This window comes from Glacieibacterium frigidum (assembly GCF_007097155.1).
GTDB classification, from domain to species: Bacteria; Pseudomonadota; Alphaproteobacteria; order Sphingomonadales; family Sphingomonadaceae; genus Glacieibacterium; species Glacieibacterium frigidum.
On the sequence record NZ_VJWA01000001.1, the window covers coordinates 1,058,496 to 1,286,824 of the forward strand.

A 228,329-nucleotide genomic window follows, 5' to 3' on the forward strand; every position below is an offset into this window, starting at 1 on the left:
TCGAGGTTGATCGTCGGGATGCCGCCCAGGATGTTGAGCGGCCCGCGCCCGTCGGTCAGCGCGCTGACCAGCCCCTGGCGGTGCGGGTTGTCGAGGCCGACGGGCCCGTTGACGACGACGACGATACGCTCCGCCGATTCACCCGGCGACGCATCCTCCAGCGCGAAGGGCAGGTCCTGCAGCGCCGGCGCATAGGTCGCATTCTCGAGGGCGGCGACGAGCGGGTTGTTCGCCTCGGTCGACAGATACTGGATCGGCTTGTCGAAGGTGAAGCCGAGCGTCAGGCTGAGCGTGACCGTCTCGTCGCGCGGGCAGATCGCGACGACCTTGTCGTGCACCTTGGCCTTGTCGACGTTGCCGTCGCACATCGCGTTCAGTTCGGCTTCCGACGCCTGCGAGACGACGGGGGCGTTGAGGATCACCGACTTGGCCGAGTTCTCGACGTACACCATCGGCGAATAGGTCGCGTCGCCGACGCTGCCGGGCTGGAAGCTCTTGGGCGGGAAGGGCGCCTCGGGCGGGCCGGGCACCACCGACAGCACCGGCTTGAAGTCGACCGATCCGGTCGCGAACAGGAAGACGCCGTCCTTGCCGATCGTCGCCTTGCGCGCGCCGTTGCCGGTCAGGCCATACGCCATCTTGGGCGAGTAGTTGACGCCGTGGAGGTTCGACAGGTTCTCGTCGGTGGTGTCGGTGATGATGAACCACACCGGCGTGCCGTTCTTCAGCCTGCCCTTGCGCAGCGGCACCGTCGCGGTGCCCTTTTCCAGGTCGATGTGCGCCGACTTCATCATCACCACCGGCCCGAGGAACTCGGGCTTGATTTCCGACGGCGACGGCTGCGCGACGATCGTGCGCAGGTCGGGATAGATCGACCCCGGCGCCTGGCGGATCTCGTCGAGCGGCTTGCCCTCCTTGCCGCGCACGACGACCTCGGCGGAGGCCGACGCGGCGCAGGCGACGATCGCCGCGGTTCCGGCAAGATGGATCGACCTGGTCAGACTGTTTCTCGGCATGGCTTGCTCCCGCTCCTTGGACCCCGATGGCGCGGTCGATGCCGGGAGGGCCCGGTCGGCGCGCTGGTGCAGAGGACCAGAAGCCGTGCGCGCTGGCTTTCATGTCGCAGCGCTTTTTGCGCGCGCTTGCGGCGGCGTCGGAGCCCGCCCGTCGTGCGCCGCCGGGCTGGCGCAGCGCCCGCAATAATCCGATAGCGTGGCCTGTGGCTCGGCCGTATCGTGCCGCATCGGGAGCCGTGCCAATGCCGTGGAATGACCTGCCCGCATGGTACGCCCGGGTGCACGACACGCCCCGCGACGCCGGACCGACCCTGACCATGGTGACGCTGCGCACCGTCGCGGGCGTCACGGCGGCGGACGTTGACTGGCACCGCGACACCGAGTTCGGCACCTTGGTGGACTGGGCCAAGGCCGGCTTTTTCGTGCTCGGCTTCACCGCGGTCGACCGCGCCGAGCTCACCCTGTTCTGCGCGCTCGAACCGGACGAGATCACCGCCCGCGTGGCGCAGCTGCCGCTGGTCGCCGCGGGCCTCGCTCACGCCGACATCCGCGCGGTGTCGAGCCTGCGCCTGACCCGGCCGCTGGAACTGGCGCGGGGCTGACGCCGCCGGCTTGCCGGATATTGCCGTTTTATCGGCGTAACGGTCTCTGCCCATCTCGGAAGGGTGCCGCTGCGATGCTAGCTATGGGGTCGTAAGCGGAGACCCCCGATGCTCGACAGCGCGCGTCCCGGACCGGCCTTCCACGCCAGCGTGGGGCATGCCGCCTTCGACGCCATCCGCTTTTCGGAAAAGCCCGTCGCACAGCTCGTCGCGCGCCCGTCGCAGCCACTGGCGATCGTCCGCCATGTCGGGTCCGCCCATGACGGCATCGTCTCGGCGGCGACCGAGCCGAACGGCTTCGACACATTGGTTCTGAACGTCACCAGCGGCGGGCGCTACCGCGGGCGCGTCGGCGGGGCGCGCGTCGACCTTCCGTTGCAGCGCGGCCAGATGAGCTTCGTCCCCGGCACCCAGGACTTCGACATCGATTATCCCGCGTCGAACGGCGTCGTGCTGCTGATGCTGCCCCAGACGCTCGGCGCGCAGCTTGGCGCGGCGATGGGCACCGGCGTGCCGTCGCCGATGTTCTCGGAGCGCCACGACCGGCTGGCGCAGCTGTTCCTGATGACCGAGCGCGAGCTGGTAATGCCCGGCTTCGCTTCCGACCTGATGATCGACGGGCTGCTGCGCGCGATGTTCACCATTCTCGCGCGGCGCGAGGGCGGCGGGCCGCCGCCGCCGTCGCGCGTCCACCTGCCGCCCGCCAAGCTGAAGCGCGTCACCGACTTCATCGAGGCGGAGCTGGGGCGCGGCATCAGCCTCGACGACATCGCCGGCGTCGCGGGCCTTTCGCCATTCCACTTCTCGCGCGTCTTCAAGATGGCGACCGGCGAGACCCCCTATCGCTTCCTCGGCGCGCGGCGCCTGGCGCGGGCGCGGGCGCTGCTGGCGGGCGCGATGCCGCTCGCGGAGATCGCGCTGGCGTGCGGCTTCGCGAGCCAGTCGCACTTCACCGCCGCCTTCACCAAGGCGTTCGGCCTGTCGCCGGGCCGCTATCGCCGCCAGCTCGCCGACTGAGCTTCGAAGCAATCCGCCGACAATCGCGCGCGTCTTCGAAATACCGCACGCAGCCCACCGCCTATCCCCGCCGCATCAGCCGGGGAGACGTCGATGAAACGCCGATCAAAATACCTGCTCGGGCTCGCCGCCCTGCTCGCCGCACCGCTGCAGGCACAGGACGCCGAATGGACTCCGCTCAGCGGCGCGCGCTTCGGTGCCGAGCTCGGCGAGAAATGGATCCCCGTTCCCAACGGCGACAGCGGCGCGCCGCGTCAGGGCTGGCTTGCGACCGCCGACGGCTTCTTCACGCGCGAGGCGCATCTCGCCTACGATTATGTCGAGTTCGATGGCGGCGGCGCGCACGAGGTGCTGGCGCGCTTCAACCACCCGCTGTCGCGTCGCCTCTGGGCCGGTATCGAGGTGCCCTTCTACCAGCGCGCGGGCGGGCGCAGCGATTTCGGCGACGTGTCGGTGAACACGCTGGTGATGCTCGCCGAGACGCGCAACCTGTCGGTCAACGCCGGCGTCGGCTGGCGGCTGCCGACGGGGTCGGTGCGGCTGGGTAACAACGTGTTTGCCGCGCAGCCGCAGATCAACCTGTGGAGCGATGTCGGCGGCGGCTTATCGCTGCGCGGCCGGGTCGGGTACGAATTCACCGACTCCGGCCGTGCCGACGCCTTGGTACTCAACGCCGCGATCGGCCAGACGGTGACGCCGCACGACCGCGCGCCGCTTGGCGACCTGACGTGGTACGTCGCGGGCAACTGGCGCGAGCCGTCGCAGAGGCGCAGCTTCGTCAGCGTCACGCCGGGCGTGCGCACCCATGTCGGCGGCAATCTGTTCTTCCTGGCGGGCGTCGAGTTTCCGCTGACCGACCGCGATGCGTCGTTCGACCGGCGCTATATCGTCCAGCTCGTGCAGGGCTTCTAGCTGCGGTGGCGGCGCCGGTATTCGGCGGGGGTCGACCCGACGGTCTGGCGGAAGCGCGTCGAGAAATGCGCGTGCGTGGCAAAGCCCGTGCGGCGCGCGATCTCGACGATCGGCAGCGCGCCGCCCTTCAGCAGCTCGCGCGCCACGCCGATCCGCTGGTCGAGCAGATAGCCATAGGGCGGCAGGCCCGTCGCTTGCCTGAAAGCGCGGACGAAGTGATAGCGGCTGTACCCCGCGACGCCTGCAAGATCGTCGAGCGTCGAGCGTCACTGCGGCGTCGAGGTTGGCGTGGATGAAGTCGCGCACCTTGGTGATCGTATGGGGCGTCAGTGACAGGCGCGCCTGACCGCGGAAGCGCCCGCCCCAGGCTGATGTCGCCGCCAGCCGGGCGATCAGTGCGTCGAGATAGACGTCGCCGATCGTCGCCCAGTGCGGGTCGCCGCGGCTGGCGATCATCAGCTCGAACAGGTTGGCGGCGTGGGGGTCGGGGCGGCCGATCACCTCGGCGCAGCGCACCGTCGCGGGGTCGCGGTCGAAGACCTCGGCGACCAGCTGCGCGAAACGCTGCGGCTCGACATAGATGTGCGCGAACGCGATCGGCCCCTCGGTCTGCCACTTGTAGATGCTGCCCGCCTCGATCGTCGTGATCGCGTGGTGCGCGACGTCCACGGTTCGCCGCCGGTCGCCGCCGCTCCGGTGGACGCGCTTGGCACCGCCCTGGTGCAGGACAATGACATGATGGTCGAGCGCCGGCTGACGCATCGTCGCCGCAGTGCCGCTCCACGACTGGAGGTAGCCGCCGGTCAGCGCGACGGGCGCACTCGCGGCGGCGCTGTCGGTCGATGTCCAGTCGCGCCACAGCCGCGAATCGAGCGTATTTGCGACGTGCCGGGCGGTCATCGGCTTTTCGAATTCGGCCTGCGCATGCCCATTCATTATCCCGGCGCTGCATGGGCGTAAACACGGCGAGCGGGGTGAGGTGGCCAGGCGAGGCGGTTTGCTTACCGGCTGGTATCAACCGGGCGAGGCGGACCCTACGCCGGTCTCATCGCTTCATCTTGAGGAGTAATGGTGGACGCACCAGGGTTCGAACCTGGGACCCGCTGATTAAGAGTCAGCTGCTCTACCAACTGAGCTATACGTCCACGCCCTTGCGGGAGGCGGGCAGTTAGCAGTGCCTCCCGGCGCCGTCAACGGCCTGTGTAGCCTGCTCCCGCGATGCGGCGAGCGCGGCGCATGACCGGCAGGCGGCGAGACGCGCCACCGGGCTTCGCCACGCCGCCCGCATTTCGGGTACCGAACGGCGCGAGCTTTGCGCGATAGGCGTGCATGGGCGAGGGCAGGTCGATGCCAGTGACACTCTACGACCGGTTGTGGGATGCGCACGTCGTCGCGGCAGAGGCCGACAGTGGCGCGCTGCTCTATATCGACCGCATGCTGCTCCACGAGGTCAGCAGCCCGCAGGCATTCGCCGGGCTGAGGGAGCGCGGACTTAGGCCGCGCCGGGCGGCGGCGCACCTCGCGGTCGCCGACCATGCCGTGCCGACGCGGGCGCGCCACCCGATCGCCGACCCCCAGGCGCGGGCGCAGGTCGCGCTGCTCGAGGCCAATTGCGCGGCGGCGGGCATCGAATATCTGGCGCTCGACGATGCGCGGCAGGGCATCGTCCACGTCATCGGGCCCGAGCTGGGCTTCACGCTGCCGGGCATCACTCTCGTCTGCGGCGACAGCCACACCGCGACGCACGGCGCGTTCGGCGCGCTGGCGTTCGGCATCGGGACGAGCGAGATCGAGAGCGTGCTGGCGACGCAGGTGCTGCGCCAGCAGCGTGCACGGACGCTGCGTGTGCGGATCGACGGGGTATTGGGGCAGGGCGTGTCGGCGAAGGATGTCATCCTGACGCTGATCGGCCGCATCGGCGCGGGCGGCGCGGCGGGTTTTGCCATTGAATATGCGGGGTCGACCGTGTCGGGGATGTCGATGGAGGCGCGCATGACGCTGTGCAACATGACCATCGAGGCGGGCGCGCGCATCGGGCTGATCGCACCCGACGACACCACCTTCGCCTATCTGAAGGGCCGCCCGCGTGCGCCGGTGGATGCGGTGTGGGAGGCGGCGGTGGCGTACTGGCGGACGCTGGCGAGCGACCCGGTCGCCGTCTTCGACCGCGAGATCGCGCTCGATGCTGCCGCTATCGCCCCGCAGGTCAGCTGGGGGACGAGCCCCGATCAGGTCGTCGCAGTGGACGGCGTCGTGCCCGCCGGCGCGGGGAAGGGGGCACTCGCGTACATGGGGCTGAGCGCGGGCGCGCCGCTCGCCGGGCTGGCAATCGACCGGGTGTTCATCGGCTCGTGCACCAACGGGCGGATTGAAGACCTGCGCGCTGCTGCTGCCGTGGCGCAAGGCCGACGCGTCGCCGACGGGGTCACCGCGATCGTCGTGCCGGGGTCGGGGCTGGTCAAGCGCACCGCCGAGGCCGAGGGTCTGCGCGACATCTTCATCGCCGCGGGCTTCGAGTGGCGCGAGCCCGGCTGCTCGCTGTGCGTCGCGATGAACGACGACCGGCTCGACCCCGGCCAGCGCTGCGCCTCGACCTCCAACCGCAATTTCGAGGGGCGGCAGGGCATCGGCGCGCGCACCCATCTGATGAGCCCGGCGATGGCGGCGGCAGCGGCGGTCACCGGTGTCATCACCGACGTGCGCGCGCTGTGACGCCCTTCACCACCCTTTCGTCGCGCGCGGTGCCGCTGCCCGAGGCGAACATCGACACCGACATCATCCTGCCGGCGCGCTTCCTGCTGCACACCGAAAAGCACGGGCTGGGCCGCTTCGCCTTTTTCGAGCGGCGGCAGGGCGGCGGCTTCATCCTCGACGACCCGCGGCTGACAGGCGCGCAGATCCTCGTTGCGGGCGAGAATTTTGGCTGCGGGTCGAGCCGCGAGCAGGCGCCATGGGCGCTCGCCGACCTCGGCATCCGCTGCATCGTCGCGCCGTCGTTCGGCGAGATCTTCCGCGCCAACTGCATCCGCAACGCCATGCTGCCGGTGACACTGGGCCGTGCCGACTGGCTGCGCGTCCTCGAAGCGGCGCAGCGGTTCGAGGTAATGGCCGTCTACCTCGCCACCGGGCGCCTCGACCTCGCCAACACGAGCATCGGCTTCAGCCTGCCGCCGCGCGAGCGCGAGGCGCTGCTCGACGGCCGCGACGAGATCGACCTGATCCTCGCGCATCACGCCGCGGCGATCGCCGCTTTCGAAACCCGCCAGCGGCACGACCAGCCGTGGCTCTGGGAGACACATCATGGCTGACCCCCGCCTGCGCGCGCTGCTCGACGCGAAGACCTTCTTCGTTGCGCCCGGCATCCAGGACATGATCACCGCGGTGATCGCCAACAAGGTCGGGTTCGAGATCGTCTACGGCACCGGCTATTGGATGACCGCGTCCGCCCACGGGCTGCCCGACGCCGGGATCGCCAGCTACACGCAGATGCTCGACCGAATGGCGACGCTGGTGCGCGCGGCGGATGCGCCGGTGATCGCCGACGCCGACACCGGCTTCGGCGGGCTGCTCAACGTCCATCACACGGTGCGCGGCTATGAAGATGCCGGCGTCACCGCGATCCAGATCGAGGACCAGGAATTCCCCAAGAAATGCGGCCACACGCCCTACAAGCGGCTGATCCCGGTGCAGGACATGGTCGACAAGGTGCGGGTCGCGGTCGCGGCACGGCGGTCGCCAGATTTCCTGATCATCGCGCGCACCGACGCGCGCCAGTCGGAGGGGCTGGAAGGCTCGATCGCGCGCGCACGGGCCTATGCGGAAGCGGGAGCCGACGTCCTGTTCTGCGAGGCGCTGACCAGCGCCGACGAGATGCGCGCGGCGTGCGCGGCGATCGACCGGCCGATGATGGCGAACATGTCGAACGGCGGGCTCACGCCAGTGCTGTCGGCGCGCGAACTCGCGGACATCGGCTATGCCTTCGCGATCTACCCGTCGCTGACCAGCCTGATTGCGTCGGCCGCGATGGAGACCGCGCTGCGCCGCCTGAAGGACGACGGCGACGGTCAGCCCGCCGACCTGCCGATGTTCGATTTCAACGAGTTCTGCGGCCTGATCGGCTTCCAGGAGGTATGGGACTTCGAGGCGAAGTGGGGGCGGTGACCGGGTCGTCGGGTTAGGGCGTCAGCGTCTCGCGGGCCTCGCGCGAAATGCCGATCAATATGCCGAGCAGGATCAGCACGGTCATCATCGCCGACCCGCCATAGCTGATCAGCGGCAGCGGGATACCGACGACGGGGGCTAGCCCCATGACCATCATCATATTGATCGCGAGGTAGAAGAACAGGGTGCAGGTCAGCCCCATCGCCGCGAGGCGCGAGAAGGGTGCCCGGGCGCGCAGCGCGACGCGGACACCCCAGGCAAGGATGATGCCGAACCCGATAATGATGAACGCGCCGCCCAGCAGCCCCCATTCCTCGGCCATCGTCGCGAAGATGAAGTCGGTCTGCGGCTCGGGCAGGTAATCGAGATGGCTCTGGGTGCCCGACAGGAAGCCCTTGCCGAAAAGGCCGCCGCTGCCGATCGCGATCTTCGACTGGGTAATGTGATAGCCCGCACCCAGCGGATCGCTGGCGGGGTCGAGGAAGATCGCGATGCGCCGCTTCTGGTAATCGTGCAGCATCGTCCATGCGATCGGGGCCGCGGCGACGATCGCTGCGCCCGCGCTCAGGAACAGCCACAGCCGAACGCCCGCCAGGAACATGATCGAGACCCCGCCGAAGCAGATCGCCAGCGCCGTCCCCAGGTCGGGCTGGGTCATCACCAGCGCGGCCGGCAACGCGATGATGAGCAGCGGCGGCCACAGCCCGACGAAGCGCGTCACGAACGGCCGCGGCACGTAATGATAGAAGCGGGCGAGCGCGAGGACGATCGCGATCTTCATGAACTCCGACGGCTGGAGCTGAATGAACCCCAGGTCGAGCCAGCGCTGCCCGCCGCCCTTGATCGCGCCCAGCGCCTCGACGCCGATCAGCGCGACGAGCACCGCGCCGTACAGCACATAGGCATAGTCGATCCACATCCGCAGCGGCACCTGCGCAACGACCAGCATGACCAGCAGCAGCACCGCCAGGCGGACGCTGTGCCGCGACGCCCAAGGCTCGAAGCTGCCCGCCGCCGCCGAATAGAGGATGACCAGGCTGAACCCGCCCAGCGCCATCACGGCCAATATGATGCCCCAAGGGTACTGGCGCAGCCGCTGGAGCCAGGGGGCGTCGAGCATCCTCAGGTCACCACCGGCGGAGGCGCGGGAGCGGGCGCGGCTGCGGCAGCTGCATCCGCCGCGGCCTTCGCCGCCGCTTCGTTGGCTGCCTTGCGCCGCGCTGCATCCGCCTCGATGATGCGCAGCGTCGCATTGGCGCGCTCGGGTTCGAATAAATAGGTCAGCACGTCGCGCGCCACCGGGGCGGCGGCGGTGCCGCCGTGCATGCCGTGCTCGACGATCACGCTGACCGCGTAGCGCGGGTTGATCACCGGCGCATAGGCGACGAACAGCGCGTGATCGCGGTACTTCCACGGCATCTGCTCCTGCCGGGTCACGCCGCGCCGCCGCTCGGCCATGGTGATGCGCTTGACCTGCGCGGTGCCCGTCTTGCCGGCCATGACGATGCCGTCGACCATGACCCGGCTACGCGTCGCGGTGCCGCCGCGCCCGTTGACGACATCGACCATGCCCTGGCGAACGATCGCGAGATGCTCCTCCGGAATACCGAGCGACGGTGCGGCGGCACGCGGGCCGTCGGCGAGCAGCCGCGGCTCGACCGCGCGCCCCGTCGCGAGCCGCGCCGCCATCACCGCCAGCTGTAGCGGATTGGCGATCAGGTAACCCTGGCCGATCGAGGCGTTCAGCGTTTCGCCGATGGTCCAGTCCTTGCCGTAGCGCTTTTCCTTCCACGCCGCGTCGGGAACGATGCCCTTCGCCTGGCCGGGCAGCGGCAGGTCGAACTTCTGGCCAAGCCCGAAAACCCGCGCCATGTCGGCGATCGCCTGGTTTCCCGCCGCCCGGCCGTAGGTGTAGAAATATACGTCGCAGCTCTGCGGGATGGCGGAGTGCAGGTCGACATGGCCGTGCCCGCGCCGCGAATGGCAGTGCCACAGGCCGCGCCCGTAGCGGTACACACCGCGGCAGACGACCGCGTCCTCGGGGCTGATCCCGGCCTTCAACGCGGCGAGCGCGGTGACCATCTTGAAGGTCGATCCGGGCGGATAGAGCCCCTGCGCGCTCTTGTTGATCAGCGGGTGCGCGTCCGATGACTGGAGCGACTTCCACAGCTTGGTCGGCACGCGCGTCGAGAAGACGTTGGGGTCATAGGCAGGCGACGACAGCATGCACAGCACGTCGCCGGTCTGGCAGTCCATGACGATGACGCTGGCGGACTCGTCGCCCAGCCGCCGCGCGGCATAGCTCTGCAGGCCGCGATCGATGGTCAGGCGGACGTTGGCGCCGGGCTCGTCGGCCTTGGTGTCGAGCTCCCGGACGATCTTGCCGCGCGCATTGACCTCGACGCGCCGGGCGCCGGGCTTGCCGCGCAGCACCGCGTCCTGCGTGCGCTCGATGCCGTCCTTGCCCAGCTTGAAGCCGGGGAAGACCAGCAGGGGGTCGCGCTCGCGCTGATACTGCTCGGGCGTCGGCGCGCCGACATAGCCGAGCAGGTGGGCGAACGCCGGACCGCCCGCATAGACGCGGCCGAAGCTCTGGACGGGAACGACGCCGGGCAGGTCGGGCAGGCGAACGTTTAGCGCCGCGAACTGCGGCCACGCCAGCCCGCTGGCGACCGCGACGGGCATCGCGCCGGGCAGGCGCGCGACATCGGCGCGGATGCGCGTTAGGTCCTCCAGCGTCAGCGGCAGCACGCCCATGATGGCGCGCAGCGTCGCCTCCAGGTCGCGAACCTGCTCGGGGATCAGCTCGAGGCCATAGTCGGGGGCGTTGGCCGCCAGCGGCAGCCCCGCGCGGTCGACGATCCAGCCCCGGCGCGGCGGGATCAGGCGCAGCGAGACGCGGTTGTCCTCCGACGCGAGCCGGTATTTCTCGCCCTCGAACAGCGACAGATAGGCCATGCGGGCGCCCAGTGTCGCGCCGACCAGCGCCATGCCGCCGCCCAGCAGCACGGCCCGTCTGGCGAACACCTGCTCGCGTTCGGCCTCGGTGCGGAAGTTCATCGCAGCAGGCGGCGCTGTACGCGGCCGCAGATCAGCACGACGAACGGGTAGGACAGGGCGGTCGCCGCGGCCTGGACGAGCAGCGGCGTCAGCGGCGCCTCGACCCCCGCCAGCACGAGCAGCTGCTGGCCGACGAGGGCATAGGCGAGCGACAACAGGCCCAGCACGACCCAGTCGAAGCCGAAGCGGTGGTGGCCGAAGCGCCGCTCGAACAGCCGCACGAACAGCGCGGTCAGCGCGTACAGCGTCGCCGACACGCCGAAGGGCGCACCGGTCAGCGCGTCTGCGGCCAGTCCCAGCACAAAGGCGAGCCACGGCGGCATCAGCCCGGGCTGAAAAGTTGTCCAGACAAATACCGCGACGAAGCCCAGCGCGGGCAGAACCGGCCACGGCAAGATGATCGGCGCGGTGGTCAGCACGACGAGCAGCAGGACGGTCGTGCCGGGCACCAGCCAGCGCCACGCGCTCGTCACCCACGAGAAGCGGTCGGCGGCCGAGCGCAGCCGGTAATCGGTGCTCATTTGGGCGGGGCCGCGGCGGTCGCCGGGGCGGCAGCGGGCGGTGCTGCGGGGATGGGCAGATAGGGCGTCTCGACGCTGACATAGCCCAGCCCCTGCGGGCTCGCGGCGGGGCGGGCCTGCGGCGGCTCGGCGGCGCGGACGATCGTCGCGACGGGGATGCCGGGGCCGTAGACGCCGCCGTCGCCCGAGGTGACGAGCCGGTCGCCGGGACGCAGCGGCACCTCCGCCCCGACACGGTCGCGGATTTCGAGGAGCGGCCCGCCGTTGCCGACGGCGAGCGCCGGCTGGCCGGTGCGCTCGACGATCACCGGCACCCGGCTGGCGGCGTCGGTCAGCAGCAGGACGCGGGTCGCGCCGTCGCCCGCGTCGAGCGTGCGGCCGACGAGGCCTGCCGCGACGCGCACGGGCTGGCCCGGTCTAACCCCCTGCGCGCGGCCCGCCGAGATGATCGCCGAACGGATCGTGCCGCCGCTCGACGCGCCCGCGATGCGTGCGGTGGCGACCAGGCGAACGCGCGGCTCGACGACGCGCATCAGGGCTTTCAGCTGCCGGTTCTCGGCAGCGAGCGCGCGCGCGCGCTCGACGGCACGGCGACCGGCATCGCGCTCGGCGGTGACGGCGCGCAGCTTGGCCACCGCGCCCAGATAGTCGCCGGCATCGTTGCTCAGCGCGGCACCGCCGTCGAACGGCGCACGCACGACGCTCCAGATCGGCGCGACGGCATCGAGCGCGGCCTCGCGGATGCGCGAGCCGGCCTCCGGATTGACCCGCGCGACGAGCAGCAGCAACAGCCCGAAGGCGATCACCGCGCCCGACAGCACCGCGCCGATCAGGGCGAAGTTCTGCTCGCGGCGACGCGGCGAATTCAGTGATGGGGGCGACCAGTCCACGCCCCGTCTCCTACCGGAACCTCAAGCTGTCGTCAGCACGCCGCGGTACATCGGGTCCTCGAGCGCGCGGCCCGTGCCGAGCGCGACGCAGGTCAGCGGATCGTCGGCCACGGTTACCGGCAGGCCGGTCGCCTTGCGCAGCACGTGGTCGATGCCGTGCAGCAGCGCGCCGCCACCGGTCAGCACGATGCCCTGGTCGACTATATCGGCGGCGAGCTCGGGCTGGGTGTTCTCCAGCGCCAGGCGGACGCCCTCGACGATCGTCGAGACGGGCTCCGACAGCGCCTCGGCGATCTGCGCCTGGTTGATCGTGATTTCCTTGGGCACGCCGTTCATCAGGTCGCGGCCCTTGATCTCCAGGCTGCGGCCGATGCCGTCGACCGGGGCATAGGCGGTGCCGATTTCCTTCTTGATGCGCTCGGCGGTCGCTTCGCCGATCAGCAGATTATGGTTGCGACGGACATAGTTGACGATCGCCTCGTCCATCTTGTCGCCGCCGACGCGCACCGAGGTGGTGTAGGCGAGCCCGCGCAGCGAGAGCACCGCGACCTCGGTGGTGCCGCCGCCGATATCGACGACCATCGAGCCGATCGGCTCGGTGACCGGCATGCCCGCGCCGATCGCTGCGGCCATCGGCTCCTCGATCAGATAGACCGCGCTGGCGCCGGCGTTGATCGCGGCATCGCGGATCGCGCGCTTTTCGACCGACGTGCTGCCCGACGGCACGCAGATCACGATCTCGGGCGAGCGCGGAAAGCGCGAGGTGTGCACCTTGTCGATGAAATACTTGATCATCTCCTCGGCGATGTCGATGTCGGCGATGACGCCGTCACGCAGCGGGCGGATCGTCTCGACGTTGCCCGGCGTCTTGCCCATCATCATCTTGGCGTCGTTGCCGACCGCCTTGACGGTGCGGTGGCCCTTGATCGTCTCCATCGCGACCACCGACGGCTCGTTCAGCACGATGCCGCGGCCGCGCACATAGACCAGCGTATTCGCCGTGCCGAGATCGATCGCCATATCCTGGCTGAAGAATGAGAAGAGCCGGCTGAACCACGACATGAGGCGCGCAATCTCGATTTTACGGGGGCGGGAACCAAAGCCCGCGTGTAGGCGCGGCCACGCCGCTTTTGCAAGGAGGATGGTGCCGCGCGCGGCGGAACGCGCTAGGGAAGCGGCGTGCCGATCCGCCGCCTGCCCGACCACCTCGTCAACCAGATCGCCGCAGGCGAGGTTGTCGAGCGTCCAGCGGCCGCGCTGAAGGAGTTGGTCGAGAACGCGCTCGACGCCGGTGCGACGCGGATCATGGTCGAACTCGTCGCGGGCGGCGTCCAGCACCTGTCGGTCGTCGACGACGGCTGCGGCATGGCGGCGGACGAACTGCGCCTCGCGGTCGAGCGCCACGCGACCTCCAAACTGCCCGACGGCGACCTGTCGGCGGTCAGCACGATGGGCTTCCGCGGCGAGGCGCTGCCGTCGATCGCCAGCGTCGCGCGCCTGTCGCTCGCCTCGCGGACGGCGGGCGGGGAAGGGTGGGAGCTGGTCGTCGACAACGGCATCGTCACCGCCGACCGACCTGCTGCGCTGGCGCCCGGCTCGCGCGTCGCGGTCGACGGGCTGTTCGCCCGCGTCCCGGCCCGCGCCAAGTTCCTGAAGTCCGAACGCTCCGAGCTGTCGGCATGTCTCGACGTCGTGCGCCGCCTCGCGATGGCGCGGCCCGACGTGGCGTTCGAGGTCCGCCACGACGGGCGGCGGCTGATCTCGGTCGAGGCGGGGGACTTGGCGGCGCGCCTCGCCGGGCTGCTCGGCCTCGACTTCGCGGCGAACAGCGTGGGGGTCGCGCACGAACGCGACGGGCTTGGCCTGACCGGCATGGCGGGGCTGCCGACCTACAACCGCGGCATCGCCGACCACCAGTTCCTGTTCGTCAACGGCCGCCCGGTGCGCGACCGGCTGCTCGTCGGCGCGGTGCGTGGGGCGTATCAGGACCTGCTGGCGCGCGACCGCCACCCGTCGGTCGCGCTGTTCGTCGAGTGCAGCGCCGACTTCGTCGACGTCAACGTCCATCCGGCGAAGACCGAGGTACGCTTTCGCGATGCCGCGGCGGTGCGCTCGCTGATCGTCGGGGGGTTGCGGCGCGCGCTCGACGGGGCGGGGCACCGGGCTTCGACGACGGCGAGCGCCTTTGCGATGGGCGCGTTTCGGGCTGAAGGCCCACCCCTAACCCCTCCCGTACCGGGAGGAGGACCCGTGTGGGGGGAGCATTCCCCTCCGGCGGATTCCCCTCCCGGTACGGGAGGGGTCAGGGGTGGGCACGAACCCACAGGCATGTTCGCCGAAGCCGTCCAGCCCTGGGCCCGCCACGAACCCCCGCAGCCGCTCAACGCCTACCCGATGGGCGTCGCGCGCGCGCAGATCGCCAGCACCTATATCGTCGCCGAGACGCCCGACGGCCTGATCCTCGTCGACCAGCACGCCGCGCACGAGCGGCTGACGCTCGAACGCCTCAACAAGGCGCTGGCGAACGGCGGCGTCCACGCCCAGGCGCTGCTGATCCCCGAGGTCGTCGAGCTCGACGAGGTCGCCGCCGGCCGCGTCGCCGACCGTGCCGAAGAACTCGCCGCGCTGGGGCTGGAAATCGAGGCGTTCGGCCGCACCGCGATCCTCGTGCGCGCCACCCCCGCGCTGCTCGGCGCGACCGACGCGCAGGGGCTGATCCGCGACCTTGCCGACGATCTCGCGGCATGGGGCAGCGCGCAGACGCTCAAGGAAAAGCTCGACGCCGTCGCCGCGACGATGGCCTGCCACGGCAGTGTGCGGGCAGGACGCTCGCTCAGCGTCGCCGAGATGAACGCGCTGCTCCGCGAGATGGAGGTGACGTCGCACTCGGGCCAGTGCAACCACGGCCGCCCGACCTGGGTGAAGCTGGCGAGCGCCGACCTGGAAAAGCTGTTCGGCCGCCGCTGATCAGCGCGGCTCGCCGCGGTCGCTGCCGGGGGCGAGGATCAGGCGGTCGTCATGCTGGCGCGCACGGCATTCATCGGCGAAGGTCCGCGCCGCAAGCCCGTCCGCCTCGAACCGGCGCGCCTCGTCTTCGCTCAGCCGGTAATATTCCTCGTAATCGACCATGCGGTTGGCGACCGGGATCGACAGGAAGGGCGCCGCCGTCTCGGCATCGGCGCCGAGCGACCAGCGCCCCTCGCGATCGACCTTGGTATCCATGAAACGCGGCATTACTCGAAGACCTCCGCTGGAAAGACCGGATGACCGAGGCAACATTGGCACCCGGCGGCACGAGCCGCCAAGGTGCCAATGCGCTCCCCGGTCAGGCCGCCTTCACGGCGCGCCTGTGCCGGCGGGCCCCCGCCCCAACCAAACCGAAACCCGCAATCATCAGCGCCCAGGTGCCGGGCTCGGGCACCCCTGCCGCCAGCGGAGCGTAATTGACCGAGTAGTAGAAGGTGTCGATCCCGATCGAGCTGATCGGGATGCTGTAGCTGCCGGTCGAATAGATGAGCTCGCTCGTCAGCGCGGTATCGCCGTTGCTCAGACTGGTGCGCGGGTCGATAGTTGCAGGGCCAGCCGCGCCGCTCACCGCAGCGAACTGACTGATCGGCGTCAGCGGGCTGACGAAGTCAAGCGTGTCGCCGGGGCTGTAGGTGCCGATGATAAGATTATAGGCGACGACGACATCGCCGTTGATCTCCGCATCGAATAGGAAGTTCTCGGGCGTCCGTAGAATGATTTCCGCGATCGTCTCGCCGCCGTTGGTGGTCTCACCTGAGTACACGGTGATGTCCTGGCCGTTATAGCCTGCTCCGCCGAACGTCACGACGCTGCCGAACGCCGTCGACGCCGCAAACAGCGTGTAGGTGTTGAAACGTGTGTAGCCGAGCAGCGTAAGATAGAAATTGTCGTTCGGGACGACGCTGGTCCCGGCCGACGGCGGTGCCGCCGTAGCGGGTACCGCCGTGAGGGCGGTGAGCGCGGCGGCGACCGTGATAGTGGAAATGCGAAACGCTGAAATCATGAATGCCCCCTGTTCGCCGGCGCAGTGTCGTGCCGGGCCAGCTCTCGTACCGAAAACTTAAGCTGTGGCGTGGACTTGGCACCCCAATTTGGGTCAGTTACGTTTGATATCCGTCATGATCTGCGACCTGCGCCTCGACCCGCCTGCCGCGCCCGGTCCGGTGCAGCCACGCCTCGTCGGTCATCACTTCACCGAATTCACGCAAGGTCGCGTGACGCGCTGGCAGGCGGTCACCGGGGCCGACCGGCTCGAAGCGTTGATCTTCGGCGTCGTCATGGCCGCCAATCTCGCGCATCTGCCCTTCACGACTGCGGAGGGCTGGCTCGGCATCGACGCCCCTGACGATTTGCGCCGACCGGTTAGCATGGCGGCGATCGCGGCATCGATGAAGCTACCGATCGAGACCGTCCGACGCCGCGCCCACGGCGCCATGCGTGCCGGGCTGGTGACGATCGGCGAGCGCGGTTGCATCGCCCCCGCCGGGCTGTTCGCAACGCCCGCCATGGTGGAGGTCATGCGGATCGATGCCGCCGCATTGTTGGACTGCTGCAACGCGCTCGCCGACGAGGGTCACGGCCCGGCACGTGCGGCACTCGCCGCGGGCTGCGCGGCGGTGCCATCGACGGTGGTGGCGCGGCTGGTCGTCGATACCGGGATCAGGCTGATGGAATTTGTCGTCGAGCGCTACGGCCATGTGATCGACGCCGCGATCTGCATCGGGACCGTCGCAGCGAACGTCCGGCCGATGCGCGCCGATCCGCTGCTCTCGCGCGCCTATGCCGAATACGACCGCCCGCCGCCCGACGCGCTGCGTCAGCCGGTGACGCTGCGGCAACTGGCGCGCGAGTTGCAGCTGCCCTTTGAAACGGTGCGGCGGCGAATCGCCCCGCTCGTCGCGCGCGGTGAGCTCGCAGCCGTAGGCCGCGGCTTCATCGTTCCCGCTGAGGTCTTGGCGGGCGATGCCTATCGCGCAGAATCATATTCCGCGATGCGTGCTTTCGACAGGCTGGTGCGCGACATGGAGCGGGCGGGTGCGATGTCGGTCAGCGTGCAGCCCGTCTAGAGTCCATGCTAGTGCGAACGACTTGCAATCCTCGCTTCAATCACCGATAACGACTCGCAACAGCGGGACGGGAGAGCGAATCGGTGATCGTCTGTGTGTGCAACGGCCTCGGCGAGCGGCAGGTCAAGTCGGCGTCGCGCAACGGCCCGCCGACGGGTTGCCCGGTCGCTGCCTACGCCCGCCTCGGCTGCAAACCCAAGTGCGGCCAGTGCCTGAGCTTCGCGCGCGAGGTGCTTCGCGCTGCTTGAACGGACTGGGCCTGATTGACTTGAGCCCCGCCGCTGCTTCACAGCAGTCGAAAGGGAGCGGCACATGCGCGGCGATGCCAAGGTCATCGAATATCTGAACGCCGTCCTTAAGGGCGAGCTGACCGCGGTCAATCAATATTGGCTGCACTACCGCATGCTCGACAACTGGGGCATCGCGAAGCTGGCGGCCTACGAGCGCCACGAATCCATCGACGAGATGAAGCACGCCGACAGGCTGGCCGAGCGGATCCTGTTCCTCGACGGCCTGCCGGCGATGCAGCAGCTCGGTCGCCTGCGCATCGGTGAGAACGTCCCCGAGATCCTCGCCGCTGACCTGGCGCTCGAATACGAGGCGCTCGCGCTGCTCAAGGAAGCGATCCCCCACTGCGAGAAGGTCAGCGACTTCGCCACCCGCGAACTGTTCGTCGCGATCCTCGAAGCCGAGGAGGAGCACGTCGACTTCATCGAGCGCCAGCAGCAGATGATCGAGGCGATGGGCCTGCCGAACTACATCCAGCTGCAATCGAAGGCGGCGACAGAGGACTGAGGCAAAAGGGCGAACCATGCGGTGGGCGGTCGGCATCGCTGTGGCGCTGATCGCCGGATCGAGCGCCTATGCTAGCACGGCCGCACCGCGCGCCATCGTACCCGACCCCGGCGACGAGCTCGATCCGCAGGTCGTGCCGGCGGACCTTGCGGTGATCGCGCGCGCCCGGCAACTGCTCGACACCGAGGCGCGCTGGAACCGTGCCGACAATCGGCAGTGCCCGGCCGCAGCACAGAAATTCAGCCTCTATTGCGCGCTCCAACAGGCGCAGGTCGACGTGCTGGGCAAGGCGGCGCATCGCGGCGCGGCTCTACAGCAGGTGCGCTTCGTCATCGACGGCCTGACCGCCGACCGTCAGTACCAGCACCGACTGATGGACTATAATAACGATCCGCGCACCAGCTTCGCCGATATCGGAAGCGTCCTCGACCGCGCCGAGCAGCGGCTGCGCGTCCGGCTTGCCGCGCAGCCGCAACGATAGGCGCTACCCCGCCTGCGCGAGTGCCGACCGGCCGCGCTTGACCTCCAGCTTGTTGAGCGCGTTGACGTAGGCCCGCGCGCTCGCGACCAGCGTGTCGTTGTGCGCGCCGGTGCCGCGCGCGGTGCGGCCGTCTTCCGCCAGCAGGACCGACACCTCGGCCTGGGCGTCGGTGCCCTGGGTGACGGCGTGGACCTGGTACAGCTGTAGCGTCGTGCCGTCGTGGGGAACCAGCTTGCGGACCGCGTTGAACAGCGCGTCGACCGGGCCGTTGCCGCGCACCGCGGCGGTCGCCTCGACGCCGTCGATGTCGAGCGTCAGGATGGCACGCGCGGGGCCGGTGCCGCAGTGGATCTCGACCTCGCGGACCTGGACCCGGTCGTGGCCGCGCAGCACCTCGTCGTCGACCAGCGCGACAATATCCTCGTCCCAGATCGCCTTCTTGGCGTCGGCGAGGTCCTTGAAGCGCTTGAAGGCGTCGCCGAACTCGTTGTCGCTAAGGTCGTAGCCCAGCTCGCCGAGCTTCTGCTTAAATGCCGCACGGCCCGAATGCTTGCCGAGCACGAGGTTGGTCGCGCCCTGGCCGACGCTGTCGGGGGTCATGATCTCGTAGGTGCTCGAATCCTTGATCATGCCATCCTGGTGGATGCCGCTCTCGTGCGCGAAGGCGTTGGCGCCGACGATTGCCTTGTTGGCCTGCACCGCCATGCCGGTGATGCCGCTGACCAGCCGGCTGGCGCGGGTGATCTCCTTCGCGACGATACCGGTCTGCACGGGCAGCACGTCGCCGCGCACGCGGATCGCCATGGCGATCTCCTCGACCGCGGCGTTGCCGGCGCGCTCGCCGATGCCGTTGACCGTCGCCTCGCACTGGCGCGCGCCCGCCATGATCGCGGCGAGGGTGTTGGCGACCGCGAGGCCCAGATCGTTGTGGCAATGCGTCGAGAACACCGCCTGGTCGGCGTTCGGCACGCGGCCGATGACGTCGCGGAACATCGCGCCATAGGTCTCGGGGGTCGCATAGCCGACGGTGTCGGGCAGGTTGATCGTCGTCGCCCCGCAGCGGATCGCGGTCTCGACGGCGCGGCACAGATAGTCGGGATCCGACCGTGTCGCGTCCTCGGCCGACCATTCGACGTCGGCGCACAGGTTGCGCGCGTGGCTGACCGAGGTGCGGATCGCCTCGATGACTTCGTCGGGGGTCTTGTTCAGCTTGACGCGCATGTGGAGCGGCGAGGTCGCGATGAAGGTGTGGATGCGAGGGCTTTTCGCGTGGCGCACCGCGGCCCAGGCGCGGTCGATGTCGCCCGTCGCGGCACGGGCCAGCGACGCGACGATGGCGCGCTCGCACTGGCGCGAGACCGCGACGATCGCCTCGAAGTCGCCCTCGCTGGCGATTGCGAAGCCCGCCTCGATGATGTCGACGCCGAGCGCCTCGAGCTGGGCGGCGACTCGCAGCTTCTCCTCGAGGTTCATCGAGCAGCCGGGCGACTGCTCGCCGTCGCGCAAGGTCGTGTCGAAGATGCGAATATGGTCGGTCATGATGGGCCTGCTGAGTATCGGGTTCCGGGAAGCGGCGGGAAGACCCTCAGGCGTGCAAGGCTCGCGCACGCGAGCATCTGCGTCACGCCCGAGGGCGTGTAAGTCGCAGGAGCAGGCCGGTGCCGATCATCGCCCTTACGCTAACCCATCCCCCGCGCCGGCTCAATAGGTGTTCGGCACGTGCAGGTCGGCGGGTACCGGGTGGCGGACATAGTCGGCGTGGCGGATGCGCGCGGGCAGCACGACCTCGGGCTGCTCGACGTCCTGATAGGGGATCTGCGCGAGCAGATGCGCGATGCAGTTGAGGCGCGCGCGCTTCTTGTCGTCGCCGTCGACGACCCACCAGCGTGCCTCCGGAATATGCGTGCGCGCGAACATCTCCTCCTTGGCGGCGGTGTACTCCTCCCAGCGGCGGCGCGATTCGAGGTCCATTGGCGACAGTTTCCACTGCTTCATCGGGTCGTGGATGCGCATGTTGAAGCGCAGCTCCTGCTCGGCGTCGCTGACCGAGAACCAGTATTTGAGCAGCACGATGCCCGATCGCACCAGCATGCGCTCGAAGGCCGGCACGTCGTCGAAGAACTGCTCGACCTGCTCCGGCGTCGCGAAGCCCATGACGCGCTCGACCCCGGCGCGGTTGTACCAGCTGCGGTCGAACAGCACGATCTCGCCGGCGGCGGGCAGGTGGGGGACGTAGCGCTGGAAATACCATTGGGTGCGCTCGCGCTCCGACGGGGCGGGCAGGGCGACGACCCGCGCGACGCGGGGGTTGAGGCGCTGGGTGATACGCTTGATCGCGCCGCCCTTGCCCGCCGAATCGCGCCCCTCGAACAGCACGAGGACGCGAAGGCCCTTCGCCTGGACCCAGCTCTGCAAGCGGATCAGCTCGTGCTGCAGCCTGAATAGCTCGCGGAAATAGGCCTTGCGGTCGAGCTGCTCGCGCGCTGGATGGTCCGACATGTCGTTGATCAGCGCCTGCAGCCGGTCGTCGTCGAGCTCAAGCTCCAGCTCCTCGTCGAAGCTGTCGGCCAGTTCGGCCTTGATGCGGTCGACGACCGACTGCGGGGGCGGGGGAGCGGGATCGGCCATCGGCAATTGTTACGGCGCGGGCGTGACGGGGACGTGACAGCTTGCCCGCGCCGCGCGCGGCCCCCACATGGCGGGCATGGCATTGCCGCTCCCCGTCGACGCGATCGCGCACAATATCCAGCTGGCGACCGCGCCGGTGTTCCTGCTCGCGGGCATCGGGTCGTTCATGAACGTGCTGACGACGCGGCTCGGGCGGGTCATCGACCGCGCCCGGCTGATCGAGGCCGAGATCCACGGATACGACATCGACCTTGCCGCCCGTGCGCGCACCGAACTGCGGGTGCTCGGCCGGCGGATGACCGCGGCGCACTGGGCGATCGGCCTGTGCACGCTTTCGGCGCTGCTGGTCTGCGTCGTCGTCGCGGCGCTGTTCGTCGGCGACCTCATCCCGCTGCGCGGCTCGGTGATCGTCGCGGCACTGTTCGTGGGTGCGATGATCCTGCTGATCGGCGGGCTGCTGCTGTTCCTGATCGAGGTGCAGATCGCGATGCGGTCGGTGAAGGTGCGCGGCGAGATGCTCTGACCGCGCACCCTCCGCGCCTCAGTTGACGGCCTTGTCGACCAGCTTGTTCTTCCCGATCCACGGCATCATCGCGCGCAGCTTGGCGCCGACCTCCTCGATCGGGTGCGCGGCTGCGGCCTTGCGCGAGGCCTTGAGCTCGGGCTGGCCGGCGCGGTTGTCGAGGATGAAGTCGCGGACGAAGCGCCCGCCCTGGATGTCGGCGAGGACGCGCTTCATCTCGGCCTTGGTCTCGGGGGTGATGATGCGCGGGCCCGTGGTGATGTCGCCGTACTCGGCGGTGTTCGAGATCGAGTAGCGCATGTTGGCGATGCCGCCTTCGTACATCAGGTCGACGATCAGCTTAACCTCGTGCAGGCACTCGAAATAGGCCATCTCGGGGGCGTAGCCGGCCTCGGTCAGCGTCTCGAAGCCCGCCTGGATCAGGTGGGTCAGGCCGCCGCACAGCACCGCCTGCTCGCCGAACAGGTCGGTCTCGCACTCCTCGCGGAAGTTGGTTTCGATAATCCCCGAGCGTCCGCCTCCGACGGCCGAGGCATAGCTGAGGCCCAGGTCGTGGGCGTTGCCGCTGGCGTCCTGATGGACCGCGATCAGGCAGGGCACGCCGCCGCCGCGCTGGTATTCGGAGCGGACGGTGTGGCCCGGGCCCTTGGGGGCGATCATGATCACGTCGAGATCGGCGCGCGGCTCGATCAGCCCGAAGTGGACGTTGAGGCCATGAGCGAAGGCGAGGCACGCGCCGGGCTTGAGGTTCGCCGCGAGGTCGTCGGCGTAGATCGCCGCCTGATGCTCGTCGGGCGCCAGGATCATCACGACGTCGGCCCAGGCGGCGGCGTCGGCGTTCGACATCACCTTGAAGCCAGCTTGTTCAGCCTTCCCGGCGGTCGCCGAGCCGGGGCGCAGCGCGACGGCGACGTCAGTCACGCCGGAGTCGCGCAGGTTCTGCGCGTGCGCATGGCCTTGGCTGCCATAGCCGACGATCGCGACCTTCTTGCCCTTGATGAGGCCGATGTCGGCGTCGGCGTCGTAGTAAACCTGCATTTCAATTCCTGCCTTGTAAGATCCGAATATGAACAAGTAAGCGAATTTTGCGCCCGCGAAGCCATTTCGAGAAATCGCCCGCTCGCCCGGTTCGCATCCCCGGGTCCAATCAAGCTGTATAACCGATTAGGTTATAAATGTCAAGCGTCTCATACCGCCTCCGCCCCCCGCGCGATCGCCACCACGCCGGTGCGCGCCACCTCGACCAGCCCGACCTCGCGCATCAGGTCGACGAAGCTCTGCACCTTCGACGTGCTGCCGCTGATCTCGAAGACGAAGCTGCCTGTCGTCGTGTCGACCGCGCGGGCGCGGAAGATGTCGGCGAGGCGCAGGGCCTCGACGCGCTTGTCGCCGGTGCCGGCAACCTTCACCAGCGCCAGCTCGCGCTCGACGTGCGGGCCGAGTGCGGTCAGGTCGAGGACGCGGTGGACGGGCACCAGCCGGTCGAGCTGCGCCATGATCTGTTCGATGACGTTTGGCGGGCCGCTCGTCACCACGGTGATGCGGCTGACAAGATGGTCGTCCGACACGTCGGCGACGGTCAGGCTCTCGATGTTGTAGCCGCGCGCCGAGAACAGCCCGACGATGCGCGCGAGGACGCCGGCCTCGTTGTCGACGAGGATCGAGAGGGTGTGACGTTCGGCAGGTTCGGATTTCATGTGCTTACCTGTGCTTTGGCGAGGCGCGTGCCCAGCGCCTTGACCAGCCGCCCGACGATCATGCCGAGCAGGCCGAGTGCCAGCGGCAGCCCGATCTGCAGCAGCAGGCCGAACCGCGGGTCGTCGGGCAGATACTCGCGCACCGTCAGCGCCGCCTTGAGCAGGATGGCGAGGTTGAGGACGAACGCCACCCCGTTGGCGAGGCGACGCAGGATCACGTCGCCGCGCGTCTCATGCGCATACTGCAGGAAGCCGATGACGAGCAGCGTCGGAAGCGCGACCGTCAGCAGCCATTCTAGCCAGTCGAGGAGGAGGGACACCGCGCTACCCCGACGTCATGCTGGCGAACGCCAGCACCCACGGTCGAGCGAACCCCGACCGCCGTTGCCCGCACAGCCATCGGTGCTGGCGTTCGCCAGCATGACGAGGTCAGGGTTGAGCACTAAACCAGCGCCTTCGCGTCTTCGTCCGCCTCGCCGACGGTCTCGCCCGCGTGCAGCATCATGTCGGTGTGCGCCGCGCCGCTGGGGATCATCGGGAAGCAGTTGGCCATCTTCGACACGCGGCAGTCGACGAACACCGGGCCGTCGGCGGCCAGCATCGCGGCGATGCCGGCGTCGAGTTCGTCGGCGGTCTCGATGCGGATGCCCGTCCAGCCATACGCCTCCGCCAGCTTGACGAAGTCGGGCAGGCTGTCGCTGTAGCTTTCGGAGTACCGGCCGCCGTGGTTCAGTTCCTGCCACTGGCGGACCATCCCCATATATTCGTTGTTGAGGACGAACACCTTGACGGGCAGCCGGTACTGGGTGGCGGTGCCGAGCTCCTGGATATTCATCTGGATCGACGCCTCGCCGGCGATGTCGATCACCAGGCTGCCCGGGTTGCCGAGCTGCGCGCCGATCGCCGCCGGAAGGCCGTAGCCCATCGTGCCGAGGCCGCCGCTCGTCAGCCACTTGTTCGGGCCGTCGAAGCCGAAGTGCTGCGCCGCCCACATCTGGTGCTGGCCGACCTCTGTCGTGATGATGGGCTTCAGGTGATGCGTCGCCGCCCACAGCCGCCTGATTGCATGCTGTGGCGCGATCGCCGGGCCGGTCTGCTCGAACCCAAACGAGTTGCGCGCACGCCAGCCGTCGATCTGCGCGAACCAGGGCTTCAGGTCCTGTGCGCGGTGGCCGCGGGCCTTCCACAGGCGCAGCATGTCCTCCAGCACATGGCCGACGTCGCCGACGACGGCCAGGTCGACGCGCACCGTCTTGTTGATCGATGAACGGTCGATATCGACGTGGATCTTGCGGCTGCCCGGCGAGAAGGCGTCGAGGCGGCCCGTCACGCGGTCGTCGAAGCGCGCGCCCAGGCAGACCATCAGGTCGCACTGGTTCATCGCCATGTTGGCCTCGTATGACCCGTGCATGCCCAGCATGCCGAGGAACTGCGGATGCTCGTTCGGCATCGTGCCGAGGCCCATCAGCGTCGAGGTGACGGGCGCACCGGTGAGCCGCGCCAACTCGCGCAGCAGCAGCGACGCACCCGGACCCGAATTGATGATGCCCCCGCCGGTGTAGAGGATCGGGCGTTCGGCCGCGGCGATCATCTCGACCGCCGCCTCGATGGCTGACAGCTCGCCCTTGACCTGCGGCTGATAGGTCTTGTGCTTGATGACGCCGGGCTTGACGTAGGTGGCGCGCGCCACCTGCACGTCCTTGGGAATGTCGACGACGACCGGCCCGGGGCGGCCGGCGGTGGCGATGTGGAATGCCTCGTGAATCACGTCGCCCAGCCGCGCGGTGTCCTTCACGAGATAATTATGCTTCGAGCAGTGGCGCGTGATGCCGACGGTGTCGCATTCCTGGAAGGCGTCGGTGCCGATCAGGTGCGTCGGCACCTGGCCGGTCAGCACGACGATCGGGATCGAGTCCATCAGCGCGTCGGCGATGCCGGTGACCGCATTCGTCGCGCCGGGGCCGCTGGTGACGAGCGCGACGCCGGGCTTGCCGGTGCTGCGCGCATAGCCTTCGGCGGCGTGGATCGCCCCGGCCTCGTGGCGGACGAGGATGTGGCGGATACGCGACTGGTTGAACAGCGCGTCATAGATCGGCAGGACGGCGCCGCCGGGATAGCCGAAGACGGTATCGACGCCGAGGTCGCACAGCGCCTGAACGACGATCTCGGCACCGGTGGGTTGGGCAGGCATTTTGGCGACTCGCTAACTTACGTTGGCGGTCGGGTACGGCATTAAAATTGCGCGGTCAACCGACCGCGCGCAATAAAAAATCTCTTCAGGCAGGCTGTGCGGTGCGGCGGCGGACGGCCAGACCGGTCATGCCGAAGCCGATGATCATCAGCGCCCAGGTGCCGGGTTCGGGCACCGTCGGCAGGCCCGCCTGGGTCAGCACGGCGCGCGCGATCTCGAATTGGACGGGTTCGGTGACGTGGATGCCGTCGAAGCTGAAGAAGCCGGTGCAGTCGACCGATCCGTTGATCACCGGGCGCGCCGCGAGGCACGGCGTCGTGAAATCGACGTCGGCGGTCAGGCCATAGCTTTGCGGGCTGGCGCGCAGGGCGTTGAAGAAGGCGAAGAAATCGAAGCGCGTCAGGTCGGCGGTCAGGCTCGGCTCGATCAGGTCGAGCGCCGCATCGAGCTGCGCCTGCAGCGCCTGGCCCTCGACCTCGTCGGGGTTGGGCACGCCGAGGATGACGATACGCGTCGCGCCGCCAGCGTTGAGCAGGCCGATCGTCTGGACGATGTTGGTGACATAGGCAGCGCTGTACTGCGGCACGGTCAGCCCGCCGATGTCGCCGCTCTGGATCGCGTTGACGTCGTTGTTGCCAAAATTGATGATGTACAGGCCGTTCGGGTCGACGAAGTTGCCGTACTTCGAGGCGTAGAAGGTGCGCTGCGACGGCAGGCCGGGGACGACGAACGGCCCCGACATCGAGTCACCGCCGGCGCGCGCGCCACCGACCGAGAAATTGTCGCCGCCCGCGAGGAAGGGGGTGGCGTACTCGCCGGTCAGGCGCTTGGAGATGAAGTCGGCGAAGTTGTAGCCGTCGCCGAAGCGGCCCTGGAAATAGCCCTGGGCTGCGTTCGCGGCCGCGCCGCCGGTGCCGATGTTGGCGTTGCCTGAATCGGTGAAGCTGTCACCGAAGACATAGACCTTGGTCGGCAGCGCCGCCGCGGCGGGCAGGGCGAGCATCGCGGCAACCGCGCCCGCCAGAATGACACGAAGCTTCATGGAAATGTCCCCCCATCTTTCGACAGGGGGACATGGTAGACGTTTCGGATGAAGAATTTATGATCGCGGTTACGCGGCGACCGACTTGCGGCGGCGCAGCGACACGCCGGTCATGGCGAAACCCGCGATCAGCAGCGCCCAGGTGGTGGGTTCGGGCACCAGCGCCGGCGTCGGCGGGATGACCACCGTCGCAGGGTCGTTGGTGGCGACGGCAAAGACGCGGTCGATCACGACGTCCTTCGACGGGAACTGGTTCGAGTTGAACACGAAGCTGGTGCGATAATGGCCGGCCAGCGTGATCTGCGCAACGCCGCTGGCGTACAGCCAGGTCTGCGCGGTCGATGCGCCGGTGATCATGGTCGACGCGACCTCGACGCCGATGATAGTCGCCTGCAGGCTCGAGTTGCCGACATTGGCGAGGCCGTTGGCGGTCAGGTAATAGCTGAAGCCCATCCGGTAGTTGCCCGGCGTCAGGTAGGTCAGCTGGTTGATCGACTCGTTGACCGAGAAGTCGCCGACGAAATAGGCGGCCTGGTTGCCGACCGCGTCGGGGCTGCCCGACGGGGTGTTGTCGGGGGTGACCGACTCGCCGTACGCGCCGGTCGGATAGCTGTTGGTGTTGTTATAGCCGATGATGCTGGCGGCCTGGTCCTGCGCCGGGACGCCATCGGGGGTGTTCAGCAACGTGTAGTTGGTGAAGCCGCCGGTGCCGAGGGCACCCAGCTCGAAGCTGCCGTTCTTGATCAGGTTGGTGACCGCGGCCGCCGGGGCGGCGGCGCCGATTGCGAGCACGGCGCTCGCGAGGATGAGAGTCTTGGACATGTTGATCTCCGAATAAGGATTGGATGACAGGTAATTTCAGGCGGCGACGCTGCGGCGGCGGCGCATGGCGGCCCCGGTCAGGCCGAAGCCGGTGATGAGCAGTGCCCAGGTTGCGGGCTCGGGCACGGTGCCGACGTGGTCGGGGATGATATCGACGTTGCGCGCGTAGGTGCCGAGGTGAACCTCCGCCTGCATCGTGAAGATCTTGGCGATGACGCTGCCGTTGATGTTCGCGGTGTTGGTCACCACTGCATTCGCAGCGAGCACCGAGCCATAGACTTCGCGATTGATGTTCAGCGTCGTCGCGTCGGTGAAGTTGTAGATGATGTTCTGCGAATAGGCCTGCAGCGTATCGCCGCCGAAGTTCGCGGCGGTGGCGCCCCAGTTGTAGACGCCGTCGGCAGCGCCGCTGATGTTGATGATCACCGGCTTGTTGAGGCTGGCGAAGCTGAACTGAAATTGCGTCGCGGTGTTGAACTCGACCGCGCTCAGGTTGAACACGGCGGCCGTGTTGGGATTGGTGTCGGCGACGGTGAAGGTCAGGCGCGTCGCGTTGTCGGCCGCGGTCGACGCAATGTTGGTCACCGCCAGCCCGCCGAGCGCGCTCGACAGCGCCAGCACGTCGGCCTTGATCTGCGCGGTCGACGCCGTCAGGCCGTCCACGACCGGCGCGTCGGGCGTCGTCGGCGCGGTGACGACGTTGTTGAAGCTGTAGAATTCGCTGACTGCGGCGCCGTTGCCGTTCCCGGTGAAATCGCCGGCGGTGTAGATCGTCGAGCCGCCCGAACCGTTGACGTTGACGTTGCCGTTCGCCCTGAGCGTCGTGTTGTTGCCCAGGTTGCCGTTGCCGACCGTGCCGACGACCGACACGTTCATGTTGTTGCCACCGTTCAGGTTTCCGACCGCGCCGCCGACGCGCACGGTGCCCGTGCCGATGCCGAGGTCGCCGACGCTGCCGCGCACGTCGAGCACGACATTGTTGTTGCCGCTGTTGAAGCCCGTCGCGTTGCCGCCGATCCGCGTCACGCTGTTGTCGCCCAGCCCGATCGTGGTGAGCGTGCTGCCCGCCACATCGAGGCGCGTGCCGTTCGTGTAGTTAATGTCCTGCAGGTTGCCGCCGACGCGCACCGTCGCGGCATTGCTGTTCAGGTTGAGCCGCTGCGTGACGCTCCCGACGACATAGGCGCCGTAGTTGTCGATCGTGGAGCTGACGCCGCCGTTGGGGCCGTTCGACAGCTGGATGCCGGCGGTCAGGTTGCCGCCGACGGTGAGCGTCGAATAGGCGTTCTGCGCCTGGCCGTACTGCGAATTGCCGAAGCCGATCTGCGTGCTGGTGCCGCCGAGGTTGCCGCCGACATAGGTCTTCCCTTCGACCTCGCCGCCGCTGACCGTCATGTTTTCGAGGACGATGAGGTTGATGCCCTTGATCAGCATCAGGCCATCACGCGCGTTGCCAGTTGCAGCATGCGCGCCGGTTGCGATCAGCGCGCTCGTGGCGAGCGCCATGCCAAGTGTATTCAACTTCATCATTTTGACCCCGAACAAGCTCGTTACCAAGGCGACTAACCCGCCCGTTAACGACTTAGCAATATTCGTGCCAAAAGCATTACCTAGGTTAATTTAGGGGCCGGAACGGTTTCTTGTAAAGATTTCCGACACTATTTCGTTAACCGATATGAACGGTACGGATTGTCGCACGCGCTGCGTCGGCGCTGTCGACACGCCACCATCCGGGGGTCTGGTTGCGAAACCAGGTCTGCTGGCGCTTGGCGTAGCGCCGCGTCGCGTGACGCGCGTCGTCGGCGGCGTCGGCCAGGCTCAGCGTGCCCGCGAGATGCGCCAGCAGCGGGGGCACGCCGATAGCGGTCATCACGGGCAGGCCGGGATCGAGCCGCCGCGCCGCCAGCGTGCGCACCTCCTCAAGACCCCCCGCCGCGAGCATCGCATCGAAGCGCGCGTCGCAGCGGGCGCGGAGCTCGTCGCGGGGCAGATCGACGATCATGCCGCAGATATCGGCAGTGGCGGCGAGGCCGTTCGTTGCGGTCGCCTGCCAGGCCGCGAGCGACCGCCCGGTCCCACGCACCACCTCGAGCGCGCGCTGCACCCGCTGCCGGTCGGCAGGGTTGAGGCGCGCGGCCGCGGCGGGGTCCTCATCGGTCAGCGCAGCATGGGCAGCGACACCGTCGAGCGCGCGTACCGCCTCACGGACCTCCGCGTCGATCGGCGGTACCGCGGCGATGCCGTCGAGCAGGGTGCGCAGGTACAGCCCGCTGCCGCCGACGAGGATCGGCAACCGGCCTACCGCGAGCGTATCGGCGACCGCAGCCCGTGCCAGCGCCGCCCATGACGCCGCCGACCCCGCCTCGCTCCCGTCGAGCACGCCGTACAAAAGGTGCGGCACGCGCGCCATGTCGGCATCGCTCGGCCGCGCCGTCAGGATTCGCAGGTCGGCATAGACCTGGCTCGCGTCAGCGTTGATGATCGTCCCGTTAAGCGCTTCCGCGACCTCAAGCGCGAGCGCCGACTTGCCGCAGGCGGTCGGTCCCGCGATGATGGCGACGCGCGGCCGGTCCGCCGCGGGAGGTTCGATGCTCGTCACGCTCATTGCCGCGCGCTTGTCGCCGGGGGATGTCACCGCTGCAAGCGACGCGTTGCGGGGCCTGGGCGCAGTGCCCGCCGCCGTGACATGGCTCGACCCAAGCGAGGCGGTCGACATCCCGGTGCGCGGCGGCGCTCAGCCGGCGTTGCGTGCCGCGGTCGAGGCGGCGGTGCCGCACGCCGATGTCGTGGTGCAGCCGATGGGCGCTGAGCGGCGCAAGCGGCTGCTGATCGCCGACATGGATTCGACGATGATCGGGTGCGAGTGCATCGACGAACTCGCCGACTATGCCGGGCTGAAGTTGGAGGTCGCGGCGGTCACCGAGGCGGCGATGCGCGGCGACCTCGACTTCGCCGGTGCGCTCAGGGCGCGGGTGGCGCTGCTGAAGGGGCTCGACGAAAGCGTCATCGCGCGCTGCCTCGCGGAGCGGGTCCGCGAAACGCCGGGCGGTTCGACGCTGCTCGCGACGATGCGCAAGGCGGGCGCCCGCGCGATTCTTGTATCGGGCGGCTTCTCCGCCTTCGCCGAGCCCGTCGGCCGCGCGCTGAGCTTCGACCGCATCGTCGCCAACCGGCTGGGGATCACGAACGGCAGGCTCGACGGGACAGTGGGCGAGCCGATCGTCGATGCCGCGACCAAGCGTACCGAACTGCTGGGGGCCGGGGTGCCGCTGGAGGAGACGCTGGCGGTCGGCGACGGCGCCAACGACATCCCGATGCTCGAGGCGGCGGGACTGGGCATCGCCTTCCACGCCAAGCCGCGCGCCGCCGCCGCCGCCGACGCCCATATCCGCCACGGCGACCTGAGTGCGCTGCTATGGGCGCAGGGCTATGCGCGGCGCGACTGGGAGATGCGGACGTGACCGACGACCGGCTCGCCACGCCGCTGCGCCGTGCGGAGGACATCGACGCCGCACTGCGCCCCAAGTCGCTTGACGAGTTCGTCGGCCAGGCGCAGCTGCGCGCCAATCTGCGGGTCTTCGTGCAGGCCGCGAAGTCGCGCGGCGAGGCACTCGATCACGTCCTGCTGCACGGGCCGCCGGGGCTAGGCAAGACGACGCTGGCGCAGATCGTCGCGCGCGAACTCGGCGTGGGGTTCCGCGCGACCAGCGGCCCGGTGATCGCCCGCGCCGGCGACCTTGCGGCGCTGCTGACCAACCTCGAACCGCACGACGTGCTGTTCATCGACGAGATCCACCGCCTCGCGCCCGCGGTCGAAGAGATCCTGTATCCGGCGATGGAGGACCGCGCCCTCGACCTGATGATCGGCGAGGGGCCGTCGGCGCGATCGGTCCGCATCGACCTGCCGCCCTTCACGCTGATCGGCGCGACGACGCGGTCGGGGCTGGTGACGACGCCCTTGCGCGACCGCTTCGGCATCCCGCTGCGCCTGCAATTCTATACCGTCGACGAGCTGGAGCAGGTGGTGCGGCGTGCGGGCGTGCTGCTCGGCCTCGACCTCGGCGACGACGGGGCACGCGAGATCGCGGGGCGCGCGCGGGGTACGCCGCGCATCGCCGGGCGGCTGCTGCGCCGGGTGCGTGACTTCGCGGGCGTCGCGGGCAACGGGCATGTCGACGCGAAGATCGCCGACGCCGCGCTCAACCGGCTGGAGGTCGACACGCTGGGCCTCGACGCGATGGACCGGCGCTACCTGATGATGATCGCCGACATCTACCGTGGCGGCCCGGTTGGTGTGGAGACACTCGCCGCAGGGCTCAGCGAGGCGCGCGACACGATCGAGGAGGTCGTCGAGCCATACCTGATCCAGGCTGGCCTCGTCGCCCGCACCGCGCGTGGCCGAATGCTCAACCCGGCGGCGTGGAAGCATCTCGGCGTCGTCCCGCCCGCCACAGCGCTCCAGCTGCCGCTGCTCGACGAGCTTTAGCGGAGCAGACCCGCGGCGCGCAGCGCATCCTCTATGACACCGCTGACGGCCGCCGGCTTGGCGATAACGCGGGCACGGGTGCGCGGCGGCGGGGGTGTCTCGCTGCGGGCACGCGGCGGGGGCGCGTCGGCAGCCCGCGCGGCAGCGACGTTCAGTCCCCAGAAGCGCGCGATGTGGCGCGTCGACGAGATGCCGATGTCGAGCATATACGGTCCCGCGACGCCGTCGCCGCCGCCGATCGGCGTGCCGTGGCCCATGCCGGTCAGGGTGATTGCCTCGATGACTTCGCGGCCCTTGGCGTCGCGCCAGACACGGCGCTGGTGCTGGTTCAGCCGCTCGGTCCGCGTCGGTGCGGCGGCGACGCCGTGCACGCCGCGCCACTGCTCGACGATGGCTTCGGCATTGGCGGCGGCGACGGTCCGGTCGGCATCGCCCTGCCACAGCGACAGCGTCGGCCAGGTGCCGCCGTGCGTCGAGGCACTGCGCAGCCGCGCCTGCAACGTCGCGGTGTCGGGCAGGCCCTGACCGCGCATCCGCTCGAAGGCTTCGGGAACGCTGGCGGTCATGCCCGACGCCAGCCCGGCGATGATCGCGCCGCCGGCGAAGACATGGGGCGCAGCGGCGAGCAGCACCGCCGTCATCGCGCCGCCCGCCGACAGGCCGGTGACATAGATGCGCGCCGGGTCGATGCCCTGCGTCGCGACGACATGCGCGACCATCGCCAGGATCGACGCGACCTCGCCACCGTCGCGCGCCACGTCGGCGGGGACGAACCAGTTGAAGCAGGTGTTCGGGTTGTTGGCGCGCGTCTGCTCGGGGAACAGCAGCGCGAAGCCGCCCTCGTCGGCCAGCCGCGACCAGCCTGAGCCGGCGTCGTAGCCCGCCGCGGTCTGGGTGCAGCCGTGGAGCACGACGACCAGCGGCCGACCGCGCGGGAGGTCATCGGGCACAAAGGTGTAGGCCGACAGCGCGCCGGGATTGGGCCCGAAGCCGGTCAGCGGCGTCAGGCGGCTTTCGCTCGCCGCACCCTGCGGCATCGCGCGCATGGCCGCGAGCTTGCGAACGGTTTCAGAAAGACCCGGCATCGATACCCTCGTCGCCGCAAAAGCCGGCATGACGTCAACAACCGATCAGTTACGATGGTTGCTGCACTGCACAATAAATGCATCGCCGAGCTTGATTTGCAAGCCCGGCAGGGGATGGTGCGGCCAAGAAGACTCGAACTTCCACGGCCTTTCGGCCACAACGACCTCAACGTTGCGCGTCTACCAGTTCCGCCATGGCCGCACGACCATCATGTCCAGGGGCTGCGCCCCCGTCCGGTAGAGGCGGGCGATTAGCAGCACCCGCCGGGGTGTGCAACGCCTAGATGAAGCGCGCCATGTTGACCGGGTCGCCGGCCGTGACCGCGACACGCCGCCCGACGACGGGCGCGTCGATCAGCGCGTCGAGGCCGTCGTGCATCTGCGCCAGGGCGCGGCGGCCCGGCCGTCCATCGACAGCGTCGAGGCGGACGAACAGGATCGCGAACGCCGGGCGGCCCTTGTCGTGGACGACGGTGAAGGTCTCGACCGCGCCTTCCCCGTCGGGAGTTTCGGTAAAGGCGGGGGCGGGGAGGGCGTCGATCTCGGCCTGGTAAGCGGCAGGATCGGCGCGCTGCCAGCAGGGCGCGGGCGTGGTCGAGTAGACGCCGAAGCTGTGCTTGGTCAGGTAGCCGCCATTGGCGAACACCAGGCCCGTGGTGCCCGGCTGCGCGCGGCAGCGCGCGACCATCTCGGCGATGCCGTGCATCGAGTAATTATTCCCCGGCCCGCCGAAATAGGGCAGGCCGCCGGTCAGCGTCAGGCCGCGCGGGTCGTCGTGCGCCAGCCCGATCATGTCGGCGGCGATCTCCACCGCGCTGGGGAAGCAACTGTAGAGCTCGATATGGTCGAGGTCGGCCGCCGTGATCCCTGCCTCGGCGAGAGCGTGGCTCGCGCCGATGCGGACCGCGGGCGACGAGTGATAGTCGACGCGGTTCGACATCAGGATATGCTCGTGCGTGTCGGCGCTGCCGTGCAGATAGACGCGCTTGCCCTCGGGCACCCCCGCGGCGTCGGCGGCGCCGGTCGACATCAGCAGCACGGCCGCCGCCTGATCGACGAACATGTTGGCGTTCAGATACTTGGTGTACGGATAGCCGATGTAGCGGTTGTCACCGTCGGGCGTGATCAGCTCGTCCGCCGACCGCTCGATCGGCAGCGCGGCGAAGGGGTTGGCGGCGGCGACGCGCGTGAAGCGGCTCATCAGCTCGCCGATGCGGTGGCGATGCGCGACGGGCTCGTCGCCGTAGTGCGCGGCGAGCGCATTTTCGAACAGCGGATAGACATGGACCGGCATCGCGACGCCGTGCGCCATCTCGTGGCGGGAGATCATCTGGACCTCCTTGCCCAGCGTCTCGGGCGTGCCGCCGGGATCGTCCGACCAGTCGAGCACCACCCCCGCCTTCTGCGCGCGCGCCTGGCTGCGCAGCGCCTCGCACCCCGCGATCAGCGCGACATCGGCCGCGCCGCTACGGATACGTTCCGCGAACATGTTGACGAACATCTGCGGCGTGTTGCCCCCGACCGGGCCGTAGATCTGCGTGGCGGGGTTCTGGTCGAGCCGGTTGGCGAGCGACTTCGGCAGGTTGGTGTAGCTGCCGAACGGCGCGCGGAAGGCGGGCGACGAATCGGCGAACAGGCGCACGACCGCGAGCGTGTCGATCGCGATCCCGGCGCCTCCGCTGTCAGCCAGAGCATCCGCGCCGACGCGCGCCAGCAGGTCGAGCGGTGACAGCGCCTTCGCCGGATCATCCTCGTGCCCGGTGAACTGCGCGACGCCGACGAGGACGGGGGTGCGGGCGTCGGGCTTGGTCATTCAGGCAAGTCCTCGTGGGGCGTGGCGAAGATGAATAACTTTACGAACTTTACGGTGGGAAGGGCATTCGGCTTTTTGCTGACGTCTTCCAAAGCGGCGCTTCACCAAAGTCGGTATTAACCGATACGGTTCGTAATGTCAAGTCCGGGTGTGTGAGGAAGGCGTCGCGGCAAAGCCGCGCCGTCGGACGGCACGGTGCGTGAAGGTCGCACCGGCCGCCGGCCGGCCTGGCGCGAGCCCGCGCACTGCTCGGCAAACGCGAAGGCGCGTTTACCTCGCTGTGCGCGGCCGCGCTGGCGGCTAGTTATACCTTCTCAGCTCGTCCTTCGCGATCGCCACCCGGTGGACCTCGTCCGGCCCGTCGGCGAGGCGCAACGTGCGCTGCCCGGCGTAACCCGACGCGAGCCCGTAATCCTGGCAGACGCCGCCGCCGCCGTGAGCCTGGATCGCCATGTCGTGGATCATGCAGCTCATGTTGGGCGCGACGACCTTGATCATCGCGATCTCGCGCTTCGCCGCCTTGTTGCCGACCGTGTCCATCAAATACGCGGCCTTCAGCGTCAGCAGGCGCGCTTGCTCGATGGCGATGCGCGCGTCGGCGATGCGTTCGTGCCAGACGCCCTGCTCGCTGATCGGCTTGCCAAAGGCGACCCGCGACTTCAGGCGCTTGCACATCTTCTCGAGCGCGCGCTCGGCCGCCCCGATGCTGCGCATGCAGTGGTGGATGCGGCCCGGCCCGAGGCGCCCCTGCGCGATCTCGAAGCCCGCGCCCTCGCGCAGCACGACGTTGGTGACGGGCACGCGGACGTTGTCGAGGATGACCTCGTAGTGGCCGTGCGGCGCGTCGTCATAGCCGAACACCTTGAGCGCGCGGACCTTGGTGATGCCGGGCGCGTCGAGCGGGACGAGGACCTGGCTCTGCTGCTCGTGGCGCGCGGCGCCGGGGTCGGTCTTGCCCATCACGATCGCGATCTTGCAGCGCGGATCGCCGACGCCCGAGCTCCACCACTTGCGGCCGTTGATGACGTACTCGTCGCCCTCGCGGCGGATCGACGTCTCGATGTTGGTGGCGTCCGACGACGCGACGGCGGGCTCGGTCATCAGGAAGGCCGAGCGGATCTCGCCGGCCATCAGCGGCCGCAGCCACTGCGCCTTCTGCGCCTCGGTGCCATAGGTGCGCAGCACCTCCATGTTGCCCGTGTCGGGGGCCGAGCAGTTGAAGACCTCGGACGACCAGCCGGCGCGGCCCATCTCCTCGGCCAGCGGCGCGTATTCGAGGTTGGTCAGGCCCGGGCCCTTCCACTCGTCGGTGTCGTGCGCGCTGATGTTGAGGAACAGGTTCCACAGGCCGGCCTCACGCGCGAGGGGCTTCAGCTCCTCGATGACGGGCAGGACCTTCCAGCGGTCGCCGCTGTTGACCTCGTCCTCGTAGCGCGCCTCGTTCGGGTAGATGTGCTGGCCCATGAAGGCGCGCAGGCGCTCGATCAGCGCGTTGGTCTTGTCCGAATAGTCGAAAATCACGGTCCGTCCTCCCCATAATGGAGCGCGGACCTTAGGCTTTTGCGGCGCGCTGGCTAGTCCGCGACGCGCACCACAGCGCGCTCGGTGCTCTCGCCGATGGCGCTGGTGTCGAACGGGGCGCGACCGCCGGGGGGCAGTGAGGTGCGGCCCGGATCGACCGTCCAGCGATAAATGATCTTGCTCGACGGGTCGACGAGCCGTCCTTCGAGTCGCGGGATCGGCTGGGGCGCGCGCGTCGGATTGATCACCGCGCCGCGCACGACGAACAGCGTACGGCCATCGGCGACGGGCTGGGGCTCGACCTCGAAGACGATGCCGAGCGGCGACTTCGGCTTGGCCGGGGGTGCAACCACGCGCTCGAGCCACGGCACGCGGCTGAGGTCGAGCGGCGGCAAATCGGGCACCCACAGCAGCGCCGCGCCCGCGGTGAAGGCGGCCGAGAGGAGCAGGGCGACGACGGTCTTAAGGACGACGTGACGCTCGGGCGCGGGTTCGTCGTCGGGTTCCGGATCGGGCGACCAGGCGGCCTGTTCGGGAGTGAGGACCGGCTCCGCGGCGGGTTCGGGAACGGGCTCGGAAGGCGCCGCGGCGACGGGGTCGGGGCCCATCTCGTACCAGCGATGCTTGCACGCCGCGCACCGCATGGCGCGCCCTTCGACCGGGATCGCATCGTCGGCGAGCCGGTACCGCGCGCCGCATTCGGGACAGGAAACGATCATGGTGCGGGAGGTTAGTGTGCAACTCCCGCTTCGTCATCCCCGCGAAGGCGGGGACCCATACTGCGCGATCTTACAGGTCAAGCGGCGCCCTCCAAACGGCCCGTGCACGCAGCGGAACCTGCGCAGTATGGGTCCCCGCCTGCGCGGGGATGACGGCGGTACATCTTGCCTCGCCTCGCCTCGCCCGCTAGCCCGCGCGCACCATGCACGACATCAAAACCATCCGCGCCGACGGCCCCGCTTTCGACGCCGCGCTCGCGCGGCGGGGGGTGGCACCGGTGTCGGCACGCGTGCTCGATCTCGACCAGCGCGTGCGCGGCCTGAAGACCGATGCTGAGCGCGCCGTCGCCGCGCAGAACGATCTCGCGCGGCAGGTCGGGCGGGCAAAGGGGCAGGGCGACGAGGCGCTGGCGACGCGACTGCTCGCCGAGGTGGCGGCGCTCAAGGCCGAGGCCGGCAACGGCGGTGCGGCCATCGCGGCGATCGAGGCCGAACAGCGAGATGCGGTCGCCGTGCTGCCCAACCTTCCCGCGGCTGAAGTCCCCGAGGGTCTCGACGAAACCGGCAACGCCGTCGTCCACGAGTGCGGCACCAAGCCCGTCTTCGACTTCGCGCCCAAGGAGCATGACGCGCTCGCCGTCCACCTCGGCTATGACCCCGATCAGGCCGCCGCGATCGCCGGCGCGCGCTTCGCCGTCCTCAAGGGGCCGCTTGCCCGCCTGCATCGCGCGCTCGGGCAGTTCATGCTCGATGCCCAGGTCGCGAACGGCTTCACCGAGGTCGTGCCGCCGCTGCTGGTACTCGAAAAGTCGGTGTTCGGCGTCGGGCAGCTGCCGAAGTTCGAGGAAGACCTCTTTAAGACCACCGACGGGCGCTACCTGATTTCGACTTCGGAAGTGTCGCTGACCAACCTCGTGCGCGAGAAGATTCTCGACGCCGACGAGCTGCCGCTGCGCTTCACCGCGCTGACCCCGTGCTTCCGTTCGGAGGCCGGGTCGGCAGGGCGCGACACGCGCGGCCTGATCCGCCAGCACCAGTTCGAGAAGGTCGAGATGGTATCGATCGTCGCCGACCAGGCCGCGGCCACGCAAGAACACGAACGCATGGCGGCATGTGCCGAGGGTATCCTCGACGCGCTCGGCCTCGCCTATCGCCGGATGCTGCTGTGCGCCGGCGACATGGGGTTCGCGTCGCGCAAGACCTTTGATCTAGAAGTCTGGCTGCCGGGGCAGGGCCAGTATCGCGAAATTTCGAGCGTGTCCGACTGCGGCGACTTCCAGGCGCGGCGGATGGAGGCGCGGTGGAAAACGCGCGGCGCCAAGGGCACGAATTTCGTCCACACGCTGAACGGCTCGGGACTGGCGGTCGGGCGGACGTTGGTTGCGGTGCTGGAGAATTACCAGCAGGCGGACGGGTCGGTGCGGGTGCCCGAGGCGCTGGTGCCGTGGATGGGTGGAGCTACCGTGTTGGAGCCGTCGAAGTAGAGCGCGGATACCCCCTCCCCACGGGGAGGGGGGATTTGCAGGCTCGCTCGACGTTTAGAGCGGCACCTTCTTCAGCTCGCGCGTGAAGTTCAGATACCCCGCGTTCACCCCCAGCCGCACGCCGACGCCCAGCTTGATCGGCACCAGCACGACGTCGTCGCGCTGCAGGTAGGTCGCGCCGAAGCCGCCGACGAAGAAGGCCTTGCCCTCGCCCGCGGGGTAGCGCTTGTACAGGTCGTTGGTATCGTTGAGGTTGTAGACCAAGATGAAGGTCCGCGAGGCGTCCGCGCCGACGTCGAAGCCGACCGACGGCCCGGTCCAGAATACCGGCTGTTGCCCCTCGACCTTGTGGAACATCGTGCCGCTGCCGTAGCGCAGCCCGACGACGAAGGCGCCCCCGCCCTCGCGCCCGACGATGTAGGCGCTGGGCTCTCCGCGCTCCTTGAAGCTGCGCTCGATGATGTCCGCCAGGCCCTTGGCGCCGCGGCCGAACACATCCTCGGCGGCCGACAGCACATCCTGCTGCTTGTAGGTGCCGTCGGGGTTGGTCGACGCGGGGTTGGCGCGGTTGGGTGCGGGCGCGCTCGCCGCGCTGGTCGGCCGTGCCGCCTGGTTCGAACAGGACGCCAGCAAGCCAGCCGCCAGAACCGTCAGTATCGCCCGCATGCGTTCCCTCCGCCCGAAACGCCCCCGCCGCACCTGTAATCGCGGCGGCGCACGCTTGTCCAACCTTCCCTTGCGCGGCGCGCCCCGCTAGACGACGCCGCAACGCAGCAAGGGGCGGCAAACATGCAGGTTACGATGATCGGCGCGGGCTATGTCGGCCTGGTGTCGGGGGCGTGCTTCGCCGATTTCGGGCACGACGTGTGCTGCGTCGACCTCGACCCCGGCAAGATCGACCGGCTCCACGCCGGCGTCATGCCGATCTTCGAACCCGGGCTCGCCGACCTCGTCGCGAAGAACGTCAAGGCAGGTCGCCTGACCTTCACCACCGACATCGCCGAGGGTCTGGCCAAGGCCGAAGCCGTGTTCATCGCCGTCGGCACGCCGTCGCGCCGCGGCGACGGGCATGCGGACCTCAGCTATGTCCACGCCGCCGCGCAGGACATCGCGAAGCAGCTGACGCGCTATACCGTGATCGTCACCAAATCGACCGTGCCGGTCGGCACCGGCGACGAGGTCGAGCGGCTGATCCGCGCCGCCAATCCGGATGCCGAGTTCGCGGTCGTCTCCAATCCTGAATTCCTGCGCGAGGGCGCCGCGATCGAGGACTTCAAGCGCCCCGACCGGATCGTCATCGGCACCGAGGACGCGCGCGCGGTCGCGGTGATGACCGAGTTGTACCGCCCGCTGTTCCTCAACCGCTCGCCGCTGCTGTTCACCGCGCGCCGTACCGCCGAGCTGATCAAGTACGCCGCGAACGCGTTCCTCGCGACCAAGATCACCTTCATCAACGAGATCGCCGACCTGTGCGAGGCCGTGGGTGCCGACGTGCAGGACGTGTCCCGCGGCATCGGGCTCGACAACCGCATCGGGTCGAAATTCCTCCACGCCGGCCCCGGTTATGGCGGGTCGTGCTTCCCCAAGGACACGCTGGCGCTGGTCAAGACCGCGCAGGATTTCGGCGTGCCGGTGCGCATCGTCGAGACCGTCGCGGCGGTCAACGACACCCGCAAGCGCGCGATGGCACGTAAGGTCGTCGCGGCGGCGGGCGGCGAAGTGCGCGGCAAGACGATCGCCATTTTGGGCCTGACCTTCAAGCCCAACACCGACGACATGCGCGATTCGCCCGCGATCGCGATCATCCAGGCGCTGCAGGACGCGGGTGCAGTGATCCGCGCGTACGATCCCGAGGGCACCGAGCAGGCGAAGCTGGTGCTGAAGGACGTGCATTATGCGCAGGACGCGTACGACGCGGCGCAGGGGGCCGAGGTCGCGGTGCTGGTCACCGAGTGGGACGCCTTCCGCGCGCTCGACCTCGACCGGCTGAAGACCGTCATGGCGCATCCGGCGCTGGTCGACCTGCGCAACGTCTATCGCCCCGAGGAGGTGCGGGCCCGCGGCTTCACCTATGCCAGCGTGGGGCGTTGACCCCCGGGGCGCGGTGCGGCATAGCGCCCGTCCGCGCCGGGAGTCGTGGGTGAGTGGCTGAAACCAGTAGTTTGCTAAACTGCCGATCTGGGTAACTGGATCCGAGGGTTCGAATCCCTCCGACTCCGCCAGCGCCGCCGATCTCGTTCCGGGGGCCCGATTGACCGCTTGGGAATTCTGGGTCGATCGCGGCGGCACCTTCACCGACATCGTCGCGCGCACGCCTGAGGGCGGCATCGTCACCCACAAACTGCTGTCGGAGGATCCGGCGCGGCCGGGCGACGCCGCGACCGCGGGCATCCGCGCGCTGCTCGGCCTGACGGACGGCGAGCCCCTGCCGCCGATCGCAGGTGTGCGGATGGGTACGACGGTAGCGACCAACGCACTGCTCGAGCGGCGCGGCAGCCGCACGGCGCTGACGATCACGCGCGGCTTCGGCGACGCGCTGCGTATCGGCTATCAGGCACGGCCGCGGCTGTTCGACCTCGATATCCGCCTGCCCAAACCGCTGTACGACCATGTCATCGAGATCGACGAGCGGGTCGGGGCCGACGGCTTGGTGGTGCGCGAACTCGACGAGGAACGTGCGGCGGCGGACTTTGCGGCGGCACGTGCGGCGGGGTGCGAGGCGGTGGCGATCGTCCTGATGCACGGCTGGCGCTTCACCGCGCACGAGGCGCGGCTGGCCGAGCTCGCGCGCGCGGCCGGGTTCGCGCAGGTGTCGGTCAGCCACGAGGTTGCGCCGCTGATCAAGCTGATCGGGCGCGGCGATACGACCGTGGTCGACGCCTATCTGTCGCCGGTGCTGCGCCGCTATGTCGAGGGCGTCGCCGCTGGCCTTGGCGACACGCCGCTGCTGTTCATGCAGTCGAACGGCGGGCTGACCGCCGCGAGCGCCTTTCGCGGCAAGGACGCGGTGCTGTCGGGGCCGGCGGGCGGCATCGTCGGCATGGTGCGGACGGGCACCGCGGCAGGGTTCGACCGGCTGATCGGCTTCGACATGGGGGGCACGTCGACCGACGTCTCGCACTATGGCGGGACGTTCGAGCGGACCACCGAGACCGAGGTGGCTGGCGTTAGGCTGCGCGTGCCGATGCTGGCGATCCATACCGTGGCGGCGGGGGGCGGGTCGATCTGCCGCTTCGACGGTGAGCGGCTGCGCGTCGGGCCGGGGTCGGCGGGCGCGGTGCCGGGGCCCGCGGCGTACGGGCGCGGCGGGCCGCTGACGGTGACCGACTGCAACGTCCTGCTCGGGCGGCTCGACCCGGCGTATTTCCCGGCGCTGTTTGGCGCGGACGGGCGGCAGCCGCTCGATGTCGAGGCGGTGCGCGCGGGGTTCGACGCATTGAGCGCCGAGACCGGGCTGACCCCGGTGGCGCTCGCCGAGGGGTTTCTGACCATCGCCGTCGAGCATATGGCGCGCGCGATCCGCCAGATCTCGGTCGCCAAGGGGCACGACGTCGCCGGGTACGTGCTGGCGTGCTTTGGCGGGGCGGGTGGGCAGCATGCGTGCCGGGTCGCCGCCGCGCTCGGTATGACGCGCGTCATGATTCATCCGCTCGCGGGGGTGCTGTCGGCGTACGGGATCGGCGCGGCGGAAGTGCGCGCGGTGGCGCAGGCGAGCGTCGTGGCGGGTGACGATCTGGCGGCGGTGGCCGCGCGGCTGGAGGCGCAGGCGCGCGCCGATCTCGCGGCGCAGGGGGTGGCGCTGGAGCGGGTCGCGGTCGTGGCGCAGGCGGGGGTGCGCTATGCCGGGACCGACGCGACGCTCGACGTGCCGTTCGGCGGCGACCTGCGCGCGGCGTTCGAGAACCAGCACCGCGCGCGCTTCGGCTTCGTCGCCGACGGCGCCATCGAGGTCGCGACGCTGGCGGTCGAGGCGATCGGCACGACGCACGGGCTTGGCGTGGCGGTCGATGTGCCCGCCGGGCCGCCGGTGCGGCTGGGCGAGGGTGCGGCGGGGCCGGTTTGGGACCGCGCGACATTGCCCGCGGGCTGGCGGGCGACCGGACCTGCGGTGGTCGTCGACGCGAGCGGCACGACCGTCGTCGAGACGGGGTGGCAGGTCGAGGTCGATGCGCTCGGGAACCTGATGCTCTGCCCGGAAGTGCGCGCGCTTACGTCGTCATCCCCGCGAAGGGGGGGACCCATAAGCTCAAGCCGTCGGGCGGAGGGCGACCCAGTTCCGCAGGCTGTGTCTATGGGTCCCCGCCTTCGCGGGGATGACGAAGGTGAAATCGACCCCGTCCGCCTCGAACTCTTCGCCAACCGCTTCATGGGCACCGCCGAGGAGATGGGGTTGGCGCTCCAGACCACCGCCTACTCGGTCAACATCAAGGAACGGCTCGATTTCTCGTGCGCGCTGTTCGACAAGTCCGGACAACTTATCGCCAACGCGCCGCACATGCCCGTCCACCTCGGGTCGATGGGCGACAGCATCCGGGCGGTGATCGCGGGGGCGGGGCGGCTGGCGCGGGGCGACGTGTGGATGCTCAACGCGCCGTTCAACGGCGGCACGCATCTGCCCGACATCACCGTCGTCATGCCGGTGTTCGAGGGCGAGGACACCCCCGCCTATTTCGTCGCGGCGCGCGGCCATCATGCCGATGTCGGCGGCATCACGCCGGGGTCGATGCCGCCGGGCAGCCGCAGCCTCGCCGACGAGGGCGTGCTGTTCGACACCGTGCCGCTGGTGCGCTGCGGCGTGTTCCAGGAGGCCGACATCCGCACGCGCCTCGTCGCGGGCGGCGCACGCAACCCCGACCAGAGCATGGGCGACCTGAAGGCGCAGGTCGCGGCGTGCGCGCGGGGCGCCGCCGAGATCGCCCGCGCCGTCGCCGAACATGGCCGCGCCACCATCGACGCGTACATGGCGCACGTTCTCGACAATGCCGAGAGCGCGGTGCGGCGCGTCATCGACCGTCTGTCGGACGGCGACTTCGCGTACGAGATGGACAGCGGCGCGGTGGTGCGCGTCGCGGTGCGCATCGACCGCGAGGCGCGCGCCGCGACGGTCGATTTCACCGGCACCTCTCCGCAGCAGCCCGACAATTTCAACGCCCCCCGCTCGGTGACGCGTGCGGCGGTGCTCTACGCCTTCCGCTGCCTGGTGGGCGACGACATTCCCTTGAACGACGGCTGCCTGCGCCCGGTGACGATCGTCATCCCCGACGGGTGCATGCTCAGCCCCGACCGGACGGCGGCGGTCGTCGCGGGTAATGTCGAGACCAGCCAGGTCGTCACCGACGCGCTGTTCGGCGCGCTCGGCGCGTGCGCGGGCAGCCAGGGCACGATGAACAATTTCACCTTCGGCAACACCTCCGTCCAGTATTACGAGACGATCGCCGGTGGCGCGGGGGCAGGGCCCGGCTTCGCGGGCGCGAGCGCGGTCCAGACCCACATGACCAACAGCCGCCTGACCGACCCCGAGGTGCTGGAAACGCGCTTCCCGGTGCGGCTCGAGTCATTTGCGGTTCGGCGCGGGTCGGGCGGCGCAGGCGAGTGGCCGGGTGGCGACGGCATCGTCCGGCGCGTCCGTGCGCTCGAACCCCTGACCGCGGGCATCCTGTCGAACCGCCGCCGCGTGCCCCCGTTCGGGCTGGCGGGCGGTAGAACGGGAGAAAAAGGGATAAACAGGGTCGAGCGGGGCGATGGTTCGGTCGAGGTGCTGGGCGCGACGGCGACGGTCGAGCTGGCGGCGGGCGACATTTTCGTGATCGAGACGCCGGGCGGCGGCGGCTACGGCTAGCCGCGCCTTACCGCGGCATCCCCAGCCCGGCGCGCCGCTCCGCTGCCCATTGCCGGATCATCGCCGCGGTGCAGCCCGTCTGGCCGCCGCTGCCGACGACCGAGCAGCTGTCGGGGCGCTGGACGCGGGCGACATCGTCGAGGACGGCGTTCTGCTCCGACCAGGGGCGGGCGGTGCGCTCGTTCTTGGGCTTGCGCAGCTTTTGCGGGATGCGGAAGCGCTCGGCCTCGGGCAGGCGGCCGCAGACGACGATCTCGCCGTTGGTCGCGGCCGGGCAGGGATCGTCGCCGAAGACCGTCGTGGTGCGCATGAGCGGCGGCGGCTCGGCGGGTGCGGCGGCGGCAAGCAGGAGCGCGACAAGCAACATGCGTTCCAAGCTGCGGTTGTTCCGCTGAACGCCGCGTGTATGGTCGCGCGCTGATCGCAGGCGGGGAATCAACAAGGGTGCTGGCGCTTTCGGGCATCGCGGTGATCGTCGCGGGCTTCGCGCTGCGGCTGAACCCGCTGCTCGTCGTCGCGGTGGCGGCGCTGGCGACGGGGCTGGGCGCCGGGCTGGCGCCGCTCGACATCGTCGCGACCTTCGGCAAGGCGTTCAACGACAACCGCTATGTCAGCCTGATCTGGATCGTCCTGCCGGTCATCGGACTGCTCGAGCGCACCGGGCTGCAGGAGCGCGCGCGGATGCTGATCGGCGCGGTGCGCGGCGCGACCGTCGGCCGGCTGCTGCTCGCGTACCTGGTATTCCGCCAGGTCACCGCCGCGTTGGGGCTGATCAGCATCGCCGGGCACGCGCAGACGGTCCGCCCGCTGGTCTCGCCGATGGCCGAGGCCGCGGCCGAACGGCAGGGGGTCGACGACGACGCGGGTCGCCAGAAGATCCGCGCAATGGCGGCGGCGACCGACAATGTCGGCGTGTTTTTCGGCGAGGATATCTTCATCGCGATCGCCTCGATCCTGCTGATCGTCGCCTTCCTGTCGGCGAATGGCATCGAGATCGCGCCGCTGGAGCTGTCGGTCTGGGCGATCCCGACCGCGATCGCGGCGCTGATCGTCCATGGCGGGCGGCTGCTGTGGCTGGACCGGCGGTTGCGCCGCAAGTGATCACCCTCGCCGCCGCCTACACCCTCGCGGGCCTGATGTTCGCCGCGTTCGCGGTGCTCGGCCTGCGCGACGGCCGCCCGGGCAATGTGGCGTTCCATGCCCTGCTGGCGCTCAGCTTCCTCGCGGGCGACCAACTCGGCGACCTCGGCAACGGCGCGCTGGTGGTGGCGCTGGTGGCACTGGCGGGGGCGGGGGCGCTGCGTCGCAGCGACCCCGTAACGACGAGCGGGGAGGAGCGCCGCGCCAATGCCGCGCGGCTCGGCAATGCGCTGTTCCTGCCCGCGCTGATCGTGCCCGCGACGGCGCTGCTGGGGACGCTGTTCCTGAAGGACTCGGGCCTGATCGACCCCAAGCAGGTGACGCTGATCAGCCTGGCGCTCGGCGTCGTGCTGGCGCTCGCGGCGACGATGGCGTGGCTGCGGTCGCCGCTGCTCGCGCCCCTGCAGGAGGGGCGGCGGCTGATCGATGCGGTCGGCTGGGCGTGCGTGCTACCGCAGATGCTCGCGTCGCTCGGGGCGGTGTTCGCCGCCGCGGGCGTCGGTGCGCTGGTCGGGGCGGGCGTCGGCGCGGTCATCCCCGATGGCAGCCGCCTCGCGGCGGTCGTCGCCTATACCGGCGGCATGGCGCTGTTCACCATGATCATGGGCAATGCCTTCGCGGCGTTCCCGGTGATGACCGCGGCGGTCGCGCTGCCGCTGCTGATCCGCGGCTTCGGCGGCGACCCGGCGGTAATCTGCGCGATCGGCATGTTGTCGGGGTTCTGCGGCACGCTGCTCACCCCCATGGCGGCGAACTTCAACATCGTCCCGGCGACGCTGCTCGACCTCGACGACCGCAACGGCGTGATCCGCGCGCAGGTGTGGACCGCGCTGCCGCTGCTCGCGATCAACACCGCACTGATGTACGGGCTGGCCTTCCGATGAGACTGACCCCCCGCCGAGCCAGCCGCTTCGCGCGCATCGCGCTGGGGCATGTGACGCGCGAATATCCGCACAAGCTCGACCATGTCATGACCGGCGACGCCGACGCGCGGACACCGCGAGACCTGCACCCGATCTTCTACGGCAGCTTCGACTGGCACAGCTGCGTCCACGGCTGGTGGCTGCTGCTGTCGATCGCGCGGCTGTACCGGACCCTGCCCGAGGCGGCGGCGATCCGCGACCTGGCGGAGGCGACGTTCACGCCGGAGAAGGTCGCCGCCGAGCTCGCCTATCTGTCGCGGCCTTCGTCGGCAGGCTTCGAGCGGCCGTACGGCTGGGCGTGGCTGCTCGCGCTCCACAACGAGGCGACGCGCCACGGCACCATCGGGCGGACGCTGAAGCCGCTGGCCGACGCGTTCGCGCAGCGCTTTCACGATTACCTGCCGCGCGCCACCTATCCGGTGCGCACCGGCAGCCACGCCAACACCGCGTTCGCGGCGCTGCTGGCGTACGACTGGGCGGAGGTGCACGACCGCAACCTCGCGCTGCTGCTGACCGAGAAGGTCCGCGACTGGTATGGCGGCGACCGCGATGCGCAGGGGTGGGAGCCCGACGGCGACGCCTTCCTGTCGCCGACGCTGACCGAGGCGCACTGCATGATGCGCCTGCTGCCGGGGCGCGAGTTCGACCTGTGGTTCGAGGCGTTCCTGCCCCGCCTCGACGTCCGCGAGCCCGCGTCGCTGTTCGAGCCGGTGTTCGTCAGCGACCGCAGTGACGGCAAGATCGCCCATCTCGACGGCCTCAACCTCAGCCGCGCGTGGAGCTGGCGCGCGCTCGGCCGCTACCTGCCACTGGCGCACCCGGCGCACACCTCGGCGGAGCGGCACCTCGCGGCGGCGCTGCCGCACGTCGCGGGCGATTATATGGGGGAACATTGGCTCGCCAGCTTCGCTCTGCTGGCGCTTCACCCAGAGAACTGATTTCCCCGAAACGAAAGCCGAGCCGCATCCCGCGGCGAGAAACGAAAGCCCCTATGCGCCTGCTCGCCCAATCGCACATCGCGAACAATTACGCGTCGCCGACCGAGATCATGGCCAAGGTGCAGGTCGCGCATGCGCCCGGGCAGACGATCGTCTCGGAATATCTGGCGGTGTCGCCGCACCACGCGCTCGATGCGGTCGAGCTGGAGGACGGGCGGCTGCTGCGCGGCATCATCGAGGGCGATGTCGAGATCGTCTATCGCGCCGTCGTGGATGTCGAGCCGCGCGCCGAGCTGCACGCCGACCTGCTCCAGCACGAGTGGAGCGATCTGCCCGCTGACGTGCTGCCCTATCTGATGCCCAGCCGCTTCTGCCCGGCGGACAAGTTCATGCGCTTCACGGGACGCGAATTCGGGTCGCTGTCGGGCGGCGCCAAGGCGATCGCCATCGTCGACTGGATCCGCGAGCACGTCGATTACATCCACGGCATCAGCAACGCCGAGACGACGGCCGAAAACACCTTCATCGACCGCGCCGGCGTGTGCCGCGACTTCACGCATCTGGGGATCACCCTGTGCCGCGCCGGCGGTATCCCGGCGCGCGCTGTCGCGGCCTATGCGCTGGCGCTCGACCCGCCCGACTTCCACGCGGTGTTCGAGGTGTGGCTCGGCGACGGCTGGTGGCTCGTCGACCCGACGGGGCTGGCGCCGGTCGCCGGCCTGATCCGCATCGCGCACGGGCGCGACGCGGCGGACATTGCGTTCCTGACGACGAGCGGCGCGGTGACGCCGATCGCGATTACGGTGAGTGTGGCGAAGATCTGATCCGCCGCACGGGCGCATTGTTTAAGTCGTCATCCCTGCGAAGGCGGGGACCCAAGGTCACCAAATTCCGGGCTGACGGGGACCGACCTTGCGGCGATCTCGGTGACTTTGGGTCCCCGCCTTCACGGGGATTACGACCTGCTTCAACATTCGGCGCTACTGCGACAACACCCGCGCCACCGCCACGAACTCCGCCACCGACAACGTCTCCGCCCGTCGCGCGCTATCGATCCCGCACTCGGCCAACGCCTCGATCGCCCCCGCCATCCCGCGCACCGACGCCCGCAGCATCTTGCGGCGCTGGCCGAACGCGGCGGCGGTCAGCGCCTCGAGGACCGGGCCGCGCACGCCGTCCGGCGCGGGCAGGGGGACGACGTGGACGACGGCGCTCGACACCTTGGGGGCCGGGGTGAAGGCGCGCGGCGGCAATTCGAGCGCGATGCGCGGCCTGGCCCGCCACTGCGCGAGAACGGAAAGGCGGCCATAGGCGTCGCTGCCGGGCGCCGCGACGATGCGCTGCGCAACCTCCTTCTGGAACATGCAGCTGAGCGAGGCCCACCAAGGTTGCCAGGGCTCGGCGGTCAGCCAGCGCACGAACAGCGCGGTGCCGACATTGTAGGGCAAATTCGCGACGACGTGCGTGCCCGGAGGCAGGTGCGCCGCCTCGTCGAACGCCAGCGCGTCGTCGCCGTGGACGGTCAGCCGGCCGGGGGCGAGTGCCGACAGTTCGGCGAGCGCGGGCAGGGCGCGGTCGTCGCGCTCGACCGCCGTCACCACCGCGCCGGCGCGCAACAGCGCACGGGTCAGGCCGCCGGGACCGGGGCCGACCTCGTAGACGCTCTGCCCGTCGAGCTTGCCCGGGACGCGCGCGATGCGGTCGAGCAGATTGCCGTCGAGCAGGAAATTCTGGCCGAGCGACTTCTTCGCACCGATGTCGTAGCGCGCGATGACCTCGCGCAGCGGCGGCAGACCGTCGAAAACGCTCAAGAGGCGGCCCGCCGTGCCGCGCACTCGCTCGCCAGGCGGATCGCCGCGCAGGTCGCCGCCGGGTTGGCGGCGCCCGTCCCCGCGATGCCGAACGCGGTGCCGTGATCGGGCGAGGTGCGCACGATCGGCAGGCCGAGCGTGACGTTGACGCCCTCGTTGAAGTCGAGCGTCTTGATCGGGATCAGCGCCTGGTCGTGGTACATGCAGATCGCCGCGTCGTAGCGCGCGCGCGCCTCGGCGTGGAACATCGTGTCCGCCGACATCGGCCCGGCGATGTCGAGGCCCTCGGCGCGCAGCGTGTCGAGCGCGGGGCCGATGATGTCGAGCTCCTCGCGCCCCAATGTCCCGCTCTCGCCCGCGTGCGGGTTGAGGCCGGCGACCGCGAGGCGCGGGTGCTCGATGCCGAAATCGCGCTGCAGGGCACGCGCGGCGACGCGGATGCGCGTGACGATCAGCTCGGTGGTCAGCGCGCGCGGCACGTCGGCCAGCGCGGTGTGGATGGTGACCGGCACGGTGCGCAGGCTGGGCCCCGCCAGCATCATCACGACATTGCCCGCCGACAGCCCGCAGCGTTCGGCGATGAATTCGGTCTGGCCGGGGTAGGTGAAGCCGATCGCGTATAGCTGCACCTTCGACACCGGGCCGGTGACGACGCCCGAGGCGCTGCCGGTGCGCGCCAGTCCGACGGCAATCTCCAGGCTGTCGAGCGCACAGCGGGCGCCCGCGAGGTTGGGGTCGCCGGGCACGATGTCGCCGGGGTCGTCGACCTGGATCAGCGGCAACGCGCGGCCATAGACCGACGCCGCATCGCTCGGCGTGCTGAGCGTCTCGATCGGACCGTCCCACACCGCGGCGATGCTCCGCCGGTCGCCGATCGCGAAGAACGGCGGCACGAGCGGGCCCTCGTTGCGCGACGCCCAGGCGCGCGCGACGATTTCAGGCCCGATCCCCGCCGGGTCGCCGAGCGCAACGGCGAGGGGGGCGATCTCGGCGCCGGGCCCGCCGGAAAGGCGGGCGACCTCAGCGATAATCGATGATCGCGTCGCGCCGCAGGTTGCGCATCAGCTTCTGCGCCTGGCGGTTGACGCGCTCGTCGTTCATCTGGGCGTAGACCTCGTCGAAGCTCGGGATCTTCGCCTGCGTCGCGCTGTCGTCGCGGTCGCACAGCACGAGGACGCGGATGCCGTCCTTCGACGACCCGAACGGCGGCGTCGCCTGGCCGATCTTGAGCTGGCTCATGATCGTCTGCAGCGCGGGCGGCAGCTCCTTCAGCTTCATCTCGCGGCCCGCGACCTCGGCGCCCAGCGACTTGGCGACCTCGTCGACGCGCGCGCAGCCGCCCATCGCCTGGGTGCCCGCCTGGAACGTCTTGACCAGCGCCTGGCCGGCGGTCTCGGTGATGCCCTCGGGGAAGGCGACCGACAGCTGCTTGAGGTTGAGCACCGCGTCGCCGGGATCGCCCATCATCGCCTGGCGCTTGGTCTCTAAGTGCCAGATCTCGACGCCGCCGGGGACGACGATCGGTTCGCTGGTCTCGCCGGGCTTCATCTCCTTGACGACGGCGGCGACATTGTCGCTCAGCTGGCCCGCGGTGACCCAGCCGATCGATCCGCCGGCATTGCGCGTCGCGTCCTGCGAGACCTGGCGGGCATAGACGGTGAACGACGATCCGGCGCGAATCTCGCCGACATAGACTGCGGCCTCGCGCAGCACCTGTTCCTGGTTCTCGCTCGATGCGGCGAGGAAGATCTTGCGCAGCGCCAGTTCCTCGCTGCCCTTCGACGCGGTCATCCGCGCGATCATCGCCTGGACCTCGTCGTCGCCGACGTTGACCTTGGACTCGACGTCGCGGCGCAGCAGGCGGCTCCACGCCAGCTCGCCGCGGATCTGCGCCTTGATCGACGCGGGGCTGCTACCGGCGTTGCGCAGGAAGGCCGCGAAGCCCTCCGGCGTCTGCTTGAAATTGGTCGCGACGCGCCTGAAGGTCGCGTCGACCTCGGCATCGGCGATCTTGATGTCCTTCGATGCGGCCTGCTGGACCTGAATCTTCTCGTCGATCAGGTTGCGGATGACCTGCAGGCGCAGCCGCGTCTTTTCCTCCGGATCGATCTGCCCGCCGTTGGCGACGATCACCAGGTTCAGGCGATGCTCGACATCGGTATCGGTGATGATGTCGTTGTTGACGACCGCCTGCGCCTTGCGCAGCGAGGGATCGAGTTCACCAAGGATGCGGATTTCCGCCGCCGTCGCGTCCGAGCCCAGAACGTCCTGGGCCGCCGCCGCTTGCCCCACGCCGCACAGCAACGCGGCCAGTATCAGTCTACGCATTCGTATCTCCTGGGGGGCCCCGACCGCCACCCGTCGTACCCTGCGCATACAGCGCGCGCGGCTCTAGTGGAAGCACATCGCTGAACGGCGGCTTAAAAGCCCAGGTTCTTGAAGGCGACGCTCAGCTGGTAGGTGTCGCCGCGGCGGAAGTCGCGGTCGGCGATATAGTCGCGGCGCCACGTCACACCGATCCGGAAGCATTCATCCTCGTACGCCACGCCGACGCGGCTGCGCACCGGCGAGAAGCCGTCGTCGCCGAAGGTCGGGTCTTCGCCGCGCGAGGTCAGGTCGATGATCGTCGAACCGAACACCGACCAATATTTGGCGAAGGCGGCCCGCGCGCCGACGCGGATTTCCTCGCGGTCGGCCAGGTCCTCGGTGTTGATGTCGCGGTTCAGCCGGATGTAGGCGAGCGTCGCATAGGTGCGCGACGACCCGACATTAAGGTCGATCTCGTTGCGCCGCACCGACAGGCTCGACTTGTCGAGGCGGTAGCGGTGGGTCAGCGCGACGAGACGCCCGTATTTCAGCGTCGTGCGGCCGACGATGTCCGACAGGCGCCCCGACAGGCCGGTGCCGCCGGGGAACAGGTCGCCCCGCTCGTCGAGGCGCATCGACTGGGCGATCTCGGTGGTCAGCGCGAAGCGCGGGCGCTGGAAGCTGTACTGCGCCCCGTAGGTGACGCGCGCGCCGCCTTCCCAGCGGTCGTAGCCGGGGAAGCGGTTGAGGTCGAAGATCGTGCGGTCTTCCAGGTCGACGGCGCGCGCATCCTCGTTGGGGATACCGCTGTTCTGGCCGCCGCCCGCGCCGACCAGCTGGACGCGCGGGGTGATCGTCTGCGTGCCGCCGAACAGCGGCCCGGCGAACGGCCATTCGGCGTCGAGCGCGACGAGCGGCAGGATGCGCCCGTCGATCTTGCCGCTGCCGGCATATTCGGGACGTGTCGCCTGGTCGACGTTGGCGCTGTCGTAGAGGTCGCCGCGCAGCAGCGCGGTTGCGGTGATGCGCTGGCCGAAATTGGTCAGGAAGCTGCGGTCCCAGCGCCCGGACGCGATGCCGCGCGCGATGCGCTGGCCGTCGGTGCGGTACAGGCCGAGCGCGTTCGCCTCGACGCTGATCTGGCCGCCGAACACGGTCTCGCGCGGTGTCCAGCGATAGTCGATCAGCGGCAGCGCGATCGGCGTCTCGCCGCCCCGGCTGCCGCGGCGCAGGTCCTGGAAGGCGAAGGCGGCGATCGACAGGTAGCTGTCGGACCCGAAGCGTTCGAGGTTGTAGGTCGACCGCAGGCTGTCGTCGTAGTCGAGGCCGTAGCGGCGGTTGAACGTGTCGTCGGTGGTCAACCGGACCGAGAAGGTCGAGCGCCAGCGCGACGAATGCTGGAACTGGCCCTTTGCCGCGAAATAGCCGCGGAAGCGGTCGCCGCGGTCGAGCTCGGTGGTGTTGTCGGCGGCGAACTCGGTCAGGTTCGCATAGGTCATGAAGGCGTCGAACTGCACCGGCCCGGCCTTGAACAGCCGCCGCGCCTGCAGCGCCACCGCCGGGTTCGCGCCGGTGTAGAGCCACGGCTTGATCGTCACGTCGCGGTCGGACCCGAAGCTGATGTTGTACGGCAGCCCGACCCCCAGCCCCAGCGAGCGGCGATATTCGATGTCGGGCAGCAACAGCCCGGAGGCGCGCCCGGCGCTGCCGTCGGGATGCGAAAAATTGGGCAGGAACAGGATCGGTACGCCCAGGAATTCGAGCCGCGCCTGCTTGTAGCTGACGCGGTGACGCGCCGGGTCATGGACGATGCGCGCCGCCTTGATGCACCACAAAGGCTCGCGCGGATTGCCCTCGTCGCCGGTCACCGAGCACGGCGAATAGACCGCACGGTTGAGCGTCGAGACGCCGTTGACCCGCGTCGCCGATGCCGCCGCCAGCCGTCCGCCGTCGTTGAGGACCAGCAGGATATTGTCGATTGCGCCGTCGCGCAGCGATTCGGTCAGCTGGACGCGGTCGCCGAACGCCTGGTTGCCCTCGGGATCGATGGTGACGACGTTGCCGCGCGCTTCGACCTGTCCGGTCCTGCGGTTGTACTCGACCGTGTCGGCGCGCAGCGAATAGCCGTCGCGGTTGATCCGCACGTCGCCCTTCGCAGTGACGATCTGGTCGGTGTCGGCATAGGTCATCTCGTCGGCCGAGAAGTCGATGACGTCGCCCGGCTGCACGACGTCGGCCATGCCGCCCGACAGCGGCGGCGCGACCGGCGGCGGCGACACCGTCTGCGCCGACACGGATGCACTCGCGACAAGCGCCACACCGGCAAGCAGGACGAAACGGAGGGGCAAGCAAAACCTTCGGGGCGGGCGCGGGGCGGCGACGTTTAGCACGGGCGCGACTCGCCGCAAGGCGCGTCAGTCGCCTTGCGAAACGGCGGCGAGCGACCGTTGCATATAGACGACATTGAGCGCGCGTCCGAACTTGTGCCCGACGCCGCGCAGCGTGCCGGCGTGGACGAAGCCGTGCGCCGCATGCAGGCCGATCGACGCCGCATTCGCCGAATCGCCGATCACCGCCACCAGCTGCCGCGCTCCTGCCGCCTCGGCGCGGGCGACGAGCGCGGTCAGCAGCGCGCCGCCGATGCCCCGGCGCAGCACATCGGCACGCAGGTAGATCGAGACTTCCCCGGTGAAGCGGTACGCGGCGCGCTCGCGGAACTGGCAGGCGCTGGCCCAGCCGAGCAGGCCGTCGCCCTCGGCGACCAGCCACGGCCAGCCGCTCGCCTGCACCGCCGCGACGCGCGCGGCCATCGTCTCCGCGCCCGGCGGGTCGATCTCGAACGTCGCGGTGCCGGTCAGGACGTGCGGTGCATAGATCGCAGCGATGCCCGCCGCATCGTCGGGGCGGGCCTCGCGGACGATCATCGCGCCGCGACGCGCTCGCCGTCTTCCTTGACGAAATCGGCGGCGAGGGGCGCGTCGAGCAGGTCGAGGACCAGCTCCGACGGGCGGCACAGCGCGGTGCCCTTCGGCGTCACCACGACCGGCCGGTTCATCAGGATCGGATGCGCGATCATCGCATCGATCAGCGCCTCGTCGCCCAGCGCCGGATCGCCGAAGCCCAGTTCGGCGAACGGCGTGCCCTTTTCGCGCAGCAGCGCCCGCGGCCCCCCGACGGCCGCCGCGAGACCGGCGAGGGTCGCGCGGTCGGGCGGGGTCTTCAGATATTCGACGACCTCCGGCTCTATGCCGGCGGCGCGGATCATCGCGAGCGTATTGCGCGACGTGCCACACGCCGGGTTGTGGTAGATGGTGACGTCGCTCATGCGGCCTCCCGGGTGTCGATATCGCCCGCTTTCCGATTAGGCGGCACCCGCCGCGACGCCAAGCGGGTTTGCACCGCGCCGTCTGCGCGCTTAACTCCCGGTCAATCGACAAAAGGATTGCCATGCGTATCGCCTTCACGTCTGCCCCGAACGCGCCCGAGACCGGTGCGCAGGTCTTCCTGGTCGCCAAGCCCGCGACGCTGAGCGGTGCGGCTGCGACCTTCGACACCGCGCAGGGCGGCGCGCTCGCCCGCGCCATCGCCGCGGCGCGCTTCGACGGCAGCGCCGGCGAGATCGTCGAGCTGCTCGGGCTGGGCGAGCATCGCATCCTGGTCGCCGGCCTCGGCGATGCGGCGAAGGCCGATGCCGCGAGCTTCGAGAAGCTGGGCGGCGCGATCGTCGCCAAGCTACTGACCAGCGGCGAGACGTCGGTGGCGATCGACTTTGCCGGCGTCACCGGCGGCACCGTCGACGAGGCCAATGCGGCGGCGCGGCTGGCGCACGGCGCGGTGCTGCGCGCCTATCGCTTCGACCATTACCGCACGACGATGAAGGAGAAGTCCAAGCCGACGCTGACCAGCCTGACCATCGTCAACGCGCCCGCCGGGACCGAGGAAGCCTTTGCCCCGCTGACCGCCATCGCCGACGGCGTCGCGCTGACCCGCGACCTGGTCAGCGAACCGGCGAACATCATCTATCCGGTCAGCTTCGTCGAGCGCGCGCAGTCTCTCGCCGACCTCGGCGTGTCGATCGAGGTGCTGGGCGAGGCCGAGATGCGCGCTGCCGGCATGGGCTCGCTGCTCGGCGTCAGCCAGGGGTCGGAGCGCGAGGCGCAGCTGCTCGTGATGCGCTGGAACGGCTCGGGCGACCCCGACCGCACGCCGCTGGTGCTGGTCGGCAAGGGCGTCACCTTCGATACCGGCGGGATCTCGCTGAAGCCCGGCGCGGGCATGGAAGACATGAAGTGGGACATGGGCGGCGCGGGCGCAGTGACCGGTGCGATGCACGCAATTGCCGCGCGGGGTGCCAAGGCGCACGTCATCGGCATCTGCGGGCTGGTCGAGAACATGCCCGACGGCAAGGCACAGCGCCCGGGCGACGTGGTGACCAGCATGTCGGGCCAGACCATCGAAGTGATCAACACCGATGCCGAGGGGCGGCTGGTGCTGTGCGATGCGATCTGGTGGGCGCAGGAGCGTTTCAAGCCCGAGGTCGTCGTCGACCTCGCGACGCTGACCGGCGCGATCATCATCAGCCTTGGCCATGAATATGGCGGCATGTTCGTCAACGACGACGGGCTGGCGGCGCAGCTGACCGCAGCGGGCGCGGCGACGGGCGACCGGCTGTGGCGGATGCCGCTCGACGATGCCTACGACAAGCTGATCGACAGCCAGATCGCCGACATGAAGAACGTCGGCCCGCGCGAGGGCGGCTCGATCACCGCAGCGAAGTTCATCCAGCGCTATGTCCAGCCGGGCGTGAAATGGGCGCACCTCGACATCGCCGGCATGGTGTGGGCGTCGAAGGACGGCCCGCTGTGGGCGAAAGGCGCGACCGGGTATGGCGTGCGCCTGCTCGACCGCTTCGTCGCCGACAACTTCGAAGTGTGACGGAGGTCGGCTTCTACCAGCTCGCGTCGAAGCCCCTCGACGCGGTGCTGCCGCGCCTGCTCGAAAAGGCGGTCGCGGGCGGCTATCGCGCCGTCGTGCGATCGGGCGATCCGGACGTGCTGGCCCGCCTCGACGGGGCACTGTGGAGCTATGAGCCAGCATCGTTCCTGCCGCACGCCGTCGATGGCGAGCACGCCGCCGCGCAGCCAATACTGCTGACCGGCGGCGAGGCCTTCGCCAACGGTCCCGACCTGATCGCGGTCGTCGACGGCGCGCTGCCCGGCGACCTGACCCCCTTCAAGCGCGCCCTCTACCTGTTCGACGGCGGCGACGACGACGCCCTGGCGCTCGCCCGCCGCCACTGGAAGGCACTGAAGGACCGCGAGGGCGTGACCCCCGTTTACTGGCGCGAAGGCGAGGGTGGGCGCTGGGAGAAGGCGGGCTGACAGGGCGGGGGGGTGGATGCTAGGTTACTGACAAGGAGGTACGCGATGGCGACTATTCTTGATGCACCGACGCGTGCTCTCGACGTATCGATCAAGGCTGAAATTGCCGACCGGGTCGATGCCATGGCCGCTGGTACGGAGCGTGCCCGCGAAGAAATCGTCGAGGAGGCGCTTTCCAACTGGCTCGACACTGAGGACTGGAAGGATCAACGAACACGTGCTTCGATGGCAAGCGCTGATGCTGGCCACGTCATCGATCACGAGCGCGTCGTAGAGTGGGCGATGAGCCTTGGAACCGAGAACCCGCTACCCAGGCCCCAGCCGATCAGATGAAATTGATCTGGACGCCCGAGGCGCTCGAGGATGTCGAGCGACTTGTGGATTTCCTGTTGCCGGTAGCCCCCGCGGCTGCTGCGCGGGTTCGCGAACGGCTCACCACGGCACCGCAGAGGCTGATCGATTTCCCCCGCATTGCAGCGCCGCTTCGAAAGTTTGCGCCAGCAGAAATTCGGCGGTTGATCGTCGGGGATTATGAAGTGCGCTACCAGCTCGTCGAGGACGTCATCCGCGTCTTGAGCGTCTATCATACCCGCGAAGATCGCCCCTTCAGTCCGCTCGACTAGTCTCGCGACCTTGCCATTCGCCCCCCGCGCGGCTAGGGCACGCGCGCTTTCCCGCCAATTTCAGACCATTTGGAGACCGCCCGTGGCCACCACGCGCACTTTTTCGATCATCAAGCCCGATGCGACACGTCGCAACATCACCGGCGCCGTCGTCAAGATGCTGGAGGAGGCGGGCCTTCGCGTCGTCGCGTCGAAGCGCATCCACATGACGCGCGAGCAGGCCGAGGGCTTCTACGCCGTCCACCGCGAGCGCTCGTTCTTCGGCGAGCTCGTCGACTTCATGATCTCGGGCCCGGTCGTCGTGCAGGTGCTGGAGGGCGAGGACGCCATGCAGCGCAACCGCGACATCATGGGCGCGACCAACCCCGCCAACGCCGCGCCGGGCACGATCCGCAAGGAACTGGCCGAGAGCATCGAGGCGAACACCGTTCACGGTTCGGACAGCGACGAGAATGCTGCGATTGAGATCGCTTACTTCTTCAAGCCGGAAGAAATCGTTGGCTGAGCCGCGGCGCTGACGGCGACGCCTTTGACGGCGTCGCCGTGCGTGTCGGCTTGTGACTGCTTACGGACGTGTTAATCTCCCCTGAAAGCGGGGGAGACGGTTGCGTGAACAACTTGCTCAAAGCGGTACTCGGTGCGGCTGCGATCGCGGCGCTTGCGGTTCCGGCATCCGGCGCGACGATCTTCGATACCGGGACGCCGACCGGCCCGGGCGGTTATTCGGTGTTCTATGCTGGTCCCGATGCCTATCAGGGCGAGGCTGCCCGTTTCACGCTGGTCGTACCCACGCGCATCACCGGCATCGAAGCCTATTTCGGGGCGTCTGCGGCGGGCAACGACGAGGTAGACCTCACCCTCTACGCGGCGGGCACGACGATCCCCGGCCGACCCTTCGACACCGAGATCGCGCGGCGAACGGTGACGATCCCCAGCACCGGGCCGGGGGGCTGGTTCGGCAGCTTCTATGACGGTCCGTTACTCGCTGCCGGTGATTACTGGGTGACCGTCACCGTCGATCCCGGCAATCCGAACGCCTGCTTCTGCTTCCTGCTGGCAGGCGGCGCACCGCAGAATATTCCGTTCGGCGCCTTCAACAATAATTTCAGTGGCAATAACTGGATCGAACGCGACCTCGAGTTCGGCTTTCGCGTCTTCGGTGATGCGGCCGCCGCCGTGCCCGAGCCTGCCAGCTGGGGGCTGATGATCGCCGGGTTCGGCATTGTCGGCAGCATTGCCCGCCGCCGCCGGAGCATGGTTTCGGCGTGGTCGAAAGGCTCTACTTGGTCTGGCGCGTGAGTTCGGCCTCGAAGGCCTTCTTTGCGTCGGCAGCGAGTTTGGGCAGCAGCCCCGGCATCAGAAAAGCGTCCGCGTCACCTGCGTCGCGCCGCGCGGCGCGGGCCAGCAGCTCGACCCCTTCGGGGTGCCCCGGCAGGACGACGTCGGCGCGTAGCTTGGCGGTGGCCGGGAAGCTGCGGCGGAAGTCGGCGACGATGCCGGGATAGCCGGTGTTGTCGATAAGCTTGTTGCCCGCCACCGTCAGGCTGCACGGGAAGACGACGCGCAGGGTGCGTCCGCGCTCCTTCGTCGTCGTCGTCCAGGTCGTGCACCCGGGCGTATGGCCCGGCGTCACGATGGGGGTCAGCGCGATGCTGCCGACGCGCTCGGGCCGGCCCTCGCGGAGAAGCCGGTCGACCTTGACCGCGGGAAAGGTGACGACGCCGTAGCTGACGATACTCGGCGGCGTGCCGCTTTCGAGCGCACCCCGGTCGGCGGCGCTCGCCACCATCGTCGCGCCGGTGTCGCGCTTCAGCCGGGCGAGGCCTGCCGCATGGTCGAAGTGCGCATGGCTGTTGAGCAGCAGCTTCACGTCGCGCAGCCGGAAGCCTAGGCCTTCGATGTTACGCTCAATGCCCTCGACATTCTCGTCCATCGTGCCGTCGAGCAGGACGTGGCCGCGCGGCGAGGTGATCAGATACGCCGCCAGCCCCTTGCTGCCGACGTAATAGATATTGCCGACGATGCGGAACGGGGCGGTCGGCTCGGTCCAGGCGGGCGGGTCGAGCGCTGCGGCGGCAGGGGTCGGACAGACCAGCGCGGCGAGCAGGGCAAAGCGCATCATAGCATCATCATCGTCGCCAGACGTTTCGGGGCAACCGCCTGCCAGCTGCGGGTCAGCCAGTCGGCGATGCCGTCCCAGTCGGTGTCGCCAAGGTCGAGCCGAATGCCGAGCCAGCCGTCGCCGAAATAGGCGGGGCGGAAATGGCGCTCGGGATCGCTGTCGATCAGCATGTCCTGTTCGTCGCGGCCGCTGATCTTGACCAGCAGCGCGATCTTGCCGTCGCCGTGGTGGTTGGCGGTGACATAGGCGAACTTTTTGCCCTTGATGATGCCGAAGCACGCCATGCCGTGCGACACGGTCTCTTCCGCCTCGGGCAGCGCGAAGGCGCGTTCGCGCACCTGCGCAGTCAGGTGATGGGCGGAGCCGTCGCGGCCGACGAGTTCGGCGAGCACGCGCGGGTAGAGCTGATGCTCGGCGTATTGGATGCGCTGCGCGAGGCTTTCGGGCGTGTCGCCGGGCAGCACCGCGACGCGAACCTGGCCGAGGATCGGCCCGTCATCGAGTTCGGGCGTCACGAGGTGGACGGTGCAGCCGCTGACCGTCTCGCCCGCCGCGAGCACGGCCTCGTGGACGTGCAGGCCCTTGTGAAGCGGCAGCAGCGACGGGTGGATATTCACCATTCGGCCCGCCCATTTCGAGACGAAGGCGTCGGAAAGCAGCCGCATGTATCCCGCCAGGGCGATGTGCGTGACGCCGGCACGGTCGAGTTCGTCGTCGACCAGCGCATCGAAGGCGGCGCGGTCCATCCCGCGGTGCGACGCCGCGAACACCGGCACGCCCTCGGCGCGCGCCAGCGCGAGGCCCGGCGCATCGGGCTGATTCGAAACGACGATCGCGATGTTGTACGGACAAGTCTCGGCCTGCGAGGCGTAGAGCAGCGCCGCCATGTTCGAGCCGCGGCCCGAAATCAGTACCCCGACGCGCGCCTTGTCAGGCAAGGTGGACCGCCTCCCACGCGCCGCGGCTGTTCCACACCTCGTCGGCGCCGAACACGGTGCAGCCGCGCGGGCCCACGTCGACCGCGCCGATGACGTGTACGGTCTCGCCCGCCGCCGCCAACGCCTCGCTCACCGGTGTCACGGCATCGGCGGCGACGCTGATCACCATGCCGATGCCGCAATTGAAGGTGCGCGCCAGTTCGCCCGGCTCGATCCGCCCGCGCGCCTGCAGCCAGGCGAACAGCGGCGACTGCAGCCACGCGCCTGCATCGATGCGCGCGTGGCAGCCCTCGGGCAGGACGCGCGGCACATTCTCGAGCAGCCCGCCGCCGGTGATGTGCGCGAGCGCGTGGACGTGCCCGGCGCGGATGACCGGCAGCAGCGACCGCACGTAGATGCGCGTCGGCTCGAGCAGCGCGTCGCCCAATGTCCGCTCGATGTCGAACGGGGCAGGGCGGTCGAGCGGCACGCCCTCGATCAGGCGGCGGATCAACGAGAAGCCGTTCGAATGCGCCCCCGACGATGCGAGGCCGAGCAGCACGTCGCCCGCCGCGACCTTGTCGCCCGTCAGCTGCTCGCCGCGCTCGACCGCACCGACCGCGAAGCCCGCAAGGTCATAGTCGCCGGGCGCGTACATCCCCGGCATCTCGGCGGTCTCGCCACCGATCAGTGCGCAGCCGGCGATCCGGCAGCCGTCGGCGATGCCGGCGATCACGGCCTGCGCAACCGCGGGGTCGAGCTTGGCGCTCGCGAAATAATCGAGGAAGAACAGCGGCTCGGCGCCCTGGACGATCAGGTCGTTGACGCACATCGCGACGAGGTCGATGCCGACGGTCGCATGGTTGCCGGTGTCGATGGCGAGGCGCAGCTTGGTGCCGACGCCGTCGTTCGCCGCGACGAGCAGCGGGTCCTTGAAGCCCGCCGCCTTCGGATCGAAGAAACCGCCGAAGCCGCCGATCTCGGCGTCCGCCCCCGGCCGAGCGGTGGCACGCACGAGCGGCGCAATGGCGCGCACCAGCGCATTACCCGCGGCGATCGATACGCCCGCGTCGGCATAGGTGAGGGGCTTTTGCATGCGTCCGGGCTTAGCGGTGCCGACGCCCGGTGTCATCAGCCCGGCGGCGTATAGGCGTCGAGGAACGGCTGCAGGAACGCGCGATAGGGCTCCGATGCGCCGAGCCCGTCGCGGTTGATCGGGCGGCGGACCTGCAGCGCGCTCGCGGTGGCGACGACGCGTTCGGTCTTGTGGCTGGTGTGCGCGCCTGCCTCGTCGGCGAGACCGCAGTGCGCGAGCAGGCGGCGCGTCCACCCGGCGGGATCGTCGATCAGCTCGGTATAGGGCACGACGAGCAGCCGGTCGCCGAGGCGGCCCTTCCAGAACGCGCGAAGCTGGTCCTCCAGCATGAAATGATGCGCGATGTCGCCGAGGTCGTAGCTCCAGCCGACGCCGTGGATGAAGAAGGTGCGGAAGCACGACCAGGCGCTGTCGAGCGGGTCGCGCTGCATCCAGATCAGCGGGGCGTCGGGCAGTGCGGTGGCGATCAGCCCGAGGCAGCGGCTGACGTCGATCGTCTTGTCGACGACCCGGCCGCCGCTGCCGAAGCGCTCGGCCATCAGGTGCAGATAAAGGTCGGCGAGACCCTCGAGCGTGCCGCCCTTCGCCAGATAGGCCCCCAGCGCGTCGCCCGACACGCCGCCCGCCGCCACCGCGACATGCTGCACGATATTGAGCTCGCCGCCGTCGGCCACGGCGCTGTGGCTGGCGATGATGTGCTCGACGAGGGTCGTGCCCGAGCGCGGCAGGCCGGTTACGAAAATCGGGCGGCTGGTGTCGCGCGTCTGGCGGGCGCGCAATGCCTCGACATGGCCGTCGGGCCAGCCGGTCATCGCCGCGGCAGCGTTGGCGGTGTTGCCGGCGCGGCTGTACGGCGTCTCGCTGCGCAGCAGGCGCGCACCCTCCTTGTAGGCGGCGAAGGCGGCGGCGGGGTCGCGGCGGTCCGCGTACAGCTTGCCCAGCGCATAATGATAGCGCGCATAATCGGCCAGCCCCTGGCGCGCCGCGGCGGCGCCATCGGCGATCATGCGCTCGCCGAGCGGGTCGTTCGCCAGATTGCCTGTCGCGGCGAGCGTCAGCCACGCCGGGCCCCAGCCGGGCCGGTGCTTGACCGCCAGTTCGAGCTGTTCGCGCGCCTCGTCGACGCGGCCCAGCGTCATCGCGGTATTGCCCAGCACATAGGCATGGCCGGCGCGGTCGGGGACGTCGGCGGGGAGCGTCGCGAGCAGGTCGTGCGCCTCGCGCAGACGTCCCGACTGGGTCAGCAGAACGACCTTCGAATAGCGCGCCTGGGGCACGCCTTTGGCGGCGGCGACATAGGCATCGATGGCGCGGTGCGCGAGCGTCAGCTCGCCGCTGACCTGCATGAGCTGCGACAGCGACTTCCACTGCTCGCCGAGCGGCGCGCGCGCGTCGAGCAGTGCGGCGACCGCGGCATTGCTCGCGGCACGGTCGCGACTCGCCAGCGCGGCCTTGAGGCGGGCGACGAGGTTGGCGGGAATGGTGGCGCGATTGGCTTGCACGCCGCTGTCCTAGCCAATCGCGGTTCGCCGTCAAACAATGACCCCAGTCATCGGCGAAACGTTTGTGGCGCAATTACCGCAGCAACGAGATTTTCGACCAAGTCGCTGAATTTGCGATGGAACGATTGGACATTGCGAGGCCGGCTCAACAGGGTGCTCCCCGGCGGCGCGGTGCCGTAGAAATACTTAAAGGGGTCGTGAATGTTGCTTAAGCAGTTCCTATTTGCCGGGACGGCGCTTGCCGTCGTCACGGGCACCAGCGCCCAGGCGATGACGATCAACCTCGTCGATTTCGGCGGTGTGACGGGCTCGCAGGCCGAGCAGGGCTTCCGCGTCGCCGCCGATTATTGGGCGAAGATGTTCACCAACGACGTGACGATCAACCTCGGCGTCACCTTCGCGCCGCTCGCGCCGAACATCATCGGGTCGACGGGCAGCCGTCGCCTCGACTATTCGGTCGCCGGCTATCAGGCGCTGCTCAACACGTCGAAGAGCAATTCGGTGCTCGACCAGAACATCGTGCTGCCGACGCTGACCAATGGCGGCATGAGCTTCATCGCCAACGGCGTCGACGCCAACGGCGACATGTCGACCGCCGACCAGTTCAAATATTACATCAACGGCGACCAGACCGCCGCGCAGACGCTGTACACCAACTCGGCGACGATCAAGGCGATCGGCGGCGAGGTGGCGAACGGCAACGTCTGCTCGAACGCCAATGCGACGACGCGTGGCCTGTGCGACGGCCGGGTGACCTTCAGCAGCAACTTCGGCTTCGACTTCAATCCCGGTAACGGCCTGACCCCCGACACTTTCGACTTCATCGCCGTCGCGATCCACGAGATCGGCCATGCGCTGGGCTTCGTGTCGGGCGTCGATCTGGTCGACTATTACAGCTACCCGAACGGCCCGGGCGGCGGCGCGCTCGGCTACAACTTCAACGATACGTCGCTGTTCACCGCGCTCGACATGTTCCGCTACAGCAACGACCCGACGAACGTCGCACCGGGTGCCGGTCCGTCGCTCGACCTGACCGTCGGCGGCACGCGCTACTTCTCGGTCGACGGCGGCCTCACGGCGGCGTTCGGCAACACGCTGTCGACGGGTGCCTACAACGGTGACGGCCGCCAGGCGTCGCACTGGAAGGACACGCCCAACTGCCAGGTTGGCAACGGCATCATGGACCCGACCTTCTGCTTCGAGCAGCGCGGCGTCATCACCGCGCTCGATCTTGCAGGGTTCGACGCGATGGGCTGGAACCTCGCCTTCGACGTGCTCGGCAAGGACGCGAACTACAACGTCTCGACGACGAAGATCCTCGCCGACTATCTCGGCACGTCGGTGCCCGAGCCCGCCAGCTGGGCGATGATGATCGCGGGCTTCGGCCTCGTCGGCGGGGCGATGCGCCGCCGCGCCTCGTCGGTGACCTTCAACGCCATCTGACGCGTCCCGAAACAAGAAGCGCCGCCGGTCTCGCGACCGGCGGCGCTTTTCGTTTGGGCTCGCGTGACCTCAGAACTTCTTGCGCACCGTCACGCCGAAGGTCCGCGGCTGGTTGGTCGTGAAGCCCAGCCGCGCCCGGCCGCCGCGCTCGCGGTCGAACGACAGGCGCGCATTCTCGTCGAACACGTTGGTGACGTAGCCGGTCACGCTGTACCCGGACTCGAGTTCGTATGCGATGCTGAGGTTGACCAGCTCGTACGACGGCAGCTTCAGGTCGACGACCGTCGCGTTGTTCCCCGACGCGCCGCCGAAGGGCAGGCCCGAGACGAAGCTGCGCGGGTTGCTCTCTTGGTCGCTCGGCTGGGTGAAGCGGCTGCCGATGTGCTGGACCGAGGCGTGGAACACCAGGTTGCGCTCGTCGGCGACGGGCACGACGTAGGTGGCGTTCGCCGAGATCTGGAACTCGGGCACCGTCGGCAGGCGGTTGCCGTCGCGGATGCCCGCGATGACGACGCCCGACGTCGTGGTCACGCTCGAGTCGAACTCGGCCTGCAGAACGCTGCCCGACAGCCCGAGGTCGAGGCCCTCCGCCGGCGATGCCGACAGCTCGAACTCGACGCCGACGCTGTGCGCCTTCGGCACGTTGAAGACGACGCGCGACGAGCAGCTGCCCGCGTCGGCGGTGACCTGCAGGTCGCTGATGTCGGCATAGAAGGCTGCGGCGTTGAAGGTGATGCCGCCGGCCTGTGCCTTGATGCCGCCTTCATAGTTCCACAGCGTCTCGTCGCCGTAGCGCGGGCGGTTGCCGTAGGTCAGCGCATCGACGCCGTTCGCGCCACCCGAGCACAGCGGGATGTTGAGCGGGTCGTTGACGCCGCCGAGGCGGAAGCCCTTCGCGGCCTGCGCGTTCAGCGTCACCGCGTCGGACACCTTGTAGCTGACCAGCACGCGCGGATTGAAGCCGTCGGACTTGGTCCGGTCGGTGTTGTTGTCGCCGTTGGCGAACAGGCCGCCCGAGTTGAACTCGCGGCGCTCCTTGAAGTCGTAGTAGCGTAGGCCGCCGGTGACGGTCAGCGCGTCGAAGAACTCATAGCTCGCCTCGCCGAACGCCGCGAACTGCTTGAGGTTGTACGGCAGCGACGCATTGTACGGCGAATCGAGCGGAAAGCCGTTGGCGACCGCCGCCGAGGTGCCGGCGCCGAGCGTCGCGTCGGTGATTGCAGCGTAACCCGGGGTCGGCAGGCGCTGGTCGTACAGGCGGTCGGTGTCGGCGTAGAACGCGCCGATCACCCACTGGAACGGCCCTTCGCCGGTCGAGGCCAGGCGCAGCTCCTGCGTGTAGGATTCGACCTTCGTCGTGTCGCGCAGGTTCGACGGCAGCAGGATGCCGGCGGTCGGGAAGCCCAGGTCGACCGAGACGCTGCCCGTCAGCGCGCTGGCGTCGCGGCTGACCAGGATGTCGCGGTCGGTATAGGTCGACACCGAGGTCAGCGCGACGCCGCCGAAATCGATGTTCGCGGTCAGGTCGGCGATGAAGGTCTCGTCCTTGAACTGCTCGTCGAGCAGCAGGTACTGCTGACGCTCCCTGAAAGTGACCGCCGGGCGCGTCGTGGTGAACGGGTTGGCGTAGAGGTTGTACACCTCCTGCCGGTTGAAGCCGTCGGTATCGATGCGCTGGTAGATGACGCGCGGCGTGATCTGGATGTCTTCGGTCGGCTGGAACAGCAGCGCGATGCGCCCGCCATAGCGTTCGCCGCTATTGACGTCCTCGTCGATGCCGGTCGGCTTTATCGCGTCTATATAGCCGCCGTAGCGCGTGTAATAGCCGACCGCGCGCACCGCGAGCTTGTCGGCGATCAGCGGCACGTTGACCGCGCCCTTGACGCTGCCGCCGACCTGGCCGCCGTCGATGATGTTGAGGTCGCCCTCGACCAGCCCATCGACCTCGCGGGTGTTCGGCTGGTTGGTAATGTAGCGGATCGTGCCGCCGACCGAGCCCGAGCCGAACAGCGTACCCTGCGGGCCGCGCAGCGTTTCGATGCGGTTCAGGTCGAACAGGTCGAGGTCGGGGGTGAACAGCGACAGCGAGATGACGCTCTCGTCGAGATAGACGCCGACCTGTTCCTTCACGCCGGGCTGGTCGCGGACGATCTGGCCCGCCGACACGCCGCGGATCGAGACCTGGCTCTGGCCCGGTCCCAAGTTCTGGATGGTCAGGCCGGCGACGTTGCGGCTGATGTCCTCCAGCGTCGTCGCGCCCGAGCGCTGGATGTCGACCTGCGTCTGCGCGTTGATCGAGAAGGGCACGTCCTGCAGGCGGCTGGTGCGCTTGGTCGCGGTGACGATGATGTCGCCCGCGTCGCCGCTCTCCGCCGTCTCGCTGCTGGCTGCCGCGGTTTCGTTCGCGGTCTGCGCGGACGCCCCGCCGGCGACCAGCGCGATCGCCGAAATGCTAATGAAAAGATAATGATGCACGCGCATGATCGCTTCCCCAGGGCTTTATTGCCGTTGCGGGAATTATGGTCGCCGGCGGGTGCGGGTCAAACATCCGTTGGGCGTCTGCAACGATTCTAACACGGTGTGGCTTTTGCGCATGCCCTCGCCACAGGCAATCCAAGTTAAAGTAATCGACTGATCCATATCAGTCGATCAATAGAATTGCCTCGACAACGACTAAATCTGATGTGGCGCGTTCCTCCCGTTGATTACCACAATCAACTAACGAACGGAGAACGTAGATGTATTTTCATGACAAGCGACTGCAGTATCCCGTGACCGTCGATACGCCGAACCCGCAGTTCGCGCGCATGCTGCAACAGGCGATCGGCGGCGTCGAAGGCGAGATCCGCGTCTGCATGCAGTATTTCTTCCAGGCCTGGGGCAACCGCGCGCCGACGACCAAGTACCGCGACATGCTGCTCCACACCGCGACAGAGGAGATCGGGCATATCGAGATGCTGGCGACCGCGGTCGCGCTGAACCTCGAGACCGCACCGGCTTCGGTGCAGGAAGAGGGCGTGATGGACAGCGTCGTCCATACCGTCATGGGCGGCGGCAATGCCAAGCATGCGATCGAGGGCATGATCCACAAGAACCTGCTGTCGGCCGGCATGGCGGCGATGCCGATCGATTCGGACGGCGTGCCGTTCGACATGAGCCACATCTATGCCAGCGGCAACATCGGCGCCGACATGTATGCCAACGTCGCCGCGGAGAGCACCGGGCGCGTGCTCGCGACGCGGCTGTTCAACGCGACCGACGACGAAGGCATGAAGAAGATGCTGCACTACATGATCGCGCGCGACACGATGCATCAGCAGCAGTGGCTGGCGGTCATCGAGGAATTGGGCGGCACCGAGAACCTGCCGATCCCCAATTCCTTTCCGCAGTCGTCGGAAGACCAGGCGAACAACTACAATTTCTACGCCACCGCCGTCGACGGCAGCTATCCCGAGGGGCGCTGGACGCAGGGTCCGTCGATCGACGGCAAGGGCGAGTTCACCGTCTTCCAGAACCAGCCGCTCGGCCCCGAGCCGGTGCTGGGCGCGGCGCGGCCCGACAGCGGTGCGCAGAAGAAGCAGATCGGCCTCTGATCCGTCACCACCGCCGTCCCTGCGCGGGACGGCGGTGCTTGCGCGGATGACAAAGCGGTGGCCCGCGCTAATAGGTAGCGCGTGATCCGCTTGTTCCTGCTCATCCTCGCGCTCGTCGCCGTGCCGCTGCGCGCTCAGGAGACCGGCGGCGGCGGTGCGGCGTACGTGATCGGCGGCATTCCGGTCGATACCGCGGCGCGCAACACCTACGAGGCACGGCTGGCGGCCTATGCGATCGCGCGGCGCAAGGCGTGGCCGATGCTGTGGAACCGCCTGACCGGCATGGCCGAGAATTCGGCGCCCCGGCTCGGCGACGGCGCGCTGCAGGCGATGGTCGCGGGCATCGAGGTCGAGGGCGAGCGCTTCTCCACCACCCGCTACATTGCGCGCCTCGGCGTCGTCTTCGACCGCGCGCGCGCCTCGGCCTATTTCGAGGGCACCGCCGGGTCGCTGCACTCGGGCCCGATGCTCCTGCTGCCGATCTTCACCGATGGCGGCACGCGGACGCTGTACCAGACCAAGACGCCGTGGATCGCCGCCTGGGCGCGCTTCAGCGAGGGGCTGAGCCCGATCGACTATGTGCTGGCCAGCGGCTCGGCCGGCGATAACGTGCTGCTGACCGCCTATCAGACGCAGCGCGGCGAGCGCAGCCTGTGGCGCAACATCCTCAACCGCTTCGGCAGCATCGACGTGCTGATCGCCGAGGTGCGGCTGGTGCGCAGCTTCCCCGGCGGGCCGGTCTCGGCCGAGTTCATCGCGCGGCACGGTCCCGACGCGACCGAGCTGGGCCGCCTGTCGCTGCGCAGCACCACCGACGGCCTCGACGCGATGCTCGACCAGGGCGTGCGCGCCATCGACAACATCTATGCCCAGGCCCTGCGCGAGGGGCGGCTCGTCAGCGAGCCCGACCTGACCGCCGAGCTCGAGCCGATCATCAGCCTCGCGCCCGACATCGCCGGGCCGGCGTTCGCCGGCGGCGCGACGATCGAGGCCGATATCGTGACACCCGACGGCAAAGCCTATGCCGAGATCGAGGCGCTGCTGCGCAGCGTGCCGGGCGTCAGCGGCGTGACGCTGACCAGCGTGTCGCTGGGCGGCACGTCGCGGGTCGCGATCCGCTATACCGACACGCCCGAGATGCTGCGCTACCAGCTCGACCAGAAGGGGCTGCGCCTGGCCGATACCGCGACCGGCGTGCTGCTGCGCCGCCGCGTTACGGGCGACGTCCCGGTGCCCGCGCCGGTGGTGATCCCGCCGCCTATCGCCGTGCCCGGCGCTCCGGTGCCGGCGGGTGCTCCTGCAACGCCGCCCGCCGGGTCGCTGCCTGCAGAGGCGCCACCTGCGACGGTGCCGCAGGCGCCCGTGGTGCCGCCGCCGGGCGACCGTCCCCGGGAGCGTGAACGCGAGCGCGACCGCCGCGAGCGCCCGCCGCCGCGCCCCGCCGCCCCCGAGGCCGGGCCGATCGACCTGCTCGACGGGACGCAGCCGCGTTGAGCCCGGGCCAGCTGCCGCTGCCCCTGGTCTATGCGGCGGCGATGGGGGAGGCCGATTTCCTCGTCTCCGACGCCAACCGCGACGCGGTGCGCTGGCTGGAGACATGGCGCGACTGGCCGCGCCCGCAGGCGGTACTGACCGGCCCGCCGGGGTCGGGCAAGACCCACCTCGCGCGCGTCTTCGAAGGCCGCACCGGCGCCCGCGTCATCGACGATGCCGACGCCGCCGACCCGGAAACGGTCTTCCACGCCTGGAACGCCGCAACCGCCGACCGCCCGCTGCTGCTATGCGCCCGCCCCGTGCCGCCGGCGTGGCCGCACCGCCTGCCCGACTTGGCCTCGCGCCTCGCCGCCACCCCGCTGCTGACCATCCGCGACCCCGACGACACTTTGCTGGCGGCGATCCTCGCCAAGCACTTCGCCGACCGCGGGCTGAGGCTGTCTACCGAAGTCGCGGCCTACGTCCTCGCCCGCGTCGAACGCAGCTTCGCCGCCGTGGCAGCCGCCGCCGCCGCCCTCGATGCTGCAGCGCTCGACGCCGGGCGGGGGGTGACCGTGCCGGTGGCGCGCGAGGTCATGGAGGCGCAGTTCGATCTCGGGCTCGACTAGCCACGGAGTCGGCGCAGCGGCAAGTTCAAGCCAGTCCGGTCATTCGCCGACCGGCCAGCGTCAGGCGAGCGTGTTGGCGATCGCCAGCTTGACGATCTTCTCGATCATCTCCTCGAGCTCTTCCTTGTCCATCTTCGCCAGGGGCCCGACCTTTTCCTCGGGCGGCGCGGCGGTCTTGACCTCATCGAGGATCATCGACCTGAGGTCGTCCTTGACCTGCTTCTTGGCGTGCTCGATCGCATCGCGGATCAGCGGCGTCGTGACGTTGCTGATCGAATTCATGATGTCCTTCTTGCCGTTCTCCCAGACGTCGAGAATGTCCTTCTTGCCCTGCTCCCACTGCTTCAGGACCTCGTTCTTGCCGTCGTCGATCGCCTTCTTGGCGGCGGTGAGCGCGGTGTCGGGGAGGTTGGCGATCATCTTGCCCGCCTCGTCGGCCTGCTGGCCAAGCTTGGTGACGAAGGCGTTCTGCTCCTCGTATTTGCGCTGCGCGGCGGCGTTGGCCTCCTCGATCCGCTTCGTCTGATCGAACAGGCCCTGCGTCTTCTGCGCGGTGTCCTGCTTGAGCGTCTCGACCCCCGACTTGGTGTTGTTGACCTGATCGGCGAGCGACTTGATGTCCGACTGCGCGGTCAGGATGTGGTTCTTGAGGTCGTTAAGATCGGCGCGCAGCGCGTCGAAGCGGCTCGTCATGTCGTTCAGCCGGCTGTCGAGCGACGAGTCCTTGCTCTCCAGCGACGACGCCTTGCTTTCGAGGTTCGAGGTCTTGCCCTCGAGCGCCGACGCCTTGCTCTCGACCGCCGACAGCTTGCTCTCGAGGTTCGACGCGCGGCCCTCGATCGCGGTGTCCTTGCTTTCGAGCGACGATGCCTTGCCCTCGAGCGCCGCGGTCTTGCCCTCGAGCGCCGAGGCCTTGCCCTCCAGCGTCGATGCCTTGCCGTCGAGAGTCGAGATCTTGCCTTCGAGCGACGAGGCCCGGCTGCCGATTTCGGACAGCTTGCTGTCGAACGACGACGAGCGGCTGTCGAGCGACGAGCAGCGGCTGTCGATCGACGAAAGTTTGCTGTCGAGCGACGAAATCTTGTCGTTCAGGCGCGCGTAGACCTCATCGGCTTCCATGGCTTGCCCTCCCCGAATATGTTCGCAGTTTACCGATACGGGCCGTTGCGACGAGAGTCATTGCGACAACGGTACAATGCGTTTTCGTCAGGCGGCAAGGCGCCGTCAAGCGGATTCACGATGCCGCCGAGGGTGCCTCCGGACCGGCCTGCGGCTGTTTCGCCAGCATCAGGGCGCGCTCGTAATCTTCCTTGACCGACGCCGACCAGCGCCCCGGATAGCGTTCGACGGCGAGCGCGACGCGCGCGCCGTGGCGTTCGACAAGTTCGCGCGCCTCGAAGTCACCGTTGAACGATACGGTGCGCCGTTCGACGTCGAGGAGCTTTGCCATCAAGCGCTGAAAGGGTTCGGCCCAGCCCATCCAGCTTCCGTCGAAGCCGTCGCGTTCCATCGTGACCGGCCCGTCGGGCCCAAGCAGTTCGCGGTTGTCGGCATTGCGCCACGACTGGCGCTCGACGAGCGGAGCGATGACGGTGAAGACCTCACCCTCGGCGCCGGGGCGGCCGCGCTTGACCCACAGCTTGATTTCGTCGCCCGCGTTGCGCCCGGCGCTGCGAAAACGCGCGTCTTCGCCGTATTGCCCGACGAGTTCCCACGTCCGGTTGCCGAAGGCGGGCGGCTCCATCGCGACGCCGTCGGCGATGACGATGGTGTCGCCGACCAGCAGCCCGCTACCGCGAAACGGGCTGGCCCAGGCGATCGCCTCGACGCGCAGCCGCCATGGCTCGACGGACTTGTCGATGAACGTCGTCAGCCCGCTCGTCAGGTCCGCCATGCCGCGCCGCCCCGCCGCTGCCCATGGAGAAAATGGCCGAGGGGGCCGCGGTGGTCAAGACGGTGCCCTACACCGGCTTCAGCGCCACGAACGGCCCCTCCGGCAGCGTCACCCCAACCGCATCCCCCGCCCGCACCGCGCCGCCCTCGACCACCACCGCCATCACCCCCGCCTTGCGCACCAGCCCGCCCTCGGCATCGCGCCCCAGGCACGCCGCCATCAGATCCGGCATCATGCGCTCGAGCTGTACGCACGGGTTGCGCAGACCGGTCAGTTCGACCGTCGCCCCGCCGACCCGCAGGCGGGCACCGCGGGGCAGGGCGAGGAGGTCGACCCCGCGTGTCGTGATGTTCTCGCCCATGTCGATCGGGCCCAGCGCGAAGCCCGCCGCGACGAGTTCGTCGAGCAGTTCGGCCTGCAGCAGATGGACCTGGCGCAGGTTGGGCAGACCCGGGCTCCAGCGGGCGCGGGAGCGGTGCTGCACCCGTTCCCCGCAATGCGCGTCGCCCGCAACGCCGTGCCCCGCGATCAGCTCGATGACGGGCAGTTGCCCCTTGTTCAGGCCGTGCCGTGCCCCGGCGCCGACGGCGATCACGCGTCCCATGGCGGGGCCCTAGCCCCGGGTCATCGACCTGTCACGCTCAAGCCGCTATGTTGTCCAGCATGATACAGGTTGCGCGCGCCCCCCGCGATCCCAGGCGCGACCCCGTCGCCGACGGCGTCGCCGATACCGAACGCTATTTCAACCGCGAGCTGTCGTGGCTGTCGTTCAACGAGCGCGTGCTCGACGAGGCGACCAATGCCAAGCACCCGCTGCTCGAACGGCTGCGCTTCCTGTCGATCAGCGGCAACAACCTCGACGAATTCTACATGGTGCGCGTCGCCGGCCTGCGCGGCCAGGTCCATGCCGGCATCGAGACGCTGAGCGCGGAAGGCGCGACGCCGACCGACCAGCTCGCGGCGATCGCGCTGGCGGCCGACGCGCTGATGGAAAGCCAGCAGGAGGTGTGGGCCGACTTGCTCAAGCTGCTGCCGCGCGTCGATTTCCACGTGCTCAGCTCCGACCAGCTGAGCGCCGACTGCAAGCAGTGGCTGGAGCGCCACTTCCTCGAACAGATCTTCCCGGTGCTCACCCCCCAGGCGATCGACCCGGCGCACCCCTTTCCGTTCATCCCGAACAAGGGGTTCAGCCTGATCCTCGAACTGCGCCGCAACGCCGACGACGAGATTTTGCGCGCGCTGCTGATGCTGCCGTCGATGCTGCCGCGCTTTATCCGCCTGCCCGGCAAGGTGGCGCGCTGGATCAGCCTGGAGAACACCATCCGCCTGTTCTTCGGCCAGCTCTTCCCGGGCTATGCGCTGCTCGGCGACGGTGCCTTCCGGGTCATCCGCGACAGCGACATCGAGATCGAGGAAGAGGCCGAGGACCTCGTCCGCTATTACCAGACCGCGCTCAAGCGGCGCCGCCGCGGCGAGGTCATCCGGTTGAAGATCGAGGCCGCGACCCCGCCGGGCCTGCGCGCGCTGGTCCGCGATGCGCTCGGCGTGCAGGACCGCGACACCACCGTGGTCACCGGCATCCTGGGTATCGCCGACCTGTCGATCCTCGTCGACGAGGACCGTCCCGACCTGAAGTTCGAGCCCTACTCGCCGCGTTTCCCCGAGCGCATCCGCGAGCATGGCGGCGACTGTTTCGCGGCGATCCGCGCCAAGGACCTCGTTGTCCACCACCCCTATGAGAGTTTCGAGGTCGTCCTCGCTTTCCTGAAACAGGCGGCGCAGGACCCCGACGTCATCGCGATCAAGCAGACGCTGTACCGCGCCGGCAAGAACTCCCCCATCGTCCGCGCGCTGATCGACGCGGCGGAGGCTGGCAAGTCGGTGACCGCGGTCGTCGAATTGAAGGCGCGGTTCGACGAGGAGCAGAACCTGATGTGGGCGGCGCAGCTCGAGCGCGCCGGCGTCCAGGTCGTCTATGGCTTCGTCGAGTGGAAGACCCACGCCAAGCTGTCGATGGTGGTGCGGCGCGAGGGCGAGCATATCCGCACCTACGTCCACTTCGGGACGGGCAATTATCACCCGGCGACGGCGCGCATCTACACCGACCTGTCGTTCTTCACCGCCGATCCGCTGCTGGCGCGGGACGCCGCGCAGGTGCTCAACTACATCACCGGCTACGTCCAGCCGACGCACCTCGAAAAGCTCGGCATGGCGCCGCTGACGATGCGCGACAAGCTGTACGACCTGATCGATGCCGAGATCGCCAATGCGGTGGCGGGCCGCCCGGCGGGCATCTGGGCCAAGCTCAACAGCCTCGTCGACACCGGCATCATCGACAAATTGTACGAGGCGAGCGGGGCGGGGGTGCCGATCGAGCTGATCGTCCGCGGCATCTGCTGCCTGCGCCCCGGCGTCGCGGGGATGAGCGAGAATATTCACGTCCGCTCGGTGATCGGCCGCTTCCTCGAGCACAGCCGCATCTTCGCCTTCGGCAATGGCGGGGCGCTGCCGTCGGCGGCGGCGAAGGTCTTCATCTCGTCCGCCGACTGGATGCCGCGCAACCTCGACCGCCGCGTCGAGGTGCTGGTGCCGATCGAGAACCCGACCGTCCACGCGCAGGTGCTCGACCAGGTCATGCTGGCGAACCTGAAGGACACCGAGCAGTCGTGGCAGATGACGTCGAACGGCCAGTACAAGCGCCTCGTCCATTCCGGACCGGCGTTCAACCTGCACCGCTATTTCATGACCAATCCGTCGCTCTCGGGGCGCGGCGCGGCGCTCAAGGATACCGGCACGGTGCCGCGATTGGTGCTGGGCACAGGGTAGTCGGCGGCGGTCACCGCAAGTAGTCGCCGCCCGAACAAACCATCTGCATAGCGCATAGAAACGCTAGCGAAATGATAAACTTAGTTGACCGTAACGATCACTGGCTCCACACCGCGCCAGGGGGTCGAAATGGTCAAAGTCAGTTTCTCAAAGCTCGGGCTCGCTCTGTCGGTGGCCGCATTTAGCGTTGTTCCGTCATCGTCCTTAGCTGCGAAGCGCGATTCAGATGCGCCAAACATGCTAACGCATGGAATGGTACAGATGACGCTCGTGCCGGGTCAGACCACCCAGCTCCAAATTCTCGAGACGTTCGGCGCACCTAACGTGACGACAATCGAAGGACCCAACCGTGAGGTCTGGATTTACGACCGCCATGCGACTGTCACTAGTGCGAGCGGCTCGGGCTTTTCGATAGGAATGCTTCTCGGCGGCGCGGGCGGCGATGGCGGCGGCGCCGCTGGCGTTGGATTCGGCAGCCGCAAATCGCGAGCGGAGCAATCCAGTCGCAGCATGACGATCATCATTAAATTTGATGAGAATAAGCGGGTCGTCGACTTTAGGAGCCGCGCAAGTTCGTTTTAGGGTTTTGTCAGGGGGGCGTAAAATGCGGGTAAACGTTGCTTTGGTCGTTGCGTTGATGGCGGTATCAGCGCCCACGGTCGCAAAGGAAAAGGCGCCGGTTTTGACGGCGCTAGAAATTCAGCAGATTCAGTCTCGGGAGTTCGAGGCCGACTTCAACACCGTATTTGGAGCGCTCATCACGACGCTTCAAGACAACGGCTATACGATCACCACATCTGACAAGAGCGCCGGAATTATATCGGCAGCTGCAGCGTCGAAGTCAAAGATGACTTACAATATCCTGTGGGGTTTTGGCAGCAAGAAGCGGTCGCAATCTGTTTCAGCATTTGTCGAGCCTGCACGCGAAGGCTGGACACGTCTGCGTCTTACCATCGTCGATGGCGAAGTTAAAAAGAACCTGTACGGTGGAAGTCGGAGCGACAACGACGTAGCGAACCTGGACGCCGCCGTTTATTCTGCGGTCTTCGAAAAGATCGAGCAGGTTGTATTTGTTCGGAAGGCGCTGGCGTCACCGCCGGCAGCTCCTGCAACACCGTACGTCACCTCGGTTGTAGCGCCGGGATCGCCGCCGGTCGGTGTTCCAGCGAGTGTACCGGTCGCCGTTCAGCCGGTTTCGGCACCTCCGGTCACTTCCAACCTAGCGAAGCCAATGTAGGCCTGCCTACCCCCGCGCCTCGGCCTCCCACTCGGCGCGGGTCAGGCGGCGGGGGATGTGCTGGGGGCAGTTCCAGTCGAAGCCGGCGACGCGGACCCTTGCGATGCGGTCGATGCGCGCCGGATAGCCGGGCATCGCGAGTGCCGCGGCGGCTTCGGGCGCGTCGGCGGCGGGCGTGAAATCGAGGTGGCCGAACAGCTTGAGGCGGCGGCGGTTGGGGTAATCCATCAGGAACAGCGACACGCGGTCGTTCTCGCTGACATTTCCCGCCGAGACGAACTGCTGGTTGCCGCGGAAATCGGCCCAGGCGATCGTCGCGGCGTCGATGACGCGCACGAAGCCCGGCGGCCCGCCGCGGAACTGGACATAGGGCCAGCCGTCGGCGTTGACCGACGCGAGGTAGAAGCCGTCGCGCGCGTGGATGAACGCCGCCTCGCCCTCGCCGAGCCGCGCGCCCGCGTCGCCGCGCGCGCCCATTGCGGCATAGCTGGCGCGGCTGCCCGCCGCCTCCTGCAGCGCGCGGACGGGGGCCGTGAAGGCGATGTCGTGCCAGGCGTGGCTCATCGCGGCATCGCCATCCGGGCGGCGGCGCGGGCGAAGGCGCGGGCGCCGAGCCCGCCCTGACGCACGACCAGCGCGCCGTGGATCGCGGCGATCCGGTCCTCGGCCTCGGCGACCGGATCGACCATGCCGAAGCGGGAGAGGGTGGCCGCCAGCGCGTCGCGCCACGCCTGGAGCAGCGCGGCAATCTCGGCCTCCACCGCCGGTGGCGCGTCGGACAGCGCCAGCACCGCGAGCAGGCACGACAGGTCGCCGCCGGCGTAGAAGCGCCTCAGGCCCTCGGCGCTCGCCGCGAGCCGGTCGGCGGGGCGGTCCTCGTTGGTCAGCGGTACGACGACCTGCGCCGCGAAATCCTCACCGGCGCGCTGGACGGCGGCGATCGCCATGTCGGACTTGGCGGGGAAGCGATGGTACAGGCTCGCCGAGCGCAGGCCCGTCGCGGCGGCAAGGTCGCGAACGCTGGCACCCGCATAGCCGTCGCGCCGGAAGGCGCCGACCAGTGCGTCGGCAACGACTTCGCGGTGGATCTTCACCGGACGTGTCACGCGAACCCTCCCGGTCCCGATGACCGAAACGTAATTGAACGAACGACCAATAACATGTTTCAGAGCCGTGTCGAGTCAATTTGATCGAACGACCAATTTGCTTATGCATGACAGGCCCAGGCGCGACACGCCGCCGCACCCGCGAAGGATTACCGAAATCTTAGCGGTCGCAACTTGCTCCACGGACGCGAGGCGGTAGGTTCGTTTCGGGGGGGCGTCGATAAGGAACACGGTCATGAAGTCCCTTGTAAACGCCGCATTGATTGCGGGCGCATTATCGGCCCCCGCGCTCGCCGCACCGACCGTCTACAGCGACGCCGCAGCCTTCGCGGCCGCGACCACCGGCCTCTCGACCAACGGCTTCGAAGGCGTGGCAGCGGGACAGTCGACGTGGATCCTGCAGTCGGGGTCGTACAGCCAGCCGGGCTTCACGATCACGCAGAACACCAACAATGCCTTCAACACCGACCCGGCGCAGACGTCGTACTACTACAACTGGGGCACGGGCGACGTCATCAACACGCCCTATTCGGGGACGCTGACGGTCACCTTCTCGACCGCGGTTACGGCGTTCGGGCTCGATCTCGGAACCTTCTACAGCCTGCCGTTCCCGTTCCCGCCGGGCGTGACGCCGGGTGTCGCGACGACCCGCTACGGCGTGCCGGTGACCGTCGGCACGAGCCAGGGCAACTTCACCGTGGCGACCAATGCCACGCAGAATTTCGCCTTCTTCGGCGTGACGTCCGACACGGCGTTCACCTCGTTCACGCTCTCCGCGGCCGGCCTCGCGCCCGCGGGCACGACGCCGTCGATCGTGTTCGACAATCTCAGCTTCGGCACCGCCGTCGCCGCGGTGCCCGAGCCCGCGACCTGGGGCCTTATGATCGTCGGCTTCGGCCTGGTCGGTGCCGGGATGCGCAAGCGGCGGACGCTCGCCAGCGCCGCCTGAGCGTACGGCGGGGTCGCCGTCCGGCGGCCCCGCTAACGCCGCGCCCCCCCAAACCGCTTGCTCGACTTCTGCTTCATCTTCGCGAAGCGGGTGGTGCGTGTGCCCGGCGCGCCGCCCATCGAGCGGCCCTTTACGGGCGCAGTGCGCTGGTCGACGGGGATGCCGAGCTCGTCGGCCTCCAGCCTGCGGATCTGGTCGCGGACCGCGGCGGCAACCTCGAAGTCGAGGTCCGACGCGGCCTTCTGCATCTGCTTCTCGAGGTCGGCGATATAGGCCTTGAGATTGTGCCCGACGAGGTTGGGCGTCTCCTCGTCGCCGGTGTCGACCGTCAGCCCGTCGCGCATCGATACGTCGGCCAGCACGTCCGAAATGTTGCGCTTGATCGTCGTCGGCGTGATGCCGTGCTCGAGGTTGTATGCCTCCTGCCGCGCCCGCCGGCGGCCGGTTTCGGCCATCGCGCGCTCCATGCTGCCGGTCACGTGGTCGGCGTAGAGGATGACGCGCCCCTCGACGTTGCGCGCCGCGCGGCCGATCGTCTGGATCAGCGAGGTTTCGGAGCGCAGGAACCCCTCCTTGTCGGCATCGAGGATCGCGACCAGCCCGCATTCGGGGATGTCGAGCCCCTCACGCAGCAGGTTGATGCCGACCAGCACATCGTAGACGCCGAGCCGCAGGTCGCGGATAAGCTCAATGCGTTCAAGGGTTTCGACGTCGCTGTGCATGTATCGCACGCGCAGGCCCGCCTCGTGCATGAACTCGGTCAGGTCCTCGGCCATGCGCTTGGTCAGCGTCGTGACGAGGGTGCGATAGCCGTTCGCCGCGACCTTGCGCGCCTCGGCGATGCAGTCCTCGACCTGGTCCTCGACGGGCTTGATCTCGACCGGCGGGTCGACGAGCCCGGTCGGGCGGATGACCTGCTCGACGAAGACGCCGCCTGTGGCCTCCATCTCCCACTTGCCGGGCGTCGCCGAGACGAACACCGTCTGCGGCCGCATCGCCTCCCACTCCTCGAAGCGCAGCGGCCGGTTGTCGATGCACGACGGCAGGCGGAACCCGTATTCGGCGAGCGTCAGCTTGCGACGGTGATCGCCGCGCGACATGCCGCCGATCTGCGGCACGGTGACGTGGCTCTCGTCGACGAACAGCAATGCGTTTTCGGGCAGATACTCGAACAGGGTGGGCGGCGGCTCGCCGGGCAGGCGCCCGGTCAGGAAACGGCTGTAGTTCTCGATCCCCGCGCAGCTGCCCGTCGCGGCGATCATCTCGAGGTCGAAGTTGGTGCGCTGCTCGAGCCGCTGCGCCTCCAGCAGCTTGCCCTCGATGTTCATTTCCTTGAGCCGCTCGGTCAGCTCGTGCTTGATCGCCTCGCTCGCCTGCTTGAGCGTCGGGCCGGGCGTCACATAGTGCGAATTGGCGTAGACCTTGATCGACGGCAGGTCGGCGACCTTCTTGCCGGTCAGCGGGTCGAACTCGACGATGCTCTCGATCTCGTCGCCAAAGAAGCCGATGCGCCATGCGCTGTCCTCATAGTGCGACGGGAACAGTTCGAGGCTGTCCCCGCGTACCCGGAAATTGCCGCGCGCGAACGCCGCCTCGTTGCGCTTGTACTGCAGCGCGACGAGCTTGCGGACGATCTCCTGCCGGTCGGCGGTCTGGCCCTTCTTCAGGCTGAAGGTCATCGCGCTGTACGTCTCGACCGACCCGATGCCGTACAGGCACGACACCGACGCCACGATGATCACGTCGTCGCGTTCGAGCAGCGCGCGGGTCGCCGAGTGGCGCATCCGGTCGATCGCCTCGTTCACGCTCGACTCCTTCTCGATGTAGGTGTCGGAGCGCGGGACGTACGCCTCGGGCTGGTAATAATCGTAATAGCTGACGAAATACTCGACCGCGTTGTCGGGGAAGAACGACTTGAACTCGCCGTAGAGCTGCGCCGCGAGGATCTTGTTGGGCGCGAGCACGAGGGCAGGGCGCTGGACCGCCTCGATCACCTTGGCGGCGGTGAAGGTCTTGCCCGAACCCGTGACGCCCAGCAGCACTTGGTCGCGCTCGCCGGCCTCGGCCTGCGCTACGAGTTCGGCGATCGCGACGGGCTGGTCGCCTGCGGCGGTATAGTCGGTTTCAAGGCGGAAGCGCTTGCCGCCCTCGGACTTCTCGGGCCGCGCCGGGCGGTGCGGCACGAACGCGCCGCTGCTCTCGGGTTCGGCGAGCGACGTGCGAATCTGGATGGCGGACATTGACCCAATATGGGCGACGAACCCGTTTCGTTCCAGTGCCTGCGGGTTTTACAAAAACTTCATTCGTTCCGTATAGTAAACGAATTGAGAATGGGTTATCGCGCAATCGGCGATCGGGGGTGATCGCTGTTAACCTCAAGGGCCAATCATGACGATCTCAGCTGTTTCGCGCGCCATCATGGCGTCTGCGTTGATCCTCGGTGTGCCGGCTGCTGCCGCCGCTGCGACGGTCACCTTCACCAACATCACCGGCGGCTTCTTCAATGGCGTGCTCGCCAACCCGGCGACGTCGCCGGCGATCAGCTATACGGGCGTCGATACCAACAACACGGGCGCGGCCTGGGGCACGCCTGCCGGCTTTGGCCAGTCGGGCTACAAGTTCGCGACGGCGGGGTCGATCAGCGCCGCGGTCACGCCGCCGGCCGGGGTCAGCCCGACGGTGACGCTCGGCACCTTCCAGCACGTCAACTTCCCGATCAGCTCGGGCACGTCGATCACCAGCATCAGCCTGCGCTTCAACGCCGATGTCGATGTCGACGGAGTGTCGCAGGGCAACCGGTCGTTCCTGTACCAGTTCAGCCACGACGAGACGCCGAACGCGGCCGATCCTTGCGCGGACGGCGGGGCACAGGGCGTCGGCGTCAACATCAACGGCTGCGCCGACCGGGTCTCGGTCAACTTCATCTCGCAGTCGGACAGCTTCGACATCGGCGGCGTCGCCTATACGCTCGACGTCGTCGGCTTCGTCAGCGGCGGCGGATCGCCGGTCACCAACTTCCTGACCGTCGAGCGCCTGACCAACGAGGCCTTCATCGTCGGCCGCCTGACGCAGTACGATATCGCCGCCGGGGTCCCCGAGCCGGCGACCTGGGCGCTGCTGATCGGCGGCTTCGGGATGGTTGGCGCCGCCGCGCGCCGCCGTCGCGCGCTCGTCGCGTAATCACCGGACGGGCGTTGCGCGCTGCCCCGGCGCGGCGCGTAACGCCCCTTTTCCGGCTTCTCCAGCTTCGCTTTGAACCCCTTTTGTTCCGGCTCGGAATCGACTATGTTTCGCCTCTCGACTCAGGGGAGGTTCGGACATGATCGGCTACGCGACACTCGGCACCAACGACATCGTGGCGGCACGCGCCTTCTACGACGCGCTGCTCGCGCTGTTCGGCGCCAAGCGCATCATGGAGTTCGGTGACGAGCTCGGCGGCTTCACCATGTGGGGCACGGCCTGGGACAAGCCCGGCCTCGCGCTGACCCTGCCGTACGACCGCAACCCGGCGGTGGCCGGCAACGGCAACATGGTCGCCTTCACCGTCGATGCCCGCGCCAAGGTCGACGAGGTCTATGCCAAGGCGCTCGAACTCGGCGGCACCGACGAGGGTGCCCCCGGCGTGCGCGGCGAAGAGGGGCCGCAGGCCTTCTACGGCGCCTATTTCCGCGATCCCGAGCGCAACAAGTTCTGCGTCTTCTGCATCGGTCCTGCCTGACCTCCCGCGACTCGTGACGATCCTGTGACGACGCGCCGGCGCCCGCACTGTGCCCGGCCCGCTCCTCCGCCTGCGGGTGCGGCGCAGGCGCCGGATTAACTAGCGGCGTGCAACGCGTTGAGCTTGTTCGCTCTCACAAAATTCCTATATCTTCACTTGCATCCCAGCGGCGTTCCGGCACTATTCGTAGACGTCGGGGGAGGGTCCGACACAAGCCGTGGTAGCTCCGGGATCGATCCGGCCGGCCGCGGTTACCCTCCCGACCGTGAGAACAATAGAAGAACATTGAATCGCCTGTGGATATCGGGGATGGTTCGGTGCCGGTGGCGAAGATCGCGTGACGGCTTACGAATCAGGGTCCAGATGACGGTTCGGGGACAGTGGAGAGTGTAATGGATTTCAGCGCGGGGACGATTACCGCCGACACGAGCGGTACATCCGAGAACGAGCGTCGCTCGTCGACGACGATCATGGCGTGGCGCTTTCCGGTCACCGTCGACCGCAGCCGCGATGCGCTGCTGACCGACTTCGGCTGCGAGACGCTGAAGGACCGCTATCTGCTGCCCGGCGAATCGTACCAGGATCTGTTCGCGCGTGTCGCAGCCGCCTACGCCGACGACGCGCCGCATGCGCAGCGCCTGTACGACTATATCTCGAAGCTGTGGTTCATGCCGTCGACGCCGGTGCTGTCGAACGGCGGCACCGGGCGCGGCCTGCCGATCAGCTGCTATCTGAACTCGGTCGGCGACAGCCTCGAGGACATCGTCGGCACGTGGAACGAGAACGTCTGGCTCGCGGCACGCGGCGGCGGCATCGGCACCTATTGGGGCCATGTCCGCGGCATCGGCGAGCCCGTCGGCCTCAACGGCAAGACCAGCGGCATCATTCCCTTCGTGCGCGTCATGGACAGCCTGACGCTGGCGATCAGCCAGGGCAGCCTGCGCCGCGGGTCGGCGGCGGTCTATCTCGACATCAACCACCCCGAGATCGAGGAATTCCTCGAGATCCGGAAGCCCAGCGGCGACTTCAACCGCAAGGCGCTGAACCTGCACCACGGCGTGCTGGTCACCGACGCCTTCATGGAGGCGGTGCGTGCCGGCAGCGAGTGGCATCTCGTCAGCCCCAAGACCGGCGAGCGCCGCGCCACGGTCGACGCGCGCGGCCTGTTCACCAAGCTCGTCGAGACGCGGCTGGCGACCGGCGAGCCCTACATCGTCTTCGTCGACCACGTGAACAACGCGATGCCCAAGCACCAGCGCGATGTGGGCCTCAAGGTCTCGACCTCGAACCTGTGCTCCGAGATCACTTTGCCAACGGGGCGCGACCAGTACGGCAAGGACCGCACCGCGGTGTGCTGCCTGTCGAGCCTCAATCTCGAGATGTGGGACGACTGGCAGGGCGACAAGGTGTTCATCGAGGACGTCATGCGCTTCCTCGACAACGTGCTGAGCGATTACATCGAGCGCGCCGAGCCCGAAATGAGCCGCGCCTCCTACGCCGCGGCGCGCGAGCGTTCGGTCGGCCTCGGCGTCATGGGCCTCCACAGCTTCTTCCAGGCGCGCGGCATCGCCTTCGAGGGCGCGATGGCGAAGTCGTGGAATCTCAAGATCTTCCGCCATGTTCGTGAGCGGGTGGACGAGGCGTCGATGCAGCTCGCGATCGAGCGCGGGCCGTGCCCCGACGCCGCCGACATGGGCGTCATGGAGCGCTTCAGCTGCAAGATGGCGATCGCGCCGACCGCGTCGATCAGCATCATCACCGGCGGCACGTCGGCGTGCATCGAGCCGATCCCGGCGAACATCTACACCCACAAGACGCTGTCGGGCAGCTTCTCGATCCGCAACCCGTTCCTCGAAAAGCTGCTCAGCGCCAAGTCGAAGAACTCGGACGCGATCTGGAATTCGATCCTCGAGCAGGGCGGCAGCGTCCAGCACCTCGACTTCCTGACCGCCGACGAAAAGGCGGTGTACCGCACGGCGTTCGAGATCGACCAGCGCTGGCTGCTCGAGCTCGCCGGCGACCGCACGCCGTACATCGACCAGGCGCAGAGCCTCAACCTGTTCCTGCCCGCCGACATCGAGAAGTGGGACCTGCTGATGCTTCACTTCCGCGCTTGGGAATTGGGCATCAAGTCGTTGTATTACCTGCGGTCGAAGTCGATCCAGCGCGCCGGGTTCGCCGGCGGGGTCGAGGCCGACAACACGCCCGACCTGCGCCAGATCGAGGTTGCGCTGAACGATTATGACGAGTGCCTTGCCTGTCAGTAAGGCGCCCCCGGGGCGTGAGCCCCGGGACCCGGCGGTGCGGCTGCACCGACGGGCGGGTGAGGGGCCGTGTTCGCGCACTCCACGACGCGCGTGCATGGCCCCTCGCTTACCGGCAGGCCGTTACCCCTTCGCCGTCATCCCGGCGAAAGCCGGGACCCATCTCCGGCAGCACGAGATGGGTCCCGGCTTTCGCCGGGATGACGACCTGAACTAGATTATCGGAGCCAACCCCATGTCCCTCCTCAAGGCCTCGAACACCTACAAGCCCTTCGAATACCCCTGGGCGTTCGACTTCTGGAAGCGCCAGCAGCAGATCCACTGGATGCCCGAGGAGGTGCCGCTGGGCGAGGATTGCCGCGACTGGGCGCAGAAGCTGAGCGAGCATGAGAAGAACCTGCTGACGCAGATCTTCCGCTTCTTCACCCAGGCCGACATCGAGGTGCAGGACTGCTATCACGAGAAGTACGGCCGGGTGTTCAAGCCGACCGAGGTCAAGATGATGCTGACCGCGTTCAGCAACATGGAGACGGTGCACATCGCCGCCTACAGCCACCTGCTCGACACAATCGGCATGCCCGAGAGCGAGTACTCGGCCTTCCTCAACTACAAGGAAATGCGCGACAAGCACGAGTATATGAGCCAGTTCGGGGTCGAGAACGACGCCGACATCGCGCGCACGCTCGCCATGTTCGGCGGCTTCACCGAGGGGCTGCAGCTGTTCGCCAGCTTTGCGATGCTGATGAACTTCCCGCGCTTCAACAAGATGAAGGGCATGGGCCAGATCGTCACGTGGAGCGTGCGCGACGAGAGCCTGCACTGCGAAGGCATCATCAAGCTGTTCCACGCCTTCTGCGCCGAGACCGGCGTGCTGACGTCGAAGATCCGCGACGACATCGCCGACGTCTGCATGCGCACCGTGCGGCTGGAGGATGCCTTCATCGACCTGGCGTTCGAGATGGGCCCGGTGACCGGCATGACGCCCAAGGAGATCAAGCAGTACGTCCGCTTCACCGCCGACTGGCGCCTGAAGCAGCTCGGCATGAAGCCGATCTACATGATCGACGAACACCCCCTGCCGTGGCTCAGCCCGCTCCTCAACGGCGTCGAGCATGCCAATTTCTTCGAGGCGCGCGCCACCGAATATTCGAAGGCCGCGACCAAGGGCAACTGGAACGAAGTCTGGGACGCCTTCGACCGCCGCAAGGGCGCCAAGGCGGCGACCGCGGGCGCCGCGAACGAGGGCGACGACGACGCGCAGGGCGGGTTGCTGGGCGTGGCGGCGGAGTAGGGGGAGATGAGTGACGACAACCTAGGTTTTCGCTTAAAGACCGCGGGACAGGTTTTCACCCCTGGGTCGCCCGTGAATGAACGCGATCTCTTTGCGGGTAGAATCGAGCAACTCGACAAGGTCGAAGAAGCGATAAGTCAGACAGGGTATCATGCTGTAATATATGGTGAGCGAGGAGTTGGAAAAACATCTCTGGCCAACGTGCTCCGTCGAATTTATCAAATAAATGATATCGACGTTCCCGAATATTTTTCCGTTGCCAAAGTTACGTGTGACGCTGGCGATAACTTTTATAGTCTGTGGCGAAAAGCTGCTGGCGAAATTCTTGTGCCAGTCGAATCGCCTGGTCTAGGATTCGGCGCGGTTGACACGATGACGCTAAAGCATTTAGCTGATTGGCTTCCAGAAAGTCCGAGCCCACATGACATTCGTCGACTATTGGACCAATTAACGAGAGAACGGCCCGCGCTTGTAATTTTCGATGAGTTTGACAGACTTTCGGACGATAGTGCGCGTGACTTGATGGCGGATACGATTAAGGCTCTCTCAGATAATGGATCGAGCGTTACCATTGTAATTGTGGGGGTGGCCATCTCAATTGAGCAGCTCATTAGAAGTCATGCTTCCGTCGAGCGAGCCTTAGTGCAGATACCAATGCCGAGAATGTCCAAATCCGAGATCAAAGAGATTATCGACAAGGGTCTAGCTCGTCTAAAAATGAGCATTGAAAAGAAGGCTCTCGCACAACTTGTCTCTCTATCTCAAGGCCTGCCTTATATTGCCCATCTACTTGCCTTAAATGTAACACGCGCAGCATTACTAGCCAATCGCATTGTTTTGCAGTCTGCAGATGTTGAAAGTGGAATTAGCAAATCTTTAGAGCAGTGGCAGCAATCTATCAAGACTAGCTATTATGATGCTACGAGAAATCCGCAGCCTGGCAATATCTTCAAGGAGGTACTACTCGCTTGCGCGCTTGCGGAGACCGATGATCTCGGATACTTCACAGCGCCGGCAGTCCGAACGCAAGTTCGGCAAATAACTGGTCGAAATTACGATATTCCCAATTTTGCTCGACATCTTAAGCTTTTTAGTGAGGACAGTCGTGGCGGCATGCTAGAACGCATGGGTGAAACGCGTCGCCTGCGATATCGCTTCGTTGGCCCGCTTCTGCGTCCCTTCATAATCATGAAAGGGGTGGAGCAGGGTCTAATAACAAAGGACGCGATAGCTGCCTAAATTTCTAACGATGTTCTTTGCTGCTGCCTTGTCTGGGTAGCATGCTTAGGCCGACGATGGCGTTGATTAGGAAGCACTTTTATTACATCTGTCTTGGCAGGGCGCGTAAAGTTGGGCTTTTGCCATTGCAGACGAGACGCCCGCGGCACCCCACGAACATTCCGCTTGACAAATAGGAACCAAAACGGTTACTGGTGGCATGACCAGCACCGCACCCGCCGCCGTCGACTTCGCCATCGCGGTCGAGGCTCCCGTCACCGACCTGCCCGCCCTCGCGGCGCCCGCGTGCCCGCCGCGTGAGCTCGTCGAGAAGCCGCTGACGCCCGAGGGGCTGAGCGAGATGCTCGCATCGCGGCAGAAGCGCGTCGGCGGCTGGACGCCGATCAAGGTCGCGGCGTTCATCGAGGCGCTCGCCGAGACGAGCAGCGTCACTGCCGCGGCGAAGTACGTCGATATGTCGACCGCCAGCGCATACCACCTGCGCAGCCACCCCGACGCCCACGGCTTTCGCGAGGCATGGGACCGCGCACTGTCGGCGCGCTTCGAGGAGCTGACCGACATCGCGATGGAGCGCGTGCGCCACGGCACCGAGAAAGTCCGCTGGTGGAAGGACGAGGTCGTCGGGACCGAGCGCGTGTTCAGCGACCGGCTGCTGATCCACATGCTGCGCCGCGCCGACCCCGACCGGCTGGCCGTCACCGACGATCCCGCCGCCGCGGCGCGCGCTGCTCCGCCGCCGCGCACTGTGCTGCCGATGGCCGACGACTTCATGGTCGCCGCGGCGGTCGATACCGGCCGGCTGGGCTGGGACCCGGACGCCGACCATGACGAAAGCGACTGGCCGCCCGAGATAAGGGAGATCGTCGAGCGCCGCCGTGCCGTCGCGGCCGCCGCCGACGCGAGGGAAGCCGAGGAGCTGCGCGTGCGCCGCGCCGAGGCGGCGGAGGGCGCGGCCCGGATGAATGCAAAGCGTGCCGAGGAGGCTGCCTTCGCGGCGCGCATGACCGCGCTGCATGCCGAGGATGCCGCCTCCGCCGCCGATCTCAAAGAGCTGTCGCGACTGTCAAATTCGCTTACTTGTTCATCTTCGCGGACGCGCCGGCGACGATCGCGCTGACCGGAGCGCACTCCCCAAGGCTTGCCCCGCCCCCCACGCATCGGCAAAAGCCGCCGATGACCATCGACAAGATTTTCGACCCCGCCGAGATCGAGGCGCGGCTGTATCCGCGCTGGGAGGCGGCGGGGGCTTTCCGGCCCGCGCGGCCCGACGCGCAGCCGTTCACCATCGTCATTCCGCCGCCCAACGTGACCGGGTCGCTGCACCTGGGGCATGCGCTCGACAACACGTTGCAGGACGTGCTGATCCGCTATCACCGGCTGAAGGGGCGCGATGCGCTGTGGGTGGTCGGCACCGACCATGCGGGGATCGCGACGCAGATGGTCGTCGAGCGGCTGCTCGATTCGACGCAGGGGGTGAAGCGCACCGACCTGGGGCGCGACAAGTTCCTCGAACATGTCTGGGACTGGAAGCGCGAGAGCGGCGGCACGATCACGCGCCAGCTGCGGCGGCTGGGGGCGAGCTGCGACTGGTCGAACGAGCGCTTCACGATGGACGCGGGCTTCTCGGCGGCGGTGACCAAGGTGTTCGTCGACCTGCACGCCAAGGGGCTGATCTACCGCGACAAGCGGCTGGTGAACTGGGACCCGAAGCTGGGCACCGCGATCAGCGACCTCGAGGTCGAGACGCGCGAGGTGGCGGGGCAGTTCTGGCACTTCCGCTATCCGCTCGCCGACGGCGGTCGCCTCGCCGACGGGCGCGACCATATCGTCGTCGCGACGACGCGGCCCGAGACGATGCTGGCGGACATGGCGGTGGCGGTGAACGCGGCGGACGCGCGCTATGCGTCGGTGGTGGGCACGGACGTGCTGCTGCCGATCGTCGGGCGGCGCATCCCCGTGATCACCGACGACCATGCCGATCCCGAGCTGGGGTCGGGCGCGGTCAAGATCACGCCCGGGCACGACTTCAACGACTTCGAGGTCGGGCGGCGTGCGGGAATCGAGGCAAGCGCGATGCTCAACCTGTTCGACGCGCAGGCGCGGGTGGTCGCGCTGCCCGGCGTGCCCGAGGCCGTGGTGGGCATGGACCGCTTCGAGGCGCGCAAATGGGTGGTGGCCGAGATGGACCGGCTCGGGCTGCTCGAGCGCACCGAGGACCGGGTCGTCCAGATGCCGTACGGCGACCGCTCGGGCGTGGTCATCGAGCCGTGGCTGACCGACCAATGGTATGTCGATGCGAAGACGCTGGCGGGTCCGGCGATCGAGGCGGTGCGCTCGGGCGGGACGAGGTTCGTGCCGGCGACGTGGGAGAAGACCTATTTCAACTGGATGGAGAACATCCAGCCGTGGTGCGTGTCGCGCCAGCTGTGGTGGGGGCATCGGATTCCGGCGTGGTTCGCCGACGACGGGCGCATCTTCGTCGCTGAGGACGCGGCGGCTGCGCAGGCGCAGGCGGGCGAGGGGGTTGCGCTGCGGCAGGACGAGGATGTCCTCGACACCTGGTTCTCGTCCGCGCTGTGGCCGTTCGGCACGCTCGGCTGGCCCGAGGCGACGCCCGAGCTGGCGCGCCACTACCCCGGCGACGTGCTCGTCACGGGGTTCGACATCATCTTCTTCTGGGTCGCCCGCATGATGATGCAGGGGATCGAGTTCATGGGCACGCCGCCGTTCGCGACGGTCTACTGCCACGGCCTCGTGCGCGACGCGAAGGGGCAGAAGATGTCCAAGTCGAAGGGCAACGTCGTCGACCCGCTGGTGCTGATCGACAAGTACGGGGCCGATGCGCTGCGCTTCACGCTGACCGCGATGGAAAGCCAGGGGCGCGACATCAAGCTCGATGAGAAGCGCGTCGAGGGGTATCGCAACTTCGCGACCAAGCTGTGGAACGCCGCGCGCTTCTGCCAGTCGAACGGGATCGCCGCGGGGACGACCATCGACGCGCCGCCTGCCGCCCATGCGGTCAACCGCTGGATCGTCGGCGAGGTCGTTCGCACCGCCCGCGCGCTCGACGCCGCGATCGCCGCCTTCCGCTTCGACGACTATGCCGAGACCGCCTACCAGTTCGTGTGGAGCCGCTTCTGCGACTGGTACCTCGAACTGATTAAGCCGGTTTTTGCGGTCAATCAGCGATTGGCATCTGGAGAGGAAGTTTTTCCAGCTGAAATCGCGCACCTTGAAGAGACTCGTGCCATTGCGGGTTGGGCGCTCGATCAGATTCTGGTCATGCTTCACCCGGTGATGCCGTTCGTTACCGAGGAGCTTTGGCACAAGCTCGGCGACCGGCCGTACGACCTGATCCTTGCCGAATGGGTGAAGACCGAGAATTCGCCGGCCGACGACGGCGAGGTTGACTGGCTGATCAAGCTGATCTCTGAAATCCGGTCAGTTCGCTCTGAAATGAATATTGCGCCGAAGACGACCCTCGCTTTCCATATCGAGAACCCGGACGAGAAGCTGACCGAGCGCCTGCGAACACATGGTCAAGCAATCGGTTGGCTTGCTCGCGCTAACGCTATTTCGGACAAGTCCGCGCCAATCAACGGCTCGGCTCAGATAGTTGTAGACGGAACGATATTTGTCTTACGTTTTGGTCTCGAGATTGATCTCGCCGCTGAACAAGCTCGCCTTGAGAAGAACGCGGTCGCCGCTGAGAAGGACCGCGACGGCCTTGCCGGTCGCCTCGCCTCGCAGGGGTTCGTCGAGCGGGCCAAGCCGGAGGCCGTAGAGAAGGCGCGCGCCGACTTGGCCGCCCGCTCTGCCGAGGCCGAGCGTATCCGCGCGGCGCTGGCGCGGCTGGGATAGCGTCACCCCGCCACGCTGGCATCGCGCCCGCGGTCGCCCTACCTAGAAGCGATGGCAGACACCAACACCCTCGGCGGCCGGCTGAGCCGGTACGCGCGCGTCGGCGGCACGGGGCTGGGCCTCGCCGCGCAGATGGGCGCGGCGAGGCTGTTCGGCGGCGGGCACGACAAGGCGGTCGGGGCGGCGCAGCTGCGCGCCGCGCTCGGCGGGCTCAAGGGCCCGGTGATGAAGATCGCGCAGATCATCTCGACGATCCCCGACGCGGTGCCGCCTGAATATGCCGCTGAACTCAGCCAGCTGCAGGCGAATGCCCCGGCGATGGGCTGGCCGTTCGTCAAGCGGCGGATGAAGGCCGAGCTCGGCCCTGACTGGGAAGCCAAGTACGCGAGCTTCGAGCACGAGGCGGCGGCGGCGGCGTCGCTCGGCCAGGTGCACCGCGCGACGACCCACGACGGCGTCCGCGTCGCGGCCAAGCTGCAATACCCCGACATGGCGAGCGCGGTGGAGGCCGACCTGGGCCAGCTCGACATGATGTTCGGGCTGTATGCGCGCTTCGACAAGTCGATCGACACCGGGCAGATCCACCAGGAACTCGCCGACCGGCTGCGCGAGGAACTCGATTACGAGCATGAGGCGAAGAACCTCGCGCTGTACCGGGCGATGCTCGAAGGCGAGGCGGGCGTGCACCTGCCCGAGGTGCTACCCGCGCTGTCGAGCCGCCGCCTGCTGACGATGACGTGGCTCGACGGACGGCCGCTGCTCGACTTCAAGGTGGCCGACCTCGCGACGCGCAATACGATCGCGCAGAACCTGTTCCGCGCGTGGTACCTGCCGCTCCACCACTACGGCGTGATCCACGGCGACCCGCATCTCGGCAACTACACGGTGCGCGACGATCTGAGCATCAACTTGCTCGATTTCGGCTGCGTTCGGGTCTTCCCGCCGCGCTTCATCGGCGGGGTCGTCGACCTGTACCGCGCGATCCAGGGCGGCGACGAGGCGCTGGCGGTCGATGCCTTCGAACGCTGGGGCTTCACGGGCCTGAGCCGCGAGATCATCGACACGCTGCTCGTCTGGGCGAAGTTCCTGTACGGCCCGCTGCTCGACGACCGGGTGCGGGTTATCGACGCCAGCGGTAACCCCGCCACCTATGGCCGCGAGACCGCGCAGGCGGTCCACCGGCGGCTGCGCGAGCTGGGCACGGTGACAGTCCCGCGCGAGTTCGTCTTCATGGACCGAGCCGCGATCGGGCTGGGCGGGGTGTTCATGCACTTGCAGGCGGAGCTGAACTGGCACGATATGTTCAACGAGATGATCGACGCCTTCCCGGTTGACAAGATCGCCGCCAAGCAGGCGGCGGCGCTGTCACGCGCGGGGCTGGCCTAGGCTCGCGACTTTGCTATGGAGGCTGGCAAGGGTCACGAGGGTAAGGTCATGGCGGACGAGGTTGGCGGACACGTGGGCGACGACGGCGCGGCAGTCGAGCATGCTGCAACGTACGAGCGGTTCATGGGAATGTTGAAATGGGGCGTGGTGGCGATTGCCATCCTGCTCATCCTGATGGCATTGTTCCTCGTCCGTTAGGACGGGGCCGGGGGCATAGATGCGAATTGCGGTACTGCGCGAGACGGCGGACGCGGAAGCGCGTGTCGCGGCGACGCCTGAAACGGTCAAGAAATTCATCGCGCTCGGCGCGACCGTCGCGGTCGAGGCCGGGGCAGGGGCGGGTGCGAACCTATCCGACCAGCTGTACACCGATGCCGGCGCGACCGTCGGCGACCGCGCCGCGACGATCGCCGGCGCCGATCTGATTGCCGCGGTGCAGGGGCCCGATGCGTCGTCGCTCGGCGGTGCAAAGCCCGGCGCGGTGCTCGCCGCGATCCTGTCGCCGTTCGCCGACCGCGCGCGCATCGACGCCTATGCGGCGGCGGGTATCGACGCGCTTGCGATGGAGTTCATGCCGCGCATCACCCGCGCGCAGTCGATGGACGTGCTGTCGTCGCAGTCGAACCTGTCGGGCTACAAGGCGGTGATCGACGCCGCCGAGGCCTATGGTCGCGCCTTTCCGATGATGATGACCGCCGCCGGCACGATCAGCGCGGCACGCGTCTTCGTGATGGGCGTCGGCGTGGCGGGCCTGCAGGCGATCGCCACCGCGCGCCGGCTGGGGGCGCTGGTCTCGGCGACCGACGTCCGCGCCGCGACCAAGGAGCAGATCGAGAGCCTCGGCGCCAAGGCGATCTTCGTCGAGAAGGTCGCAGGCATCCAGGGCGAGGGCAGCGGCGGCTATGCCACCGAGATGTCCGACGAATACAAGGCGGCGCAGGCTGAACTGGTCTCGAGCCACATCGCCAAGCAGGACATCGTCATCACCACCGCGCTGATCCCCGGCCGCCCCGCGCCGCGCCTGATCAGCGACGCACAGCTCGCGACGATGCGCCCGGGTTCGGTGATCGTCGACCTCGCGGTCGAGAGCGGCGGCAACGTCGAGGGTTCGAAGGTCGGCGAGACCGCGGTCGTCCACGGCGTCAAGATCATCGGCCACCGCAACTCCGCCTCGCGCCTCGCGGCGGACGCGTCGGCGCTCTACTCGCGCAACGTCTACAACTTCATCGCGGCGTTCTGGGACAAGGACGCGGGCACGGCGGTGTGGAACCCTGAGGACGAAATCGTCAAGGGCGTCACCCTGACCCGCGGCGGTGCCGTGGTGCACGAGCGGTTGCTGGCCGCGTGAGCGTCGATCGCGCGCGAATTTTCGGAGAGATACGATGGACCATCTGATCCCCCAGCTCTCGATCTTCGTGCTGGCGTGCTTCGTCGGCTATTACGTCGTGTGGTCGGTCACGCCGGCGCTGCACACGCCGCTGATGGCCGTCACCAACGCCATCTCGTCGGTCATCATCGTCGGTGCGCTGATCGCCGCGTCGGCCGCGGTCGGGGGCAGCGAGACGTCGAAGTGGCTGGGGCTGCTGGCGGTTGCGCTGGCGTCGGTCAACATCTTCGGGGGCTTTGCGGTGACGCAGCGCATGCTGGGCATGTACAAGAAGAAGGACCGCAAGGTCGGGGGCAGCAAGTAAATGCACGAGACACTCGCCGCCACGCCCGCCTGGGTGCTCCTCGCCTATCTGGTGTCGGGGGTGCTGTTCATCCTCGCGCTGCGCGGCCTGAGCAGCCCCGAGACGTCGCAGCAGGGCAACCGCTACGGCATGATCGGCATGACGATCGCGGTCGCCACGACGCTGATCATCCATAATGTCGGCCTGCCGCTGATCGTCGGCGCGATCGCCATCGGCGGCGGCATCGGGTACTTCATCGCCCAGCGCATCAAGATGACCGCGATGCCCGAACTCGTCGCGGGCTTCCACAGCCTCGTCGGCATGGCCGCGGTGCTGGTCGGTGTCGCGGCGTACCTGAACCCCGATGCCTTCGGCATCATCGATCCCGCGACCGGCGAGATCGCCGCGGTCAGCCGGGTCGAGATGGGCTTGGGCGTCGCCATCGGTGCGATCACCTTCTCCGGGTCGGTCATCGCCTTCCTGAAGCTGTCGGGCCGCATGTCGGGGGCGCCGATCCAGCTGCCCGCGCGCCACGTCATCAATCTCGGCCTCCTCGCCGCGATCCTGATCCTCGTCGGCTATTTCACCGTCGACCAGTCGCCGTGGGTGTTCTTCACGATCACCGCGCTCAGCTTCATCATCGGCTTTCTGCTGATCATCCCGATCGGCGGCGCGGACATGCCGGTCGTCATTTCGATGCTCAACAGCTATTCGGGCTGGGCGGCGGCGGCGATGGGCTTCACGCTCAACAACTCGGCGATGATCATCACCGGCGCGCTGGTCGGCTCGTCGGGCGCGATCCTCAGCTACATCATGTGCACCGCGATGAACCGCAGCTTCATCAGCGTCATCGCCGGCGGCTTCGGCGGCGAGTCGGTGTCGGGTGACAAGGGCGCGGCGGTCGAGCGGCCGTGGAAGCGCGGCTCCGCCGAGGACGCGGCCTTCATCATGCAGAATGCCGAGAGCGTCATCATCGTGCCCGGCTACGGCATGGCGGTCAGCCAGGCGCAGCACGCGCTGCGCGAGATGGGCGACCTGCTCAAGAAGGACGGCGTCAGCGTCAAATACGCGATCCACCCGGTCGCGGGGCGCATGCCGGGGCACATGAACGTGCTGCTGGCCGAGGCCAACGTGCCCTACGACGAGGTCTTCGAGCTTGAGGACATCAACTCCGACTTCGCGCAGGCCGACGTGGCGTTCGTCATCGGCGCGAACGACGTCACCAACCCGGCCGCCAAGACCGACAAGACGTCGCCCATCTATGGCATGCCTGTGCTCGACGTCGAGAAGGCCAAGACCGTGCTGTTCGTGAAGCGCTCGATGGGCGGCGTCGGCTATGCCGGTGTCGACAACGACGTGTTCTATATGGACAACACGATGATGCTGCTCGCCGACGCCAAGAAGATGGTGGAGACGATCAACAAGTCGCTGGGGCACTGAACCACGCTTCGGTCGTTGGGGGACGACAACGGGAGAATATCATGCGCGCCGCCTTCATCGTCCTGCCCCTCCTGGCTCTCGCCGCCTGCCAGTCGAGCAACAGCTCATCGATGGGCGCGACGCGTGACATGCCGCCGTCACAGGTCCGCACCGTCCAGCTGCTCGGCCCCAACGGCGAGCTGCGCGGCACCGCTTCGCTCGAGGCACGGCCCGCCGGCCTGCGCATCGCGGCGCGGGTCGAGGGTCTCGCGCCAGGTACCTACGCCATCCATTACCATCGCATCGGCCTCTGCACGGCGCCGACCTTCGACAGCGCCGGCCCGCACTTCAACCCGCTGACCAAGCAGCACGGCACCGAGAACCCGATGGGCCCGCACATGGGCGACCTGCCCAACATCATCGTCGGTGCCAGCGGCAAGGGCGAGATCACGCACACCGTCGATGGCCTGATGCTGACCGGCGGCCCCAACGCGCTGCTCGACGCCGACGGTGCGGCGGTCGTGCTCCACGCGGGTCCCGACGACTACAAGACCGATCCGTCGGGCAATTCGGGCAAGCGCATCGCCTGCGCGACGCTGGGCGCCTGACCACCGTTCTTGACGCTGGCCGCGCCGCCCCGTAGTGGAGCGGCCCGCGCGCGTGGCGGTCGTAGCTCAATTGGTTAGAGCGCCGGTTTGTGGTACCGGAGGTTGCGGGTTCAATCCCCGTCGATCGCCCCAGCGGGCTCAATAGCGCGTCACCTCGGGATTTGCAGGGATCCGATCAGTGAAGCCGGTGCAGGATGCGCAGGTTAATTTTCCCATGCGCCTATCGGTCGTCGTTCCGCATCGTGGCGATCCTGTTCAACTGACTGAATGCGTCGCAGCCCTTGCCAGCCAACAGGCCGAGTTCGACGAGATCATCGTCGTCGCCAACGGCAGTGCTGATAACGCGGCTGCAATCCGCGCGCATGCTGCCGCGATCTGCACGTCGGCTATCGTCCTCCATGAGCCGAAGATCGGTGCGGGGCCGGCACGCAACGCTGGCGTGGCCGCGAGCAGCGGCGACTGGCTCGCCTTCATCGACAGCGATTGCTTGGCCGCGCCCGACTGGATCGCGGCGGGCAGGCGTGCATTGTCGACCCGGGCGGTGTTCGGCGGCGCGATCGTCATCACGCCAGCCGTCGCCGGACAGCCGACAGCGATAGAGGCTTTCGACATGGAATTCGGCGTCGATGCTGCGCGCTTCCTGAAACGCTCGCGCCATCTTCTGACTGCCAACCTGTTCTGCACGCGCGCCGCCTTCGACCTGATCGGCGCGTTCGAGACGGGCGTGCCCGAAGACAAGGACTGGTCATACCGTGCGCTCGCCCGCGGAATACCGCTGGCGAGCGCAGCCGATGTCGTCGTCGAGCACCCGGCGCTGATCAGCTGGCCGCAATTGCGCTACCGCTGGCGGCGGATGACCGCCGAGGAATTCGAGTTCCACCGCGGCCGGCCGCTCGGGGCGTTGGCGTTCTGGCTGCGCAGCTGGCTCGTGCTGGCGTCGATCGCGCCGCATGCCGTCCGGATGCTGCGCAGCAAGCGGGCACGGCCGGTGCCGCCGGGATCGGTGCTGGTGCTCGGTCGCAGCCGCTTCGACCGCTTCGTCTTCGCGCAGAAGCTCGTGATCAAGTGTCTGCTGCAACCCGGGCACGAAGCTCGGGCGACATCTTAGGCGGCAGCAGCAGTACCGCCGCCGTGCCGATCGCCGCCAGCGTCAGGAGAGTGGCGGAACCCGCGGTGGCCTCTGGCGCAATCAGCCAGGCGAGGCCCAGCATCGCGAGATCGCTGCCGATGAACACGCCGATCGTCGAGATGCGCCAGCGCGAGCCGAGCAGGCCGGCGACCCGATTGGCGGCGTGCCACCGCTCCCACCCGCCGCCGTCGCGCAGGCGCGGCTCGAGGATCAGCCGCAGATAGTATTTGATCTGCGTCGTCCGTGCGGCGTGGTGGATCCAGAGCAGCCCACCGATGCCGCAGACGATCGTATAGATAAGCGGCATGATCCGCGTCGTCGTCGGATACACGGCCATGGCCAGCGCGGCCGCGAGGAACAGCGGCATCAGCAACATCAGGATGACGTTCTGCAGCCTGATCCGCGTGATGATCTCCGCCCGCAATGCGTGATACTCGTCACGGTCGATCGTTTCTGCCGTCGTCACCGGACCTCCGCGAGCGCCGCGGCGTCGGGCGCGTATGCCGCGGCCGGGTGCGCCGCCGCCAGACGGCGCAGCCAGGCCTTGTCGTTGTCCCACCAGCGCGTCGCTTCGATCGCGGCGATCACTTCGGGCGTGAAGCGGCGGCGCAGGAGTCGCGCCGGTACGCCTGCGACGATCGTATAGGGCTCGACCGCCTGCGTCACGACCGCGCCCGTCCCGATCACGGCGCCCCGGCCGATCGACTTGCAGCCCGGCATCACCGTCGCGTTATGGCCGATCCAGACATCGTCGCCGATCGTCAGCCAGGCCGGATCGAGCCGGTCTGCCGCGATGACCCCGAGCCCGGCATCGTAGAGATAGGGGTGCGTGGTCAGTGCATCGAGCGGATGGTTGGCGCCGACGATGCGCGCGCTGGGCGCGATCGAGCAATAGCGGCCAATCCGCGTGCGTCCCGAGACGCGCAGCGGATCGAAGCAGCCATAGCTGTAGAGGCCGACCTCGATCTCGTAGCGAGCAGCGAACCAGCGGCGCAGCGAGAGAGACTCGTACTCCCGCCGCAGCAACAGTTTGAGCCAAACCCTCTCGCCAAGACGTTGCAGGGTCCCCATCGCACAATCGATATGACAGATTACGGGGCCAAAACAGACGAAACCTGCCCGGTGGCACCGGGGCGGCACAAACCGCGCGTTATGAGCCCGTTGGCGATTGCCATTTCGCCGCGGAATCGACATGAGTTTTGGGGACGTCGGGGTTGTGGGGGCCGTTGAAATGGATCGTAACGTCGCCGGTTCGCGCGCGCGGTCCGTCACCGCCCGCCGCCGCGCGGGCCATTCGCCATGGCGCTGAAACCGATCCGTTCGCTGAAGGGCGCGCGGGTCGTCTTCGTCGACCTCAACAACTTCGCCACCTTTCCGACGCTGGCGATCGGGCTGCTGGTCGCGTCGCTGCGCAATGCCGGCTTCGGCGTGCAGCTCGTCTCCCCGCTCGCGCATGACGTTCCCGCCGCCGAACGCGAACGTGCCGAACGCAGTTGGGACCAGCTGGCGCGGCGCGTCCACCTATCGACGCATCCGACGCTGCGCTGGGCCCGCGACGGTGCGCGACGGACACGCGCCTGGCTGAAGAACCGGCCGCAGCCGCGCGTGCTCGCCGAAGTCGCGCGCGCCCTCGACCAGCAGCCGGGCGCCATCCTGTTGTCGGCCTATCTTCAGCACTACCGCACCGTCGTCGAGATCGGGCGCATGGCGGCTGCGCGCGGCGTTCCGCTGCTGCTCGGCGGCCCGATGTTCAACCAGGCCGAGACCGCCGACGCCTGGCGCGACATCCCGGGCCTGACCGCGCTGGTCGGGGCGGAGGCCGATCTGTCGATCCCGGACATCGTCCGGGCGGCGATCGACGGCGGCGACCTGCTGCAGTTCGGCGGTGTCGTCCTCCCCAGCGGCGCGAAGTCCGCGGTTGCGCCGCCGCTGCGCTCGCTCGAGGCCGTCCCGGTGCCCGATTTTTCGGACTTTCCCTGGGACCGCTACCGCATCCACATCATCCCGGTGATGGCCGGGCGCGGCTGCCAGTGGAACAAGTGCAATTTCTGCAGCGACATCGTCTCGGTCAGCGGCCGGACCTATCGCGGTCGCAGCGTGGAGTCCGTCCTCAACGAGATGCGCGAACAGGCGCGGCGTCACCAGACGACGAACTTCCTGTTTCTCGACCTGAAGCTCAATTCCAATCCGGCCTTCTTCCGCGGCCTGATCGACGGGGTGCAGCGTAGCGTCCGCGGCGCGCAGTGGATCGGCACGGTGCACGTCGATCAGCGTGCCAACAACGGCCTGTCGCGCGCCTATCTGCGCGCTGCGGTGGCCGCCGGCATGCGGCGCGTCAGCTTCGGACTGGAGAGCGGCAGCCAGCGCATGCTCGACCTGATGGACAAGGGCTGCACGGTCGAGGCGAACAGCGAATTCATCCGCGAGGCGCACGACGCCGGGCTGAGTGTCCGCGCAACGATGTTCAAGGGCTATCCCGGCGACACCCCCGATGATCTGATGAAGACCGCCGACTTTCTGCGGCGGCATCAGCCCTTCATCGACCGCGTGCGCTTCAACGACTTCTCGATCCTGACCGGCACGCCGATCTACGACCGGGTCGCCGCCGACCCGGCCGCCTTTCCGGGCATCGTGGTGCACCGCTACGACCATCGCAACGCCCGCGCGTTGTACGTCAACACCGACACCGGTCACCGGGACTATCGCCGGGCGAAGGCCGAGGTCGCGCGTGCCGTCCATGCCATCAACCGCCGCAAGCTGCGCTCGTCGGCCCAGGCGTTCGATGGGCTGATGTAGGCGTGACCTATGTCGACAGCTGGACGCAGTCAGATCCGCTGCGGCGGCGCCTCAGACGGCTGACCAAGGGCGAACGCCGCGAGGAGGCGATCGACTTCCTGAAGCTGTACCACCACGAGCTCGAGCTCCCGCCCGCCGACCTCGAGAAGCGCACGCGCGCGGTGCTGGCGGAGTTGCAGCGCACCGGCAGCTATACCCACACCACCGCCGAGCTGAGCTTCGGCGCGCGCGTTGCGTGGCGCAACCACGCCAATTGCATCGGGCGGCTGTACTGGAAGTCGCTCGAGGTCAACGACGCCCGCGACGTGACCGACCCCGATGAAATGGCGCTGCGGGTCATCGCCCACCTCGGCAAGTCGACGACCAGCGGCGCCCGCCGCTCCGCCATCACGATCTTCGGCCCGGCGCGAGACGACCGGCCCACGGCCTATTTCGATTGCCACCAGCTCACGCAATATGCGGGCTATCTGCGGGACGACGGGGTGCTCGGCGATCCGCAGAATGTCGAGGCGACGCGCTCGGCGATCGCGCTGGGCTGGCAGCCACCGGCAACCCCCAGCGCCTTCGACCTGCTGCCGTTCGTCATCCGCGACGCGACCGGGCCGCGGCGGCTGTACGAACTGCCCCCGGGAACAGTGCGCGAGGTCGATATCGTGCACCCGACGCTGCCCGGCATCGCGTCTCTCGGGCTGCGCTGGTACACGGTGCCACTCGTCACCGACATGATCCTGACCATCGGCGGCATCGATTATCCATGCGCGCCGTTCAACGGATTCTACATGGCGACCGAGATCGCCTCGCGAAACTTCGTGGATCAGGCGCGGTACAATCTGCTCGACCGCGTCGGCGACGCGATCGGCGTCGACAAGGCCGACCCATACTGGAAGGACCGCGCGCTGACCGAGCTGAACCGCGCCGTACTGTCCAGCTTCAATGCGGCCGAGGCCGCCATCATCGACCATCATGCGGCGAGCCAGCAGTACATCGACTTCGTCCGGATCGAGCATGCCCTGGGCCGCGACGTCTCGGGCAACTGGGCGTGGATCGTCCCGCCACAGGCGTCGGCGGCGTGCCCGGTGTTCCATCTGCCGATGACCGACCATCACGACGTGCCCAATTTCTACCGCACGCGCGCGATCGACGGCGCGGCACTGCGCTCCGCCAAGCTGACCGAGCAGCGCGGCCGGACGCTACGCCGGGTCGACCGTATCAAGCGCCGCCTGCGGCACTGGCTACGCACGCGCGGTTGACCGCCGCCCCGGGGGGCTAATTGGCAGCTGCTACGGCGAGCAGCGCTGCATCCACCGCTGCTGTCGCCGAGGCATCGCCCGGCATGTCGTTCGCCAGCGCCGAGAAGACCAGCATCCGCCCGCTTGCCGCGATCATGAATCCCGACAAGGCGTTCGCGGCGTTCAGCGTTCCGGTCTTGGCGAACAGCTTGCCTTCTAGCGGTGTGCCGCGGAAGCGCCGGGACAGCGTACCGTCGACGCCGGCCACAGGCAGCGTCGCCTGCCACGCTGGCCCCCACGTCTGGCCCTGCGTCCAGCGCAGGAAGCGTACCGCGGCGCGCGGGGTCAGGCGGTTGTAGCTCGACATGCCCGAGCCGTCGGCGAAGTCATACGACCAGCGCTCGACGCCCGCGGTGTCGAGCATGTTGCGCACCGCGCGCTGCCCGTCGGCGACCGAGCCCGTTCCCGCGACTGCGCCGACGCGGCGCAGCAGCAGTTCGGCGTGGAGGTTCTGGCTGACCTTGTTGATCACCCGCAGATTCTCGGTCAGCGGCGGCGGCGCGAGGCGCGCGAGGACCGGCTGTCGCGGCAGGCGCGGCGGGGGCGCGGTGTCCCGCGTCGCCGGGTCGTCGAACGCTGCGAGCGGACGGTGCCACGTCCCGACCGTGCCCGTGACGCGCACCCCCAGCGTCCGCAGCAGGTCGGCGAGCCGCCAAGCCGCCCGGTGCGCGGGGTCGTCGACCGCGACACTCAGCGTCACCGGAGCCTGCCCGGCGGCGATGTGCCCCGTGACGCGCAACACCGCGCTGCCCGGCACACGTTCGACGCTCAGCCTTGACCCCGTGCCGCCCGTGACGGCGCGATTGACGATGCTGTAATAGCCGTCGCTCGTCAGCGACGGGGCCGCGCCGGGCCTGCCGGGCGAGACGACGACGGGCACGACATTGTCGTCGATCGTCAGCGCCGAGATCGCCGTGCCGTAGCGGCCGGGCATGTTGTTCCAGCTCATGCCCTGCGGCCAGCGTTCGTCGGGAAAGGCGCTGTCGTCGCCGATCACGTCGTGGACGACGCGCGTCCGCGCCGCGACGACGCGCGCCAGCTCGATCAGGCAGTCGCTCAGGCAGTCGGCGGCGCTCGACAGGCGCGCGTCGCCATGGCCCGCGATGACGACGTCGCGACCCTCCAGCCGCACCGACGCCCCGGCGCCGCCATCGGCCGCGCTCGTGTCGAGCAGCGCGAAGGCTGCGGCGGTCGTGAACATCTTGGTGTTCGACGCGGGCACGAAGCGGTCATCGGGCCGGACCGCGACGATCTCCCGGCCCTGGTCGTCGACGACGACGAGGCCGATGCGCGTGCCGGGCCCGGCGCCGGCGAGCGCGCGCTCGACCGCCGGGTCGAGGGGGGCGGCAGCGACGAGCAGGAGGGACAGGACCAGACGGATCATCAAGCCGGGCGACCTAGCATTTATGACACACTCATGCGGCCATAAGCGCGTGCAGGCCATAGACAATGCTTTGCGCGCTTGACGCGCACGGGCGACGCCGCGCACCTTTCGATCAGGTTTCGCCGCTCCGATCCGGATGCGGCGGCAGTCGACAGGGGCGTGGGCAGCAGACCGGCACAAGCCGGCGCGGGCACGGGCACAAACGAGGGTGGGAAGATGAAGTCACTGAAAGTCCGGCCGTATTGCGCGCTGCGCACGGCGTCGAGCTGGTCCGCGCTGGCGGTCGTGCTGGGCCTCGCATCGCCCGCCCTCGCGCAGACGGCGGGACCCGCGACGGCGACCGAAACCCCGGCCGAGGTTGCGGCGGCGAGCGTCGAGGAAGACATCATCGTCACCGGCTCGCGCGTCGCGCGCGACGGCTTCCAGGCGCCGACGCCGCTGATGGTGCTGACGCAGGAGGAGATCCAGACCTCCTCGCCGTCGAACAACATCGCCGATTTCGTCAACCAGATGCCGGCGCTCGCGGGCTCGACCCGGCCCGCCAACTCGCGCCTCAACCTGTCGAGCGGGCAGGCGGGCATCAACGCGCTCAACCTGCGCAACCTGGGCGAGATCCGCACCCTTGTTCTGCTTGACGGGCGGCGCTCGGTCGGCTCGACGATCACCGGCCTGGTCGACGTCAACACCATCCCCCAGTCGCTGGTGCAGAGCATCGAGGTCGTCACCGGCGGCGCGTCCGCAGCGTACGGCTCCGACGCGGTCGCGGGCGTCGTCAACTTCGTGCTCGACAAGAAGTATGAGGGGCTGAAGGTCAATGCCGACAGCGGCGTCACCGAGCGCGGCGACGGCTTCAACTATTCGGCGAGCGTCGCCGGCGGCCTGGCCTTCGGCAGCGACAAGCGCGGTCACATCCTGCTGTCGGGCGAGATCGCGCACCGCGACGGCATCTTCCAGGTCGATCGCGCCTGGAACGCGACCGGCTACGTCCGCATCCAGAACCCGGCGTACAACGCGACGACCAACTCCAGCGTGCCGCAGTTCCTGATCCGCCGCCAGGTCGGCGCGGCGAACTCGACCCCCGGCGGCCTGATCACCGGATCGGCCGGTGGCGTCGCCAACCGCCTGCGCGGCACCTATTTCGGGGTTGGCGGCGCGGTCCAGCAGTACCAGTACGGCGCGCTGACCTTCCCGGCGCCGTCGGGTGCCGCCGCACCGACGCTGACCCAGGGTGGCGACTGGCAGGTCAACGACTCCGGCCGCCGCATCGGCCTCGATCCCGAGGACGACCGCTACGGCTTCTTCGGCCGGCTGAGCTATGAAGTCGGCGCGAATACCGAGCTGTTCGCCGAGGCGTCGTACAACCGGCAGAAGATCTTCTTCAACGCCGGCCCGAACCTCGCGACCGGCGTCTCGCTGTCGGCGACCGGCTGCGGCACGGCGGCGACGGCGGCTGCGGCGCCGACGACCTGCAACGCCTTCCTGTACAACGCCCTCGGGCCGGCGGCGCTGACCGGCATCACCAGCGTGACGATCGCCTCGACGGCGGCCGACCTGCCGTTCCGCGGCGTCGCCAACAAGCGCGAGGTGCAGCGCTACACGCTGGGTGCCAAGGGCAGCTTCGAGCTGTTCGGCAAGGACGCGCTGTGGGACCTCTACGGCCAGTACGGCCGCGCCGACCTGCGCGAGGGCCTTCAGGACATCATGAACATCGGCCGCATGGCCAATGCGACCGCCGCGGTCTTCGCGCCCGCCGGCAACACTGGAGGGTATGCGACGGGGTCGATCCAGTGCGCGATCAACGTCGATGCCAGCGCGGCGAACGACGACCGCGCCTGCGTACCGCTCAATCGCCTCGGCATCGGCGTCGCGAACCCCGCGGCGATCGCCTATGTGCTCGGCAATCCCTACCGCGACGAGACGGTCGAGCAGTACAACGCCGCCGTGAACCTCGCGCTGACCCCGTTCGCCACCTGGGCGGGCGACGTCAGCGTCGCGGTCGGCGCGGAGTATCGCAAGGAGCAGATCAGGGGCTTCGTCCCCGACGAGTTCCAGCCGCTCGCCACGCTCGACGCCAACGGCCGCCCGACGACTACGAACCGCTGGTCGGTCGGCAACTATCTGCCGACGAACGGCAGCTACAATGTCAAGGAAGCCTATGTCGAGGTGGTCGTGCCGCTGGGCCTGGGCATCGAGTTCAACGGCGCGGCGCGTGCGACCGACTATTCGACCGCGGGCTATGTCACGACGTGGAAGGCCGGTGCGACCTGGCAGCCGATCAAGGACGTTCGTTTCCGGGTTACGCGCTCGCGCGACATCCGGGCGCCCAACCTGAACGAGCTGTTCGCCGCCGGTTCCGCCAACAGCGATTCGGTGCGCAACCCGGCCTTCACCAACGACGGCCTGAACGGCCCGGCGACCTTCGGCTATTCGGCGAACGTCACCGGCAATCTTGCCCTGAAGGCAGAGAAGTCGGACACCTGGAACGCCGGCGTCGTCGTCGCGCCGAGCTTCATCCCGGGCTTCAACCTGTCGGTCGATTATTTCCGGATCAACCTGAAGGACGCGATCAGCACCTTCAGCGCGCAGGACATCATCGACCTGTGCTTCCGCGGGCAGCAGCAGTTCTGCGACGCCTACACCACCGATCCGTCGCGCTCGATCCCCGGCCAGCCCTATCTGCTGTTCCGCAGCCAGCCGTTCAACGCCGCCAGCCAGCTGGTGCGCGGGGTCGACATCGACGCCAGCTACCGCCTGCCGCTCGACGCGATCTTCGACAAGGCGCCGGGGACGGTGACGCTGCGCGGCGTCGCGACGCGGTACATCGACAATCTGTTCAACAGCGGCGTGCCCGGCGCCGTGGTCGTCAACTCGGTCGGGGCGAACGGCGGCCAGGCGAGCACGCCGAAGTGGATCTACCGCTTCAGCGCGACCTATGACACGCCGACCTTCTCGGTCACCGGCGTCGGTCGCGGCGTCAGCGCGGGCAAGTATGTCGCGAACGGCATCGAGTGCCAGACCAACTGCCCGGTCTCGACGACGCTGTTCCCGACTTATGAAGAGAACCGCGTGAAGGGCCTGTTCTACGCCGACCTCAACATCACGGCGAAGGTCGAGATGGGCGGCCGGGACGCGCAGTTGTTCGTGAACGTGACCAACCTGTTCGATGCCGACCCGCTGCTGGTGCCGGAGACGGGTCTGGCCGCGAACAGCACCTACTCGGACCTGCTGGGCCGGCAGTTCCGCGTCGGGGTCAGGGTCGCGCTGCGATAGGGGTTTAGTGCGACCGCGTCAGCGCCTTCATGGCGCGGTCCAGCCCTTCGAGCGACAGCGGGTACATGCGGTCTTCCATGACCGTCTTGATCATCTGGATCGACTGGCTGTGCCCCCAGCTCTTCTCGGGGATGGGGTTCAGCCACGCGGCGGCGTGATAGACGTCGAGCATGCGGCGCATCCAGACGTCGCCCGCTTCCTCGTTCCAATGCTCGACCGAGCCGCCGGGATAGTTGATCTCGTACGGGCTCATCGACGCGTCGCCGACGAACACCAGCTTGTAATCGTGCGGAAACTTGTGGAGCAGGTCCATCGTCGGCGTGCGCTCCGACCAGCGCCGCTTGTTGTCCTGCCACAGCGCCTCGTACGGGCAGTTGTGGAAGTAGAAGAATTCCAGATGCTTGAATTCGCTGCGGGCGGCTGAGAACAGCTCCTCGCAAACCTTGATGTGTGGGTCCATCGACCCGCCGACGTCGAGCATCAGCAGCAGCTTGACCGCATTGTGCCGCTCGGGGCGCATGACGATGTCGAGGTAGGCCTTCTTCGCCGTGCCGCTGACGGTGGCGTCGAGATCGAGCTCGTCAGCCGCGCCGTCGCGCGCGAACTTGCGCAGGCGGCGCAGCGCGACCTTGATGTTGCGCGTGCCGAGTTCGACGGAGCTGTCGAGGTTCTTGAACTCGCGCTTGTCCCAGACCTTTACCGCCGACCCCTTGCGCCCCTCGGCCTGGCCGATGCGCACGCCTTCGGGATGCGAGCCGTACGCGCCGAACGGCGACTTTCCGCCCGTGCCGATCCACTTGTTGCCGCCCTGGTGCCGCTCCTTCTGCTCCTCGAGCCGCTGTTTGAGCGTCTCCATGAGCTTGTCCCAGCCAAGCTTCTGCAACTCGGCCATTTCCTCCGGGCTCAGGTTGAGTTCGGCGATGCGCTTGAGCCACTCCTCGGGGATCTCCGCGGTACCCAGCTCGACCGTCGGCTCGATACCATTGAACACCTTGGAAAAGACTTGGTCGAACCGGTCGAGCAGGCCCTCGTCCTTCACGTAGGTCGCGCGCGCTAGATAGTAGAAATCCTCGATATTCCGGTCGATCACATCGGCCTGCAGCGCCGCGAGCAGCGTCAGATGCTCCTTGGTCGACGCAGGAATCTTGGCGGCGCGGAGTTCGTCGAGGAAGTTGAGGAACATTACTCTGCTGCCTCCGAAAGCGGCTCGGGCGGCATGTTGTGCCCCAGCATCCGCAGCACGTCCGCCGCGCAATCCACGATGTTCGACCCCGGGCCGTAGATGCCCGACACGCCGGCGGCGCGCAGGAACTCGTAGTCGCCCGCCGGGATGACGCCGCCCGCGAAGACCTTGATGTCGCTGCGGCCCGCGGCGCGCAGGCGGTCGATGAGTTCGGGGATCAGCGTGCGGTGGCCTGCCGCCAGCGAGGAGCAGCCGATCGCGTCGACCGACGCCACCAGCGCCATTGCCAGCGTCTCGTCGGGGGTCTGGAACAGCGGGCCCGAGACGACGTCGAAGCCCAGGTCGGCGAAGCCCGACGCCACGACGTTCGCGCCGCGGTCGTGGCCGTCCTGGCCCATCTTGGCGATCAGGATCTTCGGCTTGTGGCCCAGCCGCGCCTCGACCGACGCGATGCCCTCCTGCACCGCCGCCCAGCGCGGGTCGCCCTTGTACGCCTCGCCGTAGATGCCCTTCACCGGCACCGGCGTCGTGCCGTAGCGGCCGAACACGTCCTCCATCGCCGACGAAATCTCGCCGAGGGTGGCGCGGGCGCGCGCCGCCTCGACTGCCAGCGCGAGCAGGTTGGCCGAGCCCTTCGCACCCTCGCGCAAGGCATCGAGTGCCTCTGTGCACGCCGCCTCGTCGCGCGCCGCCCGCAGGGCCGCGAGGCGTGCCACCTGGTCGTCACGGACGGCGACGTTGTCGACCATCAGCGTGTCGATCTTGTCTTCCTGCGCCAGGCGGTACTTGTTGACGCCGACGATCACCGTCTCGCCGCGGTCGACGCGCGACTGGCTGGCGGCGGCGGCCTCCTCGATCATCTGCTTGGGCCACCCGGCGGCGATCGCTTGAGTCATGCCGCCCTCGGCTTCGACGCGCTCGATCAGCGCCCAGGCGGTCTCGGTGAGTTCGCTGGTCAGCGCCTCGACATAATAGCTGCCGCCCAGCGGATCGACGACGTTGGTGACACCGGTTTCCTTGGCCAGGATCAGCTGCGTGTTTCGCGCGATCCGCGCCGAGAACTCGCTCGGGAGCGCGATCGCCTCGTCGAGCGCGTTGGTGTGGAGCGACTGGGTGCCGCCGAGCACTGCGGCGAGCGCCTCGACAGTTGTCCGGACAACATTGTTGTACGGGTCCTGCTCGGTCAGCGACACGCCGCTGGTCTGGCAATGGGTGCGCAGCATCTTCGAGCGCTCGGACTTGGCGCCGAGCTGCGTCATCGCGCGATGCCACAACAGGCGCGCGGCGCGCAGCTTGGCGACCTCCATGAAGAAGTTCATGCCGATCGCGAAGAAGAAGCTCAGCCGCCCCGCGAAGGCGTCGATGTCGAGCCCCTGCGCCTGCGCGGCGCGGACGTAATCCATGCCGTCGGCGATGGTGAACGCGAGCTCTTGGACCTGCGTCGCGCCGGCTTCCTGCATGTGATAGCCGCTGATCGAGATCGAGTTGAACTTCGGCATCTCGGCGCTGGTGTAGGCGATGATGTCCGCGACGATCCGCATGCTGGGGGCGGGCGGATAGACATAGGTGTTGCGGACCATGAACTCCTTTAGGATGTCGTTTTGGATGGTCCCGTCGAGCAGCGACCGCGCGACGCCCTGTTCCTCGCCCGCGACGATGAAGAACGCCAGGATCGGGATCACTGCGCCGTTCATCGTCATGCTGACCGACATCTTGTCGAGCGGGATGCCGTCGAACAGGATCTTCATGTCCTCGACGCTGTCGATCGCGACGCCCGCCTTGCCGACGTCGCCGGTGACGCGCGGGTGGTCGCTGTCGTAGCCGCGGTGCGTCGCGAGATCGAAGGCGACGCTCAGCCCCTTCTGCCCGGCCGCGAGATTACGGCGATAGAAGGCGTTGGATGCCGCGGCGGTCGAGAAGCCCGCATACTGGCGGATCGTCCAGGGCTTCCCCGTATACATCGTCGCGCGGACGCCGCGCGTGAACGGCGCGAGGCCGGGCAGGCCGGGGTCGAGGCTCGCCGTGTCGGCGGCGGTGTAGAGCGGCTTGACCGCGATCCCCTCGGGCGTCGTCCAGTCGCTCAGCGGCCCCTTGGATTCGCGTTCCGCGAGGGCCTGCCAGTCGGCGAGGAGGGGGATGGACATTATTGCTGCTCCGTTCCCCACCGGGATGACGCGGGGCAGGGCAGTGCGTCAAGTGCGGGCGCGCGTTGCAGCGGTCTGAGGGAGGCGCAGAGGAACGGCCTGCACTGCCAGCACGTGCGGCTGAACGAAAAAGGGGCGCCGTGTTGCCACGGCGCCCCCCAATTTCAGATGACGTCGAACGTCAGGCCGTGACGCTCGTGCGCGTGCGGCGGCGGGCGGCGAAGCCGACCATGCCGAAGCCGGCGATCATCAGGCCCCAGGTTGCGGGCTCCGGCACCGTGCTGATGCTGAAGTTGACGCCGGTCGAATCGCCACCGAAGCTGCCGTTGCGGTCGATGATGAAGCCGAACACGTCGCCGCTGTTCAGCGAGGTGATCCCGCTCAGCGTCGCCGAGTCGAGGTAGTTCGAGATCACGCCACGCGTGCCGAGCGTCACGACGCCGCCGACCGACGTGAAGGTGCGGTAGCCGATGCCGGTGGTGGTATCGATACCGCGCGACTGGATGTTGATCAGATAGTTGAAGTCGCCGCTCTCAGGCAGCGTGAAGGCGATGTAGTTCGACAGCGAGTCGCTGTCGCCCGGGTGAACCAGGATCGCGGTCGCCGGAACGTTGACCGTCGGGAAGCTGCCGCCGACCGAAGCCTGCGGGACCAGCCCGGCGTTGTTCGCGGTCGAGAACAGGCAGGTCGAGCCCGTCCCGAAGGCGCACGTCGGCGCACCGGTGCCGCTGCCATCGAACGCCGTCAGCGTCACGCCGTCGGTGTAACCATAGCTGAAGCCGCCGTTGCCGTTGACGCCGTTGAACTGACCGAAAGCCGACGTGTTGACCACGGCAGCGGCCGGGGCTGCGGCAACCGCGGCGGCGACCGCCAGCGTTGCAAAAAACTTGTTCATTAAAAACTCTCCCTACACGAACCTTCGCGGTAAAACGCGATGCAAGTACCGGGCCAACCCGTTTCACCATCGTGAAGCCTTCGGACCTTCGCAACGAGTGTAAAGAATCTCGACACTCTACGCACGACCGTTACGATCGTCGGATAGTCGCGACACTCTGAGCCCAGGCCGTCCCGCCCGTGTCGACGGCTATCCTGCTGAAAGCACAATCTTAACCTGGATCAAAGCGAACGCCCCGCGGCGACGCCGCTCGCCCAGGCCCATTGAAAATTATAACCGCCAAGCCAGCCCGTCACGTCGACCGCTTCGCCAATCGCGTAAAGGCCGGGCAGGTGGCGCGCCGACATCGTCTGCGAGCTCAGGCCAGCCGTCGAGATCCCTCCAGCGGTTACCTCGGCCTTGGCGAAGCCCTCGCTGCCGTTCGGGGTGAAGCGCCAGTCGGACAGGCGCGCCTCGACGGCGCCGAGCGCGCGGTCGGTCAGGCTCGCAAGGTCGCCGGGCAGCGCGATGCGGGCGCCCAGCGCCTCTGCCAGCCGGTCGGGCAGATGGCCGCCGATCAGGCTGCGCAGCGTCGCGCGGGGGCGGGTACGCTTGGCCGCGAGCGCCCAGCCCGGGTCGGCGCCGGGCAGGAAGTCGATGCCCACCGATGCACCGTGCTTCCAGTAGCTCGAGATCTGCAGGATCGCCGGGCCCGACAGGCCGCGATGGGTGAACAGTGCAGCCTCGGCGAACGCCACCTTGCCGCAGCGCGCGACCACCGGCGTGGCGACGCCCGACAGCTCGCGGAACAGCGCCTCGTCGGCGCCGAGGGTCAGCGGCACCAGGGCAGGGCGCGGCTCGACGACCTTGAGGCCGAACTTGCGCGCGAGGTCGTAGGCAAAGCCGGTCGCGCCGAGCTTCGGGATGGCGGGGCCGCCGGTGGCAATGACCAGCGCGGGGGCGCTCGCTGTGCGGTCGCCGAAGGTCACGCCGAACTGCCCATCGGCATAGCTGACGTCGCGGATCGGGCTGCCCAGCGCGATCTCCGCGCCATCGGCCTCGTCGAGCAGCAGTCGGACGATCTGGCGCGCCGAACCGTCGCAGAACAGCTGGCCCAGCGTCTTCTCGTGCCACGCGATGCGGTGGCGCACGACGAGCTCGAGGAAGTCCTGCCCCGTGTAGCGCGCCAGCGCCGACTTCGCGAAGTGCGGGTTCGCCGACAGATAGCGATCGGGGGCTGCGCCCAGATTGGTGAAATTGCACCGCCCGCCACCCGAGATGAGGATCTTCTTCCCCGGCTCCGGGGCGTGGTCGATCACCAGCACGCGTTTGCCGCGCTGCGCCGCTATACCGGCGCACATCAGCCCGGCACCGCCGGCGCCGAGGATGATCGCATCGTAGGGGGTGGGGGATTTCATGCAGCGCACCCCCTACGCGCGTCATGCTGGCGTACGCCAGCACCCATCGGCGCAGGTGCACCACCATGGGTGCTGGCATTCGCCAGCATGACGCGGCTAGAGGGACATACGAACCGGAGACCCACCAGGATGAAAACCCGCGCCGCCGTCGCCTTCGCCGCGAAGACCCCGCTCGAAATCGTCGAGGTCGACCTCGAAGGGCCGCGCGAGGGCGAGGTGCTCGTCGAGATCATGGCGACGGGCATCTGCCACACCGACGCCTACACGCTCGACGGGCTCGATTCGGAGGGGCTGTTCCCGACCATCCTGGGGCACGAGGGCGCCGGCATCGTCCGCGAGGTAGGGCCGGGCGTCACCTCGGTCGCGGTCGGCGAGCATGTCATCCCGCTCTACACCCCCGAATGCCGCAAGTGTAAGTCATGCCTCAGCGGCAAGACCAACCTGTGCACCGCGATCCGCGCGACGCAGGGGAAGGGCGTGATGCCCGACGGTACCTCGCGCTTCAGCTACAAGGGCCAGATGCTGCACCACTACATGGGCTGCTCGACCTTCTCGAACTTCACCGTGCTGCCCGAGATCGCGGTGGCGAAGCTGCGCCCCGACGCGCCGTTCGACACGTCGTGCTACATCGGCTGCGGGGTCACGACGGGGGTCGGCGCGGCGATCTGGACCGCGGGCATCGGCGTCGGCGACACGGTGGTGGTGTTCGGGCTGGGCGGTATCGGCCTGAACGTGCTGCAGGGTGCACGCATGGCGGGCGCGGGGCGGATCGTCGGGGTCGACATCAACCCGGGGCGCGAGGCGATGGCGCGGCAGTTCGGGATGACCGACTTCGTGATGTCGAAGGGCATGGACAATGTCGTCCCGCACATCATCGAGCTGACCGGCGGCGGCGCGGACTACAGCTTCGACTGTACGGGCAACACCGACGTGATGCGCGCCGCGCTCGAATGCTGCCACCGCGGCTGGGGCAAGTCGGTGGTCATCGGCGTCGCGGAGAGCGGCAAGGAAATCAGCACGCGGCCCTTCCAGCTCGTCACGGGGCGCGTGTGGACGGGCAGCGCGTTCGGTGGTGCGCGGGGGCGCACAGATGTCCCTAAAATCGTCGACTGGTACATGGACGGCAAGGTCGTCATCGACCCGCTGATCACCCACCGCTTCCCGCTGGAGCGCATCAACGAGGCGTTCGACCTGATGCACCGCGGCGAGAGCATCCGCAGCGTGGTGGTGTTCTGATGGACACCGTCAGCACCGCAAAATGCTTCGGCGGGACGCAGGGGACGTACCGCATCGACAGCGCCGCGACGGGCACCGCGATGCGGTTCGCGGTTTTCGTGCCGCCGGGCGAGGGGCCGTTTCCGGTGCTGTGGTTCCTCGCCGGGCTGACCTGCACCGAGGATAACTTCACCCAGAAGGCGGGCGCCCAGCGCATCGCCGCCGAGCTCGGCCTGATCCTCGTCGCGCCCGATACGTCGCCCCGCGGCGAGGGCGTCGCGAACGACGAGGCGTACGACATGGGGCAGGGCGCGGGCTTCTACCTCGACGCGACGCAGGCGCCCTGGGCCCAGCATTTCAGGATGTATTCGCACATCGTCGACGAGTTGCTCGGCGTGATCGGCGCGAACTTTCCGGCGGACATGAGCCGACAAGGCATCAGCGGCCATTCGATGGGCGGGCACGGCGCGTTGACGCTTGCCCTGCGCAACCCCGACCGCTTCCGCAGCGTCTCGGCCTTCGCGCCGATCGTCGCGCCGAACCAGGTGCCGTGGGGGATCAACGCACTGGGGAAATATCTGGGCGAGGACCGCGCGGCGTGGCGCAGGCACGATGCGGTCGCGCTGATCGAGGACGGGGCGCGCGTGTCCGAACTGCTCGTGGATCAGGGCGACGCCGATCCTTGGTTGATCGACCAATTAAAGCCGGAACTGCTCGTCGATGCGTGCGCGGCGGCGGCCGTGCCGCTGACCCTGCGCTGGCAGCCGGGGTACGAGCACGGTTATTTCTTCGTCCAGAGCTTTATCGAGGATCATCTGCGCTGGCACGCGGCGCGGCTGGTGTAGCGCGAAAGACCCCGCCGGGCCGATTGCCACGGCGGGGGAAACGTGGGGTTCAGCGCGTCAGGGTGACGGTCTCGCCGGTCGGCAAAGTGACGGTGCTGACCTCGAAGGTCGCGATCGGGCGCTTGGGCGCCTCGTCGTTGGTCGGCAGCACGCCGGCGAAGTTGGTGCCGTTCAGGCTGAGGCCCTGCAGGTTGCGGCCATTGAGCGAGAGGCCGTTCACGACGAAGCCGTTGAGCCGGAGGCCGTTCAGGACGAAGCCGTTCGCGCGCAGGCCGTTGAGCTGCAGGCCGTTCATCGCCATGCCGTTGAGCTGCATGCCGTTGAGCTTCATGCCGTTGGTAAACAGGCCATTCGTCGCGAGGCCGTTCATCGCCATGCCGTTGATCGTGATCCCGTTAAGCGAGATGCCGTTGATCGTGATGCCGTTCATCGCCAGGCCGGCGTTGGCGGGGGCGGTTGCAGCGAAGGTGCCGATGACGGCGACGGCGGCGATGGTCAGAGCCTTGATCATGTGAATTCTCCCTGTTGAATCTTGCGGTTAAGCTGTTGATCTTGTTGCCGGCGGCATCAGCGCCTCCGATGCCCCGCTTATCGTCCGGGCCGCGGTTTCATCACAGGTGCAATGAACGGCGGAGGCTTGCTTTGGCAGGCAGGCGGTTGCGCCCGGTTGCAAATGGCCCCAGAAACCGTTTCGGGAGTGTGCATGTCCGATCCGGCAAGGCAGTTCGGCGACCGTCTGTCGCTCGCCATGAAGCTGCTCAACATCAGTCAGGGGGCGCTGTCGTCGGAGGCGCGCGCCGACAAGTCGCTGGTCAGCCGCTGGGCGCGCGGCATCGCCGCCCCGCGCGGCCCCTATCTCGCGGTGCTGACCGGCATCGTCCGCGCGCGCGTCCCGGCGTTCAACCAGCTGTCATGGGACCTGCCGCTCGATGCCTTCGCGGCATTGCTCGGCGGCGAAGCCCCTCCGCCGGAGCCCGCGCCACGCCCCGCCGCCGCGCCGTCGGACATTCCCCACTCGCGCCTGCAGAGCGCGGTCGAGGTGGCGCGCGAGGGCGCTGCCTATCCGGGCCTGTACGCGCTGTTCCGCGTCGCCTTCCGCAACACCGGCGAGCTGCTCGCCGAGCTGATCGTCCTGTGGCGCGAAGGCGACCGGCTGTTCTTCCGCTCGTTCGACCCGTCCTTCTCGCACGCCGGCGAGCTGTTCATCATTCGTCACCAGCTGTTCTCGATCGCCGAGGACGACGCCCGTGCCGACGGCATGAGCTACTGGATCGTCAACGGCGTCGCGGGGCAAAAGGCGTATCGCTGCGACGGCATCGCCATGTCGGTCGCGGGCGACCGCTACCGCACACCGGGCGCGACGGTGTTCGTCCTGCAACGCATCGCCGAACTCGGCGACGACGGCGCGCCGCCGCCGGTGGCGGTGCTGACCGCGATCTCGGCGCGCATGAAGGCGGCGTATGTGGAAGGGCGCATCGACGATCTTGCGGGCCCGCGGATCTGCGCCGCGATCCGCAGCGTCGTCGGCGTGCCGCGTGTCGACGGCACCGTCGACCATCACCTGCGCCAGCCGATGGAGCGCTCGCTCAGCGTCTCGGAAGTCGAGCTGTCGCCCGACATCGCCGCCGACATCGACCGCGTCTGCGCCGATTTCACCGAAGGGTCGGGCGCGGTGCCGCTCGCCTACACGCGGATCTCGGCGTGAGCCTCAGCCCTTCGACCGGTTGAAGATCAGCGCGCCGCGGCGCCGGGCCTCGGCCTCGTCGCAGGGGCTGGCGCGCAGCTGCGGCGCGGACTTGAGCAGCACGTCGAGCGGCAGGATGTCGGGGATGCGCGTGTGCGCGACGCAGACCGCGCCCGCGGTGCCCCACCCGGCCTCGAACTTGTACTTCGGATCGTCGGTCGAATCCGGCACCTGGATGCGCAGCACGTCCCACAGGTCGATCGAGGTGCCGTCGCGGGTGTGCGCGACGCCGCGCCCGTCGTAGGCCGCGCGCACCATGTTCTGGCACGCCTGGTAGAAGGGCCCGAGGTCCTCGCCGCCTGGCCCCCTGCTGGCGGGGTCATAGCCCCACAGGATGCACTTGGCCTGGCTGCCCGAGGTACAGGTCAGGAACCACTTGCCGGGCGGGCGGGAGTAGCGGCCGTCGGCATCGAACTGGCCGGGGACAGGAAAGCCCGACTTGCGGCCATAGGCGTCGGGCTCGCACATCGGGGCAAAACTGCCGTCGGGCAGTTGTACGGACAAATCGTGGAGCAATGTCGCGGCGCGCTCCTTGGCGGGCCTGACCGCATCGATGCGCGCGCGGATCGGCCGGCCATTGGGGTCAGTCATGTCGAGCACCGCGCCGACCAGCTGTTCGGAGGTCAGGCGCTGACCCGCATCGGTGGTCAGCACGAAGCGGCTGCCCTCGACGGTCAGCGTCGCGGCGGCGACCGGCGTAGCGGCCAGCGCACCCAGCAGACCGAGTATGTGCAGCAGGCGGCGCATCGACAGGATCCCCCGGACAGGCAAACGGGGCGGCACGCGTGCGCCGCCCCTAACAGCTTCTCAACTTTAGCCGGCGATCGTCAAGCGCTCACCATTCGGCAGCGTCACGGCCGTGACCGCGAAGCCCGTGCCAACCGTCTGTGCGACCGCGCCGGTGTCGGCTCCGTTGAACAGCCGCCCGTTCAGGAACCTGCCGTTCAGGACGACGCCATTCAGGACCAGGCCGTTGAAGTTCTTGGCATTCAGGGAGATGCCGTTGTACTTGATACCGTTGAACGTGAGGCCGTTGAACTGCACGCCCTGCAGCGAGATGCCGTTGAACTGCACACCCTGCAGCGAGATCCCGTTCAGCTGCACGCCGTTGGTCCGCCACCCGTTCCACGTAATGCCGTTGAGCACGAGGCCGTTCAGCTTGGCACCGTTGAGCTTGATGCTGCAGCCGGCACATGCGGTCTGCACCGGCTTATCGGTCGGCTCCTCGGCGGCGGGAGTGGGGGCGGGTGCCGCGGGCGTCGCCAGCACCGGCGCCGTCTTCGCCGCAGCGATCCCGTGCGTCGCGATGCCGTTGGTGCTGCGACCCTGCAGGACGAGGCCCGGCCCGGCGAGCGCGGGGGCAGCGGCACGAAGGTGCCGATGGCGGCGAGCGTGATGGTCTTGATCATGATCGTGTCTCCCAAGAATGGCCACCGCTTTGCCGCGGCGATGGCGGTCCTCTAGGGGGCGGCGCCGGGCCCGGGCAGATGCATCGGCGGGCCGCAACCGGTGCATCGGGTGCGCACCGGGCCTGCAACGGTTGCATTTCGACGGTTGCCAAACCGGTTCCGTTATGGACAGATTGCCGCATGGCAGAGGGGTTCGCCGACAAATTATCGCTGGTGCTCAAGGCACTGTCGATCAGCCGCGGTCGGCTGGCCGCCGATGTCGGTGTCGACAAGTCGCTCGTCGGCCGCTGGTGCAACGGGCAGGTCTCCCCATCGGCGCACAATTGCGCGCGGCTGACGCAGGCGATCGCGGCACGTCAGCCGGGCTTCACGATGCTCGACTGGGAACACGACCTGCCCGCGCTCGGCGCTCGCTTCGGCGTGACGGTCAGCGCGCCGCCGCCGCCGCCGTCCGCGGTGCCGAGCGGCTTCGCCGAATGGCTCGCGGTGCCCAAGTTCCGCGAGGCGGCGCTGGCCAGCGGTCCGGCGAGCACGGCGCTCGCGGGGTTCTGGCGCACGACGCGCCCGGTCCCCGAATTTCCAGGCAAGTTCGTCCACGACCATGTCATTATGCAGACCAGCCCCGACGGACCCCTGCGTTTCCGCATCGGCCTGTTCAGCAGCCGCCTCGTCGGCTGGTCGATGGCGGTCGGCGACCAGATGTTTTGCTGCGCCTCGAACCAGCTGACCGGCAGCTCGATCTTCGCGATCTTCAACCGCGTCCACCGTCCGCGCATCGACTGCATCGACGGCGTGACGCTGGCATGCATGGCGGATGCGGGTGGCGTGCCGGTCGCCGCGGCGTGCATGCTCGAACGCGTCGGGGACCTGAGCGGCGACGATGCCGCCGATGACGCGCATTACGAGGCGCTGCTCGCCGAACACCCGATTGCGCCGGACGGCAGCGTTCCCGACCATGTCGTCAAGCATCTGTGGCGCGACACCGGCCCGACCGCGCTGGCGCAGGGCGGCGACGCGATGATCATGATCCGCTCGATGGCATCGCTGGCGCGGGGGAGCAGTCCGGCGGCTGCGCCCCCAACGCTGCGGGTGGTGTCGGGCTAGCGGACCACCGACACGTTTTCGACGCGCTTGCCGGCGCGGTCGAGGACGATCTCGTAATTCGGCTTGCCGGGTTCGCTGCCGCGCAGTCCGGCGGGGCGGTCGCGGCGCGTCAGCAGGACGGTGACGCGCGTGCCGTCGTCGCGATACTCCTGCGCATAGGTCGCGGCATCGAGGCTGCGGTCGGCGATGACCTGCTCGACGAGCGTCGCAGCCCAGGGCTCCAGCGTTTCGACTTCGGGGGCGAGTGCGGTGCTCATGGTCGTCCTACCTGAGGATGGTGTTGGTGTTGGCGGCGGGGTCGAACACGCGGAAGTTGCCGCTAGGAGTGCCAAGATAGCCGCGATACTCGGGCTTGCCAGCTGCATCGGCCGCGATCCCCCTGAGGTCGGTGGTTGAGAACTGGTCGCTGTTGAAGTCGTCGCGGGCGGGGTCGGAGGTGCGCACGACGTTACCAGAGGCATCGACGATCGAATAGTCGGCGTGGGTGTGGAAGTCGCCGACCAGGGTGGTGCCGCTGGGGATGGTCACCGAGGTCGGATCGAACCCGGTCGAAGTCCCGCGTGCCGGGGCCGTGTAGCCGTACGTGCCGTCAGGCGACTTGTAGACGAGGCCGCCGAACTCGAGGTTCTCGCGGATCGACTGCGGGTTTGCCTCGGTCAGCGCGGCGCGTGCGGCAGCGTCGACGTTCGGGAAGCCGGTTCGCGCCGCCGCGGCAGCGGTGACCGCGTCGGCCGCCTTGGCGACGACGTCGCGCACCGTGTCGATGGCCTTCTCGACCGCCTGCTTCAGCGCGTCGGCAAGGTCGCCGATGCCGCCCGGATTGCCAGCCTGCAGCAGCGCATCTTCGACCGTGCCGCGCAGGTCGGGGCGCTCGCGGACCAGCGCCGCCGCGCCGGCGATGTCGCCGGCCGCCCCCAGCTCACGGGCCCGCTCGACCGGACTTGGCGGGCTCGCCGGCGCCGAGGCGGCGGACCGGCCGGTTGCTTGTACGCTCTCCAACATCGCGGGCGACTCCCTGGCTGCGCGAGCCACGGGTTGTCGCCGCGATGCCGAATCGCCGCCATAGTCGGATCGACTAGGCGGTGACCGTCGCGCCCCGCCGGCGGCGCGCCATGGCGCCGACCGCGCCGAAGCCGGCGATCAGCATTGCCCAGGTGCCGGGCTCCGGAACCGCGGTGGCGAGCGTGCCGTCGAAGTCGACTTCGGTCAGCATGAACCACTCCTGCTCGCTGTCGATGCGGACGGTGAATGTCGAGGCGCTGATACCGGTGAAATCATAGCTGAAGACACCCAGATTGCCTTCGAAGGTCACCGTCGGCGTGTACTGGACAAAGCCGCCGCCGAAATCGAACGACAGGCTGTCGGGCAGGAAGACGTTGCCGACGCCCTGCGCATTGTCGAAGCGGAAGGTGGCGTTGGCGAGGTTCGACAGCGGCGCGAAGTTGAACACGATCTCTGGCGAGATGAAGCGCCAGCCGACATACGGCCCCGGCGTGACGTTCCAGGGCCCCGCCGCGACGACGCCGTCGGTCAGCTCGCCGACCCCGCCGCTCAGATAACCGTTCGGCGCGCGGGTGCCGTTGTACGTGTCGTCCTGGTACTGGAAGACGCCCGCGCCGCCGTCGATCATGTCGTACGACGTCGGGTTGATCGTCGCGGCGTGTGCTGACGAGCAGGCGAGCGTGGCGGCGGCGACGAGAACGGCGTGGCGGATCATCATGGAGAGCACCCCTGCTGGTGCGACGCGCCGGGTGCGACACGTCGTCGAGAGGTTAGGCGCCGTCCTCACGCCAAACGGCTCATGGCACGCGATAATTATTCTTTGGTCTCGGGCGTGCCTGTCGCACCGTTCAATCCAAGGTTGCACCGCAGCGCGACACGCCTAAAACGTCGGCGAGTACGAACAAGGGGACTGAAACCATGGCGACTGTCGTTCGCCCGCGACCATTGTCGCCGCATCTGTCGATCTGGAAGTGGCGCGTGCACATGCTGGTGTCGATCCTGCACCGCGCGACGGGCAGCGCGCTGGCGTTCGGCGCGGTGGTGCTGTTCCTATGGTGGCTGGTCGCCGCCGCGACGGGTGCCGAGGCGTACAACATCTTCTACGGCGTCGCGACAGGCTGGTTCGGCATTCTCGTCGGCGTCGGCCTGACGCTGGTGATGTTCCAGCACATGATGTCGGGCATCCGCCACCTGATCATGGACACCGGCGCCGGGCTCGAAGTCCTGGCGTCGAAGCGGCTGGCAACGCTCACGATGGTCGCCTCGGTGTCGCTGACGGCGCTGACCTGGGCCGTCATCCTGCTGACCAAGGGGGTCTGAGCCATGGGACGCGCAACCGCGATCGGCCGCGTGCGGGGCCTCGGCTCGGCGAAGTCGGGGACCGGCCACTGGTGGCTGCAGCGGGTGACCGCGGCGGGCAATCTCATCCTCGTGCTGTGGTTCATCGTCAGCCTCGTTCGCCTGCCCGGGCTGCAGTACGCGGCGGTCACCGAGTGGCTGCGGCAACCCGTCGCTGCGGTGCCGATGCTCCTGCTCATTACTTCGGTCTTCTGGCATTTCCGCCTGGGCCTGCAGGTGTTCATCGAGGATTACCTGCACGAGGAAGGGTCGAAGCTGCTCGCGTTGCTGGCCCTTAATTTCTACGCGCTGGCGGGCGCGGCGGTGGGCGTATTCTGCGTCCTGAAGATAGCGCTCGGAGCGGCATAGTGGCTGAAGCCTATAAGATCATCGACCATACGTACGACGCGGTCGTCGTCGGCGCGGGCGGCAGCGGCCTGCGCGCGGCGATGGGCATCGCCGAGACGGGTCTGAAGACCGCGTGCATCACCAAGGTCTTCCCGACGCGGTCGCACACCGTCGCGGCGCAGGGCGGCATTGCCGCAAGCCTCGGCAACATGGGGCCCGACCACTGGACGTGGCACATGTACGACACCGTCAAGGGGTCGGACTGGCTGGGCGACCAGGACGCCATCGAGTATCTGTGCCGGGAGGCACCCAAGGCGGTTTATGAACTCGAGCACTACGGCGTGCCGTTCAGCCGCACCGAGGAAGGCAAGATCTACCAGCGCGCGTTCGGCGGCATGACGCAGGACATGGGCAACGGTCCGCCGGCGCAGCGCACTTGCGCCGCCGCCGACCGCACCGGCCACGCGATGCTCCACGCGCTGTATCAGCAGAGCCTGAAGTACGACACCGACTTCTATATCGAGTACTTCGCCATCGACCTGATCATGGTCAACGGCGAGTGCAAGGGCGTCATCGCGATGTGCATGGAGGACGGCACCATCCACCGCTTCCGCGCGCACTCGGTCGTGCTGGCGACCGGCGGCTACGGCCGCTGCTACTTCTCGGCGACGAGCGCGCACACCTCGACCGGTGACGGCGGCGGCATGGCGATCCGCGCCGGCGTGCCGATGCAGGACATGGAGTTCGTTCAGTTCCACCCCACCGGCATCTACGGCGCCGGCGTGCTGATCACCGAAGGCGCGCGCGGGGAGGGCGGTTACCTGACCAACTCGGCCGGCGAGCGCTTCATGGAGCGCTACGCCCCGCATGCGAAGGACCTCGCCTCGCGCGACGTCGTCTCCCGCTCGATGGCGATGGAGATGCGCGAAGGCCGCGGCGTCGGCGCCGAGGGCGACCACATCAACCTGCACCTCAACCACATCGACCCGGCAGTGCTGCACGAGCGCCTGCCCGGCATCAGCGAGACCGCGAAGATCTTCGCCGGCGTTGATGTCACCAAGGAGCCGATCCCGGTTACGCCGACCGTCCACTATAACATGGGCGGCATCCCGACGAACTATCACGGCGAGGTCGTGACGCTGAAGGACGGCGACCCGGACTCGGTCGTGCCCGGGCTGTTCGCGGTGGGGGAGGCGGCGTGCGTCTCGGTCCATGGTGCCAACCGCCTGGGGTCGAACAGCCTGATCGACCTCGTCGTCTTCGGCCGCGCCACGGCGCACCGCATCGGCGCGACGGTCAAGCCGCAGACCAACCATGCGCCGCTGCCCAAGGACAGCGCCGACTTCGCGCTGGGCCGCCTCGACGGCTATCGCTTCTCGAAGGGCGGCTCGCCGACCGCGCTGGTGCGCGGCGCGATGCAGAAGACGATGCAGTCGAACGCCGCGGTGTTCCGCACCGGCGAGGTGCTCGAGGAAGGCCAGCGCAAGATCGACGCGGTGTACCAGCGCATGGCCGACATCGGCATCGCCGACCGCAGCCTGATCTTCAACACCGACCTGATCGAGACGCTCGAGCTCGACAACATGATCCCGCAGGCGGTGGTGACGATGCACGCCGCCGCAGCCCGCCACGAAAGCCGCGGCGCGCACATGCACGAGGATTATCCCAACCGCGACGACGAGAAGTTCATGCAGCACTCGCTGGCCTGGTTCCGCGACGGCGGCGTCACCCTCGCCCAGCGTCCCGTCCACAATTACACGCTGACCGACGAGGTGTCCTACATCAAGCCGAAGGCGCGGGTTTACTGATATGGCCGAATTCTCACTCCCCGCGAACTCGAAGATCAAGCCGACCGGCAAGCGCTATGCGGCGCCTGCAGGGGCGACGAACGTACGTGCGTTCAAGGTGTATCGCTGGAACCCCGACGACGGGGCGAACCCGCATTTCGACACCTACGAGCTCGACCTCGAAACCACCGGCCCGATGGTGCTCGACGCGCTGATCCGCATCAAGGCGGAGGTCGACCCGACTTTGACCTTCCGCCGGTCGTGCCGCGAGGGGATTTGCGGGTCGTGCTCGATGAACATCGATGGCACCAACGGCCTCGCGTGCACAACGGCGATCGAGGACATCAAGGGCGAGGTGAAGATCACCCCGCTGCCGCACATGGAGGTGGTCAAGGACCTCGTCCCCGATTTCAAGATGTTCTACGCGCAGTACGCCTCGATCAAGCCGTGGCTGCAGACCGTCACCCCTGCGCCGTCGGGCGAGGAGCGGCTGCAGACGGTCGAAGACCGGTCGAAGATCGACGGGCTCTACGAGTGCATCCTGTGCGCCTGCTGCTCGACCGCCTGCCCGAGCTATTGGTGGAACAGCGACAAGTTCCTGGGCCCGGCGATCCTGCTCCAGGCGTACCGCTGGCTGGCTGACAGCCGCGACGAGATGACGGGCGAGCGCCTCGACATGCTCGAGGATCCGTTCCGCCTGTATCGTTGCCACACGATCATGAACTGCGCGAACGTCTGCCCCAAGGGGTTGAACCCGGCCAAGGCGATCGCGGAAATCAAGAAGATGATGGTTGAGCGAGCCGTCTGAGGCAGACGGGCCGCGCCGGCGCCGGTTGCCGCGCGGCTGGGCTGCCTTTCTCAGCGAACTCGCGATCGTCGTGTTCGGCGTTTTCATCGCGCTCGGGGCGCAGCAGCTGGTCGACACATGGCGCGCCAATTCCGAGGTGCGCGAGTTCCGCGCTGCCCTCAAGCTCGAACTCGCTGAAAGTCTGGGCGCCTACCAGTCGCGCGTGGCGCAGTCGAAGTGCGTCAACCAGCGCCTCGACCAGCTCGAGCGTTGGCAGCGCGACTGGCGCGACGGTAAGGGCGCGCGCATCGATGGCACGATCGGTCGGCCGTTTGCCTATGCCCTGTCGACGAGCGTCTGGCGCACGGGGGCGACGAGCATCGCCGTCCGTATGCCTCTCGAGGAGCGGCTGTATTATTCAGGCATCTACGACAGTCTTGAGAATTACGATGCCCTGCGGTACCGCGAAGTTGCGACCTGGCAGGCGCTGTTCGCGTTCGACGGTGTCGTGCAGCTCTCGCAACCCGAGATCAACACGCTGCGCGGTCTGATCCTGTCGGCGCGCTCGACCGACCGGTCGATGCAGATGAATTTGCCCGGTCTGCTGCGTGCGGCAGCGCGCGTCGGAGTTCGCCCAGGGGTCGATGAGGAGGCAGCTCCACTGGACCTGTGCCGGCCCCTCCGTGTCACGTCTCTGCCGGGCCGATGACCGCGGGGTTGCACCGCAGCATGGTTCCCCGCTAACCCACCCCGATGCCCCGTGAATTGATCGAGGCCGGCGAGCACGCCGGATGGTACCGCTGGCACCGCGAGCCCGACGGGCGCTTCGCGTCGTTGCTCGGCGACCTGTATTTCCGCGCCGGGCCGACCGGCGGGGTCGAGTGCCGGATGGCGACCGACCGGCGGCATTCGAACGGCCTCGGCTATCTCCACGGCGGCTTCATCATGTCCTTCATCGACATGGCGATGTTCAGCTTCATCTACCCCCAGCTCGAAAAGAGCGGCGCGGTGACGCTGAGCTGTGCGACCGATTTCCTCAGTCCGGGCATCGTCGGCGACGCCATCGAGGCATCGGGCGAGATCCTGAAGGAAACCGGCAAGATGCTGTTCGTGCGCGGCCTCGTCACGCAGAACGGCAGCAACGTCGCGTCGTTCACTGGCACGATGCGCAAGATCCCGCGCCCGGACAAACGACTCGCGTGAGCGCCTACGACGACCTCGTCGCGCGCGGCGAGCTCAAGGCCGATCCCGAGCAGGCCGCAGCGGCCGCCCGGCTGATGCAGCTCGACACCGCGCTCAACGCCCCGCCGCCGGGCCTGTTCGGCCGGCTGTTGGGCCGCGCGCCGCCGCCGCCACGGGGCATCTATCTGTGGGGCGGGGTAGGGCGCGGCAAGTCGATGCTGATGGACCTGTTCTACGCGCACGCCGCGGTGTCCCCGCGCTGCCGCGTGCATTTCCACGAGTTCATGCTCGACACCCATGCCGCGATCCATGCGTATCGGGAAAGCGCGCATGCCGACCCGATCCCCGCCGTCGCCGCGCGCATCGCGGCATCGGCCCGGCTGTTCTGCTTCGACGAGATGCAGGTCCGCGATGTCGCCGACGCGGCGATCCTGTCGCGCCTGTTCACCGCGCTGTTCGATGCCGGGGTGATCGTCGTCGCGACCTCGAACCGGTCGCCCCGCGATTTGTACAAGGACGGGCTCAACCGCCAGCTCTTCCTGCCCTTTATCGCGCTGATCGAAAGCCGCCTCGACATCATCGGCCTCAACGGCCCGACCGACTACCGGATGGCGAGGCTGGGCGGCGGCCCGACCTATTTCACGCCCAACGGTCCCGAGGCCACCGCCGCGATGCGTGCGGCGTTCTTCCGCATGACCGACTTCGAGCCCGAGGATGCAGCCAACGTGCCGAGCGAGACGATCGCGGTGGCGGGCGGTCGCAGCCTGTTCGTGCCCAAGTCGCTCAAAGGTGTCGCGGTGTTTTCGTTCGCGCGCCTGTGCCGTGCTGCGCTGGGCGCGGCGGACTATCTCGCCATCGCGCGGCGTTATCACACGGTGTTCCTGGTCGGCGTGCCGCGGCTCAGCCCCGATCTCAGGAACGAGGCGGCGCGCTTCGTAACGCTGATCGACACGCTGTACGAGCACAGCGTCAAGCTACTGATCGCCGCCGACGCGCCGCCGGCCGAGCTGTACCCGGCCGGCGACGGCAGCTTCGAGTTCGAGCGTACCGTGTCGCGGCTCAGCGAGATGCAGTCGGCGGACTATCTCGCGCGGGGCCACGGAACAGTTTGACGCGGCTTGCGCTGCAACGCGGCATGGGCAAGTACGGCCCGCAGTTGACGCGCGCGTAAGCTGCGCGTCGCATCGGAGACCGGCGTGCGTCGCATCCTGTTCATCGGCATCCTGGCTGCCATCGTGCTCGGCGGCGTCGCATACGCGGTCTATTATTTCACGACCGGGCGCTACATCGTCACCACCGACAACGCCTATGTCGAGGCTGACATCGCGGTCATCGCCCCCAAGGTCGCGGGCTATGTCCGCGCCGTGCCGGTGACCGACAACCAGAGCGTCACGGCCGGCCAGCCGCTCCTCGTCATCGACGACAGCGACTATCGGGCCGCCGTCGCACGCGCGTCCGCAGCGGTGACGCAGCAGCGCCAGGGCATCGGCACAGCGCGTGCCACGGCGGCGGCAGGCGTCTCGGCGATCGGCGAGGCGCAGGCCCAGCTGGCCGCGGCGCAGGCCGAGGCCGTCCGCGCCCGCGCCGACGTCGCGCGCTTCGCGACGCTCAGGAAAGAGGGCTGGGTATCGCAGGCGAACCTCGACGTACGCATCGCAGATGCCGCGTCGCGTGACGCCGCCGTTGCGCGGGCGCGTGCCGGGGTAGCAGCCGCACGGTCGAACGAGCAGGCGTCGCTGGCAGGAACCGGCGGGGCGGAGGCGCAGCTGGGCGGGGCGCGGGCCTCGCTCGATGCCGCGCGCCTCGACCTCGCCAATACCGTCGTGCGCTCGCCCGTGGCAGGCACCGTCGGCAACCGCAGCGTCCGCGTCGGCCAGTATCTGCGCACCGGCCAGCAGGCGATGGTCGTCGTGCCGCTCGGCGCGGTCTATGTCGTCGCGAACTTCAAGGAGACGCAGATCGGCGGCCTGCGCCCCGGCCTGCCGGTGACGCTGCACATCGACGCCTACAAGGACGCCGAGGTCGCGGGCCGCATCGTCAGCGTGTCGCCCGCCGCGGGGTCGCGCTTCTCGATGCTGCCGCCCGAGAATGCGACCGGCAATTTCACCAAGATCGTCCAGCGCGTGCCGGTGCGCATCGCGCTGTCGCCGCTGCCCGCCGGCATGCGCCTGGTGCCCGGCATGTCGGTCGAGGCGTCGGTCGACGTCCGCGACTAGCCATGGCCACCGGCGCCCGCCTCGCCGCTGCCGCGCCGCTGACTGAAGAAGGCGACGCCGGCTTTCCGCCACTGCCGCAGTTCATCGGCTTCCTGCTGATGGCGTTCGGCATGTTCATGGCGATCCTCGACATCCAGATCGTCAGCGCGTCGCTCAGCCAGATCCAGGCGGGGCTGGCGGCATCCGCCGACGAGGTCAGCTGGGTACAGACCAGCTATCTCGTCGCCGAGGTCGTGATGATCCCGCTGTCAGGGTTCCTGGCGCGCGCCCTGTCGACGCGCTGGCTGTTCGTCATCTCCGCGGGCGGCTTTACCGTGGCGAGCTTCCTGTGCTCGACCGCGACGAGCATCGAGGAGATGATCGTCTATCGCGCGCTGCAGGGATTCCTGGGCGGTGCGATGATCCCGACCGTCTATGCCGCGTCCTTCGCGATGTTCGGCCGCAAGCGCCAGACCGGTGTGACGGTCGCGGTATCGCTGATCGTCACCCTCGCGCCGACGATCGGCCCGGCGCTGGGCGGGTGGATGTCGGAGACGTTCAGCTGGCACTGGCTGTTCCTGATCAACATCGTGCCGGGCATCCTGATCACCTTCGGCGTCTGGGCGCTCGTCGACTTCGACAAGCCCGACCTGGCGCTGCTCAAGAAGGTCGACATTGCCGGGCTGGTCGGCATGGCGCTGTTCCTCGGCGGGCTCGACTTCGTGCTGGAGGAGGGCGCACGCAACGACTGGTTCGCAGACCCGACCGTGTTCCGCGTCGCCGTCGCGGCAGTCTTCGGCGCGATGCTGTTCGTCTGGCGGCAGCGCACTGCCGAGGTGCCGATCGTCGACCTGCGCGCCTTCAGGAACCTCAATTTCATGGCGGGCACGCTGATGGGCGCCACCTTCGGCATCGGCCTGTACGGTCTGGTCTATCTCTACCCGCTATACCTCAGCCGCGTCGCCGCGCAGTCGAGCGGGCAGATCGGCGGCATCGTCTTCGTCACCGGCCTGTTCATGGCGATGTCGGCGCCTATAGTCGGCAATATCGCGCGCAAGGTCGATCCGCGCGCCGTGCTGACCGCGGGCTTCCTGCTGCTCGCGCTGTCGACCTGGCTGACCCACGGCATCACCAACGAGTGGCGCTTCTGGGAGCTGTTCTGGCCGCAGGCGATCCGCGGTGTCGCGCTGATCTGCTGCATCGTCTCGATCAGCGTGACCTCGTTCGCGACGCTGGCGCCCGAGCGGCTGAAGGACGCCAGCGGCCTGTTCACCCTGATGCGCAACCTGGGCGGCGCGGTGGGCCTCGCGCTGATCAACACCGTCGTGCTGTGGCGCTTCAACCTGCACTGGAGCCGGCTGGGTGAGCAGATCAATCCAGGCGTGCCGGTCGTGCAGGAACGGCTCGAACAGTTGTCGGGCCTCGCTGCCTCGCAGGGCATCGCCGATCCCGATGCGGCGGCGCTGCGCCAGGTCGCGGGCATCGTCAGCCGCGAGGCGCTGGTGATGAGTTATGCCGACTGCTTCACGCTGCTGACGATCATGTTCCTCGTCGCTGCGTGCGTGCCCTTCCTGCTCAGGCGACCGCCGACGTTCGAGGGTTCGCCCCCCGACGCGCATTGAGCGCGCAGGCGACGAGCAGCGCGAGCCACGAGATCGCAATGAAAGGCGGCGGCGCGGGCATGGCGAAGACCGCCAGTCCCAGCACGCCGAACACCGCGACCGCGACGCCCAGCCAGCGCGTCAGGCCGCGATGCTCGCGTGCGATGTCGGTCCCCGCCGCACCCAGCCCCAGCGCGATGCCCGCCCATTTCGCCGTGCTGCCGACCGCGAGCAGCGACAGCATCTGCGTCGTCACGAACGGCCAGCGCGCGCCGATCCACAGCTGCGTCGCGGTCTCCAGCACGTCGCCCGCCAGCGCAACCACGAAGAAGGTCAGCGCGATGCGGCGCAGGCGGCCGTGCGTCAGTGCCAGCGTCGCGAGGATCAGGAACAGGCCGTAGCTGGCGATGAAGGCGATCAGGTCGACGCGGTTCATCGCGTTCAGGACATCGAGGCGGGCGTTGCAGCCGATCGACGCGAGCAGCCCGGCCTCCGACCGCGCCATCTGGAAGGCACCGAGCGCGACGCGCGACGACACCGGCCCGCCGCCGCAGTCGATCGCCGGCTGTGCACCGAACCACAGCGAAACCGCGATGGTCGCAACCGCCGCCACCAGCGCGCCCCGTGCCGCGCGTACCCTGTCCACTCGCTTGTCTCCACTTGCTGCCGACCGTCGTGTCACGGTTGCGCCCCCCTATCAACCGGGCTATCCGCCGACCGGAAATTCCCCCCTTCTCCGGAGACCCGACCATGGCCCGCAACAAGATCGCCCTCATCGGCGCCGGCAACATCGGGGGCACGCTCGCGCACCTCGCGGCGGCCAAGGAGCTGGGCGATGTCGTGCTGTTCGACGTCGTCGAGGGCGTGCCGCAGGGCAAGGCGCTCGACCTCGCGCAGTGCGGCCCGGTCGAGGGGTTCGACGCGGTGCTGAAGGGCACCAACGACTATGCCGACATCGCCGGCGCCGACGTGATCATCGTGACCGCCGGCGTGGCGCGCAAGCCGGGCATGAGCCGCGACGACCTGCTCGGCATCAATCTCAAGGTCATGAAGGCCGTCGGCGAGGGCATCGCCGCCAACGCGCCGGACGCGTTCGTCATCTGCATCACCAACCCCCTGGACGCGATGGTCTGGGCGCTGCGCGAGTTCTCGGGCCTGCCGCACCACATGGTCGTCGGCATGGCGGGCGTTCTGGATTCGAGCCGCTTCCGCCACTTCCTCGCCGACGAGTTCAAGGTCAGCGTGCAGGACGTCACGGCCTTTGTGCTCGGCGGCCACGGCGACACGATGGTTCCGGTCGTCGAGTATTCGACCGTCGCGGGCATTCCGATCCCCGACCTGATCAAGATGGGCTGGTCGACCAAGGAGCGCATCGACGCGATCGTCGCGCGCACCCGCGCCGGCGGCGGCGAGATCGTCGCGCTGCTCAAGACCGGCAGCGCCTATTATGCCCCCGCCACCAGCGGCATCGCGATGGCCGAGGCGTTCCTGAAGGACCAGAAGCGCGTCATCCCCTGCGCGGTGAACCTGACCGGCCAGTACGGCGTCAACGACCTGTACGTCGGCGTGCCGTGCGTGATCGGCGCCGGCGGCGTCGAGAAGGTGGTCGAGATCGAGCTCAACGACGAGGCCAAGGCGAACTTCCAGGTGTCGGTCGACGCGGTCAAGGAACTGCTCGTGGCGTGCAAGGCGATCGACGGGAGCCTTGCCTGATGCTGGCCGTGGCTTCGGCCACGACCACGCTTCGCTGGACGCATGCCGGGATCGCGGCGCTGTTCGACCTGCCGTTCGCCGACTTGCTGTTCCGCGCGCAGACGGTGCACCGGACGCACTTCGATCCGAACGCGGTCCAGAAGTCGCAGCTGCTGTCTATCAAGACCGGCGGCTGCCCTGAGGATTGCGGCTACTGCGCGCAGTCGGTGAATTTCTTCACCGGCGTGAAGGCCGACAAGTTGATGCCCGTCGCCGAGGTGCTGGCCGAGGCCGAGCGCGCCCGCGCCGGCGGTGCGACGCGCTTCTGCATGGGCGCGGCGTGGAAGAACCCGAAGGATCGCGACCTGCCAGCGCTGGCGGCGATGGTCACCGGCGTGCGCGCGCTGGGCCTCGAGACCTGCATGACGCTCGGGATGCTCAGCGACGCGCAGGCCGCCGCTCTCGCCGACGCGGGGCTCGATTTTTATAATCACAACATCGACACGTCGCGGGACTATTACCGCGATGTGGTCACGACACGCACCTACGACGACCGGCTCGATACGGTGGCGCGCGTCCGCGACGCGGGCATCGGCGTGTGCTGCGGCGGGATCATCGGCATGGGCGAACGCCGCGAGGACCGCATCGGGCTGATCGCGACGCTCGCCAACATGCCCGAGCCGCCGGGCAGCGTGCCGATCAACGGCCTGGTGCCGATCGCCGGCACGCCGCTCGGCGACGCCATCCTGTCGGGCGCCGCACCCGCGATCGACGGCATCGAGTTTGCGCGCACCGTTGCAGTCGCGCGCATCACCATGCCCGCCGCGATGGTCCGCCTGTCGGCCGGGCGCGAGGCGATGAGCGACGAGACGCAGGCGCTTTGCTTCCTCGCGGGTGCCAACAGCATCTTCGTCGGCGACCGTCTGCTGACCACTGCCAATCCCGGGATCGACCGCGATACCCGCCTGTTCGACAAATTGGGCCTCAGGCCGATGGAGCTATCCGCATGAACATCCACGAGTATCAGGCCAAGGAATTGCTCGCCAAGTTCGGCGTGCCGATCCCGGCCGGCCATGCCGCGATGACCGTCGACGAGGCGGTCGCGGCCGCGCAGCAGCTGCCCGGACCGCTGTGGGTGGTGAAGTCGCAGATCCACGCCGGCGGGCGCGGCAAGGGCAAGTTCAAGGAGCTGCCGCCCGAGGCCAAGGGCGGTGTGCGCCTCGCGCGCTCGCTCGACGAGGTCCGCGCTGCGGCGACCGACATGCTCGGCAACACGCTCGTCACCATCCAGACCGGCGAGCATGGCAAGCAGGTCAACCGCCTGTACATCACCGACGGTGCCGACATCGCTAAGGAGTTCTACCTGGCGCTGCTCGTCGATCGCGGCTCATCCGAGATCGCGCTGGTCGCCTCGACCGAGGGCGGCATGGACATCGAAGCGGTCGCGCACGACACGCCCGACCGCATCCACAGCTTCATGATCGACCCGGCCGCGGGCATCCAGCCGCACCACGGGCGCAGCGTCGCCTTCGCGCTCGGCCTGACCGGCGACCTGTACAAGCAGTGCATCAGCGTCGTCGAGCAGCTCTACACCGCCTTCGTCGCCACCGACGCGTCGCAGATCGAGATCAACCCGCTCGCGACGACGACCGACGGCAAGCTGCTGGTGCTCGACGCCAAGGTTGGCTTCGACTCGAACGCGCTGTACCGCCACCCCGACCTCGTCGAACTGCGCGACCTGACCGAGGAGGACCCGGCCGAGGTCGAGGCGTCGAAGTACGACCTCAGCTACATCAAGCTCGACGGCACCATCGGCTGCATGGTCAACGGCGCCGGGCTCGCGATGGCGACGATGGACATCATCAAGCTCAACGGCGCCGAGCCGGCGAACTTCCTCGACGTCGGCGGCGGCGCGACCACCGAGAAGGTTACCGCGGCGTTCAAGATCATCCTTAGCGATCCGAACGTGAAAGGCATCCTGGTCAACATCTTCGGCGGCATCATGCGCTGCGACATCATCGCGGAGGGCATCATCGCCGCGGCGAAGGAAGTGAACCTGTCGGTGCCGCTCGTCGTCCGCCTCGAAGGCACCAACGTCGAGCTGGGCAAGGAAATCCTGGCGAGGTCGGGCCTGCCGATCGTCAGCGCCAACGACCTGGGCGACGCGGCGGCGAAGATCGTTGCCGAAGTGCAGAAGGCGGCGTGATCCGTCCCCTGCTTCTAGGCTGCGTCCTGCTCACCGCGGTTCCCGCACTTGCGCAGACGCCCGCTGCTCTCCCGGAGGGCCGGTTCACCGACTATGCCGGGCGTTCGACGGAGCTGATGCTCGGCCTTCCCGGTCCAACCCTGACGGCAGGAACCCGATCGGTTGCGGAGCTTGCAGCCGAGTTCAAGCGACTGTGCGTCGACACTGCGCTCGACGAGGCGGCGTTCGACGCGGCGGTGGCCGCCTCGTCTTTCGGTTGGAAGGCGGACCCGTTCGTATACACGTTCGGGCGAAAGGGTGAGCTGAGCCTCGACTTCGGCGGCTGGAAGACCGGCGATGTCGGGGTCCGATTGATTGATTTCGGCAAGTCCTTCATGCGGGGTCTCCAATGCAACCTGACCGCGGTCATTACGACGCCGGCCGACCGTGCAGCCGTGGTCGGCGCCGTTGCAGCGCTGGCAGGCATCGACGCCGCTGATCCGGCCAATGCGAAACAGATCAAGCGCGGCACGTTCGAACTTCCTACGGCGGCCGGGTCTCTCCTGCTGGCGGGCCACGCTTTTACTGACGGTACGTCGCGTCAGATCATACATCTCGGTGCGCTGCAGCGCCCGGCGAAGAAGTAAGGAACAAGCATGTCCATTCTCGTCAACGCATCCACGCGCGTGATCTGCCAGGGCTTCACCGGCAAGCAGGGCACGTTCCATTCCGAGGCTGCGATCGCCTACGGCACCAAGATGGTCGGCGGCGTCGCGCCGGGGAAGGGCGGCAGCACCCACCTCGGCCTGCCGGTGTTCGACACCGTGGCCGCCGCGCGTGAGGCGACGAACGCCGACGCTTCGGTCGTCTACGTCCCGCCCCCCTTCGCGGCCGACGCGATCCTCGAGGCGATCGATGCCGAGATCCCGCTGATCGTCTGCATCACCGAGGGCATTCCGGTGCTCGACATGGTCAAGGTCAAGCGCGCGCTGTCGGGGTCGAAGTCGCGGCTGATCGGGCCGAACTGCCCGGGCGTGATGACGCCGGGCGAGTGCAAGATCGGCATCATGCCGGGCAACATCTTCATGAAGGGCTCGGTCGGCGTCGTGTCGCGCTCGGGCACGCTGACCTATGAGGCGGTGCACCAGACCACCGCGGTCGGCCTGGGCCAGACCAGCGCGGTCGGCATCGGCGGCGATCCGGTCAACGGCACCGACTTCATCGACGTCCTCGAACTCTACCTCGCCGACCCCGAGACCAAGTCGATCATCATGATCGGCGAGATCGGCGGCGCGGCCGAAGAGGACGCGGCCGAGTTCATCCGCCTCAACAAGGTCAAGAAGCCGATGGTTGGCTTTATCGCCGGACGCACCGCGCCCCCGGGCCGCCGCATGGGCCATGCCGGCGCGATCGTCGCGGGCGGCAAGGGCGGCGCCGAGGACAAGATCGACGCGATGAAGCGCGCCGGCATCCGCGTCGCGGACTCGCCCTCGCTGCTCGGCACGACGCTCGCGGAGCTGCTCAAGGGGTGACGGTCGACGGCCTCGACCACGTCAATGTCCGCACGCGCGACATGGCGGCGACCGTGGCCTTCTACACCGACGTGCTGGGCCTGAGCGCGGCGGCGCCGCCGCGCGGGCTCGACCCGGCACGCATCACCTGGATGCACGACAGCGCGGGCCGGGCGCTGTTCCACCTGACCGCGACCGACGGCGATGTCGCGGAGACCACGGGCGCGGTCGATCACGTCGCGCTCAACTGCAGCGGCCATGCGGCGATGGTCGCACGGCTCGATCGGCTGGGCGTGCCCTACCGGCTCAACGAGGTGTCCTCGATCGATCTGCGGCAGGTCTTCGTCACCGATCCCGGCGGCGTGCTGCTCGAACTCAACTTTCGCAGCGGCAACCACTCGCAAACATGACAGCCATGCGCCGTAGGACGGTGACACGGCCGCCTGCCGCCGCTAAAGCCGCAGCCGCGCGGGGCCTGCGTAAGGACGCTTGATGGATTACGAACCGCTGCTGCCGACTGCCGAGGACAGCGCCGGCCCGTCATGGGCGCGCGAAGACTGGCCGCTGGCCGCGTCCGACGAATTGACGCTGTCGCTCGACGCGAGCGGCATCGTCCTGCCGCCGAAGTCCGCCAAGGCGGCGCCCGCGACTGCCCTCGCTGCCGCGCCCGACGCCGACGCGGTGCGCAAGGCGGCGCAGGACTCGATCGCCGCGCAGTTGCTGATCCGCACCTACCGAGTGCGCGGCCATCTCGCGGCGAACCTCGACCCGCTCGGGCTGACCAAGCGCGACCTGCCCGCCGACCTGACGCCCGAATATCATGGCTTCGGTCCGAACGACCTCGACCGCCCGGTTGTCATCGGCGGCGCGCTCGGCCTCGACACGACGACGATCCGCGAGCTGGTGGCGATACTGCGCGCCAACTACTGCGGCAACGTCGGCCTCGAATACATGCACATCAACGATGTCGAGGAGCGGCGCTTCCTGCAGGAGCGCATCGAGGGTCGCGACAAGGAAATCCAGTTTTCGGAGCTCGGCAAGAAGGCGATCCTCAACAAGCTGATCGAGGCCGAGCAGTTCGAGAAGTTCCTCGGCCGCAAATATGTCGGCACCAAGCGCTTCGGCCTCGACGGCGGCGAAGCGATGATCCCGGCGATGGAGTCGATCATCAAGATCGGCGGCGGCACCGGCATCCGCGAGATCGTCTTCGGCATGCCGCACCGCGGCCGGCTGAACATGCTCGGCAACGTCATGCAGAAGCCGTTCCGCGTGATCTTCCACGAGTTCTCAGGTGGCAGCGCCAACCCGGATGACGTCGGCGGGTCGGGCGACGTCAAGTACCACCTCGGCACCTCGACCGACCGCGAGTTCGACGGCAACAAGGTCCATCTGTCGCTCGCGCCGAACCCGTCGCATCTCGAGGCGGTCGATCCCGTCGTGCTCGGCAAGGTGCGCGCGCAGCAGACGGTGCGCGAGGACGGCGACCGCAACCAGGTCATGCCCGTGCTGCTGCACGGCGACGCGGCGTTCGCGGGGCAGGGCATCGTCGCCGAATGCTTCGGCTTCTCCGGCATCACCGGCTACAACACCGGCGGCACGATCCATTTCGTCGTCAACAACCAGGTCGGCTTCACGACGTCGCCGCAGTTCGCGCGCTCGTCGCCGTACCCCAGCGACGTCGCCAAGATCGTCCAGGCGCCGATCTTCCACGTCAACGGCGACGATCCCGAGGCGGTGACCTTCGCGACCAAGGTCGCCACCGAATTCCGCCAGCGCTTCAAGCGCGACGTCGTCATCGACATGTGGTGCTACCGCCGCTTCGGCCACAACGAGAGCGACGAGCCGAGCTTCACCCAGCCGCTGATGTACGCCGCGATCGCCAAGCATCCGCCGGTCAGCGAAATCTACGCCAAGCGCCTGCGCAGCGAGGGCGTCATCGACGACAGCTGGTACCAGGCCAACATCGACCAGTTCGTCGCGCGCCTCGAAGGCGATTTCGAAGCGGCCCCCGGCTACAAGGCGAACAAGGCCGACTGGTTCGAAGGCCGCTGGTCGGGCCTCGGCAAGCCCAAAGAAGAGCTGAGCGGCCGCCGCGCCGCAATCACCGGCGTCGCGGCGGGCGAGCTGCGCACGATCGGAAAGACGCTGACGACGGTGCCCGAAGGGTTCGCCGTTCACCGCACGCTGGCGCGCATTCTCGACGCCAAGGCCGCAACGCTCGACGCGGGCGAGAACATCGACTGGGCGACCGCCGAGGCGCTGGCGTTCGGCACGCTGCTCACCGACGGCTATGGCGTGCGCTTGTCCGGACAGGATTCGGGCCGCGGTACCTTCAGCCAGCGCCATTCGGTGTGGGTCAGCCAGCAGGACGGCAGCCGCTACACGCCGCTGAAGTCGGTCGGCCCCGGTTTCGAGGTGCTCGACTCGCCGCTCAGCGAGTTCGGCGTTCTCGGTTTCGAATACGGCTATGCCCTCGCCGACCCGAAGACATTGGTGCTGTGGGAGGCGCAGTTCGGTGACTTCGTCAACGGCGCGCAGACAATCATCGACCAGTTCATCGCCAGCGGCGAGGCCAAGTGGCTGCGCGCCAACGGCCTCGTGATGCTGCTGCCGCACGGTTACGAGGGGCAGGGGCCCGAGCATTCGTCGGCGCGGCTCGAGCGCTTCCTGCAGCTCTGTGCCGAAGACAATATGCAGGTCGTCAACGCGACGACGCCGTCGAATTACTTCCACGTACTGCGCCGCCAGATGCTGCGCGATTTCCGCAAGCCGTTGATCATGATGACGCCCAAGTCGCTGCTGCGCCACAAGCGCGCCGTCTCGACGCTGGCCGACATGGACGCGGGCACCAGCTTCCACCGCTGCCTCGACGACATCGGCGGCATCCCCGACGAGCGCGTCCGCCGCCTCGTGCTGTGTTCGGGCAAGGTCTATTATGACCTGCTCGAGGCGCGCGACAAAGCCTCGCGCGACGACGTCTATCTGCTGCGCGTCGAGCAGTTGTATCCGTTCCCCGCCGATGTCATCGCCGACTACGCCAAGCGCTTCACCGCGCTGGAGGAGGTCGTCTGGTGCCAGGAGGAGCCGCGCAATGCCGGGGCCTGGCACTTCGTCGCGCGCCCGCTGGAAGACACGCTCGGCCGCCGCGCGGTCTATGCCGGGCGCGCATCGGCTGCCGCGACCGCGACGGGCCTGATGAAGCGCCACAATGCCGAACAGGCGAAGCTGATCGCCGAGGCGCTCGGCGCCGCCCCCAGCGAGGTGCGCGCGGCAATCCGCGGCGGCCTCAAGTCGACCCAGAACGCAGGATAATCCCATGACCGACGTCATCATCCCCGCACTGGGCGAATCGATCACCGAGGCCACCGTCGGCCAGTGGCTCAAGAACCCCGGCGACAAGGTCGCCGCCGACGAGCCGATCGTCAGCCTGGAAACCGACAAGGTCGCGGTCGAAGTGCCGTCGCCGGTCGCCGGCGTCATGGGCGAGCAGCTGTTCAAGGTCGGCGACACGGTCGCGGTCGGCGCGATGATCGCGCGGATCGACGGCGGCGAGGGCGGGGCGGTCACCGCGCCGACGCCGGCAGTGGTCAAGGAGGCGGCGCCTGCCGCCGCTGCATCGGCGCCCGCGAAGACGGCTGCGCCGGCAGAACCGACTTCGCATATCGACGACACGCCGCCGACCAAGCCGGTTCCCGAAGTCGGCAACGCGGTCCCGGCCGCCCCGGCCCCCGATGCGATCGCGCCTGCGGTGCGCAAGCTGCTCGGCGACTACAACCTCGAGCCCGCGTCGATCACCGGCACCGGCCTCGACGGCCGCCTGACCAAGGGTGACGTGCTCGCCGCGATCGAAGCCGGGACCGCGAAGGTGATCGGCGCGCCCGCCGCCGCCGCCCCCGCGCCCGCCGCAGCCGAGCGCCGCGAGGAGCGTGTCCGCATGACGCGCCTTCGCCAGACGATCGCGCGCCGCCTCAAGGAGGCGCAGGACACCGCCGCTATGCTGACGACGTTCAACGACGTCGACATGACCGCAGTGATGGCCGCGCGCGCCCGCTACAAGGACCTGTTCGAGAAGAAGCACGGCGTCCGCCTTGGCTTCATGTCGTTCTTCGCGAAGGCCGTCGTGCTGGCGCTGCGCGACGTGCCCGCAGTGAATGCGGCGATCGAGGGCGACGAGATCGTCTACCGCGACTATGCCGACCTCGGCATCGCGGCGTCGTCGCCGGGCGGGCTGGTGGTGCCGGTGCTGCGCAACGCCGACAAGCTGAGCTTCGCCGAGACCGAGAAGGCGATCGGCGACTTCGGCAAGCGGGCGCAGGCCGGCAAGCTGGCGATCGCCGATCTGCAGGGCGGCACCTTCACGATCACCAACGGCGGCGTCTTCGGCAGCCTGATGTCGACGCCGATCCTCAACACGCCGCAGTCGGGCGTGCTGGGCATGCACCGCATCGAGGAACGCCCCGTCGTCCGCGACGGCCAGATCGTCGCGCGCCCGATGATGTACCTCGCGCTCAGCTACGACCACCGCCTTGTCGACGGCCGCGAGGCAGTGACGTTCCTCGTGCGCGTGAAAGAGGCTATAGAAGACCCGGCGCGGCTGCTGCTGGACATGTGATGACGATCGACTGGCGGGATCATATCGAGACGATGCCCGACCGGATGATGGGCAAGCCGGTCCTGAAGGGCACGCGGCTGACGGTCGAGATCATCCTCGACTGGCTGGCGGCGGGCTGGTCCGAGGCTGACCTGTTCGAGAATTACCCCAGCCTGACACCCGACGGCCTCCGCGCGATCTATGCGTTCGCAAGCGAGGCCGTGCACGACCGGGCGATGGCCGCGTAGGCTGCCTGAACCAGGGTGCGGTTCCTGCTCGACGAGAATGCGCGCGGTGCGTTCGTGGTTATCGACCCGGACGGCAAGGTGCGCCGCCTGCCACTGACACAGGATTGACCAATGCCCGACACTGACTTCGACCTCGTGGTCATCGGCTCCGGCCCCGGCGGATACGTCGCTGCCATCCGCGCCGCGCAGCACGGGCTGAAGGTCGCGTGCGTCGAGAAGCACTCGCGCTACGGCGGGACCTGCCTCAACGTCGGGTGCATCCCGTCGAAGTCGCTGCTCCACGCCACCGAATATTACGAGGAGGCGAAGGCCGGGCACCTCGCCAAGTTCGGGATCAGCTTCGGCAGCGTCGACATCGATCTCGCGCAGCTGATGGCCGAAAAGGAAAAGGCGGTCGGCGAGCTGACCAGCGGCGTCGCGTTCCTGTTCAAGAAGAACAAGGTCGAGGGCATCCAAGGCCATGCGTCGTTCGTCGATTCTAAGACCATCCAGGTCGGCGACCGGACGATCATGGCGAAGAATTTCATCGTCGCCACCGGCTCCGAGGTCGCGACGCTGCCCGGCGTGACGCCCGACGGCGAGGTCATCGTCACCTCGACCGAGGCGCTGAGCCTGGGTGCGGTGCCGAAGCACCTCGTCGTCATCGGCGGCGGCTATATCGGGCTCGAGATGGGGTCGGTGTGGCGGCGGCTGGGCGCGCAGGTCACGGTGATCGAGTACGCGCCGCAGATCGTCCCCGCGATGGACGCCGAGATCGGCAAGGCGTTCGCGCGCATCCTGCAGAAGCAGGGCCTCGAACTGCGCACCGGCATGAAGGTCGTGGAGGCGCGCCGCGAGGGTGCGGGCGCGGTCGTGGTCATCGAGCCGACCGCCGGAGGAGACCGCGAGGAGATCGCCGCCGACATCGTCCTGCTGTCGACCGGCCGCCGGCCCAACACCGACGGGCTCAACATCGAGGCGACGGGCCTGACGCTCGATCGCGGCCGGATCATGGTCAATGACGATTTCTCGACCAAGATCCCCGGCATCTGGGCGATCGGCGACGTCACGCCGGGCCCGATGCTCGCTCACAAGGCCGAGGACGAGGGCATCGCGGCGGCCGACAACATCGCCGGGCTCAATGGCCATGTGAACCATGCCGTCATCCCCGCGGTCGTCTACACCCACCCCGAGGTCGGCACGGTCGGCAAGACCGAGGAGGAGCTGAAGGCCGCGGGCATCGACTACAAGGTCGGCAAGTTCCCGTTCAGTGCCAACAGCCGCGCCAAGGCGAACCGCGACACCGACGGCGTCGTCAAGATCCTGGCGGACGCGAAGACCGACCGCGTGTTGGGCGTCCACATCATCGGGGCAGTCGCCGGCACGATGATCGCCGAGGCCGCGCTGGCGATGGAGTTCGGCGCGTCGAGCGAGGACATCGCGATGACCTGCCACGCCCACCCGACCCACACCGAGGCGTTGAAGGAAGCCGCGATGGCGGTGACGGGCAAGCCGATCCATATGTGATGGGCTGGGCGGCGGGTCTCTGGCTGATCGGGCTGGCGTCGACCGGGCCGGTCGCCAACGACATGCTCGACGACTTTGCGGGCGGCTTCGCTGCACGGCATCGCGAATTCAACGTCGAGCTGAGCGGCCCTAAAAGCTACATCGCGACCGATCGTCTTGATGTCCTGCCGATCGGAATGGCGCGTGCGCGGGTGCAGATCGCAACCTTCGGGCCGAACGCCCATGAATGCTATGTTGAGGGTGTGGCGGAGCGCGACGGCGTCGGGTCGCTGCGGTTCCGGAGCCTCGACAAGGATCATGGCCCCGCGTGTACGATCCGGATCGTTCGTGGCGCGTCGGCCATCCGGCTAACCAGCGTCTCGGCTGACTGCGCCTACTATTGCGGCGTCCGGGCCAGTTTCGAGAGCGGCTTTCCGCTCAGGAGCCGTTTGCCGCTCAAGCGGTTCCGATCGGACAATTAGTCCGATTGGTTGCTCTGCACGGATTGCGCCAGGCAGGCCGGGCCTCATGTACCTTTGGCGCGTTAAGCTCGCCGAACCGCTCAAACCAGGATCACCCACATGCGCTACAACCGCCTCGGCCAGACCGGCCTGTTCGTGTCCGAACTCTGCCTCGGTACCATGACCTTCGGCACCGCGCCGGGGATGTGGGAGGGGATCGCGGGTCTCGACCAGAACGAGGCGGACGCGATGGTCAGGGCGGCGGTCGATGCCGGGGTCAACTTCCTCGACACCGCCGACGTCTATTCGGCGGGGCGGTCGGAGGAGATCACCGGCCAGGCGCTGCGCAATCTCGGCATCAACCGGCAGGAGATCGTCGTCGCCACCAAGGCGTTCGGCGAGATGCACCCCGGCCCGAACGGTCGCGGCGCGTCGCGCTACCACCTGATCGACGCGTGCAAGGCGAGCCTGAAGCGCCTCGGCACCGATCACATCGACCTGTACCAGATTCACGGCTTCGACCCCGCGACGCCGCTGCAGGAGACGCTGGAGGCGCTCGACGTCCTCGTCCGCCACGGCCATGTCCGCTACGTCGGCGTGTCGAACTGGGCGGCGTGGCAGGTCGCCAAGGCGCTGGGCATCGCCGAGCGGCTGAACCTCGCCCGGCCCGCGTCGCTGCAGAGCTATTACAGCCTCGTCGGCCGCGAACTGGAGCGTGAGATCGTGCCGATGCTGGCGAGCGAGCAGGTCGGGCTGATGGTCTGGAGCCCGCTCGCCGGCGGCTTCCTGAGCGGCAAGTACACGCGCGGCGCCGACGGCAAGGCCGAGGGCGACGGGCGCATCAACAATTTCGCGCTGCCCGGCACCGGCGGCGACAGGGGCTTCGCGGTCGTCGACGCGCTGCGCCCCATCGCCGAGGCGCACGGCCGCCCGGTGGCGCAGGTTGCGCTCGCCTGGCTGCTCGCGCGGCCGCAGGTGACGAGCGTCATCGTCGGCGCGAAGAAGCCCGAGCAGCTGGCCGACAACCTCGCCGCGGTCGATCTCGTGCTGACCGCCGACGAGCTCGCGTCGCTCGACGCGGCGAGCGCGTTGTCGCCCGAATATCCGGGCTGGATGTTCGAGCGGCAGGGCGCCTACCGGCGGGGGCTGCTGAACCCGGCGCCGCGCGGCTAGTCCTTCAACAGGCGCACGTCGGCGATCTCCAGCCGGAACGGGCCTGGGGCCATATGCGCGCCGAACAGCAGCAGCATGGTGTTGGCGCGGTTGAAGTTCTTGAGGTCGGCGAAGCGCACGGTCACCTCGCGCCATTCGGCGCCGACGGTCATCGGCGCCACCGCCGGGACCTGGCCGCCGGCGGTCGAAAAGCCCATCATGACGAAGCGCTGACCCTCGCCCCGAACCCACAGCCGCACGCCGGTCGCGGCGCCGAGGTCGACAGGGGCGAAGGGCTGCGCGGCGGGGTTGAACGCCACGCCGGCCCAGGGCGCCATGAAGGCGGGGTTGATCTCGCCGGTCATTACCAGCGCCGGCTGGCCGTTCGGCGCGGCCCCGGCGACACTCAGGGAAACGGTCGACTTGCCGCCCGCAATGCTGTCGGTCGAGGCGGCCCAGCCGAGCCCGAAGGGCGACGTCAGCTTCGGCTTGCCGTCGGCGGCAGCGAACAGCCCGATGCGACCGTCGGCGGGCAGCGTCACGGCGGCGGCCGCTGGCCCGGTCGGCGTGGCAGCGATTGCCGCCCGGCGTGCGGCGCGCAGCGGTGACACGGGCTCGCCATCCTTCCAGATCTCGGCGATCGCCTGGGTCGCGGCGATGTCGACGGTCGGGTCGCCGTCGACCATCAGCAGGTCGGCCTTCAGCCCCTTGGCGATGCGCCCGCGGTCGGCGAGGCGGAACGCCTTGGCGGGTGCGGCGGTCGCGGCGGTCAGCGCCTGTGTCGGCGTCAGCCCGGCCTTGACGAGCAGCTCGAGCTCGCGGTGCATCGACAGGCCGTACGCCGTGCCGGGATTGCCCGAATCGGTGCCCGCCAGGATCGGCACGCCCGCTTTGACCAGTGCCTTCATATTGGCGCCGACGACGGCGTCGAGCTTCGCGCTGCGGTCGGCGCCGAAGGTCTGGCGGACATTATCGGACGCCGGCTTGGTCAGCAGCCCCGCGAGGCCCGGGCGGTCGAGCAGCGGCGCACCGCCGGCGCGGCCGTGGAAGCCCTCGAACACCGCATAGGTCGGCACGATGAACACACCCGCCGCCTTGGCCCGGCGTGCGAAATCCTCGCCGCCTTCCTTGTCGAAATAGAGGTGGACCATGCCGTCCGCCCCGGCGTCGATCGCCTCCAGCGCGTCGCGCAGCTTCTGGACGTGGACGACCGCGAGCCTGCCCCGCTTGTGCGCCGCGACGACGAGCGCGCGCACGGTCGCCGCGTCGAGCGTCGGCAGCGGACGCGCCGCGCTGCCGTCCTGGTCGACGATCTTGATGAAGTCCGACCCTTCCGCGATGCGTGCCGCGACCCAGGCGTCGGCTTCGGCGGGCGTCGTCAGCGTCGGCACGGCGAGGCCGAACTGCGTGCCGTGCCCGCCGGGGACGGTCGCCAGGATCCCGGCAGTCACGATGTCGGCGGTCGCGGCGTTGGTCCCCGAATTCATCCGCGATCGCACGTCGCGCGTCGCCTCGGCCGGGCTGAACATGTCGAGCTGCGTCGTCACGCCGAACAGCAGCGGCACGTCCTGGTCCTGGAAGGCGTGGACGTGGCTGTCGATCAGCCCGGGCAGCAGCGTCTTGCCGCGCCCGTCGACGATCTTCGCGCCGGCCGGCGGCCGGCCCTTGAAGTCGGGGTCGGCGATCTTGCCGCCGCTCAGCAGCACCGCGCGCGGGGGCAGGCGGCGGGCGCCGTCGAACACCGCGACATTCTCGATGAGGGTAGGGACGGGCGCTGCAAAAGCGGGCGCTGCCGCGACCAGCAGGCCAAGGACCAGTCCACGAACCGACATGCCATCCCCCGATGCAACCTATAGCGATAATAGCGCGGCCGTCAGGGGAACGATAGCGCCCGGTCAAAATGGGGCGCGAAGTCTCCGCCGGAACGCGCTATTCATCGTCAAAACCCTGGGGAGAGACGCTGATGACCGAAGCCTATATCATCGACGCCGTGCGCACGCCGCGCGGCATCGGCAAGCCCGGCAAGGGCGCGCTGGCGCATCTTCACCCGCAGCACCTCGCCGCGACGGTGCTCAAGGCGCTGAAGGATCGCAACGGCCTCGACACGGCCGACGTCGACGACATCATCTGGTCGACCTCGACGCAGAAGGGCAAGCAGGGCGGCGACATGGGGCGCATGGCGGCGCTCGATGCCGGCTATGACATCCGTGCCAGCGGCATGACGCTCGACCGGTTCTGCGGTGGCGGCATCACCAGCGTCAGCCTCGCGGCGGCGCAGATCATGAGCGGCATGGAGGACGTCGTCATCGCCGGTGGCACCGAGATGATGTCGCTGACCACGACCATGGGTCAGGAGGAAGCCGCGGCGGGCTTCGCGCCGATGGGCATGGGGTCGGGCAACACGCGGCTGCAGGCGGTCCATCCGCAGTCGCACCAGGGCGTCTGCGGCGACGCGATCGCCGCGATGGAGGGCATCGACCGGGCCGCGGTCGACGCGCTGGGCCTCGAAAGCCAGCGCCGCGCCGACGTCGCGATCCGCGAGGGGCGTTTCGCGAAGAGCATCGTGCCGGTGCTCAACGACGACGGCTCGGTCGCGCTCGACCACGACGAGTTTCCGCGCCCGCAGACTACCGCCGAGGGGCTTGCGGGGCTCAAGGCGTCGTTCGACGGCGTCGCCGACATGTCGATCCAGCCCGACGGCGAGACATTTCGCCAGTCGATCACGCGCAAATACGAGGGGCTGGAGTTCAGCGGCGTGCATCATGCGGGCAACAGCTCGGGCGTCGTCGATGGCGCGGCGGCGATCCTGCTCGCCTCGCCGGCCTATGCCGAGGCACACGGGCTGAAGCCGCGTGCGCGCATCGTCGCGACGGCGAACATCGGCGACTGCCCGACGCTGATGCTCAACGCGCCGGTGGCGGCGGCGAAGAAGGTGCTGGCGAAGGCCGGGCTGACGCCGGACGACATCGACCTGTGGGAGATCAACGAGGCGTTCGCGGTGGTCGCGGAAAAATTCATCCGCGACCTCGCGCTCGACCGGTCGAAGGTCAACGTCAACGGCGGCGCGATCGCGCTCGGCCACCCGATCGGCGCGACGGGGTCGATCCTGATCGGCACGATCCTCGACGAGCTCGAGCGCCGGGACCTGAAGCGCGGCCTGGTGACGATGTGCGCGGCGGGCGGCATGGCGCCCGCGATCATCATCGAGCGGGTCTAGGCGGCCTTCAAGGCGCGCTTGGCGGTCACGAAGCGGCTGAGCGCGCCCAGCGTCTCGAACAATTCGGCGTCGACCTCGTCGTCGTCGATGACGAAGCCGAAGCGGTCCTCGATGGCGGTCAGCACGCGCGCCACCGCCATCGAATCGAGTTCGGGCAGGTCGCCGAACAGGCCGGAGTTCGCGTCGAGCGTCGCTGCGGTCGCCGCCGACAGGCCGAGTTCGTGGACCAGCAGCGTGCGCACGGCGTCGAGATCTGGGTTGGCGTCCAAGCTGGCTCCGGCTTTGCGGGAAGGCGCGCCTTATAGTAGCAGCGCGGGCGCACGCAATCGTTGAGCGTTCGCGCTCGAGCCGGGAGGGGTCGGCCATTCGTATCGACCGCCTGATCGCCGACGGCCCGCACGACGCGATTGCGCTGGTGCACCGCGACCGGATGCTGAGCTTTGCGGCGCTCGACGATCTTGTCGGGCGCGTCGCGGGCGGGCTGATCGCGCGCGGTATCCGGCCCGGCGACCGCGTTATCGTCTGGGCGCCCAAGTCGGTCGAGAGCGTCGCCCTGCTGTTCGCCGCGAGCCGGGCGGGGGCGGTGTTCGTGCCGGCGCACCCTCAGCTCAAGGCCGCCCAGGTCGCGCACATCATGGCCGACAGCGTCGCGGCGCTGCTCGTCACGGTGCGCGCGCGCGCCGAGGGGTTCGACGCGCTGACGATCGAGGACGACTTCGCGGCCCTTGCAGCGGCCGCGCCCGCCGCGGTCGAGCGCGATGCGAACGACCTCGCGGCGCTGCTCTACACCTCGGGCAGCACCGGGCGGCCCAAGGGGGTGATGCTCAGCCATTCGAACCTGTGGCACGCTGCGGACTCGGTGCGGACCTATCTCGGCACGACTACCGACGACCGCGTGCTCAGCGTGCTGCCCCACGGCTTCGACTATGGCCTCAACCAGCTGACGCAGGCCTGGGCCGCGGGAGCACGCGCGGTGCTGCTCGACTACCTGACGCCGCGCGACATCGTGCGTGCGGTCGCGACGCACGGCATCACCCAGCTGGGGGGCGTGCCGCCGCTGTGGCACGACCTCGCCGCCGCCGACTGGGGCGAGGCGGGGGCGAGCCTGCGGACACTGACCAATTCGGGCGGGCACCTCAACGCCGCGCTGTCGGCGCGGCTGCGCGGCCTGTTTCCGCAGGCGCGGCTGTGGCTGATGTACGGCCTGACCGAGGCGTTCCGCGCAACCGCACTCGACCCGGCGCTGGCTGCGACGCATCCCGACTCGGTGGGGAAGGCGATCCCGCATGCGCGCATCGGCATCGCCCGCGCCGATGGCAGCGCGGCGGCGGACGGCGAGGCGGGCGAACTGGTGCAGGCGGGGCCGCTCGTCGCGCAGGGCTATTGGGGCGACGACGCGCGCACCGCCGTGCGCTTCCGCCCCGCGCCGGCGTGGCTGGGGAAGGGCATGGCGGTGTGGTCGGGCGACACGCTGCGCCGGGACGCCGACGGCCTGCACTATTTCGTCGGGCGCGACGACGAGCAGATCAAGGTCAGCGGCCACCGCATCAGCCCGACCGAGATCGAGGAAGCGGCACTAGCAAGCGGCGCGGTGGCACAGGCGGTGGCGTTCGGGGTCGCCGACGCGCGGACGGGGCAGGCGGTGGCGCTCGTCGCGACGGCGCTGGGGGAGGATGCCGCGGCGCGGCTGCGCGGCCATCTGGCGCGGACCCTGCCGTCGTACATGCAGCCCGCGTCGCTGCGCTGGCTCGACGCGATGCCGGTCAATGCCAACGGCAAGCTCGACCGCGCCGCGCTGAAGGCGGAGGCTTCAGGATTGTTTCACGTGGAACAAAATACTACACAAACGAACCATAATGGCGTAACAGCGAACGGGGGTGGGGCATGAGCCACGTGCCGCCCGACTTCGAACCGGTCGATCGCGAACTCGGCATCGCCGGACAGCCCGCATCGCACTGGGCGTCGGAGGGGACGCCGGTGTTCGTCTATGATCGCGCAATCATAGCGGCCCGCATCGCCGCCGTTCGCGAGGCATTTCCGGGCGTCGAGCTGCACTATGCGATCAAGGCCAACCCGTTACCCGCGCTCGTCGAGTGGATGGGCGGGCAGGTCGACGGGCTCGACGTCGCATCGGCGGGCGAACTGGCGCTCGCGGCGCGCACCGGGCTGCCGATCGGCTTCGCGGGGCCGGGAAAGCGCGACGCCGAACTCGCGGAGGCGATCGCCGCAGGGGCGACGGTCAGCATCGAATCCGGCGGCGAACTCGAGCGTTTCGCGGGCCTGGGCGGGCGGACCGCGCTGCTGCGGGTCAATCCCGACTTCGAGCTCAAGGGCTCGGGCATGAAGATGGGCGGGCGGGGCACGCCGTTCGGCATCGACGCCGACCAGGTGCCGGGTGTCGCGGCGCGCGCCGCCGCGCTCGGCGTGCGGATCAAGGGTTTCCACGTCTATGCCGGCTCGCAGACGCTTTCGGCGGCGGCGCTGATCGAGGCGCAGGCGGCGACCGTGGCGCTCGCGGTGCGGCTCGCGGGCGAGTGCGGGATCGCGCTGGAGACGCTCAATCTCGGCGGGGGGTTCGGCATCCCCTATTTCGCCAACGACACGGCGCTCGACGTCGCGGCAGTCGGCGCGGCGCTGCCCGCGCTGCCGGGGACGCGCCTGATCCTCGAACTCGGCCGCTATCTGGTCGGCGAGAGCGGCGTGTACCTGACGCGCGTCGTCGACGTGAAGACGAGCCGGGGAACAGCGTTCGTCGTCGCCGACGGTGGAATGCACCACCAGCTCGCCGCGAGCGGCAATCTCGGCACGGTGATCCGCCGCAACTACCCGATCGCCAACGCCAGCCGCTTCGCCGAAGCAGCGACGGCGACGTACGACGTGACGGGCTGCCTGTGCACGCCTCTCGACCGGCTGGGCGAGCGCGTCGCGCTGCCCGATACCCGGGTCGGCGACCTGATCGCGGTGTTCATGGCCGGCGCGTATGGCGCGAGTGCCAGCCCGACGGCTTTCCTCGGGCACCCCCCGGCGCGCGAGGTGCTAGCCTAGACCTATCCCCCTCCCTCGTGGGAGGGGGGAGCAGGCGCCTATGCCTCGACGAGCGGCTCGTCGGTCGGGGTCGCCGGCGTGCCGCCCTTGGGCTTGCGCACCTTCTTGGGCTTGGCGACGCCGGGGACGATCTCGAAGCCCAGGCCGTCGTCCTTGACGTGCACCCGGACCTCGCCGCCGTGGAGCAGCTTGCCGAACAGCAATTCTTCGGCGAGCGGCTGCTTGATCTTCTCCTGGATCAAGCGGCCGAGCGGACGCGCGCCGTACAGCCGGTCGTAGCCGCGTTCGATCAGCCACGCCTTGGCATCGTCGGCCACCTGGATATGGACCTCGCGCTCCGACAGCTGGAGTTCGAGCTGCAGGATGAACTTGTCGATCACCCGGCTGACGATCGCCGGCGGCAGATAGTCGAAGGGCACGACGGCATCGAGGCGGTTCCGGAACTCAGGCGAGAACATCCGCTTGATCGCCTCCTCGTCCTCGCCGTCGCGGGCGATCGAGCCGAAGCCGACGCCCTCGCGCGCCATGTCCGCCGCGCCCGCATTCGTCGTCATGATGACGATCGAGTTGCGGAAATCGACGGTCTTGCCGTGGTGGTCGGTCAGCTTGCCGTTGTCCATGACCTGCAAAAGGATGTTGAACAGGTCGGGATGCGCCTTCTCGATCTCGTCGAGCAGCAGCACGCCGTGCGGGTTCTGATCGACCGCATCGGTCAGCAGGCCGCCCTGGTCGAAGCCAACATAGCCGGGAGGCGCACCGATCAACCGGCTGATCGAATGGCGCTCCATGTATTCGGACATGTCGAAGCGCGTCAGCGGGATGCCGAGGATCGACGCCAGCTGGCGCGCCACCTCGGTCTTGCCGACGCCGGTCGGGCCGCTGAACAGGTACGACCCGATCGGCTTGTTGGGCTCGCGCAGGCCGGCACGGCTCAGCTTGATGGCGCTCGCCACCCGCTCGATCGCGGCATCCTGGCCGAACACGACGCGCTTGAGGTCGCCCTCGAGCGTCGCGAGCGCTTTGGTGTCGTCGGTGGAGACCGACTTCGGCGGAATGCGCGCCATGGTGGCGATCACCGCCTCGACCTCCTTCACGCCGATCAGCTTCTTGCGCTTGTTTTCGGGCAGCAGCATCTGCGACGCGCCGGTCTCGTCGATCACGTCGATCGCCTTGTCGGGCAGCTTGCGGTCGTTGATGTACCGCGCCGACAGTTCGACCGCAGCCTTGATCGCTTCGGGCGTGTACTTCAGCTTGTGGTGCGTCTCGTAGCTCGGACGCAGGCCCATCAAGATCTTGACGCTGTCCTCGACCGAAGGTTCGTTGACGTCGATCTTCTGGAAGCGGCGCAGCAGCGCACGGTCCTTCTCGAAGTGGTTGCGGAACTCCTTGTAGGTCGTCGAGCCGATGCAGCGGATCGCGCCGCTGGAGAGGGCCGGCTTCAACAGGTTCGACGCATCCATCGCGCCGCCCGACGTCGCACCTGCACCGATGACGGTGTGGATCTCGTCGATGAACAGCACCGCGTGCGGCAGCTTCTCGAGTTCGTTGACGACGTTCTTCAGCCGCTCCTCGAAGTCGCCGCGGTAGCGCGTGCCCGCGAGCAGCGCACCCATGTCGAGACTGTAGATCACCGCCGGCTTGAGCACGTCGGGCACCGAGCCCTCGACGATCTTGCGCGCCAGCCCTTCGGCGATCGCGGTCTTGCCGACGCCGGGATCGCCGACATACAGCGGGTTGTTCTTGCTGCGGCGGCACAGGATCTGGATCGTCCGGTCGACCTCGGCATGGCGGCCGATCAGCGGGTCGATCTTGCCCAGCTTCGACTTGTCGTTGAGGTTCACGGTGAACTGCTTGAGCGCGCTCTCGCCGCTCTTGGCGTTCTTGCCCTCCGACTTCGCCTCGGGCTCCTCCTTCTCAGGGACGGTGCCCTTGACGGCGCGCGTCTCCGACGTGCCGCCCTTGGCGATGCCGTGGCTGATGAAGCTGACCGCGTCGAGGCGCGTCATGTCGTGCTGCTGCAGGAAGAAGACGGCGTGGCTCTCGCGCTCGCTGAACAGCGCGACGAGGACGTTCGCGCCCGTCACCTCCTCGCGGCCCGACGACTGGACGTGCAGGATGGCGCGCTGGACGACGCGCTGGAAACCGGCGGTGGGCGACGGATCGACCGAGGCATCGGCCTTGAGCGCACCGAGTTCGGTGTCGAGATAGTTGGTCACCTTGCCCGCCAGCTCGTCGATGTCGACCGAGCACGCCTTCATCACCGCAGACGCGTGCGCGTCGGCGGTCAGGGCGAGCAGCAGATGTTCGAGAGTGGCGTATTCGTGGTGACGGCGGCTCGCCTCGGCGAGGGCATTGTGCAGGCTATGTTCGAGTTCGCGTGTGAACGACGGCATGGGGTTCTCCCGGGGCCGCGCTGACTCGGCGCGGCTGTCCTCACCAATGTCACGCTGATGCCATGAAACTGCAAGGGGGGTGCGACCGGGGGTGCGCGGCGCTATGCTGCACCCCGACGGAGAGGGCGAATGCAGGCAATCGTGGCGGTTATGATCAGTGGCATGGCGCTGGCGTGCGGGGCGCTGGCGCCGGTGTCGTACCTGGCGGCGCCGTTCGACTGGCGAGCCGCCGTGACCCCGCCGCCGGCGCCGGGCAGTACCGCCGCGGCTGCCGACCGCGCCGCGTATCTCGCAGCGGCGCCCGACAGCCCCGGGTGGCGCGCCGCGCAGACCCAGCTGCGGCTTCTCACCCCGGAGATGAACGCGCAATTCTCGTGCGCGGCGGGACGGCGCCTGTCGCCCGAGACGACGCCGCGAACGCTGGCGATGCTGGTCAAGCTGACCGCCGAGACCGAGCTGTCCGAGGCGGCAAAGACGCAGTTCAAGCGCGACCGGCCCTTCGTCGGCGAAGCGAAGCCGGTCACCTGCGACCCGCGTGTCGGCGGCGCGACCCCCAGCTTCTCCTACCCCAGCGGTCACGCAATGTACGGTGCGCTGGCGGGGCGCGCGCTCGCGGCGGCGGTGCCCGAGCGGGCCGCGGCGCTGCTGGCGCTGGGTGCGGGCATCGGCACCAATCGCGTCGCCTGCCGCGTCCATTATCCGAGCGACATCGCAGCCGGCCAGCGGCTGGGCGACGCCGTATACGACGCGGTCGCCGCGACGCCGGGCTTCAAGGCCGACCTCGCCGCGGCGCGCGCCGAGATCGCCGCCGCACCGCAGGCGACCGGTTGCCCGGCCGCCTGACGGGTCGAAAGCGTTAGGCGGCGATGCTGCGACGCCGGCGCAGCGTCGCGCCGACGAGGCCAAAGCCGCCGATCATCAGGCCCCAGGTGGCGGGCTCGGGGACCGCGGCGAGGGTGACGGTGCCGAGGCGATTGACCCCGTAGGTGGCTCCGCCGGCGACCGAGAAGCCGAAGCTCTGCGACAGACGCAGCGTCACCGGTCCGCCGACGACCGCGAATTCCTGGCCGGGATAATAGTTCGCGCCCGGGAAAACCGTCGTGAAGTAGCTGTTGGGGATCGAGAACTCGAACCCGAGCTGGTCGGCGCTGACCGCGGTGATCACGCCCGTCGCGGCCTGCAAGCCGGGGCGGCCTGGAATGAACAGGGTCTGGCTGTTCGCGCCGAGTTCGAAGCCGATATCCGAGCCGTTGCCGTTCGCCGGGTCGATGTCGAAATAGACGTTGGCGAACGGGCCGACGCTGGCGCCGCCCTGTGTCGGGTCAGCGCGCAGATAGCCATAGACGTTGCCCGCACCGGCGGTCAGGTAGATCGAATATGCGACGTAGCGGCTCTCGCTCGTCGGCGTGCCGAAATTGCTGTCGGGCGCGGCCGGATTATAGCCGACGGTCGCAGTCGCCGCGCCGTAGCCGGCATCGTAACTGCCATCGACGTCGATGGCCTGAGCTGCGGTCGACAGGAGAACTGCGGCGCCGAGCGCCGTAAGGCTGCGATACATCATGATCTTCCCCAGGTTAACGGGCACGTGCCCGAAACGACCCAAGCAAAGTCCGTGCCAGCCCGCTCGCTGAAAACAGCGATTGGAATCCTTAATGATTTACAGCTTGTTGCATCGGCGCGCTGAACGAATTGTAAAGATATCTTACAATTGGCTCTACGCGGGCGCGGTCAGGCGGCCGCCTTTGCCAATTCCTCGGCGACGAGCTCCTTGCGGCTCAGCTTGCCGATCATCGTCTTGGGCAGCTGGTCGCGCACCTCGACCGCCACGGCGCGCTCGTGCTTGCCGACGTGGGCGTTCAGGTGCGCGAGCAGGGCCTCGCCGTCGGTCGCGGCGCCGGGGTCGAGGGTGACGAATGCCTTGGGCCGCTCGCCCTGGCGGCGGTCGGGGATGCCGATGACCAGCGCCTCGCGGACGCCGGGGACCTTGTAGAGAATGTCCTCGAGGATGCTCGGGAAGACCTTGAAGCCGCCGACGACGATCATGTCCTTCAGCCGGTCGACGACGCTGACATAGCCGCGCGCGTCGATCGTGCCGACGTCGCCGGTGCGCAGCCAGCGCCGCCCGTCATGCTCGATGAAGACGTTCGCGGTTTCGCCCGCCTGGCCGTGGTAGCGCGCCATGATCTGCGGGCCCGATACGGTGATCTCGCCGGGCTCGCCGTCGGGGGCAGGCCGCGCGGGGTCGTCCTTGTCGACGAGGCGGATGTCGGTGCCGGGCAAAGGCTGCCCGATGCTTCCCTCGACGCCGCCGCCGGCATAAGGGTTGCACGACACGACGCCCGAGGACTCGGTCAGGCCATAGCCCTCGACCAGTCGCGCGCCTGACCGCGTCTCGAACGCGGACTTGAGCTCGAGCGGCAGCGGTGCACCGCCCGAGATGCAGATGCGCAGGGACGACAGGTCGGTGTCGCCCAGTTCGGGCGAGTCGAGCAGCGCCCGGTACATCGTCGGCACGCCGGGCATCGCGGTGATCTTGTAGCGGGGGATCGCGGCGAGCACGGCCTTCAGCTCGAAGCGCGGCAGCATGACGATCTGCCCGCCGCGCAGGATCGTGCGGTTCAGGATGCAGGTGTTGGCGAAGACGTGGAAGAACGGCAGCGCGCCGAGGATGCGGTCGGCCTCCTCCGGCTCGGGGTCGAGCGCGTTAACCTGGCCTGCATTGATGCTGAGGTTGGCGTGGGTCAGCACCGCGCCCTTCGGGCTGCCGGTCGTGCCGCCGGTGTACTGCAGCAGCGCGACGTCGTTGACGTCGATCGCGGGCGGGTTGGCCAGCGGCGGACTCTTCAGCAGGTCGGCGAAGCGCAGGTCGCTGGGGCTGACGGTGGCGCGCTCGGCACGCTTGAGCAGGCGATAGCCGAGCGACTTCAGCGGCGGCAGCACCTCGGGCAGGTTGCCGACGATCAGGCGGAGCCCCGGCACCTGCGCGATGACGGGGTACAGCGCGGTGACGTCGAGCGTCACCATCACCGTCGTCCCCGAATCGAGCACCTGCGCGCGCAGCTCGTCGACCGTGTAGAGCGGCGAGAAATTGACCAAGGTCGCACCGCTCAGCATCGCGCCGTAATAGGCGATGACGTAGTGCGGGCAGTTGGGCAGGAACAGTCCGACCGTCGTGCCGCGCCCGATGCCGCGCGCCGCGAGGCCGCCGGCGAAGCGCTGCACCTGGTCCCACACCGCGGCATAGGTCCAGCCACGGCCGAGAAAATCGAGGCACGGTGCCTGCGGCGTGCGCGCGGCGCTGCGGCGCAGCAGGTCGGGCATGGGGCAGGGGACGGGGACGTCGTCCCATGCACCGGGATGATCGTAAGCGGTTGACCAAAGGCTCATGCGCGGACGAACCTGTCGGCCGGGCCGTTTGTTTCCCGCACGACGACGCCCCGTGCTTCAAGCCAGTGCAGATGAGCCAGCGCCTCGCCGGTCGCGGCCATCGTGCTGTCGGCGCCGACCGGGCGGCGGAACAGCACGGGGAAGGTCTCGAACACCGTGCGCGGCTGCGCGCAGAACGCCTCCAGCTTGGCCAGCTTGTCGAGATGGTCGTCGCGTAACTGGTCGAGGCGCACATGCAGCCCGTCGAAGGGTTCGTTGTGCGCGGGCAGCACGCGAGTGCCTGGGTCGATTGCGCGCAACGCCTCGATACTGTCGAGCCAGTCGCGCAACGGGTCGGCGCGCGGCTCGGTCGGATAGACCGAGACGTTGGAGGTGATGCGCGGCAGCACCTGGTCGCCCGCGATCATCAGTCCATCGGCGACGAGGCATGAGTGTTCGGGCGAATGGCCGCGCCCGGTGACGATGCGCCACGTCCGCCCGCCGATGTTGAGCATGTCGCCGTCCTGCAGCCGCGCGAACCCGGCGGGCAGTGGCGACACCGCCTTGGCGAAGCCGCCCCAATCGCGTGCCGCGAACGCCGCCTGCAGATCCTCCGGCCAGCCGGCACGCGCGCAGAAGTCGATCGCCTCGCGCGGCGGCGACGGGCGGATGTCGAGCGTCAGGACGCGCGCCAGCAGATATTCGGTGCGCGCGATCTCGAGCGGCACTCCCCAGCGCTCGCACAGCCAGCCCGCAAGGCCGAGATGATCGGGATGGTAATGGGTAACGATGACCCGCGTCACCGGCTTGCCCGCCAGCGCACCGGCGAACAATCCCTCCCACGTCCGCTTGCCTGCGCCGGTGTTCAGCCCGGTATCGACGATCGCCCAGCCGGAACCGTCGTCGAGCACCCACAGGTTGATATGGTCGAGGCTGAACGGCAGCGGCATGCGCAGCCAGAATACACCCTCGGCAACCTCGAACAGCGTCTCGGCGGCGGGCACGAAGCGGCCGTGCGGATAGTGCAGGCCGTGCCGGTCGGCGGGGGCGTCGACGGCGTCGGCGAGGCTGGCGTCCTGCATCGCCCCCGGGTCTAGGTTGACGTGCGCGTAAAGTCGAGAGGTCAGGCCTTGCCCGCCGGCACGCCGTGCGTCTTGAACCATGCCTGGAGTCGAGCCCAGCCGTCCGCGGCGGCCTCGGGATTGTAGCTGGGGCGGTAGTCGGCGTGGAAGCCGTGCTCGGCGTTAGGGTAGAGGACCAGCTCGCCGCGGGTGCCCAGCTTGCCGCGCATCGCCTCGACGTCGGCGGCGGGGATGCCCTTGTCGAGCCCGCCGTACAGGCCGAGCACCGGTGTCTTGAGCCCGGCCGCGATGTCGAAGGGATACTGGCGCACCTCGGGCGGGTTGGCGGGCGGCGGGGCGTCGGCCTTGGGCGGGGCGGGCGGCGCGAGGCGACCGTACCAGGCGACGCCGGCCTTGATCGCCGGGAAGCGCGCCGCCGCCATCCAGGTGACCGTGCCGCCCCAGCAGAAACCGGTGATGCCGATGCGCTTGGGCGCGACGAACGCCTGCTTGGTCGCCCAGTCGAGGGTCGTGCCGACGTCGCCCATGACCTGCTCGTGCTTCGCTTGGGCCACGATCTTCATCATCACCGCGCGGTCGGTCGTGGTCGCCAGGATGTTGCCGGTGTTGGCGCGGTAGAAGAACTCGGGCGCGACCGCGACATAGCCCAGCGTCGCGAGGCGGCGGCAGATGTCCTTGATGTATTCGTGGACGCCGAAGATCTCGTTGACGACGATGACCATGCCGTAACGGCCCTTGGCGGCCGGGCGCGCGACGAAGGCGGGCAGGCCGCCGGGGAGGGTGACGCTCTCCTGCACCAGCCCCTCGCCGGGGGTCATGATCGCCGCTGCCTCGGCCCCGCTCGAAAACGCCGCATAGCCCGCCGCCAGCAGCGCCGCGAGGCCGCGCCGCGACAGGTCGAGGTCGCGCGGGTCGGTGCCCTCGGGGCGGGTCAGCGTAAGCATCGGCGGCGAACTCCTTGGCGGTGAACTGTGCGCAGACTAGCCTGCGGCGATGGCGAAGCAATCGGGCAGGGCGTTGTTCGTTGTCGCAGGCGCGGCGCTCGCCGCGCTGCTGGTCGCCGAGCGCCGCCGTCCGCGCCGGGCGCGCACGCAGGTGGAGCCGCCGCGCACGTTGACCAACCTCGCGCTCGGCGGTGCGGCGCTCGCGGTCGTCGCGGCGGGGCAGGGCGGGACGCAGCGCCTTGCCGGGCAGGTGGCGGCGCGGCGGCAGGGGCTGGCGCAGGCGCTGCCGACCCCACTGCTTCGCGACGCGGCGGCGTTCCTGCTGCTCGATTACACCATGTACCTCTGGCATGTCGCGACGCACCGCGTACCCGTGCTGTGGCGGCTGCACCGCGTCCATCACGTCGACCTCGACATGGATGCGTCGACCGCGCTGCGCTTCCATGCGGTCGACATGGCGCTGTCGATCCCGCTGCGCCGCGCCCAGGTGCGCCTGCTCGGGGTCGGCCCACGCGCGCTGGCGGTGTGGGAGGCGTTCTTCGGCGCGTCGGTGCTGTTCCACCATTCGAACCTGCGCCTGGCGAGCGACACGCGGCTGGCGTGGCTGCTGACCACGCCCGGCATGCACGACATCCACCACCGCGCCGAGATCGCCGCGACCGACAGCAACTGGTCGAGCGGGCTGAGCCTGTGGGACCGGCTGCACAACACGCTGCGCCTGACGTCGAGCGATGCCCCGATCGGGGTGCCCGCGTATCCCGAGCCCGTCGGGCTGAAGGCCGCGCTTGCGCTGCCCTTCGCAGCCCCAAACGACGACTGGGATCAGCTCGGCGAGCGGTAGCGGATCAGCCCTTCCTGCATCGCGGTGGCGATCAACCGCCCGTCGCGCGCGAAGATCAGCCCGCGGTTCATGCCCCGCCCGCCGCCGCTGACCGGCGAATCCTGCGCGTACAGCAGCCACTCGTCGAGCGGCGGGTCGTCGTGGAACCATAGCGCGTGATCGAGCGACGCGACCTGCAAGTTGGGGTCGGTCCACGGCACGCCGTGCGGCAGCAGGCAGGTGTCGAGCAAGGTCATGTCGCTGGCATAGGCGAGCAGGCAACGCGCCAGCACGGGGTCGGCGGACACGGACGCTGCCGCCTTGAACCAGTTGTACGCGACCGGCGGCGCCTTGCGGGGCTTGAGATTGTCGACCGGATCGATCTGGCGGAACTCGAACGGCCGCTCGCGCTCCAGCCACAGCTTGCGGTGCGGCTCGGGGATGCGGTCGGCGATCTTGCGCAGCGTGTCGAGCTCGCTCGGCAGCGTCTCGGGCTGGGCGACCTTGGGCAGCTTAGCGACATGGTCGAAGCCGGGCTCGGCGATCTGGAACGACGCGCTCATGTTGAAGATCGGGCGGCCGTGCTGGATCGCGACGATGCGGCGGGTGGAGAAACTCTGCCCGTCGCGGTCGCGCGCGACGCGGTATACGATCGGCGCGGCGGGGTCGCCGGGGCGAAGGAAATAGGCGTGCAGGCTGTGCGCCAGGCGTTCGCTGCGGACCGTCCGCGACGCCGCCATCAGCGCCTGCGCGACGACCTGCCCGCCATAGACGCGCGTCCAGCCGGTGTCGGACGACTGGCCGCGGAACAGGTCGACCTCGATCGACTCGACATCGAGCAGCGCGACGAGGCGCGCCATGACTTCGGCAGGATCGGGCGTGGAGGGAGTCGACTCGAGCATCGCGCCTGACTAGCCAGCAGTTGCAGCGGTGTCACGACGTGGACGCTGGCGCGGAGTAGCGACGAATGACGACCGAACCCGAAATCGTGCCTGAAGACCCGGCGCTCGACCCGGCGTTTCGTCGCGACCGGCTGCTGTCGGCTCTCGTCATCCTGTTCGGGGTCGCGCTGGCGCTGGCGCTGCCGTTCGCGCTGCGTGCCGGCGCCGTGTTCTTCATGCCCGTCACCGTCGCGATGGTCGTCGCGCTGATGCTCGTGCCGCTGCTCGAATGGCTCGAACGCCGCGGCCTGCCGGCGGGGGTCGCGGCGCTGATCGCGCTCGTGCTGTTCCTATTCATCGCCAACGCGACCTTGGTGATGATCGTCATCCCCGCATCCGACTGGGTGCGGATGCTGCCCGAGCATGCGGCGCAGGTGCGCGCCAACATCTCGCCGCTCGTCGATGCATTCAACGCGCTCGAAAAGCTCGGCGACCAACTCGCCGCGGCGGTCGGCCAGCAGGCGGCGAGCGCGCGCGACAAGTTGCCCGCGCAGCAACCGACGTCGATCGTCGCGCTTGTGGCGACCTCGGCCCCTGCGGTGCTGATCTCGATCTTCTTCGCGATCCTGCTCGTCTATTTCTTCCTCGCGGGCTGGACGCGGATGCGCGCCAAGGCGATCCGCGACCGCGAGACGCTGACCGGCAGCTTGCGCGTCGCGCGGCTGCTGCGCGATATGGTGACGGGGACGGCGGAGTATCTGCTGACCATCACGATCATCAACGCCTCGCTCGGCGCGGTCGTCGCGCTGCTGGTGTGGATGCTCGGCATGCCGACGCCGCTGATGTGGGGCGGCCTCGCGGCGATCTTCAACTTCGTGCCGTACGTCGGACCGATCGTCGTAACCGGGTTGCTGGCGGTGGGCGGGCTGGTGGTGTTCGTCGATCCCTTCGCTGCGCTGCTGCCGGCGGCGGCGTTTCTGGTGTGTCACCTCGTCGAGGCGAATATCGTCACGCCGCGCATCGTCGGGCACCGCCTGACGGTCAGCCCGGTGTGGATCCTGCTCGCGCTGAGTTTCTGGGGCTGGGTGTGGGGTACTGTCGGGGCGCTGATTTCGGTGCCGCTGCTTATCATGATGCGCGTCATGCTCGACCGCGTCGGGCGGCCCGACGTCCTTGGTTTCCTGTTCGACGGACGGACACTGACACGCCACACCGACCCCTGACCAAAAGTTACGCACGGCGGCGGAACAATTGGAGTGTCCATTCGCTATGACACCATGCCCTGTTGTGGGCAGTGTCGAAGGGACCTCAGCCAATGCTGCGTTACGCTCTGATCTTCCTCGTCGTCGCCCTGATCGCCGGTGCGCTCGGTTTCGGCGGTATTGCGGGTGCCGCTTCGGGCATCGCGACGATTCTGTTCTACATCTTTATCGTTCTATTCGTCGTCGGCCTGATCATGCACTTGGTTAACGGCCGTCGCGTCCTCTGAGTTTCGATGACGCAGTAAAAGACGATAACTGGCCGCCGGACGCACGTTCGGCGGCCTTTTCGTGCGCGGCCGCCTTGACACCCGCACGCCCGCCCCATAATGCCCCGTCTCCGCGAGAAACTGCGGGTGTAGCTCAGTTGGTTAGAGCGCCGGCCTGTCACGCCGGAGGCCGCGGGTTCGAGTCCCGTCACTCGCGCCACTCTCCTCGGAGAGGGCGTCGTATTCCGCCAGTTCGTGCGCGATCGACGCCTCGACCAGTATCTCCCACAGCTGCGCTGCAAGCCCCGCCGGGACCCCGGCCGTACGCGCTGCGCTCTCTGCCTGCGCGATGACCGCAGCCTTGCGCGCCTCGTCACGCACCGCCTCGCGGTTCGGCTTGATGCGCGCGGCCGCGTCCATATAGCCGAAGCGGGTACCCAGCAGCGCCGCGATCTCGCGGTCGAGCGCATCGACCCCGGCGCGCACGTCCGTCATCGTCTGGCAGTCTTCGGGCTTCACTTGTTCATCCAGACGAGCAGCGGGCGCAGCGGCAGCAGCCAGGCGATCCCGAGGATCAGATACACCAGCGCCTGTGCCGGCTTGGCGAGTGCGCCGATCTGGTCGGCGAAACTCGCGACGAGCAGGCCGTACACCGCCAGCCCCGCGAGGATGATGAAGATGCCGACGGGCTTGCGAATCGAGGGCTGCATGGGCTGGGCTTAACCCTCGCCGCGCGCGCCGCCAACCGCCGCACCGTCGCACCGGATCGTCCGCGTCGGCGTCACCAGCCAGTCGAGCCGCTCGTCCCATCTCTCCGCCGGCACCGCATCGACGATCTGGCAGTCCCAGGCGACGCCGATACGCGGCGCGTCGAGGCGGCTGAGCGTGCGGTCGTAGTGGCCCTTGCCGTACCCCAGCCGGTTGCCACGCGCGTCGGCGGCAACCAGCGGCACGATGACCGCGTCGGGGACGGCGATCGGCGCGTCGATGCGCGGTTCTCGGATGCCCCAGACTGTGCTGACTTCCAGATCTTCGGCGGCGGCGCGGTGAAAGCTCAGCGGCTCGCCCGGCAGGCCGACGCGCGGCCAGATCTCGAAGCCGGCACCGGCCGGATCGACCTCGTCGCCGAACGCCGCGAAGCCTGCGACATGCGTACAGCCGTCAAGCAGCGGCATCAGCCGGGCGACAAGCGCAGCATCGTGCGCCGTCCGCTGCTCGGGGGTCAGACCAGCGACGAACGCGGCGCGGGCCGCACGCGCGGCGGCGCGGAGGGCGTCGCGGGGGGAGGTCGGCGGGACCGCCATAGCCGTTTGCTCGTGAGATCCTCTGATGCCAAGTACATCAGGTGGGAGCCATTTAGTGCGGACCAAGATCCGCCCAGAGACAGCCCCCTAGGAGAGTGAATCGCCTCAGGGAAATATAAGCTCGCACGAGGCAGTGCCCGCCTGATCCGAATGTAGGACGGGGCAGGGTGCGGTGCAAGTCAGCGCGATGGCGTCTCCGCCGCGTCCGCCAGCGCCTCCGCCTGCGCCGCCAGCGCGGCGAGCGCGGTCAGGTCCGGCTGGCCGCTCGCCTTGCGCAATTCGAACAGCTCGTCCGCCACCAGGATGCCCGCCATCAGCAGCAGGCGCGGCTCGCTGAGCGTGCCGAGCGTGTGGCCCAGCTCGTCGGCCTTGTCCTGCAGGTGCTGCGCCAGCGCGGTCAGGTGCGCCTCCTCGCCGTCGCGGCAGGCGAGGGGGTACGTCCGTCCGCCGATCGTCACCGATACCGAAGCCATTACCGCGCCTCGCTCAGCAGCGCGTCGAGGTCGGCGACCGATGCGGCGACCAGTTCCTCGAGGTCACGCACCCGCGCCACGTCGCGGGCGCGCGCCGCCTCGATGCGGGCGAGCGCCGCCGCGATCCGCGCGGAAAGTGTCTCGGCCGTCTCGGCCATGTGCGTCCGCCCCCGATTTCAGAAACTTGAAGGGCTTTGATAAGGCCGCCTGTGCAGTCGCGTCAACGGGCCTGCCCCAGCGACTGACGTTGACCATTGGTGACGGGCTGGCCATAGGACCGCTCTACCGCACTGCACCAGAAAGCCGCCACCGCAATGGCCGATCCGACCCCGCGCTCCCTCGCCAACGCGATCCGCGCGCTGAGCATGGATGCCGTCGAGGCAGCCAATTCGGGCCACCCCGGCATGCCGATGGGCATGGCCGACGCCGCCACCGCGCTGTTCACGCGCCACCTGAAGTTCGACCCCGCGGCCCCGAACTGGCCCGACCGCGACCGCTTCGTGCTGTCGGCGGGGCATGGTTCGATGCTGATCTACAGCCTGCTGCACCTGACCGGCTATGCGCGGCCGACGCTCGACGACATCCGCAACTTCCGCCAACTCGGGAGCCCGTGCGCCGGCCACCCGGAGAATTTCGAGCTGGAGGGCGTCGAGTGCACGACCGGGCCGCTGGGGCAGGGCCTGGCGATGGCGGTCGGCATGGCGATGGCCGAGCGGCACCTCAACGCGACCTTCGGCGACGACCTGGTCGACCATCACACCTATGTCATCGCCGGCGACGGCTGCCTGATGGAGGGGATCAGTCACGAGGCGATCGGGCTGGCGGGGCATCTGCGGCTCGGGCGGCTGATCGTGCTGTGGGACGACAACCGCATCTCGATCGACGGGCCGGTGAGCCTGTCGTCGAGCGAGGATACCGCCAAGCGCTTCGACGCCGCGGGCTGGCACGTCATGCACTGCGACGGGCTGAGCCACGACGACGTCGATGCGGCGCTGACCGCCGCCAAGGCCGATCCGCGCCCGTCGCTGATCGCGTGCCGCACGGTCATCGGCTACGGCGCGCCGAAGAAGGCGGGCACCAGCGGCTCGCACGGATCGCCGCTGGGTGCCGAGGAGATTTCGGGTGCCCGCGCGGCGCTGGGTTGGGACAGCGCGCCGTTCGTTGTCCCGGAAGACATCCGCGACGCGTGGACGAAGCACGGCGCGCGCGGCAAGACGGCACACGCCGCGTGGACCGAGCGGCTGGCGGCGTCCGCCGACCGCGAACAGTTCGAGCGTCGTGCCGCGAACCAGCCGCCGCAGGCCGTGTACGACGCGCTCGACGCGCATATCGCCGCGCTGATCGCCACGCCGGCCAAGGTCGCGACGCGCAAGTCGAGCGAGATGGCGCTGGAGGCCGCGGTGCCCGCCGCGCCCGGCATGTTCGGCGGCTCGGCCGACCTGACGGGGTCGAACAACACCAAGACCAAGGCGATGCAGCCGTTCACCGCCGACGACTACGCCGGGCGCTACGTCTATTACGGCATTCGCGAGTTCGGCATGGCAGCGGCGATGAACGGTATCGCGCTGCACGGCGGCATGCTGCCGTTCGGCGGCACTTTCCTCGTGTTCAGCGACTATATGCGCAACGCGATCCGCATGTCGGCGCTGCAGCGCACGCGCGTCATCTACGTCCTGACCCATGATTCGATCGGGCTGGGCGAGGACGGCCCGACCCACCAGCCGGTCGAGCATCTGCTGTCGCTCCGCGCGATCCCGAACCTTGCGGTGTACCGCCCGTGCGACGCGGTCGAGACCGCCGAGGCCTGGGCGCTGGCCATCGCCGACGAGCACCGCCCGTCGGTGCTGGCGCTGAGCCGCCAGAACCTGCCGCAGCTCCGCCTGACCGCGGCCGGGAACCTGACCGGCAAGGGCGGCTACCGCCTGCGCGACGCCGCCGCCGCGCGCCGCGTCGTCCTGGTCGCGACGGGGTCGGAGGTGCACATCGCCGCCGCCGCGGCCGACCTGCTCGAGGCCGAGGGGGTCGGCTGCGACCTCGTCTCGATGCCGTGCTGGGAGAATTTCGACGCCCAGCCCAAGGCATACCGCGACGATGTCCTGCCTGCAGACGCGCTGATCGTCTCGGTCGAGGCCGGTGTCACGATGGGCTGGGACCGCTACACCCGCGGCGGGCTCAACCTCGGCATCGACACCTACGGGGCGTCGGCGCCGATCGACGCGCTGTACGACCATTTCGGGCTGACGCCCGCGAAGATTGCGGCGCGGGTGCGCGAGCGGCTACAGGGCGCGAGCTAATATTCGTCATCCCCGCGAAGGCGGGGACCCAAAGTCACAGATTTGGGACCTTGGGTCCCCGCCTTCGCGGGGATGACGACTGAAGGAGACGGACAGAATGACCAAGATCGCCATCAACGGCTTCGGCCGCATCGGTCGCAACGTGCTGCGCGCGCTGGTCGCCAGCGGCCGCACCGACCTCGAGATCGTCGCGATCAACGATCTCGCCGACGCCAAGATGAATGCCCTGCTGCTCAAGCGCGATTCGGTGCACGGCACCTTCGACGCCGAGGTGTCGGTCGACGGCGGCGACATCGTCGTCGACGGCAAGCGCATCCGCGTCACCGCCGAGCGCGACCCCGCCAAGCTGCCGCACGGCGAGATGGGCGTCGACCTTGTCCTCGAATGCACCGGCCTGTTCACCGACGCCGACAAGGCGCGCGGCCACATCACCGCGGGCGCCAAGCGCGTGCTGATCTCGGCCCCCGGCAAGGGCGTCGACCTGACCGTCGTCGTCGGCGTCAACGACCAGCTGCTGACCGGCGACCACCACATCGTCTCGAACGCCAGCTGCACGACCAACTGCCTCGCGCCGGTCGTCCGCGTGCTGCACGATGTCGTCGGGGTCCAGCGCGGCCTGATGATGACCATCCACAGCTACACCAACGACCAGTCGCTGCTCGACGTCTATCACAAGGACCCGCGCCGCGCCCGCGCCGCCGCCCAGTCGATGATCCCGACCTCGACGGGCGCCGCAAAGACCGTCGGCGAGGTCATCCCCGAGCTGAAGGGCAAGCTCGACGGCATCTCGGTGCGCGTGCCGACGCCCAACGTCAGCCTGGTCGACTTCACCTTCACGCCGGGCCGCGCGACGACGATCGAGGAAATCAACGGCGCGCTGAAGGCCGCGTCGGAGAGCGGTACGATGGCGACCGTCCTCGACTATTCGGACGAGCCGCTGGTCAGCCACGACTACAACCACAACCCGGCGTCGGCGACAATCGACAGCCTGGAGACGACCGTCCTCGACGAGCATCTGGTGCGCGTCGTTGCCTGGTACGACAATGAATGGGGCTTCTCGAACCGCATGCTCGACACCGCGTCGAAGATGGCCGCGCTGATCCGATGATCCGCGGCCTCGACGACATCGGCGATGTGACGGGCAAGCGCGTGCTGGTGCGCGCCGACCTCAACGTGCCGATGGCGGACGGCGTGGTCGGCGACGCGACGCGGCTCGAGGCCGTGGTGCCGACGATCGCCGAACTGGCGGACGCAGGCGCGGCGGTGCTGGTGCTGTCGCACTTCGGGCGGCCCAAGGGGCACGATGCGAGCCTGTCGCTGCGCCCCGTCGCCGACGCACTGGCGGGTGTTCTCGGCCGTCCGGTGAGCTTCGACCAGCGCACGGGCGGCGCGCCCGGCAGCATAACCGTGCTCGAGAACACGCGCTTCTCAGCCGGTGAAGAAGCCAACGACCCGGCGCTCGTTGCCGAATACGCCGCGCTCGGCGATCTCTACGTCAACGACGCCTTTTCCGCCGCGCATCGCGCGCATGCGTCGACCGAGGGTCTGGCGCACGTCCTTCCGGCGTTCGCGGGCCGCGCCATGCAGGCCGAGCTCGCGGCGCTGGAGAAGGCGCTCGACAAGCCCGAGCACCCGGTCGCGGCGGTCGTCGGCGGGGCGAAGGTGTCTTCGAAGCTCGACGTACTGACCCACCTCGTGACCAAGGTCGACCACCTGATCATCGGCGGCGGCATGGCGAACACCTTCCTCGCCGCGCGAGGGGTCAACGTCGGCAAGTCGCTGTGCGAGCACGACCTTGCCGCCACCGCGCTCGACATATTGGCGCGCGCGGATGCCGCGCACTGCACCGTGCACCTGCCGTACGACGTCGTCGTGGCGAAGGAGTTCAAGGCGAACGCGCCCCACCGCACCGTCAACGTCCACGAGGTCGCCGCCGACGAGATGATCCTCGATATCGGCGAGGCCGCGGTCGAGGCGCTCGGCGATGTCCTCAAGACCTGCCGCACCCTCGTCTGGAACGGCCCGCTCGGCGCGTTCGAGCTGACGCCGTTCGACACCGCGACGGTCGCGCTGGCGCGCATCGCGGCCGCGCTGACGCAGGCGGGGACGCTGGTCTCGGTGGCGGGCGGCGGCGATACCGTCGCGGCGCTCAACCATGCCGGCGCGGGCGACGATTTCACCTATGTCTCGACTGCGGGCGGTGCCTTCCTCGAATGGATGGAGGGCAAGCCGCTGCCTGGGGTCGTCGCGCTGGAGGGGGCCGCATGACCGTCGATATCGAACGCCTGTGGGAAAAGCTCTACCCCGCGACGTGGAAGCTGGCACGCTCCGCCGACCCGATCCACGAGCGGCTGGGCGAGGCCTTCCGCGGCATCCGCGATCTGCGCGGCGAAGAATTCCCGCCCGAACAGCGCATCGCCTATAACGAGATCGTCGAGCGCATGACGCACGCCGGCGCGGTGGTCGATGCCAAGGGCGCGATCACCACCGGCGCGGTCGCCAACACGCTCGCGACGATGTCGGAACGCGATGCGTCCGAGATCGCTGAGAGCCTGTTCGAACTCTTTGTCCAGATCGCCGAAGTCCATTTCGGCGACCCCAAATAATCCAGCACGGAGCCTGCCGACCATGACCCCCGCCGTTCGCGCCATTCTCGCCAACTACGAATCCGACAGCCCCGGCGTGAAGGGCAATCTCGCGCGCATCCTGATGCAGGGTCGCCTTGGCGGCACCGGCAAGCTGGTTATCCTGCCCGTCGATCAGGGCTTCGAGCATGGCCCGGCGCGCAGCTTCTCGGTCAACCCGGCGGCGTACGACCCGCACTATCACTTCCAGCTGGCGATCGACGCCGGCCTGTCGGCGTACGCCGCGCCGCTCGGCATGATCGAGGCGGGCGCCGACACGTTCGCCGGGCAGATCCCGACGATCCTCAAGGTCAACAGCTCGAACAGCTGGTCGACGAGCATCAACCAGGCGGTGACCGGCACCGTCGAGGACGCGCTGCGCCTCGGCTGCGCGGCGATCGGCTTCACCATCTATCCGGGGTCGGACGACATCTTCGAGCTGATGGAGGAAATCCAGCAGCTGTCCGCCGAGGCCAAGGCGGTCGGCATCGCGACGGTGATCTGGTCCTACCCCCGCGGCGGCGAGATCTCGAAGGCGGGCGAACTGGCGCTCGACGTCGGTGCCTATGCCGCGCACATGGCGGCACTCGCCGGCGCGCACATCATCAAGGTCAAGCTGCCGACCGACCATATCGAGCAGAAGGACGCCAAGAAGGCGTACGAAGGCGGCGACTGGTCGACCCAGGCCAAGCGCGTCGCGCACGTCCGCGAGGCGTGCTTCGCCGGCCGTCGCCTCGTCGTCTTCTCGGGCGGCGCGGCGAAGGGTGCCGACGCGGTGTACCAGGACGCGCGCGACATTCGTGATGGTGGCGGCAACGGCTCGATCATCGGCCGCAACACCTTCCAGCGCCCGCGCGCCGAAGCACTGGCGATGCTCGACAAGATCGTCGCGATCTACAAGGGCGAGGAGTGAGCGCAGCGAACTCCCATCGGGCCGTGTCGTGAGCGAAGAAGAACTGATCCCGCTCGATCCCGGCTTCGGCGAGCGGTTCGCGCGCGAGAAGCGGCCGCCGTGCCAGCTGTACCTCATCTCGCCGCCGGTGCTTGGGGATGACTTCGCCGACACGCTGGCGGCGGCGCTCGACGGCGGGCCGGTGGCGGCGTTCCAGTTGCGGCTCAAGGGCGGCGATGCCGACGTGCTGCGCTGGGCGGCGGCGCTGCAGCCGGTTTGCGCGGCGCGCGACGTGGCGTTCATCGTCAACGACCGCGCCGACCTTGCGAAGGCGTGCGGCGCCGACGGTGTGCACCTGGGGCAGGGCGACGGGTCGGTCGCCGACGCCCGCGCGCTGCTCGGCCGCGAAGCGCAGATCGGGGTGACCTGCCACGCCAGCCGCCACCTCGCGATGGAGGCGGCCGAGGCGGGCGCGGACTATGTCGCGTTCGGGGCGTTTTACGACACCACCACCAAGCCGAGCGAGCATCGGCCCGAGTCGTCGATCCTGACGTGGTGGACGACGATCAGCCAGCTGCCCTGCGTTGCGATCGGCGGGATCACGGCTGCCAACGCTGCGCCCTTGGTGGCGGCGGGGGCGGACTTCATCGCGGTGTCGAACGCTGTGTGGGGCGATCCGCGCGGGGCGGGGGCGGCGGTCGCCGAGTTTGCGGCAGTGCTCGCTTCCTGATCGTCATCCCCGCGAAGGCGGGGACCCATAGACACCTGACTTTCAGCGAAGGGCTGCGCGGCTAACGGCCCTTTAACCGAAGGCATGCGCCGTATGGGTCCCCGCCTTCGCGGGGACGACGGCTCTAGGCGCTTACCCGTTCGCCCCCGCACGCCGGTTCATGAACGCCAGCCGCTCGAACAGCATCACATCCGCCTCGTTCTTGAGCAGGGCGCCGTGCAGCGGCGGGATCAGGCTCTTGGTGTCGCGGTTGCGCAGCACGTCGACGGGCAGGTCCTCGTGCATCAGCAGCTTGAGCCAGTCGAGCAGCTCGGAGGTGCTCGGCTTCTTCTTCATCCCCGGCACCTCGCGCATGTCGAAGAAGATGTTGAGCGCCTCCGCGACCAAGGTCTTCTGGATGTCGGGGTAGTGGACGCGGACGATGCGCTCCATCGTCTCCCGGTCGGGGAACTTGATGTAGTGGAAGAAGCAGCGGCGCAGGAAGGCGTCGGGCAGCTCCTTCTCGTTGTTCGAGGTGATGATGACGATCGGGCGGACGTTGGCCTTCACCCGCTCGCCGGTCTCGTAAACGTCGAACTCCATGCGATCGAGCTCGGTCAGCAGGTCGTTCGGAAACTCGATGTCGGCCTTGTCGATCTCGTCGATCAGCAGGACGGGCAGCTTCGGCGACGTGAACGCCTCCCACATCTTGCCGCGCCGGATATAGTTCGCGATGTCGTGGACACGCGCGTCGCCCAGCTGCGAATCCCGCAGGCGCGACACGGCGTCGTATTCGTACAGCCCCTGCTGCGCCTTGGTCGTCGACTTGACGTTCCACTCGATCAGCGGTGCGTCGAACGCCTGCGCGATCTCGGCCGCCAGGACAGTCTTTCCGGTGCCAGGCTCGCCCTTGACGAGCAGCGGGCGGCGCAGCGTCGCCGCGGCATTGACCGCAACGCGCAGGTCGTCGGTGGCGACATAGGCGGACGTGCCTTCGAAACGCATGGGCGGGCCTTTGGATCGGTTGACGTTCGCGTGAACGCTAGTGCGCGCGCGGCGTCAACGATAGGTGAAAATCGTCTCGACGCGCTGCGTGCCGTCCTTGCCCATCATCGACCCGCGGATATCGGCCACCTGTCGCACCAGCCGCGGGGTGTTGCCGTCGAGGCGGTAGTCGCTGACCGTGACGAAGCTTTCGACCTTCGCCACCAGCATCATGCGGAACGGCGCGCGGGCGGTCAGGCGCAGCTGCTGGACGTAGGGCCGCGGGCCGCCCGCGACGACGGCCTCGGCAATGAAATGCTCACTGACGTCCTTGCCGCTGGTTATCACCGAAGCCTTCGGCAGCGTCGCGAGCCGCAGCACGGTCCGTCCTTGTGTGTCGGTCGTCGCGGCCGCGCCCGCCAGCGTCGTCAGGCGGTGATAGCCGGGGACGTTCGCCGCGCTTGCCGCCTTGCGATACTTCGTAACGTCGCCGGGCGACGGCGGCTTGCCGTCGACGCTGACCAGCGTCCACGCCTTGCCGTCCCAGCGGTCGACGCGCGTCTGCGTCGCCTTTTCGCTGCCGCCTGCCTGGGTGACGGTGATCGTGCGGTCGTAAGCGAGCGCAGCGGGCGAGATCGCGCGCGCCTCGGCGAGGACGCGGTCGCGGACCTGCTCGGCCGGTGTCGCCGCCATGCAGAGGAAAGCCGCCGGAAGCGCCCAAGTCGTTCTTTTCATGCCAGACCCTTGATCCAGTTCGCGACGCAGGCGTAACGAGCCGCCCGGTGTATCGCAAGCGGTTGCGTGCGTTCGGCAAGCCGCTACCAATCGCCGCGATGATCATCGTCTTCGACCCCGCACAGCGCGCGCACGCCCCGGCCCGGGAACTCCACAACGGCAGTTTCGTCCCCCACGCCGATACCGTCGCGCGCGCCGACAACATGCTGGCGGCGCTGGGCGACTGGACGCTCGCCGTCGATCACGGGATCGGCCCGATCGCGCGGGTTCACGGCGCCGACTATCTGGCGTTCCTGCAGACCGCGTTCGAAGACTGGCAGGGGGCGGGGCGGCCGGGCGACGCGGTGCCATATGTGTTCCCGGTCGTCGGGCGGCGTCCGCTGAACCTCGACCGCATCGACGCGCGGCTGGGCCGCTTCGCCATCGACTGCGGCACGCCGATCGCCGCGGGCACATGGCAGGCGGTGTACGCTGGCGCGCAGGTCGCGCTGACCGCGCTCGACCATGTCGGACAGGGTGCCGCGTTCGCGCTGTGCCGCCCGCCCGGCCACCACGCGGGAGCCGATTATTGCGGCGGCTATTGCTATCTGAACAATGCCGCGATCGCCGCGCAGGCCGCTGTCGATGCGGGCAAGCGCGTCGCGATCCTCGACATCGACTATCACCACGGCAACGGCACGCAGGACATCTTCTGGGAGCGCGCCAACCCGCTGTTCGTCTCGATCCACGCCGACCCGCGCACCGACTACCCCTTCTACTGGGGCCACGCCGACGAGACCGGCGCCGGGGAGGGCGCGGGCGCGACGCTCAACCTGCCGCTGCCGCACGGTACCGGCCTCGCGGCGTACCGCCCCGCACTGGTGCAGGCGCTCGACCGCATCCGCGCCTTCGCACCTGATCTGCTGGTGGTCAGCTTCGGCGCCGACACATTCGTCGACGACCCGATCTCGCACTTCGCGCTCCGGACTGCCGATTATCCGGTGATCGCCGCCGACATCGCCGCCCTCGGCGTGCCGGTCCTGATCGTCATGGAAGGCGGCTACGCGGTCGACGCGCTGGGCGAAAACGTCGCCGCCTTCCTGTCGGGCTTCGACTAGACGTCGAGGAAGCTCCGCATCTTCCGGCTGCGGCTCGGGTGCTTCAACTTGCGCAGCGCCTTCGCCTCGATCTGCCGGATGCGCTCGCGGGTGACCGAGAACTGCTGGCCGACTTCCTCAAGCGTGTGGTCGGTGTTCATGCCGATGCCGAAGCGCATGCGCAGGACGCGCTCCTCGCGTGGTGTCAGCGACGCTAGCACGCGGGTCACCGTCTCCTTGAGGTTGGCGTGGATCGCCGCGTCGACCGGGATGACCGCGTTCTTGTCCTCGATGAAATCGCCGAGATGGCTGTCCTCCTCGTCGCCGATCGGCGTTTCGAGGCTGATCGGCTCCTTGGCGATCTTCATCACCTTGCGGACCTTCTCGAGCGGCATCGACAGTCGCTCGGCGAGTTCCTCGGGCGTCGGCTCGCGACCGATCTCGTGGAGGATCTGGCGGCTGGTGCGGACCAGTTTGTTGATCGTCTCGATCATGTGGACCGGGATGCGGATCGTGCGCGCCTGGTCGGCGATCGAGCGGGTGATCGCCTGGCGGATCCACCACGTCGCGTAGGTGCTGAACTTGTAGCCGCGGCGATACTCGAACTTGTCGACCGCCTTCATCAGGCCGATGTTGCCTTCCTGAATAAGATCAAGGAACTGCAGCCCGCGGTTCGTGTACTTCTTCGCGATCGAGATCACCAGGCGCAGGTTCGCTTCGACCATTTCCTTCTTGGCGATGCGTGCCTCGCGCTCGCCCTTCTGGACCATGTTGGTGATGCGGCGGAACTCGCCCAGGTCGACGCCCGTCGCGTGCGAGATCTCGGCCGCCTCGCCGCGGATCGCGTCGACCGACGACACCTCGGCCGCGGCGAGCGACGCGAACTTCTTGTCGATGCCGCCGACGCGCGCCAGCCAGCCCTCGTCGAGCTCGTGCCCGACATATTCGTCGAGGAACTGCTTGCGGTTGATCTTGTACTTGTCGGCCAGCTTCATCATGGCCGTCCCGAGCACCAGCAGGCGGCGGTTGTAGCCGTAGAGCTGGTCGACCAGGAACTCGATCTTCGAGTTGTTGAAGTGGATCGACTGGACGCCGCGCGTCAGCTCCTCGCGCAGCTTCTGGTACTTGCGCTCGTCGGCGGCCGCGAACTCCTCCGCGCTGCCCAGCGCGCCGAGGCGGCTGACCTGCAGCTTCTGGAACTTCTTGTAAGTCGCTGTAATCTCGGCGAACTTCTCCAGCGCCTCGGGTTTGAGCTGCTCTTCCATCTGCGCGAGGCTGAGGGTGTTGTCCTCGTCGTCGTCGTCGGGAATCGCGGGCTGGCCGTCGGGGCGCAGGCGGCGCTCGGTGAACTGGTGGACCTCGTCCTCGGGCTCGTCGGCGTTCGGCGTGTCGCTGACGTCGGCCTCGTCCTTGAAGGTCTGCGTCGGCAGGTCGCCGCCCTCGGCAGCCGAGGTCTCCTCGACCGGCACCTTGACCAGCATCGCGTCAAGATCGAGAATCTCGCGCAGCTGCATCCGCCCCTCGTTGAGGGCGTTCGACCATTCGATCATCGACTGGAAGGTCATCGGGCTCTCGCACAGCCCGGCGATCATCGTGTTGCGGCCGGCCTCGATGCGCTTGGCGATCGCGATCTCGCCCTCGCGGCTGAGCAGCTCGACGGCGCCCATCTCGCGCAGGTACATGCGGACCGGATCGTCGGTGCGGTCGAGCGGGGCGGCCTTGACGACGGGCGCGGCGACGGCGGGGTCGGCCTCCGCCTCTTCCTCCTCGTCGTCGTCGGCGGCGGCTGCGGGCGCGGCCTCGGCACCGTCCTCGGCAGGCTCGTCGTTTTCGATGAGGTTGATCCCCATCTCCGACAGCGCCGCCATGACGTCCTCGATCTGCTCGCTGGACATCTGGTCCTGCGGCAGCGCCTCGTTCAGCTCGTCATAGGTGATGTAGCCGCGCTTCTTGCCGCGCGCGATCAGCTTCTTGACCGACGATTCGTTCAGATCGAGCAGGGGCGCGCCGTCGCCTTCGGGGCCTTTGCCCGCAGTATCGTCACCCGAGCCGTTCGTCGTTTTCGCCATTCAAACGTCCCAATCTAGTCGAGCAGCGCCTCGCGGCGCGCTTCTGCCAATTTCATCAGGGTCGCGTCGAGCCCGACACGTTCGGCGCGCAGCCGTTGCTGCGCCGCCCAATCGGCTTCACTCGATGACCGTGCGAACCGGGCGGTCGCCGCCTGCAGTTCGCTGTCGATGCGCGTGCGTGCCAGCACGGTATCTACGACGCCGGCGAAATCGCGTTCCACGTCAGCCGCATGGCCCGAAACATTGTCGGGAGGCGCTGGCTTCGTGAACGAGAACCCGAGGCGGTTCAGCTTGCGCACATCGACCGCAAGGGGAGCGACGCCGCGTTGATGCAGATCGTGCGATAAAGCGGTTTTGTCAAGGTCGGGCGCGTGCGTCAGCGCATCGAGAATCGCCGACAAAAGTCGTTGCAGCGGCATGCCCGCATCGAGCCGCGCCAGTGCCTCGCCGTGCCGGTCGGCAAGGTGCGGATGTTCGAGCAGCCCGACGATCAGCGCGGCGACCTCGCCGTGGCTCTGGTCGCGGGCATGCAGCGCGAGGAGGGCAGGGGAGGCGCGACCCTTGGGCACGACACGTGGCCCCCCCTTGGGCGTCCACTCGCGGCGCGGCAGGTACAGCGCGTCGAAACGGGCGCGGAACTCGGCATCGTAGAGCGCGCGGACCGACGCGTCGGCGATTGCACTGCTGTGCTCGCGCAGGCGTTCGCGCACCGCCGCCCGGCGTTCGGGTGTCGCGGCGTCGACCCCGTCGGTCTCGCTTCTCCACAGCCGGTCGATCAGCGGTTCGGCCGCCGCGATCAGCGCCTCGATCGCCTGCGGGCCCTGGGCGCGCACGAGGTCGTCGGGGTCCTGGCCAGCGGGCAGGGTGGCCAGCCGCAGCGACCGCCCGGGCTCGAGCAGCGGCAGCGCGCGCAGCGCCGCCCGCAGCCCAGCGCGCTGCCCCGCCGCATCGCCGTCGAAGCACAGCACGGGCTCGGGGACGACGCGCCACAGCAGTTGCAGCTGCTGCTCGGTCAGCGCGGTGCCGAGCGGCGCCACGGCCTCGCCGATGCCCGCCTGCGCCAGCCTGATGACGTCCATATAGCCCTCGACGACGAGCAGCCGCCCGGACTTGCGCGCCAGCGGCCCGGCGCGGTCGAGGTTGTAGAGCGTCCGCCCCTTGTCGAAGAGCGGCGTGTCGGGCGAGTTCAGATACTTGGGCTGCCCGTCCCCCAGGATGCGCCCGCCGAAGGCGATGACGCGCCCGCGCGGGTCGCGGATCGGGAACATCAGCCGCCCGCGGAAGCGGTCGTACGGCTCGCCGCCGTCCTCGGGGGCGATCAGCATGCCGGTCTCGACGAGCTTCGCGACCCCGATGCTGTCGAGCGCCACTTTCAGCTTCGTCCGCCCGTCGGGTGCGAGACCGAGGCCGAAGTCCTTGATCGTCGCCGCGGTCAGCCCGCGCTTGTCGAGATAGCCCCGCGCCGCCGCCCCCCCGGCGCCCGCTAGTTGCTCGGCGAACCACCCCGCCGCGCGCGCCGTGACGTCGTGCAGCCCCGCCGCCGCCTGCGCCCTCTGCTGCGACCCCGCATCCTCCTGCGGCATGTCGAGCCCGGCCTGCGCGGCGAGGCTCTCGACCGCGTCACGGAAGGCGAGCCCCTCCTGCTTGATCGTCCAGTCGATCACCGACCCGTGCTCGCCGCAGCCGAAGCAGTGGTAGAAGCCCTTGTCGTCGTTGACGTAAAAGCTCGGCGTCTTCTCGTCGTGGAACGGGCAGCAGCCCTTCATCTCGCGCCCCGCGCGGGTCAGCTTGACGGTTCGCGCGACGACCCCCGACAGCCCGACGCGGGCGCGGATTTCGTCGAGGAAGGACGCGGGGATGGTCAATAGGGGAGCTCGATGTCGGGGGAGACTTCGACGGACGCGGATTCCCCTCCCGGTACGGGAGGGGTTAGGGGTGGGCAGTCACGACACGCCGCAACGATGACCATGAGCACCCCTTCGGTCTCCACCAGCACCTGCCGGTTGGTGAAGCGCACCACGATATAGCCTTCGCGCTCCAGCCACCGCGTGCGCCGCACATCCTCGATCTCGCCATGCTGGCTGCCGTCGACCTCGACGATCAGCTTACGCGACCGTGCGCAGAAATCGGCGATGAACGGTCCGATCGCGATCTGGCGGCTGAACTTGACGCCGTCGAGGCGGCTGGCGCGCAGATGGCCCCACAGTTTCTTCTCGGCAGGCGTCGGCGCGTTGCGCATCGACCGGGCGCGCTCTTTCTGGAGGTCTGGAATGATCCGCACTGCCCACCCCTAACCCCTCCCGTATCGGGAGGGGAATCCGTCTGTACGGGAGCGCTCCCCTCCTACCGGGTTCCCCTCCCGGTACGGGAGGGGTTAGGGGTGGGCACTACCCCACACGCTCAGCCCAACGCCGCCTTCACCATCGCACTCGCCTGCGCCATATCCAGCTGCCCCGCGAAGCGTTCACGCACCGCCGCCATCACCCGCCCCATGTCCTTCACCGACGTGGCCCCGAGCTCCAAAACCAGCGCGCGCACCGCCGCCTGTGCTTCGCCCGCCGCCATCTGCGCGGGCATGAAGCCCTCGATCACGCCCAGCTCGGCGCGTTCGGCGTCGGCCAGTTCCGGGCGGCCGCCGGTGACGTACATCTCGATCGATTCGCGGCGCTGCTTCGCCATTTTCGACAGCACGTCGGCGACCAGCACGTCGTCGTCTGTCGGCGCGGTGCCGGTGCGCAGCTCGATGTCCTTGTTCTTGAGCGCCGCCGAGATCAGCCGCAGCGTGCCCAGCCGGACCGAGTCCTTGGCCTTCATCGCGGTGATCGTCGCGGCCTTGATGTCGTCGCGGATCATGCCGCTCCTCTCGCTTTTCCTGAACGCCTAGGCTAGGGCATCCGCTTGCCGATTCATAGATTGACGCCCGCGGCGGACCCCCCTAGTCCGCCCGGCGTTTGCTCGCACGCCACCCAAAGGACACGCCTTGCCCGATACGACCCCCGCGCAGCCTGAAGGAGCGACGGGGGTATTAATATTGGCAGACGGCACGATCGTCTGGGGCCGCGGCTGCGGCGCAGAGGGCTCGGCGGTGGGGGAGGTCTGCTTCAACACCGCGATGACCGGGTACCAGGAGGTGATGACCGATCCCTCCTACGCGGGGCAGATCGTCGCCTTCACCTTCCCGCACATCGGCAACGTCGGCGCGAATGCCGAGGACGTCGAGGCGACCAACCCATACGCGCTCGGCTGCATCCTGCGCGAGGACATCAGCGAGGCCGCGAACTTCCGCGCCGAGCGCAGCTTCGACGACTGGCTCAAGGGCTGGGGCCGCATCGGACTGAGCGGCGTCGACACGCGCGCGCTGACGCGGCGCATCCGCGTGTTGGGAGCGCCGAACGCAGTGATCGCGCACTCGGCCGCGGGCGAGTTCGACATTCCCGCACTGCTCGCACAGGCGCAGGCCTGGCCGGGGCTGGAGGGTATGGACCTCGCGAAGGAGGTCAGCGCCACCCAGAGCTATGGCTGGAACGATGGGCTGTGGACGCTTGGCCACGGGTACGCGACGAACGCCGCGAACCCCGACGGCCCACACGTCGTCGCGGTCGACTACGGCATGAAGCGCAACATCCTGCGCAACCTCGTCGCCGCCGGCGCGCGCGTGACCGTGGTGCCCGCGACCGCAACCTATGACGAGATCATGGCGCACGCGCCTGACGGCATCTTCCTGTCGAACGGCCCCGGCGACCCCGCCGCGACCGGCGTCTATGCGGTGCCGACGATCCAGGCGCTGCTCAATTCGGGCAAGCCACTGTTCGGCATCTGCCTCGGCCATCAGCTCCTCGGCCTCGCGGTCGGCGCGAAGACGAGCAAGATGCACCAGGGCCACCGCGGCGCGAACCACCCGGTCAAGCGGCTGGACGACGGCCGCGTCGAGATCACCAGCATGAACCACGGCTTCGCGGTCGATGCGGACACGCTGCCGGCGAACGCGCGCGCGACGCACGTATCGCTGTTCGACGGCTCGCTGGCGGGCCTCGAATTGACCGACCGGAGCGCGTTCAGCGTCCAGTACCACCCCGAGGCGAGCCCAGGGCCGCAGGACAGCCACTATCTGTTCGAGCGGTTCGTGGGGTCGCTGGAAAAATTCTCGTGAGCTTTATCCCGCAACAAGCGCTTGAGCACGTCGTGCTCTATAAGCTGTTTTTGGTCGCGCAGAATAGTGGACAGCGTTTGACCAATTCAGCGATTTCGACGATGTTCAGCTTTCCCGTAAGCTCGAAACGTGTCGAGTTTGCAACAAGGTCTCTCTACAATAGCGACTTGATCGACATGCGGCCTAATGATGGCACCGTCTCAATTGTTGATGCGGGCTACAAATATGTTGAAAGCGGTCTCTCTCAAGCAGACTCCTATCTTCAGAATTATCACCGTTTCGGCGATGACTGGCTCGCCAACTTACAGATCGTGATTGATGGCGTGCCAGCTTCGGATCGGATTGTTTCGCGCGACGATAATCGTGGTGCGCTGCAAGATATTGATGACCGAGTGTCGGAAGCTCTAGAAATTATCCGCACGGATAATACTGTTGCAGATGCGCTGGGAGAAGATCGAGACGTTATCACAGGCGAATTGAATGCCTCTAAAGCGCTTATTTCTGCTGGAAAATTTCGTTTTGATCGATTGATCGCTGTTATTGCGCCTGCTCTAAGATATCTCGCTGACAAATTTTCTGGCGGCGCGATTGCAGAGGTCGCGAAACGGCTGCTCGCTCTGCTTCTTGAGATTCACTAATGCCCAAACGCACCGACATCTCCTCCATCCTGATTATCGGCGCCGGCCCAATCATCATCGGGCAGGCGTGCGAGTTCGACTATTCGGGGACGCAGGCGTGCAAGGCGCTGAAGGCGGAGGGGTACCGGATCATCCTGGTCAATTCGAACCCTGCCACCATTATGACCGATCCCGAGATGGCCGACGCGACCTATGTCGAGCCGATCACCCCCGAGATCGTCGCCAAGATCATCGAGAAGGAGCGGCCCGACGCGGTGCTGCCAACGATGGGCGGGCAGACCGCGCTCAACACCGCGCTGGCGCTCGCTCGCGACGGCACGTTGGAAAAGTACGGCGTCGAGCTGATTGGCGCCGACGCGCAAGCGATCGACAAGGCCGAGGACCGGCTCAAGTTCCGCGACGCGATGGACAAGATCGGGCTCGAATCCCCGCGCAGCCGCATCGCGCACAACATCGCCGAGGCGCTCGAGGGGCTCGAGTTCGTCGGCCTGCCGACGATCATCCGGCCGTCGTTCACGATGGGCGGGACGGGCGGCGGCATCGCCTACAATCGCGAGGAGTTCCTCCACATCGTCGGTACCGGGCTCGACGCCTCGCCGACCACCGAAGTGCTGATCGAGGAATCGGTGCTGGGGTGGAAGGAGTATGAGATGGAGGTCGTGCGCGACCGCGCCGACAACGCCATCATCATCTGCGGGATCGAGAACGTCGACCCGATGGGCATCCATACGGGGGACTCGATCACGGTCGCGCCGATCCTGACGCTGACCGACAAGGAATACCAGATCATGCGCAACGCGAGCATCGCGACGTTGCGTGAAATCGGCGTCGAAACAGGCGGTTCGAACGTCCAGTTCGCAGTCAACCCGAAGGACGGGCGGCTCGTCGTCATCGAGATGAACCCGCGCGTCAGCCGCTCGTCGGCGCTGGCGTCGAAGGCCACCGGCTTCCCGATCGCCAAGGTCGCCGCACTGCTCGCGGTCGGCTACACGCTCGACGAGATCACCAACGACATCACCGGCGCCACCCCCGCGGCGTTCGAGCCGACGATCGACTATGTCGTCACCAAGATCCCCCGCTTCGCCTTCGAGAAGTTCAAGGGCGCCGAGGCGACGCTCGGCACCGCGATGAAGTCGGTCGGCGAGGTCATGGCGATCGGCCGCAACATCCATGAGAGCATCCAGAAGGCGCTGCGCGGGCTCGAGACCGGCCTGACCGGCTTCGACGAGGTCGAGGCGTTGGTCGATGCCAGCGAGGACGAGATCGAGGCGGCGCTGGCGGTGCCCGGCCCCGACCGCCTGCTGATCGCCGCCCAGGCCATGCGCGCCGGCTTCTCGATCGACCGCATCCACGCGATCACCTTCTACGAACCCTGGTTTCTCAACCGGATCGCCGAGATTATTCATGCAGAAGCTGAAGTCCGGGGCCAGGCTTTCGAAAACGCGTCTGACCGTCAAATTCGCTTACTTGTTCATATTCGTCGCCTCAAGGCGATGGGCTTTTCTGATGCCCGCCTCGCCACGCTGACCGGCTCGACCGAGGCCGAAGTCGCCGCCGCGCGCCGCGCCGCCGGCGTCCGCCCTGTCTTCAAGCGCATCGACACCTGCGCCGCCGAGTTCGAGGCCAAGACCCCCTACATGTACTCGACCTACGAGGCGCCGAGCTTCGGCGCGCCCGAGGACGAGAGCCTCCCCACCGACAAGCGCAAGGTCGTTATCCTCGGCGGCGGCCCCAACCGCATCGGGCAGGGGATCGAGTTCGACTATTGCTGCTGCCACGCCTGCTTCGCCCTCGCCGACGCCGGGTTCGAGACGATCATGGTCAACTGCAACCCGGAGACGGTCAGCACCGACTACGACACCTCGGATCGCCTCTACTTCGAGCCGCTGACCGCCGAGGACGTGCTCGAGGTGCTCCACAAGGAGCAGGAGAACGGCACGCTGGTCGGCGTCATCGTCCAGTTCGGCGGGCAGACGCCGCTCAAGCTGGCACGCGCGCTCGAGGCGGCGGGCATCCCGATCCTCGGCACGACGCCCGACAACATCGACCTGGCCGAGGACCGCGAGCGCTTCGCCGCCCTCGTCGAGGACCTCGGCCTGCTGCAGCCCCGCAACGGCCTGGCGCGCTCGCGCGACGAGGCGATCGCGGTGGCGGAGAAGGTGGGTTACCCCGTGCTCATGCGCCCGAGCTACGTGCTCGGCGGCCGCGCGATGGAGGTCGTCGAGACGCCCGCGCACCTCGACACCTACATCCGCGAGGCGGTGCGCGTCTCGGGCGACAGCCCCGTGCTGATCGACCAGTACCTGCGCGACGCGATCGAGGTCGATGTCGATGCGCTGGCCGACGGCGACACGGTGTTCGTCGCGGGCGTGCTGCAGCATATCGAGGAGGCCGGGGTGCACTCGGGCGACAGCGCCTGCTCGCTGCCGCCGTACAGCCTGTCGGACGCGATCATCGCCGAGATCGAGCGCCAGACCGCGATGCTGGCCAAGGGCCTCAACGTCCGGGGCCTGATGAACATCCAGTTCGCGGTCAAGGACGAGGCGGTCTATCTGATCGAGGTCAACCCGCGCGCCAGCCGCACCGTGCCCTTCACCGCGAAGGCGACCGGCATTCCGATCGCCAAGATCGCCGCGCGCGTGATGGCGGGCGAGAGCCTGGCGAGCTTCAACCTCGTGCGGCCCAAGTGGGCTCATATCGCGGTCAAGGAGGCGGTGTTCCCCTTCGCACGCTTCCCCGGCGTCGATCCGGTGCTCGGGCCCGAGATGAAGTCGACCGGCGAGGTGATGGGGATCGACAGCGATTTCGCCACCGCCTTCTACAAGAGCCAGCTGGGTGCTGGCACGGTGCTGCCGACCGGCGGCACGGCCTTCCTGTCGGTCAAGGACACCGACAAGGCGCAGGTCCGCGAGATGGCCGAGGGGCTGCTCGCGCTGGGCTTCGCGGTGATCGCCACCGACGGCACCGCGCGCTATCTGCAGGAGCAGGGGCTCGACGTCGCGCAGGTCAACAAGGTCGCACAGGGGCGCCCGCACATCGTCGACCGGATCAAGGACGGCGATATCGCGTTCATCTGCAACACGACCGAGGGCGTGCAGTCGATGCGCGACAGTCAATCGATCCGCGTCGCGGCGTTGTACGGCAAGGTACCGTACTTCACGACGGCTGCCGCGAGTGCCGCTGCGGTCAAGGCGATTGCGGCTTTTCGTGCCCGACCGCTTGAAGTGCGGTCGCTGCAGTCATATTATTCTGCGCTGGCGTAAGAACACGCCATCCGGACATCGACAGCCGGCTGCGGTGGCTAACCACCGTCAGGCGAGTTGTCCGGCGATATAAGGGTGAAGACGAAATGGCGACGGTCGACAAGCTGCCGATGCTGGCCGAGGGGCATGCGCACCTCGTCTCGACGCTGCGCAAGCTGAAGGAAGAGGAGCGGCCCGAGGTCGTTCTCATGATCGAGGAGGCGCGCGCCCACGGCGACCTGTCCGAGAACGCCGAATATCATGCCGCCAAGGAGCGCCAGGGCCAGATCGAAGCCCAGATCTACGATCTGGAGGATCGGCTGGCGCGCGCGCAGGTCATCGACCCGACGACGCTGTCGGGCGACCGCGTCGTGTTCGGCGGCACCGTCAAGCTGCTCGACGAGGACGACAAGGCGGTCACCTACCAGATCGTCGGCCAGACCGAGGCCGACGCCCGCGTCGGGCGGATCAGCTATTCGTCGCCGCTCGGCCGCGCACTGATCGGCCGCCGCGTCGGCGAAGAGGTCGAGGTCACGACCCCGTCGGGCGACAAATATTACACGATCGAGCAGCTCGAGTTCATTTGAGCCCTGTGACACTCCGCCGGTGAAGCCCTTCAAGCCACCGGTGGCGGTCGCGACGCGGACGATCGTCGGCCTGAACATCGCTGTGCAGGTCGTGCTGACGCTGATCGGGGCCAAGGCCGCATCGGCGGTGTCGTTCGCCGGGGCGCTGATCCCCATGCGCCTCGTGCAGAACATCGACGGGCCGGTGCCCGCGGTGCTGACGCTGTTCACGTCGATCTTCCTGCATGCCGGTTGGCTGCATCTCGCGCTCAACCTCGTCTTCCTCGCCTGGGTCGGCAAATATGTCGAATGGGTCGTCGGGCGCTGGCGCTTCGTTGCGCTCTACCTCGGCGGCGGCCTCGCGGGCGGCCTGCTGCAGGTCGCGGCCGACCCGCAGAGCATCATCGAGGTGGTCGGCGCGAGCGGCGCGATCGCCGCGGTCTTCGGCTGCTACGCCGTGCTGTTCGCGCGCAGCCGGGCGAGCGGCAAGCGCATCCTGGGCATCGACGTCTCGTCGGAGGCGGTGACGGCGCTGTGGTTCGCGGCCGTCTGGATCGGGCTCCAGCTGGCGACCGGCTATGTCTTCGGCGGCATGGGGCAGGGCGTCGCGATCTGGGCGCACGTCGGCGGCTTCATCACCGGGCTGATCTTTGCGCAGCCCTTCGTGCGCGAGACGCCGAAGCTCTAGGCGTCCTCGGCATATGCGCTCAGCGGCAGCGGCGTGCCTGTCTGGCGGATCAGCGCCTGGCGGCGGCAGAAGCGCAGCAGGCCGGTGTCGCCCATCCGCGACGGGCCCAGCCCCGAGGCACCGAAGCTCGACTTCTCGGCCTCCCATACCATCGAGGTCAGTGAGCCGTCGTTGATCGACACCGCACCGGCGCGCAGGCGCACCGCGACGGCCTCGGCTTCGGCGGGCTCGCCGAGGACCGCCGCCGACAGGCCGAATTCGCCGGCGTTCGCCAGCGCGACCGCGTCGTCAGGCGTCTCGAAGACCTGCACGGGTATGACGGGGCCGAATGTCTCGTCGCGCAGGACTGCCATGTCGGGCGTGACGCCGGTCAGCACGGTCGGGCGCAGGTAGAGACCGCCGCCCAGGGTCTCGACCTTCCCGCCCGCCAGCACCGTCGCGCCTTTGGCAACCGCATCGTCGATCTGCGCCTGGACGATCGCCGCCTGGGGGCCGTGGATGAACGGGCCGATGTCGCCGTGCGCGATATCGGGATGGTTGAGCCGCACCGCCTGAGCAGCGCTCGTCAGCGCAGCGAGGAAAGGCTCGGCGACGGCGCGCGCGACCAGTACCCGCTCGATCGACTGGCACGCCTGGCCGGTGTTGAGCACCGAGGCGAGCAGCGCGACGTGTGCCGCGGCGACCGGATCGGCGCTAGCCAGCACGATCAGCGGGTCGTTGCCGCCGAGTTCGAGGCTGGCGGGGATCATCGCCACCGCCGCCGCGACGCCGACCTTGCGTCCGGTCGCGACCGACCCCGTGAAGGCGATGAAATCGACCTGCTCGACCAGCGCCGCGCCGGTGGCGCCGTCGCCCTCGACGACCGCGAGTACCGCGGCGATTTCGGGCACCTCGCGAATGGCGGTCAGCAGCGGCTCGATGAAGCGCGGCGTCACCTCCGACGGCTTGACGAGCGCCGCGCACCCCGCCGCAATCGCCGGGATGGCGTCGATCAGCGCGAGCGTCAGCGGGAAGTTCCAGGGGGAGATCGCGCCGACCAGCGGATAGGGGACGAGGCGGGTCTGCGTGTCGATGCCGGGTATCGCGGTCGCGCGCGGCGATGCGGGGGCGAGCAGCGCGGGCGCGCGCGTCGCCCAGCGCCGCACCATCGCGACCGTGCCATCCACTTCGATCGCGCTGACCCGTGCGCGGCCGGTATCGCGCGTCAGTGCGTGGACGAGCGCGCCGCGCTGGCGGACGAGGGCGTCGGCGAAGGCGTTCAGGTGCTGCCCCCGCACTTCAGGCGACAGCGCCGCCCAGTCCGGCTGATTGGCTCGCAGCCGTGCCGTGATACGAGCCAGCGCCCCCACGTCGAGCGGCTCGATCCAGTGATCGGTCTCGCCGGTGCGCGGGTTGCGGACGGGCAGCCTCACGCAGCTGCCCAGGCGTCGAGGATTTCGTCGCCGCGCGCGAACCAGCAGTCGCCGCGGGCGGTCAGGTCGCGCAACAGCTGCTCAATCGCGCCAATGCGATACGGCAGGCCGCTGATATAGGGCGTCAGGTGGATCGGCAGCATCCGGCCGCCGTGAACGCCCGCCTCACGCGACAGATAGTCGGCGGCATCGCAGAGCTGCTCGGCGTAGTTTTCGGCCGATTGCTGCTGGACGCCGATGACCTGGCGGTCCGACAATTCGTGGTTGAGCGGCAGGTTGGCGAGGCCGTTGGCGAACCTCCATGGGAGCTCGTCGTTAACCCAGTCGCAGCAATACTCGACCCCCGCGGCGCGTAGCAGGCCGGGCGTCGTCCAGCTCTGCGACCGCGCGATTCCCAGCCAGCCGCGCGGGCGCGTACCCGTCGCCGCCTCCAGCCCGTCGAGCGATGCCGCGATTAGTGCGGCCTCGTCCGCCTCGGGCAGGCCGGTGGCGATCGTGCCGTTCATGTCGGTCGAATGCGCGATGATCTCGTGCCCCGCTTCGACGATCCGCTCGACCAGCTCGGGATTGCGCCGCGCGGCTTCGGCATTCGCGGCGACCGAGACACGCACTCCGACAGCGGCGAAGGCGTCGAGCAGTCGGTGGATGCCGACCCGCGTGCCATAGTCGCGCGCCGTGTAGTGGCGGTAGTCGGGGTAGGGTGTCGCCATATGCCCCGGCGCGCGGAAGGGCGTGTCGCTGGGGATCAGCGGAAAATACTCGAGGGACACAACGATCCACACCGCCAGCCGCGCCCCGCTGGGCCAGGCGACCGGCGCACGGTCGAAGATCGACGACCAGGGATAGAGATCGTGGTCGTACCCCTCGCGCCGGCGCGGGTAGTCGAGATAGGCGGGGTCGAGGCTCAAGGCTGCTGCGCCCGCCAATGGTCGCAGATCGCGCCAGCGGTCGTCGGCCACGCGCGCCCGTCGGCGGCAATGCGGCGCAGCGCGTCGGCGAAGGGTCCGATGCGGTGGGGTTGGCCGATCAGATAGGCGTGGAGGGGGATGCACATCACCGTGCCGCCCTCGTCCGCCAGCCGCTCGAACTGGCGAACCAGCGCATCGGCATAGGCGCGCGGGCTCATGTTGTAGATGAAGAAGCCATAGTGGTCGTTGACCTCGAGACTGTACGGGATCGAGGTCAGGCGGCCGGTCTTCGTCGCGACGCTGGTCGGGCGGTCGTCGTGGTACAGGTCGCAGGTATAGTCGAGGCCGGCCTCGGCGATCAGGTCGAACGTATTCTCGGTGTGGGTCAGCGCGGGGGCGAGCCAGCCGCGGATCGTCTGCCCCGTCGCCTCGCGCACCGTCTTCAGCGAGTCGGCGATGATCGCGCGCTCCTGATCCTCGGACATTCCATAGGCATAGCGGGTATTGTAGATTCCGTGGCTGAAGAACTCCCACCCGCGCGCCGCTGCATCCGCGACAACGACGGGGTGGTGGTCGCACAGGGCCACCGACAGCGACACCGAGCCGGGAAAGCCGTGCTCGCCCATCGCGTCGGCCATGCGCCAGTGGCTGACGCGGTTCGAATGGTCGCGGTGGCTGTAGCCGACGACGTCGGGGTGCGGCCTCGCCCAGCTCTTGCGCTGCGGGTGCGCGGGCGGGTCGATCTCGTAATATTCGAGGTTGGGGGCGACCCAGACCGCGACCGACTTGCCGCCGGGCCAGGTGACGCGCGGCGCGGGGCCGGGCGGGTAGAGCGCGGGGTCGGACTTCACGCGCGCGCCGCAAACCAGTCGTCGACCGCCTGCACGGGAACGACATCGGCGTACTTTAGCTGCAGGTCGGTCAGGTTGGCGAAGTGATAGCTGGCGTGCTTGTCGGCGACGCACTCGATGGGGACGATCGTCCGGTAGCCATGGCTGAGCGAGTCGACCGCGGTCGCGCGCACGCAGCCCGAGGTCGAGCCGCCGGTGACGACGACGGTATCGACGCGGTTCGCGACCAGCCACGACGCGAGCGGCGTCTCGAAGAACGCGGAGGGCATGCGCTTGACGTAGACGGCGTCGCGCGGGTCGATCTCGCACCGCTCGTCGAAGGCGTGGCGGTCGGAGCCGACCGCAATGTTCTGCAGCGAATCGGGGGTGTTCGTCCGCGTCCCCCACACGCCCGCGTCCGCGCCGCCCTCCATATAACCGACGTGCGTCCACACCACCGGCATGCCCGCGGCGCGCGCCGCCGCGGAGATGCGATTGACGTGTTCGATCTGGCGCGGGTCGGTCTCGTACGCCGTCGCGTAGCGGTCGATGCGGGTATAGGCGTTCTGGAAATCGACGTTCACGATGGCGAGACGGTCGCCGAAGCCGAACTTCGCGCGCGCCGGATTGGCCATGACGGCGTCGAAGATCTCGCGCGCGGTGCGTCCGTCGTCGATCATTTGCGTGCCGATCATTCACCCCTCGCTGGTCGCCAGACGATGACGTGCACGAAATCGCTTGTCGAGCGCAATTTGTCCGGACAAATTATCCGCGTGCAGATCACTCGCCACTTCATCGACGTCCGGGGCGCCCGCGTCCACTACCGGCGCTGCGGCAGCGGACCGGTGCTGCTGATGGCACACCAGAGCCCGCGCAGCTCGGCCGAATATGTGCCGCCGATGCAGAAGTGGGGCGCGCATTTCACCTGCATCGCGCCCGACAGCCCGGGGTTCGGCCAATCAGCGCGGCTACCCGGCGGTTCCGATTCTGACGCCTCCGGCGTCGGGCCCGACATCGACGATTTCGGCGACTGGGTCGCGGCGCTGCTGGATGCGCTGGGGCTTGGCAAGGTCGCGGCCTATGGTTTCCATTCGGGCGGCATCATCCTGATGAACGCGCTGCGGCGGCACCCGGAGCGCTTCAACGCGCTCGGGGTCGGGGGCTATGCGGTATGGACGCCGGCCGAGATGGCGCTGTTCGCCGACGCCTATCTGCCGCCCTTCGTGCCGAGTGCCTATGGCGAGCATCTGACCTGGCTGTGGCATCGCGTCCTCGAACAAAGTTGGTTCTTCCCGTGGTTCGCTGCAGACGACGCGCACCGCCTGTCGGTCGCGCACGACGATGTCGCGAAGGTCGATGCGGTCGTGCAGGACTTCCTCGACTCGGGCGATGCATATCGGGCGGGCTATGGCGCGGTGCTGCGCGCGCCGCGTGGCCTGCCCGACGCGGATGCGACGATGCCGCCGGTGCTGATCGCGGCGTATGACGGCGATCCGCTGCAGGCCCATATCGACCGGCTGGGCGCGCTGCCGGCCGGATGGGCGGGGCGCAAGGTTGCGACGCCGGGCGACCTCGAGGATGCGATGCTCGACTTCCTGCGCGGGCATCTGGCGCCGGAGCCGGGGGCCCTGCACGAGGCGTCGGACGAGGGTTTCCGCCGCGTCACGACGGACGCCTTCGACGGCCTGCTCCACTGGCGCGGCAATGGCGATGTCGTCGTGCCGCAGCCGGGCGGGGCGGTCGCCCTGATGGCGGGCGACGCGATCGACCTGCCGGGTAGCGGCCTGTCCGATCCGTGGCGGGGTGCGCCGCCCGAGGATTGGAGCGCCTGGCAGGCTGTCCTCGACGCAGCGGGAGGCGCTCGCCTGTCGCCGCTTCCGCAAGGCGACCCCGCCCGGCTGTTCCCCGACCTTACGCCCGACCGCTTCGGCGCCTATCTGACACGGGCGTGGAGCATCGTGCGGGCGCGGGCGGTCTTCGACCCGTGGTACGCGGCGCGCGCGGCCAATGCGGTGCCGCTCGGCCCGGACGCGCTCGACCCGGCCCGGCTGGCGCGCGCGCACCGGGCGTTGTTGCAGGCGACAAGCGCACGCGCTCAGATGGTCGCGCGGATGGGGAGGAACTGATGGGAATACGCGAGGACATGCCGCTGCTGGCGCGCCACGAGGGCGTCTGGGACGGGACCTACACCTATTACAACGCCGAGGGCGTGCAGGTCGACCAGCACAGCTCCCGGCTATTGTGCCGCTTCGTCGAGGGCGAGCATCCGTACCACCAGACAAACCACTACACCTGGCCCGATGGCCGCACCGAAATCCGCGAATTTCCTGCGGCTTATCGCGACAAGCGCGTGTGGTGGGACAACGAGCTGATCAAGGGCTCGGCGTGGGAAGTCGGGCAGGACGACAAGGCGCGCACCGTCATGCTGACGTGGGAGCGCACCGGCGACCCCGAGCTTTACCTCTACGAGATGATCCAGCTCGCCGACGACGGGCAGACGCGCTGCCGGACGTGGCACTGGATCCGCAGCGGCAAGCTCGAGACGCGCACCGCGATCGAGGAGCGGCTGGTGACGTGCGACTGGCGCAAGGTCGAGGCGGAGATGGCCGCTGGCGGCTGACACGCCTCGCACCCTGTTCGCGAAGCTGTGGGACGCGCACGTCGTCGCGCCGCTGGGCGAGCGCGAGGATCTGATCGCGATCGACCGCATCTTCCTGCACGAGCGCATGGGATCGGTGGCGCTGCAGTCGCTTGCCGAAGCCCGGCGCGCGGTCGTCGATCCGGACCGGGTGTTCGCGATGATCGACCATATCGTCGACACGACGCCGGGGCGGACGGGGACTCTGGTGCCGGGCGGCGAGGCGTTCCTGACCGCGACGCGCGAGGCGTGCGCGGCGGCCGGCATCCGCGTCTTCGACATCGGCGACGGCGAGCAGGGCATCGTCCATGTCGCGGGGCCCGAGCTCGGCCTCGCGCTGCCCGGGGCGACGATCGTCTGTCCGGACAGCCATACCTGCACGCAGGGGGCGCTGGGTGCGCTGGCGTGGGGCATCGGCGCGTCGGAGGCCGAGCATGCGCTGGCGACGGGCACGCTGCGCATGACGCGGGCGGGGACGATGCGCATCACCATCGACGGGCGACTGGGGCACGGCGTGACGGCGAAGGATCTGGCGCTCGCGCTGCTGGCACGCTTCGGCGCCGACGGCGGGCAGGGCATGGCGGTCGAGTATGCCGGCGAGGCGGTGCGCGCGATGGAGGTCGAGGCGCGGCTGACGCTGTGCAACATGGCGACCGAATTCGGCGCGATGACCGGGCTAATCGCCCCCGACGCGGTGCTGTTCGCCTGGCTGCGCGGGCGGCCCCATGCGCCTGCGGGTGCGGCGTGGGAGGCGGCGCTGGCGACGTGGCGCGAACTGGCGACCGACGACGGTGCGACGTTCGATATCGAGCACTGCTTCGACGCGCGCGATGTCGCGCCGATGATCGGTTGGGGCACCAGCCCGGCGCAGTCGGTCGCGGTCGGCGACCGGGCCCCTGCGGACAACGCGTACATGGCGGTCGAAGGTGGCGCGCCGCTGCTCGGGCTGCCAATCGACGCGGCGTTCATCGGCAGCTGCACCAACGGCCGTCTGTCGGACCTGCGCGCTGCCGCGGACGTGTTGCGCGGCAGGCAGGTCGCGCCGGGCGTGCGCGCCTGGGTGGTGCCGGGATCGACGAGCGTGCGCGCCGCGGCGGAGGCCGAGGGGCTCGACCGCGTCTTCACCGACGCCGGCTTCGAATGGCGCGAGAGCGGCTGCTCGATGTGCTTCCACGCCGGCGGCCCCGGCCTGCCGCCGGGCAGCCGCGTCGTGTCGTCGACCAACCGCAATTTCGAGGGGCGGCAGGGGGTGGGGGTCCGCACCCATATCGCCAGCCCCGCGACCGTCGCCGCCAGCGCGGTTGCCGGCGTGCTGGCCGACCCGCGATGACCGCCTTTCCGCCCGTCACCATCGTCAGCGGCGTGCCCGCGCCGCTGCTGCGCGACGATGTCGACACCGACGCGATCATCCCCTCGCGCGAGATCAACCGCGTGTCGAAGGCAGGGCTGGGGCAGGCGCTGTTCGCCGGGTGGCGCTACCGGGTTGGGACGCGCGATGCGGTGCCCGATTTCGTGCTCAACCGGCCGGAGTATGCGCAGGCCGCGATCCTGCTCGGCGGTGCCAACTTCGGCTGCGGGTCGAGCCGTGAACATGCGGTGTGGGCACTGCACGACTGGGGTATCCGCGTTGTCATCGCGCCGGGCTTCGCGCCGATCTTCCGCGGCAACTGCGTGCGCAATGGCGTGCTGCCGGCCGTGCTGGATGACGTCGCGAGCCTCGCTGACGGCGCGCCGGTGACGGTGGATCTTGCGGCGCAGCGGGTGCGGCACGGCGGGCGCACCCACGGCTTCGACATCGCCGCGCCCGACAAGGCGATGCTGCTCGGCGGCCTCGACGCGATCGACCTGACGCGCCAGCTCGGGCCCGAAATCGCCGCCTTCCATGCCCGCGACCGTGCGGCGCGACCCTGGATCTACGCATGACACGCATCCTGATCTCCGAAGTCGGCCCGCGCGACGGGCTGCAGTCGATCGACCGCGTCATGCCGCTCGCCGCCAAGCAGGCGTGGATCGCCGCCGAGGCCGCCGCGGGCGTGCGCGAGATCGAGGTCGGCAGCCTCGTGCCCGCGGCGCTGCTGCCGCAGATGGCCGATACCGAGGCGCTTATCGCCCTTGCGCGTACCATCCCCGGGCTGACGGTCACCGTCCTCGTCCCCAACCGGCGCGGCGCCGAGCGCGCGATTCGGGCGGGCACGCACAAATTGTCGATGCCCTTCTCGATGTCCGAGACGCACAGCCTGAAGAACGTCCGCAAGGACCACGCCGCCGTGCTGGCGGAGATCGCCGCGGTCGCCGCGCTCGTCGCCGACCAGCCCGCCGAGACACGGCCCTATTTCGAGGTCGGCCTCGCCACTGCCTTCGGCTGCACGATTGAGGGGCCGGTCAGCGAGGATGCGGTCGAGCGCCTCGCGGTCGCGACGCTCGAGGCGGGCGCGGCGGAGGTCGGGCTATCGGACACCACCGGCTATGCCGATCCGGCGGCCGTGCGGCGGCTGGTTCGGCGGGTGCGGCGCGCGGTCGGTGACGACCGGCTCAACACGCTGCACCTCCACAATACGCGCGGGCTGGGGCTGGCGAACGTCGTCGCGGGGCTGGAGGAGGGGATCACGACCTTCGACGCCTCGCTGGGTGGCCTTGGCGGTTGCCCGTGGGCGCCGGGCGCGTCGGGGAATATCGTCACCGAGGACCTGGCGTTCATGCTCGCGGCGATGGGCTGCGACACGGGGATCGACCTGCCCGCATTGCTCGCGGTGCGGAGCATCGTCGCGGACGCCTTGCCCGGCGAACCGCTGTACGGCTTCACCCCCGACGCCGGATTGCCGTTGGGATTTGCCGCATGACCTCGCCGACCCCGCTCGCCGGCCTGACCGTCGTCGAGTTCACGCACATGGTGATGGGCCCGTCGGCGGGCGCCATCCTCGGCGCGCTGGGGGCGGAGGTGATCCGCGTCGAGCCACCCGGCGGCGACGCGACGCGCGCGCTGGTCGGGTCGGGCGCGGGCTTTTTCGCGATGTACAACCGGCACAAGTCGAGCGTCTGCCTCGATCTCAAGTCAGCCGAGGGCATCGCCCAGGCGAAGGCGCTGGTCGCGACCGCCGACATATTGATCGAGAATTTCCGGCCCGGTGCGCTCGACCGGCTGGGGTTGGGGTACGAGGCGCTAAGCGTCGACAACCCGCGGCTGATCCATTGTTCGCTCAAAGGCTTCCTCGACGGTCCGTACCAGGACCGCACCGCGCTCGACGAGGTCGCGCAGATGATGGGCGGCCTCGCGTACATGACCGGCCCGCCCGGGCGGCCGCTGCGCGCCGGGACCAGCGTCATCGACGTGACCGGGGGCATGTTCGGCATCATCGCTGTGCTCGCAGCGGTCGAGGAGCGCCACCGCACCGGTCGCGGCGGCAAGGTCCAGGCATCGCTGTTCGAAACCACGGTCTATCTCGTCGGGCAGCACATGGCGCAGCTCGCGGTGACGGGGAAGGCCGCGGCGCCGATGCCCGCACGCATCTCGGCCTGGGGCATCTACGACGTGTTCGAGACCGCCGACGAGCCGCTGTTCGTCGGCGTCGTCACCGACAGCCTGTGGGCGAAGTTCTGCGACCTGTTCGGCCTCGCCGACCTATTCGCCGACCCGCGGCTGCAGGGCAACAACGACCGGGTGCGCGAGCGCGAGTGGCTGGTTCCGCGGCTGCGCGAACTGTTCGCCTGCATGACCCGCGCCGAGATCGTCGCGAAGCTGGAGGGTACCGGCATGCCACACGCGCCGATCGGCCGGCCCGAGGACATGTTCGACGATCCGCACCTGCTCGCCAGCGGCGGACTGGAGGCGGTCACTCTCGCCGACGGCCGCGAGACGGTGCTGCCCGCGCTGCCCGTCGCGCTCGACGGTGTTCGCCCCGGCGGGCCGTTCGCGCTGCCCGAGCCCGGCGCGCAGCAATCGCTGCTGAACCGGACCCTATCGAAAGATTGAGCGTTTCGACCCCACAACCACCAAAGGGGTCATTATCATGTCGCTCGGCACCATCCTCCTCATCGTCCTGCTCCTCCTGCTGATCGGCGCGCTGCCGAACTGGGGCTATTCGAGCGGCTGGGGCTATGGCCCGTCGGGTATCCTCGGCGTCGTCCTGCTGGTCGTCCTCATCCTGTTCCTGATGGGGCGCCTGCCGATCTAGGCCGCAGCGCGACGAAGACGGCGAGAGACGCCGCCGCCAGGATCGCCGCGAGGATGAATGGGGCGCCGGGGAAGAACACTCCGGCCCCCCTCTTGGTGAAGGCCGCGAAGACTTGCGTGACCGCCACCGGGCCGATGATCGCGGCGAGGCTGAAGATGCTCGAGATCGTGCCCTGCAGCTCGCCCTGTTCATTGGCGGCGACCTCGCGCGACATCAGGCCCTGCAGCGACTGGTAGACGAGGCCCGACAGCGCACCGACGACGATCCCGGCGTAGAGCTGCCAGCCGGTCAGCGCGAAGGCATAGACCAGATAGGCCGCGATGCCGCTCAGCGCGCCGACCACCACGACGCGGCGCTCGCCCAGCCGCGGGATCAGCCAGCGCGCGACGCCGCCCTGCATGATGACCGACACCAGCCCGACCATCGCGAGGCTCCAGCCGATCTGCTCGGCGTCCCATCCGAAGCGCGCGATGGCGTAGTAGTTCCAGGTGATCGGCAGCGACTGGAAGCCGATCACCCACAGGAAGGTCGCCGCCGCCAGCCCCAGCACGACAGGCCGGTAGCGGCGCAGGCGGACCAGCGCGCCGACCGGGTTGGCGCGCGACCAGTCGAAGGCGCGGCGGTTCTCGCGCGCCAGGCTCTCGGGCAGCACGAAGTAACCATAGGCGGCGTTCACGAACGCCAGCCCCGCCGCGATGAAGAACGGCGCGTGGACGCCGTAGCGCGCACCGACCAGGCCCCCAAGCACCGGCCCGATGATGAAGCCCAGCCCGAACCCCATGCCGGTGATGCCGAAGTTCGCCGCGCGCTTCTCGGGCGGGCTGACGTCGGCGATATAGGCATAGGCCGTACCGAAGCTCGCCCCCGTGGCCCCCGCGATCAGCCGCGCGACGAACAGCCAGGCGATCGTCGGCGCGAAGCCCGCGACCAGATAATCGACGCCGAACGCCAGCAGCGAGGCGAGCAGAACCGGCCGCCGCCCGAAGCGGTCCGACAGCGCGCCGATGATCGGGGCGCAAACGAACTGCATCACCGAATAGCCGAGCATCATCCACCCAGCGATCTGCGCCGCGCCGCCGATATCTCGCCCGGTCAGGCCCATGATCAGCTCGGGGAACACCGGCATGACGATGCCGAAGCCGATCGAATCGATCAGCACGGTCACGAAGATGAACGCGAGCGCGCGATTGCCGCTCGGGGGCGTGGTCATGCGGATAGCCCTTTGGGAAGGCGGCGAACTTGTGCGCGGCGCAGGTCGGGGCTAGCGACGCGGCCGATGTCCTATCCCATTCCAGACGGCTTCGATACCGACGCCTTCGTCCGCGCGACGCTTGCCGAGGACCTGGGGACCGGCGGCGACGTCACCAGCGCGGCGGTGATCCCGGCCGAGGCGCGACTGACCGCGGTGCTGGCAAGCCGTGACGCGGTGACGGTCGCGGGGCTGTGGCTGGCGGCGGCGTTCTTCCGCGCGCTCGATCCCGCGTCGTCCGTCGAAGTGCTGGCAGGGGAGGGAGACGCCGTGGCCGCGGGCACGCCCCTGCTGCGCATCGCCGGCAACGCGTGCGCATTGCTCGCCGCCGAACGGTCGGCGCTCAATACGGTGCAGCACCTGACGGGCATCGCAACGCTGACGCGCACCTATGTCGATGCGATTGCGGGCACGGGCGCGGTGCTGCTCGACACCCGCAAGACGCTGCCGGGCCTGCGTGTCCTCGAGAAATACGCGACTCGCACCGGCGGCGCGACCAATCACCGGATGCGCCTCGACGACGGGGTGATGATCAAGGACAACCACATCGCCGCCGCCGGCGGGGTCGACGCGGCAGTGCGCGCGGCGAAGGCGGCGGGGCTGCGCGGCATCGTCGTCGAGGTCGACCGGATCGACCAGATCGAGGCGGCGCTGGTCGCCGGCGCCGACCGTCTGCTGCTCGACAACATGGCGCCGCCGACGCTGCGCGAGGCGCTCGCACTGATCGCCGGGCGCGTACCGGCGGAGGCATCGGGCGGGGTCAATCTGACGACGATCCGCGCGATTGCGGAGACCGGAGTCGAGTATATTTCGGTGGGGCGGATCACGCAGAGCGCGCCGGCAGCCGACATCGGCATGGACTATATCTGACGGATCGGAACGATACCGTAGTTAACCCATTGGCGCGATACATTGACGCATGTTAATGATGCATGATGTTGTTGTCGCGTTTCAGTCGCTCGTCGATGATCACCGTCGAGACGGTCCGTCGCGGTTTCCGTGACAGCCTGTCCCATGATCGATCGAGCGTCGAACTGCTGACCGAGCAATATCGCAGCCTGCGGCCGCTCGTCCCGACGATGTACCTGGCGTTGTTCATCAACGTCGTCTTTCTCGCCGGTGCGTCGGCACGCAGCCTTGGCCCGGCGGCGTTCGACCTGCCCGTTGCAGTGGCCGTGCTGGTCGCCGCGCGTCTGGCATTCTGGTGGCTGAACGGTCCGCAGACGGGTGTGCCCCCGGTCGCGGCGATGCGGCAGTCGATGTGGGTCACCGTCGGCGTCGCAACCTTCGCGGCGATTGGCCTGAGCCTGTGGAGCGCGCACATCCTGGCGACCGGCGACATGGCGGCGCGCGCCTATGTCGCGCTGTTCACCGCGCTGTGCACGATCGCCTGTGCCGCCTGCCTGTCGAGCCTGCCGCTAGCCGCCTATTGCGTCATCGTCGGCGGCACGGTGCCGGTGTCGGTGGCGCTGCTGATGACCGGCGACGTCGTGCTGATGAGCATGGGGGCCAATCTGCTGCTCGTCGCGCCGCTGGTCAGCGGCATGATCTATCGCCAGCACCGCCAGCTGCGCCGCATGATGGCGTCACGCAGCGTCCTGGCCGCGCGCAAGGCGCAGTTCCGGATGCTCGCCTACCGCGATCCGCTGACCGGTCTTGCCAACCGCCGGGCCTTCCTCGACGCCCTCTCGACCGCCATACGCGGACCGCGGTCGACGAGCGTTGCGGTCGGGATGATCGACCTCGACGGGTTCAAGGTGATCAACGACACCTACGGCCACCGGGTCGGTGACGCATTGTTGAGCGAGGCGGCCCGGCGCTTCGAGCCGCTGGCGATGGGCGACGCGATGATCGCCCGGCTCGGCGGCGACGAATTCGCCGTGCTGCTCCGCGATGTCGAGAGCGTCGGCGATGCGCAGTCGCGGCTGGCACTGGTCGCCGGGGTGTTCGACCGTGCCTTTGCCGTGGATGCGCACAAGTTTCGCCTGTCGGCATCGATCGGCCTCGCCCACAACGGCGACGACATCGGCACGACGCTCGACCTCGTCGCCCGCGCCGATCTCGCGATGTACGATGCCAAGCGGCGCGGGCCGGGCCTGATCGGCGTCTTCGAGGCCGGTCTGGAGATGCGCACGCGTCGCCGCCTGACGATCGAGCAGGCTTTGGCCGCTCAGGCCATCGAGGCGCCGATTAGCCTCGTCTATCAGCCGGTGATCGATGCGGGCAGCAATCGCATCGTCTGTTTCGAAGCACTGGCGCGCTGGACGCACCCGACGCTGGGTGTGGTGTCGCCGGCGGAGTTCATCCCGCTGGCGGAGCAGGCGGGCGTCACACAGCCGATGACGACGAACCTGTTGTCGAAGGCGCTGGGCGACGCGTCCGCCTGGCCGCCCGGCATCGGCCTGTCGTTCAACATCAGCGCCGCCGAGCTCGGTTCGCCGACGCTCGCCGACCGAATTCTCGACCTCGTTGCGGAGCACGGCTTCGACCCGTGTCGTCTGTCGATCGAGGTCACCGAGACTGCGCTGCTCGGCGATTTCGCTGCCGCGCGAACGGCGCTGAGCGCGTTGCAGCGCGGGGGGGTGCGCATCCTGCTCGACGACTTCGGCGCCGGCTATGCGTCGATCGGCTATCTGCGCGAGATCCAGTTCGACGGCATCAAGCTCGACGGCAGCCTGATCGCCTCGCTGACGGACAGTCCGGCGGCGCACGACCTGCTGGTCGGCGTGCTGCAACTGTGCCGCGCGATCGGCGCGCCGGTGACCGCCGAGATGGTCGAGACTGCGGCCCAGTACGACCTGCTGCGCGCGCTGGGGGTGGAAAAAATGCAGGGCTTTTACCTGTCGCGGCCGCTCGATGCCGACGCCGCGCAGTACGCCTGCGATGGCGACCGGGTACGGGCCGCCCCGCGGCCCTCGTCGGTGGTGCTGTTCCCCCGGCGGCCCGTGCGCGTGCCCGGGGCGGCCTAGGCGCCTGAAAAGCGGTCGGTCGCGCGGATCAGCCGGTCGAGAATGCCGGGCTCCGAATAGGCGTGTCCCGCGCCCTCGATCAGGTGGAATTCCGCCTCGGGCCACGCCTTGTGCAGCGCCCAGGCAAAGCGCGCCGGGCAGGGCATGTCGTAGCGGCCATGGACGATGACGCCGGGAATGCCGTGAAGCCGCCCGGCGTCGCGCAGCAGCTGCCCCTCGTCGAGCCAGCCGGCGTGCTTGAAATAATGATTCTCGATCCGCGCGAAGGCGATCGCGAAGCGGTCGTCGTCGAAGCTGTCGGAGGTCTCGGGCTCGGGCAGCAGCGTGATCGTCTGCCCCTCCCAGTTCGACCAGGCCTTGGCGGCCGCCAGCTGCACCGCCGGATCGTCGCCGGTCAGGCGGCGGTGATAGGCGCCGACCATGTCGCTGCGCTCCGCCTCCGGGATCGGCGCGAGAAAGCCCTCCCACTTGTCGGGAAACATCTCCGACACGCCGAACTGGTAATACCAGTCCATCTCGGCCTTGGTCAGCAGGTAGATGCCGCGCACGATCAAGGCGCTGACCCGCTGCGGATGCGTCTCGGCATAGGCGAGCGCCAGCGTCGATCCCCACGACCCGCCGAACACGAGCCACCGCTCGACACCCGCCAGCGCGCGCAGCCGCTCGATGTCGGCAACCAAGTGCCAGGTCGTGTTGGCGTCGAGATTGGCGTGCGGTGTCGACCGCCCGCAGCCGCGCTGATCGAACAGCAGCACGTCGTACTTCGCGGGGTCGAACAGCCGGCGATGCCGCGGCGAACACCCGCCGCCCGGGCCCCCGTGGAGGAACACCGCAGGCGTCGCCCCCGGCGTCCCGCACCGCTCCCAATAGACGCTGTGCCCGTCGCCGACGTCGAGCATGCCCGAGGCATAGGGTTCGATCGGCGGGTAGAGGGTGCGCAGGGTCATGGGCGGACCCTATCGAGCAATCGGCACGCCGTCATCCCCGCGGGCCCCTACCCTAAGTCCACACTAAAGCCACTTCCGCGTCCATCGTCGCGCGACAGTCAAACATGAACAAGTAAGCGAATTTTGTGCCCGCGAAGCATTTTCAAAATTCCGCGATGAGAAACAGCAAGCGCATGTTCACCAAGCCCGAATGTACCATATAGGCACAGACCTGTCAAGCGCCGCTTTACTCGAACATAGGCACCTTCGTCGTTCGCCGCCAGCTAGCGCAGGCTCGCGATCCCCAGCTTGTCGGCCTTGGCGCGTTCCTTGGTCGATTCCTCGCTGCGCGTCAGGGCCTTGGCGATGGCGCGCAGCGGCATGCCCTTCTTGGCCAGCGTGTGGAGTTTCTGCACCTCGTCGGTGGTCCAGGCCTGACGGTGCCGTTCGAATTTCTCGCCCATCAGAGCCTCGCTGCGTCGATGGTGCGCGACCCCGGATGGTGGCGGTCGAGGTGCTTCTTGATCAGGCGCATGTTCTTGCTGTTCGACTTGAAGACGAAGTCGAAAATGTCGCCCGCGAACGGGATCATGCCGAGCGCAGTGTCGACCCCGACATTCGCCACCATGCGCGCCTGCATCCAGCGCGACACGCCGAGGTTGCGCGCTTCCCAGATCAGGTAACCGCCCATCGATGCGGTCACCAGGTCGCCGATCACGGGCAACAGCCCGACGACCGAGTCGAGTCCGACCTTGCCGAGGACGGGGACGGTGAAGGCGCGCTCGAGCAGATGCTCGAGCGCCTCGACCCGGCGGCGCACGCTCGCCGGGTCACGCCCGATGTCGGGCAGGGCGGCGGTGAGCTGATCCCAGCGGGCGTCGGTGTTCTTCATGGAAGATATGTGGGGGAGACGGGGCGGGGGTGCAATCACTTGGTCGTTTTCCCGTCCCCAAAGCGTCATGCTGGCGTGCGCCAGCATGACGGCGGAAGGGGGGTCGGAACCTCAGCGCGCCATCAGCCCCGGCAGCCAGCCCTCGTGCGCGGCGCGCAGGTCGGCGAGGGGGATGACCGCCTCGTTGGCGCCGCCTTCGCCGTCACCGACGTAGATCGTATCTCCACCTGTGTAGCCAAGCCACACTGCGGTCGTGCCGACGCGTTCAGCGATGTCACGAAGATCGGCACCCTTCAAGGTCGTCAGAACGTAACGCGCCTGATCCTCGCCGAATAGAGCAGCGGCCAAAGTCGCACCATCGCGTGGGTCGTCCGCTTCGAAATCCAGCTGGAAGCCTATGTTCCCCGACAAAGCCATCTCCGACAACGCGACGAGAAGGCCGCCGTCGGAAACGTCGTGCACGGCCGTTGCCACACCTGCAGCGATCTGCGAGCGAGCAAACTCCCCGGCTGCTTTCTCGGCGGCCAGATCGACGGACGGGGATCGACCGTCTTCGCGGCCCAGTATCTCACGAAGCCACAGCGATTGGCCCAGATGCCGCCCGAGCTTTCGAGCGGGCCCGATAAGCCAGATGCTTTCCCCCTCGGCCTTGAACGCGATCGTCGCCGATTTCGACCAGTCGCTCAGCAGCCCGACGCCGCCGATCGCCGGGGTCGGCAGGATGCCCGTGCCCTCGGTCTCGTTGTACAGGCTGACGTTGCCGCTCACGACGGGGAAGTCGAGCGCGCGGCAGGCCTCCGCCATGCCCTCGATGCAGCCGACGAACTGCCCCATAATCTCGGGGCGCTGCGGGTTGCCGAAGTTCATGCAGTCGGTGATCGCCAGCGGCGTTGCGCCGACTGCGCACAGGTTGCGGTACGCCTCGGCGACTGCCTGCTTGCCACCCTCGACGGGGTCGGCGAAGCAATAGCGCGGCGTGCAGTCGGTGGTGATCGCGAGACCCTTGTTCGTGCCGTGCACCCGCACCACCGCGGCGTCGCCGCCGGGACGCTGGACGGTGTCGCCGCCGACCATGTGGTCGTACTGCTCCCAGATCCAGCGGCGCGACGCGAGGTCGGGGCAGCCCATCAGCTTGAGCAGATCGGCGGCGATGTCGGTGCTTTCGGGCACGTCGGTCAGGGCTTCGCGCGCCGGCGTCGGCACCCACGGACGGTCGTACTTCGGCGCCTTGTCGGCCAGCGGCGCGAGGGGGATGTCGCCGACCACCTCGCCGTTGAAGGTCAGGGTCAGGTTGCCGCCCGCGACGACCTCCCCGATCACCGCGAAATCGAGTTCCCACTTGCGGAAGATCGCCTCGGCCTCGGCCTCGCGGCCGGGCTTGAGGACCATCAGCATGCGCTCCTGGCTCTCGCTCAGCATCATCTCATAGGGCGTCATGCGCTCCTCGCGCACCGGCACGCGGTCGAGGTCGAGGCGGAGGCCAACGCCGCCCTTCGATGCCATCTCGACGCTCGACGAGGTGAGGCCCGCCGCGCCCATGTCCTGGATCGCGACGATCGCGTCCGACGCCATGAGTTCGAGGCACGCCTCGATCAGCAGCTTCTCGGTGAACGGGTCGCCGACCTGCACCGTCGGGCGCTTGTCCTCGCTGTCCTCGGTGAATTCGGCCGACGCCATGGTCGCGCCGTGGATGCCGTCGCGGCCGGTCTTCGATCCGACATAGACGACGCTGTTCCCGATGCCCGCGGCGGCCGAGTAGAAGATCTTGTCGGTCTTCGCGACGCCGACGGTCATCGCGTTGACCAAGATATTGCCGTTGTAGGCGGGGTGGAAGCTCGTCTCGCCGCCCACCGTCGGCACGCCGACGCAGTTGCCGTAGCCGCCGATGCCCGCGACGACGCCGCGGATCAGGTGCTTCATGCGCGGTGCGTCGGCGGCGCCGAAACGAAGCGCATTCATGTTGGCGACGGGGCGCGCGCCCATCGTGAAGACGTCGCGCAGGATGCCGCCGACCCCCGTCGCCGCGCCCTGGTAGGGCTCGATGAAGCTCGGGTGATTGTGGCTTTCCATCTTGAAGATGCACGCGTCGCCGTCGCCGATGTCGATCACGCCGGCATTCTCGCCGGGGCCGCAGATCACCCACGGCGCGGTCGTCGGCAGCTTGGCGAGGTGCATCCGGCTCGACTTGTACGAACAATGCTCGGACCACATCACAGAGAAGATGCCGAGTTCGAGCAGATTGGGCGCGCGGCCCAGCCCCGCGATGACGTTCTCGTATTCGGACGGCGTCAGGCCGTGTTCGGCGACGATGGCGGGGGTGATCTCGGTCATGGCGCGGGCTTAGCGAAGCGCGGCGCGTCTGTCATTGGTCCGTCGGCGGATCAAGATGGACGGCGAGGAACACTTCTCCTGCTGACGCTTGCCAATCTGCGTTTGCGCTGTCCGTCACGCCTCGGTAACGGTCGATTCCGGGTCGATCGGGGGTTGTGATGAGCAGCGCGGCGCCGGCAAATCTGGACAGCGCGACGCTGGCCATGCTCGGGCGCGTTGCAGTCTCGCGCGACGTCCCGGGCGGCGAGCTGCTGATCCACGCGGGCGACCCGCCGGGATCGTTGTATATCGTCGCCGCCGGGCGGTTTCTCGTCGAGGCACGCGGGCGGGTCGTCGGCGAAATCGGCATCGGCGAGCCGATCGGCGAGCTGTCGTTCTTCTCCGGGGTGCGGCGCACCGCCAACGTGCGCGCGGCACGCGACGCACGCGTCCTCGAGGTGACGCGCGAGGCCTATGATGCAGCCGCCGCACGCGACCCGCGGCTGGGGGAGGCGATCACCGCCGCGCTGTGCCGCCGGCTGATCGCGACCACCGCGGCGAGTGCGGGCGTCGCGGCACGGCCGCCGCGTGTGCTGGCGATGCTGCCGGCGGGCGATGCGCCGCTGCCCGACGGCTTCGCCGCGAAGCTCGGGATGGCGCTGGCAAAGCGCGGCGGCCGTCTCGTGACTTGCGCCGACGCCCCCGCGGCCGGGGTCGGGGAGTGGCTCGCGACGCTCGAGGAAAGCGTGACATCAGCGGTGCTGCTCGCCAGCCCCGGCGACCCGCCCGCGTGGGGAGAGACCGTCTGCCGCAATGCCGATGCGCTGGTTCTGGTCGCGCCTCTGGCGGACGCGCCAGGTGCGTTCTCGCCGCTCGAAGCTTTTGCCGCGCGGCGGTTTCCCGAGTCCTCGACCTCGCTGCTCCTGTGGCGAGCGCCGGGCACGGCGATTGCCGGCACGCCGGCGTGGCTGGCAACGCGCCCCGCGACGCTGCACCATCATCTGGCAACCGACTCCGCAGTGGATTTCGCGCGTGTCGCGCGCTTCCTGACCGGTCGTGCCGTGGGAATCGTCCTGGCGGGTGGCGGGGCACTCGGCTGCGCTCATCTCGGCGTCATGCGCGCGCTGCGCGAGGCGCGGGTGCCGATCGACTTTCTCGGCGGGGCGAGCGCGGGTGCGGCGATGGCGGCCGCGGTGGCGCGCGGCCTGACTCCGCAAGAAACGCTCGACCAGATGGAGGCGATGTTCGTCACGGCGCGCGCCATGAAGCGCCTGACGCTGCCGGTCCACAGCCTGCTCGACCCGCGGGTCTTCGATGCCCAGCTGCAGGCGCGCTACGGCACGCTCGCGATCGAGGATCTGCCGCTCAACCTCTTCGCGGTGTCGACCAGCCTGACTCGCAACGCCCTGCATATCCACCGCCGCGGAGCGCTGTGGGAGGCGGTGCGCGCGTCGGGATCTCTGCCCACCATCCTGCCGCCGATGATCACCGACGACGGCGAGGTGCTCGTCGACGGCGGCGTGCTCGACAACATCCCCGTCGCGACGATGCGCGGGTTCAAGGCCGGACCGAACATCGTCGTGCCGCTCGGCGGCAGCGAGGACTTGTGGCGGGTCGCGGGTCGTTACGCGATGCTGCGGACGCCGCTGCAGCTGGTGCGCGACATCGTCCTGCGCCGTGGCCCGTCGGAACTGCCGAGCATCATCGATGTGCTGTCGCGCGCCATGGTCGTGGCATCACGCCGGACGCTCGCCGAGAACCTCGCGCAGGCCGACATCCTGTTGTCCCCGCCGCTGACGCCGGGAATGCGGATTCTGGATTGGCAACTGGGGCGCGCGCTTGCCGAGGCGGCCTATCTGTCGACGCAGGTCGCCCTCAGCGATGACGCCAAGCTGTCGGCGCTCGTCGACAGCTGATCACATCGCCGACATCATGCCCTTCAGCCGGTTGGCGACGAGCTTGATGCGGTCGGCTGCCTCGCCGAAGGTCTGGCCGTTGATCTTGTCGCCCTCGGCGAACGCCTCACGGGCCGCCTCGACGTAGGAGTCACGGTCATCCTCGAGCGCCGACAGCACGATCTCGGCCTCGTCCTCGGTCAGGGTCAGGGTGATGTCGTCGGACATGGTCGGGCCTTAGCAAGGGGAATGGGGGCGGGCTGTACTAAAGCGTCGCGGACGCATCAAGGTCGCGTCTAGTCGTTTCGACTACGCCGGATAATCGTTCCGCATATCGCGTGCGGGCCGCGCCTAGGCGACACTCCGGTCATTAATTCAGCCGGAGGGAGGAACATGACGACGATCGGTGCCACCGCGAATGCCACGGTCTTTGCACGGCCGAGCAACGCCTTCGATATCGCGATGCGGGGCGCGGCACTTAACCTGACCGCGAGCATCATGGGCAGCTTCCTGCGCCCGCTCGGCGCGGGGCCGTTCGCCTCGGCGCAGCTGCCGTCGGCGTGGACCATCTGTACCGGCTCCGTCGGCACGCCGCCGCAGCCGCAGATCACCGCGACCGTCGGTGCGGGCGGCAAGGGCAATGTCGATCTCGGCGACGGCTACACGCTGCAACTGAACGAGAATAACAGCGAGATCACGATCCACAACGCCGCGACGGGCGAGACGACGCGCATCTGGGGCGATCCGCACGTCGAGATCGACGGCAAGCAGGCCTTCGACTTCTGGGGCACGACGACCTTCACGCTCGACAACGGCACCAAGATCACCATCAACACCGAACAGTTCGGCAACAATCCCAATGCCTTCGTCGCCAGCCAGCTGGTCATCACGCGCGGCACCCAGGCGGTGACGGTCGACGGGATCAGCCAGAACGACCTCGGCGACCTGTCGGTGACGGTCGGCAGCAACGGCCGCGCGCTCGATGCCACGACGCGCGACGGCTACACGCTGACCGAGAACAGCGCCGGGGCAGGGTGGCGCGCACAGGGCGGGCATATCGCGACGCAGGCCGACCTGAACGCCACCGCCGTCGGCGGGCTGTACGGACCGGGATCGACGATGCCGAGCCTGAACGAGCTGAGCAGCGCGATCACCAGCTTCCTGTTCTTCGGCGCGCTAGTGGGGGCGTTCACCGGCGGCAGCGACAGCGATGCCGGGACGACGCGGAGCGCGCGCCACAGCCTGCCGCGCTGATCGCGCCTGCGGTCGATGACACCGTGCATATCCGCCCGCACGGTGTTTTCGCATGGCTACTCGGCGGCTTGGCGGAACGGCTCGGGTTGGAATGCCAGTTCGGGTTCGGCAGGTGCCCCGCGCTTGCGCTTCCCGAAATTCTCGATGCCGAGATAGACGACGGGGGTGATGAACAGGGTCAGGATCTGGCTGACCAGCAGGCCGCCCATCACCGCGACGCCGAGCGGCTGACGCAGCTCTGCACCCGCACCGATGCCGAGCGCCAGCGGCAGGGCTGCGGCGAGTGCGGCGAAGGTCGTCATCATGATCGGGCGGAAGCGCGCGACGCAGGCTTCGCGGATCGCCGCCTCGGGTGTCATGCCGTCGCGCTGCGCGGTCAGCGCGAAGTCGATCATCATGATGGCGTTTTTCTTGACGATGCCGATCAGCATGACGACGCCGATGATTCCGATGACGTCGAGCGGCATGTTGAGCAGCCACAGCGCCGCCACCGCGCCGATGCCCGCAGCCGGCAGGCCCGACAGGATGGTGATCGGGTGCTTGAAGCTTTCGTACAGCACGCCGAGCACGATGTAGATGACGACGATCGCCGCCAGGAACAGGATCGGCATCGAGCTCGTCGATGCCTCGAACGCCTGCGCATTGCCCTGGAACGAGCCGTTGAGCGACGCGGGCATGCCCATGTCGGCCTGCGCCTCCTCGATCAGCTTCTGCGCCTGCGACAGCGCCAGGCCCTTGGCGGGGTTGAAGGAGATCGTGACGGACGGCAGCTGCGACTGGTGGCTGATCGACAGCGGCGCGCCCTCGATCACCGTGCGGGTCACGGCGGACAGCGGCACCGTCGCATTGTCGCGGCCGCGCACGTACAGGCCGCCGATGCTGTCGGGCGTCAGCTGCAGGTCGGGGCGGACCTCCAGGATCACCTGATAGCTGTCGGTGTCGGTGTAGATCGTCGAGACCTGGCTGTTGCCGAACGCCGAATACAGCGTCGAGCGGATCGACTGGACGGGCACGCCGAGCCGCGCCGCGGCGTCGCGGTCGATGACGACGCGCGCCTGGCGGCTGCCGAGCTGATAGTCCGAGCTGACGTCCTCGAACCCCGGCGTGGCGCGCAGCCGTGCCTCGAACTGCGGCGCGAAATCGTAGAGTGCGGCCTGGTCGACCGACGCCAGCGTGTACTGGAAGTTCGACGACGATCCGCGACCGCCCAGTGTCAGGTTCTGCGGGATGTTGGGGAAGGCGCTGGCACCCGCGACCTGGCCCAGCTTCTTGCGCAACCGCGCCTGCACGACTTCGGCGCTGTCACGCTCGCTGCGGTCCTTCAATGCCACGAACATGCGCCCGCCCGACCCGCGGCCGGTGAACGCCGAGACGCGCGCCACAGCCGGATCCGCCATGACGATCTTGGCCAGCGCGTCGGTCTTGGCCTGCAGGACGATGTAACCGGTGTCGGCAGGCACCTCGATGCCGACGCCCAGCGTGCCGGTGTCCTCGGTCGGGAAGAAGCCTTTGGGCACGACGGTGAAGCCCCAGATGGCGACCGCGATCGAGACGATGGTGAACAGCCCCATCGCCGTGCGGTGGCGCAGCGTGCTGTCGAGCAGGCGGACGTAGAAATTGGTCAAACGACCAAATGCCGCGGTCGAGGCGCGACCGATGCGGCCCGGCGTCTCGTGGCCGCCCTTCAGCACGCGCGCCGCGACCATCGGGATCAGCGTCAGCGCGAGCACCGCCGAGACGCCGATGGCGATCGTCATGACCACGGCGAATTCGAAGAACAGCCGCCCGACGACGCCGCCCATGAACAGCAGCGGGATGAACACCGCGACGAGGCTGACCGAGATCGACACGACGGTGAAGGCGATCTCCTTGGTCGCGATGATCGCCGCCTCGCGCGGTTTCTTGCCCATCTCGATGTGGCGGACGATGTTCTCCAGCACGACGATCGCGTCGTCGACGACGAAGCCGGTGGCGAGCGTCAGTGCGAGCAGGCTGAGGTTGTCGAGGCTGAACCCAGAGAGATACATGCCCGCGAAGGTGCCGATGGCGGCGACGGGCAGCACCAGTGCCGGGATGAAGGTGGCGCGCGCATTGCCGAGCACCAGGTAGATCACCAGCACGACGAGCAGCGCGGTGCCGATCAGCGTATATTGCGCGTCGGCGACCGAGTGGCGCACCGACTGCGACCGGTCGACCATCGTCACGATCGAGGCCGTGCGCGGGAGCGTGTCCCTGATCTCGGGCAGCTTTGCCATGACGGCGTCGACGAGCTGGACGACGTTGGCGCCGGGCTGGCGGATGATCGCGATGTTGAGCGACGGCTCGCCATTGAACTTCGCCATGCCGCGCAGATTCTCGACCGAATCGATGACGCTGGCGACGTCGCCGACGCGCACCGGGATGCCGTTCTGCGACGCGATGACGATCTCCGCGAACTCCTGCGCGGTGCGCAGCGACCCCGTCGCGTCGAGGATGTACTGGCGCTCGCCCTCGTTCAGCGTGCCGACCGCGGTGTTGGAATTGGCGGTCGAGATCGCCGTGCTGACGTCCTGGGGCGTCAGGCCGCGCGCCGCCAGCTTGGCGGGGTCGAATTGGACGCGCACCGCGTATTTCTTCGCGCCGAACAGGTCGACCTGCGCGACGCCGGGCAGGGTGGAGATGCGCGGCACGATCGTCGTGTCGAGCACCTGCTGCAGCTCGGCAGGCGTCCGGCCTGGGTCGCGCACCGACAGGATCAGCACCGGCTGGTCGGCGGGATTCACCTTCTGGAACGACGGCGGGTCGCGCATCTCCTCGGGCAGGCGGCGCGTCACCGCCGACAGCGCGGTCTGCACGTCGAGCGCGGCGGCATCGATGTTGCGGTCGAGCGCGAACTGCACGGTGATGCTGGTCGACCCGGTGCTGCTCGACGAGGTGATCTGGTCGATGCCCGCGATCGTCGACAGCTGGCGCTCGATCGGCGTCGCGACGGCCGACGCCATCGTCGACGGGTTGGCACCGGGCAGGCTGGCGTTGATCTGGATGGTCGGGAAATCGACCTGCGGCAGCGCCGAAACCGGCAGCATGCGGTAGCCGAACAGGCCGGCGACGACGATCGCGATGGTCAGCAGGATGGTGCCGACGGGGCGCGAGACGATGGTCGTGATCATGGGGTGCTACTCCCGCGCGGTGCGCCGGCGGGGCGCTCGCCCTTGGTACGAACCGGGTCGCCGGCCTTCAGCTTGGCGAGCGCGTCCGAAACAACCTTCGTTCCCGGCGCGACGCCGCCCGAAAGATAAGCCCGGCCGCCGGCGCGTCCGGCGATGCGCACCGGCGTCATCGCGACCTTGTTGCCTGCACCGATCGTCCAGACATAGCTGCCGTCGCGGCCGTTCTGGATCGCCGCCTCGGGCAGCACGACAAGACGCTGCGGCGTGCCGACCGGCAGCTCGACCGAGACCAGCGCGCCGGGCCACAGCTCGTCGCGGCGATTGTCGAACTCGGCCTTGGCGGCGAGGTTGCCGGTGGTCGGGTCGACGTTGTTGTCGAGGAAGTTCAGGCGGCCGGTGGTCAGCACCGCTCCCGTCTGGTTGTCCTTCGCGGTCACCGTCACGCCGGCGCCGCGGACGGCGGTGCGCAGCGTCTGGATATTCTCGGGCGGCACGGCAAAGCGCACGTTAATCGGCGACAGCTGGTTGACCGTGACAAGCGGGACGGTGTCGCCCGCACGCACCGTCGCACCGACCTTGAAGCCGATCTCGCCGGTGCGGCCGCTGACCGGCGCGCGCACGGTCAGATAGCTCAGCGCGGTTTCGGAGGCGGCGATCGCGGCGCGCGCCTGGGCGATGCCCGCGCTGCCGGTGCCCGCGGCGGCGCGATTGGCGTCGAGCGTCGCCTTGGACACGAAGCCGCGCACCACAAGCTGCTCGGCGCGCTTCAGATTGCCGCTCGCCTGCGTCGCGGTCGCCTGCGCGCTGGCCAGCGCGGCGCGGTCCTGCGCGATCTGGGCGCGCACGGCGCGGTCATCGAGGCGGAACAGCGGCTGGCCGCGCGTCACCGTCGCGCCTTCTTTGAACAGCACGGCGGTGATCTGGCCGTCGACGCGGCTGCGCACCGCGACCGACTGCAGCGGCGTCACGGTGCCCAGCGCGGTCAGCGACGGGCGATAATCGCCGAGCGCGGCAACCGTCGAGCCGACCATCATCGGCGGGCGCTTGCCGCCGCCGGGCCCGCCCTTGCCACCCTTCTCGTCGCCGCCGCCGCATGCCGACAGGCACGCGAGCGCGATGGTCGTTACGGCCAGGCGGACGAATGTCATTTCGTTTGAAAACCGATCGTTGAACTTTGCCGCGTCATGCCACGCAGATGTTGCGGGTCAATAGCTACGCTGGAGACCACTGCGACACCCCGCGATTTTACGTGAAATCGACTGCCGCGACAACTTGCCCCGCGCCTGCCGGCGTCGCCCCCGGGTTGAACCGTCGCCGCTTCCGGCAATGTTTTCGCAAGGAGCAGATCATGCCAGCCCGTTTCGCCGCCACCGCCAACGCCTTTGAAAAAGGCATCGAATCGACGCCGCCCGCCAGTGCCGTCAAGCTCATCGAAGGCTGGGAAGAGGCGCTGTCCAAGGTCGACCTGCCCGGCACCAAAGGCATCGAGCGCGACCTCGGCGCGCTGAAGAAGGCGCTCGACACCGAAGAGCCCGACGGCGAGCGCGTCCGCACCCTGCTCGGCAAACTGTCGGAGGAAGTGACCCGTATCGCCGCGCGCACCGACGGCGCCGTGCAGCCCAAGCTCGAAGACCTGGGCGAGGCGCTCAAGGCCGCCTGACGAGAAACCCGCTTGCGCGTTGTTGCCGCACTGCACACTATGGCGTGCGGCAACAGCGTGCAGGGGGAAGTTTGGCGAAGATTGCGGCTTTCGACGAGATGTTCGGCCATGCCGCGCCCGACGCGGGCACGGTGCGCGCCGCTTATACCAAGGTTCGCGACTGGCTCGACGCCAGTCCGCAGGCGGTCATGGAAACCCGCCGCGCGCAGGCCGAGCTGTTCTTTCGCCGCATCGGCATCACCTTCGCCGTCTATGGCGACCCCGACGCCGCAGAGCGGCTGATCCCCTTCGATATCGTGCCGCGCGTGCTGCCGCGCAGCGAGTGGGCGACCCTGGAAAAGGGCCTCGTCCAGCGCGTCAAGGCGCTCAACATGTTCCTCGCCGACGTCTACGGCGCCCGCGAGATCCTCCGCGCCGGCATCGTTCCCGAGGCGCTGGTGCTGCACAACCCCGGCTTCTGCCTGCCGATGATCGGGCGGCGGCCGATGCACGACATCTGGATCCAGATCGCCGGCATCGACCTTGTCCGGACAGATGCGCACGAATTTTATGTCCTCGAGGACAATGCCCGGACGCCATCGGGCGTGTCGTACATGCTCGAGAACCGCGAGGTGATGCTCAAGCTTGTCCCTGAGCTGTTCCATGCGATGAAGGTCGCGCCGGTCGAGACCTATCCCGAGGCACTGCTCGAGACGCTGAAGTCGGTCGCGCCCTCCAATGCCGGCGGCGACCCCGTCGTCGTGCTGCTGACGCCGGGCCAGCACAACAGCGCCTTCTACGAACACAGTTTCCTGGCCGACAAGCTGGGGATCGAGCTGGTCGAGGGCAGCGATCTCGCGGTCAAGGACGACGTCGTCTACATGCGCACGACGCAGGGTCCGCGCCGCGTCGACGTGATCTACCGCCGGATCGACGACGCCTTCCTCGACCCGCTGACCTTCAAGGCCGAATCGACGCTGGGGGTGCCGGGGCTGATGAACGCCTTCGCGGCGGGCAACGTGACGATCTCCAACGCCCCCGGCACCGGCGTCGCCGACGACAAGGCGATCTACAGTTACATGCCCGAGATCGTGAAATTCTACACGGGCGAGGACCCGATCCTGAACAACGTGCCGACCTGGCGCTGCCGCGAGCCCGAGGCGCTGGGTTATGTCCTCGATCACCTGAGCGAACTGGTGGTCAAGGAGGTCGACGGATCGGGTGGCTACGGCATGCTGGTCGGCCCGCACGCGCCCGCCGCAACGATCGCCGCCTTCGCCGCCAAGTTGCGCGCGCACCCGGAGAAGTTCATCGCCCAGCCGACGCTGGCGCTGTCGACCTGCCCTACGCTGTGCGATTCCGGCATCGCGCCACGCCACGTCGACCTGCGGCCGTTCGTGCTGACCGGGGCAGGGGGCACGCGCATCGTGCCCGGCGGCCTGACGCGCGTCGCGCTCGATCCGGGGTCGCTGGTGGTCAATTCTTCGCAGGGTGGCGGAACGAAGGACACGTGGGTGGTCGATGATTGAGCGGCGCCCATGCTGAGCCGCACCGCCGGCAATCTTTACTGGGTCGGCCGCTACATCGAGCGCGCCGATTTCCTGTCGCGGCTGATCGAGGCGACGCTGCGCCTGTCGTCGCTGCCGCAGTCGTACGGCGGCGCGACCAACGCCTGGGATTCGGCGCTCGCAGCCGCGTGGATGACCGCGCCGTACAAGGCGCGCGGCGTGCCGGTCGAGGAGGACCGCGTCGTCGCGTTCCTGGCGATCGATCCTGACAATCCCAGCTCGATCCGCCGCTGCGTCGAGGCCGCGCGCGCCAATGCACGGGCAGTCCGGACGGCACTGACGCTCGAGGCGTGGGAGGCGATCAACGGCGCGTGGCTGGAGATGCAGAAGTTCGGCACCCGGCTCGTCGACCGTGAATCGCTGACGTCGCTGCTCGAAGCGGTCAAGGCAGCGATGCAGGCATTCGACGGGGCGGCGCACCGAACCATGCTGCGCGCCGACGCCTATTGGTTCATCCGCCTCGGCTCGGCGATTGAGCGCGCGGACAACACCGCGCGCGTCCTCGACGTGAAGTATCACCTGCTGCTGCCGCGCGGCGAGACGGTCGGCGGCTCCCTCGACTATTTCCAATGGACGACGATCCTGCGCACCGTGTCGGCGCTGACCGCCTATCGCTGGGTGTACCGCGACAGCGTCAAGCCGTGGCTGGTCGCCGACCTGCTGATCCTCAATCAGCAGATCCCGCGCAGCTTGGCGAGCTGCTACGGGGACGCGCTGCGCTATCTCGACCGGCTGTCGAACGACGCGGGTGGGCGGCGGGGACCGGCGCACCGGCTTGCGGCGGCGGAGCATGCAAAGCTCAGCCAGCTCAAGATCGAGACCATCTTCTCGGCCGGGCTGCACGAATTCCTGTCGAACTTCATCGCCGGCAACAACCGGCTCGGCGACGCCATCGCCGAGCAATATCTTTTTTAAGCACGGCGAGATCCGGGGGGACGAGTGCGGATCAGGGTCGATTACACGACTGTCTATGACTACACGCTGCCCGCCAGCGGCGTGGTCCAGCTGCTGCGCGTCGAGCCGCACGGCCACGAGGACCAGACCGTGCTGCGCTGGCGCGTCGACGTCGATGCGGACGGTGCGCTGCGGCGTGCGACCGACATGTTCGGCAATGTGACGCACAGCTTCTATGCCGATGCGCCGATCGAGAAGCTGACCATGACGGTCGGCGGCGAGGTCGACACGATCGATACCGGCGGCGTCATCCGCGGTGCCAACGAGCCGCTGCCGCCGCTGATCTACCTGCGCTCGACCGAGCTCAGCACCGCCGACGCCGCGATCATCGCCTTTGCCGAGGAGCAGCGCCGCGCCGACCCGCTGGAGACGCTGCACGGCCTGATGCTGGCGATCTATGGCCGCGCGCGCTTCGACACCGGTGTCACCGACCCCAACACCGACGCGGCGACCGCCTTCGCGCAGGGGTCCGGCGTGTGCCAGGACTTCACGCATATATTTTGCGCCGCCGCGCGCCGCCTGGGCCTGCCGGCGCGTTACGTGTCCGGACATTTCGTGCATCCCGAGACCCAGCCCGCGGGCCATGCCTGGGCGGAAGCCTGGGTCGACGACCTGGGCTGGGTCGGCTTCGACCCGACACACGGCATCGGGGCGAGCGAGCGCCACATCCGCGTCGCGGTCGGCCTCGACTATCTCGACGCGGCCCCGGTGCGCGGCGCGCGGCGGGGCGGCGGCAGGGAATCGATGGTCGTCGCCGTGGCGACGCACGAAATGTCCGGACAACAATGAGCGAAGAGTGGCATAGCCGCGAACCGTTCGCCTCGGAGGTATCCGCGATGACCTATTGTGTCGGCATCCTGGTCAAGGACGGCATGGTGATGATGGCCGACACCCGCACCAACGCGGGCGTCGATAACATCTCGACCTATCGCAAGCTGCGCATCTTCGAGACCGGGGAGGGGCGCTGCATGGCGGTCGCGAGCGCGGGGTCGCTGTCGGTGACGCAGGCGGCGATCACCAAGCTGCAGGACGCGATGATTCTGCCCGGCGCCGACGAGCGCGAGACGCTGGACAACGCGCCGTCGATGTTCCGCGCCGCCCAGCTGGTCGGCAATGCCCTGCGCGAGGCCAAGACCGGCATCGACGCGGCGATCGTTGACGACAAGATCGCTACCGGCGCGTCGCTGCTGTTCGGCGGCAGCATCGCGGGGCGCAAACCGCGGCTGTTCCTGATCTACGGCAGCGGCAATTTCATCGAATGCCAGCCCGACACGCCCTTCCTGCAGATCGGCGAGCACAAGTACGGCAAGCCGATCCTCGACCGCTCGATCACCTACGACACGCCGATCGCCGAGGCGGTGAAGGTGTCGCTGATCTCGTTCAACTCGACGATGCGCTCGAACCTCGCGGTCGGCCTGCCGATCGACGTGCTGACGCTGCTCCCTGGCAAGTCGGAGCCCGACCTGCTGCACCGGATCGACACCGACGACGCCTATTACCGCGAGCTCGACGACCGCTGGAGCCGCGCGCTCAAGGCCGCGCAGGCCGCGATCCCCCAACCGCCGTACGGCGAGAATGCCGAGCAGGGCGACTTGATGGAATTATAGGCGCAGTTTTGCCGTTCCGGAGGGTCGGTGCGTGAGTTGCCAAGCGATACTCACGATTTACGATTCCAGGCGAACTGAAGATCGGATCCGTGCTGAAGCGAGTATTGGCTTGATCATAAGCGTGGTAGTCCATGGCCGCCTGAAACTCCCGTCGAAACCGCTGTGTCGTCCCAGGTTTCGCTTCTGTACCCTCTAAGTCTAGAAGTAGGTCCTTCACGGTCTGCTTTTGCTGTTCAAAGTTTACGGCATTTCGGAACTTTATTTCAAGAGCGTCGATCAATTGTACAAACATCGGGTTTATAGGAAAGTTATTCGTCCGTCCGTAAAGAACCCATCCGTCAAGATAATCCATTCCGCGAAAATAGTCACTGGATCGGGAGAAGTGCTTGGCCACCGACATCATCCAAGTCGTAAAGGCATCATGGTCAACAAATCCGGCCAGCCAATAATCAAACTGATCACTCTTTAAGCCCCAGTATCTCGAAAAGAACTGCATCTGCGTCGTCGAAGTTTCCTCCGAAATCTGAAATGGCATTGTGCGCGCGACATCAATTTCACTGTAGCGCTCGTTACAGTGTATTACTGTCTGGATAATTCTATTTAACTTTGCCGATTTGCGAGCATCTTGTTGATTTCGCGTGAAACTGCGCATCGACAGGTAACTAATCACGGCTGTCGCGAGCGCAGACAAAGCGGCGATCAGTGTCGCCCACGCAATGATTTCGCTCTCCAATCAGCCGCTCCTCTCAGACGAGCCAGCATAACGATGGTTGTGGGCACGTAAAGCGGTGCCGAAACGTTTTTCACTGAGGGGCGGACTAGCTGATTACGCCATTTGATTCCCGCCAGTTATGGTAGCTGCACGCTAGATAGCGTCGATGCCCCCTCCTGTTGCGATGCAGCGTGAGTACCAAGGGTTCCGATCTAATTGCCTCTTAATTCGGAACGCTGACCTGCCCCGTGGGCGCGCCCGCCGCGACCGACCGGATGCGGAGCAGGATCGCCAGCCCGAGCCCGACCGCGGCGATCGCGGTCATCGATAGATAGCCCTGCGCGCCGATGCCATCGACCTTGAGCCGGTCGTACAGCCAGCCCGACAGCAGCGTCGCCGCCGCCTGCGCCGGCGCGCTCGCCAGCGCCATGTAGATCATCTGCGCGGTCGGCGTGCGCGCATCGCCGTGCATCGCGTGGATCATCCGCATCGCCCCCAGGAAGGTCATCGCGAAGGTGCCGGCGTGGAGCAACTGGAGCGGATACAGCATCCAGACCGGCGGCAGCGCGGCGAGCGCGGTCCAGCGGATCACCGCCGCGACGCCGCCCGCCACCACCAGCGTCTCGGGCCGGAAGCGCGCGCTGATCTTCGCGAACGCCATCAGGAACAGCACCTCGGTCAGCACGCCTAGCGACCAGAGATTGCCGATCAGCGTCTTCGAAATCCCCTGCTCGTTGCCCCAGATCAGGGTGCCGGCGACGTAGAAATAGCTGTGGCTCGCCTGGATCAGGCCCGCGGCGGCGATCAGCAGCGCAAAGCGCGGGTCGCGCACCATGTCGATGCCGGCCTTGAAGCGCTTGCCGAACGGCATCTCCCGGTCGCCGCCGACGGGCTCGCGAAACATCCACGCCGTCGCCACGATCAGCGCCGCCGAGATGCCGAGCAGCCACGCCCAGATCGACCAGTTGCCGTAGATGTCGATCAGCGCACCGACCGCGCTCGACCCGACGACAAACGCCGCCGAGGCAAGGCCGCGCGCGATGCCGTACGACGGCCCGCCGTTCTGCGTCAGGCGCAGCAGTGCCGCCTCGACGACCGGCAGCAGTCCCCAGAAGGCGACGTCGAGCAGCAGGATGAGGATGAAGACGCCCCAGAAGCTCTCGATGAACCACAGCGCCGCAAATCCGATGGTCATCAGGATCGAGAACATGAAGAGCGGCGCGCGGCGGTCGTGCTGTCCATCGGCCCAGGCGGCGGTCAGCGGCCCGGCGATGACGCGGCTGAACCCGCCGATCGCCAGCACCAGGCCGATTTGCGCGCCTGAAAATCCGTGCGCCTTTTCAAGCCACAACGGCAGGAACGGCACCAGGCAGCCGAAGCCGGCAAAGAACAGGCAGGCGAGAACGGTCGATCGAACGGCGGGTGTGACGGTCACGCGGAACTTTCAGCGGAAGGAGTGTGGGCATCATGGCGGACGCCGCCACGCTTGTCATCCGTGCGCGCGACGATTAAGCCCCGCGCACCCAGTCGGGGAGTGGCGCAGCCTGGTAGCGCATCTGGTTTGGGACCAGAGGGTCGCAGGTTCGAATCCTGTCTCCCCGACCATTTACACCTAAGTCATTGTTTTCGTTGATCCCGGTAACAAATCGGGGAGATTTTGTGCACCTTCGTGTGCCAATCGACCCGCCGGACGGGATTCGATCTCAATGGCCGCCAGCTACCTGTACCGGCGCAATGGAATCTACTGGTGGCGCCGTGTTCTACCTTTGTATCCAGGCAGGTCGTGTGATATTCGTCTCAGCCTCAGGACGGTAGATCGACGACAGGCGGTGACCTGCAGCGCTCTCCTCGTGGCGGCGGTGCAGGAAATCGAGGTCATGATGACAGCTGGCATGCGCGATCCCTGTGATCGCCCCGACACCGAGGAATTGGAAAAGATCTACCGTCAGAGCGTCAAGCGCCGGGCTGCCGAAATCATCGATGACCAGCGTCGCCGCGTTTCGGACGTCGACCTGCACCGCGCTTCGAACACCGCCCATATCGATTATTTCCAGCGCCTGGCCGACACCAATGGCCACCCCGACCTCACGGCCGATGACGTCACCGCTCTGCGAGATGCCGGATGGACGGTCGAACGGATAAGCCGGCTGGCAGCTGTCATCTCCCTCTACTCACCGACCCGTCCGGCGATCAGCATGCGATTCGTCGACGCCGCGTTGGAACAGGCGGGCTTTGTGCCTCACAATGGCATTCGGGGCATGGTTCAGCGCACCATGTATCTGGCGGGGCGCGATGCCTGCCAAGAGGCGAACGACAGCCTCGATCAGATGAACGGGGAGCGCCTGACCGCCCCTGCCCTGCGAATTGACCTGGGCGCTTCTCCGATGTCTCCCGAACAACCCCATGCAACTGTCCGGGAGAACACGTCAGATGTCGCCCCGACCAGTGCGGACGGCGCGCCCCTGAAGTCCGCACATAACGGCGCAGAGCTTTCCCAACAGATGTTGGTTTCGGAAGCGATGATACTGTGCATTGCGCACAATACCGGCCCCCAAGGTTGGTCGGCGGATACCAAGAAACAGGTTCGTCAGGCTATCGACATGTTCATTTTCGCGATCGGCGGAGATCTGCCCGTTGCGCATCTCCGGCAGACCCACCTTGGCGAGTTATCGCAGCTGTTTGGCAAGTTGCCCAATCGATATGGGCGGACCACCGCAGAACTGAAAGGTGGGTTCAACGCCTCGTTGATTCGTGCGCAGAGCCTCCCGTCGAGCGAGGTCGGGATCAAGCAAGTCACCCGGAACAAGCATCTGACATGGGTGTCGAAGGTAATCAGATATGCAACCTCGCAAGGTCACAGACCAGCTGAGCCGCTCGATTTCAGCGAGCTGAGAAGGGAGTCCAAGTCGGTCAATGCCAAGATCGGACGTCAGCTGGCTCGAGACAAGCGGGCCGCATGGACCCCAGACGAAGTTAACCGCATGCTATCTGCGCCGATCTGGTTTGGTTGCCACTCGCCAGATGACCGATTTCAGCAAGGGAACGTGGTAGTCCATGATGCCTGGTACTGGGCTCCGCTCTTGGCCGTGCTCTATGGTGGCCGTAGCAGCGAGACGGTTGCGCTAGCTCTCAGCGAGATCTTCGAGACCGATCCGATACCGTATTTCTCGATCGAATTTACCGAGATCAGAGCGCTGAAGACAGCTCAGTCGAAACGGAAACTTCCAATTCATCCGGAATTGATACGCCTTGGTTTTGTCGAGTATGTTTCCGCGATGCGAACGGCAGGTCACGAATACCTGTTCCCGGAGTTGCATTCACCCAAAAGCAAGAGCTTCGCCTCGACGTTTTATAAGTCGATTTTCAAGCAATGGCGAGACTGGGGATTTCCAGAAGGTACTGCGTGGCGCCACAAAGACGGTGGAATCACAAAGGACAAGGACGTCCATGCATTTCGCGGGACGGCCTCGAGTGCCATGATCGGGCTTCCGGACGTAGTTCGATACTACATACTTGGGCATGAGGGGACGAACACAACTACGATTACATACGATGAAGTACCTTTGGATAAGACGCTGAAGGGCCTACGGCGCCTGACCAAGTTCACGAAACACATTCCAAGACAGACACTTGTACTTCGGCCCATCGATCGGCAGAAGTTCGGCAAGTTGAGGGGGCGGCGCACAGTGGTAGTATTGTAGCGCCCCGCTTGGGAAGTCATTATCGATGAAATCGGACCTATACAGCTTGATCATCGTTATTCCGACGACATGGACCCACAGATCCGGCCCACTCGCAATTAGGGCTGACTTGGATTGCCGACGCTCAACTCGCTTTGATGGCGGCGCGCACATTGAGCCCCGTCTTTGGGCTTGTGCGTCGAAATAACTCGTCGGCCTCCAGCGTGATGGCAGGGCGCTTTAATTGCAGAGCTGATCCATACGGCTTTTCCGTTGCGCTCCAAACGTCGGCATCCCGTTCGTATTGCGTAAACGACCGCGAATCTGGCTCGATGACTACGATCGTCTCGACGCTGAGGACAGCTTTGAATTTGGCGCGTCTGATCGACTCACGGCTACCTTCGTGCGGAGTCAGGATGATGAAAATGACGCTAGGCTTACAGAAAAAGCTGGCATCATCGGGCCCGTCGAGTTCCGCACGGTCGCAATAGATCGCGGCGTTCGGTGCCAGGAGATTCTGATCATCGATCCGCAGGTACATTCGTTCGCCGAACACCTCGCAGCCGCATAAGCTGAGGCGCGGATCTGTCCCGGCAATGATGTTGACGACGATCCGGGAGTGCCTGGCATCGTGATCAGGAAGGGCGACGGGAACACCGTCGAGCAGCTCAACCCGATCGTCTCGATCGGAGTAGTGCGACAGAAACTCTTCGACATTCATACTGCATCATGAGCCGCCGTCGCGCTCGGCTCAATGGCGAGCACGCATTGCTATGCCGACCGCTTTGCGGAAGCCGCTCAAGGCGCGTTCAGGTCGACCGGATGATATGCCGAAACCTCAGGAACGTGCCCGGTCAACCAGCCTTTTCCGTTCACGCTCCGTTGCACGGTTCCACTCGGACAGCGACACCCCTGGCGGTGGGGGATGCAATCCGGGCTTTAAGGTCACAGGAACCGCCGCCAACGCTGCTGGCCGGCGCTGTCGTCTGACCGCATATCCGTAGAAATCGACGCCGAGCCGGACATCCTTCGAGCCGCACTTGCGGCACCTGAAGCGCTGGTGCGCGGCCGACCAGTCGGTCGACCATCTGCGCCTGAAAAACACGGCCATGACCTGCTCGATCGCAACGGTGCGATCGTGGCCGCAGGCACGGCAGGCGATGACGAGGTCGGCGCCCTTGTTGCTCAGATCGTCGAGGGATCGGACCGGCCCTGCCATCCGCGCGGCTTAGTCGGAGACATCGACGCCGACAAGAACATGCAGTGAACAAACTTGTGGATCATGTGCAACGGTGGCATTGCTTTACCCAAGCGGCACGATGGTGAAGCGCGATCTCGGCGGCGACTTCATCATGTGGATAGACCGACACTGGAACGACCTGAAGACCCAGAACTAGAAGCCCGGAGTGCTGAGGCCGCGCGCCAACAACCGGACACTCGTTAAGGGCAATGGATCGATGAACCCCGCTGAGCGTCGTCGACCGCAAAGGGGCGCTGCGCTCGTCGATACGGGCTACGGAGCCAGATCAGACACGTCATCGGAGACATTTTCCTGACGCGATGGTGGCGGAGATCCCTTGCCGATCGGGGCCTGCGAACCCGGCCTAGCAACCAGCGATTAGCCGGTCGGCAATGGCCCGTGCGCCTTCGCGCGCAATCCCTATCTGCGAGACGTCTATCGTCACGGTGTTCAGAATATCGCTGGTCCCGGTGATGGTATGTCGCCCTAGTATTCCTGGCCTATCCCCAAGCTGCCCGTGGTGTGGATAGAGCAAGGTAAGGCTGCCGCAGCCATACAATCGTCCATAAGCCATCATCTGATAGACGTCGCTTTGATTGACGCCTCGCTTCCTGTCGCTGATCGCAGGTGCGGTGCGTTTCCACTTGGTGTCGATAATCTGCACGATTGCGTTGCCACGCTTGATTAGGATGTCCGGACGGGTCTGGAACAGCCCACTACCTTCATGCTGCAGGCAGAATAGGCGGCCGCCTTGCGTTGTGGCGTGAAGGTCGGTGCCAACCAGGGCGGCACGCAAGAGGTGCGCGACGTAGCTTTCAAATAGGCGATTCATGTCGAACAGTAGGGCAAAACCTCCTTCGGAACCGGCTGAGCTGGTCTGGAAGCGACCTTCCAACAGCAGCCTCGCTAGGGCCAGAAGATCACGCCATCTGGCATTTGTACGGTCGAGCACCACGCCGTTCCAGTTCAGTGCGGCGGGGGCCACGTCAGCGATGTCGGCATATGCGAAACCCAGCTCCCGCAGCATCCTCTGCGTGTCCGATGCCCGCGCAAGTTTCGTGAGGCGAGCGACCGCAGCCTTCATGATTTGATTAAGGGCGATGTCCGGCGTCAGCGCCTCGAAGCGGCACGCCAGTCGCGAAGGATCGGCGGCGCGCACGGTGAACTGCCGCACCACGTCCAACCGCCCGCGCAATGCCGGCAGGTCGTCGGCACAGCTCACGTATCGTCGCGGCATCCCGGCACGCAGCGCATCGGCCAGCTTTGCCGCGAACAGCCGAATGAGCATTTCGAGCAGCGTGTGCTTCTGGCATTCGATCGCAGTCAGGGTGTCCGCGTCGACCTTCAAGTCGAGCGCGACGGACAGCATATGGATGAGCTGACGCCGAACGCTGCCCATCGCTGTGGCGCTCGTGTCATCATCTTCCCCCGGCATGTCGATCTTGGGCAAGATCTCCAGCATCCCGCCCTCTGCGGCAACGACGCCGACGATGTGCCGCGCCTTCAGCGCTTTGCGGCCGAACTGCAGCACGCCGTTACCGCTCGCCCCCGCGAGTCCGGTTCGCGATGCCACTGCATGAAGCCGACCCGCGACACTTTCTGGAATTTCACCATCGCCTTGGCCGAACGGCAGCGAGCGATGCTCGTAAACCGTCCACGCTTTCATGCCGCTGCGAATGCCCCGTATTCGAACTTGTCTCTTACCGACCAGCGATAACGGGCAGCGGTCTCGTACTCAGCTTCTAGCCCGGGTGGTGCCGCCAATTCCCGGCGCGCGAGGAACCCATTGTTGCCGGTCCCGTCGTCGCCCAAAACAAGCGCCACCTTGCTCCAGTCTTCGTAAAAATACTCCGCGAGCAACGGGATCACCTTGCCCCTCATGACCGCGTCCACGTCCTCACGCGATGCGCAGCCGATGAAATAGGCGTGGCCGATCTGATGCTCGCGGTCGAAAAGATATTCGACCCGTTCGTTGATCGTCTTAAGCAGCTTCCGGAGGTCGATGCCGTCTACCGACGGCAGCAGATCGGGTTGCGGCATCAGTTCCTCGAACTCGAAGCGCCGTCGCAACGCGGTGTCGAGCAATGCAATCGACCGGTCGGCGGTGTTCATGGTGCCCACAATGTGCAGGTTGGCAGGCACCCCGAAATCGCGCTTTTTGGAGTAGGGCAGGGTGACGGTGAGTTCGTTCGGCATTCCAAGCCGCTTGTCGGGCTCGAGCAAGGTGATGAGCTCGCCGAAAACCTTGGAAATATTGGCTCGGTTGATCTCGTCGATAATCAGCACGAATTGTTCGCGGGCATCGGCTGCAATCGCAGGCGAGTCCAACTCGCCCTTACCAGGCAATAACCGGGCAAGAGCGGCCATGTTTATCCGGTTCTTCGCCACCGAATAGAGCGTCCGCATCGTGAACTTGCCCTCGATAATCGTGTCGAGGGGGAGCGGGTCTGGGGGCGTCAACAACCACCGCACCGGACGACGCTGGGCATAGAAGCCCTCGGCGTCCTGCTCGTAATAGTAGTCGCCGGTGACCTCTGCCACGGCGCGCAAAGCCGAGTTGCCATAAGGCACGAGCACGATGTCGCCCGGCTTCATCTCGCTGCGGAAGGGCCACACCTGGGTCCAGTGGCTGGGAGTCGGATCATCCGGGTTGGTTTCCAGCCAATGCGCCTTGATCGCGTCGAACGAATTGAAGCGCGGGTCGCCCCAATCGACCGAGCCGCCCCAGCCAAGCGCGATGTAGTTATTGGCTAGTGCCTCATAGTAGACATCGTCCTCGCTGCCGATCGCGCCCTGACCCATTTTCCAGAAGCGCCGCCCGGAGAAGTCTATTTCAGCACTTCCACCGCTCGTGCGGGTCCGGGCCTGCTCAGCCAAAGCGCAGATTTCGCGGAAGATTCCGGGTCGGGGCTCAAGCCGAAAACCGGTCGAGCCAGTCTCGTCGCCGCCGGTTTCAGGTCGCAGACCCTCGACAAAGTCCTCATAGCTGTAATTCTGATGAAAGGTGACGAAAGCAATTCGGCCGTCGTGTTGCAATGCCCGATAGCGGTCCAAGAGTTCATCCCGATCATCCGGGGCGATTTCGCCGCATAGCTCGACCGCCCGCTGGGCTGTCGCATAAGTCTTCCCAGTACCAGGAGGGCCATAAAGGATCAGGTTCGTAGGACGCGCCGATTGCAAGCGGCCTTTCCCTTCGTACGCAGTCGCGTTGGTGCCGTTTTCGATGACAGCATAGCCGCAGGCCTCGAGTGCCCTTCGCGCTGCGCTGCCGCCATAGTGATTGCGAATATTATATCGCGCCTCGAAGGCTGCGTTCGCGATTGCTTTTGAGGGGTAGCGATGCTCCCCGCGCACAACGAAATACCTTATGCCTTGGGGGCCGCGCTCATACTTTTCGAAGAACGCTGCTGCGCCTAGCCTATCGAACTCGTCCATCGCTGCCTCAACAGCCGCCCCATCGAGGCGATTTCCGGCCTCCTGGACAACCTCCTCGTCGGCGCCATCGTAATTAGGGTCGTCGCCATTCAAGAAGCGGCCATAAACGCCTACGGCTTGCCGGGCGTTCGCGACCTGCAGATGAGGGTCGGTTGATTGCGGTGCGATGCGTCGCGCCGCCGGCTCGTTTTTTCGCCAGTCCGAGCGGAGATCGGAGAGAGCCAGTAACAACGCTTCCCATTGTCCGTCGGCATGGACGTCGTCGAGCGTTGCCTGAGGAAAGCCCAGTTCACGCAGCGATCGTTCGGCAGCCTTCACCCAGCCGATACGATTGCCCACAGTCTTCAAGGCTTTTCCTTGAAAGCGGCGTTGGCTCAGCCATGCTTTGAACTCAACTTCCTTCATGCTGCTTCCTTCACCCGCCCGCGCTTTGCCGTCGATGCGGCGGCGCGTTCGGTGCGAATGCGGTCGAGAAGCACGGAAGCGCATTCGTCGGTGGGGTCTTGCTGCACGAGTTCGCCGCGAAAGGCGCGGGCGAGGATTGCGGCTTCGAGCCGGTCAAGCAGCACGCGGGCGCGGGCGACTTCGGCCTCCAGGCGATCGGCGCGGGCGAAGGCAAGATCCAACGTCGAAACAGCAGATTTTTGATCGACTATAGGCGGTAATGGCAGAGTGATTGCCTTCACGATGCCAAGATTGAGGTTCGGCTGAACACCACCCGCTGCTTGCTCTCGCGTTTCTTCATAGCGACCGAGTAAAAAGAACTCGATCCAGCGGGGGGTAACCCGGTCATTGTCAAAGCCGTGCAGCACGGCCAAGGCCTGATTGGTCGCCGCTTCAATCTGCAGAGTCGCTACCTTACCGCGTGTTTTGCCCTCGCCATAAAGCGCCACCAGCAATGAACCCGCCGGAAAGACCTTGCAGTTCGTAGCTCGTATTGCAGCCTGCGTAATGAATTCGGTCGGTCGGTTCACTGTTCCCTGATTGACGACTCCGCTCGTGACCCAAGGAATGTGCCCCCCTTCATAGAACGGGGCGTGGCCACGCTTAGGCGTCGATCCTGTGCCTACCTTGCAAACAGAGTCGATGCGCGCCTTCGGCCCATCCTTAAATTTATCGAAGATCGCTTTCAGTTCAGCCAAGCGCATTGACGTCGCCATCGTCGCCACGCGGTCGATTTCGGTTCGGGCGCGGGTAACGCGGGCGGCCAGCGTGTCCAGCTTCGCGACGATGCGGCGTTGTTCGGCGAGTGGGGGGAGCGGGAGCGTGATCCGCTGCAATCCGACCTGCGGAAGGTGCTTGATCGTCGTCCCGGTTAAAAGGTGATCGAATGCGTCGTTGCCCGCCGACCAGACAATAAATCGCTGCAAAAAATCGGCGCTAATTCCGCCGAGCGGCCGTATGCGGTGAATCGCCTTTTGAAACACGATCCTCTGGGCACCGCCCCGCCAGACAGCGCAACGCCCCGGTACGCCACCTTCGCAAACGAAAAGGTCTCCGTCGCGCACCGCCAAAGCCGAGAGTTCATCGGGTGTGACGGGCATCGTGGGCAGGTCATGCAGGTCGAAGCTGCCCCAGCGAACGCTGATGTTTCGCAGATATGCTGTGGGTTCCCCCTTGTTCTTCGCCCCATCAAGCATCTTGCCGAGCTTGGTTTCGGCGATCTCACCAATCGTCGTCTCAACCCACATTTTCGGCAACGTCACTCCGCCGCCTCCAGCAGTTCGACCGGTGCGCCATCATCAAGCTCGTCGATCAGCGCGCGGACTTCGACCATCGCATTGGCCAGATGCATTTCGATGGCAGTCGCGATCTCCTCGGGCGTTTCTAGCCCGTCCTCGGGATCAGCGCTGGTGTCTTTCAGCCAGCTGATATCGAGATTGTCGCCGCGCGCGGCCAATGCCGCGCGAGTGAAGCGGCGGAAACGGCCATCTTCACCCTCGTCGGTCCGCGTCGCGCCGCCGTCGGGATCGTCGCCATACGCCTCAACGAACCTGGCAAAGTCATCGGGGTTGATCGGCCGGGTCTTGCCATACGCAGGCGCGCCACTGCGCATGTCGTAAATCCACACGGCCTTGGTCGCATCCTCGGTCGGCGCTTCCTCGTCGCTGCGAGTGAAGAACAGTACGTTGGTCTTTACCCCTGGGGCATAGAAGATGCCGGTCGGCAGGCGCAGCACCGTGTGTAGGTCGCAACGGTTCATCAGCATCCGCCGCAGATCCTTGCCCTTGCCATCGTCGAACAGGATATTGTCGGGCACCACCACCGCCGCGCGCCCGCCGAGCCGCAGCGCTCGGATGCAATGTTCGACGAAGGGCAGCTGATACGACGACGCTCGGTCGGTGATCGTGAAGTCGTCGCGGGTTGGCGGGCCGCCGGCGGGGCCGAAAGGCGGGTTGGTGAGGATGAGGTCGGCGTTCTTGAAGGCGGGGGCACTGCCCATCGGGGAGAGCGTGTCACCGAGGTCGATGCGCACCGGGTCCATCTTGTGCAGATGCAGGTTCATCAGCAGCAGGCGATAGGTGTCGGGCACATTTTCGACGGCGCGGAAGGCATCACGAAGCTGGAACGTCGCCTGTTCGGAGCGCAGCCCGAAATAGTCGTCGGTCCGCGCCTTCATGTGCTCGTTGGCGGCAATGAGGAAGCCGCCGGTGCCGACAGCCGGATCCTGAATGACCTCACCGACCTGCGGCTGCATCAGGTCGACCATTACCTTGATGAGCACGCGCGGGGTGAAATATTGCCCGGCGCCGCGCTTGGTCTCCTCGGCCATCTTCTGGAGCAGGCCTTCGTACGCGTCACCGAACGCATCACGGTCCTCGCTGAACCACTGCAGGCCGTCGATGGCGTCGATCAGGCGACGCAGGTTGGCGGGCACGCGGACGATGGTCGCGGCGTTCTGGAAGATGGCGACGATCGATTTGTCGGGCGTCTTCGCCGGATCGCCGAGGTCGACGAGCGCCTGCCGGTAACGTTGCAGGACGTCGGTCTCGCTCGCTGCGAGCAGCGCGCGCCAGCGGTATCGCTCAGGAATGCGGCTTTCGTCCTTTTGCTCGGACGCCATCTTCAGGAACAGCAGATAGGTCAGTTCGGTGACGTACTGCTGATAGGTGATGCCATCCTTGCGGAGCATCGCGCACAGCCGCCAAAGCTTGTTCACCAGATCGGACGAGGGGTTCAATCTACTATTTCCTTATCCGTTACGCTGCCTGGCTGTCCCAGATGGCCGTGTTCAGGTCCATTAGAACTTCACTCAGGCGTGCATCGAAATCACGATCGACTGCTTCAAACCCGCCGTTCTGCGCGAACAGCGGGTCGGACATGATTGCAGGGTCGCCGACGGGCTGGCTCTGGAGCGCTCGACCGATACGGTCCAGCCATCGCTTCTGCTTCGGCGTCCAGTCGCGCGACGCGATCAGACGAGCAACGCCGTTCTCCACGCGGGTCGCGTAGGGCACGAGCGGGTCGCCGAGCGCTGCCTGGCGCACGAACCCGATGATGTGTGCCGCAATGTCGGCATTGCGGGCGCGGCCATAGGCGGCGCGCAAGCCGGCCTCGGAGAACCCTTGGGCGTCAAGCAGGACGGCGATTTCCTTCAGCTCCTTTCGCGTCAACTCGCGCGGACGCTGGGTCGCGGCAATAAGCGCGGGCACGGCGTTCATGTTGCCGCGCACGAAGGCTTCGAAGCTTTCGATATAGTCCTGCGGGCTGGCCTTACCGCCGAAATCATCCTCGACCGACACCAGCTCGTCGTCGTGCTCGGAGATCATGATGCCAGACACGCGGCGGTCTGGGTTTGCGCCATCGAGGATCGCGGCGAGCGTGGGATGCTGACTGAACAGCGCGGCAGTGTCTTCAGGCGGCGCAGACTTGAGCCGGTCGGCAATGTCTTCGAGCGTGCCGAGAACGAGTTCGAGCGCTTGCCGCCGGTCGCCATCGATATGCGTGATGCGCTGCCGCAGCTTCACGACGATCTGGTCGCGGACATAGCCACGATCCTCGTCCGTCGGCGCACGGTCGAGGTCGCCGAGCAAGGTGGCGAAGGTCAGCGACGGATCGACGACGACCGGGCGCATGTCGGTCATGTCCTGAAGGTTCGCGTAGATATCGACGGCGTCGAAGATGCGGAAATATTCCTTGCCGATCTCGTCGCAGCGCCGCGTCGCTCGTCCGATCATCTGGTCGTACAGGATGCGGCTATTCACTCGGCGTACGAAGACCAGGTTTGTAATGGCGGGCACGTCGATGCCGGTGGTCAGCAGGTCGACCGTGACGACGTATTTGGGGCGCGGATCGTTCTTGAACTTCTTGATTTCGTCGAGCGGCTTGTCGATCGAGCCGGTGATTTTGCCGACCAGATCGTGGGGCAGCGGCCCGTATTCCTCGGTCAGCGCGGCACGCAGCTCCTCGACGAGGATGTCGGCGTGATCGTCACGGGCCGCAAATAGCAGCGTCTTGCCGCGCTCGGTCGGCGGGCATTCCCGCGCGATGGCATCTGCGACGGCGCGGTTGAACGACCGAGTGTAGACCTTCTTGTTGAACTCCCCGACCTCGAAGGCGACCTCATCCGGGAGGTCGAACAAATCGATCTGCCCGGTTCGCGGATCGAGGATATTCACTTCCTCGCCTTGCTCGAAGTTGATCCCGGTCTGGCTGAGCGCTGTGGTGATCCGGCGCGTCGGGCGGTGGTCGATCAGGAACCCGTCGATGACCGCCTGACGATAGCCGTAGCGAAACACCGGAGGCCCGAAGATTTCGCGCGTGTGTAGCGCTGGCGTGGCGGTCAACGCGACGCGGGTCGCATCGAAGTATTCGAGAACGCGACGATAGGCCGACAGATATTCGTCGAGGTTGCGGAAACCAAGATCGTCCTCGCGGAGCTCGGCGTCGAGCGTGTAGCCGCGATGCGCCTCATCCACGATGATCAGATCGTAGGTCCCGGGCGTGGGCCGCTGCGCGGACGGAGCGTCGAAAACCCGTTTGACCATTGCCTGCACGGTGGCGACCTGGACACGATCCGTCGCCTCGGGAAACTTCTTCGCCATGTCGGCAACGCCGAACACCTCGTCGAATTTCAGGAAGCCGCTGGTGTCGGTCGTGCTCATCGCGTCGAGCGTCTGACGCCCGAGCGCGTTGCGATCGACGAGGAACAGGATGCGGCGGAAACGCTTGCGGCGCAGCACCTCGAACATTAGCGCGATTGCAAGGCGAGTTTTGCCCGTGCCCGTTGCCATGGCTAGCAGGATATTCTGCTGTCCGGCGGCGATTGCCGTCTCGACGGCGGCAATGGCATCGGTTTGATAGGGTCGCAGCCCCGACACGCCGATCTCTTGATCCGCGACCGCCTCCGTGGTGCTTTCGGTAACCTGCTGCAGTCGCTCGGTCAGGTCGCGTGGCGAGAACCACTCCGGCAGTGCGCGCGGGTGGATCGACGGAGTCCGGGCATCCCAGAACCAAATACCCGACTTCGTCGCCAACTGCTTCACGTAGGGGCGACCATTGGTGACGAACAGAAAAGGCACCACAAATCGGTCCCCGTCGCGTTCGTGCCAGGACCCTTCCGTCGGCAACTCGTCGATGGTTAGGGTGACGTCGCGGGCATAGCGCTTCGCCTGGCCGAGCCTTCCGGGCACGTCCCTCACTTCTTGCTTGGCTTCGATGACACCGGCGCAACGACCATCGATAAACAATGCATAGTCGACGGGACCGCTGCGTGTCGGCCATTCAGCGATCGCCATTGCCTTGCCGTATTCGGGTCGGGTTCCACGGGAGTGCCGGAGCTTGGTCGTGTCCGCTTCCCAGCCAGCAGCGCGCAACTGGTCATCAATCAAGACACGCGTGGTCGCCTCGTCGAGCTCGAGGGCTTGTGACTCGCGCGCAGCTGCCTGCATGAGCAGCGTAAGCTGAGCTGGTGGGGCGGCAATGGCAGCAGCTTGAAGGGCGGCAAGTTCAGCCCGTGCACTTCCAGCCGACGCCTCCGTGTCTGCCGCATATTGCTCCCAGAAGGCACGTTCTTCCGTAAGTCTTTCTGTTGTAGCAGCAGCGTCCAGCCGATCCTGCTCGGCCTTCTGACGCGCCAATTGCGCTTTGGCCGCCTCGTCACCACTCGCCTTCACTGCCGAGCGGAGGGCCTCGATTTCACCAAGAAGTTCCTGAGTTGCGTCCACACGCGGCTGCGGTGGGACGAAGGGTCCGGCCTTGAAGTTGGCCGCGCCGCAATATGATTTGTAGAACCAGATCGCCGCCGCACGAGCGATCTTCAGGGCGGCCAGCGCCTCGCTAGCCGTGCCTTCGTCCTCGTGAGCAGCGGCATTTCCGACACGTTTAAGGTGGTAAAGCCAGTCGCTGGCCTCCCTCGGCAAGATAGAGCGCGCACGCAGAAGCCGAAGTATATCGTCGAAGCCGGCGGCCGGGTCGGGCAACATTGCATGCCGAGCTGCGATATCTTTCGTCAGAAACTCGCCAAATTGCCTGAGCCTGAACAGGCACACTGCGGGGTCATCGAACACATAACGCTCGGCCAGCGTCGTGACGCGGCGAAGCCGCTCATCGCAGGCGCGCAGAAAATCGAAGTTGCCCGCCCTGTCCCCCATTGGGCAAAGCATAGTCGCATTTCGGGCTGGCTCAATGACTTGGGCTGAACGAGATGGGAGCGCCACGTGGCATCATCCCGATCTGCGATGAGCTCTCGCCGGAGATAGACGTCTCGGCGTCTCAACAGGCCCAAATTGGGCCGTAAGGGACGTCGTGGCTCTTTGGCTCGTTACGGGCAACGAAGCGCCTGAAACGGCTTCTACTGCGTCACGCGGCTCCTGTCCCACGCACGAGCAGAGATCTCCGGCTAGCTCGGAGCGGACTTGCCGCAAGTCGACGCTCCTACGATGTCCCCCGGTCGATTTCTTACTTAAGTACTACGAAAGCCGCGCTACGCCACGCGCACCTTCGGCGTGACAACGGTCCGATCAAGCCACCAGCGCCTCACGCGCGCGTGCCCCCAGCAGCGACCCAGAACTGGCCGTTGACTGGTCTCGCCGCAGCTCCGGTTCCCGAAGTTCGTTCAGGCGCATTATTGCCGCTGCGGGCAACGCTGGTCCCTTTCACTTTGTCACGCGCTCGCCCGCTTCAGCTCCGTGCAAGGCTTTCGCCACGAATTCGCCGCCCATGCGCAGGCCGACCGGGTCGACTGAGTGGCTCACGCCCGGCAAGACGTGCGCTGTCACGACAATGCCGAGATGCTCGAGCTCGCACTTGGCCGCATGCAGGGCAGCAACCGGCACCACCGGATCCGCCGAACCATGGATGAGCAGCACGGGCGGCCTGGTGATCGAAGCATGCGACAGCTCCGGCGCGCCGGTCAGCATACCTGAATAGCCGACGACTGCGGCGACCGGTCGGGTGCGGCGAAGACCGACATGGAGTGCCATCATCGTCCCCTGGCTGAACCCGACGATGGCAAGATCGCTGTCGGTCAAATCGTACTGGGCCAGCTTGCGGTCGATAAAGGCGTCGATTGCGGGTGCCGCCTCCTTTGCTCCCTGGGCCAAGGCTGCGGGCGTGAAGGCAGTCAGCGGCCACCACTGGTAGCCACCCTCCATGCCGCAGCGCTGCGGCGCGTTCGGTGCCAGGAACAGAGTATCGGGCAAGCCTCGCTGCCAATGCGGCGCCACCGAGATCAGGTCAGCGCCGTTCGACCCGTAGCCATGCAGAAGCAGGACGATCTGCTTCGGCTTCTCGCCGGAAAGGGGCTGCAGGCTTGAGCCGTTCACGATCTTGGACAAATCTGCTGGCCCTCATTTTTCCACGCGCCACCTGTCTCAGGAGATGCCACACGATCCTTATATGGAATTGCCTTTCGGTCGTACGAGTAGCTAACTCGACCGGAACATGTTGAGGCGTGATAACAGTGAGCCAGCGATATCTGATCGACCCGCCCGGCGGTCATGCTCACGGCTTCCCAAAGCGCTTCACGGGCGATCCCAAGACCCTCGAGGTCAACGACTGGCTCGTCCGGAACGGCTATCCGCAAGACCAAGTCGACCTGTTCAGAGACCGAGCAGAAGTGCCCGTGCGTATCATTGGACCATTCGGAGCAAACGA

The 228,329-nt window shown here is 67.9% G+C and carries 208 protein-coding genes, 6 tRNA genes, 1 other RNA gene and 4 pseudogenes (1 of these 219 only partly in view); 119 read left to right on the top strand and 100 right to left on the bottom strand.

Going from position 1 to position 228,329, the window contains the following annotated elements; genetic code table 11:
* Positions 1-1,016 carry the 5' portion of a hypothetical protein gene (locus tag FMM06_RS05130; protein ID WP_143555083.1) on the bottom strand. 196 nt of this gene lie to the left of the window's left edge, so 1,016 of the gene's 1,212 nt are visible here — the first part of the coding sequence; its start codon is at positions 1,014-1,016; its stop codon lies beyond the left edge, outside the window.
* A 242-nt stretch (positions 1,017-1,258) separates the two neighbouring features.
* Here FMM06_RS05130 and FMM06_RS05135 point away from each other — a divergent pair, with 242 nt between their 5' ends.
* From FMM06_RS05135 to FMM06_RS05145, 3 genes are all read left to right on the top strand, one after another.
* Entirely contained in the window at positions 1,259-1,618 is a 360-nt protein-coding gene (locus FMM06_RS05135; protein ID WP_143555084.1) for a hypothetical protein, read from the top strand.
* Between the two features lie 108 nt (positions 1,619-1,726).
* Positions 1,727-2,635 carry a helix-turn-helix domain-containing protein gene (locus FMM06_RS05140; RefSeq protein ID WP_143555085.1) on the top strand — a complete coding sequence of 303 codons (909 nt, stop codon included), beginning with the start codon at positions 1,727-1,729 and terminating at the stop codon, positions 2,633-2,635.
* 93 nt (positions 2,636-2,728) lie between these two features.
* Positions 2,729-3,547 (top strand): transporter, encoded by an 819-nt coding sequence (locus FMM06_RS05145; RefSeq protein WP_143555086.1) that lies wholly within the window; start codon positions 2,729-2,731, stop codon positions 3,545-3,547.
* Here FMM06_RS05145 and FMM06_RS16710 read toward each other — a convergent pair.
* Positions 3,544-3,798, bottom strand: a pseudogene (locus FMM06_RS16710) (helix-turn-helix transcriptional regulator); the annotation flags it as partial. The gene FMM06_RS05145 and the pseudogene FMM06_RS16710 sit on opposite strands and share 4 nt — an antisense overlap.
* Before the next feature lie 178 nt (positions 3,799-3,976).
* Here FMM06_RS16710 and FMM06_RS05155 point away from each other — a divergent pair.
* On the top strand, positions 3,977-4,507 hold the full coding sequence (locus FMM06_RS05155) for a hypothetical protein (RefSeq protein ID WP_143555088.1): 531 nt from the start codon (positions 3,977-3,979) through the stop codon (positions 4,505-4,507).
* A gap of 109 nt (positions 4,508-4,616) precedes the next feature.
* On the opposite strand, the gene FMM06_RS05160 is transcribed toward FMM06_RS05155, so the two are convergent.
* Positions 4,617-4,692, bottom strand: a tRNA-Lys gene (locus FMM06_RS05160).
* Positions 4,693-4,894: 202 nt separating this feature from the next.
* Here FMM06_RS05160 and leuC point away from each other — a divergent pair.
* Genes leuC through FMM06_RS05175 form a run of 3 tightly spaced genes read left to right on the top strand, consistent with a single transcriptional unit; the run spans position 4,895 to position 7,708 of the window.
* Positions 4,895-6,259, top strand: a complete 1,365-nt coding sequence (gene leuC / locus FMM06_RS05165) for a 3-isopropylmalate dehydratase large subunit (RefSeq protein WP_143555089.1) — start codon at positions 4,895-4,897, stop codon at positions 6,257-6,259.
* A complete protein-coding gene (leuD, locus tag FMM06_RS05170; RefSeq protein ID WP_143555090.1) occupies positions 6,256-6,855 on the top strand; it encodes a 3-isopropylmalate dehydratase small subunit in 600 nt (199 codons plus the stop codon). The genes leuC and leuD (FMM06_RS05170) overlap by 4 nt, the downstream gene beginning before the upstream one ends.
* Positions 6,848-7,708 (top strand): isocitrate lyase/PEP mutase family protein, encoded by an 861-nt coding sequence (locus FMM06_RS05175; protein WP_143555091.1) that lies wholly within the window; start codon positions 6,848-6,850, stop codon positions 7,706-7,708. Before leuD (FMM06_RS05170) ends, FMM06_RS05175 begins: the two co-directional genes overlap by 8 nt.
* A 13-nt stretch (positions 7,709-7,721) precedes the next feature.
* On the opposite strand, the gene rodA is transcribed toward FMM06_RS05175, so the two are convergent.
* The 5 genes from rodA to FMM06_RS05200 are packed head-to-tail and all read right to left on the bottom strand — an operon-like array spanning position 7,722 to position 13,241.
* The gene (gene rodA, locus FMM06_RS05180) at positions 7,722-8,828 is read right to left on the bottom strand and encodes a rod shape-determining protein RodA (protein ID WP_143555092.1); all 1,107 of its coding nucleotides are present in this window, start codon (positions 8,826-8,828) and stop codon (positions 7,722-7,724) included.
* 2 nt (positions 8,829-8,830) lie between these two features.
* Complete coding sequence (gene mrdA, locus FMM06_RS05185; RefSeq protein WP_143555093.1) at positions 8,831-10,768, bottom strand: penicillin-binding protein 2; 1,938 nt, start codon at positions 10,766-10,768, stop codon at positions 8,831-8,833.
* The gene (mreD, locus tag FMM06_RS05190; protein ID WP_143555094.1) at positions 10,765-11,289 is read right to left on the bottom strand and encodes a rod shape-determining protein MreD; all 525 of its coding nucleotides are present in this window, start codon (positions 11,287-11,289) and stop codon (positions 10,765-10,767) included. The genes mrdA and mreD overlap by 4 nt, the downstream gene beginning before the upstream one ends.
* Positions 11,286-12,179 carry a rod shape-determining protein MreC gene (gene mreC, locus FMM06_RS05195; protein WP_143555095.1) on the bottom strand — a complete coding sequence of 298 codons (894 nt, stop codon included), beginning with the start codon at positions 12,177-12,179 and terminating at the stop codon, positions 11,286-11,288. The genes mreD and mreC overlap by 4 nt, the downstream gene beginning before the upstream one ends.
* A 21-nt stretch (positions 12,180-12,200) precedes the next feature.
* Entirely contained in the window at positions 12,201-13,241 is a 1,041-nt protein-coding gene (locus tag FMM06_RS05200; RefSeq protein ID WP_143555096.1) for a rod shape-determining protein, read from the bottom strand.
* Between the two features lie 117 nt (positions 13,242-13,358).
* Between FMM06_RS05200 and mutL the strand changes: the two genes are divergently transcribed.
* Complete coding sequence (mutL, locus tag FMM06_RS05205; protein WP_143555097.1) at positions 13,359-15,146, top strand: DNA mismatch repair endonuclease MutL; 1,788 nt, start codon at positions 13,359-13,361, stop codon at positions 15,144-15,146.
* Here the strand turns inward: mutL and FMM06_RS05210 are convergent, their stop codons facing one another.
* Positions 15,147-15,413 (bottom strand): hypothetical protein, encoded by a 267-nt coding sequence (locus tag FMM06_RS05210; protein WP_143555098.1) that lies wholly within the window; start codon positions 15,411-15,413, stop codon positions 15,147-15,149. It lies immediately after the preceding gene.
* A 91-nt stretch (positions 15,414-15,504) separates the two neighbouring features.
* Positions 15,505-16,209: a PEPxxWA-CTERM sorting domain-containing protein gene (locus tag FMM06_RS17140; RefSeq protein ID WP_235889079.1), complete on the bottom strand. Its 705-nt coding sequence runs from the start codon at positions 16,207-16,209 to the stop codon at positions 15,505-15,507.
* 115 nt (positions 16,210-16,324) lie between these two features.
* On the opposite strand from FMM06_RS17140, the gene FMM06_RS05220 reads away from it, so the two are divergent.
* The 4 genes from FMM06_RS05220 (at position 16,325) to FMM06_RS05235 (ending at position 18,548) form a co-directional block, all read left to right on the top strand.
* Complete coding sequence (locus tag FMM06_RS05220) at positions 16,325-17,272, top strand: hypothetical protein (RefSeq protein WP_143555099.1); 948 nt, start codon at positions 16,325-16,327, stop codon at positions 17,270-17,272.
* Positions 17,273-17,355: 83 nt separating this feature from the next.
* Positions 17,356-17,520, top strand: a complete 165-nt coding sequence (locus FMM06_RS05225; protein WP_143555100.1) for a (2Fe-2S)-binding protein — start codon at positions 17,356-17,358, stop codon at positions 17,518-17,520.
* Between the two features lie 64 nt (positions 17,521-17,584).
* Positions 17,585-18,067, top strand: a complete 483-nt coding sequence (gene bfr, locus FMM06_RS05230; RefSeq protein ID WP_143555101.1) for a bacterioferritin — start codon at positions 17,585-17,587, stop codon at positions 18,065-18,067.
* Positions 18,068-18,083: 16 nt separating this feature from the next.
* On the top strand, positions 18,084-18,548 hold the full coding sequence (locus tag FMM06_RS05235; RefSeq protein WP_143555102.1) for a DUF6197 family protein: 465 nt from the start codon (positions 18,084-18,086) through the stop codon (positions 18,546-18,548).
* 3 nt (positions 18,549-18,551) lie between these two features.
* Here FMM06_RS05235 and FMM06_RS05240 read toward each other — a convergent pair whose 3' ends face one another.
* Entirely contained in the window at positions 18,552-20,087 is a 1,536-nt protein-coding gene (locus tag FMM06_RS05240; RefSeq protein WP_143555103.1) for a 2-isopropylmalate synthase, read from the bottom strand.
* A gap of 162 nt (positions 20,088-20,249) precedes the next feature.
* Entirely contained in the window at positions 20,250-21,176 is a 927-nt protein-coding gene (ppk2, locus tag FMM06_RS05245) for a polyphosphate kinase 2 (RefSeq protein WP_143555104.1), read from the bottom strand.
* 76 nt (positions 21,177-21,252) lie between these two features.
* On the opposite strand from ppk2, the gene FMM06_RS05250 reads away from it, so the two are divergent.
* Positions 21,253-21,699, top strand: coding sequence for a DUF2721 domain-containing protein (locus tag FMM06_RS05250; RefSeq protein WP_207790242.1), 447 nt, complete (start codon positions 21,253-21,255; stop codon positions 21,697-21,699).
* Positions 21,700-21,717: 18 nt separating this feature from the next.
* On the opposite strand, the gene ilvC is transcribed toward FMM06_RS05250, so the two are convergent.
* The 8 genes from ilvC to miaA all read right to left on the bottom strand — a co-directional run bounded on the left by ilvC (position 21,718) and on the right by miaA (position 30,056).
* The gene (gene ilvC / locus FMM06_RS05255) at positions 21,718-22,737 is read right to left on the bottom strand and encodes a ketol-acid reductoisomerase (protein WP_143555106.1); all 1,020 of its coding nucleotides are present in this window, start codon (positions 22,735-22,737) and stop codon (positions 21,718-21,720) included.
* Positions 22,738-22,886: 149 nt separating this feature from the next.
* Positions 22,887-23,396, bottom strand: coding sequence for an acetolactate synthase small subunit (gene ilvN, locus FMM06_RS05260; protein ID WP_143555107.1), 510 nt, complete (start codon positions 23,394-23,396; stop codon positions 22,887-22,889).
* Entirely contained in the window at positions 23,393-23,716 is a 324-nt protein-coding gene (locus FMM06_RS05265) for a hypothetical protein (protein ID WP_143555108.1), read from the bottom strand. The genes ilvN and FMM06_RS05265 overlap by 4 nt, the downstream gene beginning before the upstream one ends.
* Before the next feature lie 122 nt (positions 23,717-23,838).
* Positions 23,839-25,587 (bottom strand): acetolactate synthase 3 large subunit, encoded by a 1,749-nt coding sequence (locus FMM06_RS05270; protein ID WP_143555109.1) that lies wholly within the window; start codon positions 25,585-25,587, stop codon positions 23,839-23,841.
* A gap of 85 nt (positions 25,588-25,672) precedes the next feature.
* Positions 25,673-26,629 carry an SGNH/GDSL hydrolase family protein gene (locus FMM06_RS05275; protein ID WP_144237099.1) on the bottom strand — a complete coding sequence of 319 codons (957 nt, stop codon included), beginning with the start codon at positions 26,627-26,629 and terminating at the stop codon, positions 25,673-25,675.
* 69 nt (positions 26,630-26,698) lie between these two features.
* Positions 26,699-27,451, bottom strand: coding sequence for a PEPxxWA-CTERM sorting domain-containing protein (locus FMM06_RS05280; protein WP_143555110.1), 753 nt, complete (start codon positions 27,449-27,451; stop codon positions 26,699-26,701).
* A 36-nt stretch (positions 27,452-27,487) separates the two neighbouring features.
* On the bottom strand, positions 27,488-28,981 hold the full coding sequence (locus tag FMM06_RS05285) for a collagen-binding domain-containing protein (protein ID WP_144237100.1): 1,494 nt from the start codon (positions 28,979-28,981) through the stop codon (positions 27,488-27,490).
* 136 nt (positions 28,982-29,117) lie between these two features.
* Positions 29,118-30,056 carry a tRNA (adenosine(37)-N6)-dimethylallyltransferase MiaA gene (gene miaA, locus FMM06_RS05290; RefSeq protein WP_143555111.1) on the bottom strand — a complete coding sequence of 313 codons (939 nt, stop codon included), beginning with the start codon at positions 30,054-30,056 and terminating at the stop codon, positions 29,118-29,120.
* Here miaA and serB point away from each other — a divergent pair.
* Together serB and ruvB are read left to right on the top strand one after the other, a co-directional pair.
* Complete coding sequence (gene serB / locus FMM06_RS05295) at positions 30,040-30,912, top strand: phosphoserine phosphatase SerB (RefSeq protein ID WP_235889081.1); 873 nt, start codon at positions 30,040-30,042, stop codon at positions 30,910-30,912. The two genes, miaA and serB, sit on opposite strands and share 17 nt — an antisense overlap.
* Positions 30,909-31,937, top strand: coding sequence for a Holliday junction branch migration DNA helicase RuvB (gene ruvB, locus FMM06_RS05300; protein ID WP_143555113.1), 1,029 nt, complete (start codon positions 30,909-30,911; stop codon positions 31,935-31,937). Before serB ends, ruvB begins: the two co-directional genes overlap by 4 nt.
* Here ruvB and FMM06_RS05305 read toward each other — a convergent pair.
* From FMM06_RS05305 to FMM06_RS05325, 5 genes are all read right to left on the bottom strand, one after another.
* Positions 31,934-32,983 carry an extracellular catalytic domain type 1 short-chain-length polyhydroxyalkanoate depolymerase gene (locus FMM06_RS05305; RefSeq protein ID WP_235889083.1) on the bottom strand — a complete coding sequence of 350 codons (1,050 nt, stop codon included), beginning with the start codon at positions 32,981-32,983 and terminating at the stop codon, positions 31,934-31,936. The two genes, ruvB and FMM06_RS05305, sit on opposite strands and share 4 nt — an antisense overlap.
* Before the next feature lie 154 nt (positions 32,984-33,137).
* Positions 33,138-33,224 (bottom strand) — tRNA-Leu (locus FMM06_RS05310).
* A 78-nt stretch (positions 33,225-33,302) separates the two neighbouring features.
* On the bottom strand, positions 33,303-34,835 hold the full coding sequence (locus tag FMM06_RS05315; RefSeq protein ID WP_143555115.1) for an acetyl-CoA acetyltransferase: 1,533 nt from the start codon (positions 34,833-34,835) through the stop codon (positions 33,303-33,305).
* Positions 34,836-35,135: 300 nt separating this feature from the next.
* On the bottom strand, positions 35,136-36,356 hold the full coding sequence (locus FMM06_RS05320; RefSeq protein ID WP_143555116.1) for an acyl-CoA dehydrogenase family protein: 1,221 nt from the start codon (positions 36,354-36,356) through the stop codon (positions 35,136-35,138).
* Positions 36,357-36,409: 53 nt separating this feature from the next.
* On the bottom strand, positions 36,410-37,075 hold the full coding sequence (locus FMM06_RS05325; protein WP_143555117.1) for a zinc-ribbon domain-containing protein: 666 nt from the start codon (positions 37,073-37,075) through the stop codon (positions 36,410-36,412).
* Between the two features lie 203 nt (positions 37,076-37,278).
* Here FMM06_RS05325 and serS point away from each other — a divergent pair, with 203 nt between their 5' ends.
* The gene (serS, locus tag FMM06_RS05330) at positions 37,279-38,559 is read left to right on the top strand and encodes a serine--tRNA ligase (RefSeq protein WP_143555118.1); all 1,281 of its coding nucleotides are present in this window, start codon (positions 37,279-37,281) and stop codon (positions 38,557-38,559) included.
* 54 nt (positions 38,560-38,613) lie between these two features.
* Here serS and FMM06_RS05335 read toward each other — a convergent pair whose 3' ends face one another.
* Positions 38,614-39,225 (bottom strand): DUF1134 domain-containing protein, encoded by a 612-nt coding sequence (locus tag FMM06_RS05335; RefSeq protein ID WP_143555119.1) that lies wholly within the window; start codon positions 39,223-39,225, stop codon positions 38,614-38,616.
* Between the two features lie 123 nt (positions 39,226-39,348).
* On the opposite strand from FMM06_RS05335, the gene FMM06_RS05340 reads away from it, so the two are divergent.
* The 3 genes from FMM06_RS05340 (at position 39,349) to FMM06_RS05350 (ending at position 44,398) form a co-directional block, all read left to right on the top strand.
* The gene (locus FMM06_RS05340; RefSeq protein ID WP_143555120.1) at positions 39,349-40,650 is read left to right on the top strand and encodes a UDP-glucose dehydrogenase family protein; all 1,302 of its coding nucleotides are present in this window, start codon (positions 39,349-39,351) and stop codon (positions 40,648-40,650) included.
* Between the two features lie 39 nt (positions 40,651-40,689).
* Positions 40,690-40,781, top strand: a tRNA-Ser gene (locus FMM06_RS05345).
* Positions 40,782-40,810: 29 nt separating this feature from the next.
* Positions 40,811-44,398: a hydantoinase B/oxoprolinase family protein gene (locus FMM06_RS05350; RefSeq protein ID WP_143555121.1), complete on the top strand. Its 3,588-nt coding sequence runs from the start codon at positions 40,811-40,813 to the stop codon at positions 44,396-44,398.
* 7 nt (positions 44,399-44,405) lie between these two features.
* Here the strand turns inward: FMM06_RS05350 and FMM06_RS05355 are convergent, their stop codons facing one another.
* A complete protein-coding gene (locus tag FMM06_RS05355; RefSeq protein WP_143555122.1) occupies positions 44,406-44,765 on the bottom strand; it encodes a hypothetical protein in 360 nt (119 codons plus the stop codon).
* 77 nt (positions 44,766-44,842) lie between these two features.
* Between FMM06_RS05355 and FMM06_RS05360 the strand changes: the two genes are divergently transcribed.
* From FMM06_RS05360 to FMM06_RS05375, 4 genes are read left to right on the top strand one after another with little or no spacing between them, the layout of a single operon-like run.
* Complete coding sequence (locus FMM06_RS05360) at positions 44,843-45,499, top strand: DUF969 domain-containing protein (protein ID WP_143555123.1); 657 nt, start codon at positions 44,843-44,845, stop codon at positions 45,497-45,499.
* Complete coding sequence (locus FMM06_RS05365) at positions 45,496-46,422, top strand: DUF979 domain-containing protein (RefSeq protein WP_143555124.1); 927 nt, start codon at positions 45,496-45,498, stop codon at positions 46,420-46,422. The genes FMM06_RS05360 and FMM06_RS05365 overlap by 4 nt, the downstream gene beginning before the upstream one ends.
* Positions 46,419-47,399: a DUF2891 domain-containing protein gene (locus FMM06_RS05370; protein ID WP_143555125.1), complete on the top strand. Its 981-nt coding sequence runs from the start codon at positions 46,419-46,421 to the stop codon at positions 47,397-47,399. Before FMM06_RS05365 ends, FMM06_RS05370 begins: the two co-directional genes overlap by 4 nt.
* 53 nt (positions 47,400-47,452) lie before the next feature.
* On the top strand, positions 47,453-48,223 hold the full coding sequence (locus FMM06_RS05375; protein ID WP_143555126.1) for a transglutaminase-like domain-containing protein: 771 nt from the start codon (positions 47,453-47,455) through the stop codon (positions 48,221-48,223).
* Positions 48,224-48,379: 156 nt separating this feature from the next.
* Here the strand turns inward: FMM06_RS05375 and rsmA are convergent, their stop codons facing one another.
* The 6 genes from rsmA to arsC form a co-directional block, all read right to left on the bottom strand.
* Entirely contained in the window at positions 48,380-49,210 is an 831-nt protein-coding gene (gene rsmA, locus FMM06_RS05380; protein ID WP_143555127.1) for a 16S rRNA (adenine(1518)-N(6)/adenine(1519)-N(6))-dimethyltransferase RsmA, read from the bottom strand.
* Complete coding sequence (gene pdxA / locus FMM06_RS05385; RefSeq protein ID WP_143555128.1) at positions 49,207-50,238, bottom strand: 4-hydroxythreonine-4-phosphate dehydrogenase PdxA; 1,032 nt, start codon at positions 50,236-50,238, stop codon at positions 49,207-49,209. Before pdxA ends, rsmA begins: the two co-directional genes overlap by 4 nt.
* Complete coding sequence (locus tag FMM06_RS05390) at positions 50,231-51,538, bottom strand: peptidylprolyl isomerase (RefSeq protein ID WP_235889085.1); 1,308 nt, start codon at positions 51,536-51,538, stop codon at positions 50,231-50,233. The genes pdxA and FMM06_RS05390 overlap by 8 nt, the downstream gene beginning before the upstream one ends.
* Before the next feature lie 92 nt (positions 51,539-51,630).
* Entirely contained in the window at positions 51,631-53,865 is a 2,235-nt protein-coding gene (locus tag FMM06_RS05395) for an LPS-assembly protein LptD (protein ID WP_143555130.1), read from the bottom strand.
* A gap of 66 nt (positions 53,866-53,931) precedes the next feature.
* Positions 53,932-54,441, bottom strand: a complete 510-nt coding sequence (locus FMM06_RS05400; RefSeq protein WP_143555131.1) for a GNAT family N-acetyltransferase — start codon at positions 54,439-54,441, stop codon at positions 53,932-53,934.
* On the bottom strand, positions 54,438-54,842 hold the full coding sequence (arsC, locus tag FMM06_RS05405; protein ID WP_143555132.1) for an arsenate reductase (glutaredoxin): 405 nt from the start codon (positions 54,840-54,842) through the stop codon (positions 54,438-54,440). The genes FMM06_RS05400 and arsC overlap by 4 nt, the downstream gene beginning before the upstream one ends.
* A 122-nt stretch (positions 54,843-54,964) precedes the next feature.
* On the opposite strand from arsC, the gene FMM06_RS05410 reads away from it, so the two are divergent.
* From FMM06_RS05410 to FMM06_RS17145, 6 genes are all read left to right on the top strand, one after another.
* The gene (locus tag FMM06_RS05410) at positions 54,965-56,452 is read left to right on the top strand and encodes a leucyl aminopeptidase (protein WP_143555133.1); all 1,488 of its coding nucleotides are present in this window, start codon (positions 54,965-54,967) and stop codon (positions 56,450-56,452) included.
* Complete coding sequence (locus FMM06_RS05415; protein ID WP_185965053.1) at positions 56,449-56,898, top strand: DNA polymerase III subunit chi; 450 nt, start codon at positions 56,449-56,451, stop codon at positions 56,896-56,898. Before FMM06_RS05410 ends, FMM06_RS05415 begins: the two co-directional genes overlap by 4 nt.
* Before the next feature lie 45 nt (positions 56,899-56,943).
* Positions 56,944-57,231 carry a CopG family ribbon-helix-helix protein gene (locus tag FMM06_RS05420; protein WP_143555135.1) on the top strand — a complete coding sequence of 96 codons (288 nt, stop codon included), beginning with the start codon at positions 56,944-56,946 and terminating at the stop codon, positions 57,229-57,231.
* Positions 57,228-57,521: a type II toxin-antitoxin system RelE/ParE family toxin gene (locus FMM06_RS05425; protein ID WP_143555136.1), complete on the top strand. Its 294-nt coding sequence runs from the start codon at positions 57,228-57,230 to the stop codon at positions 57,519-57,521. Before FMM06_RS05420 ends, FMM06_RS05425 begins: the two co-directional genes overlap by 4 nt.
* 82 nt (positions 57,522-57,603) lie before the next feature.
* Positions 57,604-58,026, top strand: a complete 423-nt coding sequence (gene ndk, locus FMM06_RS05430) for a nucleoside-diphosphate kinase (RefSeq protein ID WP_143555137.1) — start codon at positions 57,604-57,606, stop codon at positions 58,024-58,026.
* Between the two features lie 104 nt (positions 58,027-58,130).
* Positions 58,131-58,820, top strand: coding sequence for a PEPxxWA-CTERM sorting domain-containing protein (locus FMM06_RS17145; protein WP_185965054.1), 690 nt, complete (start codon positions 58,131-58,133; stop codon positions 58,818-58,820).
* On the opposite strand, the gene bla is transcribed toward FMM06_RS17145, so the two are convergent.
* Genes bla through FMM06_RS05455 form a run of 4 tightly spaced genes read right to left on the bottom strand, consistent with a single transcriptional unit; the run spans position 58,801 to position 63,158 of the window.
* Entirely contained in the window at positions 58,801-59,643 is an 843-nt protein-coding gene (bla, locus tag FMM06_RS05440; RefSeq protein WP_143555139.1) for a subclass B3 metallo-beta-lactamase, read from the bottom strand. The two genes, FMM06_RS17145 and bla, sit on opposite strands and share 20 nt — an antisense overlap.
* Entirely contained in the window at positions 59,640-60,581 is a 942-nt protein-coding gene (gene purN / locus FMM06_RS05445; RefSeq protein ID WP_143555140.1) for a phosphoribosylglycinamide formyltransferase, read from the bottom strand. Before purN ends, bla begins: the two co-directional genes overlap by 4 nt.
* Entirely contained in the window at positions 60,574-61,656 is a 1,083-nt protein-coding gene (purM, locus tag FMM06_RS05450; RefSeq protein WP_143555141.1) for a phosphoribosylformylglycinamidine cyclo-ligase, read from the bottom strand. The genes purN and purM overlap by 8 nt, the downstream gene beginning before the upstream one ends.
* A gap of 35 nt (positions 61,657-61,691) precedes the next feature.
* A complete protein-coding gene (locus FMM06_RS05455) occupies positions 61,692-63,158 on the bottom strand; it encodes a tetratricopeptide repeat-containing sulfotransferase family protein (RefSeq protein ID WP_143555142.1) in 1,467 nt (488 codons plus the stop codon).
* Between the two features lie 270 nt (positions 63,159-63,428).
* On the opposite strand from FMM06_RS05455, the pseudogene FMM06_RS05460 reads away from it, so the two are divergent.
* Both FMM06_RS05460 and FMM06_RS17395 read left to right on the top strand, forming a co-directional pair.
* A pseudogene (locus tag FMM06_RS05460) lies at positions 63,429-64,406 on the top strand (NF038122 family metalloprotease); the annotation flags it as partial.
* A gap of 93 nt (positions 64,407-64,499) precedes the next feature.
* Positions 64,500-64,601 (top strand): annotated as a pseudogene (locus tag FMM06_RS17395) (PEPxxWA-CTERM sorting domain-containing protein); the annotation flags it as partial.
* Between the two features lie 69 nt (positions 64,602-64,670).
* On the opposite strand, the gene FMM06_RS05465 reads toward FMM06_RS17395, so the two are convergent.
* Entirely contained in the window at positions 64,671-67,082 is a 2,412-nt protein-coding gene (locus FMM06_RS05465; RefSeq protein WP_143555144.1) for a TonB-dependent receptor, read from the bottom strand.
* A 257-nt stretch (positions 67,083-67,339) separates the two neighbouring features.
* Here FMM06_RS05465 and FMM06_RS05470 point away from each other — a divergent pair, with 257 nt between their 5' ends.
* From FMM06_RS05470 to FMM06_RS05480, 3 genes are all read left to right on the top strand, one after another.
* Positions 67,340-68,194 (top strand): manganese catalase family protein, encoded by an 855-nt coding sequence (locus tag FMM06_RS05470; protein ID WP_143555145.1) that lies wholly within the window; start codon positions 67,340-67,342, stop codon positions 68,192-68,194.
* Positions 68,195-68,275: 81 nt separating this feature from the next.
* Complete coding sequence (locus FMM06_RS05475; protein ID WP_143555146.1) at positions 68,276-69,688, top strand: heavy-metal-associated domain-containing protein; 1,413 nt, start codon at positions 68,276-68,278, stop codon at positions 69,686-69,688.
* Positions 69,685-70,296 (top strand): HdaA/DnaA family protein, encoded by a 612-nt coding sequence (locus tag FMM06_RS05480; protein WP_207790243.1) that lies wholly within the window; start codon positions 69,685-69,687, stop codon positions 70,294-70,296. Before FMM06_RS05475 ends, FMM06_RS05480 begins: the two co-directional genes overlap by 4 nt.
* 60 nt (positions 70,297-70,356) lie before the next feature.
* Here the strand turns inward: FMM06_RS05480 and FMM06_RS05485 are convergent, their stop codons facing one another.
* The 3 genes from FMM06_RS05485 to FMM06_RS05495 form a co-directional block, all read right to left on the bottom strand.
* The gene (locus tag FMM06_RS05485) at positions 70,357-71,415 is read right to left on the bottom strand and encodes a coiled-coil domain-containing protein (RefSeq protein WP_143555147.1); all 1,059 of its coding nucleotides are present in this window, start codon (positions 71,413-71,415) and stop codon (positions 70,357-70,359) included.
* Positions 71,416-71,530: 115 nt separating this feature from the next.
* Positions 71,531-72,190, bottom strand: coding sequence for a PDZ domain-containing protein (locus FMM06_RS05490; protein ID WP_143555148.1), 660 nt, complete (start codon positions 72,188-72,190; stop codon positions 71,531-71,533).
* A gap of 67 nt (positions 72,191-72,257) precedes the next feature.
* Positions 72,258-72,794 (bottom strand): MOSC domain-containing protein, encoded by a 537-nt coding sequence (locus tag FMM06_RS05495; protein ID WP_143555149.1) that lies wholly within the window; start codon positions 72,792-72,794, stop codon positions 72,258-72,260.
* A 59-nt stretch (positions 72,795-72,853) separates the two neighbouring features.
* On the opposite strand from FMM06_RS05495, the gene FMM06_RS05500 reads away from it, so the two are divergent.
* The 3 genes from FMM06_RS05500 to FMM06_RS05510 all read left to right on the top strand — a co-directional run bounded on the left by FMM06_RS05500 (position 72,854) and on the right by FMM06_RS05510 (position 76,253).
* Positions 72,854-75,016: an RNA degradosome polyphosphate kinase gene (locus FMM06_RS05500; RefSeq protein WP_143555150.1), complete on the top strand. Its 2,163-nt coding sequence runs from the start codon at positions 72,854-72,856 to the stop codon at positions 75,014-75,016.
* A gap of 84 nt (positions 75,017-75,100) precedes the next feature.
* The gene (locus tag FMM06_RS05505) at positions 75,101-75,598 is read left to right on the top strand and encodes a hypothetical protein (protein WP_235889087.1); all 498 of its coding nucleotides are present in this window, start codon (positions 75,101-75,103) and stop codon (positions 75,596-75,598) included.
* A gap of 22 nt (positions 75,599-75,620) precedes the next feature.
* Positions 75,621-76,253 (top strand): hypothetical protein, encoded by a 633-nt coding sequence (locus FMM06_RS05510; RefSeq protein ID WP_143555151.1) that lies wholly within the window; start codon positions 75,621-75,623, stop codon positions 76,251-76,253.
* A 6-nt stretch (positions 76,254-76,259) separates the two neighbouring features.
* On the opposite strand, the gene FMM06_RS05515 is transcribed toward FMM06_RS05510, so the two are convergent.
* Positions 76,260-76,817, bottom strand: coding sequence for a pyridoxamine 5'-phosphate oxidase family protein (locus tag FMM06_RS05515; protein WP_143555152.1), 558 nt, complete (start codon positions 76,815-76,817; stop codon positions 76,260-76,262).
* On the bottom strand, positions 76,814-77,359 hold the full coding sequence (locus FMM06_RS05520) for a TetR/AcrR family transcriptional regulator (RefSeq protein ID WP_185965055.1): 546 nt from the start codon (positions 77,357-77,359) through the stop codon (positions 76,814-76,816). Before FMM06_RS05520 ends, FMM06_RS05515 begins: the two co-directional genes overlap by 4 nt.
* 235 nt (positions 77,360-77,594) lie before the next feature.
* Between FMM06_RS05520 and FMM06_RS05525 the strand changes: the two genes are divergently transcribed.
* Positions 77,595-78,308, top strand: coding sequence for a PEPxxWA-CTERM sorting domain-containing protein (locus FMM06_RS05525; protein ID WP_143555154.1), 714 nt, complete (start codon positions 77,595-77,597; stop codon positions 78,306-78,308).
* A 32-nt stretch (positions 78,309-78,340) separates the two neighbouring features.
* On the opposite strand, the gene uvrB is transcribed toward FMM06_RS05525, so the two are convergent.
* Positions 78,341-80,548, bottom strand: coding sequence for an excinuclease ABC subunit UvrB (gene uvrB, locus FMM06_RS05530; protein ID WP_143555155.1), 2,208 nt, complete (start codon positions 80,546-80,548; stop codon positions 78,341-78,343).
* 148 nt (positions 80,549-80,696) lie between these two features.
* Between uvrB and FMM06_RS05535 the strand changes: the two genes are divergently transcribed.
* The 15 genes from FMM06_RS05535 (at position 80,697) to FMM06_RS05605 (ending at position 96,872) form a co-directional block, all read left to right on the top strand.
* Entirely contained in the window at positions 80,697-81,488 is a 792-nt protein-coding gene (locus tag FMM06_RS05535; RefSeq protein WP_235889089.1) for a THxN family PEP-CTERM protein, read from the top strand.
* A 139-nt stretch (positions 81,489-81,627) separates the two neighbouring features.
* Positions 81,628-82,026 carry a VOC family protein gene (locus tag FMM06_RS05540; protein WP_143555156.1) on the top strand — a complete coding sequence of 133 codons (399 nt, stop codon included), beginning with the start codon at positions 81,628-81,630 and terminating at the stop codon, positions 82,024-82,026.
* 392 nt (positions 82,027-82,418) lie between these two features.
* Entirely contained in the window at positions 82,419-84,293 is a 1,875-nt protein-coding gene (locus tag FMM06_RS05545; protein ID WP_143555157.1) for a ribonucleoside-diphosphate reductase subunit alpha, read from the top strand.
* Between the two features lie 232 nt (positions 84,294-84,525).
* Positions 84,526-85,581, top strand: coding sequence for a ribonucleotide-diphosphate reductase subunit beta (locus tag FMM06_RS05550; protein ID WP_143555158.1), 1,056 nt, complete (start codon positions 84,526-84,528; stop codon positions 85,579-85,581).
* 6 nt (positions 85,582-85,587) lie between these two features.
* Positions 85,588-86,820: an AAA family ATPase gene (locus tag FMM06_RS05555; RefSeq protein WP_143555159.1), complete on the top strand. Its 1,233-nt coding sequence runs from the start codon at positions 85,588-85,590 to the stop codon at positions 86,818-86,820.
* Positions 86,821-87,019: 199 nt separating this feature from the next.
* Positions 87,020-87,937 (top strand): hypothetical protein, encoded by a 918-nt coding sequence (locus FMM06_RS05560; protein ID WP_143555160.1) that lies wholly within the window; start codon positions 87,020-87,022, stop codon positions 87,935-87,937.
* 56 nt (positions 87,938-87,993) lie between these two features.
* Positions 87,994-90,681: a valine--tRNA ligase gene (locus FMM06_RS05565; RefSeq protein WP_143555161.1), complete on the top strand. Its 2,688-nt coding sequence runs from the start codon at positions 87,994-87,996 to the stop codon at positions 90,679-90,681.
* Between the two features lie 51 nt (positions 90,682-90,732).
* On the top strand, positions 90,733-92,067 hold the full coding sequence (locus tag FMM06_RS05570; protein ID WP_143555162.1) for an ABC1 kinase family protein: 1,335 nt from the start codon (positions 90,733-90,735) through the stop codon (positions 92,065-92,067).
* Positions 92,068-92,115: 48 nt separating this feature from the next.
* Positions 92,116-92,265 (top strand): aa3-type cytochrome c oxidase subunit IV, encoded by a 150-nt coding sequence (locus tag FMM06_RS05575; RefSeq protein ID WP_143555163.1) that lies wholly within the window; start codon positions 92,116-92,118, stop codon positions 92,263-92,265.
* 19 nt (positions 92,266-92,284) lie between these two features.
* Positions 92,285-93,415: a Re/Si-specific NAD(P)(+) transhydrogenase subunit alpha gene (locus tag FMM06_RS05580; RefSeq protein ID WP_143555164.1), complete on the top strand. Its 1,131-nt coding sequence runs from the start codon at positions 92,285-92,287 to the stop codon at positions 93,413-93,415.
* A 34-nt stretch (positions 93,416-93,449) separates the two neighbouring features.
* Complete coding sequence (locus tag FMM06_RS05585; protein ID WP_143555165.1) at positions 93,450-93,758, top strand: NAD(P) transhydrogenase subunit alpha; 309 nt, start codon at positions 93,450-93,452, stop codon at positions 93,756-93,758.
* A complete protein-coding gene (locus tag FMM06_RS05590) occupies positions 93,759-95,177 on the top strand; it encodes an NAD(P)(+) transhydrogenase (Re/Si-specific) subunit beta (RefSeq protein WP_143555166.1) in 1,419 nt (472 codons plus the stop codon).
* Between the two features lie 41 nt (positions 95,178-95,218).
* The gene (locus FMM06_RS05595; RefSeq protein ID WP_143555167.1) at positions 95,219-95,764 is read left to right on the top strand and encodes a superoxide dismutase family protein; all 546 of its coding nucleotides are present in this window, start codon (positions 95,219-95,221) and stop codon (positions 95,762-95,764) included.
* 55 nt (positions 95,765-95,819) lie between these two features.
* Positions 95,820-95,896: transfer RNA gene (locus FMM06_RS05600), tRNA-His, on the top strand.
* A 46-nt stretch (positions 95,897-95,942) separates the two neighbouring features.
* Positions 95,943-96,872: a glycosyltransferase family 2 protein gene (locus FMM06_RS05605; protein WP_143555168.1), complete on the top strand. Its 930-nt coding sequence runs from the start codon at positions 95,943-95,945 to the stop codon at positions 96,870-96,872.
* Here the strand turns inward: FMM06_RS05605 and FMM06_RS05610 are convergent.
* Both FMM06_RS05610 and FMM06_RS05615 read right to left on the bottom strand, forming a co-directional pair.
* Positions 96,826-97,359 (bottom strand): hypothetical protein, encoded by a 534-nt coding sequence (locus tag FMM06_RS05610; protein WP_143555169.1) that lies wholly within the window; start codon positions 97,357-97,359, stop codon positions 96,826-96,828. The two genes, FMM06_RS05605 and FMM06_RS05610, sit on opposite strands and share 47 nt — an antisense overlap.
* Positions 97,356-97,919, bottom strand: coding sequence for a CatB-related O-acetyltransferase (locus FMM06_RS05615; protein ID WP_235889090.1), 564 nt, complete (start codon positions 97,917-97,919; stop codon positions 97,356-97,358). Before FMM06_RS05615 ends, FMM06_RS05610 begins: the two co-directional genes overlap by 4 nt.
* Positions 97,920-98,192: 273 nt before the next feature.
* Here FMM06_RS05615 and FMM06_RS05620 point away from each other — a divergent pair, with 273 nt between their 5' ends.
* Positions 98,193-99,689 carry a B12-binding domain-containing radical SAM protein gene (locus tag FMM06_RS05620; protein WP_143555171.1) on the top strand — a complete coding sequence of 499 codons (1,497 nt, stop codon included), beginning with the start codon at positions 98,193-98,195 and terminating at the stop codon, positions 99,687-99,689.
* 2 nt (positions 99,690-99,691) lie between these two features.
* Positions 99,692-100,939: a nitric oxide synthase oxygenase gene (locus FMM06_RS05625; RefSeq protein WP_143555172.1), complete on the top strand. Its 1,248-nt coding sequence runs from the start codon at positions 99,692-99,694 to the stop codon at positions 100,937-100,939.
* A gap of 16 nt (positions 100,940-100,955) precedes the next feature.
* On the opposite strand, the gene dacB is transcribed toward FMM06_RS05625, so the two are convergent.
* Positions 100,956-102,362: a D-alanyl-D-alanine carboxypeptidase/D-alanyl-D-alanine endopeptidase gene (gene dacB, locus FMM06_RS05630; RefSeq protein WP_143555173.1), complete on the bottom strand. Its 1,407-nt coding sequence runs from the start codon at positions 102,360-102,362 to the stop codon at positions 100,956-100,958.
* A 216-nt stretch (positions 102,363-102,578) separates the two neighbouring features.
* Between dacB and FMM06_RS05635 the strand changes: the two genes are divergently transcribed.
* A complete protein-coding gene (locus FMM06_RS05635; RefSeq protein ID WP_143555174.1) occupies positions 102,579-105,632 on the top strand; it encodes a TonB-dependent receptor plug domain-containing protein in 3,054 nt (1,017 codons plus the stop codon).
* Between the two features lie 4 nt (positions 105,633-105,636).
* Here FMM06_RS05635 and FMM06_RS05640 read toward each other — a convergent pair whose 3' ends face one another.
* The 4 genes from FMM06_RS05640 to FMM06_RS05655 form a co-directional block, all read right to left on the bottom strand.
* Entirely contained in the window at positions 105,637-106,815 is a 1,179-nt protein-coding gene (locus FMM06_RS05640; RefSeq protein ID WP_143555175.1) for a vWA domain-containing protein, read from the bottom strand.
* The gene (gene scpA / locus FMM06_RS05645) at positions 106,815-108,959 is read right to left on the bottom strand and encodes a methylmalonyl-CoA mutase (RefSeq protein ID WP_143555176.1); all 2,145 of its coding nucleotides are present in this window, start codon (positions 108,957-108,959) and stop codon (positions 106,815-106,817) included. Before scpA ends, FMM06_RS05640 begins: the two co-directional genes overlap by 1 nt.
* 181 nt (positions 108,960-109,140) lie before the next feature.
* A complete protein-coding gene (locus tag FMM06_RS05650; protein WP_143555177.1) occupies positions 109,141-109,854 on the bottom strand; it encodes a PEPxxWA-CTERM sorting domain-containing protein in 714 nt (237 codons plus the stop codon).
* Positions 109,855-110,075: 221 nt separating this feature from the next.
* Positions 110,076-111,251, bottom strand: a complete 1,176-nt coding sequence (locus tag FMM06_RS05655) for a BaiN/RdsA family NAD(P)/FAD-dependent oxidoreductase (protein WP_143555178.1) — start codon at positions 111,249-111,251, stop codon at positions 110,076-110,078.
* 129 nt (positions 111,252-111,380) lie between these two features.
* Here FMM06_RS05655 and FMM06_RS05660 point away from each other — a divergent pair, with 129 nt between their 5' ends.
* Both FMM06_RS05660 and fghA read left to right on the top strand, forming a co-directional pair.
* On the top strand, positions 111,381-112,487 hold the full coding sequence (locus FMM06_RS05660; RefSeq protein WP_143555179.1) for an S-(hydroxymethyl)glutathione dehydrogenase/class III alcohol dehydrogenase: 1,107 nt from the start codon (positions 111,381-111,383) through the stop codon (positions 112,485-112,487).
* On the top strand, positions 112,487-113,311 hold the full coding sequence (gene fghA / locus FMM06_RS05665; protein WP_143555180.1) for an S-formylglutathione hydrolase: 825 nt from the start codon (positions 112,487-112,489) through the stop codon (positions 113,309-113,311). Before FMM06_RS05660 ends, fghA begins: the two co-directional genes overlap by 1 nt.
* A gap of 49 nt (positions 113,312-113,360) precedes the next feature.
* Here the strand turns inward: fghA and FMM06_RS05670 are convergent, their stop codons facing one another.
* Positions 113,361-113,822 carry a hypothetical protein gene (locus FMM06_RS05670; RefSeq protein WP_143555181.1) on the bottom strand — a complete coding sequence of 154 codons (462 nt, stop codon included), beginning with the start codon at positions 113,820-113,822 and terminating at the stop codon, positions 113,361-113,363.
* A gap of 192 nt (positions 113,823-114,014) precedes the next feature.
* On the opposite strand from FMM06_RS05670, the gene FMM06_RS05675 reads away from it, so the two are divergent.
* Entirely contained in the window at positions 114,015-115,016 is a 1,002-nt protein-coding gene (locus FMM06_RS05675) for a hypothetical protein (RefSeq protein ID WP_143555182.1), read from the top strand.
* 3 nt (positions 115,017-115,019) lie between these two features.
* On the opposite strand, the gene FMM06_RS05680 is transcribed toward FMM06_RS05675, so the two are convergent.
* A complete protein-coding gene (locus FMM06_RS05680) occupies positions 115,020-115,802 on the bottom strand; it encodes an ADYC domain-containing protein (protein ID WP_143555183.1) in 783 nt (260 codons plus the stop codon).
* A 66-nt stretch (positions 115,803-115,868) separates the two neighbouring features.
* On the bottom strand, positions 115,869-116,570 hold the full coding sequence (locus FMM06_RS05685; protein WP_143555184.1) for a pentapeptide repeat-containing protein: 702 nt from the start codon (positions 116,568-116,570) through the stop codon (positions 115,869-115,871).
* A 74-nt stretch (positions 116,571-116,644) separates the two neighbouring features.
* Here FMM06_RS05685 and FMM06_RS05690 point away from each other — a divergent pair, with 74 nt between their 5' ends.
* Complete coding sequence (locus FMM06_RS05690) at positions 116,645-117,568, top strand: helix-turn-helix transcriptional regulator (protein WP_143555185.1); 924 nt, start codon at positions 116,645-116,647, stop codon at positions 117,566-117,568.
* Here the strand turns inward: FMM06_RS05690 and FMM06_RS05695 are convergent.
* The 3 genes from FMM06_RS05695 to FMM06_RS17150 form a co-directional block, all read right to left on the bottom strand.
* Complete coding sequence (locus FMM06_RS05695; protein WP_143555186.1) at positions 117,565-117,825, bottom strand: hydantoinase B/oxoprolinase family protein; 261 nt, start codon at positions 117,823-117,825, stop codon at positions 117,565-117,567. The genes FMM06_RS05690 and FMM06_RS05695 overlap by 4 nt on opposite strands.
* 7 nt (positions 117,826-117,832) lie before the next feature.
* The gene (locus FMM06_RS05700) at positions 117,833-118,570 is read right to left on the bottom strand and encodes a DUF4329 domain-containing protein (protein WP_143555187.1); all 738 of its coding nucleotides are present in this window, start codon (positions 118,568-118,570) and stop codon (positions 117,833-117,835) included.
* Between the two features lie 73 nt (positions 118,571-118,643).
* Positions 118,644-119,288 (bottom strand): PEPxxWA-CTERM sorting domain-containing protein, encoded by a 645-nt coding sequence (locus FMM06_RS17150; RefSeq protein ID WP_235889092.1) that lies wholly within the window; start codon positions 119,286-119,288, stop codon positions 118,644-118,646.
* A 200-nt stretch (positions 119,289-119,488) separates the two neighbouring features.
* Here FMM06_RS17150 and sdhC point away from each other — a divergent pair, with 200 nt between their 5' ends.
* The 9 genes from sdhC to FMM06_RS05750 all read left to right on the top strand — a co-directional run bounded on the left by sdhC (position 119,489) and on the right by FMM06_RS05750 (position 127,829).
* A complete protein-coding gene (sdhC, locus tag FMM06_RS05710; protein WP_143555188.1) occupies positions 119,489-119,890 on the top strand; it encodes a succinate dehydrogenase, cytochrome b556 subunit in 402 nt (133 codons plus the stop codon).
* Positions 119,891-119,893: 3 nt separating this feature from the next.
* Positions 119,894-120,277, top strand: coding sequence for a succinate dehydrogenase, hydrophobic membrane anchor protein (sdhD, locus tag FMM06_RS05715; RefSeq protein WP_143555189.1), 384 nt, complete (start codon positions 119,894-119,896; stop codon positions 120,275-120,277).
* Entirely contained in the window at positions 120,277-122,064 is a 1,788-nt protein-coding gene (gene sdhA, locus FMM06_RS05720; protein WP_143555190.1) for a succinate dehydrogenase flavoprotein subunit, read from the top strand. Before sdhD ends, sdhA begins: the two co-directional genes overlap by 1 nt.
* Position 122,065: 1 nt before the next feature.
* Positions 122,066-122,851, top strand: coding sequence for a succinate dehydrogenase iron-sulfur subunit (locus tag FMM06_RS05725; RefSeq protein ID WP_143555191.1), 786 nt, complete (start codon positions 122,066-122,068; stop codon positions 122,849-122,851).
* The gene (locus FMM06_RS05730) at positions 122,835-123,539 is read left to right on the top strand and encodes a hypothetical protein (RefSeq protein WP_143555192.1); all 705 of its coding nucleotides are present in this window, start codon (positions 122,835-122,837) and stop codon (positions 123,537-123,539) included. The genes FMM06_RS05725 and FMM06_RS05730 overlap by 17 nt, the downstream gene beginning before the upstream one ends.
* A 44-nt stretch (positions 123,540-123,583) precedes the next feature.
* A complete protein-coding gene (locus FMM06_RS05735; protein WP_143555193.1) occupies positions 123,584-124,033 on the top strand; it encodes a PaaI family thioesterase in 450 nt (149 codons plus the stop codon).
* Positions 124,030-125,124, top strand: coding sequence for a cell division protein ZapE (zapE, locus tag FMM06_RS05740; RefSeq protein WP_143555194.1), 1,095 nt, complete (start codon positions 124,030-124,032; stop codon positions 125,122-125,124). The genes FMM06_RS05735 and zapE overlap by 4 nt, the downstream gene beginning before the upstream one ends.
* Before the next feature lie 84 nt (positions 125,125-125,208).
* On the top strand, positions 125,209-126,228 hold the full coding sequence (locus FMM06_RS05745) for an HlyD family secretion protein (protein WP_185965056.1): 1,020 nt from the start codon (positions 125,209-125,211) through the stop codon (positions 126,226-126,228).
* Positions 126,229-126,230: 2 nt separating this feature from the next.
* Positions 126,231-127,829 carry a DHA2 family efflux MFS transporter permease subunit gene (locus FMM06_RS05750; protein WP_143555196.1) on the top strand — a complete coding sequence of 533 codons (1,599 nt, stop codon included), beginning with the start codon at positions 126,231-126,233 and terminating at the stop codon, positions 127,827-127,829.
* Here the strand turns inward: FMM06_RS05750 and FMM06_RS05755 are convergent.
* Positions 127,783-128,454, bottom strand: a complete 672-nt coding sequence (locus FMM06_RS05755) for a hypothetical protein (RefSeq protein WP_143555197.1) — start codon at positions 128,452-128,454, stop codon at positions 127,783-127,785. The two genes, FMM06_RS05750 and FMM06_RS05755, sit on opposite strands and share 47 nt — an antisense overlap.
* Before the next feature lie 104 nt (positions 128,455-128,558).
* On the opposite strand from FMM06_RS05755, the gene mdh reads away from it, so the two are divergent.
* The 12 genes from mdh to FMM06_RS05815 all read left to right on the top strand — a co-directional run bounded on the left by mdh (position 128,559) and on the right by FMM06_RS05815 (position 141,154).
* Positions 128,559-129,521 carry a malate dehydrogenase gene (gene mdh, locus FMM06_RS05760; RefSeq protein ID WP_143555198.1) on the top strand — a complete coding sequence of 321 codons (963 nt, stop codon included), beginning with the start codon at positions 128,559-128,561 and terminating at the stop codon, positions 129,519-129,521.
* Complete coding sequence (bioB, locus tag FMM06_RS05765) at positions 129,521-130,510, top strand: biotin synthase BioB (protein WP_143555199.1); 990 nt, start codon at positions 129,521-129,523, stop codon at positions 130,508-130,510. The genes mdh and bioB overlap by 1 nt, the downstream gene beginning before the upstream one ends.
* A complete protein-coding gene (gene sucC / locus FMM06_RS05770) occupies positions 130,507-131,706 on the top strand; it encodes an ADP-forming succinate--CoA ligase subunit beta (RefSeq protein WP_143555200.1) in 1,200 nt (399 codons plus the stop codon). Before bioB ends, sucC begins: the two co-directional genes overlap by 4 nt.
* Positions 131,703-132,332 carry a hypothetical protein gene (locus FMM06_RS05775; RefSeq protein ID WP_143555201.1) on the top strand — a complete coding sequence of 210 codons (630 nt, stop codon included), beginning with the start codon at positions 131,703-131,705 and terminating at the stop codon, positions 132,330-132,332. The genes sucC and FMM06_RS05775 overlap by 4 nt, the downstream gene beginning before the upstream one ends.
* Before the next feature lie 9 nt (positions 132,333-132,341).
* Complete coding sequence (sucD, locus tag FMM06_RS05780) at positions 132,342-133,217, top strand: succinate--CoA ligase subunit alpha (RefSeq protein WP_143555202.1); 876 nt, start codon at positions 132,342-132,344, stop codon at positions 133,215-133,217.
* A complete protein-coding gene (locus tag FMM06_RS05785) occupies positions 133,214-133,606 on the top strand; it encodes a VOC family protein (RefSeq protein WP_143555203.1) in 393 nt (130 codons plus the stop codon). Before sucD ends, FMM06_RS05785 begins: the two co-directional genes overlap by 4 nt.
* A gap of 82 nt (positions 133,607-133,688) precedes the next feature.
* Positions 133,689-136,508, top strand: a complete 2,820-nt coding sequence (locus FMM06_RS05790; RefSeq protein WP_143555204.1) for a 2-oxoglutarate dehydrogenase E1 component — start codon at positions 133,689-133,691, stop codon at positions 136,506-136,508.
* A 4-nt stretch (positions 136,509-136,512) separates the two neighbouring features.
* Complete coding sequence (gene odhB / locus FMM06_RS05795; protein ID WP_143555205.1) at positions 136,513-137,808, top strand: 2-oxoglutarate dehydrogenase complex dihydrolipoyllysine-residue succinyltransferase; 1,296 nt, start codon at positions 136,513-136,515, stop codon at positions 137,806-137,808.
* Positions 137,808-138,035 carry a DUF433 domain-containing protein gene (locus tag FMM06_RS05800; protein WP_207790244.1) on the top strand — a complete coding sequence of 76 codons (228 nt, stop codon included), beginning with the start codon at positions 137,808-137,810 and terminating at the stop codon, positions 138,033-138,035. Before odhB ends, FMM06_RS05800 begins: the two co-directional genes overlap by 1 nt.
* Positions 138,036-138,146: 111 nt before the next feature.
* A complete protein-coding gene (gene lpdA, locus FMM06_RS05805) occupies positions 138,147-139,541 on the top strand; it encodes a dihydrolipoyl dehydrogenase (protein WP_143555206.1) in 1,395 nt (464 codons plus the stop codon).
* Entirely contained in the window at positions 139,541-140,002 is a 462-nt protein-coding gene (locus FMM06_RS05810; protein WP_143555208.1) for a hypothetical protein, read from the top strand. The genes lpdA and FMM06_RS05810 overlap by 1 nt, the downstream gene beginning before the upstream one ends.
* 99 nt (positions 140,003-140,101) lie before the next feature.
* Positions 140,102-141,154: an aldo/keto reductase gene (locus tag FMM06_RS05815; protein WP_143555209.1), complete on the top strand. Its 1,053-nt coding sequence runs from the start codon at positions 140,102-140,104 to the stop codon at positions 141,152-141,154.
* Here the strand turns inward: FMM06_RS05815 and FMM06_RS05820 are convergent.
* Complete coding sequence (locus FMM06_RS05820; protein ID WP_143555211.1) at positions 141,151-142,965, bottom strand: CIA30 family protein; 1,815 nt, start codon at positions 142,963-142,965, stop codon at positions 141,151-141,153. The two genes, FMM06_RS05815 and FMM06_RS05820, sit on opposite strands and share 4 nt — an antisense overlap.
* 131 nt (positions 142,966-143,096) lie before the next feature.
* On the opposite strand from FMM06_RS05820, the gene FMM06_RS05825 reads away from it, so the two are divergent.
* Positions 143,097-144,350: an acetyl-CoA C-acetyltransferase gene (locus tag FMM06_RS05825; protein ID WP_143555213.1), complete on the top strand. Its 1,254-nt coding sequence runs from the start codon at positions 143,097-143,099 to the stop codon at positions 144,348-144,350.
* On the opposite strand, the gene FMM06_RS05830 is transcribed toward FMM06_RS05825, so the two are convergent.
* Complete coding sequence (locus FMM06_RS05830; protein WP_143555215.1) at positions 144,347-144,619, bottom strand: acyl carrier protein; 273 nt, start codon at positions 144,617-144,619, stop codon at positions 144,347-144,349. The genes FMM06_RS05825 and FMM06_RS05830 overlap by 4 nt on opposite strands.
* Positions 144,620-144,732: 113 nt before the next feature.
* Between FMM06_RS05830 and FMM06_RS05835 the strand changes: the two genes are divergently transcribed.
* Positions 144,733-146,238: an AMP-binding protein gene (locus FMM06_RS05835; RefSeq protein ID WP_328591550.1), complete on the top strand. Its 1,506-nt coding sequence runs from the start codon at positions 144,733-144,735 to the stop codon at positions 146,236-146,238.
* Positions 146,235-147,395, top strand: a complete 1,161-nt coding sequence (locus FMM06_RS05840) for a pyridoxal-dependent decarboxylase, exosortase A system-associated (protein WP_143555217.1) — start codon at positions 146,235-146,237, stop codon at positions 147,393-147,395. Before FMM06_RS05835 ends, FMM06_RS05840 begins: the two co-directional genes overlap by 4 nt.
* A 38-nt stretch (positions 147,396-147,433) precedes the next feature.
* Here FMM06_RS05840 and clpA read toward each other — a convergent pair whose 3' ends face one another.
* Positions 147,434-149,788 (bottom strand): ATP-dependent Clp protease ATP-binding subunit ClpA, encoded by a 2,355-nt coding sequence (gene clpA, locus FMM06_RS05845; RefSeq protein ID WP_143555219.1) that lies wholly within the window; start codon positions 149,786-149,788, stop codon positions 147,434-147,436.
* A 150-nt stretch (positions 149,789-149,938) separates the two neighbouring features.
* On the opposite strand from clpA, the gene FMM06_RS05850 reads away from it, so the two are divergent.
* Positions 149,939-150,631: a phosphatase PAP2 family protein gene (locus tag FMM06_RS05850; protein ID WP_235889224.1), complete on the top strand. Its 693-nt coding sequence runs from the start codon at positions 149,939-149,941 to the stop codon at positions 150,629-150,631.
* 13 nt (positions 150,632-150,644) lie between these two features.
* Here FMM06_RS05850 and FMM06_RS17155 read toward each other — a convergent pair whose 3' ends face one another.
* The 4 genes from FMM06_RS17155 to FMM06_RS05870 form a co-directional block, all read right to left on the bottom strand.
* Positions 150,645-151,349: a PEPxxWA-CTERM sorting domain-containing protein gene (locus FMM06_RS17155; RefSeq protein WP_235889096.1), complete on the bottom strand. Its 705-nt coding sequence runs from the start codon at positions 151,347-151,349 to the stop codon at positions 150,645-150,647.
* A 167-nt stretch (positions 151,350-151,516) separates the two neighbouring features.
* On the bottom strand, positions 151,517-153,175 hold the full coding sequence (locus FMM06_RS05860; protein WP_143555222.1) for a long-chain-fatty-acid--CoA ligase: 1,659 nt from the start codon (positions 153,173-153,175) through the stop codon (positions 151,517-151,519).
* On the bottom strand, positions 153,172-154,236 hold the full coding sequence (locus tag FMM06_RS05865; RefSeq protein ID WP_144236363.1) for an MBL fold metallo-hydrolase: 1,065 nt from the start codon (positions 154,234-154,236) through the stop codon (positions 153,172-153,174). The genes FMM06_RS05860 and FMM06_RS05865 overlap by 4 nt, the downstream gene beginning before the upstream one ends.
* A 41-nt stretch (positions 154,237-154,277) precedes the next feature.
* Positions 154,278-155,180 carry a dienelactone hydrolase family protein gene (locus FMM06_RS05870; protein ID WP_144236364.1) on the bottom strand — a complete coding sequence of 301 codons (903 nt, stop codon included), beginning with the start codon at positions 155,178-155,180 and terminating at the stop codon, positions 154,278-154,280.
* 73 nt (positions 155,181-155,253) lie between these two features.
* Here FMM06_RS05870 and FMM06_RS05875 point away from each other — a divergent pair, with 73 nt between their 5' ends.
* A complete protein-coding gene (locus FMM06_RS05875) occupies positions 155,254-156,021 on the top strand; it encodes a sterol desaturase family protein (protein ID WP_185965058.1) in 768 nt (255 codons plus the stop codon).
* Here FMM06_RS05875 and FMM06_RS05880 read toward each other — a convergent pair.
* A complete protein-coding gene (locus FMM06_RS05880) occupies positions 156,003-156,902 on the bottom strand; it encodes an acyl-CoA thioesterase (RefSeq protein ID WP_207790245.1) in 900 nt (299 codons plus the stop codon). The genes FMM06_RS05875 and FMM06_RS05880 overlap by 19 nt on opposite strands.
* 65 nt (positions 156,903-156,967) lie before the next feature.
* Between FMM06_RS05880 and FMM06_RS05885 the strand changes: the two genes are divergently transcribed.
* From FMM06_RS05885 to FMM06_RS05895, 3 genes are all read left to right on the top strand, one after another.
* Positions 156,968-158,104, top strand: coding sequence for an AI-2E family transporter (locus tag FMM06_RS05885; RefSeq protein ID WP_144236366.1), 1,137 nt, complete (start codon positions 156,968-156,970; stop codon positions 158,102-158,104).
* A gap of 92 nt (positions 158,105-158,196) precedes the next feature.
* Positions 158,197-158,370 carry a DUF1328 domain-containing protein gene (locus FMM06_RS05890; RefSeq protein ID WP_144236367.1) on the top strand — a complete coding sequence of 58 codons (174 nt, stop codon included), beginning with the start codon at positions 158,197-158,199 and terminating at the stop codon, positions 158,368-158,370.
* 122 nt (positions 158,371-158,492) lie between these two features.
* Positions 158,493-158,569, top strand: a tRNA-Asp gene (locus tag FMM06_RS05895).
* Positions 158,570-158,586: 17 nt separating this feature from the next.
* On the opposite strand, the pseudogene FMM06_RS05900 reads toward FMM06_RS05895, so the two are convergent.
* The 6 genes and pseudogenes from FMM06_RS05900 to FMM06_RS16715 all read right to left on the bottom strand — a co-directional run.
* A pseudogene (locus tag FMM06_RS05900) lies at positions 158,587-158,844 on the bottom strand (chorismate mutase); the annotation flags it as partial.
* Positions 158,845-158,864: 20 nt separating this feature from the next.
* Positions 158,865-159,059, bottom strand: coding sequence for a DUF2842 domain-containing protein (locus tag FMM06_RS05905; protein ID WP_144236368.1), 195 nt, complete (start codon positions 159,057-159,059; stop codon positions 158,865-158,867).
* A 9-nt stretch (positions 159,060-159,068) separates the two neighbouring features.
* Positions 159,069-159,653, bottom strand: a complete 585-nt coding sequence (locus FMM06_RS05910; protein ID WP_144236369.1) for a 5-formyltetrahydrofolate cyclo-ligase — start codon at positions 159,651-159,653, stop codon at positions 159,069-159,071.
* Positions 159,640-159,793, bottom strand: a non-coding RNA gene (gene ssrS / locus FMM06_RS05915) — 6S RNA. The genes FMM06_RS05910 and ssrS overlap by 14 nt, the downstream gene beginning before the upstream one ends.
* A 39-nt stretch (positions 159,794-159,832) precedes the next feature.
* Positions 159,833-160,126, bottom strand: coding sequence for a cell division protein ZapA (locus FMM06_RS05920; protein WP_144236370.1), 294 nt, complete (start codon positions 160,124-160,126; stop codon positions 159,833-159,835).
* The gene (locus FMM06_RS16715) at positions 160,126-160,284 is read right to left on the bottom strand and encodes a hypothetical protein (RefSeq protein WP_185965059.1); all 159 of its coding nucleotides are present in this window, start codon (positions 160,282-160,284) and stop codon (positions 160,126-160,128) included. The genes FMM06_RS05920 and FMM06_RS16715 overlap by 1 nt, the downstream gene beginning before the upstream one ends.
* 156 nt (positions 160,285-160,440) lie before the next feature.
* On the opposite strand from FMM06_RS16715, the gene tkt reads away from it, so the two are divergent.
* From tkt to thiE, 6 genes are all read left to right on the top strand, one after another.
* Positions 160,441-162,420 (top strand): transketolase, encoded by a 1,980-nt coding sequence (tkt, locus tag FMM06_RS05925; protein ID WP_144236371.1) that lies wholly within the window; start codon positions 160,441-160,443, stop codon positions 162,418-162,420.
* Between the two features lie 97 nt (positions 162,421-162,517).
* Positions 162,518-163,528: a type I glyceraldehyde-3-phosphate dehydrogenase gene (gene gap, locus FMM06_RS05930; RefSeq protein WP_144236372.1), complete on the top strand. Its 1,011-nt coding sequence runs from the start codon at positions 162,518-162,520 to the stop codon at positions 163,526-163,528.
* Complete coding sequence (locus FMM06_RS05935) at positions 163,525-164,688, top strand: phosphoglycerate kinase (protein WP_144236373.1); 1,164 nt, start codon at positions 163,525-163,527, stop codon at positions 164,686-164,688. Before gap ends, FMM06_RS05935 begins: the two co-directional genes overlap by 4 nt.
* Positions 164,685-165,026 (top strand): hypothetical protein, encoded by a 342-nt coding sequence (locus tag FMM06_RS05940; RefSeq protein ID WP_144236374.1) that lies wholly within the window; start codon positions 164,685-164,687, stop codon positions 165,024-165,026. Before FMM06_RS05935 ends, FMM06_RS05940 begins: the two co-directional genes overlap by 4 nt.
* 22 nt (positions 165,027-165,048) lie before the next feature.
* The gene (locus FMM06_RS05945) at positions 165,049-165,957 is read left to right on the top strand and encodes a class I fructose-bisphosphate aldolase (protein WP_144236375.1); all 909 of its coding nucleotides are present in this window, start codon (positions 165,049-165,051) and stop codon (positions 165,955-165,957) included.
* Positions 165,958-165,985: 28 nt separating this feature from the next.
* Entirely contained in the window at positions 165,986-166,666 is a 681-nt protein-coding gene (thiE, locus tag FMM06_RS05950; RefSeq protein WP_235889100.1) for a thiamine phosphate synthase, read from the top strand.
* Between the two features lie 132 nt (positions 166,667-166,798).
* Here the strand turns inward: thiE and FMM06_RS05955 are convergent, their stop codons facing one another.
* Together FMM06_RS05955 and FMM06_RS05960 are read right to left on the bottom strand one after the other, a co-directional pair.
* Positions 166,799-167,650, bottom strand: coding sequence for an AAA family ATPase (locus FMM06_RS05955; protein ID WP_144236377.1), 852 nt, complete (start codon positions 167,648-167,650; stop codon positions 166,799-166,801).
* A gap of 54 nt (positions 167,651-167,704) precedes the next feature.
* Complete coding sequence (locus FMM06_RS05960; RefSeq protein WP_144236378.1) at positions 167,705-168,322, bottom strand: hypothetical protein; 618 nt, start codon at positions 168,320-168,322, stop codon at positions 167,705-167,707.
* Positions 168,323-168,462: 140 nt separating this feature from the next.
* Here FMM06_RS05960 and FMM06_RS05965 point away from each other — a divergent pair, with 140 nt between their 5' ends.
* Entirely contained in the window at positions 168,463-169,461 is a 999-nt protein-coding gene (locus tag FMM06_RS05965) for a histone deacetylase family protein (protein ID WP_144236379.1), read from the top strand.
* On the opposite strand, the gene rpoD is transcribed toward FMM06_RS05965, so the two are convergent.
* The 4 genes from rpoD to FMM06_RS05985 all read right to left on the bottom strand — a co-directional run bounded on the left by rpoD (position 169,458) and on the right by FMM06_RS05985 (position 174,362).
* Complete coding sequence (rpoD, locus tag FMM06_RS05970) at positions 169,458-171,509, bottom strand: RNA polymerase sigma factor RpoD (RefSeq protein ID WP_144236380.1); 2,052 nt, start codon at positions 171,507-171,509, stop codon at positions 169,458-169,460. The two genes, FMM06_RS05965 and rpoD, sit on opposite strands and share 4 nt — an antisense overlap.
* Before the next feature lie 14 nt (positions 171,510-171,523).
* Positions 171,524-173,374: a DNA primase gene (dnaG, locus tag FMM06_RS05975; RefSeq protein ID WP_144236381.1), complete on the bottom strand. Its 1,851-nt coding sequence runs from the start codon at positions 173,372-173,374 to the stop codon at positions 171,524-171,526.
* A complete protein-coding gene (locus FMM06_RS05980) occupies positions 173,371-173,790 on the bottom strand; it encodes an endonuclease domain-containing protein (RefSeq protein WP_235889102.1) in 420 nt (139 codons plus the stop codon). Before FMM06_RS05980 ends, dnaG begins: the two co-directional genes overlap by 4 nt.
* Before the next feature lie 119 nt (positions 173,791-173,909).
* Entirely contained in the window at positions 173,910-174,362 is a 453-nt protein-coding gene (locus FMM06_RS05985; RefSeq protein ID WP_144236382.1) for a GatB/YqeY domain-containing protein, read from the bottom strand.
* Positions 174,363-174,540: 178 nt separating this feature from the next.
* Between FMM06_RS05985 and carA the strand changes: the two genes are divergently transcribed.
* From carA to FMM06_RS06010, 5 genes are all read left to right on the top strand, one after another.
* Complete coding sequence (carA, locus tag FMM06_RS05990; RefSeq protein WP_407925185.1) at positions 174,541-175,659, top strand: glutamine-hydrolyzing carbamoyl-phosphate synthase small subunit; 1,119 nt, start codon at positions 174,541-174,543, stop codon at positions 175,657-175,659.
* Positions 175,656-176,297, top strand: a complete 642-nt coding sequence (locus FMM06_RS05995) for a hypothetical protein (protein WP_144236384.1) — start codon at positions 175,656-175,658, stop codon at positions 176,295-176,297. Before carA ends, FMM06_RS05995 begins: the two co-directional genes overlap by 4 nt.
* Positions 176,297-179,560 carry a carbamoyl-phosphate synthase large subunit gene (carB, locus tag FMM06_RS06000; protein WP_144236385.1) on the top strand — a complete coding sequence of 1,088 codons (3,264 nt, stop codon included), beginning with the start codon at positions 176,297-176,299 and terminating at the stop codon, positions 179,558-179,560. The genes FMM06_RS05995 and carB overlap by 1 nt, the downstream gene beginning before the upstream one ends.
* 86 nt (positions 179,561-179,646) lie before the next feature.
* Complete coding sequence (gene greA, locus FMM06_RS06005; protein ID WP_144236386.1) at positions 179,647-180,126, top strand: transcription elongation factor GreA; 480 nt, start codon at positions 179,647-179,649, stop codon at positions 180,124-180,126.
* A gap of 19 nt (positions 180,127-180,145) precedes the next feature.
* A complete protein-coding gene (locus FMM06_RS06010) occupies positions 180,146-180,793 on the top strand; it encodes a rhomboid family intramembrane serine protease (RefSeq protein ID WP_144236387.1) in 648 nt (215 codons plus the stop codon).
* On the opposite strand, the gene FMM06_RS06015 is transcribed toward FMM06_RS06010, so the two are convergent.
* Genes FMM06_RS06015 through FMM06_RS06030 form a run of 4 tightly spaced genes read right to left on the bottom strand, consistent with a single transcriptional unit; the run spans position 180,790 to position 184,638 of the window.
* Entirely contained in the window at positions 180,790-182,205 is a 1,416-nt protein-coding gene (locus FMM06_RS06015; RefSeq protein WP_144236388.1) for an aldehyde dehydrogenase family protein, read from the bottom strand. The genes FMM06_RS06010 and FMM06_RS06015 overlap by 4 nt on opposite strands.
* Positions 182,202-183,113 (bottom strand): polysaccharide deacetylase family protein, encoded by a 912-nt coding sequence (locus FMM06_RS06020; RefSeq protein WP_144236389.1) that lies wholly within the window; start codon positions 183,111-183,113, stop codon positions 182,202-182,204. The genes FMM06_RS06015 and FMM06_RS06020 overlap by 4 nt, the downstream gene beginning before the upstream one ends.
* Complete coding sequence (locus FMM06_RS06025; RefSeq protein WP_235889103.1) at positions 183,110-183,964, bottom strand: polysaccharide deacetylase family protein; 855 nt, start codon at positions 183,962-183,964, stop codon at positions 183,110-183,112. Before FMM06_RS06025 ends, FMM06_RS06020 begins: the two co-directional genes overlap by 4 nt.
* Positions 183,961-184,638: an isochorismatase family protein gene (locus tag FMM06_RS06030; protein ID WP_207790246.1), complete on the bottom strand. Its 678-nt coding sequence runs from the start codon at positions 184,636-184,638 to the stop codon at positions 183,961-183,963. Before FMM06_RS06030 ends, FMM06_RS06025 begins: the two co-directional genes overlap by 4 nt.
* Positions 184,639-184,662: 24 nt before the next feature.
* Here FMM06_RS06030 and FMM06_RS06035 point away from each other — a divergent pair, with 24 nt between their 5' ends.
* The 7 genes from FMM06_RS06035 to FMM06_RS06065 are packed head-to-tail and all read left to right on the top strand — an operon-like array spanning position 184,663 to position 190,753.
* On the top strand, positions 184,663-186,069 hold the full coding sequence (locus tag FMM06_RS06035; RefSeq protein WP_235889105.1) for an alpha/beta hydrolase: 1,407 nt from the start codon (positions 184,663-184,665) through the stop codon (positions 186,067-186,069).
* The gene (locus FMM06_RS06040) at positions 186,069-186,563 is read left to right on the top strand and encodes a DUF3598 domain-containing protein (protein WP_185965060.1); all 495 of its coding nucleotides are present in this window, start codon (positions 186,069-186,071) and stop codon (positions 186,561-186,563) included. The genes FMM06_RS06035 and FMM06_RS06040 overlap by 1 nt, the downstream gene beginning before the upstream one ends.
* Complete coding sequence (locus FMM06_RS06045) at positions 186,553-187,911, top strand: 3-isopropylmalate dehydratase large subunit (RefSeq protein WP_144236390.1); 1,359 nt, start codon at positions 186,553-186,555, stop codon at positions 187,909-187,911. Before FMM06_RS06040 ends, FMM06_RS06045 begins: the two co-directional genes overlap by 11 nt.
* Positions 187,908-188,504, top strand: coding sequence for a 3-isopropylmalate dehydratase small subunit (leuD, locus tag FMM06_RS06050; protein WP_144236391.1), 597 nt, complete (start codon positions 187,908-187,910; stop codon positions 188,502-188,504). The genes FMM06_RS06045 and leuD (FMM06_RS06050) overlap by 4 nt, the downstream gene beginning before the upstream one ends.
* Positions 188,501-189,421, top strand: coding sequence for a hydroxymethylglutaryl-CoA lyase (locus tag FMM06_RS06055; RefSeq protein WP_144236392.1), 921 nt, complete (start codon positions 188,501-188,503; stop codon positions 189,419-189,421). Before leuD (FMM06_RS06050) ends, FMM06_RS06055 begins: the two co-directional genes overlap by 4 nt.
* Positions 189,418-190,551 (top strand): CaiB/BaiF CoA transferase family protein, encoded by a 1,134-nt coding sequence (locus FMM06_RS06060; RefSeq protein ID WP_144236393.1) that lies wholly within the window; start codon positions 189,418-189,420, stop codon positions 190,549-190,551. Before FMM06_RS06055 ends, FMM06_RS06060 begins: the two co-directional genes overlap by 4 nt.
* Positions 190,552-190,588: 37 nt before the next feature.
* Positions 190,589-190,753 carry a DUF3309 family protein gene (locus FMM06_RS06065; RefSeq protein ID WP_144236394.1) on the top strand — a complete coding sequence of 55 codons (165 nt, stop codon included), beginning with the start codon at positions 190,589-190,591 and terminating at the stop codon, positions 190,751-190,753.
* Here FMM06_RS06065 and FMM06_RS06070 read toward each other — a convergent pair.
* Positions 190,719-191,963, bottom strand: coding sequence for a TCR/Tet family MFS transporter (locus FMM06_RS06070; RefSeq protein WP_144236395.1), 1,245 nt, complete (start codon positions 191,961-191,963; stop codon positions 190,719-190,721). The two genes, FMM06_RS06065 and FMM06_RS06070, sit on opposite strands and share 35 nt — an antisense overlap.
* Before the next feature lie 66 nt (positions 191,964-192,029).
* Between FMM06_RS06070 and nadC the strand changes: the two genes are divergently transcribed.
* On the top strand, positions 192,030-192,872 hold the full coding sequence (gene nadC / locus FMM06_RS06075; RefSeq protein ID WP_144236396.1) for a carboxylating nicotinate-nucleotide diphosphorylase: 843 nt from the start codon (positions 192,030-192,032) through the stop codon (positions 192,870-192,872).
* A 71-nt stretch (positions 192,873-192,943) separates the two neighbouring features.
* Complete coding sequence (locus FMM06_RS06080) at positions 192,944-194,971, top strand: putative bifunctional diguanylate cyclase/phosphodiesterase (RefSeq protein WP_185965061.1); 2,028 nt, start codon at positions 192,944-192,946, stop codon at positions 194,969-194,971.
* On the opposite strand, the gene pip is transcribed toward FMM06_RS06080, so the two are convergent.
* From pip to purL, 4 genes are all read right to left on the bottom strand, one after another.
* Positions 194,968-195,918, bottom strand: coding sequence for a prolyl aminopeptidase (gene pip / locus FMM06_RS06085; RefSeq protein ID WP_144236398.1), 951 nt, complete (start codon positions 195,916-195,918; stop codon positions 194,968-194,970). The genes FMM06_RS06080 and pip overlap by 4 nt on opposite strands.
* Before the next feature lie 263 nt (positions 195,919-196,181).
* On the bottom strand, positions 196,182-196,361 hold the full coding sequence (locus FMM06_RS06090) for a hypothetical protein (protein WP_144236399.1): 180 nt from the start codon (positions 196,359-196,361) through the stop codon (positions 196,182-196,184).
* Positions 196,361-196,789: a DUF4112 domain-containing protein gene (locus tag FMM06_RS06095; protein WP_144236400.1), complete on the bottom strand. Its 429-nt coding sequence runs from the start codon at positions 196,787-196,789 to the stop codon at positions 196,361-196,363. The genes FMM06_RS06090 and FMM06_RS06095 overlap by 1 nt, the downstream gene beginning before the upstream one ends.
* A gap of 111 nt (positions 196,790-196,900) precedes the next feature.
* Positions 196,901-199,120, bottom strand: coding sequence for a phosphoribosylformylglycinamidine synthase subunit PurL (gene purL, locus FMM06_RS06100; RefSeq protein WP_144236401.1), 2,220 nt, complete (start codon positions 199,118-199,120; stop codon positions 196,901-196,903).
* A 158-nt stretch (positions 199,121-199,278) separates the two neighbouring features.
* Between purL and FMM06_RS06105 the strand changes: the two genes are divergently transcribed.
* Positions 199,279-201,015 (top strand): patatin-like phospholipase family protein, encoded by a 1,737-nt coding sequence (locus tag FMM06_RS06105; RefSeq protein WP_144236402.1) that lies wholly within the window; start codon positions 199,279-199,281, stop codon positions 201,013-201,015.
* On the opposite strand, the gene FMM06_RS06110 is transcribed toward FMM06_RS06105, so the two are convergent.
* A complete protein-coding gene (locus tag FMM06_RS06110) occupies positions 201,016-201,222 on the bottom strand; it encodes a hypothetical protein (protein ID WP_144236403.1) in 207 nt (68 codons plus the stop codon).
* 165 nt (positions 201,223-201,387) lie between these two features.
* On the opposite strand from FMM06_RS06110, the gene FMM06_RS06115 reads away from it, so the two are divergent.
* Positions 201,388-202,248 carry a DUF1521 domain-containing protein gene (locus FMM06_RS06115; protein ID WP_144236404.1) on the top strand — a complete coding sequence of 287 codons (861 nt, stop codon included), beginning with the start codon at positions 201,388-201,390 and terminating at the stop codon, positions 202,246-202,248.
* 56 nt (positions 202,249-202,304) lie between these two features.
* Here FMM06_RS06115 and FMM06_RS06120 read toward each other — a convergent pair whose 3' ends face one another.
* Together FMM06_RS06120 and FMM06_RS06125 are read right to left on the bottom strand one after the other, a co-directional pair.
* On the bottom strand, positions 202,305-205,397 hold the full coding sequence (locus FMM06_RS06120; RefSeq protein ID WP_144236405.1) for an efflux RND transporter permease subunit: 3,093 nt from the start codon (positions 205,395-205,397) through the stop codon (positions 202,305-202,307).
* The gene (locus FMM06_RS06125) at positions 205,394-206,545 is read right to left on the bottom strand and encodes an efflux RND transporter periplasmic adaptor subunit (protein WP_144236406.1); all 1,152 of its coding nucleotides are present in this window, start codon (positions 206,543-206,545) and stop codon (positions 205,394-205,396) included. The genes FMM06_RS06120 and FMM06_RS06125 overlap by 4 nt, the downstream gene beginning before the upstream one ends.
* A gap of 155 nt (positions 206,546-206,700) precedes the next feature.
* On the opposite strand from FMM06_RS06125, the gene FMM06_RS06130 reads away from it, so the two are divergent.
* From FMM06_RS06130 to FMM06_RS06150, 5 genes are all read left to right on the top strand, one after another.
* Entirely contained in the window at positions 206,701-207,057 is a 357-nt protein-coding gene (locus tag FMM06_RS06130; RefSeq protein WP_144236407.1) for a hypothetical protein, read from the top strand.
* A gap of 71 nt (positions 207,058-207,128) precedes the next feature.
* Positions 207,129-208,565, top strand: a complete 1,437-nt coding sequence (locus FMM06_RS06135; RefSeq protein ID WP_407925186.1) for a circularly permuted type 2 ATP-grasp protein — start codon at positions 207,129-207,131, stop codon at positions 208,563-208,565.
* Positions 208,566-208,574: 9 nt separating this feature from the next.
* Positions 208,575-209,519, top strand: coding sequence for an alpha-E domain-containing protein (locus FMM06_RS06140; RefSeq protein ID WP_144236408.1), 945 nt, complete (start codon positions 208,575-208,577; stop codon positions 209,517-209,519).
* Positions 209,520-209,543: 24 nt separating this feature from the next.
* Positions 209,544-210,347: a transglutaminase family protein gene (locus FMM06_RS06145; protein WP_144236409.1), complete on the top strand. Its 804-nt coding sequence runs from the start codon at positions 209,544-209,546 to the stop codon at positions 210,345-210,347.
* A 47-nt stretch (positions 210,348-210,394) separates the two neighbouring features.
* Complete coding sequence (locus FMM06_RS06150; RefSeq protein WP_144236410.1) at positions 210,395-211,165, top strand: peptidase; 771 nt, start codon at positions 210,395-210,397, stop codon at positions 211,163-211,165.
* On the opposite strand, the gene FMM06_RS06155 is transcribed toward FMM06_RS06150, so the two are convergent.
* Together FMM06_RS06155 and FMM06_RS06160 are read right to left on the bottom strand one after the other, a co-directional pair.
* Positions 211,089-211,898, bottom strand: coding sequence for a hypothetical protein (locus FMM06_RS06155; protein ID WP_144236411.1), 810 nt, complete (start codon positions 211,896-211,898; stop codon positions 211,089-211,091). The genes FMM06_RS06150 and FMM06_RS06155 overlap by 77 nt on opposite strands.
* Before the next feature lie 202 nt (positions 211,899-212,100).
* Positions 212,101-213,312 carry an MFS transporter gene (locus FMM06_RS06160; protein ID WP_144236412.1) on the bottom strand — a complete coding sequence of 404 codons (1,212 nt, stop codon included), beginning with the start codon at positions 213,310-213,312 and terminating at the stop codon, positions 212,101-212,103.
* Between the two features lie 93 nt (positions 213,313-213,405).
* On the opposite strand from FMM06_RS06160, the gene FMM06_RS06165 reads away from it, so the two are divergent.
* Together FMM06_RS06165 and FMM06_RS06170 are read left to right on the top strand one after the other, a co-directional pair.
* Positions 213,406-213,482: transfer RNA gene (locus FMM06_RS06165), tRNA-Pro, on the top strand.
* Between the two features lie 101 nt (positions 213,483-213,583).
* The gene (locus FMM06_RS06170; protein ID WP_144236413.1) at positions 213,584-215,578 is read left to right on the top strand and encodes a site-specific integrase; all 1,995 of its coding nucleotides are present in this window, start codon (positions 213,584-213,586) and stop codon (positions 215,576-215,578) included.
* Between the two features lie 124 nt (positions 215,579-215,702).
* Here FMM06_RS06170 and FMM06_RS06175 read toward each other — a convergent pair whose 3' ends face one another.
* The 8 genes from FMM06_RS06175 to FMM06_RS06210 form a co-directional block, all read right to left on the bottom strand.
* Positions 215,703-216,278, bottom strand: a complete 576-nt coding sequence (locus FMM06_RS06175) for a Uma2 family endonuclease (RefSeq protein WP_144236414.1) — start codon at positions 216,276-216,278, stop codon at positions 215,703-215,705.
* 117 nt (positions 216,279-216,395) lie between these two features.
* Positions 216,396-216,776 (bottom strand): hypothetical protein, encoded by a 381-nt coding sequence (locus FMM06_RS06180; protein WP_144236415.1) that lies wholly within the window; start codon positions 216,774-216,776, stop codon positions 216,396-216,398.
* A gap of 385 nt (positions 216,777-217,161) precedes the next feature.
* The gene (locus FMM06_RS06185; protein WP_144236416.1) at positions 217,162-218,463 is read right to left on the bottom strand and encodes an McrC family protein; all 1,302 of its coding nucleotides are present in this window, start codon (positions 218,461-218,463) and stop codon (positions 217,162-217,164) included.
* Positions 218,460-220,637, bottom strand: coding sequence for an AAA family ATPase (locus FMM06_RS06190; RefSeq protein ID WP_235889107.1), 2,178 nt, complete (start codon positions 220,635-220,637; stop codon positions 218,460-218,462). The genes FMM06_RS06185 and FMM06_RS06190 overlap by 4 nt, the downstream gene beginning before the upstream one ends.
* The gene (locus FMM06_RS06195) at positions 220,634-221,938 is read right to left on the bottom strand and encodes a restriction endonuclease subunit S (RefSeq protein WP_144236417.1); all 1,305 of its coding nucleotides are present in this window, start codon (positions 221,936-221,938) and stop codon (positions 220,634-220,636) included. The genes FMM06_RS06190 and FMM06_RS06195 overlap by 4 nt, the downstream gene beginning before the upstream one ends.
* Complete coding sequence (locus FMM06_RS06200) at positions 221,935-223,392, bottom strand: class I SAM-dependent DNA methyltransferase (protein WP_235889109.1); 1,458 nt, start codon at positions 223,390-223,392, stop codon at positions 221,935-221,937. Before FMM06_RS06200 ends, FMM06_RS06195 begins: the two co-directional genes overlap by 4 nt.
* 40 nt (positions 223,393-223,432) lie before the next feature.
* A complete protein-coding gene (gene hsdR, locus FMM06_RS06205) occupies positions 223,433-226,825 on the bottom strand; it encodes a type I restriction-modification system endonuclease (protein ID WP_207790247.1) in 3,393 nt (1,130 codons plus the stop codon).
* 504 nt (positions 226,826-227,329) lie between these two features.
* Positions 227,330-228,010, bottom strand: coding sequence for an alpha/beta hydrolase (locus FMM06_RS06210; RefSeq protein ID WP_235889110.1), 681 nt, complete (start codon positions 228,008-228,010; stop codon positions 227,330-227,332).
* Positions 228,011-228,329: the final 319 nt, after the last annotated feature.

Coding starts and splice junctions, on each gene's coding strand:
- FMM06_RS05135 (WP_143555084.1), top strand. CDS start 1,259: ATGCCGTGGAATGACCTGCCCGCATGGTACGCCCGGGTGCACGACACG.
- FMM06_RS05140 (WP_143555085.1), top strand. CDS start 1,727: ATGCTCGACAGCGCGCGTCCCGGACCGGCCTTCCACGCCAGCGTGGGG.
- FMM06_RS05145 (WP_143555086.1), top strand. CDS start 2,729: ATGAAACGCCGATCAAAATACCTGCTCGGGCTCGCCGCCCTGCTCGCC.
- leuC (WP_143555089.1), top strand. CDS start 4,895: ATGCCAGTGACACTCTACGACCGGTTGTGGGATGCGCACGTCGTCGCG.
- FMM06_RS05175 (WP_143555091.1), top strand. CDS start 6,848: ATGGCTGACCCCCGCCTGCGCGCGCTGCTCGACGCGAAGACCTTCTTC.
- rodA (WP_143555092.1), bottom strand. CDS start 8,828: ATGCTCGACGCCCCCTGGCTCCAGCGGCTGCGCCAGTACCCTTGGGGC.
- mrdA (WP_143555093.1), bottom strand. CDS start 10,768: ATGAACTTCCGCACCGAGGCCGAACGCGAGCAGGTGTTCGCCAGACGG.
- mreD (WP_143555094.1), bottom strand. CDS start 11,289: ATGAGCACCGATTACCGGCTGCGCTCGGCCGCCGACCGCTTCTCGTGG.
- FMM06_RS05200 (WP_143555096.1), bottom strand. CDS start 13,241: ATGTCGTGGTTCAGCCGGCTCTTCTCATTCTTCAGCCAGGATATGGCG.
- FMM06_RS05210 (WP_143555098.1), bottom strand. CDS start 15,413: ATGCCGCGTTTCATGGATACCAAGGTCGATCGCGAGGGGCGCTGGTCG.
- FMM06_RS17140 (WP_235889079.1), bottom strand. CDS start 16,209: ATGATTTCAGCGTTTCGCATTTCCACTATCACGGTCGCCGCCGCGCTC.
- FMM06_RS05220 (WP_143555099.1), top strand. CDS start 16,325: ATGATCTGCGACCTGCGCCTCGACCCGCCTGCCGCGCCCGGTCCGGTG.
- bfr (WP_143555101.1), top strand. CDS start 17,585: ATGCGCGGCGATGCCAAGGTCATCGAATATCTGAACGCCGTCCTTAAG.
- FMM06_RS05235 (WP_143555102.1), top strand. CDS start 18,084: ATGCGGTGGGCGGTCGGCATCGCTGTGGCGCTGATCGCCGGATCGAGC.
- FMM06_RS05240 (WP_143555103.1), bottom strand. CDS start 20,087: ATGACCGACCATATTCGCATCTTCGACACGACCTTGCGCGACGGCGAG.
- ppk2 (WP_143555104.1), bottom strand. CDS start 21,176: ATGGCCGATCCCGCTCCCCCGCCCCCGCAGTCGGTCGTCGACCGCATC.
- FMM06_RS05250 (WP_207790242.1), top strand. CDS start 21,253: ATGGCATTGCCGCTCCCCGTCGACGCGATCGCGCACAATATCCAGCTG.
- ilvC (WP_143555106.1), bottom strand. CDS start 22,737: ATGCAGGTTTACTACGACGCCGACGCCGACATCGGCCTCATCAAGGGC.
- ilvN (WP_143555107.1), bottom strand. CDS start 23,396: ATGAAATCCGAACCTGCCGAACGTCACACCCTCTCGATCCTCGTCGAC.
- FMM06_RS05270 (WP_143555109.1), bottom strand. CDS start 25,587: ATGCCTGCCCAACCCACCGGTGCCGAGATCGTCGTTCAGGCGCTGTGC.
- FMM06_RS05275 (WP_144237099.1), bottom strand. CDS start 26,629: ATGAAGCTTCGTGTCATTCTGGCGGGCGCGGTTGCCGCGATGCTCGCC.
- FMM06_RS05280 (WP_143555110.1), bottom strand. CDS start 27,451: ATGTCCAAGACTCTCATCCTCGCGAGCGCCGTGCTCGCAATCGGCGCC.
- FMM06_RS05285 (WP_144237100.1), bottom strand. CDS start 28,981: ATGATGAAGTTGAATACACTTGGCATGGCGCTCGCCACGAGCGCGCTG.
- serB (WP_235889081.1), top strand. CDS start 30,040: ATGCTCGTCACGCTCATTGCCGCGCGCTTGTCGCCGGGGGATGTCACC.
- miaA (WP_143555111.1), bottom strand. CDS start 30,056: ATGAGCGTGACGAGCATCGAACCTCCCGCGGCGGACCGGCCGCGCGTC.
- FMM06_RS05305 (WP_235889083.1), bottom strand. CDS start 32,983: ATGCGCGCGATGCCGCAGGGTGCGGCGAGCGAAAGCCGCCTGACGCCG.
- FMM06_RS05315 (WP_143555115.1), bottom strand. CDS start 34,835: ATGACCAAGCCCGACGCCCGCACCCCCGTCCTCGTCGGCGTCGCGCAG.
- FMM06_RS05325 (WP_143555117.1), bottom strand. CDS start 37,075: ATGATCGTTTCCTGTCCCGAATGCGGCGCGCGGTACCGGCTCGCCGAC.
- serS (WP_143555118.1), top strand. CDS start 37,279: ATGCACGACATCAAAACCATCCGCGCCGACGGCCCCGCTTTCGACGCC.
- FMM06_RS05335 (WP_143555119.1), bottom strand. CDS start 39,225: ATGCGGGCGATACTGACGGTTCTGGCGGCTGGCTTGCTGGCGTCCTGT.
- FMM06_RS05340 (WP_143555120.1), top strand. CDS start 39,349: ATGCAGGTTACGATGATCGGCGCGGGCTATGTCGGCCTGGTGTCGGGG.
- FMM06_RS05355 (WP_143555122.1), bottom strand. CDS start 44,765: ATGTTGCTTGTCGCGCTCCTGCTTGCCGCCGCCGCACCCGCCGAGCCG.
- FMM06_RS05370 (WP_143555125.1), top strand. CDS start 46,419: ATGAGACTGACCCCCCGCCGAGCCAGCCGCTTCGCGCGCATCGCGCTG.
- FMM06_RS05375 (WP_143555126.1), top strand. CDS start 47,453: ATGCGCCTGCTCGCCCAATCGCACATCGCGAACAATTACGCGTCGCCG.
- FMM06_RS05390 (WP_235889085.1), bottom strand. CDS start 51,538: ATGCGTAGACTGATACTGGCCGCGTTGCTGTGCGGCGTGGGGCAAGCG.
- FMM06_RS05400 (WP_143555131.1), bottom strand. CDS start 54,441: ATGATCGTCCGCGAGGCCCGCCCCGACGATGCGGCGGGCATCGCTGCG.
- arsC (WP_143555132.1), bottom strand. CDS start 54,842: ATGAGCGACGTCACCATCTACCACAACCCGGCGTGTGGCACGTCGCGC.
- FMM06_RS05410 (WP_143555133.1), top strand. CDS start 54,965: ATGCGTATCGCCTTCACGTCTGCCCCGAACGCGCCCGAGACCGGTGCG.
- FMM06_RS05420 (WP_143555135.1), top strand. CDS start 56,944: ATGGCGACTATTCTTGATGCACCGACGCGTGCTCTCGACGTATCGATC.
- FMM06_RS05425 (WP_143555136.1), top strand. CDS start 57,228: ATGAAATTGATCTGGACGCCCGAGGCGCTCGAGGATGTCGAGCGACTT.
- bla (WP_143555139.1), bottom strand. CDS start 59,643: ATGATGCGCTTTGCCCTGCTCGCCGCGCTGGTCTGTCCGACCCCTGCC.
- purM (WP_143555141.1), bottom strand. CDS start 61,656: ATGCAAAAGCCCCTCACCTATGCCGACGCGGGCGTATCGATCGCCGCG.
- FMM06_RS05465 (WP_143555144.1), bottom strand. CDS start 67,082: ATGCGCGTGCATCATTATCTTTTCATTAGCATTTCGGCGATCGCGCTG.
- FMM06_RS05470 (WP_143555145.1), top strand. CDS start 67,340: ATGTATTTTCATGACAAGCGACTGCAGTATCCCGTGACCGTCGATACG.
- FMM06_RS05485 (WP_143555147.1), bottom strand. CDS start 71,415: ATGGAAGCCGATGAGGTCTACGCGCGCCTGAACGACAAGATTTCGTCG.
- FMM06_RS05490 (WP_143555148.1), bottom strand. CDS start 72,190: ATGGCGGACCTGACGAGCGGGCTGACGACGTTCATCGACAAGTCCGTC.
- FMM06_RS05495 (WP_143555149.1), bottom strand. CDS start 72,794: ATGGGACGCGTGATCGCCGTCGGCGCCGGGGCACGGCACGGCCTGAAC.
- FMM06_RS05500 (WP_143555150.1), top strand. CDS start 72,854: ATGATACAGGTTGCGCGCGCCCCCCGCGATCCCAGGCGCGACCCCGTC.
- FMM06_RS05510 (WP_143555151.1), top strand. CDS start 75,621: ATGCGGGTAAACGTTGCTTTGGTCGTTGCGTTGATGGCGGTATCAGCG.
- FMM06_RS05515 (WP_143555152.1), bottom strand. CDS start 76,817: ATGAGCCACGCCTGGCACGACATCGCCTTCACGGCCCCCGTCCGCGCG.
- FMM06_RS05525 (WP_143555154.1), top strand. CDS start 77,595: ATGAAGTCCCTTGTAAACGCCGCATTGATTGCGGGCGCATTATCGGCC.
- uvrB (WP_143555155.1), bottom strand. CDS start 80,548: ATGTCCGCCATCCAGATTCGCACGTCGCTCGCCGAACCCGAGAGCAGC.
- FMM06_RS05535 (WP_235889089.1), top strand. CDS start 80,697: ATGACGATCTCAGCTGTTTCGCGCGCCATCATGGCGTCTGCGTTGATC.
- FMM06_RS05540 (WP_143555156.1), top strand. CDS start 81,628: ATGATCGGCTACGCGACACTCGGCACCAACGACATCGTGGCGGCACGC.
- FMM06_RS05545 (WP_143555157.1), top strand. CDS start 82,419: ATGGATTTCAGCGCGGGGACGATTACCGCCGACACGAGCGGTACATCC.
- FMM06_RS05550 (WP_143555158.1), top strand. CDS start 84,526: ATGTCCCTCCTCAAGGCCTCGAACACCTACAAGCCCTTCGAATACCCC.
- FMM06_RS05555 (WP_143555159.1), top strand. CDS start 85,588: ATGAGTGACGACAACCTAGGTTTTCGCTTAAAGACCGCGGGACAGGTT.
- FMM06_RS05560 (WP_143555160.1), top strand. CDS start 87,020: ATGACCAGCACCGCACCCGCCGCCGTCGACTTCGCCATCGCGGTCGAG.
- FMM06_RS05565 (WP_143555161.1), top strand. CDS start 87,994: ATGACCATCGACAAGATTTTCGACCCCGCCGAGATCGAGGCGCGGCTG.
- FMM06_RS05570 (WP_143555162.1), top strand. CDS start 90,733: ATGGCAGACACCAACACCCTCGGCGGCCGGCTGAGCCGGTACGCGCGC.
- FMM06_RS05575 (WP_143555163.1), top strand. CDS start 92,116: ATGGCGGACGAGGTTGGCGGACACGTGGGCGACGACGGCGCGGCAGTC.
- FMM06_RS05580 (WP_143555164.1), top strand. CDS start 92,285: ATGCGAATTGCGGTACTGCGCGAGACGGCGGACGCGGAAGCGCGTGTC.
- FMM06_RS05585 (WP_143555165.1), top strand. CDS start 93,450: ATGGACCATCTGATCCCCCAGCTCTCGATCTTCGTGCTGGCGTGCTTC.
- FMM06_RS05590 (WP_143555166.1), top strand. CDS start 93,759: ATGCACGAGACACTCGCCGCCACGCCCGCCTGGGTGCTCCTCGCCTAT.
- FMM06_RS05595 (WP_143555167.1), top strand. CDS start 95,219: ATGCGCGCCGCCTTCATCGTCCTGCCCCTCCTGGCTCTCGCCGCCTGC.
- FMM06_RS05620 (WP_143555171.1), top strand. CDS start 98,193: ATGGCGCTGAAACCGATCCGTTCGCTGAAGGGCGCGCGGGTCGTCTTC.
- dacB (WP_143555173.1), bottom strand. CDS start 102,362: ATGATCCGTCTGGTCCTGTCCCTCCTGCTCGTCGCTGCCGCCCCCCTC.
- FMM06_RS05635 (WP_143555174.1), top strand. CDS start 102,579: ATGAAGTCACTGAAAGTCCGGCCGTATTGCGCGCTGCGCACGGCGTCG.
- FMM06_RS05640 (WP_143555175.1), bottom strand. CDS start 106,815: ATGTTCCTCAACTTCCTCGACGAACTCCGCGCCGCCAAGATTCCTGCG.
- scpA (WP_143555176.1), bottom strand. CDS start 108,959: ATGTCCATCCCCCTCCTCGCCGACTGGCAGGCCCTCGCGGAACGCGAA.
- FMM06_RS05650 (WP_143555177.1), bottom strand. CDS start 109,854: ATGAACAAGTTTTTTGCAACGCTGGCGGTCGCCGCCGCGGTTGCCGCA.
- FMM06_RS05655 (WP_143555178.1), bottom strand. CDS start 111,251: ATGAAATCCCCCACCCCCTACGATGCGATCATCCTCGGCGCCGGCGGT.
- FMM06_RS05660 (WP_143555179.1), top strand. CDS start 111,381: ATGAAAACCCGCGCCGCCGTCGCCTTCGCCGCGAAGACCCCGCTCGAA.
- fghA (WP_143555180.1), top strand. CDS start 112,487: ATGGACACCGTCAGCACCGCAAAATGCTTCGGCGGGACGCAGGGGACG.
- FMM06_RS05670 (WP_143555181.1), bottom strand. CDS start 113,822: ATGATCAAGGCTCTGACCATCGCCGCCGTCGCCGTCATCGGCACCTTC.
- FMM06_RS05675 (WP_143555182.1), top strand. CDS start 114,015: ATGTCCGATCCGGCAAGGCAGTTCGGCGACCGTCTGTCGCTCGCCATG.
- FMM06_RS05680 (WP_143555183.1), bottom strand. CDS start 115,802: ATGCGCCGCCTGCTGCACATACTCGGTCTGCTGGGTGCGCTGGCCGCT.
- FMM06_RS05685 (WP_143555184.1), bottom strand. CDS start 116,570: ATGCACCGGTTGCGGCCCGCCGATGCATCTGCCCGGGCCCGGCGCCGC.
- FMM06_RS05690 (WP_143555185.1), top strand. CDS start 116,645: ATGGCAGAGGGGTTCGCCGACAAATTATCGCTGGTGCTCAAGGCACTG.
- FMM06_RS05695 (WP_143555186.1), bottom strand. CDS start 117,825: ATGAGCACCGCACTCGCCCCCGAAGTCGAAACGCTGGAGCCCTGGGCT.
- FMM06_RS05700 (WP_143555187.1), bottom strand. CDS start 118,570: ATGTTGGAGAGCGTACAAGCAACCGGCCGGTCCGCCGCCTCGGCGCCG.
- FMM06_RS17150 (WP_235889092.1), bottom strand. CDS start 119,288: ATGATGATCCGCCACGCCGTTCTCGTCGCCGCCGCCACGCTCGCCTGC.
- sdhC (WP_143555188.1), top strand. CDS start 119,489: ATGGCGACTGTCGTTCGCCCGCGACCATTGTCGCCGCATCTGTCGATC.
- sdhD (WP_143555189.1), top strand. CDS start 119,894: ATGGGACGCGCAACCGCGATCGGCCGCGTGCGGGGCCTCGGCTCGGCG.
- FMM06_RS05725 (WP_143555191.1), top strand. CDS start 122,066: ATGGCCGAATTCTCACTCCCCGCGAACTCGAAGATCAAGCCGACCGGC.
- FMM06_RS05735 (WP_143555193.1), top strand. CDS start 123,584: ATGCCCCGTGAATTGATCGAGGCCGGCGAGCACGCCGGATGGTACCGC.
- FMM06_RS05750 (WP_143555196.1), top strand. CDS start 126,231: ATGGCCACCGGCGCCCGCCTCGCCGCTGCCGCGCCGCTGACTGAAGAA.
- mdh (WP_143555198.1), top strand. CDS start 128,559: ATGGCCCGCAACAAGATCGCCCTCATCGGCGCCGGCAACATCGGGGGC.
- bioB (WP_143555199.1), top strand. CDS start 129,521: ATGCTGGCCGTGGCTTCGGCCACGACCACGCTTCGCTGGACGCATGCC.
- sucC (WP_143555200.1), top strand. CDS start 130,507: ATGAACATCCACGAGTATCAGGCCAAGGAATTGCTCGCCAAGTTCGGC.
- sucD (WP_143555202.1), top strand. CDS start 132,342: ATGTCCATTCTCGTCAACGCATCCACGCGCGTGATCTGCCAGGGCTTC.
- FMM06_RS05790 (WP_143555204.1), top strand. CDS start 133,689: ATGGATTACGAACCGCTGCTGCCGACTGCCGAGGACAGCGCCGGCCCG.
- odhB (WP_143555205.1), top strand. CDS start 136,513: ATGACCGACGTCATCATCCCCGCACTGGGCGAATCGATCACCGAGGCC.
- FMM06_RS05800 (WP_207790244.1), top strand. CDS start 137,808: ATGACGATCGACTGGCGGGATCATATCGAGACGATGCCCGACCGGATG.
- lpdA (WP_143555206.1), top strand. CDS start 138,147: ATGCCCGACACTGACTTCGACCTCGTGGTCATCGGCTCCGGCCCCGGC.
- FMM06_RS05810 (WP_143555208.1), top strand. CDS start 139,541: ATGGGCTGGGCGGCGGGTCTCTGGCTGATCGGGCTGGCGTCGACCGGG.
- FMM06_RS05815 (WP_143555209.1), top strand. CDS start 140,102: ATGCGCTACAACCGCCTCGGCCAGACCGGCCTGTTCGTGTCCGAACTC.
- FMM06_RS05820 (WP_143555211.1), bottom strand. CDS start 142,965: ATGTCGGTTCGTGGACTGGTCCTTGGCCTGCTGGTCGCGGCAGCGCCC.
- FMM06_RS05825 (WP_143555213.1), top strand. CDS start 143,097: ATGACCGAAGCCTATATCATCGACGCCGTGCGCACGCCGCGCGGCATC.
- FMM06_RS05840 (WP_143555217.1), top strand. CDS start 146,235: ATGAGCCACGTGCCGCCCGACTTCGAACCGGTCGATCGCGAACTCGGC.
- clpA (WP_143555219.1), bottom strand. CDS start 149,788: ATGCCGTCGTTCACACGCGAACTCGAACATAGCCTGCACAATGCCCTC.
- FMM06_RS05850 (WP_235889224.1), top strand. CDS start 149,939: ATGATCAGTGGCATGGCGCTGGCGTGCGGGGCGCTGGCGCCGGTGTCG.
- FMM06_RS17155 (WP_235889096.1), bottom strand. CDS start 151,349: ATGATGTATCGCAGCCTTACGGCGCTCGGCGCCGCAGTTCTCCTGTCG.
- FMM06_RS05860 (WP_143555222.1), bottom strand. CDS start 153,175: ATGAGCCTTTGGTCAACCGCTTACGATCATCCCGGTGCATGGGACGAC.
- FMM06_RS05865 (WP_144236363.1), bottom strand. CDS start 154,236: ATGCAGGACGCCAGCCTCGCCGACGCCGTCGACGCCCCCGCCGACCGG.
- FMM06_RS05870 (WP_144236364.1), bottom strand. CDS start 155,180: ATGCTTACGCTGACCCGCCCCGAGGGCACCGACCCGCGCGACCTCGAC.
- FMM06_RS05880 (WP_207790245.1), bottom strand. CDS start 156,902: ATGCTCGAGTCGACTCCCTCCACGCCCGATCCTGCCGAAGTCATGGCG.
- FMM06_RS05885 (WP_144236366.1), top strand. CDS start 156,968: ATGACGACCGAACCCGAAATCGTGCCTGAAGACCCGGCGCTCGACCCG.
- FMM06_RS05890 (WP_144236367.1), top strand. CDS start 158,197: ATGCTGCGTTACGCTCTGATCTTCCTCGTCGTCGCCCTGATCGCCGGT.
- FMM06_RS05905 (WP_144236368.1), bottom strand. CDS start 159,059: ATGCAGCCCTCGATTCGCAAGCCCGTCGGCATCTTCATCATCCTCGCG.
- FMM06_RS05910 (WP_144236369.1), bottom strand. CDS start 159,653: ATGGCGGTCCCGCCGACCTCCCCCCGCGACGCCCTCCGCGCCGCCGCG.
- FMM06_RS05920 (WP_144236370.1), bottom strand. CDS start 160,126: ATGGCTTCGGTATCGGTGACGATCGGCGGACGGACGTACCCCCTCGCC.
- FMM06_RS16715 (WP_185965059.1), bottom strand. CDS start 160,284: ATGGCCGAGACGGCCGAGACACTTTCCGCGCGGATCGCGGCGGCGCTC.
- tkt (WP_144236371.1), top strand. CDS start 160,441: ATGGCCGATCCGACCCCGCGCTCCCTCGCCAACGCGATCCGCGCGCTG.
- gap (WP_144236372.1), top strand. CDS start 162,518: ATGACCAAGATCGCCATCAACGGCTTCGGCCGCATCGGTCGCAACGTG.
- FMM06_RS05935 (WP_144236373.1), top strand. CDS start 163,525: ATGATCCGCGGCCTCGACGACATCGGCGATGTGACGGGCAAGCGCGTG.
- FMM06_RS05940 (WP_144236374.1), top strand. CDS start 164,685: ATGACCGTCGATATCGAACGCCTGTGGGAAAAGCTCTACCCCGCGACG.
- FMM06_RS05945 (WP_144236375.1), top strand. CDS start 165,049: ATGACCCCCGCCGTTCGCGCCATTCTCGCCAACTACGAATCCGACAGC.
- FMM06_RS05955 (WP_144236377.1), bottom strand. CDS start 167,650: ATGCGTTTCGAAGGCACGTCCGCCTATGTCGCCACCGACGACCTGCGC.
- FMM06_RS05960 (WP_144236378.1), bottom strand. CDS start 168,322: ATGGCGGCGACACCGGCCGAGCAGGTCCGCGACCGCGTCCTCGCCGAG.
- FMM06_RS05965 (WP_144236379.1), top strand. CDS start 168,463: ATGATCATCGTCTTCGACCCCGCACAGCGCGCGCACGCCCCGGCCCGG.
- rpoD (WP_144236380.1), bottom strand. CDS start 171,509: ATGGCGAAAACGACGAACGGCTCGGGTGACGATACTGCGGGCAAAGGC.
- FMM06_RS05985 (WP_144236382.1), bottom strand. CDS start 174,362: ATGATCCGCGACGACATCAAGGCCGCGACGATCACCGCGATGAAGGCC.
- carB (WP_144236385.1), top strand. CDS start 176,297: ATGCCCAAACGCACCGACATCTCCTCCATCCTGATTATCGGCGCCGGC.
- greA (WP_144236386.1), top strand. CDS start 179,647: ATGGCGACGGTCGACAAGCTGCCGATGCTGGCCGAGGGGCATGCGCAC.
- FMM06_RS06030 (WP_207790246.1), bottom strand. CDS start 184,638: ATGATCGGCACGCAAATGATCGACGACGGACGCACCGCGCGCGAGATC.
- FMM06_RS06035 (WP_235889105.1), top strand. CDS start 184,663: ATGACGTGCACGAAATCGCTTGTCGAGCGCAATTTGTCCGGACAAATT.
- FMM06_RS06040 (WP_185965060.1), top strand. CDS start 186,069: ATGGGAATACGCGAGGACATGCCGCTGCTGGCGCGCCACGAGGGCGTC.
- leuD (WP_144236391.1), top strand. CDS start 187,908: ATGACCGCCTTTCCGCCCGTCACCATCGTCAGCGGCGTGCCCGCGCCG.
- FMM06_RS06055 (WP_144236392.1), top strand. CDS start 188,501: ATGACACGCATCCTGATCTCCGAAGTCGGCCCGCGCGACGGGCTGCAG.
- FMM06_RS06060 (WP_144236393.1), top strand. CDS start 189,418: ATGACCTCGCCGACCCCGCTCGCCGGCCTGACCGTCGTCGAGTTCACG.
- FMM06_RS06065 (WP_144236394.1), top strand. CDS start 190,589: ATGTCGCTCGGCACCATCCTCCTCATCGTCCTGCTCCTCCTGCTGATC.
- FMM06_RS06070 (WP_144236395.1), bottom strand. CDS start 191,963: ATGACCACGCCCCCGAGCGGCAATCGCGCGCTCGCGTTCATCTTCGTG.
- nadC (WP_144236396.1), top strand. CDS start 192,030: ATGTCCTATCCCATTCCAGACGGCTTCGATACCGACGCCTTCGTCCGC.
- pip (WP_144236398.1), bottom strand. CDS start 195,918: ATGACCCTGCGCACCCTCTACCCGCCGATCGAACCCTATGCCTCGGGC.
- FMM06_RS06090 (WP_144236399.1), bottom strand. CDS start 196,361: ATGGGCGAGAAATTCGAACGGCACCGTCAGGCCTGGACCACCGACGAG.
- FMM06_RS06095 (WP_144236400.1), bottom strand. CDS start 196,789: ATGAAGAACACCGACGCCCGCTGGGATCAGCTCACCGCCGCCCTGCCC.
- purL (WP_144236401.1), bottom strand. CDS start 199,120: ATGACCGAGATCACCCCCGCCATCGTCGCCGAACACGGCCTGACGCCG.
- FMM06_RS06105 (WP_144236402.1), top strand. CDS start 199,279: ATGAGCAGCGCGGCGCCGGCAAATCTGGACAGCGCGACGCTGGCCATG.
- FMM06_RS06110 (WP_144236403.1), bottom strand. CDS start 201,222: ATGTCCGACGACATCACCCTGACCCTGACCGAGGACGAGGCCGAGATC.
- FMM06_RS06115 (WP_144236404.1), top strand. CDS start 201,388: ATGACGACGATCGGTGCCACCGCGAATGCCACGGTCTTTGCACGGCCG.
- FMM06_RS06120 (WP_144236405.1), bottom strand. CDS start 205,397: ATGATCACGACCATCGTCTCGCGCCCCGTCGGCACCATCCTGCTGACC.
- FMM06_RS06125 (WP_144236406.1), bottom strand. CDS start 206,545: ATGACATTCGTCCGCCTGGCCGTAACGACCATCGCGCTCGCGTGCCTG.
- FMM06_RS06140 (WP_144236408.1), top strand. CDS start 208,575: ATGCTGAGCCGCACCGCCGGCAATCTTTACTGGGTCGGCCGCTACATC.
- FMM06_RS06150 (WP_144236410.1), top strand. CDS start 210,395: ATGACCTATTGTGTCGGCATCCTGGTCAAGGACGGCATGGTGATGATG.
- FMM06_RS06170 (WP_144236413.1), top strand. CDS start 213,584: ATGGCCGCCAGCTACCTGTACCGGCGCAATGGAATCTACTGGTGGCGC.
- FMM06_RS06175 (WP_144236414.1), bottom strand. CDS start 216,278: ATGAATGTCGAAGAGTTTCTGTCGCACTACTCCGATCGAGACGATCGG.
- FMM06_RS06180 (WP_144236415.1), bottom strand. CDS start 216,776: ATGGCAGGGCCGGTCCGATCCCTCGACGATCTGAGCAACAAGGGCGCC.
- FMM06_RS06185 (WP_144236416.1), bottom strand. CDS start 218,463: ATGAAAGCGTGGACGGTTTACGAGCATCGCTCGCTGCCGTTCGGCCAA.
- FMM06_RS06190 (WP_235889107.1), bottom strand. CDS start 220,637: ATGAAGGAAGTTGAGTTCAAAGCATGGCTGAGCCAACGCCGCTTTCAA.
- hsdR (WP_207790247.1), bottom strand. CDS start 226,825: ATGGGGGACAGGGCGGGCAACTTCGATTTTCTGCGCGCCTGCGATGAG.